This window comes from Paraburkholderia sp. JPY419 (assembly GCF_050435705.1).
In the GTDB taxonomy this organism is placed as follows: Bacteria; Pseudomonadota; Gammaproteobacteria; order Burkholderiales; family Burkholderiaceae; genus Paraburkholderia; species Paraburkholderia youngii.
In genome coordinates this window covers 688,700-919,385 of record NZ_JBNDKV010000003.1, presented here as the reverse complement: position 1 = coordinate 919,385, position 230,686 = coordinate 688,700, and the positions used below count along the sequence as shown (strand labels likewise).

The following is a 230,686-nucleotide window of genomic DNA, read 5'->3' as shown; positions in this document are numbered from 1 at the left end:
GACCCAATATGGTCACGCGGTAAGTCTGCGTCAGAGCGCGCGCAGGTACTACGCCAGCACCAGCCTGATCGAGCACGCCGCGCGAACTTATGCACATGCGTGGCGCGCCCTCGGCGAGCGCAGCGCGCGCGTCGTTGCCCTCCTTCTCGTTGAGCGCACTTCAAAGGGCCACCTGAAAGTTATTGATCTGGCTGCAATGCTCTGCTCTCACGCGTACCTGCCCTGCGATTCGATTCACGAAGTCGCGATGGCCAACCGGCTTGTCACTGAGCGGCGAGACTTCGTAACGCCCGTTCGTATGTCAGCAGAGGACGACATGTTGCCCGACTTCGTCTTACGGGACGCCGGCGTGCGGACGCACATCGAGGTCTATGGAATGAACGGTGTTCCAGCCTACGAGGCACGCAAGGAGGAAAAGCGGGCGCTTCGGCTCGCGCGTGGCATACCGGCCGTCGAATGGGATGTCGATCGGGAGCCGCTCACGCAGGTGCAGCTTCCGCCCCTTCGCGACGCGCGCGCGACTTGACTTCACCGGAGGCCCGGTAACCTGGAAATAAATGGCCGCCGCGGCAAACCGGCCCCGGCGCGTGAATATCCAACAACACACACAGGAATCCGACCATGCAGTTCACGAAGGCAATCATGAGCGCGGCAGTGGCCGCAGTAATGGCAACCGCGGCCCACGCTTCAGCAGGCAGTGGCGCGTGCCAGCCCGAAGTCGGCTTCTCGCCCGAAGGCAGCGCGCCGCACTGGTCGACCGCGCGATCGACAGCGCCCAGCGCTCGATCCGGGTTTCGGCGTATTCGTTCACCTCGCCCGATGTCGTGCGTCACCTGCTCCAGGCGAAGCGCCGTGGCGTCGAAGTCGCCGTCGTCGTCGACGAGAAGAGCAATGTCAACGAGGACCGTTCCGGTAAGGCGCACGCGGCCCTGAACCTGCTCGTGAACGCACGCATTCCGGTGCGCACCGTTGGCGTCTACCCGATCCACCATGACACGGTCTTGGTCGTTGATGGTTCAACGGTCGAGACCGGCTCTTTTAACTACAGCCAGGCTGCGGCGTCTCGCAATAGCGAAAACGCGCTCGTGCTCTGGGACTGCCCGGGCGTCGCCCGGGGCTACCTCGAGCATTGGCAAAGCCGCTGGGACCAGGGCGTCGAATTCCGTTCCTCCTATTGAAAGCGCTGGACTTCCAGGCGCTCCGACCCACTGAACAGGAGTACCCGTGCAACAGATATCCCAGGTAGTTCAGGACATCCTCAATCTGACGCGCTATGCGGCGTCGCCGTTCGTGCTCACCGGTCGCCCCGATTCTGTGCGCCAGTGGCTTTCAGTGTTGCAGGAGCGCCTGAACGCGATCCTGCAGCGGGTCGACAACGCGCTCGCGTCATTCGAGGAGACGCGAGAGGGTGAGAACGACTGGACAGACGAAGAGCGCGTTCTGAGCAGTGAATGGGTACAGCGCAATTTTCCCAACGAGGCAGACAGCGTCAGGGCGGCACGGCGCAAGGCGTGGGTCGACGGTCAACGACTGTGCACGCGGTAGCGGATGGCGGAGCAACGGCGAAACTTGACTTCCGGTCCGGACAGGCAAGATCAAAATGCGCCCGGTTCTCATCGGGCTATCCAACTACAGGAGTCCGCGATGCTGGGCAAAACCTTTTTTCTTGAACGCGCAATCTCGCGCTCGCTCGACTGGCTGGGTCGCTACCCGGCTTTGGGCTGCGGCGGCCACGATCCTGAATCACTTTCTTCGGGCCGCCAGATAGTCGTCGCCGCGGCCACGCCCCGTGGCGTGCGCTGCGTGTTCTTCAGTGCAGTCGGGTCGGTCCTCGATTTCAGCGCGACATGGGCCGAACTCGAGCGCGCGAAAACCTGGTGGTACTTCGTGCAGCGCTGGTGTTTCTGGGTCGTGCCAGACGCGAAGACGCTCGACGCGATCAACCCGGCGGGCGATCACATCGAACATCTGATCGTCCCGACCTGCGCGCCGTCCGATCTCGCCGACGCGGCGTTCCTTCCGTGGCTGGACGCGATCGAAAAGCGCGCCCGCCAGTGCGGCACGCTGGCGGTACAGTCTCACGATGTCGAAACTGTCTGAGCGGGAGTCGGGATGACCCAGAACAGCAAGATCGAATGGACCGACCACACCTTCAATCCGTGGGAAGGCTGCCAGAAGGTCGGCCCGGGTTGCGATCACTGTTATGCGGAAACGCGCAACGCGCGCTTCGCCGGCGGCACGCCGATCAACTGGGGCCCGGGCGCGCCCCGTCGCCGCACCTCCGCCGCGAACTGGCGCAAGCCGCTGCAGTGGAATGCGCAGCATGATGAGTTCTTCGCGAAGCACGGTCGCCGCCAGCGCGTGTTCTGCGCATCGCTCGCCGACGTGTTCGACAACGAGGTCGATCCGCTATGGCGCCGCGATCTGTTTGAGCTGATCGAGCGCACGCCGAACCTGAACTGGCTGTTGCTCACGAAGCGCATCGGCAATGTGTCCGACATGGTCGCTCACGCGCGATCGCGCGATTGGCTCGCGGGTCGCGACAACGTCTGGCTCGGCGCGACGGCCGTCAATCAGGCCGAGGCCGATCGCGACATCCCGAAGCTGCTTGCGGTGCCAGCGCGGGTGCGCTTCCTTTCCATGGAGCCGCTGCTGGGCCCGGTGAGCTTCGAAGGCATGTTTGCGGGCAGTGACTGGCGCGACCACACCAACGCCCTCGAGGCGCTGGACTGGTTGATTGCCGGTGGCGAAAGCGGACACGGCGCCCGGCCAATGCATCCCGATTGGGCGCGCTCGCTGCGAGATCAGTGCGCTGCCGCGGAGGTTCCGTTCTTCTTCAAGCAATGGGGCGAATGGGCGCCCGGCTCAAACCCCTCCACACAGACGATGGACGGCGTCGGCAAAGAAAGCCGCCGGTCGCGAACTGGATGGCCGCGTTCATGACGATTTTCCTAAAACTATTCTTCATACAAAAAGCGGCGCTTTTCCGGTTGTAAATCGGCTTTTCGCGCGTCCAATGTCCAACGATAATGCCTGCCAATATCTCCCAATAAATGCACGGCGAAGACCCGGACAATGTACGAACAGCTCTATCCATGCGATCACTGCGGCGGACGCGGAACGGTCGGCCTGTCTCAACGCGTCGCCGCCGAAATCGGTCAGTCTGGCTTTGACTATGGCCAGTTTGGACGCCACGCGGGACCGCCCAAGATCGGGGATACTGTGCCCCGCCCGCCCTTCGCCCCTCAAACCGAGAGGCTTGCCTGCATCTATTGCGCCGACTGCGGGATGTCGACGCCGTGGTTCCCATACGCCAACAATGAAGCCGACGCTTTGAAAGATGCAGCGGTGATATGGAACAGGCGTTTGAGCAGACCCAAAATCACCGAGGGTGACCTGTGCGATCTCGTCGAGAAAGAGCTTGGCGCCTGCGACACCCAAATGGTTATTGACATGCTGGCCCGCAATGACGAGGACTGGGAGACGCGAGGACCGCTGTTCGCCGTGCTCGCCCAAAGGCTGGTCGACGCTTCGGTTTCGACGATCGACAGCTGGCCAATCGAGCCGGTGCTTCGCGACGCCGCGCGATACCGCAAGCTGGTCCAACTCGTAAAGTGGTTGGACGTCGACGGCAATCGCTACATCCAGTTTCCGACGATACCTACCCCGCGCGAGCACTCCGACCTGATGTTCGAAGACAGGATTGCACTGGCGATCGACGGAATGCCGGACAGGGATCGCTGGTGATGGCAGGTTGGCCGCGGCGTGCGAGACGAACTAATTTGTATAAGTCGCGACGTCATCGGACCGACATCGTCAGATCCTGCAAAGGCTGCTCAACCATGTAGCTGGCGAAAGGCGGCACCCGACCCCTCAACGGTCGGTCGTCACCAAGCGCTTGCGATGGCCGCTTGCGTAGTACAACTGCCCTTCAATCGGTCTTGTTTGCCCTCGAGCCCACACAGACCGCCAGCAGTCACACCGACACGGCAATGCTTCTTGGTTACCTAGCAGGCTGTTGAATTTGGGTCCCGTGTAAACGGGGTTTGAGGGACGGGCGTTATGGATATCGTGTTCATGATCTTTGGCAGCGGATGCGATGCGCGGAATGGATGAGATGCAGGAACCCCTGTTCACGACGGTCAAGCTCGAGGACTTCGTCCCGGCAGATCACCCGTTGCGACCGATCCGGTTGCTGGTGAATGACGCGTTGAAACGGCTCAACGGGCTGTTCAGCGTCATCTACGCGGACACCGGCCGTGCCTCGATTGCGCCTGAGAAGCTGATGCGGGCGCTGCTGTTGCAGGTGTTCTACTCGGTGCGCAGCGAGCGCATGCTGATGGAGCAGATGCGCTACAACCTGCTGTTCCGCTGGTTTGTCGGGCTGGCGATTGAGGACGCGGTGTGGGACCACTCGGTGTTCTCGAAGAACCGCGACCGGCTTCTGGAGCATGAAGTCGTGGAAGCGTTCTTCACCGAAGTCATGAGCCTGGCGGACAAGCGGGGCTTGCTGTCGAGAGAGCATTTCTCGGTGGACGGCACGCTGATTCAGGCGTGGGCCAGTCACAAGAGCTTCCGCCGCAAGGACGGCCCGGACGATGGTCCGCCAGCCGGCGGTGGCCGCAACGCCGACACTGACTGGAAAGGCGAGCGACGTAGCAATGCCACGCACGAGTCGACTACTGATCCGGAGGCGCGATTGTTCAAGAAGAGCCACAAGAGCCCGGCCATCCTGTGCTACCACGGGCACATCCTGATGGAGAATCGCTCGGGGCTGGTGGTCGGCGCCGTGGTGAGTCACGCAGATGGTTTCGCCGAGCGGGCCAGCGCATTGCAATTGCTCGATTGCGTGCCAGGCGCTCATGCGAAGACAGTTGGTGCCGACAAGGCGTATGACACCCGCGACTTCGTGAACGATTGCCGCGCTCGCAACGTGACACCGCATGTCGCGCGCAACGATGAGCGTTGGGGCGGCAGCGCAATCGATGGTCGCACTTCGCGGCATACAGGCTACCGGATTAGCCAGATCATCCGCAAACGAATCGAAGAGCATTTCGGCTGGGGTAAAACGGTCGGTCGGATCCGGCAGACGGTCTATCGCGGTATCAAGCGCGTCGACCAGCACTTCAAGCTGACGATGGTTGCGAGCAATCTGACCCGCATGGCCCGAATGCCAGGGGTGGTGCCGCAAGGAGCGGCGCGATGAGCCGTCACGGCGTGAAGACTGCGCGCCAGCGGGGCTGCATGCGTGCGCATGCCCCGCGCGGATCGCGCGGCAAACCGGTAATTCAGCGGGAAATTGCACGCGCAAGTCTCCTGAACGTAGCTTCGGTCGTCATGACGGGGCGCTTTTCAACAGCCTGCTAGGACTTGTCGTCGGTATAGCTCTCTCGCGGAGGGTAAACGCCGGCGAGGCGCGCGATCAGGATCGCGACGAACAAGCTGCCGGTGATCTGCTCCACCATGCACATGCCGCGTGCCGGGCACGTGAGTGGCGTGATGTCGCCGAAGCCTGTGCTCGTGAGGACGGTTATGCTGAAGTAAAGCGCGTCGGCATAAACGAGCCGACCCGGCTGCCCGACGATCATGTACGACTGCGGATAAAAGAATCCGATGGTCGCGTAGATATACGCCCAGAGGTCACCGATCAACAGATACGCCGCCGCGGCGCCAAACAGCTTATCCGCCGTCATGATCTTCGGCTGGAAAACGTAGCGGAGAAGATACACAACAGTGATGAAGTAGAGTGAGGCGCTGAACATCCAGGATATAGCGAGGCTTGTCTCGTCGTCGTGCCATAGGCCGAGGTACTGGAACCACACGGCCGGAATGGCAAGTAACAGCACGATCACGAACGGCAGGGTCGTACGGCCGACTGCTGCCACGGTTGCTATTACGAGGAACATATTTACGACGTTCAGGAGAAGGCGGCCGCTGTCGCTCGGGGGGACAAACGATACTGCGCCGATGAGCGTGACCAGCACGACAAACAGCCAGAAGCAGCGCTGGTAGAAAATGCGAGACAGCGCTTCGCGCGTGGTACTGATGGCCATGGTGGTCTCTTCCCTAGTTCGCGTATGTCGCAGCGAGGCAGGCCAGGCCGCATGTGACGGGAGTATAAAGCGCCCGCGCCGACCGGTCATGGCTGCACTGCGCCTGATGACCGAGTGTGGCGAGCGTCGGGGCGCGGTCTCCGATGCAAAAGGCATAAGGCGACCCATAGCCGTCCTTCGGCCTGACGCGAAAGCGAGGGCAGCTTTCCCAGCCCGAACGGCCATTCGATTAACCGCCAGTCTTCGACCTCTTAATGCGCGCCGCACCTTCATCCGCGTGCGCGAGGCCGCGAAGTCGGCCTATCCCTCGGGTGGTAATCCTGAAGCAACACACATTGTGACGAAGGGCGCAAAACGCGTAGATTTAGGCGCATCTGGAAAACGTCTCGCGCTAATCTTCATACATAGGTCGCGCAGTTCGCGCCCTTTCTGGCGCGTGCCGATCGTACTCCGTTACACGGAGGACGTATGAGCCCTGCTGCTGGTTTGGCGCGTCTGCAACGCGCATCTGGAACCTGTCGGTCGTCGCGAAAGCTCTCGCTGTTTGTCGCTGCACTGACAGTACTGCTCTCTGGACAACACGCCTTCGCCGCAGGGCCGCTGCCGCAAGGCGGCCGCTTCGTAGGCGGATCAGGAAGCATTGCCCAGAACGGCACGAACCTGAACATCACGCAAACAGGCTCGCGGGGCATTATCGAATGGGACAGTTTCTCGATCGGACGGCGCGCCACGGTTTCAATTAACAACGGCACTGGCGCGACACTCAACCGCGTAACGGGTAACGACTTCTCCACCATCCTCGGCACGTTGAGCGGCACCGGCAGTGTGTACCTTGTCAACCCGCATGGGGTTTTAATCGGGCGAAACGGCGTGGTCTCGACGGGCGGCCGCTTCGTCGCTTCGACGCTCGACATCCCCAACGACACATTCTTGAATCCGCCCGCGATCGGTGGGTCGGTGTACGCGGGCAGTTCCACGGCCAATGTGATCAATCTCGGCAAGCTCATCTCGTCGGGCGGGGACGTGTTCCTCATATCGGCGAACAAGGTCAAGAACGCAGGGACGATCGATGCGCCAAACGGCAATGCCGAACTTGCCGTGGGGCATCAGGTCCGTCTGTTGGACGGCACGTATCAGCAAGTTTTCGTGGATGTGGGAAGCGGCGGCACGATAATGAACACGGGCTCGGTGCAGGCGGCGATCATCAATCTGCAGGCGGCCGACGGCAACATTTTCGCGCTCGCCGGTCATTCGGGCGCGCTGCGTGCCACCGGCACGGCGACACGCGCCGGCCACGTGTGGCTCGTCGCCAACACCGAGACCGCGACGTCGGTGATCAACACTGGCAACGTGGATGCGCGCAGGGCGCAGATCAGCGCACGCAATGCGGACGGCAGCGGCGGCGCGGTCGATATGTCCGGCAAGGAGGTCGAGGTCGGCGGCGCGGACGTTCAGGCGAAAACCTGGAACATTACAACTGGGGACTTCATCGCGGACGCCCCTATCGCTCGCACGCTAAGCGCAAGCCTGAGCCACGGTGCCTCGATCAACGTGGACGCGAACGGCGCTGACGGTCAACGTGGGGCGACCGGCAAGGGAGACATCGCGATTGAGGCTAGTGTGCGCTGGCACGGCGCCACCTCGCTGACGCTCGACGCGGCGCACTCGCTGACCATTGCGCCGAACGCGACCGTCGCCAACCACGGCGCAGGCTCGCTGATTCTCAATGCCGACTCGTCGGGATTCGACAACGGCGGCAGCGTGACCAACCTGGGCACGATCAACTGGTCGCGAAGCACGGGCATCGTCACGGCGCTCTACGACATGAACGGCAGCTACACGCCCGGTACATTGCGCAGCAATCCGTCCTGGCGTGCCGCGCCGTTTAGTGGCCTGGTGACCCAGATCACTGCCTATCAGCTCATTAACTACCTGGCAGACCTCAGTGCGGTAAACAACAACCTCGCCGGCAACTATGCGATGGGCAACCGGGCAATCGATTTCCTGAATCCGGTGAATTTCGGCGGCATCGGCACCGCTGCCACACCGTTCACCGGCCAGTTCGACGGTATGGGCCATGGCGGCATCTCGGGACTGAACATCTCCGGCAGCGCCGATACCGGACTTTTCGGCGTGATCGGCAAGACAGGCGTCGTGCGCAATCTTGATCTTTCACAAAGCTCAGCGACCTCCTCCGCAGGACCGGTCGGCTTGCTGGCGGGCACCAACTATGGGCTCATCGTGCGGATTGGCGCCTTCGGTAGCGTGCAATCCACGGGTGACACAAGCAGCGTGGCCGGTGGGATCGTCGGCGAAAATCGGGGCCGAGTGGAACAGTCATTCGCCGGCGTGAGCGTGAGCGGGGCTGGAACCGTGGGTGGCCTTGCCGGTACGAACGACGGTTGCATTGACCAGTCGATTGCGTTGGGTAGTGTGACGGGCGGTGCGCAAGCCACGCTCGGTGGACTCGTCGGTGTGAACAATGGCCGGATCAACCAATCCATGTCCGAGGAGATCGTAGGGGGTGGCGTGAACGGTGGTGCGGTGGTCGGCGGCATCGTGGGCCGCAATGCGGGCGTCATCCGCGAGTCCTATTCCCAATCGACGCTCAAGCCTGATCCGGGTGCGACGACTGGCGGTATCGCTGGCATCAATAGCGGAAGCATCGCCCCGGACGTGTTCTGGAACAGCGAGTCTTCCGGCGCGACTGCGGGGGTGGGCTCGGGAACACCGGTGGCAGATGCGAGCGGACTCACTAATGCCCAGCTACTCGACCGTGCGAGCTTCGGCCCGACCTGGGATTTCAGCGCGACCGGTACATGGGTGATGTCCTCTAACGGGCCGGCGCTGCGCTGGTTGGCCGGACGTTGATATCCGGGTATGGGTGACCAGGGTCGTGAGTAAGCTTCCGTGGCAGTTTCGCACGACTCCGCTTCGGGGACTGGCAACCGTATCTCAAGCGGGTGTCATTGATAAAGCGGGCAGCCGACCCGTTTCTGTCATACGTTCAAGCCTGTCCAAAGGCAGCTTTCTGATCGACAGCGGTCATTACAGGCTTACAGCCGGCCCGCTGATCGTTCCGACGCACTTATGTGAGGCGATAGACCTTGCTCACCGTCCCCCGGAACAAGGCCTCGCGCTCGTCAGCGCTAGCTTGTGCAGTCAGCTTCTTGAAGGCGTTCCAACCATTACTGAATGGATAGGAGCCCTTGTCCACCGGGAAATTGCTCTCGAACATGCAGCGGTCCGCACCGAACGCTTCGATACACGTATGCATCCATGGCTTCCACGCTTGCGCCAATTCATCCGATGACGGCGGTCGCTCGCCCTTTTCAAACTCGAAGCCATTGATACGCATGCCGAGTCCGCCCACCTTCACATAGACATTCGGCAACTGAGCGAGTGCGCGCATTGAGCTCGACCAGGCGTCGAACGCTTCAGCGCGGTGGCTTGCGTAACTGGCGATGCGGACTACCCCGCCGCAATGGTTGATGATGAAAGGCGTATCAGGATGGACCTTTGCCAGATCGAACAACTCCGGCAATTGCGGGAAGAACAGCCATGCGTCGTACGACAGCCCCAGCGATCGGAGCTCTGCGACCCCGTCCCGGTAGTCAGGGTCGAGCAGTAGCCCTCGCGGCGCTGCAGAAATCGGATTCACCAGCGTCTGGTCAGCATCCCAGGTAACCAGATGCCGAACACCACGGAACCGACCATCGCCGGCACGCAGTTCTGCTTCGAGAACATCGCGAACCGACGCTCCCCTGCGAAGATCTGCATAGCCGACCATACCCTTCGCAACCTCCGGCTTGCTATTTTGCAAAGGCGCCGTGACGCCAGCAACATACTCGATTTCTCCGACCGGGCGCAGCGACTCAGGACCAGACGGGCGATATCGTGTCAGCCCCTGCATGAACACCGACGCGGTGATGTTATGGCCCGTTTGCGCGTCCTGAAGATACTCATCGAGAAGATAGGTCCAGCCCGGACGATCGTAAAAGTGATGATGCGCGTCGACGATCGACAGGTCCGGCTCAAGCGCCGCCTCGGTGCCGGAAGCGAGCCAACCAGTCCGAACGGAAAGATAATTGCCGGTTGTACTCACGGAATGCGTTTCCTCTTTTGCAATTGCCTGACGCAGAGTGACAGCGGGGAAAATCCATGATGCTGCGGCAGCGCCAATCAGCTGTCGGCGCCGCGGCGGAGGGGATTTGCTCATTCCTGTTCCCCGCGGCCGAAGGCATAAAGTGACAAAGTCAGCAAGGTCGTGATGCCTAGCACGATCGAAAGCCCAATCATGCCGGCCGAAAACGTGCCGAAACTGTCTTTCAGATACCCCACGAGGTACGGTCCCGCAAAGCCGCCGAGTGCACCGATCGAGTTGATAAAGGCCAGGCCACCGGCAGCCGCCTGTCCGGAAAGGAACCGGGCAGGAAGCGTATAAAAGATCGTCCGGCCCGCAATCGTGCCGATCAACGCCAGCGTGATGCCAGTCATCGCCGGAACCAGCTGATGGAAATACGTCGAGACACCCAGCGCAATCGCACCAATCAAAAGGCCTGCGGCGAGATTTGCGATCGGGCCGCCGCGACGATCGACCCGCTTTGCCCACCAGAGCAACGCGACGGTGGCAAAGAAGTAAGGCACGGCCGACATCCAGCCGGTCTGCATTACGCTCATCCCGTGAGCCCGCAGCATCTGAGGCAGCCAGATGCCGATGCCGTAAGAGCCCATCGTAAAGCCGAAGGAAATCATCGCCAGAATGTAGGTGCGCGCGTCCTTCAACGCTGCCACGAAATTTTTCTTCTTCTGACTGGACGAGCCTTCCCGATCAAACGCGCCTTGCAGAGCTCGCCGTTCTTCGTGGGACAACCACTGCGCATCGGCGGGCTTATCCGCCAACATTTTCAGTACGAGAAAGCCGAGCACGCATGCGGGCAATCCTTGAACGATGAACATCCACCTCCAGCCCGCCAGTCCCAGGACACCGTCCATATGGAGCAGCGCCGCCGAGAGCGGACCACCGACGAGCGACGACAGCGGCGTGGAGACGGTGAACCACGCGAGCACCCGAGTGCGATAGCTGGCCGGGAACCAGACGGCGAGGAAAAAGATGACTCCGGGAAAGAAGCCAGCCTCGCCGATGCCGAGCAGCAGCCGGACTGCGTAGAAGCTTTTGGGGCCCACGGCCAGCGCCGTCGCCGCTGCGAAGAAGCCCCACGTGATCATGATGCGGGCGAGCCAGCGCCGCGCGCCGAAGCGATATAGCGCCAGGTTACTGGGGACCTCGAACACGCAGTACCCGGCGAACATGATGCCCGCCCCCCAGCCGAACTGTGTGGCGGTCAACCCAATGTCGTGATTCATCGTCAGCGCCGCGAAACCGACGCTCGTGCGATCCAGATAGTTGAAAAAGTACGCAAGCGCGAGTAGCGGAATGAAGCGCCACGCGGCTTTTCTGACTGCGGACTGCTCGAGGGTGGAACCCACCGCGCTGCCTGTCGTGATGTCCGATGAAATGGATGTCATGTCTCGTCTCCAGACGAATCACGGCGCGCAGAAGACCCTGCCGGCCTCTGCGGCTTAGTGATTCTTTATTCGCTTCGCTGCTTCGCTGCTTCAGGCGCTGGCGAGTTCATTCGCCGACGGGTTCGATGCATCGCCAGGCTGGGCGTCCTGACACTTGACTACCCCAGCCTCGGTCAACTGTCTGAGGTCTTCCGGTGTGTATCCGAGACCCGACAGAAGCGCTTGTGTGTCCTGACCCAGCGAAGGGGGCGCCGCGCGCAGGTGCAGGCGCTCACCATCCAAGGTCAAGGGCAGCAGCGCAGTCCTCGTCGCTATGGGCTGTCCCGCGCCGCTTGCATCGGGCGGCAACGTCACCTCGGCGAGTCCGCCGGTGGCGAGCAGGTGCGGATCGTCGAACAGATCCTGCGGCTTGGTGATCGGCGCATAGGGCAGTCCGCAGCGCTCGAAAATCGTGCTGATCTCGGCCGCGGTGAACGCTTCCATGTGTTTTCGAAGCAGCGGCAGCACCCATTCGCGGGCCTGCACGCGCTGATTGTTGGAAGCGATACGCTCGTCCGCCTTGAGCTCCGCCAGCCCGAAAGCGTCGCAGAACAGCGCCCATTGCGTATCGGAGACAACGGCCAGGAAGATCTGCTCGCCGTTTTTGACCGAGAACACGTCGTAGACGGCCCACGCTGAAATGCGGCTTGGCATCGGCGCCGCCGCTTTGCCGGTCACGGCGAACTGCATCATGTGTTGAGCCACCAGGAACACATTGTTCTCGAACAGCGCGCTCTGCACTTCCTGACCCCGGCCCGTGCGTTCGCGTTGAGCCAGCGCCGCCATCGCGCCTATCGCGCCGAACATTCCACCCATGATGTCGTTGACACTCGTTCCGGCGCGCAGCGGCCTGCCTTCCGGTCCCGTCATGTAAGCGAGGCCGCCCATCATCTGCACGACCTCGTCGAGCGCGGTGCGATGATCGTATGGGCCGGGCAGAAAGCCTTTATGCGACACGTAGACGAGACGCGGATTGAGCCTGGACAGCGCGGCATAACCGAGGCCGAGCTTGTCCATCGTGCCGCTCTTGAAGTTCTCGCTGAAGACGTCCGCTCCAGCGAGGAGCTTGTGAACGATTTCCACGCCACGCGGATCTTTTACGTCCACGGCGATGCTCTTCTTGTTCCGGTTGAACGTGCTGAAGAAGCCCGCACCGGAGCCGCGCAAAGCGCGCGTGCTGTCGCCGGAAATAGGCTCGACCTTGATCACCTCCCCGCCCAGGTCCGCCAGCACCATGCCGCATGTCGGCCCCATCACCATGTGCGTCATCTCGACGACGCGTACGCCGCTATACGGCAAATTCTGGTTTGCTTGCACGTCGCTCATTGCGCTACTCCAGTCAGGCAGCCTTCCGGTTGCGGCGCGCTGGGCGCGCGGCCATCTGCATACGCGAATCCCTTTGGAAGACCCGCGTCCTGTACGTGTCCATATAACGCTTCGCCAGGCAGCGCCTCCGCGAGAATGGCGCGCGCGGCAATGAGCCTGTCGATGTCCACACCGGTGTCATAGCCCATGGCTTCGAGCAGGAAGGCCAGGTCTTCTGTCACGATGTTGCCGGTCGCGCCCGGTGCATACGGGCAGCCGCCGAGACCCGCCTGGCTGGAATCGATCGTCGTCACGCCGACTTCGAGCGCTGCAACGACGTTGGCCAGCCCCTGTCCGCGCGTGTTATGGAAGTGGGCCCCGCCGGCCTTCGCGCCGAGTTCCGTTTGCAGACGGCGGAACAGCCGGCGAACCTGGGTCGGATTCGCGTAGCCGCTGGTATCGGAGAGGCCGATTTCGTCGACGCCGCATTCGGCCATTGCCACGCACATGCGCATGGTCTGATCGTCGGTCACAGTGCCCGCGATCGTGCAGCCGAAGGCGACCGAAACACCGGCCTCGATCTGCACGCCGGGAAACCGTTCGTCGCGAAGCGCGACGATATTGCGCACTTCTTCGATCATCTGCGCATTGGTCTTGCGGATATTGGCCAGCGAATGTTCGTTGGTCACCGAAACGGGCAGCGTCACCTTGTGCACGCCTGCTTCGAAAGCGCTCTGGCTGCCACGAACATTCGGCGCTAGAACCGCGACGTGCAAACCGGGAAGGGAGAGCGCATGCGCGACAACTTCGCGGATGTCAGCCATCTGAGGCAGCAGTTTCGCCGGCACGAATGAGCCCACTTCAATTTCCTTCAGGCCTGCAGCGGCGAGCGCCGAGACCCATCGCAGCTTCGCTGCCGTGGGCATGACAGTTTTGATGCTCTGCAATCCGTCACGCGGACCGACCTCGCTGATCAACACCTTGGGATTGGGCGTATTCACGACTGACTCCTTTGTTCTATTGCACAGACCTACGTTCTATTCGATAGAACTATAGGTGCGCTTTGCGGCTTGGTGAAGACGGGTAAACCCCCGAAATCGCCAAAAACAGAACTTGAGTTCTGTCACGCGAAACATTAGAGTGACGGCATAACCAGAGAGGAGAAGAGATGACTATCAGTGGGCCCGGGAATGCAGAGCGGTCGCTCGACGCATCGGACACAAGCAGTGGAGTCGCCGTTCTGGATCGGGCTTTCGCGATTCTCAACGCTTTCGGCCCGACCGACGACCGGTTGACGCTTACCGAACTATCGCGCCGCACCGGCTTGTATAAAAGCACGGTCTTGCGGTTGCTCGGTGCTTTGGAGCACGGCGGATTTATACGGAAGCTGAATGACGGTCAGTACGCTGTCGGACATCAACCGCTTCGCCTCGCAACGCTTTACCAGCGGTCTTTTCAAGTCGGCCCCGTTGTGGAACCCATCCTTCAGCAGTTGAGTCGCGATCTGGGCGAGACGGCCTCTTTTTACGTACGGCAAGGTGACAAGCGCCTGGTCCTGTATCGCGTGGAGCCATCGAGAAGCGTGAGAGTAGCGATCCGGATTGGCGAGGAATTCGAGATTGACAAAGGCGCCTCCGGCAAGGTGCTGCTCGCATTCAGTGAATCATCGGATCCGCGCTGGAATGAGGTGCGGGAACGATTCTGCGCGGTCTCATACGGTGAAAGAGATCCCGAAACAACGTCAGCATCAGTGCCGGTGTTCGATTCAACCGGTCAGCTGTTAGGCGCTCTGACCCTATCCGGGCCGAAAGGCAGATTCGACGCCCCAGCCACCATCAACGTTGCTCTTAAAGCATTGCTTCTCAGCGCGAAGCGAGCAACGGTCGACTTGGGGGGCATTGGTGCGAGATACGATGCAAGCATCGCCAGATTCGTCGAAGAAGACGCTGCCAAACCGGAAAAGGCGGATGTCGATAGCGGAAATGCCTGACCCAGGCACGCGGTCCTTGCGCAGGCGCCCTTTGCATTAGGCATCGGAACCCCGGCATGCCATCTGAATGCCGCGCAAAGCGCAAATCGCCTTGCTGCGGCAACGATCACATCCTCCCTTACAGCGACCAAAGCGCGCAGCGCCCGGCTTTCCCGGTTGGCTGAAAGCTGTCCTTATTCATTGTTGAGCCGATGCAACTCCGTGCGTGCTGAAAGATGCGCTTGCCTGGCATGCACGACACGGGTCGGTGCTGGTTATCCCTAGTCGCTCCTTCACGACCTGCACGGCTACCATAGGCATACTGTTACACAGAACTACGTTCTATCTAACAGAACTTTAGCAAAACAGCCTGGAGAGATGCAGATGGCCAGTCTTCCCGTTAATGGGACAAAGCTCTCGTCCGGTTCACCTATCGTTGGGGAGGCAGAGCGAATCAACGCACGTATCGACCGCTTGCCCGCGACGCGCTCGATATGGATGCTGGTCTTCGTGCTGGCTATCGGCGGCTGGTTTGAGTTCTACGATCTATTCTTGACCGCGTATGTCGGACCGGGCCTCGTCAAGAGCGGCCTGTATTCGACGACGACGGCGTCGTTCTTCGGCTTCTCGGGGCTTGGCGCGTTCGTCGCGGCATCGTTCGCGGGTCTTTTCATCGGCACGTTCTGTTTGTCACGCCTTGCCGACCGCTTCGGACGCAAGACGACCTTCACCGTCTCGCTGCTTTGGTATTCGGTAGCGACCTTTGTGATGGCTTGGCAAGACAGCGCGTCCGCAATCAATCTGTGGCGTCTGATCGCGGGCATCGGCGTGGGCGTTGAGTTGGTGACGATTGATACATACGTCAGCGAACTCGTGCCGATGCATCTGCGCGGCCGCGCTTTCGCGTTCGTGCATGTTGTGCAGTACGCCGCCGTGCCTGCCGTCGCACTGTTCGCATGGTGGCTCGTGCCGCGCACACCGTGGGGCATCGACGGATGGCGTTGGGTGGTAGTCATCGGCTCGCTGGGCGCGTTTGTCGTCTGGGCGATCCGCCGCCGCGTGCCGGAGAGCCCGCGCTGGCTCGCGCAGCAAGGCCGTCTCGAAGAAGCGGAAAGCGTGACGCACGCGCTCGAGGCAAAGGTGATGGAGCAATGCGGGAAAGCGCTGCCCGCGCCAGTGGAACGCGTCGAGCGCGCGGTCACCGTCGGCAAGGCGCGTTTCGGGGAGATCTGGCAGCCCCCGTATCGCCGCCGCGCCATCACAATGCTTGTCTTCAACCTTTTCCAGGCGATCGGCTTCTACGGCTTCGCGTCGTGGGTACCCACGCTGCTCGTCTCCAAAGGCGTGACCGTCACGCATAGCCTGATGTATTCGTTCGTCATCGCGGCGTCGAATCCGTTCGGGCCTTTGATCGCCATGACATTCGCCGATCGTATTGAACGAAAGACGCTGATCGTGCTTTCCGCGCTCGGCATAGCCGTCTTCGGCAGCCTGTTCGCAACACAATCGTCGCCCGCGATTCTGATGATGCTAGGGGTGCTCATCACCCTGTGCGGCACACTGCTCTCGGTCGGCTATCACGCTTACCAGACCGAGCTTTTCCCAACACGCATCCGTGCCACGGCGGTCGGGTTCGTCTATTCGATGTCGCGCCTCTCCGCAATGTTTTCTGGGTTCATGATCGCCTTCGCGTTGCGGCACTTTGGTGTTGAGGGCGTATTCGGGTTGATAGGCGGTGCGATGGTGGTGGTCACCTTGCAGTGCGGACACAGCAGGGGGATCAGCTTCTGGTTCGCGACCGCATTGATGAACTTCTCGGAGGACACTTCGTCCATCGGCAACTGCAGGTGCCCACCGGCCAGGCGCATGAATGCACCGATCGCACTATCCGCATGAAGCGTGGTACGCACCGGATGCCCTGTGAGTGCGAGCTCAGCCACGAGCCCGGCGACAACACGGTCCCGGATTTCCCCGACCGTCACATCGTCCGGGTCCATGCGCATCAGCGTGCGGATCACCTCGGCGCATTTGCGGTTCGCTTCTTCGTCGGTCTCATCGGGACGACGCGGAATCGAAATGTCCGAGAGCCACGGTTGCGGATACTCGGACGGCTCATTGACTGCGAACTGCTTGCGGAGGTCGCGCGACGCGAGCATGAAGGACATCGCGCGCAGCAACGTGGACTTGGCCGAGCCCGTCTCACCGGTGAAGACCGTGACCCCGCCGCTGACGTTGCCCAGCGCCTGAACGATGCGCAACTGGGACGTCTGCAGCCCCATCTGTTCCGGCATCAGTACCTTTAGATTGCGGAAATTACCGTCGAGCAGACGCAGACCCACATCGAACCCGCCAACGAGCGGTGAACTTTGCCAGCGGATGTTGACGATGTCGGAATGCACAACGAGCGGGATCATTGCCGACTGCGACGCAGTAGGCTGGAACGTCTCGCCGGAGTTCGTGTTGCGCGCGACGAGATCCTGATAGGCGGCCGACAGCGCCCGACGCACCAGCGCCTTGGGCAGCTTGCGGTACGTGTAGAGGTCGCCGTTCACGCGGAACCGGACTTCGACATCGTCGTTGAAGTCGCGGTACTCGTAGTGGATATCGCCGGCGCCATAGGCGTGCGCGGCTTCAGTCACGTCGCGGAACGTGCCGATCGCGCGCGAACTCTCCGGGATGATTGCCGCAGACCGGTTGCGCTCGCGGGCGTAGATCGCGGCAATCACCGCGTCCGTTGCGATCATCTCTTCATGCACCTTGATGTCGGCGCGCTCGAGATCCTTCACATAGGTCGGATACAGCGCGGACTCGTGGAACGTGCGAGTCGTGATGACGATCGCCATCCCCGCTTGCACTTCGACCGCCACAAACTCGCGGCGCGCCGCATCGGTAATGCGCAGGGTTGCATCCTGGCCGCGCTCACTGAGGATGCGCTTGAAACCCAGTGCGTCGGCGGCCACCAGCTGCGGCAGGCCTGACGGCAGGAACTCCGCCTGCTGCGGCACCACGTCAGCTTGTGCATGGAGTTCGTGCGCCTCGTGCATCCCCTCGGCGGGCTGTGTCGGCGGCATTGCCTGCGGTGCAACGTCATGCGCTTCGCCCCGAGACTCGTCGGACTCAGCCGTATTGCGTCGCATGACGGGCGACGCCATCGCTGACTCAGGAACATCGGCCTGCGTCGTTCCGGGGACGTTCTCCGCGGCCCGTTGCGCTTCAGCCGCGTGGTCAATCGTCGGCTCAACTCGCGCCGGGTGACGGGGTGCTTCCGGCTGTGCAGGATCGACGCCGGCCGCCTCGTGCGCGTCGCTGTCATTGGCTTCGACGTCAGTGACGTCGCCCATTCTCAGTCGCATGCCCAACGTCATAGGCTGGCCCGGCTTCGTGTCTACAGGCTCTGCCTTGAGTGGCTTGTCCCTACGCACGAAGCGCGGCTCGCGATCCGTGTCCTCCTTGCGGCCTGCACCCGCGATAGGCATCGACGCGGGGGATTCGTCAGTGAACCCGGCGCGCAGTGCACGCAACCGCCCAAGAATGCCGCGCGAGGACGGCTCGTCTTTTTCAATACCGTTGAAGAGGCTCATCGTTTATCGTGCGGCAGCGGAATGAGGAAAGGAGGAAGGCAGCGGACCACCGAGATCACTCAGCGTTCGCGCCGGACCGCCCGGCTGCTGCGCGTTGTCGGACGTATTGGCCGTGCCGCCGCTGATGGTTTCGGTCCAGATACGCTTGCCATCGGTGACAGTGACGACGAATCCATCAACCCGCTTCACGGTCCAGCCATTGAGCAGCTTCACGCCGACATGCGCGGGATAGGAGGCGTTGCGGTAGTCGTACAGCACCGACGTTCCGCTCGTATCGCTGAAAGCGCCAACGAATCGCACCGGTTCCGTGTGGGAAGACGGCGGTGTCGCCCTCATGACCTGCGGAGTGACTGGCACTGTCGAAGGCGCAGGCGCGTTGAGCGTGACAGCAGTACCCTGCGGCCCGCCATCGCCGGCAAGCTGCCGTGCAATTTTCGAACGGGTAATCTGATCGATCTCGTCGATTGACAGGTGCGGCGCAGCGGGCGCCGGTAACGTCTGCGCTGCCGGTTGCGAAACAGCTTGCGAGACAGGTTGCGAGACCGGTTGAGAAGCCGCGGAGGGCGAAGCAGCGCCTGGCGAACCGATGTCGAGATTGGCCGAGGGTACGCGCACGCTCGCCGTCTGCATGTGCGGCGCGGCCGGCTTCGTCTGTTGCGCCTGCGCAGCACCGGTGATTAGCGTCAATGCACTGGCAATCGCCGTCAGCCGTTTATTCGAGAACATAGTATTTGCCCTTCGCTGTGAAATGGATTCCGCCCTGGTCGCCTGCACCGCCGTTCGCCTTCCCTGTTGCACCCTGTTCGTTCAGCTTCAACTCCACAGTCATGGAGTCGAGCGTCATGTTCGATGGCAGCTTCGCGAGCAACGGCGATTGCCAGCGAAAGCCGTTGATCTCCCATGTGCCGACACGAATCATCTGCGCGGGCCGCGGGCCGGTTGCCCCCGGCGGAATCGCGAGTAACGGCCTGGCCGGTTCGATGTGCACCGTGTAGCCGTAGCTGACCAGCTCGAACGGTTTGGTGGAAAGCTTCTGTGGTGGCGTCTGCAGGGCGTCGATCAGTCCCTGCTCGGTCGGCCACGCCTTCTGGTCACTGGCGGTCACGAGCGCGACGCCGGGCACCAGCGGACCGCGTGCTCCGGCATGCAGACCATCCGCGTCAAAACGCAGCGGACGCATCGCCTCCGGCGCCGCCTGGCGGAGGTCATCGAAACTGCCGCCATACCGGCGAAGGGTCAACGAGCAATAGCCCTGCGTCGCGCACACTGCCATCTCGAAGACCCAGCCCGCCACGACGGATTCGCTACTGCCAAGGGTGGCAAGAAGCGCTGGCGCGAGCAGATTGGCGCGCGGCATCTTTGCGGCGAACGTCTGGCGCACAAGCGCGGCGTACCGGTCTTCGAGCGACGGCTCTTTCGGGGCCGGCGGCGTCGAGGGATCCAACAGGTCCCTCAGTTGCATGCCACCCAGGACAACGGCCACGAGAATCACGAGAACCGGCACGACTGTCGGCACGTTAGCCGGCAGTTTCGAAATGCGCCCCGTCTTGCGATCGTCAAGCAGCGCTGACGCGCCGAAGCTCTCGTCCACGTCTCCCACGGCCTGGCCGGAACCGAGCGTGGTCAGCGCCAGATTCAACCGCAGGCATTCCTGCTCGATCGTCAGACGCCTTTCGTGCGCCTTCGGTACCGTGAGAACCTCGTCGCTGCGTACGACACCACGCACCACGAAGACAACGTGCACGCGCTGGTCATCCTGCAGCATGACGAGTACGGCAGCCCTTCCCTTCACACGTTCGTGCTGGGCGATCCGCGCCGCTCCCGAATACAGGCGCGCGCCCTTGATCTCACCCGTATCAGGTGCGCAGAAACCACCGATGGCGTCCTTGCCGACCTTGTATTCGATGTAGTGCGTCGCGCCGAAATCATCGGCGTATCGGCGGCGCTCGGCGCGCATCTGTTTGGCCGGATACGCGCGCCAGTCCAGTCCGAAGACCAGGCGCGCGTTCTTTTCGCGCGGCAGCGGATCGGTAATGTGCATGCCCGTGCTCACATCGACGGGACGACCGTAGCCGTCAGCATGATCACCTGGAAGGTCTTCGACTTGTTCCACAGACCCGTGATACCCGCGATACCGCCATTCGTCGTGCTGTTCGCAAGGTCCGTCAACTGGCCGTACAGCACGACCGTCTGACCATCAGAAAGCGCGATCGTCTGGTCCTCCTTGCTGCCTGTCGTGTGCGCCAGCTGGATCTGTTGCAGCGTCTGGCCAGAGCCGACCGACGCCGAGGTGAACGGGCCATTGAGCTTCGAACTGTCGGCCCAGTACGAGAGGATGATCTGGTTGTGGTCGTTGACCGCTGGCAGGATGTTGACGAAGTCACCCGTGGTCACGGTTCCCGGCGTGAGACCCGGCACGCCCCCAGACGTGGCCGTGAGGCTCCCCGCAGACGGCGAGGTCGAGCGCAGATAGTCGTCGCTCTGGAACGAGGCGATGGAAACGGGCAAGCCGTTGAGCGTCATCTTCGTCTGCGTATTGTCCTGCACCGTGCGGCCATACTGGTTCAGCGCATTGAGGACGGCGTTCGTGCCGGAGAACGGCGCATTCGGTTGCAGCACTGACAGGCCGACCGTACCCCCGCCCGACGAGAGCGACGTGGGCGACGTGAAGCTGACCGCATACTTGGCAAGACCGCCCTGGATATAGTTGAACACCACGTCGGCATTCACGCCCGCCTGACTGCCGTTGTTCAGCGCGATCTGCAGCGTACGCACGCGCAACATCACCTGGCGCGTCGAGACGGCGTTTTCCTGCGCAAGCAGCTTGCCCATGCGGTCAGCCGCCTCACGCGTGTCGTAGACCATCACGAGGCGGCTTTGCGGGTTCACGGTCACACGGCCCATTGGCGAGCGCAGCTTGTCGAGTGCGTCGCTGATCGCCTTGATCTGGTCGAAATCCCCTTCGCGCCCCGTCGATGTCTGTGCCGCAAATGAGCCCGTATTGCCGCCCGATCCACCGGTGCCGTTCGCCTGGTTGCCCGTCGAGGTGTCCATGCCCTTGGACATGGTCGACTTGATCGACACCTTGCCCGGGATCGCGGCGATCTGATACATGCGCGTGACAAAGCGCGTGATGTTGATGGTCGAGCCGTCGAACGACCAGTCGAGACCGAGGTCTTCGGTCATGCGTGTCAGATACGCGCCGGCATAGCCCGTGAAAACCTGGCCGTAGACAGGTTCTTCATAGGCATTGCCGTTCGCGGCTGTCGTTGTGCCCTTGCCACCCGCCGACTCGCGCGGCACCAGAGAACTGCGCGGCACAAACACGTCGGGGCTCAGATGGACCGGATAACCCGTTGCGCCGGAGATGAGCGTCGAAATCTGCCTGATACCGATGTTCGCAGGCATCGTCACCTTCTTCTCGCGGAAGGTGGCGGGCAGCGTCGCTTCATACGCGACAGGCACGAGCCGGTCGCCGAGGAACGCCGTTGGCACGTCTTCCACCAGCGCCATCGAACCAGGCAGATTGGCCATCGCATCGCTCCCGGTGCGATGAGCCCCGTCGTAGGCCGCGTTGATGTCGCTCTGATTGACCGCGCAACCCGCGATCGTCAGCGAGCAGGCGACGGAAAGGCCAGTTTTGAAAATGGATGCGTGACGCATGGTGTTAGTCCTGGCAGTTGGCCGCGCGCGCGATGACGCGGATGACGTTGTTCGTATGACGGCAGATGCGCGTGGGCACGCGCATGTGATTGGTCGCCTGCATGACCTGCGTGAGGACAGAGGTGAAGTCGCCGGAGAAAGTCGCGTTGAATTCAAGCGGCAGATCGTCATCGACCTTCCACGCGAGCTGCCATCCCTGCGTCTGCAACCAGCGGTCGAGCGCGTTGCGCAGATTAAGGTCCTGCGGCGACACGGAGAGCGTCAGCGCGGCCGGCGTTGTCGGCGCACCAGGCAGAACCACCGATGCAACCAACGTTGCCGGCGCAGCCGTTGCAGCCGTTGCAGCGGCAGAAGCAGTGGGCGCCGCGGTAGCTATCGATGCCGATGCCGACGCTGAAGCCGATGGCGCGGCGCTCGCGGTCGTCGCCCGCGGCGATGGGGCAAGGATCTGCCAGCCATCCCCGACAGGTGGCGTAACACGCGACTGATCGAGGTCGATCGAAGCATGAGTCCAGCCTGATACACCGGCCAGCACCAGTGCGGCCAGCACTCGCGCGATCACGCGTACCCGTTCGTTTCTTTCGATCGTCACATTCATGTTTTATTGCCCCTGCCGCTGCAGGCGGCGATAGATTGCGTTGGCATAGATCAGCTGCTTCTGCGTCGAAACTGCGTTGTACGCACCCACGGCTTTCTAGCAGGCTGTTGAATTTGGGTCCCGTGTAAACGGGGTTTGAGGGACGGGCGTTATGGATATCGTGTTCATGATCTTTGGCAGCGGATGCGATGCGCGGAATGGATGAGATGCAGGAACCCCTGTTCACGACGGTCAAGCTCGAGGACTTCGTCCCGGCAGATCACCCGTTGCGACCGATCCGGTTGCTGGTGAATGACGCGTTGAAACGGCTCAACGGGCTGTTCAGCGTCATCTACGCGGACACCGGCCGTGCCTCGATTGCGCCTGAGAAGCTGATGCGGGCGCTGCTGTTGCAGGTGTTCTACTCGGTGCGCAGCGAGCGCATGCTGATGGAGCAGATGCGCTACAACCTGCTGTTCCGCTGGTTTGTCGGGCTGGCGATTGAGGACGCGGTGTGGGACCACTCGGTGTTCTCGAAGAACCGCGACCGGCTTCTGGAGCATGAAGTCGTGGAAGCGTTCTTCACCGAAGTCATGAGCCTGGCGGACAAGCGGGGCTTGCTGTCGAGAGAGCATTTCTCGGTGGACGGCACGCTGATTCAGGCGTGGGCCAGTCACAAGAGCTTCCGCCGCAAGGACGGCCCGGACGATGGTCCGCCAGCCGGCGGTGGCCGCAACGCCGACACTGACTGGAAAGGCGAGCGACGTAGCAATGCCACGCACGAGTCGACTACTGATCCGGAGGCGCGATTGTTCAAGAAGAGCCACAAGAGCCCGGCCATCCTGTGCTACCACGGGCACATCCTGATGGAGAATCGCTCGGGGCTGGTGGTCGGCGCCGTGGTGAGTCACGCAGATGGTTTCGCCGAGCGGGCCAGCGCATTGCAATTGCTCGATTGCGTGCCAGGCGCTCATGCGAAGACAGTTGGTGCCGACAAGGCGTATGACACCCGCGACTTCGTGAACGATTGCCGCGCTCGCAACGTGACACCGCATGTCGCGCGCAACGATGAGCGTTGGGGCGGCAGCGCAATCGATGGTCGCACTTCGCGGCATACAGGCTACCGGATTAGCCAGATCATCCGCAAACGAATCGAAGAGCATTTCGGCTGGGGTAAAACGGTCGGTCGGATCCGGCAGACGGTCTATCGCGGTATCAAGCGCGTCGACCAGCACTTCAAGCTGACGATGGTTGCGAGCAATCTGACCCGCATGGCCCGAATGCCAGGGGTGGTGCCGCAAGGAGCGGCGCGATGAGCCGTCACGGCGTGAAGACTGCGCGCCAGCGGGGCTGCATGCGTGCGCATGCCCCGCGCGGATCGCGCGGCAAACCGGTAATTCAGCGGGAAATTGCACGCGCAAGTCTCCTGAACGTAGCTTCGGTCGTCATGACGGGGCGCTTTTCAACAGCCTGCTAGGTCGCCCCGAACTGTTTGATGTTCGAGGCGAGAATCCACGTACCGACGTAGGCGTTCACACAGGCGTTGAAGAGGTGCTCGCGGCGAATTCCATACCGGGCAAGCCTGGGTAGCCACGATGAGTTGATCTGCATGAGGCCAATGTCTTCGGTCCCATTGCTGTTCAGGTTCACTGCATTCGGCCGCATGCCGGATTCGTGCTGTGCAATCGCGCGTACCAGTTGCGCGCTGATGTGCCGGTAGGCAGCAGCGTCATCAAGGCAGTCAGCCCGCGCAACCGCGGCGCCGCCAAGCAGCAACGCGCTGAGAATGGAAGCGTGCGCCGCATGCATCACGATTTCGCCACCGCCGTTGCGGGTGCCGTCGGTGCGGCAGGAGAGCCGGGAGCAGGACGCTCGAAGTACTTCACGTCGTGGCGACGCGTGACGTTCACGGTATTGCCGTCGGCGGTGACGATGAACTGCTCGGACGTGCCGTTGAACATGTAGTAGCGGCCCTTTTGCTCGCCGGAACCAAGGTGCTTCACATCCGCCACGTTGATCTGCACCACCGAGTCAGCGAACTTGAAATAGGTGTGCCCGTCGCGGTCAAAAACAGCTTCAAGGTGCGCCGGGCTTGCCGCGTCATAGTCATAGACAGTCCCCGCGGAACGCGCGAGCTCGACCGTCTTCGTGCCGTCCGACGCGACCATGCGCTCGGCGCGCTTGATGGTCATCACGTTGGTCCCGGCATCCCACTTCGGATGCAGCGAACGGCCTTCGGGCGTTCGGAACGTCAGCTCCCCGGTCGGCTTCGACGCGAAGCGGATCTGTGTATGCGTGTCGTCGCCGTCGCGGATCGCCTGCGCGCCAAAGTATTCGGCCAGCAGGGATGCGGGCGCAGCGGTCGGTGCCGCTTCCTCTGGTTCCGCAGCCACCGGCTGCGCAACCGCATCGGCTTGCGGTTTCTCGCCAGCGGCATAATTGAGCGCGCCTGACTTCGGCGCATCGCGGTGCAGGCGGATGTGTCGCGACGTGAAGTCGACGTCCGCATACAGTCCGGTTTGCGTCATCAGGCGATCGAGCGCCTGCATCCAGTTCTCGACCGCACGCGTGGCAAAGGCGCTTGCGTCGGTGATGTCCACATCCTTCTGTGCAGACCCGGTCCAGCCCTGCGGAGCCAACGCCTTCACGAAGCTGGCCACGGGCATGCTTGCCTTGAGCGCGCGGACCGGTTCAAGCGCACCATGTGTGCCGATGAGCACGAGGCGATTGGTGAAGCCATCGAAGCCAGCGGGCTGATCGTCGCGCAGCGCCGCGAGCGCGCCACGCGCTCCGCCGCCGATGAACGTGTTCGCCTTCGTCCAGCGCGCACTGGCCGGACGGCCAGCTACCGTGTACGTGACCGTTTCGGGCGTTCCATCGACCACGACATAGGGTCCTTCCGCGTGGCCACCGACCGCGGAAATAACCTGGCCCGCACGAGGCTGGATGTAGGTCTTCGATCCATCGTTGAAGATGAGCGCGGGACGCTCGGCGATACCGCCTGCAATCTCATAGTCGAAATCGAATGGATCAGTGTTCGCTGCATGGACCGTGATCGCGCCGAACAGCGCGACACAGGCAAGAGCAATTCGGGAAACGTTGAGCTTCATAGGCCGGCCTGGATCTGGTTGAGGTGCCGCGCGAAACGCGCGAGATACGCCTGCCCCGGAGCCGGATTGGCGCTGTGGTAATAGGCAATCGCCTTCGCGACGGAGTGCGTCTTGCTGTAGTTCTCGTTGAGAATGTCCTCAGCAACGCGGATGCTGGTGGCCGGAGACAACGCGTCCCACGGCGATGCGAAACGGCGCGCGTGGTACGCCCAGTTGATCTGCATTACGCCTACGTCGAAGTCGCTGCGGCCGCGTGCGATCAGCGACTGGACAACGCGATAAGCATCCGCACGGGTCTTGAAGAAGAAGCCCTGCCCCGCGATGTTCAGCGTCCAGGGCCAGGCCCGCCCGTTTAGACCGGACTCGTTCAAGGCGATGCCCGCGAGTATCTTCGGATCGACGCTTCTATGCATCAGCTCAAACGGAGCTGTCGCACTCGCGCACGCCCAGCCGCCGCGGCCCTCGGCGATCGCGGCCTGGGCGTCATCGTCCAGTACGGTTGGCTGCAGCCAGCCTTTCGCGACGAGCAACCGCTCGAGCGAGACGTCGCGCGAGTCGACCGACACGGTGATACCCGTATCCGGATTGCTCGCCACGGATTGCCCCACCAGCGGCGTCGCCCATTTTTCGAACACCTGCAGCCCGCACCAGAACACGGGCTTACCATCAAACGAAGCGAGCGCGCGGGCGTTGCCATCGGCCAGAACAACGCTTGTCGGGCTGATCACTTCAGCGATCGTCGCAGCCTGGGCGCCGTGAAGGTACGCGACCAGCGCAACAACCATTCCGCCGATAGCAATACGTTTTTCGAGCGGCTTACTCATCGCGATACGGCTCCAGCACAATGTCGCGATTGACCTTGAGCATGAAACGGCGCTCACCTGGGTCCGATGTAATGGTCGGCGGGATGTTCTTGTATCGTTCAAGCACTGACTGGGCCGTCGTGGCGGCAACCTGGCCCGCCTTACTGCCGACCTGGGTAACACCAAGCGGACCCGTGGTGGTGGAGGTTTCGCCACCGTCGTACTTGTGCAGAAGGATCGCGACGAGAAAGGACGTCCCGAAAATCTTGAAGAAGTGGTTGTTGACATCGCCCGAGAAGCCAGCCGAACCGTCGCCATCCGCGCCCTGCGCGCCGAAGAGCGGGACATGCTTGCCATTCGGCAGGCGCAACTCCGTCGCAGCTACGAGAATGCTTTCCTGGCCCGGCTGAATGTCAGAGCTATACGGTGCCGTGATGAAGCTGCCCTTAGGGATCATCAGGCAGTCGCCACGGATGCTGTCGTACACATCTTTTTCGACGATCAGTGAGGCTGTGCCGGGACGATCGGAATTAAGTCGCTCTGTCGAGAGCACGCCGATGTGGTGGGGAGGCGAAAGCACGCAGCCATGCGCCTGGCCCACAAAACCGGCGCGCGGAAAATCCTGGTCGCTACCGGACCGCGCCGACACATTCCTGATGAAGGTGGCATCGTGGCCCTGGCTCGAATATGGACGCGCCGACTGCGGCTGTCCTGCTCCTGCGGCCGCGAAGGCCGACGCGAGTCGTTCAGCGACCGACTCTCCCGCCGCCTGTTGCGCGGCAGCCTGCTGGGCCGCGACCTGAGCGGGCGTGAGCACTCCCGGCAACGGGTTGGGCGTCGTAGACGCACGCGCCGTATCCTTGACCTTCAGGCCCGGTTTGAAGATCGGCGACGCGAAGATCGCGTCCGTGTCGGCGTCAGCCTTAATCTGCCTGGTCTGCTGATCGTTGATAAAACCATCGGCGGTTAGCGCAGGCGCGACATTCACCATATTCGACGTAGCCGCGGGCGAGGACGGGCGTGCGGCGGCCGCCGCGCGCGCTTCGGAGGCCGCCATCTTGCGCGCCTCGCTCAACTGGTCGTCGATCGTCTTGTTAAGGTCCTGCGTGTTGTTCGACTTGTCGACGACTTCAGCAGCCTTCGCCTTTTTCTGCAGCGCCGCCTGTTCGTCAACCTTGGCGCTCTCTTTCACCTGGTAGTAGAAGCCGAGTGCTCCGATCACGACTGCGGCGACGCCGCCCACCGCAAACAGTGCGTTGCGGGGCGACTTCCCCTTGAAAAGACTTGCGCGCGGGTTGTTCTGCTGATCTGTCGGTGAGTTCATCTCGCCCCTCAGAAGCCGAACAGGCCTGCGCGGCCGCGCTTGATCGTCACTTCCTCATTCGGGGCGCGCAGCACGATCTGGTTGGCTATCTCCTGCACGACGATGTACTGGCCGCGCCGGATGAAGTTCGGGCTCACGACATCCCCGTGATCCTTGACGAGGGGCACGGCAAACGGTGCATTGGCGGGCAGGCGCAGCCATACCGACTTGCCGTCATCGAACACGGTCTCGGGACGGAAGGACGCCGAACCGGAGACTGTATAGTCGAAGTTGAGTTTGTCGGGCGAGACGCCAATTGGGCCCGAATCCGTCCGGCCCTCGGAATCGTCACCGTGGCCCTCGGGGCCAACGACCGCTTGTTCGCGCGCGCGGACCTTCGCCATGACAGAGCCGGGGTAGCTGAAGCGCACGGTCTGATAAAACAGGCCACCCATGGGCGACGACACGAGCGTCATGTCGTACTCGCGCAGGTTTGTGGTCAGGTGAAGGGTGTTGACGAGGCCGGGTTTGACCGGCTTCACGAAGAGGTGATTCTCGCCATCGGTGTCGATGACCCACTGTATCGAGTCACCCATAGCTGGATCGGTCGTCACGCGCTCGCCCTTCGCCAGCTCAATCGTTGTGTTCTTCAGCGGCGCGGTCATGATCCGGTAGATCTGATCGCGGCTATAGGGGAACACGACCATCCGAGCATCGCCCGGCATGGTGATCGGGTCCGAACCGGCGTTATAGGGATTCACCGGGCTCATCGGGTCGCTCATTGCTCTGGCGAGGTCAAACGAAGCGGCCGGGGCCACGACGCCCTTCTTCGCTGCATTCACAGCCGGGCAAACGGCAGCCGCGCATGCGAAAGCGGCCGCCCACAAAGCGAGCGTGCGGGAGGCGATCATCATTGAGTTTTTTGGATCGAGAACAACGGATAGAACATTCCGAATGGATTCGAACCGAGTGCGTCTTCGGAAGTCGGTGGGACGATCTGATAGCGGATCGTCAGGGCGTATTTCTGGACGACGGGCCTGTCGGTAGGCGACTGCGTCGTGCTGGTTGTGAATTCAACGACGCCGGTCGAGTCTTCAAGCAGTGCAACGTTTGTGACGCGTACCTCCCGAACCAGCTTCGGATTCAGGGTGATTGCCTGGAATGGAGCGTCGCTTTTGACCCAGTCGCCGAACTGATTGCGCGCATTGCCAACCATCATGGCTTTGATGCCGTTGATGTTCTTTGCCATGCGGGACGTCTGGATATCGTCTGTGAGGACCGGTTCGATCGTGAACCAGCGCTCAACGGTTTCCCGCAGCGAAGTGCGGATTGCCTGGTCGTCGGGTTTGTATGCGGCCAGTTGGGCGACTACTGCGTGGCCGTTGACGTCGGACGAAACGCCATATGCCTTGACGACCGACGGCGGGGGATTACGTGTGTAGACCGCGCCCCCAGCGATAAAGGCCAGGATGAAACAGAACGTCTTCCAGTGATTGGCTTCGGTACGCAGACGCGCACCCATGTCGAAGATGATCTTCTCAGGGTCATCGTTTGAGTAACCGCCAGGCGCGGTGGAAAGGGCGATTTGCTTCTTGCTGCGGAACAGGGGCATGACGGTCGATCCATTTGGGCCGACTCAATTGAATCAGCCCAGGGTGGAAGCCGATCATGCGAAAGAGATGCGATTTATCGCCGCTTTTCGGCGCCGCTTAAAGAGGGTCACGGACGGCCGAGCCGGCTCAGGGACCTAAGGTGAAATGACGCAGAAATTCGTGAGCTTTTGGGTAAATCGGTTTTCCTGTAAGGCGGTAGCATCTTCCCATCGCTGTTTCACGCGTTTCACAGTCGGCAGGGGGGCTAGCCAACAAGGTTGGATTGCATGTGAGCGCAGTTTTCCACTTATTTTCAATGCCTTATTCCCGAACGCATTTCAGTTATTGCATGGCGTGTAGAAGAGAGGTGTCTGAGCCGGCTCAGACACCTCTTTCACCGGTGCAACGCCTTCAGCGTCCAATTGCTGCTGTCTCAGATAGATCGGTTCCTAAGAGACGGAATCAAAAAGACCCACTGGGGGCTGTTAACCTTCTCGGCAAGCTGTTAACCTTGGCCACCTGAACAACTGGAACCAAGGATGGGCGGACACTGATCGAGCCATTGCTGCCTTCGCTCAAACCCCGGCGCAAGAAGTATCCAGGCCGGTTGCCGGTTGCGAACCGAGCTGCACTGAACGGCATTCTGTTCGTGCTCAAGACCGGTATCCGCTGGCGGGACCTGTCGACCAAATTGGGATTTGGATCGGGGTCAACCTGCTGGCGACGGTTGCGCGACTGGCAGAAGGCCGGCGTGTGGAAGCGATTGCACGAGCTACTGCTGGCGAAGTTACGCGAGGCAGGCGAACTCGATTTCTCACGAGCAGCCGTCGACTCTTCATCCGTGCGAGCTGTGGGGGCGGGCGAAAAACTGGTCCGAACCCCACGGATCGCGCGCGACCAGGTTCCAAGCACCACATTCTCGTAGACGCCAATGGCGTTCCTGTCAGCGCGATCCTCACTGGCGCGAATCGTAACGACGTCACCCAGCTGCTGCCGCTGCTTGACGCCATTCCACCGATTCGCGGCGTACGTGGCCGGCCGCTTCAGAAGCCCAAGGTCATCTACGCAGACCGTGGCTATGACTCCGAGGCGCATCGGTAGAAACTTCGCGAGCGCGGCATCAAGCCGGTGATCGCCAAGCGCCGGACAGAACACGGCAGTGGTCTGGGCAGATTCCGCTGGGTTGTCGAACGTACGCATGCGTGGCTTCACAACTTCCGTCGTCTTCGCATTCGCTTCGAACGTCGGGCCGACATTCACGAAGCACTTCTCAAATTCGGTTGCTCCCTCGTCTGCTGGAACATCTTCAGACGGACGGAGCAGCCTTTTTGAATCCATCTCTAACGAGCAGGCAAAGAACATGGAATACAACAACGACATGACGCTTCGCCGCGAAGCCGCCATCGCGTTGCACGAGCAGTTGCGCGCAACACGGGCTTCCGTAATCGCCATTGGTGAGTTCTATCTCTCAGTGCTTGAACTGGGGCTGTGGCCGAGCTTACGAGCCATTGCCACCGGACTGAACATCTCGTATCCGCAAGTGTCGAGGATGGTAGGTGCAGCACGACTTCCTAAAGCCGTGCTTGAAGTATTCAGGAATAGAAAGTTATCTTTTCGAAATATTCAGACGCTTCAAACGCTTACTCGCCAGCTTGGCGAATCAGAACTTGCTCGTCGAACGGCGCACGTCACTGCGAATTGTTCGCTTGAGGAAGTGTTTACCGTGCTTACCACTGGAAAGCCAGTCGTGCGCGAAGGCGTGCGGGTAAGGATCATTCCCGGTAAAAAATATTTACGCCTCGACGTGCCAAATTACGAGCAGATCGCCCCGCGGATAGTAGAACTGGAAGCGATCCTCAACGCGTTGCTTGCGACCTACAACTGGAAGCACCGGGCAGGAGCTCTCTCTGCACCCAAGAAGGCTGCGACGCGCAGCTGAACTCATTTGAAATCTATGCGGGCGCATTTGATTGACCGAGCGAAGCCGCATTCCTCCTATGCATCCCTGTCTGGAGAAATGAACATTGGTCGCGGGCCCTATACCTTGTCGGTAAGCGGGCGCACAGCAGGTTCCTGCTGCAGGTTCACGCCTCGTCGACAACGGCCGCTTTAGACACTCGCGCGGCCTTCGCCTTCCGCGATATCTTGCCGGCAACGAAGGAGCCGAATGCGCTGTACACCTTTGGATCTGTAAGTTGCGCGAGCAAGTCTTTCGGCTCCGCCTTAATCACTTTCGCAATGAGTATTGCGCCGGGGCTTGTCGCGAACTCTGCGGCCACATTTTCCTGTTCCTCATGAGCGAGCGTGTTGTAGTGGTCCCAGCCAAGTGCCACTTCCTTTTGCTTTTTGTCGTTCGCCGCGGCGCTCAGTTGGGCTTCCCGTGTGTCGGCGTCCTCCCGCGCTACCTGCTGAGTGGACTCAAGCGCCAGAGCCTGCTGATGGATGTCCTTGTCGATGGTGCCCAGCAGGTAGTCCTCGCGTAAGGCCTTCATGAAATAACCGCCTGCGCGCACTTTAACCTTCCCCCGGGCAGCCATATGTCGCGTGTATTCGATGGCTTGGTTGATGCGGTCATCGGTGTACGTCGATCGATTGGCAATGATCTCGTTGAACTCCGCCCTGTTGAGCGCGAACTCCGTGCGCAGCGTGTCGTAAAGCGATTTAAGCACGACGAGCGCGGTCTTTTGCTCATCGCCTTGGCGCTGTCCCTGCAACCTGAAGCGTAGTTGGCCGATGCGCTTGGACCCCGGAACGTTTTGCGTAAGCATGTCGATACGAATGCCCGTAACTTCCAGGATCTCCGTCATCGCGGTCTCGAGCACCTTGCTGCGGAAGTGCTTGAACAGGTCGTAGGTCTTGGTCTCGCAACCCATCAAGGCGCGCATGGCGGTGACCTCGAACCACGGCGTCACGCCGTCTGCCATGTATGGCTGGAGCCGGTCGTAAAGAACCTTCGAGTGAATAGACTTGAAAACGTAGCGGAGACTCAGGAAGTGCGATGCACTGGGATTTTTTATGGCTCGCTGAAGCCGCTCCGCCAATTCAAAGGTGAACTCACCGTCGTCAACAAACGCCGAGCCCATCAAAGGGACAGAACCCCAGCGCTCTTTGGTGGGGTCCGCGACGTCGATTTCGGTCAGCTCGATCGCGGCTTTCTGGGCTTCGCGAATTAGCTTGGTGAGGTGCCGCCGGTTTTCGCTCGTCGTGCACATCAACCATTTGAAGAGCCCAAAATCGACGCGATACTCCTTGCGAATCTCAGGGTCGTCCGCGACCAGGAAGTACGCAACATCGACAAGACGGCGGGCCGCGAGGCTAAGGTCGACGATCTTGACGAAAGCGTTGCTTCGCCGGAAGCCCAGATCATGGGGTGCAGCAACAATGCTTTCGCCTCTGGCCGTGTAGTCTTCAAACAAGGCCAGAGCCAGTTGATGCGCCGCGCTATCCATACCCTCTCCAGTTGGTCTGGGCCGGAGCGTGACCTGGTAAGGTCGAAATGTCAAAACATTTTCGGTGACTTTGCCTGACAGAAAGTTGTTCCCGCCGCAACATGCGCGTTCTGCAGCAGTTGGGGGGCCAGACAAGCGGGGCCGAGCGCAGACAAATACCGAGGGTCGCCGGCGGCAGGAGCACAATTTTGGTGACCTTTCAGTCCCCCCGTTTTCAAGAGACCGGAGTTAGCAATCGCGATTGTGAGTATGTGTTTGCCCGAGCGAATTTGGCTGCGGTTTGGTTTGGTAGTTAGTGTCTTTAAGAAAACTAAACCAACATACTAGTCATCCCGCACCCAATAGAATCAAGAGCTTAGCTTGGAAAGGTCACATCAGCGGCTCGATTGGTCACCGGGATTGTGCGGCAAGGTCATCGTTCGGTGTAGATAGGTCACTCAATTTGTCTCAAGAGCCGGGCGCAGATATCTAAAGGTCACCGGATTTGTGGAGAAGGTCACCAAAATTGTTCCGACGGACGCGTCAGGCTTGCCGGAGGCTGATCTCGGGCAGTTTTTGGCCCCGACAAGGTCACCAAAGTTGTTTCCGCCAGCGCACACTGCGTACGCCAAGACCCCTGTTGCGTCAAGGGTTCGCGAGTGGGCCTGTCGTGTGTGGCGTGGCAAGGTCCGCCAAGATTGGAGATCCCTCCGCGATCTTGAGGGCCCTTAACTTGGCAAAGTCACCGAAATTGTAGGATCGACGTGAGACATGGTCTGGGCGAAAAGTCACCGAAATTGTGGAGATCTGCCGCTTGAGGTCCGCGCGGTGGCGCTCGGCAGCCTCTGCAATCCGAGTGGAGTTCTGCGGCAATAGAAATTGCCGGGGCGAATGCATGTTAAGTCATTGATGCCGTTGGGAATTGCAATGGTCTGGGGCTCCCGTGAGCGGTTGCTGACGCCAATACCTCCGGCGGCAAAGTCACCAGAATTGTAGGAGCGCCTATGATGAGGCACGAAAAGTCACCGGAATTGTTGGTAGTACACCCTGTGTTTGCAGAAAAGCCGCGACCAAGGGGCGTTTGCGCGTTCTCTTAGCCGAGAAAGGTCACAAGAATTGTACGCCTTAGCATGGGTACCGCCGTTTAGATAGCCTGCAAAATGGCTGAAGCCGACAATTTCGGTGACTTTGCCTTCCCCGTGCACGGGACATCGCACAATCCTAGTGACCTTGAGTTGGGCGAACGTTCTGCAACAACAATCTTGGTGTCTTTGCCCTTCTATGGAAGAGCACATCGGGGAACCGCTGGTCCGTTGGAAGCTCACCGAACGAGGACTTGCGCTTTTGAATACGCCATTTCTGCGATTTCTGCGACTTCAAACGCCTTACATCGCCCGTTTGATTTTGGGTCAGCTCCAGGGATGGGGGTTATGGGCTGCTGGCGAGGATCATCATTCCGCCGTTGCAAGCAGATGGGCGGGACCCTCTCAAGCCTCTACAGCGCGTTCTGACGCGTCGGTTTTTTCAAAAACTTAAAGTAAAGGATGAAGTTTTTCCCTCCATCGCTTATTCTACGCAACATCAAGAATTTCGAGGGGAGCGTTGAATATGCTAGTGAAGAGTGAATTTCCCGAACTCAATAGAACCGTCACTCTTGACGGCGTGGAAGAACTTTCGAAGAAACTCGATCAGCTAACGCGCGACCTGAGGAAGGACATTCTGACGCCCAATCCGCGGAAGCATGCTCCGACATTCACGTCTACTCAGGTGGCGGAGATGTGCGGTATCGACCGCGCGAGGCTTCACTACCTAGCGACTCGGGAAGGCAGCACGCTCCCGCAAGGAGAGGTCCAGGGCAATGGCCGGATCCGCAATTTCAGCCTTGCCGAGACGCGGGCGTGGGTCCAGCAAGTCTCTCCGATTAAAAGGTCACCGCTGCTGGAGAAAGGCGAAGCAGCGGGACGAATCGTTGTCACCTCGAATTTCAAGGGTGGCAGTTGCAAGACCACCACCACCATGTGCATTGCGCAAGGGCTTAGCCTGCGCGGGCGCAAGGTATTGCTGGTCGACCTGGACCCGCAGGCGTCGCTCACTGAGCTGTGCGGCCTATATGCGGAGAAGATGTTGGGCGAGGACGATACAGTACTTCCTTTCATTTACCAACCGAACGACGTCGAACTCGGAGACGTTGTGCAGCCGACGTACTGGGACGGGATTGATGTCATTCCAGCCCACCCAACACTTTTCGCGGCTGAGTTCTGGATTCCCTCCCAAGTAAAAACAGTGAAGGGATACAAGTTCTGGTCCATTCTTCGTGACGGGTTGGCGCCGCTGCGCCGGAAGTACGACTACATCATTCTCGATACGGCGCCGTCGCTCTCATATCTGACGATCAATGGGCTAATGGCGGCGGACGGCATGGTGATGCCTCTGGTTCCGGAAAGTCTGGACTTCATCAGTTCGGTCTCGTTCTGGAGCCTCTTCAATGACATGACGCCGGCTTTCCGAGAAGGCGGCGACAGCGAAAAGAAGTTCGACTTCGTCAGTATCCTGCTTTCGCGCGTTGACAACAGTTCGACTTCCTCGGCCCCGATCGTTCGCAGCTGGGTGCAGGCAGCATATGGCCACTGGATGAGCCAGACCGAAGTGCCGGCAAGCTCGGTGATGAGCACAGGCGCGGTGGGGTTATCGACTGTTTTCGATGTATCGAAATGGGAGGGCGGCAACAAGACGCTTGCCCGTATTCGCGAGCCTCTTGAAGAGTATTGCCGCTGGATGGACGATTTTTACGCCAACAAGTGGGGGACCACAGAATGAACATGCGCGAGCGCCTTAAGGCAAACACGCAGAATTTGGTGCCGGCCGCGGAAAGGCACATTGAAGAGCCGACAGGGGACAACAACCGGCCCAAAACAGGCATTGGCTTGATGACCAAGCTGACTCAGGCTGAGCAGCGCATTGCAGAACTTGAAGCGCAAGGGGCGCAGAGCGTTGTTCCTGTAGCCAAGGTTCGACCAAATCCCTGGCAGCCTCGAACCCGATTCGTCGAAGCCAAACTTCGGGAGCTTGCGGAGAGCATCAGGGAAGTAGGATTGATGCAGCCGGTACTGGTCCGTCGCATTACGTTGCAGGACGGCGAAGAATACTTCGAGCTGATTGCTGGTGAGCGTCGTTGGCGCGCGCATCAGCTGCTTGAACTCGAAGACATCAAGGTCATTATTGTCGATGTCACCGACGCCGATATGGCCGTCATGGCGCTGACCGAGAATATTAGCCGGGAAGACCTAACCGACTACGAGATCGGGAAGGCGATGCGCCGGGCCGAGAAGGAGTTTCCGGACCGGAAGAAAATGGCGGAAGCGATGGGCCTTAGCCGCAGCTCGCTCTACCGCTACATGGCGTTCGAGAACCTTCCGACGTTCATGCTCGAAGACCTCGAGCGGAGCCCAGGACTCTTTAGCGGTAACGCCGCGAGCGACACCAACACGGTGCTCAAGAAATTCGGTCAGTCGGCGTCCGAAGTCGCGGCGGATCTTTGGAGGCAACTGGTGAGCGGTAGCCTTGAGCAGAGTAAATTTGCGAAGCTTCTAGAGGGGTCCATGCTCCGACGCGGAGCCGCGCCGCCCACCACGAATCGGGACATTCATAAGGTCTATGCAGGTAAGGCTCACGCGGGCAGCATAACGAAGGATTCAGTGAGCTTCACCGTCAAGCTGAAGAGCGCCATCTTGACCGAGGCACAGGAGGAACGCATCCGGTCGCTGATAAATGAGCTGTTCGCTGATATCCCGTAATCGTAACGAGCGGACGCGAATACCCCTCTTCGGAGGGGTTTTTTTCGTGTGTTCACCTAGCGGCTCCGCCCTATCGAATCGAGCAATCAGCGGGACGTGTCTTAGCGCCAAGCACGGCGCCGGACACCACCGACGCCGGGACGAGGGGAACGCGATCTGTTCCTACTAGGAACACGGGTTCTGGTCTCTGGGGGTAGCAGGTCTGGTATCGCGCTGCCTTTCGGATGTGCGTGTTCCCGGTAGGAACACATTGGACGGGCGAAGAGGAGCGAGCTGCCCGTCCGGTCGACCAGCGCCGCGACGCCATCAGGCGCACCGAAAATCGATGTGCGGCCGCACGCTTCCCACGTCGCTCGCAACGGTGGGTTTTACTGCGAAGTGCCCAGTTGCGTGAGAAGCGATAGTTCACGGTCGCATCTTTTGTCGTCGGAATGGCACGGCGCCGAACCTTACCCTTGACCGTGTTCCTACCAGGAACACGCTGCTCCGGAGTCCGGCAAAGAAAAGGGTACGTCTGTCAGCCTACGTTCACAGGTCGCCCTGCTCGGTCGGCGAGTCATTTCACTAGGTCTCACGGTTGCACCTACCCCGACGAGCGCGCGGAATGAGACTCCGTCAGATCTTCGCGTGTCGTCCAGGGAACACAAATCATAGATAACACAAGGAAAGCGCACGGTGGCGTCGCGCGGAAGCTCAGAAAAGCGGCGGCGGAGACGAACCCGGACCGCGGGTTGTACGGAGCCCGGGAGCGGTCACGAGCTCCGTGTCCCTACTGCGAACATGGTGCCGATCGCAAGGAGCAAGAGCACGAGCGGCTGTCTGGCCTATTCGGGTCGCAGAAGACTTCGTGATGGTGCTCAACGCTTGCGCCGCCAGCGCGCGGCCTGCGACGATGTCGCCGGCCGAATTCAAATGACTCGGAGACTCGTGCGGTGGCGCGAGCGATTGGCCGGTAAGTCCCGTCACCCAGCATAGTTGAGCGGCTGGTAGGGACAGGCAGTGGCCCGGTCGGAAGCGGACCGTGCCGTCGCCTCGGCGTGTTCCTAGTAGGAACACGGTGGTCGTAGAACCCAGCCTGCCCGGCGAGCATTTCCAACCGCGTTCCTACCAGCAACAACGCCAGCGGGAAGAAAAGCCACGTAGACAACGGGCCTCGTCGAGAGACCGTAAGTTGTAGTCGACGCCGGCAGACTTTCGTGATGCCTTTCACAACAGCATCAGAGTGTTCTTGAGACCGTCGAGGTCTGGACGTCCAAAAGCGAATTCGACCCGAACCTGTCCCCGGTGAGCAACCCGCGGTCACCCACATGGTTTACCTTTGCCTCGACCGTATTCCGCACGACGACGGACGACAAAAGCGCCAGACCGTCAAGTTGAGCACGACGCCGTGGCCACGAACGCCCAGCGCGTGCACAAGACGTCGACTTCCCTTTCGGACGCGCCGCGATCGCAGTCATTTTCGGCAACAGCGGGCGGCTGGACGCTGGCTCGGTGTAACGCTCACACACCCGGGCGGGGATGCCGTCTGGCGCGGGGAGCGACGCTAGAGCAACTGGGGCAGCGTCTTGTCGATGGCGATGTGACATTCATTCTGGCCGATAGCCAGGAGATCGCCTACCACCCAGGGTTTGCTGGATAGATTCTGCACGGCTGCCAGCGGCTCTGAGAACCAAGTAGCACCAGCACCCCAGAGCGCTGCAACTCCGGCGAAAGCGGGCCGGCAAGCGGACGTTGCCGCAATGAACGCCTCAGTTTGCCCTTGCCGATCCCATCTAGATCCGAGTTGGCACTGAACTCCTCGTGGCGATCGCCCGCGTGGGTCCCAATGCTCGACATCGCGATGTGCTCACGGCATACATACCTGAGAAGGTGTCGCTCCAACTCGTTCTGACAGGGACGCGGCGTCTCGCGATTCGGGCCAGTGATACAGATACGCACGCACCGAGATATCATCACTCGGAACCTGGAATAGCCCGTTCTACGATTTATCCGTGGGTGCCGCTCAGCTCTGCTGTCACGCGGCCGATGCGTTCGAATATCACCAAGGCACGGATGATGAGTGCGCACCGATCTCCATCAGGTTTTTGCTCATCTTTTCCCGCATCAGTGCAAGCACGCCGAGCGTTGCTTGAGTTTGCCGATACCAGCTCACGATCGCATGCAGCCTTGCTGCGGCCAGTGCGCCGCACAGGGTGATACAAGCGCGGTCCGCGATGATTTCGGGCGAATCGGCTCCCTAGGGTGACACTCCGGAGCAAGCCCCGAATCCGTAGGCGTGCAGGCGGATGCTTGACTCCGCAGTTCCGACAGCATCGCAATCTCTCCATCGTGACGTGCTTCATTACACCCGGACCGCTTGTCGCCGCGTACAGCCGGCCAAACGCGACGAGCGGTCCGCGAGCGCTGCGTCGCTGTCCTTCTGCAAGTCACTTGGCTCAGGTCCTCGACTCTCGTGCGATACAACGACACAAATCGCGCCGGTCAGTGCCTGCCAGCAACACGACCAGTGGATCAGCGGATACTAGAACTTCTAGGGGCATTCTCGCTGAGGCCGACAAAAGATCAGCAAGGCGTCTGCGCGAGCTTGGTCACACTGAGGTGCACCGCTATCTACACCCCGCATTGCCACGGCCTGATCGACGAAGCGGCACCCGTAGCCGCTATCAGACGACCGTGCTTCGAGCATCCACAGCGCAAGAAGCTCTCGGACACGGCTTTCAAAAAAGCTGGTTAGGCCGCACAACGTACGACGCTGCTCATCATTGACGGTGCTCGAGGACTATTCGGGGCGGAACGTGACGCTCAATGCCTGCGTGCAACGACGGCAGCACTGTGCAGCAGCGCGTGGGGCACACGTTCCGTCGCAACGGGTTTCTGTTTGGCAGGATAAACGCTTCTCCTGAGCCTGCCCCGGGCAGCGATAGAGTTGCGGCGTGGGTCCGTCGCGCAGGGGGCAGAAAGTTTGGAGCGCGGTTGGTTCCGTGGGAAAAAGAAATCGGTACTGGGTTAATTGTGGCAATTTACCTGGTATAACTAAATGAACGCCGTTCTCACGGGCCCAATCCTATAGCCGGGAGCCACGAAACTTCGCGGCGGCGGACGCGGTACCTTCGTGAAACATTGCGAAACTGTTTTCAATTGCCTGGAAGCCCCGTCCGTCAATGCCTCCCCGCTGTTTCCGGCATTTGTTTCACGGCGGATTTTTGCTAAGGAGGGCAAAAACTGATTGTGCGGTCGTAAAACGATGGCGTCTGGGCGCCGTTTGATTCTATCGTAGTGAATGATACGTAATTTGTAGCGGACCTAGCCTGCGATGAATAACTGTTACTTATGGGTGGTTACCAGACGGCGGGCGAACCAACGTCGTTCCAGGCGAGCCGCCTAGACTTAGACCTAGTAACGAGCGACTTCTCCAAGACCGTTATTGCTTGATGAAAAGCGCAGCGAGACCGTTGTCGCGCAACACAGATTCCGCCAAGATTATATGGTCCGGACTTCTTCGCTTCGCATGGCCTATCGCCTCGAACTCGTGGCTCTGGCGCTGCCCGCCAATTGCGCACCTGAATCGCTCCCGGCGCCTGTATCCCAATTCGTCGCCGCGTGCTGGCCCGGAATGAGCCGAGCGCAGTTGCTTGACCGCGCACGTCGGTTCGCGTTGCGCGCTTCGCTGCGGGCGCGCCCCGAACGCAGGCCCGACGGCGTACAGCTTTATGCACTCGTATTGGTGACCGACGATGCGCGCGCCGAGCTCGTAGCTCATGTGCGCCGACTCGCGCGTCGCGGCGGGGCCCGGCGCGCCCGAGCCTCTTTGCCGCCAGCGCAGGACGAGAGGCAAACTGGGCTCTTCTAAGAGCTCAATAAAGGAGTCGTTGCGTTTTTGCGGCCACATTTCCTGGGCGCCAGACGAACTCACGATCGGACCAATAACGTGAAGGCAAGCGGTCTGCCGCTTTTGCGGGGCTGAGGGATGACCGCTTCAACGGATAGATTTGCAGTTGGGTTTAATGCGGTACTGATCCTCCGTAAAGCGTTGAATCGCGGGTTGTCCGCAGCCGTACGACTATGACGCTGCCCGCCGGTGGACAACTCGCGTTGCGATGAGAGTTGATTTTTCGCAAGCAGGTTTTCGAATTCAAGCGGCGAGCAATAGCCGATGCTGTCATTCCGCCTTGGCCGTGACGTAGAACGTATTATTGAGAGTTACGTAATTCATGACATCACCAAAGCTCGGCTTGCTTCCAGCAGGCAACGATGATCGATTTGCGCTTCTGGCCGCTCTTGAGCTTGTTTCGAGCGGTGTGCTTCAGTTCGGCCAGGTTATCAGGGCAGAAGTTCGCCAATGCGTGCCGCTTGAGCCAGGCCCAAAGGTATTCGACTGGATTCAGGTCCGGGGCGTAGCCGGGCAGCAGCGCCATCTGGATTGCGCCATCCGTGCTGTCAAGGTACTCGCGCACGACGCGGCTCTTGTGCTGCGCTGCGCCGTCCCACACGATCATCAGCTTGCGCCTGAGTTGCGCGCGCAGCGCTTTGAGGAATTCGATGATTTGCGCGCTTCTGATCGCGCCGTCGTGCAGTCGGAACACGAAGTTGGTACGGGTAAGACCGGCGATGGCCGAAACGTGCTTCCAGTTGAAGTGGTACTGAATGATCGGCGTGCAGCCCTTGGGCGCCCAGGTGCGCACTCGTGTGGGGCGCTCCGAGAGGCCGGATTCGTCAATGAAGACGATCAGTCTTCCTTCGGCGGTACTCTTTTTTTGAGCGCGGGCCAGGTCTTGCGCTTCCCGGTCAGTACCGCGTCCTCGTTGCGCTCGATCGCCCGGCGCTCCGGCTTTTGCGAGCTGAACCCCAAGGCGCCCAGCAACCGCCACACATGTACCTCGCTGAAGGTAACGCCGTACAGTCGCTCGATGAGCACCCGTACGCGCTTGAGCGTCCACAGTTCGGTACCGAATCCGTGTGTCAACGGGCTCTGCAGCAGCGCTGCGCGCAGACCTTCGAGTTGGGCCGCATCCAGTTGCGCCGGCCGCCCCGTGGCCATCACGCGGAGCGCATCGATGCCACCTTCGTCGAGTCGGGCCTTCCATGTGTATGCAGTCTGCCGCGCCACTCCGACCATCTTTGCCGCTTCGGCGGGCGTCTTGCCCGCCAACATCAAGCGACCGGCACGCACCCGCTTGCGCGTAGCGTCGTCCATTTTGGCCATCAACCCCGTCTCCCTTCAACGTGATGACCGTATAACGCACCAGCAGAGAATCGGTTGTCGTGAATTTAGTAAATCTCAATAAATCTATGGTAGTCGCCCCCATTTTTGCAATCACGATTTTCGATGTCATTGCAGGCTCGCTTAAATCTGTCCGGCGTCGATCGTGGAGATCACGCCCCGCGCCACGATGAGGTCCGCGCCTGAAGGTCCTAAAACTGTCTCGGCTTCGAGAGGCCTATTTAATACCCAAGTTGTCCTTCAGGCCGATGTGCCGTTCATGTCATCAAATTTCGGTCGTCGCAAAACCGGTTGAGTGATTCGCCAGAAGTTGAACTGCGCAGTCAGTCCGAAGCGACAGTCGATCCCGCACAGTACACGGTGCCATGCGCTGCCATTGACCACGCAGTTCGCGTAGAACGTATTAAATCTGTCTCAACTGCGTAAATAAACGTGTCAACCCACGTCGGCGGGGCGAAGTTGCAACTAACCGTCAGTCCGCGTAACGGCTCCCAATCGCTTCGCCACAAACCGCCCTGCAAAGAAGAGGGCAGTTTGCCACCCGCGGATGTCGTCGAACTGCGACGATTACCCGTTCGGCACCCCGCGGGTTTCGCTGCTGCCGAGTCGTAGAAACACTAGATCTTGCGGTGTGCGGGATACCGCCCAGATCCAAACAGACCGCCCAATTGCCGTCGAAATCCTAGAACTGTATGTCCGACGCATGCAGCGGGACGCTCCTGCAGTCGTCGAATACATAGCAGGGGTCACTGCGATCAAGCATTACCTCAATGCCGTCCAGTGAAGCCTCGCGCTGCCATTCAGCGCCGCGTTTCCGTCTCTTAGAACGAGGCTACAGACGTGTCGGACGCCCACGCACTATGGGAACTCAACCGCGCATCGGGCGTGGCAATGTGCTGGGCGTCGCGGTCAAATATTGAAAATATACGTGGCACTCCTATGCAATTGCGGAATAGGAACGATCGGCGTTTTCTTGAGGCCGTTTCCTGCGTTGGCCATAAGATAAGAAAACTTATTTTAATAGACCCGATTTTGCGCATGTTGCGGCTACGTAATGCCTGCGACGAACTGCTCAAGCACAACGATCCGTCCCAGAAGCGAGTCCAGCTCCTTGTGCTCCAGACCACGCAATAGGGTTCGGACCGATTTGCCATCTCCTGAAATTTCCTCTCTTTAGTAACTTACAGGCGTTAACAAAATGATTCTTTCAGCTTTCGCCAGCAGATGATGCAGCAGGCGATTTTCATGAAGGCTTCGTGGATAAATGCGAGGCGTTCGAAGCGGATGCGAAGTCGTCGAAAGTTGTGAAGCCATGAGATGGTGCGCTCGACAACCCAGCGTGTTTTACCGAGTTCGCTGCCGTGAGGCTTGCCGCGTCCGGCGATTTCAGTGGTGATGCCGGCAGCGTGTAGCGGACGGCGGTATTTGTCGTGATCGTAGCCCCGGTTGCCCTGAACGATGCGGGGCTTCGAAAGTGGCCGGCCTCGCTTGCCAGCGATAGGCGGGATCGCGTCGACCAGCGCGTTAAGCTGCGTGACATCGTGACGGTTAGCGCCGGTGAGAATTACCGCGAGCGGGATGCCCTGCGCTTCAGTAATGAGGTGGTGCTTTGAACTTGGTCGCGCGCGGTCGGTGGGATTCGGTCCCGTTTTTGACCTGCACCTACCGCGCGGATCGAAGAGGAGTCGACAACGACGCGGGACCAGTCAATCCGGTCGGCGTCGCGAAGCTTCGCGAGCAGGACTTCATGCAGCCGGTCCCAGACGCCGGCGGCCTGCCAGGCTCGCAGACGGCGCCAGAAACTCATGCCGCTGCCGCAGCCCATCTCACGTGGCAGCAGGTCCCAGCGCAGGCCGGTCTGCAGAATGAACAGGATGCCCGTGAGCAGCGCACGATCATCGAGTGGCTTGCGCCCCGGATAACGGCTTCGCCTTGGTTTTGCCGGGGGCAGCAACGGTTCGATGAATGCCCAAAGTTCGTCGTCGAGTATGGGTTTAGCCATGTCCTTTTCGTCGTCGAAACAATGAAAAGGTTAGCAGGATTCATCGAGAGTAAACAGCCCCTTTGTTCATTTTGTTAAGGGTTCTTAGTGGACGAAGCGTGTCGCGTGCAGATCAGTTCGCCATGCCACGACACCGTGGCTGACAAGTCCTCGCACGTCCATCATGGAGCAGGTGATCCCCGACTTCTCGGTGATCAACCGGCACGAACACAACACGCCGGCGCTCCTGTCGTAGCGACAATCGTCGACCCGTCTACCGGCGGTTCTTCGATACCGTTGAAATCGACGGCGAGTTCTACAGGGATGGGACTTCATGGCGAATTCTGCGTTTGACCCTCTCGTCGATTCGCCAAGCGGTAGCTTGGGCGTGCGCATCGATCCATTGTTTCGCAATCCGCAGCCGCAGAAATTTCAAGTCAGATCGTCGACTGCATCAATGAGGTGAGCTTTCGCGGATCCTGGGTACCGGCGGTGCCGCAGATCGAATTGATCGTAAGCGGTCCATCTTTAGCGTCTGGCAGTGATCGCCAGGAGCGAGGAGCATAGGCGTCCACCTATTCGAGGTGGACACCTATGGCTGACAAAGACTCAGAGTTAAGAGTCGTACGACAGAGCCGTGATGGCCGGCGTCGCTACGACGAGCAAGGTAAGCGCACGCTGGTCGAGGCCGCGCTGCAACCCGGCGTTTCCGTCGCGCGCATGGCTCAGGAACACGGGATCAATGCCAATCTGCTACGTAAATGGATCACAAAATACCTGCTGGAGCGGGAGAAAGGCATCTCGCCTGCACCACAGGAGCCTGTGCTGAGCATCACGAGACGGCGCCTGCGGCAGCAGTGATCGATGGCGTGGCCATCGACCTTCTGGGTCCGTGCAAGGCCGCATCACCCACGAAAACGTCATCTGCATTCGTCCCCGTCGTTTCGGTGCCGCCGGCGTTGCTCCCCGAAGGAAGCGCCTTGGCGAGAGCGCCTATGCCCTCATCGCCGTCCATGGCGCTTGCGCTGCACGTGCGTCTGCCGAACGGCGTCGAGTTTGATATCGCGGACGCGACCATCGACGAACTGGCCACCGTGGTCCAGATGCTTGGGAGAATGCCGTGTTCCGGTTCGACGCGAATCTGAAGGTGTACCTGCACCGCGATGCCGTCGATTTCCGGTACGGCATGAACAGCCTGTCGATTCTCGTTGAGCAGTCGATGCGCCTGAACCCGATGGACTCCTCGCTTTACGTGTTTGGAAACCGTCGCCGCGACCGGGTCAAGATCCTCGGCTGGGATGGCAGCGGCTTCTGGCTCCTGACGAAACGCCTCGAGACCGATAGGTTCATATGGCCCGACCGGAAAGCCGAGATCGTGACGATGACGCCTGATCTGTTACATGCGCTGCTTGAGGGCGATGACATCAGCACGATCCAGCGACATCCGTAGCGCGAGTATCTGCGCGTGAGCTGAACGCGTCATCGGGGTGCCGGTCTAATCCGCATGCCGGGCCAGGTCACGATCACCGCCGACGAACTGAAAGAGCTGCTCGCTGAGCGCGATGCCGCCCGTGCGTTGCGCGAAGAACAGGAGGCGCTACGCGGCGCCCTGCGGCTCGTGACAGCGGAACGCGATCTGGCCGAGGAACGGCTGCGTGCTTACCGTCGTGAACTGTTCGGCGCGAAAAGTGAAGCACGGGATTCCAATCAACCCGGGCTGTTCAACGAAGCCGAAGCACTTGGCGCGAACAGCGCGCCCGCCCTGGAAGACACTCCGGAAACGACGGTTGCCGCGCACACGCGCAAGCGGCGTGGTCACCGCAAACCGCTCGATCCCAAGCTGCCGCGTGAGGTCGTGCGCCACGAACTGCCTGAAGCCGAACGCTTCTGTACGAACGACGGCCACGCGCTCGTCGAGATCGGCGTTGAGATCAGCGAGCAGCTCGATGTAATTCCGGAGCAGCTTCGCGTGCTCCAGCACCGGCGCGTCAAATATGCGTGTCCATGCTGCGATCTCGGCATCAAGGTCACGCCAGCGCCGCCGCGTATCATCCCGCGTGGGCTGCTGAGTGAATCAGCGCTTGCGTGGATCGCCACCGGCAAGTATCAGTTCGGGATGCCACTGTACCGTCAGGCCGGACTGCTACGTCGTTTCGGCGGTGACATCTCGTCCAACACGATCGCCGCAAGCATGGTACGCGTCGGTCTGGCGACCCAGCCGGTGATCAACCTGATGCGTGATGCGCTGCTCGACGCGGATCTGGTCTACTGCGACGAGACGACATTCCAGGTCCTGAAGGAGAAGGGGCGAAAGCCTCAAACGAAGAGCTACCTCTGGTCGCAGATGACCGATTCAGGACATCCGGTCCGCTGCTTCACGTACATGCCGGGACGCGGCGCTCACTGGCCGACAAACTGTTCACGGGCATCCGCAAGGGCGCGGTCCTGATGACCGATGGCTATGAGCCCTATAACAGCATCGCCGACCGATACCAGCTCGTGCATCTTGGATGCTGGGTTCACTGCCGACGCTACTTCGTCAAGGCAGAAGACAATGTGCCCAAGGCAGCGCGCTCGCCCGACCTGCTGGCCACACGCTTCATCAAGCTGATCGGAAGGTTGTTCGTCGCCGAGGCACGCAGCGCGAAATGGGAAGCCAACCGGCGACAGCGATTGCGACGGCGATACAGTGCACGAGTGCTCGACGCCATCCGCAGTCTCATGCTCAAGCAATCCCCCGGCGTCGTGCCCCACAGCCTGCTCGGAAAGGCGCTAACTTATCTGCGCGAGCAATGGCCCAAGCTGATCCTCTACGTTGAGAACGGCAACTGGCCCATATCGAACAACGACTGTGAGAATTCGATCCGCCCGTTTGTAATTGGGCGCCGCGGCTGGCTGTTCTCGGACACGGTTGATGGCGCGACTGCGAGCGCCAATCTTTACTCTCTGGTCGAAACCTGCAAAGCCTCTCGAATCGACCCGTACCGCTACCTCCACTGGCTGTTCAGGCACATCCCTCTGGCGACCAGTGTCGACGACTACGACGCGCTTATGCCCTGGAAAATGCCTGCTTCCCTGCACTGAGCACACGCCACGCCTCTCGGCGATTCATGGCCCTCAACTCCACTCGCAGAGGGACGTCGATAATAGATCGCTTACAATCAAGTCGCGATTGCATACGCTCTCCTCGCTAGAGCGTGTTAGGAACTTTGAAGTACTGGCACGGCGTGGACAAGCATGAGCATTGCGAAGACGACGAAATGAAGCCCAGCGAGAGTTTCGGGAAGCCGTTCATAGTCACGTGCGAGACGCCGGAAACGGTTGAGCCAGCCAAAGCTGCGCTCGACCACCCACCGGCGGGGGAGCAGAACGAAACCCTTTTTCGTTTCTTCGAGTTTGATCACCTGAAGGTCAATGCCCTCGTCGAATGCAGCCTGCGCTGGCTCCTTGCCCGTGTATCCCTGATCGGCAAATGCCACCTTGACCGTTCGTCCCGTTACCTGCTGGACCTGCCGCGCAAGCTCCGCTACCTGTGCGCGCTCCTGTTCATTGGCGGGGGTCACGTGCACCGCCAGCAACTGTCCCAACGTGTCCACTGCAATATGTACCTTGCTACCGCGCTTCCGCTTATAACCGTCATAGCCCGCACGCGGGCCGCTCTCGCAGGTCGACTGTATCGTGCGGCCATCGAGGATGACCGCGCTGGGCTGTCCCCGACGGCCCTGTGCCACGCGTATCACCGAGCGCAGGTCGCTCACCATGCTCTCAAAGCAGCCAGCCTGCAGCCAGCGTTGAGTCTGCTGATACACCAGCTCCCACGGCGGGAAATCATTGGGCAGCATCCTCCACGGCGCGCCGGCACGAGCCATCCAGCGCAATGCATCAAACATGTCGCGCAGTTCGTATTTGCGCTGGGGCGCGTCAACGTCCATCAGCGTCAGATACGGCGCCGCAAAACTCCATTCCTCATCCGACACATCTGTCGGATACCCTTTGCGGTCGGTTCTTTTCATCCCGCCAGGATACCAGGTCTCAGTCGAAGTTCCTAACACGCTCTAACTACGATGCTTGGCTCGTGCTGCCTGTCGCCAAGTACAGAAAACCATGTCATGCCCTTTCCGATGCCGACGCCAAGTGTCTTCAACACCGCATCCTTTGCCGTCCATACGTCATAAAACGCGCCGGTTCGCCTGTCGGCAAAGCGGTCACTTGTGCCTCGTCGCACGGCGCAAATACCGCTGATGCGAACTTCCTCCAGTTGATGTCTTTGCGAGCAAATTCGATATCGAGACCAACCCTCCGTCGCCGGCCAATTGCGATCAGAGCATACTGCTCCGAATGCGAAACGTTAAAGTCGAGTCGCCCACCGGACCCGCCTTGCATCGACAATCGAGACGGGGCCGTCCGCCGATGTCTCGCTCGAAACGCAATTCACTGGCCTCCAAATCTGTTCGTTCCGCGAGCAACTGACGCAGCACGACGCGCGTCACCGCACACGCAGCGCATCGTCGCGGCGTCGGAAGCGCGCGACCTTCGCACCCTCATCGTCCGAAAGCGGAGCGAATGCGGGACTATCGAGCATGACGCGAAAATCGAAGCTGACGCAAAATATTTCAATATCTGCTGCGGAGGCACTCGGTGGAGCGAGCTCGTGCACATTGAAAGCCGACGTTGCAGGGACTATCATCAATTCACTCCGTTAGTGACGGTAACAGGCAGTTCCTGTGCGATTATGCTGCGCGAGGAACAGAGGTGCTCAAGCCCGAGCCGACTGCTCCGAATGGATGTTACTGACCAGTTCATCGAATAGTGCATCGTTTTTCAGGTGGAAAAATAGACATGCTTTTCCTGAAACAGGTTGTGGATCAAGTGCGTTCGTCTGGCGCAAGTCGGCCGATGAAATTCTGTCGAGTCGTGAACGGTTTTGCGCACGGGTCCAAACGATACCGCGATGAACGCCATGAACATGACACATCAGCGATTGACGACGCCGTCCTCGCGCTCCTCTATTTGACATTGCACGACCACAGCCGGCATTGTCACCCATTGCTCGAGGGGATGTAACGATGTGGATTGACCCTGATCTTTTCGCTGCAGCACCGGAATCCAAGGTGCGCGCACTCGGGGCCACCGATGCGTCTATGCGGATGCGTTCGTGCAGATGCTGCTGGAACTCAAGCAGGTCTTTCTTCTGCCGCTGCGCGCACTACAAGGCTTCGCCCAGAGTCTGTGCAAACTTGCTTTCACGAGCCTGCCCGTGCCGAACTACACGACGTTGAGGCACACAGACGCTGACGGTCGCGCTACCGGCACAACGCCCAAAGACTCCTTGTACCTTGTGCTCGACAGTACCGGACCAAGCTCTATGGCGAAGGCGAGTGGAAGGTGCGCAAGCATGGCTGGTCCAAGCGTCGCACTTGGCGATGGACCCGAACACCGGACAGATCTGCGCTGCACTGATGAATCGTCCCCGGGTTTCCGGGAGACCGTTTTGTTTGAGTCAAGCCGCCTTGGCGACGTTCTGAAACTGCCGATAGTAAGCTTGCTCGGCTTCCGCCGGCGGGATGTCGCCGATCGGGCCGAACAGCCTACGATCGTCGAACCAGTCGACCCATTCAAGCGTTGCCAGGTCGATAGCTTGATGCCTGCGCCACGGGCCGCGCCGATGAATCAGCTCTGCTTTATACAGCCCGTTGATTGTCTCGGCCAGTGTGTTGTCGTACGAATCGCCAACCGTGCCGACTGACGATTCGACGCCGGTTTCGGCCAGACGCTCCGTGTAGTGGATCGAAACGTATTTGGGGGGGGGTGGCCCGGTCACCGCAAGCGCGTTGGCCGCGAAAATGGGCGACGCAAAACAGTACGGATGCCAGTCGCGATTTTGCGGCATCGGTTGGGCTCGTTCCGCGGCAATACAGTACGGGCGGCAAGACCAATTTTCTCAGGATCAGCCGGCGGGGCAACAAAAATGTCAGGCGCCTGCTCGTCCTGCCCGCCCGAGCTTACATGCGAGGCCTGGAGAAACGAACCGGCCGCCTAGCGGACTGAGTTCGCGCAATTCTCGCGCAACGGCATTCAAACGTGGTGGCGTGTGCACCGGCCAACAAGCTGGCCCGAACCGCCTGGGCAGTTGTTGCGCGCCAAACCACATTCGACGCCGGCTTCACCCGTCCGGCCTGAACGAGCACGGCCTCGTCTTTATTGATCACACTCACCCAACTGGTTTTGCGACGACTGAAAATTGATGACGTGAACGGCATACCTGCCTGACGAGGAACCTCCGTGCCAAACAGGCTTTCGAAGCCGACCCACTGTTAAGGATCGTCAGGCGCGAATCTCATCGTGGCGCGGGGAGCGATCCCCAAAACGACGCCGAATAGATTTGGGCAAGCCAACTCGCCATCGAAAATCAGGGTTGCAAAGATGGGGGGACCCAGATTTGGCACATCCATGCCGCTGGGTGGGGGGCGGCCATTCCATTAACGCCCATTTGCATCGTCGGCAAAAGAGAGCCTCACGTGATCCGGAAACTGTTCAAGGAAAAGCACGTTCGGTATGCCGCGTAGCCAACTATGCACTATTTGATGCACTCGTCAGTAAGTTCGCCGCTTTAGTCGGCCCTCGTCGCGGCAATCCGTGGTGTTGCACATCCAACATTGTCGGATATGCAACACAGTAAATCCCACAAACGATATTTGCCGGAAGATCCCGCAAGCGTTTTGGAGGGTAGGTCCCCATCAGTCATCCCGATCAGCAATGTGTTGGGAGATATCTCTCAGGTGTGTCGTGGCGTTGGCTCAACTATTGCATCTGCTGTCGCGGGGAAATTGAAGCTGGAGGTAACGAAGCGTGAACACCACACCAAAGCCTCACGAACCACAGACAAGATCTGCAAAAAATGATAGTCGACATTCTATTGCGGCGTCCACTCAAGGTGCCGCGCTACGCGTTATTAGTCCGTCCTGAACAATTCGTTTTGCCGAGCACCGTAGTTACGGGGATTGAAGCCGAGCAAGTCGGTGGTTGAACAAGGCGGTCAGAATGAAGGCGCAAAGAAGCCGCAGCTTCCTGAGGATCATCCGTAGATTGTGTCCTGCGCCGCACATCACCGCGTGCATCGCGTCGCCGAGCGCACCCTTGAGCCAGTTGCGATCGAGTTTTCCGTCTGTCTTCATGTGACCGATTGCTGGCTCGATTGCGCTGCGCCGTCTGATCATCGCGCGTAGTCCGCGTGTAATGCCCCGCCGCAAGCCCGGGTGGTAGATCTTCACACCATCGACGGCGACACCCTTGTAGCCACGGTCGACGATGGCGACCTCCGGCGTGGCGTCGCACAGGATTGCCGCCTGCTCCAGCGCTTCAGCCAGGGTGTGCCCGTCGTACGGATTGCCTGGCATCGAGCGCATGCCAACCACCAGTCCTTCCTTGTGGGTCGTCGCGATCGAAACTTTCACCCCGAACTCGTACGGCTTGCGCGCCTTGCCCTTGGCCAGGCACTCGACTTCCGGTGCATGCAGCGCATAAAGCTTGTTCTTGTCCTTCGGCTTCTGCGCCAGAATGCGTCTCGTGCGGGCGATCAGTTCCGTTAATTCAGCGCAGCCTAGGTCGGCCACCTGGTTGACCTGCCGCTCCACATCGCGCATCACCCGTCCAACGCGCGAGCGCAGCGTGCGCAGCGCTTTCCTCATGCGTTTGTACTGTTTCGCGTGAGCGTAGCGGCCAATCTGCAGCGCCAGATGCGGCGCCTCGCGGTTGTAGTTCTGCCTCAGTTTCAGACCGTGCCGTGCCGCGGCTTTCACCAGATGTTCGCGACACCGTTCGAGCAGGCGCGAATCGGTTGGGTGGGCGATCGCCTTCTCCATGACGGTCGTATCAACAATCACGCGCTTGACGCTCGAAGCCTTGATCACGCCAGCGCGTTTTGCTGCTTCGATCGTTTCGGCCAGCAACTCTTCAACGCCGGCTTCGCCCATTCGCTTGCGCCAACGCGTCAGGCTCGATGGGTCGATCGGAGGTTCGGTCTGCAAGTAGGTCTCGCCGGTGAACACCTGCCAGTACGGGTTCTCTACCCATTGCCAGACGACCTCTTCGTCGGACAGGTCGAACGCGTGCTGCAAATACAGCAACCCGGCGATCAGCCTCGGCGATGTCGCCGGTCGTCCCTTGCGCGATACAAAGCTTTCGCTCATTGATGCGCCCAGTCGCTCCCAGTTGATCAGGTCGGCCAAACGTATCAACGGATGCTTCAGGTTGATCTGTTCGCGCAGCGGCTGGCGGAAAAAATCTCCCTCCGTCACAGGCGTCTTCGGACCCATTCGCACCTCGTCGAAAAATGCAGGATTCTCACGTTAATGTGCCAGGATCCTGCAAATCTCACAACACCAATTCGGCCTCAAAGCTCTGCCACGCAAGGCTCTCTGAATTCATCAGGCTCGACTTATTAACGAACCGGCGCTCTGGATCATCAGTTCCATTCCGTTCCCTGAGCAGGAAGTTTTTTCCTGCGTTGCTGTGCAATCCGACGAACGATGTATCTCACAAAGAAAGATATCAAGGGCTCTGCACAGAATGAAGCTGTGCGGCGAAGTGAGCAGCATGGAGGACCGACATCAACGCGACGGTCAGGACGACCAGCAGAGTTCGTCGCACCTCCTAACCCATGATGTGACTGTTGAATACTTCTGAACTTATGCTACAGGAGCGTCGAGTGCCGAAGCATACTTCAATTCTTCGGGCGCTTTACCGTGGTTTTAACATTGCAGCATACAGTTCGAAACCTGTATCAAGTGAATTTCTTGCTACGACTTATTGCATATTTCCCTTCTTCACCTGACATCGCATGCTCGAGCTCAGGTCGTGATTGTGATTGAGGACGGTTACTTTAACGATGAACAGATCACGCACTGGGTCTCCCACGATTCCTCGCTTGTTTCCGATGATCCGAAAGCCTTCATCACGAGCGCGATACTGTTTTTTTGCCAGTGAGCGCTGCGTGGCCGTTTCTGAAGCGTGCCAGGAACTCGCTCTCAGAGGATCGGGAAGAACTGCGGGGCTGGCGCGATATAGCGCCGTTACGCGACGCGAGCGAGTAGTGACGTGCCTGCGCCAGCCGCATCTTTCGCGGTTATAGGTACGGATTCTAATGGTAACCAGTGCTCTTGGCCGTTGCATTGGTGGCCGCATGAAAATGCGGTTCAATTTAGCAGAGCAAGTGACACGCTCAAGTGAATAGATATCAAAATATTGAATACGTACAGAATGCGAAGAAGATGTGATTTTCGATATCTTAAGATAGCGAGTTAGCCTGTTATCCAACCCAAACGCAATGAACCTTTCGGCGATCATTCCACGGATACTTGCGCGGTCGCCCGCCCGAAAGAGCTGTTTTTAGTATAGGGGCGGGTAATTCAAACACTTAGGCGAGTGAATGAGGTTTAAATGAAAACACTATTGGCAGTAGACTACTTCGTCGAGCCTGATCAATTCGGAGAGCCTTGCGTGGCAGAGCTTTGAGGCCGAATTGGTGTTGTGAGATTTGCAGGATCCTGGCACATTAACGTGAGAATCCTGCATTTTTCGACGAGGTGCGAATGGGTCCGAAGACGCCTGTGACGGAGGGAGATTTTTTCCGCCAGCCGCTGCGCGAACAGATCAACCTGAAGCATCCGTTGATACGTTTGGCCGACCTGATCAACTGGGAGCGACTGGGCGCATCAATGAGCGAAAGCTTTGTATCGCGCAAGGGACGACCGGCGACATCGCCGAGGCTGATCGCCGGGTTGCTGTATTTGCAGCACGCGTTCGACCTGTCCGACGAAGAGGTCGTCTGGCAATGGGTAGAGAACCCGTACTGGCAGGTGTTCACCGGCGAGACCTACTTGCAGACCGAACCTCCGATCGACCCATCGAGCCTGACGCGTTGGCGCAAGCGAATGGGCGAAGCCGGCGTTGAAGAGTTGCTGGCCGAAACGATCGAAGCAGCAAAACGCGCTGGCGTGATCAAGGCTTCGAGCGTCAAGCGCGTGATTGTTGATACGACCGTCATGGAGAAGGCGATCGCCCACCCAACCGATTCGCGCCTGCTCGAACGGTGTCGCGAACATCTGGTGAAAGCCGCGGCACGGCACGGTCTGAAACTGAGGCAGAACTACAACCGCGAGGCGCCGCATCTGGCGCTGCAGATTGGCCGCTACGCTCACGCGAAACAGTACAAACGCATGAGGAAAGCGCTGCGCACGCTGCGCTCGCGCGTTGGACGGGTGATGCGCGATGTGGAGCGGCAGGTCAACCAGGTGGCCGACCTAGGCTGCGCTGAATTAACGGAACTGATCGCCCGCACGAGACGCATTCTGGCGCAGAAGCCGAAGGACAAGAACAAGCTTTATGCGCTGCATGCACCGGAAGTCGAGTGCCTGGCCAAGGGCAAGGCGCGCAAGCCGTACGAGTTCGGGGTGAAAGTTTCGATCGCGACGACCCACAAGGAAGGACTGGTGGTTGGCATGCGCTCGATGCCAGGCAATCCGTACGACGGGCACACCCTGGCTGAAGCGCTGGAGCAGGCGGCAATCCTGTGCGACGCCACGCCGGAGGTCGCCATCGTCGACCGTGGCTACAAGGGTGTCGCCGTCGATGGTGTGAAGATCTACCACCCGGGCTTGCGGCGGGGCATTACACGCGGACTACGCGCGATGATCAGACGGCGCAGCGCAATCGAGCCAGCAATCGGTCACATGAAGACAGACGGAAAACTCGATCGCAACTGGCTCAAGGGTGCGCTCGGCGACGCGATGCACGCGGTGATGTGCGGCGCAGGACACAATCTACGGATGATCCTCAGGAAGCTGCGGCTTCTTTGCGCCTTCATTCTGACCGCCTTGTTCAACCACCGACTTGCTCGGCTTCAATCCCCGTAACTACGGTGCTCGGCAAAACGAATTGTTCAGGACGGACTACTTCTGTGATGCGGCACGGCGTTATCCGCAACATATAGCAGCGAGGCATGGCAGCGAGTCGGTAACGTATCGGGAGCTTGATGAGCAGTCCAGCCGCATCGCAATGGCGCTGACCGAGCGCTGTGGCCGCGAGGCGCCCGTCATCGGCGTGTTGATGGAGCGAGGAATTGATTTATTGGCTGCGATGCTTGCCGTTTTTAAGATTCGCGGTACCTATATGCCGCTTGATCGCCAGTATCCAGCGGAACGTTTGGATTACATGCTGGAGAAGAGTAAATGCTGCCTGCTGCTGACCGCCCGTAACTGCTTCGAACAGGCGGCATATTTGCAGACAACCAGACCGGAACTAGTGCTTCTTGATATTGAGAAAGCGCAAGAATCGAGCGCAGCCTTTGCCGGGCCCAGAGGCAAAGGTAGTGATCTTGCCTACGTCATTTTTACTTCGGGTACCACCGGTCACCCAAAGGGCGTAATGATTGAACAGCGGAGCTTGATCAATCACTTGCACGCTAAAGTACACGATCTGGAGATCAGTAAAACTGACCAGGTGGCGCAGACCGCATCGCACTGTTTTGACATTTCTCTGTGGCAGTTTATGGCGGCGCTGCAAGTGGGGGCGTGCACGCAGATCATTAATAGAGACGTCGTATGCGATCCGTCGAGGCTGCTGCTTGAGTTGCGCAAATGCCAAGTATCAGTCATTCAATTTGTGCCGTCGCTACTACGCTCGTTTGTGGCCGAAGTCGAATTGATCGATGCACGCGCGCTGCCGGCGCTGCGCAGGATTTCCACCGTCGGGGAGGCATTGCCGCCCGACGTATGCCGACGTTGGCTGGCGATGTACCCGTCTATTCCCATCCTCAACCATTATGGGACCAACTGAATGTGCCGACGGTGTCACGCATGCACTGATCTCTAACTCTCCGGCGGAAGGTCAGGCATTTATGCCAATCGGGAAACCGATAGACAATCTGGAAATCTATGTGGTCAGGCCAGATGCTGCGGCGCTGACGCTTGTTGCGTCAGGTGACGTAGGCGAACTTTGTGTAGCCGGCGTTGGCGTTGCACGTGGTTACATTAACGACGACGCGCGTACCGAGCAGGCTTTTGTGGCTAACCCTTTCAGCGATAAGCGCGGATATGATCGATTATACAAGACTGGTGATCTCGTGAGGCTGCGTCAGGATGGCTTGCTGGAGTGTCTCGGAAGAGCAGATCGCCAGGTCAAGCTGCGTGGCTACCGTATTGAGCTTAACGAAGTGGAAGGTTTGTTGGGGTTACATGCTGCCGTCGAGGCCGCGGCCGTAGTGGTGCATTATCCCGCTGACAATCGGGTGAAACTGACGGCAAGGGAAACACTGACTAGTCCAGGGGAAGCGGAAAGACTTCCGCGCCTCGTGGCTTTCGTCAAGCTTCGAGAGGAGGTTACACGGAGCGCTTTACGCGAACACATGTCGTGTCAGTTGCCTGACTACATGCTGCCCGATCTTTTCTTCGAGCTGGCGAAATTACCATTAAACGCCAATGGCAAACTTGATTACAAGCAATTGCCTTCCCCAGAAAATTTGCGTCCTTTGTCCGATGTGAAATATCTGGAGCCTGCTGACGGTCTTCAGGTTCGGTTGTGCAGGCTCTTAGCCGAGATACTGCATCTAGACCGGCTGGGGCGAAACGACAACTTTTTGCTGATGGGCGGTGACTCGCTGCGCGCCATGCTTGCGATCAACCGTATTCAGCGCGAATTCGCCTGCGAAATTTCAGTGGTTGACCTGTACCATTGCACAATAGATGAGTTGACCGAACTCCTGGCCGAGAAAGAGGATGGGCATGAGTCCCTCCCCGCCATTGTCGTCAGTCGCCGTGATGAGGGCGGAGAGGCTCCGGCCAGCCACATTCAAAAACACTTATGGTTTTTGTGGAAGCTTGATCCAACAGCATCCAACTATACCTTGCAAACGGCGCTCGAATGCTGCGGAGAGCTTGATCGAGATCGCTTTAGTCGGGCTTGGGATGCGGTGGTGCAGTACTTCGACACACTGCGCATCCGATTCGTCGAAAAGAGCGGCAATCCATATTTGACCTTCGATTCACCGCCGAAGGGTCGTTTGCGCTTTATAGACCTTTGCGGCGACCATCCTGCCCCTAGGTTGGCTGAACTGAAGGCGAGCGAGTTTCAACCGGCCTTTGATCTCGCCGCAGGCACACTGTATCGCGCACTACTAGTACGAGAGTGCTCCGACCGGCATGTTGTCATCTTTACCACGCATGAAATCATTATGGACGCGTGGTCGCTTTCGGTAATGGTGCGCAAACTGCGTGAATTTTACCAGGCGGGAGTCAGTTCAGAGGACGGTCTCAAAGCCGAAATTTCGTTCGCAGATTTCGCGAAATGGGAGTCCGAGCAGTTTCGATCGGACTGCTGGGCGCGACAGCGCTCGTACTGGGCACAACAGCTGTCGGGTGAGTTGCCGGTGCTGACCCTGCCTTCCGATAAGCCTCGTCCGAGGCGGATGCGTTACACCGGGAAGTCACACGCCATACAAATTCCGGCTCTCGCGGCGTCCAGACTTCGCGAACTCGCTGCGGACAATCGCACCACGCTTTTCAGCGTGTTACTGACGACTTTTTACGCTTTATTGAGAGAGTACAGCGGACAGGACGATATCATCGTTGGCACTCCGAATGTAGTGCGCGAACAGTCAGGTACGGAACACCTGCTGGGGTTCTTCCTAAACATGTTGCCGCTAAGGGCGAAGATGGATCCTGATAAGTCATTCATCGAACATCTGGCCACGACGCAGCAAACTGTCACCGGTGCTGCCTTCAACGCGGCATATCCATTCAGTCGGATGTTGGAAACAGTTGACGTGGTACGTGGAAGCAATTTTTCCCCCGTATTCCAGGCTATGTTCAACATGTATTCGGAAAAGGCAGAGCTGATTTCTGAGGGGGAGCACGATGTGTCAATTGTCGCACGCGAATTGGAAAACGGTTATACCAAGTACGATCTCACTCTTTATTGTCAGGAAGAGGGGGACGGCATATATCTGCAGATGTCCTATTGCACTGAACTGTTCTCCGACGAGCTCGTTTCCAGAATGCTGCTCAACCTGCAGAAAATTATTCAGGTGATCATTGCGGCGCCGGCGGCGCCGCTTGCAGAGCTGGATCTGCGGCACCCAGCTGAAAAGGCTTTTCTTAAGCGTTACAACGGGGGACGGCTGGCTTATACAGGCGCTAGTACACTACGCGAAATGTTCGAAGCGCGTGCCAAAATGTCGCCAGTGGATACTGCTTATTTCTGGGAGCACGGTCGCATTTCGTACGCGGAGTTGGATACTGCGGCCAACCGTTTTGCTAACAGACTCGCAGCCTCCGGTGTTGGTGCCGGCGACAGGGTGCTGCTTGGCATTGACCGCGGCATTAACGCGTTGATCGTTATTCTAGCTGCGATCAAGCTACACGCAACCTACTCGGTGATCGGGGCAAATTATCCGATAAGTCGCATAGTTGAGATTGCTAAAGATGTCGCTCCCAAGGCCTTCGTTGCCACGCCGTTGCAGCGGGAAGCATTTCGTGACAGAGGGCTAGTTTTACTGCCGTCGGAGGAAGTTGCATGCGGCAATGAGGAAACAGATGCCGCCCCTTCCCCATCTTGTTCGCATGAAGTGCTGCAGATCGTCTACACATCTGGTTCTACGGGAAAACCGAAGGGCGTTGTGGTTCCCGCTACAGCATGCCTAAATCGTTTGCAATGGATGTGGGGGCAATTCCCCTTCCAGGCAGGCGATGCCTGCGTAGTGCAGAAGTCGGCGGCGCTGGTTGCCAGTCAATGGGAAATCTTCGGGCCACTCTTACAAGGCGTTCCTAGTTTGCTGCTGAGTCAGCAAGAACTGCAAGATCCATCCCTGCTGCTATTGCAGCTAGATCGTTACCGGGTAACGCATCTGCTGTGCTCGCCACCGTTGATCACCGGCATTTTGACGGCACAATTGACAGACGGACGGTCGGTTTCAGATTTGCGGCTGGTCACCTCAAGCGCTGAGGCGTTGCCACCGGAGTTGGCTCGGCGCTTTCTCGAGGCTTTCCCGCAGGCCCGTTTGTTCAACTTTTACGGCTCCTCCGAGTGTAGCTCGAACGCCGCTTGGGGAGAGGTGTGCGAAGTGGGCGCTGATGAACGGACTGTCCCGATCGGTAAGCCGGTGGCCAATGTCGGCATAGCCGTCGTAGATGACAAGTTGCGGCCGGTGGTTCAAGGTGCGGTGGGGGAGATCCTGGTGACGGGTGACTGCCTGGCGAATGGCTATCACGACAGCAGGGAGTTGACAGCCGAGCGATTTGTTGCTAATTCGGTGCCAGAGCTACAGCCTTTCGGAACTGTGGCTTATCGCACTGGCGATTTGGGGCGTCACCGCGACGACGGCCGCCTGGAGTTCCTCGGAAGGCGTGACAACCAAATCAAGATCCATGGCTTGCGCGTTGAACTGGATGAGATTTCTCACGTCTTGGGAAAATGTCCTGGGGTCGAGGAGGCCGCGGTGCATTTGCACCGCGCCGCGGATGGCGAGCCGCTGTTGACTGCCTACGTGGTGGGCACGGAGGCGAAGCTGCCGTCAACAGAGGATGGGTTCAGACAAATGCTCCGTCATTCGCTGTTGCCCCATACTATTCCCCGTTCATTTGTTCGCTTGCGGGCTTTGCCTAAGCTGCCGGGCGGTAAACTGGACCGTTCCCGCTTGCCGTTTCCACGGCAAACCGCGGTGGGCGTATTCGCGCCGCTGGTCACCACGACTGAGCATGCACTGGCCGCGGTTTGGCAGGAAGTGCTTGGTATGTCGACGATTGGTGCGGACGCGCATTTCTTCTCACTGGGTGGTACCTCTATGCTGAGCGTGCGCTGTGTGGCGCGGGCGGCCAGGATGGACATCCGCTTTTCTGTCAGCGAGTTGTACGATTATCCAGTGTTACGCGAACTGGCTGGGCTGATCGATGCCCGCTCCGGCGAGCTGGTGCACCACGATGGCGAAATCGACGGTGGAGTGGAAGTAACGCCTACGATACGCTTCATGAATCGGCGCATGGGTTTAGACGAGCATTTCAACATGTGCGCGATCTGGCAGGACGATAGCTGCCGTTTGGATCCGGCGATATTGGAGTCCGCTATCGTTAGGTTGGCGAAAGACTACCCACTGTTGCGCACCAGGATCTCTCGAGATGACGCTGATCTACGCTTCCATACCGGAGTCGGAGCGTTGCATCTGGAGCGAGTTGCATTGGGCTCGTACTCAGAGCTCGGGGATTGCACGCGAGATGTATCTGGTATCGCTGAGAAAGCGCAATATGCATTCCGGTTCGATGGTCGTACCTGGATGTCGCGTTTCCAATTGATGGAGGCGGAGGTCGGTGGGCGGCCGCACAGTTGGATTTTTATCATAATTCATCATTTCCTGGTCGACGGCTATGGGTTCCGGCTGCTGCTGGACGAAGTAGAACGCTACTATCTGGCGATAGAGCATGGCCAAACACCGGCTCCCGCATTCAGTGGCCGCGCGCAGTTGAATCGATGGGTGAAGGCGCTGCGCGAACATGTGAGCGGTTCGTTGGACAGCAACATTGCTTATTGGCGAAGCCGGCCATGGGAACTGCTGCGTGAGGATGGTGCAACAGTCCTCGAGGTTGAGCCAGTCGATAGTGGCGCTGATTCCAGCCGGCGCTTGTTCGAGATGCTCCATACTGGGCAGATGCACAGTGATGCTGCTTTCGAGGCCTTGTGCGCGCACAAGGGGATTCGCTATCTGGATCTGGATGCGGAATCGACAAAGATTCTGCTCGATCTGCATCCGGACCGGCACGGCTTTGACGCATTCGACGTCATCCTGTGCGCCTTGGCGGAGGTGGCAGGAAGGGGCAACCAGCGACGAGGGCTGTTTCTGGACAGCATGGACATGCTGCGCACGCCTATCCTGCCGGGTCAGGATCTGTCGACAGTTATGGGCTTTACCGCGGAACTTGTCCCGCTGGCCATCATTTGTGAGGGGCGACTCAGTGTGGCGGAACGTCTGAAAGCGGTGCGTCGTCAGCGCAATTCGGCACGGATCCATGGCATTGGGCTACGGGCGGCTGCGTATCTGCTGCCGGATGATCAGGCGAAGGCAGTGGTGGATTTCGACTGGCCGCGTGTTGTCGTCAACTATCGCGCTGTGTTAGATAATCTTCGTACGCGCATGCTGCTCGGCCTTGCTCAACCGACGATCTGGACGGGTGATGGGATGGGGCCCAACCGCCATCACACGTTGCGGTTATATATCGATAATGTGGACGGTAAACTTCGTATCCAGATGCATTGTGCGTTGCCTTGCTTTTCCGCAGAGGAGGCGAATATGCTGGGACGTCAGTTGCTGCATTGTCTCGCGGCTTATGCCGGATGGCTCAGGGACAATCAGGAAGATGTGGACGCAACAAGCGTGAAGGACGGGACCACAGTATGAACACGCCAGCAGTTGCGGCATCACGGATGCAGTCAATGGCCCACGATCGACTGTTGCCACTGATCCTGCGGCTGGCTCTTCCGTCCGTCATTGGCGTCACTGTCAGTGCCGCTTATCAGTTGCTCAACGCCTATTTCGTGGGGCGGCTCGGAACAGCAGCACTCGCGGCGATGGCATTGTCGTTCCCATTTGCAATGTGCATCACGGCAATAGGCCAGATCTTCGGTGCAGGGGCCGCCTCGTTGATTGCTCGAAGCCTGGGACGTGCCGACGATCACTCTGCCAACGATTATGCATCGCACGCGTTATGGTCTGCGATGGTAATTGCTGGCATAACGGCTATCGCGGGCTGGCAGTTGGCTCCAACTTTGCTGACATAGCTAGGCGCTGGACCATCGATTTTGCCACTGGCGGAGGCTTATCTTCATTGGCTGCTGTTGGGCTATGTGGCAGTGGTATTCAATATGGTCTGTGGTTTCATCGTGAGAGCGGATGGCAATACCGTGCTCAGCATGACGACCCAAGTTTCATCCTTCGCAATAAACGCGGCACTCGACCCGGTGATGATTTTCTGGTTCGGGCTGGGCATCGAAGGGGCTGGCATCGCAACATTTCTGGCCCAGTTGTGCGGCTTAACCTTGTATTGGCGACATTTCGCGGGCAGGCACGGAGCCATCGTCTTATCGTGGCCATCGGTGGGACGCTGCGGGTGCCGGCTGGCGAGCATCGCCCGCATCGGCATTCCGCCAGCGCTCAATACGCTGCTCGCGGTAGCGGCCATGTCCATGCTCAATGGGTTCGCTGCTCGCTACGGTGAGGCATCGGTGGCGGCGATAGGTTTGGCCAGCCGCTTGGCGATGCTGGCGGCACTACCGTTGTATGGACTGTGCAGCGGGGCGCAGTCGGTTGTTGGGTTTAATGTCGGCGCAGGTAACTGGACACGGGTGGCGCAAGCGGTTCGGGCTATGGTTGCCGTCGCGCTAACGTTCGCCGGAGTCTATGCCGGCTGGGTCGTGTGGCAAGCGAGAACCATCATCGGCTGGTTTGCGCACGAGTCGGCGACGATAGAGATTGGTAGCCGCGCGATCTTGCTATTCCATTGTGCGTTGCCGGTGTTAGGGGTGCAACAGGTGTGCCTGCTTTTCATGCAGGCCAAGGGCAACGCAATCTGGGCAACGCTTGTAGCGGTACTGCGGCATGGCTTGTTTCTGATGCCCCTGATGGCCTTGCTGCAGCACGCTTATGGGCAAGACGGCCTGTTGTTCTCGGTAGCGGCTGCCGATATGGCAGCGGGTCTTATCGCTATGGTTATTCTATACAGTGAAATGCGGCAGATCGACAAGGCCTCCCGGCTCTGTCAGGTTAATGGAATGGGGGCCGCAGAATGACGTAATGAAGAAGACAAAACCGCTTTATCATGATCATCGCTTCCCTGTTATCGTCATCAGCTGTGCGGTTCGCTGGTATTGATATGACTTTGCGTGTTAATCGCGACATTAATTTCCAGGTTGTTGCATCGATGCATGAATTTCCTGAGGGCGGCGCAGCAGTAAGCGCCGCTAACACAAGTCATCAACGAAGCACGAGCAGATAACGGCAGCAGCCAAGGAAAGCAAAGCACTATGAATGTCGAGACGCCGGTCGAAACGAATGCGTAGTTTGCCGAAACCGGCAAACCATGCATGCGGGCGCTCGACCACCCAGCGATGCCGCCCGAGCCGCTCCTTGCTTTCCACGCCGCGACGGGCAATACGGGCCGTTCGACCCCGCAGGCCCGGCACGTCAGTACGAGACTGTAGATCGTAGCACTGGCTTTCGCACCGTCAACCGTATCGCTGAACAGCCACGATTTTCTCGATGTCGCAAATGGCCTGATGTCCCGCTCACAGACGTGGTTGTCAATCGGGGCACGGCCATCAGTGACGTAGCGACCCAGGTATTCCCACTGGTTTCGGGTATAGGCGATGGCCTTGCCCAGCAGGCTTTGCGGCACCACCTTCGGTGCCAGTTCATCGAGCCATGCCTTGAACGCCTCGAGCACCGGCACGCTGTGCACCTGCCTCAGGCGCTATGCGTAATCAGCACGGGTCTGTCCGGCAGGCAGGTCGCCTTTGGTCAGCGCCTCGACACGGTACAGGACCTGGAAGTATTCGAGTGCTCTTGCCACGCGAGCGTTCGGCGCCTTCGGTTTTCCGTCATCCCCTTTCTTCTGCGCTGCCTTGTCCGCCTTGACGAACAGCCGGCGCGCGTGCGCCATGCAGCCGAAGTGCGTCGCTTTTTTCAGTGTTCTCCAGGCGCTGTACCCGTCGCTCATCAACATACCGCTGTAGTCGCCCGGGAACTTTGCGGATGCGTCTGGCCAGCGCCCGGGCTGGTACTCAAACAGCACGACCGATTCGGCACAATCCTCCGCGCTGCGATAGACCCATGCATAGCTTTTTGCGTATTTCGGCGAACGTGACCGCCGATTTCGGGAACGTGACCGATCCGGCGGGGTGAGGCGTTGCGCGGTGTTGATTGTAGATTTCCTTGTTAGTTCTGGTCGAGTTTGGGCTCCAGGACGTTGGGTTTTGGGGATGCTTTTCTGAGGGATTCACCGGTGAGCGTGATCCGGTGATGACGCTGCATGAGGCGGTCGAGCATTGCGTCGGCGATGGTCTCGTCGCCGATCCATCCATGCCAGTGCTCAATCGGTAACTGGCTGGTGATGATGGTCGCCTTTCCCGCCGAGCGGTCATCGATCATCTCGAGCAGATCGTTTCGAACCATCGTATCGAGAGGCGCCATTCCCCAATCGTCCAGCAGAAGTACGTCAACGCGGGCAACCTGCAGCAGCCATTTTGTGAAGCCGCCGTTGCCGTGCAGAACGCGAAGCTCTTCGCCAAGTCGTGGCACGCGCAGATACAAGGCTGAATGCCCACGCCGGCAAGCGTATTGGGCCAGGGCGCAAGCGAGCCACGATTTCCCGGCGCCGGTTGGGCCGCTGATGAGCAGGCTGTAGCCGGCTTCGACCCAGTCACCGAGCGCGAGACTCGTGAGTGAGCGCGGATCGACGCCACGGCCAGCGCGCGTGTCGAGATCTTCAATGGCGGCTTGCGGATACTTGAGGCGCGCCTGCTTGAGCAGTCGGGTACGACGGCGATCATCACGCCAGCTGGCTTCCCGGTCGACCAGCAGTGACAGGCGCTCCTCGAAGCTCAGGCTGGCCGCACCGGGCTGCGTCAGTTGTTCTTCCAGGCCGTCAGCGAAACCGTCCAGCTTCAGGGTGCGCAGTTGCGTCAGTGTCTGTTGCATCATCATGGTGGGTCTTCTTTATTGGTAGTAGCCGGGACCGCGTACATGCGCGTGGCTCGGGCTGATCCAGTCGGCAGGCGTTGCCACTGCAGCGCGGTCGCGGTTGTTGATCAGGATGTCGCGCACGTGGCGGTAACGGTGCACGCCCAGCTCCAGTGCTAGCGCACAGGCGGCTTCGAGACGTTCGCGGCCATAGCGACGTGAGAGCGAGAGCAATCCGAGGCACGCCCGATAGCCGTGTTCCGGATGACGTTGCTCCTGCAGCAGCCGGGTAACAAGCGCGCCGGTTGCCGCGCCGATCTGCTGTCCCCAATGAATCAGCCGCTGCGGCGTCCATTCCAGATGAGCGCGGTGCGCCGCCGGCATGTGCTCGACGACGGTGGTGTAGCCGCCTGCGCGGTCGTTGCGTGCGTGGCTGGCGACACGGCGACCTCGATGCAGCAGTTCGACAGCGCCCGCCGTGATGCGCGCATCGAGCTTGAGACCGACCAACGCGTGCGGCACGCTGTAGCGGTGTTTGTTGATCTCGACGTGATAGTCGATGTGAACCGTCACTGTCTTGAAGCGCGCGAGCTCATAGGGCTGTGCCGGCAGCGGCTGCAGTGCCGGCGCGTCCAGCTGGGCGAATGAGCTGGCGCGACATCCCGGCAGCTTCTGGAACGGCCTCTCATTCAGGTTCTTGAGCAGCGGGCGGATCGCCTCATTGACCGAGTGGACCGACTCAAACCGGTGATGACGCAGGCGCGCCATGATCCAGCGTTCGACGACCTGGACCGCAACCTCTACCTTCGGTTTGTCCTGCGGACGATATACGCGTGCAGGAAGGAATGACGTGCCGTAGTGACGCGCAAAGTCCAGCACGGTGTCGCCGGCGCGAGGTTCATAGCGGTCGGGATCGGCAATCATCGCGCGCGGGTTATCCGGCACGATCAGCTGCGGCACGCCACCATAGAAGGTCAGCGCACGTGCGATGCCGCTCAGCCAGTCCTCCATCGTTTCGGCTGGCGTCGCGCATGCGAACGTGTAACTCGATGCGCCCATGGCCGCCACGAAGATGTGCGCGCGGCGTCCAGTCGTCAGCGGCAACGTGGGGCCGGCGAAGTCGACAAACAGTTTCTCGCCGGCGCGGTGAATCTGACGCATCGAGCGCTTCAGGCGTTTCGTGAACGCCTTGTAGTGCTCGCAGAACTGCGTATAGCGGTAGGTCTGCCGGTCCGCAAACTCGGCCTGGTACTCCTCCCACAGCAACGTCAGCGTCATGCCCTTGCGACGCAGCTCCTGGTGGATGCGTCCGTAGTCGGGCTGGGCGTAGCCTGCTGGCCCCGTGGGCTTGCCGAGGAGCCGCCGCTCGAGGTCGCCTTCATCCATATCGCTGGCGCTTGCCCAGTCCAGCCCGGCGGCACCGGCCAGTCCTATGTACTTCGTGACCACGCCCTTGGATATGCCCAGTGACGCGGCGATCCGATCGTGCGAGAAACCGCCGTCGAATTTAAGTCGTAAAACGTCCTTGATCATGCGCATGTTCATCCGGTGCGCGGCCATGCTCTCTCCGGCAAAAGCCGGCGAGCATAGCCCGCGTAGTTGATGTCATGCGCAACGCCAATCCTGCCTTCCGGTCCGCACGGTCACGTTCCCGAAATGCCCGGTCACGTTGCCGAAATCGCCGGTCACCATCCCGAAACGGCCGGTCACGTTCGTCCGAAATACGCAGCTTTTGCTCTGCGCCGCCCGGCGGGTTCATTGAGCACCTGAAGCGTCGTCTCGTCGCCGTGAACCAGCGACCGCGACAGCAGCGTCCTGTACAGCGCGTCGTACAGGCGACTGTAATGAAGTTCACTGCAGCTTGTAAACGAAGACAGCGGATGTTAACTTTGGAGCCGTTCATGATCTGTGATGCCGGGCGTTGTCGCACACCCCTGACCTCGATGACTGGGCAAGTTGTCACTGACCGGCATATTCGAGCCATTTCGGGATCGGCGCAATCGAGCCACCGGATGATCGCCACAATCGAGCCAGTCATGATCGGCGCAATCGGGCCACTCGATGATCGGCGTATTGGAGCCACCGCAGGATCGGCGTAATCGAGCCACGTAGCGGGCTCAGTGTTCTGTCGGGCGGCAGCCCGAAACGCATTTCGAATTTCCGCAACCCGGTACCTTCGGTCTTTTTGCCCGGAGGGCCGATGAGTCGAAGGAGGTTCGAAGTGTTTGAGTATCGACAGGTCCTGGCGCGTATGCGTCAGGGCGATTCCGACCGCGACATTGCCAGCGCACGCCTGATGGGGCGTGGGAAGCTGAAGACCGTCAGACAGGTCGCGCTCGCGCGGGGCTGGCTCGATCCCGGTCGGCCCTTGCCGGACGACGCCGAACTGGCAGCGATCTTCGGACGCAATCCGAAGCTGCCGCGTAGCTGCGTCTCCACGATTGAACCGTTTCGCGATCTGGTGCGCGGCTGGTATGACGCCGACGTGCAGGGCACGACGATCTTCAACGCGCTTCAGCGCAACCACGGCTATACGGGCAGCTATTCGGCAGTGCGGCGCTTCCTGCTGCACCTGAAGGCCGAGCGCGGCGTGAGAGCGACGACGATCCTGGAGTTCGCGCCGGCGGACGCCGCACAGGTCGACTTCGGCGCCGGTCCCGTGCTCACGCATGAGTCCGGGGGCCTGCTCAAGACATGGTTCTTCGTGATGACGTTGTGCTGGTCGCGTCATCAATACGCCGAGGTCGTGCTGGATCAGACGGTCGAGACGTGGCTGGCCTGTCACCGGCGCGCCTTCGAATGGTTCGGTGGCCGCGTCGAACGTGTGATCATCGACAACGCCAGGTGCGCGATCACAAAGGCGTGCATGTACGACCCCGAGGTACAGCGCTCGTACGCCGCGCTGGCCGAGGGGTACGGCTTCCGGATCGATGCATGCCCTCCACACGATCCTGCGAAGAAGGGCGTCGTTGAGGCCGGGGTCAAATACATCAAACGATCCTTCGTGCCGCTGCGCGAATTCCGCGATCTCGCCGACGCCAACCGTCAATTGCGCGACTGGGTGATGCAGCAGGCCGGCACGCGCGAGCACGGCACGACGCGCGAGCAGTCGCTCGCACGTTTCGCCATCGAGAAGCCGCTGCTCGCCAGACTACCCGATGTGCCGCCAGTGCTGGCCGTATGGTGCGAGGTCAAGGTGCATACCGACGGGCACATCGTCTACAGGAAGGCACTTTACTCGGTGCCGTTTACGCTCGTTGGCAAGCAGCTGTGGCTGAAGGCGACCGTCACGGTCGTGCAGGTATTCCACCGCCATGAGCTCGTCGCGACCCATCCGCGGCTGCGCAAGCCCGGCGATCGCCACACGGTGCGTGACCACCAGCCGCCTGAAGCGCAAGCGTGGCTCGAGCACGATCCACAGTGGTGCCTGGCGCGGGCAAAGGATATCGGGCCGGCCTGCCACGCGCTCGTTCTAGCGATGTTCAACGACAAGGTGCTCGTCAACCTGCGCGGCGCGCAGGGCGTCGTGAGACTTCGCGAGAAGGTCGGCGATCAACGGCTGGAGGCTGCGTGCGAGCGTGCGCTCGTGTTCGCCAGCCCCAAGTACCGCACCGTCAAGACGATCCTCGACAAGGGGCTGGACAGCCAGCCCACCGCAGCACCAGCGTCAACGCCTGCCGACACCTATCTGAACGGCGGCCGCTTCGGCCGTGACCTCCATTCCCTTCTGATCCATTGAACGCCTATGCATCCCAGTCCAGAACTGAACACGATCCTCAAGCAGTTGCGCCTCTCGGGGATCCTCGACTCGCTCGAGCAACGCAACCGTCAAGCCATCGACGGGCAACTTGCCTACACGGAGTTCCTCGCCACGCTTCTGCACGACGAGGTCGCGCGGCGAGAGCAGAAGAAGCTCGGCGTGCGGCTCGCCCGCGCTGGCTTCTCCCTGGGCAAGACGCTCGAGAACTTCGACTTCGACCGCGTGCCCAAACTCAACCGCGCTCACATCCATGATCTCGCCACCGGCCGCTACATCGACGAGAAGGTCTCCGTCCTGATGGTCGGCCAAACCGGCGTCGGCAAGTCGCATCTCGCGCAGGCCTTGGGCCACTGCGCCGCACGCCAGGGCCGCGATGTCCTGTTCATCACGCAAACCGAATTTGCTCAAGAAGCTGCATGCAGCACGGGCGACTGAGCTCTATGAACGCAAGTTGCAGCAGTTCGTGCGCGTTCCGGTGCTGATCGTCGATGACTTCGCACTCAAACCCCTGCGTGCACCCCACGACGAAGACTTCCATGACCTGATCGCCGCCAGGTATGAGCGCACGGCGACGATCCTGACGTCGAATCTCGACTTCAGCGAATGGGGCGACGCGTTCCCCGACAACCGCATCCTCGGTGCTGCCACGCTCGATCGGCTACGGCATGGCGCCTACCGTGTCGTCATTGAGGGTGAGAGCTTCCGCAAGCCGAAACCGATGCCCGAAAACGGCGAAAACGCGGTTGCAAAATCAGGCAAAAAAACGCATTCTTGAGTCCCTTCGAAATCGCGTTTCGGGGCCATTCCAGGTGGCCTCATTACGCCGATCATCCCCGGCTCAATTACGCCGATCCGTGACACAAGTGAAGAGTTTGGTGCTGCCGAACGTGGCGACGCTCGCCTGACCAAACGGCTCGTGATGCTGGCGCGTAGGCTTTCGACGAGTCCGCATTGCTCTTTTCCGCAATCGTTCAATGCTTCTTGTCAACGCCGATTGAATTCTGACCCTCGGTGGGTCAGTTTTACATCGGCGCTAACAGCTTCTGAGCTGAAGGCGGCTTATCGGTTTTTCGATAACCCAGGTGGATGTCGATGGCGTGCTGGGCGCGCACATCGGCCAAACGCTTTGTCGCATGCAGCAGGTGCCGATCGTACTTGCGGTTCAGGACACCACTGAGTTCAATTTGTCTCATTTGCGGGCGACCGAAAGTCTGGGATATGGCTCCGATCCACACGTTCGTGGTTTGCTGATACACAGTCTGCTTGCGCTCACGCCTGAGGGGCTGCCACTCAGCGTGATCGGCCTGAAGACGTGGATACGTAGGCTGGAGGAGTTGGGCAAGAAACATCTGCGCGGACAACGAAGCGTACAAGAGGAAGAGAGCGCGAAATGGCTCGAAGGTATCGAGCAGCTGGGCATACTCAAGACACACTGTCCGCATACGCAAGTCATCGGCGTGAGCGATCGCGAAGGCGATGTCTACGATGTGTTCCTGGCACGGCGGCCTGCCGGTGTTGACTGGCTGGTGCGCGCGTCGTGGAATCGACGCGTTGCACACCCTGATCGATATTTGTGGGAAACCGTGCTAGCCTTGCCAGTGATTGGAGAAACGCAACTGCAGGTGCCTGCGCGCGAAAACCGACAGGCGCGCACCGCACGGCTGGTTGTGCGATGCATGACCGTACGCCTTCGTCCGCCGCAAAATCGTCGTCGCGAGAAGCTTCCCGAAATTGAGGTATTTGCAATTCATGCGTTGGAAACGAACGTAGACGAAGGAGCCGAGCCATTGGAATGGCTATTGCTGACCTCGGTGCCTACGTATCCGCGAGCACGGCCCTCGAGCGTCTGGCATGGTATGCACGTCGATGGACAATTGAATCGTGGCATCGTGTGCTTAAAAGCGGCTGTCGCATTGAAACCCGCCAATTTGGCAATGTCGAACAATTCGTACGCGCCACCGCGTTGTTCGCCGTAGTAAGCTGGAGAATCCTGTACGCGATGCTGCTTGCACGGCTTGATGGAAACCTGTCGTGCGAAGTATTGCTGCAGCCAATCGAGTGGCAGGCCCTCTACTGCCGTACGCACGGTAGTACAGAAATGCCCGATGAACCGCCCTCACTCGCGCAGATGATTTTGTGGATCGCCAGACTCGGCGGCTATCTTCCTCGAAAGCATGATCATCCTCCAGGGCCTACCGTCATCTGGCGTGGCTTTCTTGTTCTGCATGAAATTACGATGATGTACCGAATATTCAGGCAGGACGAATAGCACGACTGCATTACTTGTGGGTAATCCTGAGGGAAAACCCCGGGGCGGTTCACAAGGTTAATCCGCGTGCCTTGAGGTGCGGCAGGTCCATACATGATGTCTAACAGGCTGTTGAAAAGCGCCCCGTCATGACGACCGAAGCTACGTTCAGGAGACTTGCGCGTGCAATTTCCCGCTGAATTACCGGTTTGCCGCGCGATCCGCGCGGGGCATGCGCACGCATGCAGCCCCGCTGGCGCGCAGTCTTCACGCCGTGACGGCTCATCGCGCCGCTCCTTGCGGCACCACCCCTGGCATTCGGGCCATGCGGGTCAGATTGCTCGCAACCATCGTCAGCTTGAAGTGCTGGTCGACGCGCTTGATACCGCGATAGACCGTCTGCCGGATCCGACCGACCGTTTTACCCCAGCCGAAATGCTCTTCGATTCGTTTGCGGATGATCTGGCTAATCCGGTAGCCCGTATGCCGCGAAGTGCGACCATCGATTGCGCTGCCGCCCCAACGCTCATCGTTGCGCGCGACATGCGGTGTCACGTTGCGAGCGCGGCAATCGTTCACGAAGTCGCGGGTGTCATACGCCTTGTCGGCACCAACTGTCTTCGCATGAGCGCCTGGCACGCAATCGAGCAATTGCAATGCGCTGGCCCGCTCGGCGAAACCATCTGCGTGACTCACCACGGCGCCGACCACCAGCCCCGAGCGATTCTCCATCAGGATGTGCCCGTGGTAGCACAGGATGGCCGGGCTCTTGTGGCTCTTCTTGAACAATCGCGCCTCCGGATCAGTAGTCGACTCGTGCGTGGCATTGCTACGTCGCTCGCCTTTCCAGTCAGTGTCGGCGTTGCGGCCACCGCCGGCTGGCGGACCATCGTCCGGGCCGTCCTTGCGGCGGAAGCTCTTGTGACTGGCCCACGCCTGAATCAGCGTGCCGTCCACCGAGAAATGCTCTCTCGACAGCAAGCCCCGCTTGTCCGCCAGGCTCATGACTTCGGTGAAGAACGCTTCCACGACTTCATGCTCCAGAAGCCGGTCGCGGTTCTTCGAGAACACCGAGTGGTCCCACACCGCGTCCTCAATCGCCAGCCCGACAAACCAGCGGAACAGCAGGTTGTAGCGCATCTGCTCCATCAGCATGCGCTCGCTGCGCACCGAGTAGAACACCTGCAACAGCAGCGCCCGCATCAGCTTCTCAGGCGCAATCGAGGCACGGCCGGTGTCCGCGTAGATGACGCTGAACAGCCCGTTGAGCCGTTTCAACGCGTCATTCACCAGCAACCGGATCGGTCGCAACGGGTGATCTGCCGGGACGAAGTCCTCGAGCTTGACCGTCGTGAACAGGGGTTCCTGCATCTCATCCATTCCGCGCATCGCATCCGCTGCCAAAGATCATGAACACGATATCCATAACGCCCGTCCCTCAAACCCCGTTTACACGGGACCCAAATTCAACAGCCTGCTAGAGTTCCGCAACGAAACTGGTGACGTAAAATACTCGTATTTACCCGTCAAAATGCCCTGTGTGAATTGGAGTCCGTATTTCCCAAAAATCCAGTCTTCAACCACATAGTTGCCCGTCAGCTCCATAGGAGACGTCATGTTCCACCCTGGCATTTCAATCCGATTGACATGTCTCGGACGAACACCCATCGACTTGACTGCGGTAACATCGGCTCCAAGGGGTATGCTGTCGAACAAGATTAAAGGAAGATTGTCGCTGTTCGAAAGATCGACCTTCGTCAACGTGAACCGCTCGACCGAGTTTGCTTTTCTCGAGAGAAACTTCTCAACGGCATGCACATGCGTCGGAATACCCGGATGGCAATCCCACTTGGCGTAGAAATCGGAACGAAGAATCTGCCAGTCCGCATATTGCGAGTCGAGATCGCCTCGGTCAAACGAATTGGCATGTCGGCACTCGTGCGGAACTGGGTAGCGAGGAATTCCAATAATCGATGTGAAGTTGTGAAATCCGCCCGGCTTAGTCCGTAGCCTCATTTCCCGAAGCAAGGGAATCCACACCTCTTTCGTCACGAAATGTAACGACGAGTGCGCCATAACTAGATCATAATTTTCATCCGGTACGAAATCCTCGATCCGTTCCTCGATCACATCGATGTTCAATGAATAACGGTCAGCAATCGAACGAAGTTTCTTTACGGCGTTCGAGGAAAGTTCCAAGGCGGTCACCTTGTGTCCCCTGAGGGCAAGAAAGAGCGCATTTCTGCCTTCGCCACAGCCGATGTCTATAACAGTCGAGTTTCGTGGTAGAAACTGTTCAATTTCAAATACCTCTACACTCGGTCCGCCCATCGTCCAAACTTTCGCGTCCGAATAACCTTTCTCCCAAAATTGCTCACTGTTGTTCATCGTGGAACATACCTTTCTTCCAGGGTTTTCACATGGCTCGAGAAAAGATGGTGCGCGACCAAATTACTGTATTTGTAACCCTTCCTGGTCAATCGAATCTTGTCATTGGAGGGTGGCTCGATGCACCCCTCAGCCTCAAGTGCATCAATTACGTCCAAAAAATCAGAATACAGACTCCGGCCAAACTGTGATGAATAGTATGCCCGAGAAAGCTGGTTCAGCGTAAGGCTGAGGATGAAATATCTCAAGCGCTCTTCGTAAGCATCAAGAACAATCCCGTATCTGACCATGCTGTGTTCGGTGATTTCGAGGCTCAAATAATCTTCAATGGCCTTGCCGACCTCATTGAGGTCGACCGCGTAGTCGAAGCTGTAGTGGTATTTTCCGTTGTAGCTTCTTGCGCCTGCTCCAATTCCGATCATCGGAACGCCGAGAAAGTCGGAAGTCTCTTGGGCGTACGCGCTGCTATTTTCTGGCAGACGGGTGAACCTAGTGAAGGACTCCTGTCGGTATCCATTCATTTGCATGAACTCGACATTGCTATCGTAGATCGCATACGTGGTCTGGTCGTCGATGTATCGCTCCGGATGCAATCGCTGCTGCTTATAAATCGCTGTGAGAGGTCGGCTAATTGCAGGATACAGTGAGATAGTAAGTGGACCTGATGAAACGATGTGGCGGAGCGAATTTTGCCAGCTTTCGTAGGTCTGACCTGAAAGGCCGTAGATCAGATCCAGATTGAAATTTTCGAAACGCTTTCGGATATTTTCTACCGCGGAGATTGTTGTCGAAACCGGGTATGGGCGACCGCTGGCCTTCAGTTCAGCGGAATCCATAGTTTGGATACCCATACTGATTCGGTTCACGCCTTGGCTTTTCAAGAAATCGAGGAGTTCTTCGGACATCGAGTCGGGAGAACCTTCGACACATAGCTCAGCAGAGGACGCAATATTCGGGAATCCATGTTGAATCGATGAAAAAATCTGTCCGAATTGTTTTTCGTTTAGAATAGTCGCAGTTCCGCCACCAAAATACACAGATACAACTGTCTTCCTTCCCGTGTATTTCGCATAAAATTTGATTTGTTCACATATTTTATCAACATAATTTTGTATTATGTCCTCTGTGCCCTGAGTAGTTAGAAATAATGTACAATAAGTACACCTGTATCTGCAAAATGGTATATGGATATATATTGAAGCTGGCCCGCGATCACCGGTGTGCCATATTTCCGCAATGCCGATATTATGTAGACTTTTATACGACCTTTTCGAAGGGTAACTATATACATACGACTTTAAGTGATTGTTCCTTATAGAATGTCGAATTGAATCCGCGATTTGCTGCATGCTTTTCTCCTAGTCCATTGAACCAATGAAATTGCACTGATCTAATAGTGCATGGGCAAAATGAATCTGAGTGAAACCGAGCGCGAAGAGCTGATGTCGATGCAGCGCAGCCGCACGATGGCGGTTGGCCAGGTAAGGCGTGCGCGGTTTCTTGCTGCTCTCCGAAGGAGCCTCGCGGGCGGCGATCATGGCCGAATTGCTGCGATTCGCGATTCATCACAACGTGGCAAACGCGTTTCACCAGTGAGCGCCTGGCTGGCCTTTACGGCAGACATCCAGGCCGGGCGCCGCGACCTGACCTCGCGGGCCTTGAAGCGAGAGATCGACAGATGCATCTTGCGCCACGGCGTGCGCGCGGCCTTCTGACCGTACTTTTCCTCGTACCACTGGCTCGCCCGCCCAAAGCTCTCCCAGTAGTCCTCCATATAGCCGGTGATCTGCCGCATCCCCCAGCCGAACAGCCGGTAGAAGGTAAAGATCAGCTCTATGTACGCCGTGGTGTAGGTCGGCTCACGCCCCGACACGCCCGGCGTACGGATCTTTGCGTTGATAAACTGCGCCTTCAGATCGCCGCCCGGCTCATACAGGCTGATCATGCCGCGCTTTCTCAGGCTCTGGTTATACGCCCGCGCGTTTGTCACCCGGTACCCCGGTTTCTTGCGCTTGCGCGGTTCACCCGTCTTTAGTCTGGCTTTATATGGCATTATTCAAGCTGGCTTCATGATGTTGCGCTTCTACACAACCCGCACCATCTTTGCAATACCCCCATCCGGACAAAGCCCATGTACACCGTATGCCATCGGCCGAACTCTTTCGGCAAATCGCGCCAGGAGCATCCGGTCCGACCGATCCAGAGGACAGCTTCGACAAACCAACGGTTGTCGGTCGCCGTGCGCCCTGGATCGCCTTCCTTGCCCGGCAAGACGGATTCGATTCGTGCCCATACTTCATCGCTCAATAACGTTCGAATCATCTTGGCCTGCTCGCGCAAAAGACAAAATGTAAACACATTTCATCGAATGTAAACAGCCCTAGAGCTTCAGCGGAATACCGAACACGCCGTGAAGAAACTTCGGCCAACCTGTCTCTTTGACGAACGCGACTGGCTTGAACACATTCGTCCTGTCATAACCGCTTGCATCGACCAGCAACTTGTAGTCCGTACCGCTCTTGGGAAAGAGGATCGATAGACCATTGTCACCGCAAGCCGTCGCGCTAGCCGAGCAGCCTGCGTAAAAATTGACGAGAACAGCCGCCCGGAGAGCGGTCCGCGCGCCGCTTGCGGAGGACGCCGTCATTGGATCGGTCAATTTGCCCGCGACAAGGTCGTCCAGCCACGCGGAGAGATCGACTGCGCCGACGGTCACGTCGCCGTAGTAGCGCAGAGGTGCGCGCGATTCGCGCGCAGCCGCAGCACTGTCGAACGACGGCTCTGACAATGAGGACACAGCGCCGCGACCGAACGGCGATGCCATTGGCACGAATGCGACCGGCGCGTTGGCCTCGATCGACGCGGCACTTCGATCTAGCCTCTCGACAATCTGGACGACCTTACCAAGATCGATTGCGGAAAGTGTCACGTGGCCCGACGGGTTAGCGGTATAGTAATTTGCGTAGTGTGCGGCAATCGATTTGGACAAATCGCTCCCGCTCATTGCCGGATTTTCGACGAGTTCGCCGAGGAACCCGTAGTCCCATCCCGCGCCCGGCTCCATTCCCTCGCTTCCAACCAAATAACTCGCTCGCGAGCGCAACTCGTATGCATTTTCTAGATTCGCCATTAGACAAGCATCAAAGCCAGCGACGTCGATCGTTTCTTCTCCAAATACCTGCTGGATCGCATTTGACACGTCGACGTTATAAAGTGCGTGTTGAGTTTCTTCATCGAACGACACGGATCGCATCGGAGGCGACGACTTTCGGTTCGCGCGCCACCCCGCTCCGTGATCCCAAACAACCACCATATAGTGCTTCGCAGGATGGTACTTCTTTCCCCATGCGAGGAATTCACGAAATGCATCAAAGTCGCCCATGTCCGCATTCCGCACTAGCTGTGCTGGGTCCTGTACTGCGTTCGCCGCATCCGGAGTCATGCCTTTCTCGACAAAAAAGCGCTTCACGCCGCCCCAGCTACCGGGTTCATCGGGATCGCCGATTCGTCCGAACTCGACGGCAATGGCCACCTCGTCTGTACTTCCCGCGTTCGCGATCTGCCTCCAGTTTTGCAGAGCAAACGGTTCGAGATCGTTCTTCCCGTTCATGAAAATCAACACGCTCCACTTTGGCAACGGCGCGGGGGCAGCCACGGCTGCAGCGGCTGAGGTCACCGTCATCGACAGTAGCAACACAAACGAGGCGATTGATACTAAAAATTTTTTCATTAGAAGGCGCGGGCAACCCCGGCTTCATGCCGGGGAGGGATAGCTCTCCGTGCACAGCACGGCCTTCGCCCGCCTCTTCTTTCGATAAAGCTATCATTTTGTAGCCCTAACCATTGCTACGTTGAACGAGCTGGCCGTAGCGTAGTGCAATGCCTTGCACTACGCTGCCTGCTGCCGCACACCCACTAATTTCTCTCTGGCTCTTTTGAAATTTGAGTGGGTGGCACCCCTTGCGCGGTAGCGGAAGACTCGACTCTTCGGCGTGGATTTCCCCACCCCTAACCCCGCCCCAAGGCGTGGAAGTCCTTGCCGCCCGGACGAGCTCGGGAGCTAGGCGCCGCAAGGCTTTGCCTGGCCCCGAGCCGTCAAGCGTGCGACTGGATTTGACCGCATCAAGGGCGCGCTCCGCCGGGCTTACGCCCGCCCTTGACCCGGCCAAATCCACCCACTCGAAATTCAAAAGAGGCTTCTCTCTTGACTATCACTTTTTGTGCCAAGTGTGCGTGAGGTGGTAAATCCCACGTCAGTTCGGTATTCCAGCGAGTCTTCCGATGCGGCCGCTTCAATGTTCTCAATGTCGCATTTGCGACAAATGCGACAGATCACCGCATGGCTGGACGCCTACACTGTCGCGAAGTCGCGCGACTATGGGCAGGCTGTCTCGGATTTACAGTGGCAGGGGGACGATGGCCTTGTCGCAAGGTACAGGGCGCCAGCTCGGGTTCTGTCGCAGTAAGAGCGAAAGGTCGGCCAAGACCGATATGGCATGGATTCCTTATACAGTCAGCGAATAGAACTGCTGTGCGGGAGTTTGCACCAACGCCGCAATCGTTCAATTGCCCCTTGACGATTAGGTGCATGATTTCGATGCCACCCAGGAGAATGCGGGCGCAACGAAATTTCTTGGACCCGAGCATCGGGCGGGTCCGGCGCTTGATCGCGCGGTGGTCCTGCTCGACGATGTTATTCAGATACTTCGGCTGACGAATCCTGATCGGCGTCTCGCGCCCGGCGTTGATAGCCTCAAGCGCAGCGAAATTCGCCCCACTCCTGGGCTTTGTCCGGATGGGTACGAGTTCCCGTGCCATGGACGCGACTATGCATTTTTGACGCAAACCGGTTTGCCGAAGGCGTTCCACCGGTTCAGCAGGTTGGCGATGATTACGCCTTCGCCTTCCTGCGACGCAAGCTCCTGCGTCAGCAGGCGCTCGCCGATGCAGCGCTTGATGCGCGAGATCTGTGCCTCGACCAGCGAGCGCACACCGTAGCCGTATTTCTTGTGAAATGCATAGATGCCTTTGTCCTCGATGTATCTGACGATCTGGTCATGCCGGCGGGTTCGCTCCTCGCCGCGTACGACAGCGTGAGCTGGCGGTGGGATGACGGGCGTCACGCCCGCGCCTGAAAGCGCTTCGGTACGCTCGATGCTGTAGTACGCGCCATCGGCAATCACCCGATCCATCGGCGCATCAGCGGGCAGCACGGCGTCCATTCCTTCGCGGTCCGATACTTCTGTAGTGGTGGTACGGATCGCGTGTACGTTCATGTCAGCGTCGATCGACAGATGCATCTTGCGCCACGGCGTGCGCGCGGCCTTCTGCCGTACTTTTCCTCGTACCACTGGCTCGCCCGCCCAAAGCTCAATCCCGTGCTGTCGACGATGAGACTGACCGTCTCGCCGCGCCCGAGACGCCGGGCCAGCTGTTCGCAACGCTGCGTGACGCTCACCTCCAGTGAAGCGAACCGTTCGGCCAGCTGACTGGCGCTGGGCACCAGGATGTCCAGCCCGCGAGTCTCCCAGTAGTCCTCCATATAGCCGGTGATCTGCCGCATCCCCCAGCCGAACAGCCGGTAGAAGGTAAAGATCAGCTCGATGTACGCCGTGGTGTAGGTCGGCTCACGCCCCGACACGCCCGGCGTACGGATCTTTGCGTTGATAAGCTGCGCCTTCAGATCGCCGCCCGGCACATACAGGCTGATCATGCTGCGCTTTCTCAGGCTCTGGTTATCCACCCGCGCGTTCGTCACCCGGTATCCCGGCTTCTTGCGCTTGCGCGGTTCACCCGTCTTTAGTCTGGCTTTATATGGCATTATTCAATGCTGGCTTCATGATGTTGCGCTTTTACACAACCCGCAGCATCTTTGCAATACCCCCATCCGGACAAAGCCGATCGAATCTGGCTGCCTTGCAGGCGATCAACGCCCGGCGGGAGGTGCCGATCAGGGTCCGCCAGAAAAAGTATCTGAATAACATCATCGAACAGGATCATCGGGCGATCAAGCGCCGGACCCGACCGATGCTTGGGTTCGAGAAATTTCGTTGTGCCCGCATCCTGTTGGGCGGCATCGAAGTTATGCACATGATCGTCAAGGGGCAATTGAACGATGGCGGCGTTGGTCAAACTCCCGCACAGCAATTCTATTTGCTGGCTGGATAAGGAATCCATATCATATCGGACTTGGCCGACCTCTCGCTCTTACTGCGACAGAACCAGTTGAGCTGTTCCGTGGGCAATTCGATCTGCGCCGAACAGTTCTACGGCAGACCGGACGTTCTTAACGCGTCTCTGCGGAGGAGGCATTACAATATGGGAACGCGCTAGAACGCACAGAAACGAGTAGGACTCTCGATAAGTAGATACAGGAACTACGATTGGATCAACGGCAGATTGACCTACCCGGGATGCTTGGCGATGCCCGCGACGCCAAGGAAGCGCACGAATACGGAAAGGGCGCGGACGTGCATAGCCGGGGGGAACTCCATATGCACATGAACGGCGCGATTCCAACGTCGACGATTCGAGAGATCTTGGCAGACGAAGCGACCGTGTTGCCAGCCGGATTCGAGTTTGAGCGAGACCTAGTTCGAGCGACACCCTGCCAGTCGCTGGCCGAATACCTAACGCCGTGGCAAGCTCTACAGCTCTTTCCAAGGAAGCGCGAGAATCTCGATCGCCTCACCTTTGCAGTTGTCGCGGGCCTGGCGGAAAACAACGTGCGCTTCGTCGAGCTCCGAAGCAGCGTTCTGTACCTTGCACAGCTTCAGAAGTGTTCGCCAGCACAGGCGCTCGAGCGCCTTATCGAATCGACCAGGGTGGCTGCACTGCGCCACGGTATCCGGCGCGGCCTGATTCTCACGGTGACGCGTGGCGACTACAGCGCGGTCAACCTATCCACCCTCCTGCAGGCCTACCAGGACCTTGGTGAGCCGAAGGACGTGATTGGGCTCGATCTTGCTGGCGATGAAGAAACGGCATATCCGAAAGAGTTGCCCTCACTCTTTCGGGAGGCCAAAGACAGGTTCGATCTCGGGATCACGATCCACGCCGGTGAAACAGGCCGCGTTGAGAACGTCCGGTCTGCCGTAGAACTGTTCGGCGCAGATCGAATTGGCCACGGAACAGCGGCTGGCAAAGATCCAGATGTGCTGGAGCTTCTTTCCGCGAGGGATATCTGCGTCGAGGTGTGTCCGATCAGCAATCGGCTTACTGGCGCAGTTCCTGCGAACGAGGCTCACCCGCTTCAACAGTTCTGGCGATATGGCGTGCCGTTTGTCATTTGCTCGGATAACCCCGCAATCCACCAGCGCGGCCTTGCGGATGACCAAGCCGCCGCGATGGCCGAAGGCCTGTCGATCGGTGACATGCGACAGCAGTACGAAGTAGCCAAACGCTATTCATTCATGAAGGATCTAATTTGAAAATCCGATTTATGTCGGGCAACGAGCACAAGATCACCGAAGTGCAGCGGATCCTTGCCCCCGCACGCGTGGACATCGTGCCGGTGTCGAGGAAAATCGAGGAGCTCCAGACAGAAGACTTCGAGAGTTTGGTGCGGGACAAGCTGACCAAGGCGTTCCAGTCCATCGGTCGCCCGTTGTTCGTCGAACATACAGGCTTGTACTTGAGCGGCCTCAATGGACTTCCCGCAGGTTTGACGCAGATATTCTGGGACAGGCTACAAGCGGATCGCTTCGCCAACCTCGTTACAGGGCTTGGCGACGCCAAGGTGACTGCCAAAACGATCCTTGGGTACTGCGACGGGCGCGAGATCCATATAATCGAAGGTGCGATCAACGGAACCGTACCTCGCAAACCTGCCGGTCCCACTCACTTCCAATGGGACTGTGTCTTCGTCCCGGATGGCAGCACACAGACGTTTGCGGAGATGGGGGCCGCCAAGGACGACATCTCCATGCGCCGCAAAGCACTGGATCTGTTTGCCGCCCACCTCAAATCTGCGAAGGGCACGAAACGAAAGACGAACTGCTTGATGCCCACCACACCGGCAAGCTGATGCTGTTTGCGGGGGCCGGGTGCCTGCCAACCTTGGTCTGCCGAATTGGGACGCGTTGATCGCGCACATCGCGAAAGAGCTTGGCTATGACCCGAAGATTTTCTCTACCTATGGCACTCACTTGGCCCTTGCGGAGTTCTACAAGAAGAAGGGCGGGCTCAGGGCCCTCTGCAGCTGGATGGTCCGTAAATGGCATAAGTCAACACGGACATTGAACCGCCCCGGGTTTCCCCTCAGGATTACCGACAAATTGTTCGTAATTCTGCGATGGGATGGCTTGTTGGACGGATCACCCATTGCGCGAGCGTGCCCCGACTCACTGGAATCTGCCAGCGGGCAAGTGCCGCCTGCATCCGGTACAGCGGCATGCCGTCGACGTATTTCGCGGTCGCCACCGTCGCGATCACCGAGGCGTCCGCATGGCTACCCGGAATCGGCTGCACTGGCATCGGGGCGAGCACGACCGGTGTATGTTCGGCGTGACGCTCGCAGTGTCGGCATGCGTACTTTGCGCGCGCGTTCTGGCGAACCGTCCACTTGACCTGGACGTGCAGCTGTTCACTGATATCCTCGCCGATGCGATGCATCGGATTGCCACAGCACGCGCAGCCTCGCTGGTCTTCCGGCAGATCGTAATCGACGCGTTCGCGCTTCAGGTACGCCGGCAACGGCTTGCGTCCGACCTTGCTCCGCTCAGGCTGGCTTCGTGTCGCCGGCCACGCGTTCTTCGAGATCGTGTATGTAGCCCTGGACGGCATGGGGTACGCGCTTGAGGTCGGGTGCATTCGTCATGCGCTACAGGATAGCGGAGCGCGGCGCGCTACAGGTTTACGTCAATCCGTAAAAGGCGCCTGTCGCGTTGCTGACCTGCAACGTGCCGGGCTAACCGGCGTGCTCGTAATGACGGACAGGATGATGGCGAAGCGCGTCGATATCGATGCCGTCCAACAGCCAGTGCAGCTTCTGCGTTGTCAGCTCGATCACTTCCTCATCGCGTCGCGGCCACACGAAACGGTCTTCCTCGAGCCGGCGCAGCAACAGCCAGAAGCCAGTGCGCTCGTACAGCAGGAGCTTGATCCTGTCACATTTACGATTGCGGACCGCGTAGAGGGCGCCGGCAAGCGGGTCCAGCCGCATCGATTCCTCGACCAGAACAGCAAGGGTGTTGATGCCACACCGGAAATCAACCGGTTCGCGATACAGGTAGACGCGCAGGTCGTTGGCGAAGCGCAGCATCACCGGCTTCTCAACGCGTCAATCATCGTCGTGATCAATGCCAGATCCTGCCCGCTGCACTCAAATTCGAGACTCACCCCGTTGGGAAGTCGCGCCACCAGGCGCGACGGTGACGGTGGGCGCGGCGAACTTCGCACGACTTCGCGCGGCCTGAGCACCGGCGTCACGGCAGGCGACGAACGCAGATTTGCGCTTGCCGTCACAGCATCCGGTTCGGCTACCTCCACTACGGGTACGAATTCCGCCGAGCCCGTGCGGCTCGACTTCCGCGAGTCTATATGCATGAGCCGCCTGCGCTCCAGCATGATCCACTTGCGCAGCTGGTTGGCGTTCACGCCAGCCTTGAGCGCCAGGCCAGCCACCGATGCACCGGGTTTCTCGCACGCCTCGATCAGCCGTCGTTTCCCGTCGGGATCGAAGCAGCGCCTACCGCCTTCGTCGATGTGCGTGACTTTGAGAGGGAGAAAATCGAGTTCGTCTGAAGTCATGTTGCGTCCGCAAGTTGAGTGATTGCGGACGCAAGCTTGATCGTAAGCGATCTATTATCGACGTCCCTCTGCGAGTGGAGTTGAGGGCCATGAATCGCCGAGAGGCGTGGCGTGTGCTCAGTGCAGGGAAGCAGGCATTTTCCAGGGCATAAGCGCGTCGTAGTCGTCGACACTGGTCGCCAGAGGGATGTGCCTGAACAGCCAGTGGAGGTAGCGGTACGGGTCGATTCGAGAGGCTTTGCAGGTTTCGACCAGAGAGTAAAGATTGGCGCTCGCAGTCGCGCCATCAACCGTGTCCGAGAACAGCCAGCCGCGGCGCCCAATTACAAACGGGCGGATCGAATTCTCACAGTCGTTGTTCGATATGGGCCAGTTGCCGTTCTCAACGTAGAGGATCAGCTTGGGCCATTGCTCGCGCAGATAAGTTAGCGCCTTTCCGAGCAGGCTGTGGGGCACGACGCCGGGGGATTGCTTGAGCATGAGACTGCGGATGGCGTCGAGCACTCGTGCACTGTATCGCCGTCGCAATCGCTGTCGCCGGTTGGCTTCCCATTTCGCGCTGCGTGCCTCGGCGACGAACAACCTTCCGATCAGCTTGATGAAGCGTGTGGCCAGCAGGTCGGGCGAGCGCGCTGCCTTGGGCACATTGTCTTCTGCCTTGACGAAGTAGCGTCGGCAGTGAACCCAGCATCCAAGATGCACGAGCTGGTATCGGTCGGCGATGCTGTTATAGGGCTCATAGCCATCGGTCATCAGGACCGCGCCCTTGCGGATGCCCGTGAACAGTTTGTCGGCCAGTGAGCGCCGCGTCCCGGCATGTACGTGAAGCAGCGGACCGGATGTCCTGAATCGGTCATCTGCGACCAGAGGTAGCTCTTCGTTTGAGGCTTTCGCCCCTTCTCCTTCAGGACCTGGAATGTCGTCTCGTCGCAGTAGACCAGATCCGCGTCGAGCAGCGCATCACGCATCAGGTTGATCACCGGCTGGGTCGCCAGACCGACGCGTACCATGCTTGCGGCGATCGTGTTGGACGAGATGTCACCGCCGAAACGACGTAGCAGTCCGGCCTGACGGTACAGTGGCATCCCGAACTGATACTTGCCGGTGGCGATCCACGCAAGCGCTGATTCACTCAGCAGCCCACGCGGGATGATACGCGGCGGCGCTGGCGTGACCTTGATGCCGAGATCGCAGCATGGACACGCATATTTGACGCGCCGGTGCTGGAGCACGCGAAGCTGCTCCGGAATTACATCGAGCTGCTCGCTGATCTCAACGCCGATCTCGACGAGCGCGTGGCCGTCGTTCGTACAGAAGCGTTCGGCTTCAGGCAGTTCGTGGCGCACGACCTCACGCGGCAGCTTGGGATCGAGCGGTTTGCGGTGACCACGCCGCTTGCGCGTGTGCGCGGCAACCGTCGTTTCCGGAGTGTCTTCCAGGGCGGGCGCGCTGTTCGCGCCAAGTGCTTCGGCTTCGTTGAACAGCCCGGGTTGATTGGAATCCCGTGCTTCACTTTTCGCGCCGAACAGTTCACGACGGTAAGCACGCAGCCGTTCCTCGGCCAGATCGCGTTCCGCTGTCACGAGCCGCAGGGCGCCGCGTAGCGCCTCCTGTTCTTCGCGCAACGCACGGGCGGCATCGCGCTCAGCGAGCAGCTCTTTCAGTTCGTCGGCGGTGATCGTGACCTGGCCCGGCATGCGGATTAGACCGGCACCCCGATGACGCGTTCAGCTCACGCGCAGATACTCGCGCTACGGATGTCGCTGGATCGTGCTGATGTCATCGCCCTCAAGCAGCGCATGTAACAGATCAGGCGTCATCGTCACGATCTCGGCTTTCCGGTCGGGCCATATGAACCTATCGGTCTCGAGGCGTTTCGTCAGGAGCCAGAAGCCGCTGCCATCCCAGCCGAGGATCTTGACCCGGTCGCGGCGACGGTTTCCAAACACGTAAAGCGAGGAGTCCATCGGGTTCAGGCGCATCGACTGCTCAACGAGAATCGACAGGCTGTTCATGCCGTACCGGAAATCGACGGCATCGCGGTGCAGGTACACCTTCAGATTCGCGTCGAACCGGAACACGGCATTCTCCCAAGCATCTGGACCACGGTGGCCAGTTCGTCGATGGTCGCGTCCGCGATATCAAACTCGACGCCGTTCGGCAGACGCACGTGCAGCGCAAGCGCCATGGACGGCGATGAGGGCATAGGCGCTCTCGCCAAGGCGCTTCCTTCGGGGAGCAACGCCGGCGGCACCGAAACGACGGGGACGAATGCAGATGACGTTTTCGTGGGTGATGCGGCCTTGCACGGACCCAGAAGGTCGATGGCCACGCCATCGATCACTGCTGCCGCAGGCGCCGTCTCGTGATGCTCAGCACAGGCTCCTGTGGTGCAGGCGAGATGCCTTTCTCCCGCTCCAGCAGGTATTTTGTGATCCATTTACGTAGCAGATTGGCGATCTCGCTCTTCAGGTCGGCGACTTGCACTGTGTTTGCGCTTGTGGCGATCATAGGGGATGGCAACGCGTTCGCCGATATAGGAGCCTTGACAGCTAAATCCATGCCGAACGATTCTCCGCTGGGCGCGCGCTGGCTAGAGGCAAGTGATCATCGCATACCTCGCCGAAGACTTAACACGCCGCTTTGGCCGCGAGATCGGCCGGGCCAATCTGGCTAGCATGCGCGACTTCCATCTCGCCTCGCCCGAGGGAGAGATTTTCCAGACAGTGTCTGGAAAATCGGCGGCTCACCGCGATCACGCGGTACCTCAATGCCGTCTAGTGCAGTCTCGTGCTGTCATTCAGTGATTTCACGGGCCATCTCAAATACCAAAGATCCGGCTTGACGGAACGGTGGCTATCGCGCGTATCTCGCTGCGCCTCAGACAATACCTGGTTCCTCTGCTTGCAGCAGGCTCTTTTTCCCGCATGCAGGTTAGCGGCCGTTCGCGAATATACGGTGGCTGACGACACTTTGTCACGTTTCCGTCTCTTATCGCGCAGCACGAGGACGCAGGCGCAGACGTGTCGAACGCCCACCCGACTATGGGAATTCATTCGGCACATCGGGGAGTAGCAATGTTCTGGGGCCCCACGGGCAAATCCAGTTGGCTTAAACGGCCCCAGAAGGGCGACAAGCGTTTGAAGCGGATCTTCTATCAGTCGGCATTTGCATCCATGCGCTGTCCCAAGAGCGCTGCCTTCAAACGTAAAAAAGCGAAGCGCCATCATCAGATCATCATTGCTCTTGCCAGGAGGCGTGTGAAAGTACTGTCGGCAATACTCCACAACAGGAATCCAATGCCCGAACGGCTGCCGCTTGCTTGACAAAATCATTAGGCCGTCTCTGCCTTTGGTCTGGCTAGAGTGAATCAATCCCGTGCCGGCACACCAAGGTTCGTTGAGCCCCCATATCGCGTGCGCCCACCACTAAAATCCAGAAATGCTCGCAAACAATATAATCTTTAGTATCAATTTATTGCTGCCTTTCCCTTGGTACATGCACCTAACCATGTGGCACCATCCGACTCAGCTGGCGGCGAAGCGTTGCGGGTCTTCGGAGATCCAATCCGTGGCCTCGGTTGCCTGTTTTCCCTCCGCCGTGCCGATGGCCGAACTGCCGTGGCATACCGACGCCTTCGCATGCGTCGCTCCGATAGGAGAAGGCACTAGCGAAATTCGGCGAGTGCAGCTGCGGACGGGGTAGGGAAGATGACTTCTAAGTCGCAGTGCTTCGTCATGAATGAGATGCAGTCCTTCGGGGAATGGAAGAGTTACTCCTCGAACTAAGAGATGGCTTTACCTTCTTCGCCCGGCAGAAGCGACTCCAGATCGATGATGATGACCTTTATCTCGACTTGCTGTTCTGTAACCGGACGCTTAGAGCGTGTTAGGAACTTCGACTGAGACCTGGTATCCTGGCGGGATGAAAAGAACCGACCGCAAAGGGTATCCGACAGATGTGTCGGATGAGGAATGGAGTTTTGCCGCGCCGTATCTGACGCTGATGGACGTTGACGCGCCCCAGCGCAAATACGAACTGCGCGACATGTTTGATGCATTGCGCTGGATGGCTCGTGCCGGCGCGCCGTCGAGGATGCTGCCCAATGATTTCCCGCCGTGGGAGCTGGTGTATCAGCAGACTCAACGCTGGCTGCAGGCTGGCTGCTTTGAGAGCATGGTGAGCGACCTGCGCTCGGTGATACGCGTGGCACAGGGCCGTCGGGGACAGCCCAGCGCGGTCATCCTCGATGGCCGCACGATACAGTCGACCTGCGAGAGCGGCCCGCGTGCGGGCTATGACGGTTATAAGCGGCAGCGCGGTAGCAAGGTACATATTGCAGTGGACACGTTGGGACAGTTGCTGGCGGTGCACGTGACCCCCGCCAATGAACAGGAGCGCGCACAGGTAGCGGAGCTTGCGCGGCAGGTCCAGCAGGTAACGGGACGAACGGTCAAGGTGGCATTTGCCGATCAGGGATACACGGGCAAGGAGCCAGCGCAGGCTGCATTCGACGAGGGCATTGACCTTCAGGTGATCAAACTCGAAGAAACGAAAAAGGGTTTCGTTCTGCTCCCCCGCCGGTGGGTGGTCGAGCGCAGCTTTGGCTGGCTCAACCGTTTCCGGCGTCTCGCACGTGACTATGAACGGCTTCCCGAAACTCTCGCTGGGCTTCATTTCGTCGTCTTCGCAATGCTCATGCTTGTCCACGCCGTGCCAGTACTTCAAAGTTCCTAACACGCTCTAAACGCTTCGTGGCGGTTGCTTAAAGATTGATGCTTTCAAGGCAGAATAGAAAAGCCACATGGAGCTCTATCTTCGCTGGTTACTCAAACATGAGAAAGCTCGCAATGAGCAACGACCTATTCGTGCTCCCTTTTACGTCCAAACGCCAGCTCACACTAAGGTTGATAAATTGTAATTTTAGTGCGTTACGTGGGTATTTAGTCCGTCCTGAACAATTCGTTTTGCCGAGCACCGTAGTTACGGGGATTGAAGCCGAGCAAGTCGGTGGTTGAACAAGGCGGTCAGAATGAAGGCGCAAAGAAGCCGCAGCTTCCTGAGGATCATCCGTAGATTGTGTCCTGCGCCGCACATCACCGCGTGCATCGCGTCGCCGAGCGCACCCTTGAGCCAGTTGCGATCGAGTTTTCCGTCTGTCTTCATGTGACCGATTGCTGGCTCGATTGCGCTGCGCCGTCTGATCATCGCGCGTAGTCCGCGTGTAATGCCCCGCCGCAAGCCCGGGTGGTAGATCTTCACACCATCGACGGCGACACCCTTGTAGCCACGGTCGACGATGGCGACCTCCGGCGTGGCGTCGCACAGGATTGCCGCCTGCTCCAGCGCTTCAGCCAGGGTGTGCCCGTCGTACGGATTGCCTGGCATCGAGCGCATGCCAACCACCAGTCCTTCCTTGTGGGTCGTCGCGATCGAAACTTTCACCCCGAACTCGTACGGCTTGCGCGCCTTGCCCTTGGCCAGGCACTCGACTTCCGGTGCATGCAGCGCATAAAGCTTGTTCTTGTCCTTCGGCTTCTGCGCCAGAATGCGTCTCGTGCGGGCGATCAGTTCCGTTAATTCAGCGCAGCCTAGGTCGGCCACCTGGTTGACCTGCCGCTCCACATCGCGCATCACCCGTCCAACGCGCGAGCGCAGCGTGCGCAGCGCTTTCCTCATGCGTTTGTACTGTTTCGCGTGAGCGTAGCGGCCAATCTGCAGCGCCAGATGCGGCGCCTCGCGGTTGTAGTTCTGCCTCAGTTTCAGACCGTGCCGTGCCGCGGCTTTCACCAGATGTTCGCGACACCGTTCGAGCAGGCGCGAATCGGTTGGGTGGGCGATCGCCTTCTCCATGACGGTCGTATCAACAATCACGCGCTTGACGCTCGAAGCCTTGATCACGCCAGCGCGTTTTGCTGCTTCGATCGTTTCGGCCAGCAACTCTTCAACGCCGGCTTCGCCCATTCGCTTGCGCCAACGCGTCAGGCTCGATGGGTCGATCGGAGGTTCGGTCTGCAAGTAGGTCTCGCCGGTGAACACCTGCCAGTACGGGTTCTCTACCCATTGCCAGACGACCTCTTCGTCGGACAGGTCGAACGCGTGCTGCAAATACAGCAACCCGGCGATCAGCCTCGGCGATGTCGCCGGTCGTCCCTTGCGCGATACAAAGCTTTCGCTCATTGATGCGCCCAGTCGCTCCCAGTTGATCAGGTCGGCCAAACGTATCAACGGATGCTTCAGGTTGATCTGTTCGCGCAGCGGCTGGCGGAAAAAATCTCCCTCCGTCACAGGCGTCTTCGGACCCATTCGCACCTCGTCGAAAAATGCAGGATTCTCACGTTAATGTGCCAGGATCCTGCAAATCTCACAACACCAATTCGGCCTCAAAGCTCTGCCACGCAAGGCTCTCCGAATTGATCAGGCTCGACTATTTATCGAAGCAACACTCAAGTGCGACGGTCAGATTTCAAACAATGGTCGCTGCATCTGCCTTGCACATGAACGCTGCACAGTCGCTATTCATCGTCTCTATGAGGCTCTCGGCTATGCCGATATCGTCCATCAGAAACTGCTTGTCCGGAAGACGATGTACACGCAGACACTGAGGTTCGGAGGTTCTTCTACTGATCGAAACCGACGCGTGTCTTTACCGCACATAAGTATAAGGACTATGTAAAGTGTGGTAGGCACGAGCGAATTCAGCGGCTTCACCGATCTTTGGCTTGTTCTTCGAGATGATTTGGTGTTTTTCTGGTTCCTGACCTCGTCAAACCGAGTTCGAGCATGACCTTCCCACTGCGCTCGATCTCTAATGTCGACGTTCTTATACATCGTTTGCGATCTTAGCCGCAGACCAGCGACGTCGATCAAACGGAAACATAAAGTAGTCGCGCACGGTGAGGGGCTCGGGTTGATTGCGAAGGCCCACTTCGGGCCATTCGTCCCGTTTCGGCCAGTATGCCGTGCTGAAGATCGTGTCCCAGATGGTCGTAAAGAACCCGTAGTTCCGGTGCCGGTGATGCGGCTGAGTTGAGTGATGAATTCGGTGGAACTGACCGTCTCCGATGATATATCGCAGAGGCCCAAGGTTGATGCGCGTGCTGGAGTGTGAGAGGTGCGCCTGAAAGGTAATGAGGGTCATGGCAGCAGCCGGCACCACGCCAGACTCGAAGTGGATCAGCGCGAGCGGTAATGCTACAAACAAGGCGTAGATAACCGGCTCGGAAATGTGATGATTGCAATTCCACGCTGTCAGTTCGCGAATCGAGTGATGTGTAGCGTGCAAGCGCCAGAGGAATGGCACGGCGTGCTGTGCACGATGCATCCAGTAGTAAAAGAAGTCACCGGCAATTGCGACCAAAACGCCTGAAAGGATGGCGAAAGCCGTCTTGATAACTGCGTTGTCAGAGTGAAGCACTGTTGAAATATTGACCGTCAGGAGCGGCTTGACGCCTAACCATTGCAAGCCCACAGCGTACAAGTGCCAGATTAGCGCGCCGCATCCAATCCGAATCGCCCAGTTCCGTGCGCCGCGAAGGTACGATGCGAAGCTGTATCGATGAGCCGGAAAGAATAGCTCGAGCGCGCTGCACACGGTCGCGAAGATCGAAACCAACTTAAACGAATTCAAAAGAAAGTCGGTCATTTGATTGACATCGAGAACATGCATTGATTTGCTCCGTCGAACAGGCCAAATACGCTGCCCTTTTGTCGGCACGCAAGATATAAACCCTGTGTCGTCTTCGTTAGGCGGTTACAGGGCGAAAGGCTATCGATTGCCAGCACGGTACGATAAATCAGGTCAATCATTCGGGAAGATAGTGCATCTCTATCCGACAACCCAGATAGGTGTCTCTCCCAAGCTAAATTAACCGTGACGACTCGCAGCGTTCGGTTGGTACAGTCTACTCGTTGACAACACGGGCTGGATGGTAAGGATTTTCTGAAAATATTGTCGTCATAGGTGCAATAAGATTCATTCGCGCGATTTTGCCAGCGGCCAACTTGTCACGCCGCGCGTCTGCGAAACTTCGTTCTTGCCGATCTGAGTTATGCAACCGCATCCGTGGTCTGCTGAGCTTTGAAAGCATCCCGAGAAAACTGCTTTCGGGAGACAAAACAAATTGAGGAATGACGATGACTGCGGTCATCCAAGTATTCGAACAGTCCGCCTTCGCGTCCTGATGGGTCCCCTCGGGCGGCGTGAATGTTCGGTCGTCGAGCCGATGAAGAAGCTTTCCGTTGGGCGGGGCATTGACGTTAGGCGAGATTGTCCGGCCAGGAGAGGCGGGTACAGTCCGCTGCTGATAAAGCGCTCAGGCAACAATGAATTGGAAAGCATTCCTCGCAATAGAGTCTGAATGTAGCGTGGGCTCGACCACGAGCGCGGTCGACGGCTGCTGCAGCGAGGGCGGGACTGGAGACCTCATTGCTCGATCGACGCCGTAAGGGGATGGATTATTCAAAGCTCCCGGCGAAGGCAACGCGACTAGAGACCTGATGATCCAAAAGCATTCTCAGTCTCCCGATACCTATCGCCGCAAACGGATCAACAGATCCGCGGCAACTGCTCGCCCGAAAGCCAGTCGACGATGCGCCGTCCGCCGATTTTCGTTTCGATCTGCACGAAGCCGTGCGCGTCCTCGACCACCTCACCGATGCACACCGCCGCCGCGCCCAAAGGATGTGCGCGCATCGCGGCGAGCAGTTGCGGCGCGTCGGCGCTTGCGCAGATTGCAACCAGCTTGCCTTCGTTGGCGACATAAAGCGGATCGAGGCCGAGCAGTTCACACGCCGCATCGACTTGCGGTAGCACGGGAATTGCGCGCTCCTGAATGCGCATCCCGACGCCCGACTGGCCGGCGATCTCGTTCAGGGTTGTGGCCAGTCCGCCGCGAGTCGGGTCGCGCAGAACGCGCACACCGGGCGCGACGGCAACCATGTCCGCCACGAGCGTATGCAGCGCGGCGCTGTCCGAGCGGATCTCCGTGTCGAAGCCCAGGCCCTCGCGTAGTGACATGATCGCCACGCCGTGCTCGCCGATAGTGCCCGAGAGCAGCACAACGTCGCCGGGCCGCGCCTGCGCGCCATCAATGTGAATGCCCGAGGGCACGACGCCGATCCCGGTCGTGGTGATGAACACGGCATCGCCCTTGCCGCGCTCGACGACCTTGGTGTCGCCCGTCACGATCGGAGCGCCGCAAGCGCGCGACGCAGCAGCCATTGACTCGACGATGCGGAGCAGATCCGCCAGCGGGAAGCCCTCCTCCAGGATGAAGCTCGCGCTGAGATACGAAGGCCGTGCGCCCGCCATCGCGATGTCGTTGACGGTGCCGTGCACGGCGAGGCTGCCGATGTCGCCGCCGGGAAAGAACAGCGGCGAGACGACGTGCGCGTCGGTGGTCATCACCACGCGCTCGCCGGGCCCGGGCGCAAGCTGCGGAATGGCGGCCTGGTCGTTGCCCTGGCGCAGCCATTCGTTATCGAAGGTTGCGACGAACAGCTCGCGGAGGTCAATTGCGCCGATGCGCGGCCACCCGCGCCGTGGCCCATGTGGATGCGGCCGTCGCGAAAGTCTAGGGGCCGCACGTAGGCGGGCTTCACCGGGGATGTGTGGACTGGGCTCATGCTTTGACGACTCGAATGTCCTTAAAGCGACCATAAGAAAAATGCGCGGCGCAAGAGCCTTCGCTGGACACCATGCACGAGCCGATGGGATTCTCGGGCGTGCAGACCGTGCCGAACATTGTGCAGTCGCGCGGGTGTTTTAGACCTCGCAGGATCGCCCCGCACTCGCATTTGCGGTGATCGGCGACGGGCCGGTACAAGAGTTCATAGCGGAGTTCGGCGTCGTAGCGCGCGTACTTCGGGCGAATGCGCAGCCCGCTCAATGGGACCTCGCCCAAGCCGCGCCACTCGAACGACTCCCGCGTTTCGAACACCTCCTGCATGAGCGCCTGCGCGGCCGCGTTGCCCGCGCGCGTGACGGCGCGTGCGAACTCGTTCTCGACCTCCGCGCGGCCATCGTTGACCTGACGCACCAGCATGAGGATCGCCTGCAGCACGTCGAGCGGTTCGAACCCGGCAATCACGACCGGCTTGCGATACCTCTGCGCGAAGGTCTCGTAAGACGCGGAGCCGATCACAACACTCACGTGCGCGGGGCCGACGAAGCCGTCGAGCAGCACCGCGTTCGCGTCGACGGACGGCTCGGCGAGTAGATGTGTCATCGCCGCGGGCGTGAGTACATGGCAGCACAGCACGCTAAAGTTTTCCGCGCCGCAGTCTGCCGCTTCGCTCACGACGAGCGCGGTAGGCGGCGTAGTGGTCTCGAAGCCGATTGCGAAAAAGACGACTTCGCGTTCCGGATGCTCGCGCGCGATGCGCAGCGCGTCGTGCGGCGAATACACAAGGCGGATGTCCGCCCCGCGCGCCTTGGCCCGCTGGAGCGATAGACCGCACGAGGCAGGCACGCGCATCGTGTCCCCATACGTGCAGAGGATCACGTCGTGTTCGAGCGCGAGGCGAATCGCGAGATCTATGCGCCCGATCGGCAACACACAAACCGGGCAGCCGGGACCGTGGATCATCAACACGTTACCGGGTAGAAGATCGGCGACGCCGAAGCGGGAAATCGCGTGCGTGTGACCGCCGCAGAACTCCATGAAGTGATAGCGGCGTTCGGTCAGCGTCTCCGCCTGGATGCGTCCAGCAATGCGCGCGGCGAGTTCGCCGTCGCGGAATTCGTCGACGTACTTCATTGCGTCGTTCCGGATTGGACGATGGGTGCGTCGCCAAGCGACCGAGCGACCTCGCTGAACAGCGCGAGCGTGCGCTCGGCCTCTTCGGGGTCGATCATGCCAAGCGCGAAGCCGACATGCACGATCACGAAGTCCCCTAGGCGCACCTCGGGCACGAGCGCGAGTGAGACCGTCTTGCGAACGCCCCCGAGATCGACGACGCCCGTTTCGGCGTCGGACCAGTCGATGAGCCGTGCCGGCATGGCTAGACACATAGACTGACTCCTCGTGCGGTCGTAGGCATGGACAACATCTGCGGACCATATGCGGCAACCCAAGCCTGGCCAAGCGCTAGCCCGGCGTCGCCGCAGGGCACCGTGTCGGGCATGAGGGTGTGCACGCCGTGCGCCGCGAGCGACTCTCGTAGATGCGCGGTGAGCAGCCTGTTAGCAAAGCAGCCGCCGCCAAACAGAACGGCGCGCCCCTGCGCGGCAAGCGCGGCCCATTGGGCGAGCGCCTCGGCCAGCGCAACATGAAAGACGGCCGCGCCGTACGCGGCTTCGCCGGCGTCCGCGAGCATGAGCAACTTGACGAGGAGCGGACGAAGGTCGAGCTCGCCGTTGTCCGCGATTCGCCACAGGGCCGCCACATCGGGGGCCTTGTGCGCGACGAGGTAGCCGCTCGCGAGCCTTTCTAGCGCGATGGCCGCCTCGGATTCGGCGCGCTGGCGCAGACACACGCCGAGCAGTCCCGCCGCCGCGTCGAACCAGCGACCCGCACCGGTGCTAGGCGGGCAATTGAGGCCGCGCGCGAGCATGACGCCGACCGTGCGCGCCGCGGTCGCGCCGACGGCGGCCGAGAGCCGCGGCTCGATTTCGTCGCTGCGCCCGAGCGCGTGCAGGGCGGCGGCGGCCATTCGCCAAGGCTCGCGCGCCGCGACGTCGCCGCCGGGCAGCGCGAGCGGCGTGAGACTGCCGAGGCGCTGCCAGCAGGCGGGAGCCACCTCCAGCAGCTCACCGCCCCATGCGGCGCCGTCCGTGCCGAAGCCCACGCCGTCGAGCGCGAGGCCGATCACGGGCTCGCGCAGCCCATGCTCTGCCGCAACCGCGCCAATATGCGCGTGATGATGCTGGACGCCGACGGTCGGCACGCCAAGCCGCTCACCCAATTCGAGCGCGACGCGCGTGCTGTAGAAGTCGGGATGCAGATCGTGCGCGATCATGCGCACGGGCTGCCCCGCGCGCTCGGCGCTCTCAACAAGCGCCGCCACCGATGTGTCGAGCGCCACACAGTGCTCCGGATCGTCGAGATCGCCGTGTAGCATCGACCAGTGAACGTCGCCGCCGATGCACAGGCACGCAGCGTTCTTCAGCCATGCGCCGGTGGCGAGCACCGTCTGTTCGCCGAGGGTATGGGGTAGGTTCTGCACACGCGCCGTCATGCCTCGCCTCCGGCGCGATGCTTTCGCGCATGCTGCGCCGCAAGGTTGCTCTCCAGCACGCCAATGCGCTCGGCAATCGAGTCGCGCGCACTCGTGATCCAGTCGAGCCACGCATCGAGGCCTTCGCCGGTCGTGGCCGAGAGCCAGATCACTTCGAGGAACGGATTCACGCGGCGCGCATACGCGATGCACTGCTCGACGTCGAACTGTACATAAGGCAGCAAGTCGATCTTGTTGACGATCATGAGGCGCGCGGCGGCGAACATGTCGGGATACTTGAGCGGCTTATCTTCGCCCTCCGTTACCGAGATGATCACGACCTTCGCCTCCTCGCCGAGGTCCCACAGCGCGGGGCAGACGAGATTGCCTACGTTCTCGATGAAGAGCACGCTGCACGGGACGTCGTGCGTGAGCGGTACGTATTCACGCTCGTGCTTTTGGTCATGGTAAAGGCGATGATCGTGCAACGGAAGCCGTCCGAAGGCCGCGGCGATCATCGCGGCGTCGAGATGGCAGCCCTTTCCCGTGTTCACCTGGATCGCTGGCGCACCGGCCGCGCGGATGCGCTCGGCGTCGTTTGCCGTCTGCTGGTCGCCCTCAATCACACCGATGGGCAAGCTGGGTATGCGCTCGCGCAGCGCGGCGATCGACGCACACAGCAGGGTCGTTTTCCCCGAGCCCGGGCTCGACACTAGATTGAGCGCACGCACGCCATGCTGCGCGAAGTGCCGCCGGTTAACGGCGGCATGGCGATTGTTTTCGCCTAGCACGTCGTGCTCGAGCTTGATGGTGCGGCCCTGGTCTAGGCCGGGCACCGTGAGGCCCGCGGGCCCGAGGCCGTAGTGCAGATCTTTGCCCGGTGGCGTCCGGTGGGAGTGGGAATGAGTGTCGGACTGGCCCTGCGCATGCGCGCACTCGTGCCCCTGAGCGGTGTTTTGCCGATCGCCTGTGGTGGTGCACCCGCATCCTATGCACATGTTGCTTCTCCTTGCGCTAATCCGATGATTGTCAGGCATCGTCGACGATCAGATCGACGATGCGCAACTCTGTGCCGCCGTTCGGCTGGAGCCAGTAGCCGCCGCAGTGCGCGCAGGGGGCGCCCCGCGTGGCCAGCGCCACGGTCGCGTTGCAGTTCATGCACCATGCGCTTCCCGAAGGTTCGTCGATCTCGACGCGTGCGCTGCAAAGGCAGGTGCCGGGCGCGATCGCTTCGAGGGCGAAGCGCAGCGTCTCGACATCGACGCCAGCGAGGCGTCCGACTTCAAGCCTCAGCACCTTCACGCGGACAAAGCTCTCACGCTCGGCTGCCGCTTCGACCAACGCAAGCACGCCGCCGGCCAGACTTACTTCATGCATACCTTGGCTTCCATTCAGCTCAGTATTCGGGGCCTTGTCTCGATCCTTGTGCTCACGCCCCGTCCGTGTCGACCACATAGGCGACACACGGATCGAACGCGCCCATCCACGCGCCTACGCGCGCGGCGAACGTTCCATCGCCGCACGCCGGATCCAGTCGCGACAAGGCTTGCGCGAGCGTGCCTTGGCCGTGGAAGTTCCACTCAGTCGGCGCGACCACGCGATAGTCCTCGATGCGCGCCGCATCGCCTCGCGCGAGGCGCACCCAATGGAGCAGCACGCCACGCGACATCTCGCACCAGCCGAGCGCCTCGCCGGGCGCGCACGTTCGCGCGCCAAAGCGAAGCGCACTTGGCCCGTCGTCGCCCGCTGCCAGCCGCGCCACCTCCGCGACGCGCGCGCCAATCCGCAGCCAAGGCGTGTCGTATTCCAGCGCGCGCGGATCGTCGCTACGTGTCCACACGCCGGTCTCCGCGGGCAGGCCGCGTTGTACGGGCGCGTGCGCGAACACCGGACTCTCGGCAATCGCCGCGGCCAGTTCGCTTAACCGCGTTTCGTCGATGATGAGCGGCCGCGGCGTAGCGCGCATCGTATCGGCGTGCGCGCGGCAGGCTGCCAGCAACCGGGCCGGGAACGTCGCGGCTCGTGCGCACCACGCCGCTAAGCAGCCACGCGGATCGTCCGTCCAGTGCGCGAGCCACTTTTGCGCAGGCATGCCCAGAACGTGCCGCTCCAGCCAGTCGGAGGAGTCAACCGACTCGACGTCGGGCAGCGTATGCGGCGCGGCGGCGGCCAGCCGCACCGGCCAGTCGGTCCACATGCAGCGAAGATGCACGGCGAGCGTCTCACGCATGAGCATTGCGGCATGAGCGGCGTTGGTCACATCGTCGCGTTTGTGCTCCGCTGAAGCGCCCGCTGCGCCGACGGCAAGTTCTGCGCAGAGCCTATGCGCGAGTCCGCACAACGAGAACAGCGCCGACAGCCGCGCCGCAGCGGTTGCTACCGGTTGCCCGCGCAGCAGCGCGGCGGCCAGTGGTGGGCGCCCGCCCGTAATGCTGTCGTGCCGGCCGGGGCGCACCCGGTACTGTGCGGCCAATGCTGCCAGCATCGCCGCAGTCATGGAGCGCTCCCGAACGCGGCCGGCCGCAGCAGGTGCGCATGACGCGACACGCGCGCGACACCGCCCGATGTGGCGCTCTTCTGTCTGGGGAATTCGAGCATCGGCAAAAAGAGCGAGCAGCACGCATAGGCTCTGACGTCTTGCGCGTGCGCGCCGAGCCATTTGCAATCGACGTCGCCAACGCGCAAGTGCGCTTTGCCGGCCGGCCGCGGACATTCCACCGAGTTCTGCACCGCGCCGGGTAACGAGAGGGGCCTCATGGACCATGGCGTGATCGGCATCCCGAACCAACCGCATCGGGCCCCGGTCTCGCCGCGCACCGGCTCAAAGCCGGTCCCCTCGATACGCAAGGCGAGTTTCACGACCGGCATGTCAGGCATCGCAGTGGTTGCGGCCGTTTCGAAGTGCGCTACAAGCGTAGCCCCCCTTGGATCGCCGTGTATGACCTTTCGCTGGATTGCACGCACGGTCAATCCGCGTCCCACAAAAACCACGACCTGATCCGGCGCGCGGCCATAAACGCGGCAGCGCCCGTGCGCCTGAAGCGCCGCGAACGTCGCGTGCGGAGGAATCTGCAAGACCGGATCGCCTTGTTCGGGATGGTGGATCCACCAGCAGAACTTGCATTCGACGCACGTGTGCGTCGCGATTGGGCTACTGGCACCGAGATGGCAGCCCTCGAATTGCTTCGTTCGCTCGTCCATCGTCACGCCTCACCCATCCAGTCGATCAACTGGCTCAAGCGCTCGCGCGAATCCGCGAGGTCTTCCGGCGCGGCGCGCACGACCTCTGGCAGATCGGTGATCTCGATCGTGTTCAGGATCAGCATGTCCTGCGAGTTGAAATATGCAACACGCCAGCAGTTCGCGATCGCCGTGCCGCCCACCCGGCAATTTCCGTAGCCGCGCGACAAGATCTGCACCGCACCTTCGCCCAGCACGGCGTCGATCAGTTGCTGATCCTCCGGCGACAATGGCAGGAGCGTTAGGTTGATGATGTGGGGCGCATGCCCGGCGCGCCAGCGCGCGGCGGAATCGCGTACTTCGCTCAGGATCGACGGCGCGTTCATCACGTCGAGCGGCAGCATGTCCGGCAACGGCATCATCGGCTGCGCCGGGTCTTTGGGCTGGGCAAGCATCGCGGGGGCCGTGCCGATCTCGAGCCGGTCGACCGGGCGCGCGCCATTCCGCTCGACTACGCGCCACAGGCCGGCAAACACAGTCTCCTGGATCAGCCCGCCGCTCCGCTGCGCGCCGTCGACGCGCGCGCTGACCTCGCCCTCGCTCAGCACGTTGTTGAGAACGCGCAGCGTTGCTCGATCGTACGGCGTCAGATCGATGGCTTCGGACGGCGTACCAGGTTCGTATGCCGCCAGTACGCCTACTACGTTGCGAAGCACGCCGCGCGCGCCGTCGAGTGCCCGCGCATCGCAGCGCTCAGGCAGCGTCGGCGCCACATAGATGCGCATGCCTTGCGGCATCGGCAGATAGTCGAGCACCGCATCGCTCTCGGCTTGGTTGCCCGGGCGGAAAGGCGCGACGGGAATGGGAAATGGACTCATGGACACGATCAACTACCCCAAAGATTGATCGACAATTCGTGACAGCCGGGCGAAGCGCCGACGGTGCGGCCGGGAATGCCGACCCATGGCGTCCGCGTAGTCGGCTGCCCGAGCGCATGTGCGACGTTTGCCACATAGTCATTCCAGTCCGTCATACTGGAGAGCCTCGTGACATAAGCGCCGGCGTGCAGCCACAGCAACGTGGACCACGGCCACCGCCACACGCGGCGCGCGAGCTCGGGCAGCACCACGGCCACGTCGAGGAAGTCGGGAAAGCGCGTCCCGTCGGCCGTGAGCAGCGCTACGCATTCGCCGCCGTCCGCAATCCAATCGTCTACCTTTCGTTCGTCCACGGACACGGCGTGTCTGCCATCAGTTAGCCGCTCCACCACGGACGTCGCGTCAAGCGCGGTACCGTTCGTATTTGTCATGGCGATTCCTCGGAGGACCCGTGACGGCCATGCGCCGGTTGCGCGCCGGAGGTCAACCGGGTCAAATCGTCCACGCCGAGCGCGGACGGCAATTCAAAATTCGGGCTCGCTCGGGCCATGGCGGCATCTCCCTCCAGCGCCAGTTCCACGAGCGAGAGCGTCGCGTCGATTTCTGCCGCGCGTGTCCCGTCGAGCTTTTCGCGCGCCGTGTCGAGAAAAACCAGCAGCCATTCACCGGCGCTGCATGGACCAACTAGCGAAGTGTCGATCCGGCGGTGGCCGCCGCGTCCGTGGCACAGCGCCCGCAAGCCCTGCACCTCGACCACCCGCATCGGCACGCCTATACACACGACGGCGGCTCCTCGCGGCGCATGCGCAGCAGCACGCGCTCGTCGCCGGTGCGGCACGCATCGGCCTCGCTGGGCCGCTCGCCTTCGTAGCGCGAAAGCGCGAGATGCGGCAGCGTGACCGCATCGTCGGCATGTAACGGGGTGTGGCGCGGCGTGGGCTCTCCGCCCCATGCGGCAAGGCGCTCGAGGCCAAGTTCGAGCGCGCGCTCGAGCGATGCTTTAATGGCGGGTCGCAGGCTGCCACCGAAATCGGCCACTTCGTCCGGCTGGCAGCCGATCAGCAGCACGCGGCGTGGATACCGGCCTGTCAGGCGCGCGAGCATCAGTACCTCCTGGAAGCCGGTCTGGTGCAGGCTCATCTTGCGCACGCCGAGGAACGCCGGTACGTCGTCATCCTCAACGATCTTCAGCGTGCCCGGCGCGAGACCGTAATCGACCGCGTCGAAAATGAGCAGACTGTCGGCCGTCTGGACGTACTGGACCAGACACAGCCCTTGCGTGCCGCCGTCTATGAGGCTCACGTGCGGGGCGAACTCGAAGTGCTGCTCAAGCGCCTCGATACAGCGCACGCCAAAACCCTCGTCGGCCCACAGCAAGTTGCCGATGCCGAGTACGACGATGGCAGGCACGCCGGTTTGTGGGCAAGTCAGCATTGCAACCTCACTTCCTGAAGGTACGGTAGCCCGATATCATCGTGCCGACCATGTTCTGGCGGGCCATGATGTCTTCGCGGATCGCCATATAGACATGCACGATAACGAACATCATGATCGCCCACATGCCGAGGCGATGCCACGTGTGCACAGTCTGCGACTGGCCGATCAGCGTGGATACCTGGCCAAACGCAATCTGCTGCCAAGAGCCGGCCTGCGCGCCTTCGCCATACAGTGCGAAACCGGTCACGATCATGAAGAGTGAGATCAGCAAGAACACGAAAAACATCGCAAATCGCGATAACGGATTGTGCCCGCTGAACTGGCGCGGTGTGGGCCCGAGGAACGAGTAGTAACGCAGCATGGCGAGCATGTCCATCCAGTACTCGCGCGAGAATACCGGCACCCAGAACATTTCGCGCGCATGGCGATTGCCGACAATCGCCCAATACGCGCGGCCCGCAAGCCCGATTGCGAACAGGTAGGCCGCGGTGAAATGCACAAAGCGGATATAGCCCATCAGAAAATTCGCGCTCGCCTCGCCGGGCTGTGTGAGAAGCGGGGCGCCGATAAGATAGCCGGTCAACGCCAGCACGACGATCGACACTGCGTTGATCCAGTGCCAGACGCGTACCGGCGCTTCGTACACGTAAATTGCCTCGGTGGACGAAACAAAGTCAGCCGCCTTTTCGCATCGAGAATACGATTGCATCGTCATCATCCTTTCCTGCCGCGCGGCGCCGGCGAGCGCAGGCGCTGTGGCGGCCTGGTGGGGTTATCGCACAGTCACGGCGGTCATTTCCGCACCGTCCGCGTTCATCACGTGCGTCGAGCAAGCCATGCAAGGGTCGAACGAGTGCAGCGACCGCAGAATCTCGACGGGCTGCTCGACGTTCGCCACGGGCATGTCCATGAGGCTCGCTTCGAACGCGCCGATCTGCCCTTTCGCGTCGCGCGGGCTGCCGTTCCAAGTGCTCGGAACGACGCACTGGTAGTTCTCAATGCGACCGTCCCTGATCCTGATCCAGTGGCCGAGCGCGCCGCGCGGCGCGGCGACCGCGCCCACGCCCTTCGCCTCGGCTGGCCACATCGAAGGGTCCCACTTGTCGAGGTTCGCGGTCGAGGTGTCGCCGTTGCGGATGTTTTGTAAGAGGCTTTGCCAGTCGTCCGCCATCATCTCGGAGCAATACTCCGCTTCAAGCCCGCGGGCGAGCGTGCGGCCGATGGTGGTCGGCAGCAGTTGCTTCACGCCAAGCGAGCTTTCCGGCAAGCCGAGCAGCTTTGGCATGCCCTGGTTCACGGCAAGGAGGGAGGCCTCAATCTGTTCCTTCATACGGCCGCAATGCGGATTGCTCTGCTCCGCGTGTGCGTAGCCGAGGATGTAGCGCGCGAGCGGTCCGACTTCCATCGCGTGCCCCCGCCAGCGCGGCGACTTGATCCACGAGTACTTTGCGCTCTCGTCGATCGACTCGATTGCGGTGCGCGTGCCCTTCGTGTTAGGTCCGAGCTCGTAGTGCGGTTCGGTAATGCCGTCCCAAGGATGCAGCCCGCGGTAGTTGTCAGGGTATTGATACCAGGAGTGGGCGACAAATTCCTGCACTTGCTCGGGGTCGCGCGGATCAACCGGCAGGAGCGTGTTCCAGTCGCCGTTGATGATGGCTCCGCCCGGCATCTGGTTGGTGGATGGGTTGTAGTTGACGAGCGGATACGCGCCGTAGTCCATCACGTTGGTTGCGGCCAGGCCGCCGCCATGCAACCAGCCGCGTGCTTTGTAGATCGTGCCGATTGCAAGCAGATCGGGCACATAGACGTTGCGGCAGAAGGTGATCGCATCGTCGATGAGCGACTTGACGAAGTTTAGGCGCTCGATGTTGATGGGTGCGCCGGCCGCTAGGTCGCTGCCGATATTGATCGCGCAAGGCACGCCCCCTACGAGGTAGTTCGGGTGCGGATTCTTGCCGCCGAAGATCGCGTGGATCTTGACCCACTCCTTTTGCATGTCGAGCGCTTCGAGATAGTGTGTCACGGCCATCAGATTCGCTTCCGGCGGCAGCACGTACGCGGAGTTGCCCCAGTAGCCGTTCATGAACGGACCGAGCTGGCCGCTTTCGATGAACTTGCGTAGACGGGTCTGCACATTGCGGAAATAGCCCTGTGACGACATCGGATGCGCGGGCGAGATGCGCTGTTGCAACTCGGACGTTAACTTGGGGTCGGCCTTGAGTGCCGACAACACGTCGACCCAGTCGAGCGCGTGCAGGTGATAGAAGTGCACCACGTGGTCGTGCACTTGCAATGTCTTCGACATGATCTCGCGGATCAGGTGCGCGTTGGGCGGAATGCGGATGTCGAGCGCGTCCTCGACCGCGCGCACGGATGCGAGCGCGTGACATCCCGTGCATACGCCGCAGATACGCTCGACGAGCGCCCATGCGTCGCGCGGGTCGCGCCCCTTGAGAATGACTTCAAGGCCACGCCACATGGTGCCGCTGGAAACGGCGTTGCGGATCACGTTGTTCGAATCAACATTGACCTCGACGCGCATATGGCCTTCGATGCGTGTGACTGGATCGACGACGATCCGGCGTCCGTTCCTACCGAGCTGAAATCCTGGGTTCGAAATGGCTGTCATGGTTGCTTTTCTTTTGCGGCTTCCTGTGCTTGTCGGCTGCACCCCGACGCGAGTTGTAGCTATTGGCCGTCGCGGTCGTCCATAGAGTCCTGCTTCGACCTGGCGTGCTGAATTGCCGAAGCGGCTGCATGCGCAGCAGTGGCGGCGCCCACCACGACGGCCGCGGTAGCGCCGATCTTGTCGGCGTTCGTTTCGACTCCGAACTGATCGATCCGGGTGAGCCGATCGTAGAAGGAGCCCTTGTCCCAGAATCCTTCCTCAGAGCAGCCGATGCAGCCGTGGCCCGCCTGAATGGGGAAGCTCGTGCCGCCGTTCCAACGCACGGTCGAGCAGGCGTTGTAGGTCGTCGGGCCCTTGCAGCCGACCTTGTAGAGGCAGTAGCCGCGCCGTGCCGCCTCGTCGTCCCACGACTCGACGAACTGGCCCGCGTCGAAATGCGGACGGCGGTAGCACTTGTCGTGAATGCGCTGGCTGTAAAACATTTTCGGACGGCCTTGGCGATCCAACTCCGGTATCCGGTCGAACGTGAGCATGTAGGTGACGACGCCCGTCATCACCTCGGCGATCGGGGGGCAGCCTGGCACCTTGATGATCGCCTTGTCGGTGATCACCTTGTGGATTGGCACCGCCTGCGTCGGGTTCGGCGTGGCCGTCTGCACGCAGCCCCACGACGCGCACGACCCCCACGAGATCACAGCCTTCGCGTCCTTCGACACACGGCGCAACTGATCGACGAATGGCTTGCCGCCGATAATGCAGCTCATACCGTCTTGATTCAGCGGCGGATTGCCTTCGACGGCGAGGATGTAGTTGCCACGGTACTTCTCCATCACGTTTTCGAGGATCGCCTCGGCCTGGTGTCCCGCGGCAGCCATCAAGAGGTCGTCGTAGTCGAGCGAGATCATTGAAAGCATCACGTCCTTCGCCAGCGGGTGCGCCGAGCGGATGAACGACTCTGAGCAGCAGGTGCATTCGAGTCCATGTAGCCAGAGCACCGGCGTGCGCAGTTTGGTCTCCATTGCGTGGACAATCTTCGGCATGAACGCAGGCCCGAGGCCGAGCGACGTTGTCGTCAGCGAGCAGAATTTGAGGAAGCTACGGCGCGAGATCCCTTGGCGTCGCATGACTTCATAAAACGTTTCGATCACTATGTGGTCCCTTGATGGCGTTCGGCCCCGCGAAGCTGGCATACGACCGCGTCTTCGGGCGTCTCACTGTCGGTGAAGCGTTTTGAAAATAACAAGATTCGTGCCGACCTTGCGTCGCGGGTCCCTAACGAAAAAAATGTTCCGCGGCGCTTCCCATAATTGAGACGGAAGCGGGAAGGACTATGTGCTGCGCCGACAAAACCTTCTCATAGTGGCGACGGGCCGTTCGTCTGACAGAGGTCAGCCAGTACGGCATCTTCAGAGAACGAAGCAAAATATCTGGGAGGAGGTTCACGAATCAACCTATGCGCCACCTTTTCGCACGGCGTGAAACTGGAAAAATTGCCGAGAAAGCTCGATAAATTCTTCGAGTGCCTGTCTTGTTTGTCCAATTCTCGACGACATATGTCGGCGTTGTCACGTTAAGGCTAGGCTGAAAAAGTCGCCGAATTTGCGACCGTGTCGGCATTGTGGAGGTGTTCAGGTCGTGACGCCGACCATACTCCAGATACACCTCGGCTTTTGGGGCGCCTTTCGTCCATTACGGACGCACTTGTGCCATCAATCGCGTGCCCGACAGGTAGAGATTGGCGCGCGCCAAAGCTATGAAGCCAGGTTCGTACTCTGCGCTAACCGTGGTAGGCACCTTCGTGAAACCCCACATCGATTGGCCACTGCGAAGACATGCTCCACGCGTGCGCGGATCCTCGACTTGTGGCAGTTCTCGCCGCGCTGCACCGTATTGACTTCACACGCGCGGTGGGTGTGCTGCTTTGCTGTGGATTAGCCTTCTGGCTGGCGTAAGCGCTGTTAGCGTAGACCTTCCGCTCCTGGCCGTGTAGCAATTGCGGCAGTGGAAGCTTTTCATGCACGTTGGCCGGTACTACGCTGTGCACCAGGCCACTCTCGCTATCCTCGTCGATGTCTAACTTCGCGCCGAAGTACCATTGCTAGTCTTGCGCGTCTGCTGCATTTGGGGGAGCGCGAATTCTGTTCATTCTTCGTCGAATTTTGGCGCACCGATGATGGTGGCATCCACGACCGTGACGCTCTGGAGTTTCATGCCGCTCGCCACTTGGCCGACTTCGGCAATCAATTTCTCACCCAGCTTGAGGGTTTCAAGAAGACGACGAAATTTCAGCAGACCGGTGGCAGTCTGGTACTGCCTTCCAATCCAGACTCTCGCAAAGCGACGCAGCCTAGCACTAACGTAAAGAGCGTCTTCACAAGCGAAATCGGCCAGGTTGAAGCAGTGCCGGATAGAATGAAGGCGCAGCATGCGCTCCCGGTCAATCGGCGGGCGGCCATTGCCGCACCTCGGATAATACGGCTCGACCACCGCGCAAAACTCAGCCCACACGACGAAACTGCATTCATCGCGAGAAACTCATCGCGTCGCGTCCGTTTGTGGTGTGTCTCGAAAGCAGCACCTTCAGCGGCCGTCGACAGCGTCGGCGGCTTCATCCTGTTCTGTCCTCCGGATCCACCCCGATCTATAACGCTCGCAGTAGCTCTGCGGTCGACTTGATCAGCGTTGCGTGAAGTATCATTCGTGCGCTGGGAGATGCAACACTGCGGTTGCCGCGACAACGGAGAATTAAGGCGGCGGTTATGTCGCAACGACCGCTTAACTTCGCCCGACGCTTATCAACTCGATGCTCGTTGTGCGCTTGTGTGCAGACTGGGGCCGTGCTGGACTAAACGATCAATGGGCCTTTACGGCGGAAGTCACTCATCGTCTTGGAACCTCGACAACTGCCGGCTTACCATCTCAATGCAGTGTCGCGGTAGGGCGCTGCGTTGCGGTAAGATTCACCCCCGCATCTTGATAGCGCCGCCACGGTGCCCAAACGCTGTCGTCACCCAGTGGATGCGGCCATGCTGTGCATGCGGTGGTACATGTCCTACTCGCTAAACCTGCGCAATTTTGGTTGCCCTTTCGCTCCGCCGCGGCTCTCAGATTTGTCGTCTCGATCGCCAAGAAAGCAACGCCGCGGGTTGGCATTGATCTTGCGTTCCCAAGGGGCCCGGTGGAGTGTGCATCGGGCCGAGAAGACGCATCGCCCATTCCAAAAGGAGGCATCACGATGGCGTTACTGGAACGAGCCGCATGGTATGACATTGCACGTGCCACCAACTGGACCCCAAGATATGTGACGGAGTCGGAGCTCTTTCCCGACCTCATGTCTGGGGCGCAAGGCATTCCCATGGCGAGTTGGGAAACCTACGACGAGCCCTACAAGACGTCGTATCCCGAGTATGTGCGCATCCAGCGTGAGAAGGATGCTGGCGCATATTCAGTCAAGGAGGCACTTGAGCGTAGCCGCATGTTCGAGGACGCCGATCCGGGGTGGCTCTCCATTCTGAAGGCGCACTACGGTGCAATTGCGCTCGGCGAATATGCGGCGATGAGCGCCGAGGCCCGAATGGTACGTTTCGGCCGTGCGCCCGGCATGCGCAATATGGCCACCTTCGGCATGCTCGACGAGAATCGTCATGGTCAGTTGCAGCTTTACTTCCCTCACGACTACGTTCCCAAGGATCGCCAGTTCGATTGGGCCCACAAGGCGTATCACACCAACGCGTGGGGTGCGATTGCCGCGCGCAGCGCGTTCGATGACCTGTTCATGTCGCGCAGTGCGATCGAAATCGCGGTCATGCTAACCTTCGCGTTCGAGACGGGTTTTACCAACATGCAGTTTCTCGGCCTCGCGGCCAATGCCGCCGAAGCGGGCGACTTCACTTTTGCAAGCCTGATTTCCAGCATTCAGACAGATGAGTCGCGCCATGCGCAAATCGGGGGTCCCGCGTTGCAGATCCTGATCGCCAACGGCCGTAAAGAGCAAGCTCAAAAGCTCGTTGATGTCGCCATAGCGCGGGCGTGGCGTCTGTTCTGCCTGCTCACGGGCTCCTCGATGGATTACGCCACGCCACTCGTGCATCGCAAGCAGTCGTTCAAGGAATTCATGCGGGAATGGATCGTAGGTCAGTTCGAACGCACTCTGATCGACCTCGGACTCGACCTGCCATGGTACTGGGAACAGATCATTAGCGAGTTCGACTGCCAGCACCATGCGTACCAATTGGCTATCTGGTTCTGGCGGCCTACCGTGTGGTGGAACCCTGCTGCCGGCATTACACCTGAGTGCCGCGACTGGCTCGAAGAAAAATATCCCGGCTGGAACGACACGTTCGGCAAAGTGTGGGATGTCATAATCGATAACCTGCTCGCCGGCAAGCCTGAGCTCACCGTTCCCGAGACGCTGCCGATCGTCTGCAACATGAGCCAGCTGCCCATCTGCGCGATCCCTGGCAATGGCTGGAATGTAAAGGACTATCCGCTCGACTACAACGGCCGCACGTATCACTTCAACTCGGAAATTGATCGCTGGGTGTTCCAGCAGGATCCCGTTCGCTACCGCAATCACCTCGCGCTCGTTGATCGCTTACTGGCTGGGCAGATCCAGCCACCCGACCTGAGGGGTGCGTTGAAGTACATGGAACTCGCACCGGGCGAAATTGGCGATGACGCGCACCATTACGCGTGGGTCAAGGCGTACTGCGACAAGCTTTACGAAGAAAAGGCTGCATGAGCGGCGATTCAATGGAGGGCGATATGGCTCTTGTCCCTGTGATTTCCAATTTTCAGTATGACTTTGTATTGCAACTCGTAACCGTGGATACCGACAATTCCATGGACGAGATCGCCGCCGCAGCATCTCATCATTCGGTGGGCCGGCGAGTAGCGCCTCAACCCGACAAGGTGATCCGCGTGCGCCGCCAAGGTAGCAAGCAGTTCTATCCGCGCAACGTGAAAATCGCCGAGACCGACATCAAGCCGATGGAAACGCTGGAATTCATCTTTTGCGATGATTGAGGGCGATATGAAATTTCGGAAAGTTTGCACTCTCGATGACCTGTGGGAAGCGGAGATGACCGAGGTGGAAGTGGATGGCCACGTGATCGTGTTGGTACGTCCCGAAGGCAGCGAGCCGCGCGGCTTTCAGGGCAGTTGTCCGCACCACGACATTCGGCTCGTAGAAGGAAAATTCGATGGCCGCGTGCTGACGTGCCGGGCTCATCAGTGGACCTTCGACGCAAATACGGGCAAAGGAATCAATCCGGGTGACTGCCGTCTCGCCGAATATGCCGTGAAGCTCCAAGGCGACGATATTCTGATTGCCGTAGAAGGCGTTCATGCGCTCTTTGCCCATTCCTGAGTCCGCAGGGGAACACAGCATGATCGTTGACAAGACCGCTGAAGCTTACCGTAACAACCGTGTGGGTCCCGTGCTTCGCGCGAGCAGCATCACGGCCGGCGTCATCGAAGCCGCGCACGAGGACAACCCGGGCAAGGTGATCCGCGTGGACGACAAGCTCGCATATGTGCGCATCGACACGGACTGCGAACTGATCCTATGCCGCGCGACGTTGGAGGAAGCGCTGGGTCGGCCGTTCAGGATGTCCGAACTCGAAGTCAATCTCAGCTCGTTCGCGGGCCGCATCGAGACGACCGACGAGTATGTGCGTTTCTACTACGAAAAGACGCTTTAAGGAAGGTCTGCCGAAGTCCTGGCATTGACGCCCGTTCAGCTATCTTGGAAGCATCGCGAATTAATTGGGTAGAAGTGTATTGTCGCAGTTCCCTGGATCTTTCAATCAAGTGGAGGTCCGAATCTTCTCGAGGCGATGCGGCGTGTTGTGCCTTGGTCGGAGCTGATTTGTGCTGATCGAGCCGCATTTATCCGCCAGGCAAAAACGGACGACCACTTTTCCCGATCGCGACGATGCCGCAAATTCGGTTTATGCAGCACAGGTTCGCTCTGTCGCACCCTGCAATGGAAGAGGCGCTGTATCGCGAGTTCCTGGGTCTCGACGGCGGCATGGTGCACTGGACCAGAGCGATCGTCTGGACGCTATACACGATCAGATCGACCGGCTCAAGGCAGAGACCCGTGCCAAGGTTAAGCATCCCTTTCCCATCATCAAGCGACAGTTCGGCTATGCGAGGGCCCGATATATGGGTTTGGTGAAAAAATGCTGTCCAGACGACGCGGTCTGCTCTGAACGATTTATGGATGTTGCGCAGAGCTTTGCGAAACGCTGAAGATCTGGCCGGTGCGGCCATGTGTTTCACCGGCACGGCACCTGATGGGTGACTCTGCCGGGAAATCTCCACTCAAGAATGTCGTCGCCGTTCAGACTGCGATGAGTGTGGAGTCACCGCTATGAAAACGACCTCTGCAGACCTTTTCTTAACTGGAGACAATCATGACGCAACCAGAAGTCCTCAAGCCACTGAAAACATGGAGCCATCTGGCGGCCCAGCGGCGCAAGCCAAGCGAGTACGAGATCGTCACGACCAATCTGCACTACACGACCGACAATCCCGATGCGCCGTTCGAGCTCGATCCGAACTTCGAAATGGCGCAATGGTTCAAGCGAAACCGCAATGCATCCCCGCTGACTCGGCCCGACTGGAATGCGTTCCGCGATCCTGACGAGCTCGTCTACCGCACCTACAACATGCTCCAAGACGGGCAGGAAACGTATGTCTTCGGGCTGCTAGACCAGTTCTCCGCACGCGGTCACGACAGCATGCTCGCACGCACTTGGGCGGGTACGCTCGCGCGCCACTACACGCCCGCCCGCTTCCTGTTCCATGCACTGCAAATGGGCTCGGCGTATCTGACCCAGATGGCGCCCGCTTCCACGATCTCAAACTGCGCCGCTTACCAGACAGCGGACACGCTGCGCTGGCTCACTCACACGGCGTATCGCACCAAAGAGCTGTCGCAGACGTTCGGCGACCTCGGCTTCGGCACAGACGAGCGGCACTACTGGGAGGACGATCCGGCATGGCAGGGCTGGCGCAATCTCGTCGAGCACGCACTCACAGCATGGGACTGGGCGGAGAGCTTCGCCGCGCTGAACCTCGTCGCGCGCCCGGCGGCGGAAGAAACCGTTTTGCGAAGCCTCGGAGTGGCTGCGCGGCACAACGGCGATACGCTGCTCGGCCTCATCACCGATGCGCAGTTGATCGACGCCCAGCGCCATCGGCGTTGGGCCGCCGAACTCGTTCGCATGGCGCTCGAGGAGCAAAAGAACCGCGCGGTGCTGACGGCTTGGGTGAGCAAGTGGGAGCCGCTCGCCGACAAAGCTATCGCGGCGTGGTGCATTGCTCTCCCCGACGCACCGGACGCCAGCGCGCGCGCGAAAGACGCCACGCGCCAGTTCAGGCGCGCCGTCGGTATATGAGTGTCGGCACGAGCCGGCGGAGCATCGAAAGCGACGTGCTTGAGTTGTCCCCATCGACGATTGCTTCGTCGTCTGTACCGACGAATGTGGGCGCCGAGAAGTCTCTACCGCAGATTCAGTCCTTGATGGCGATCAAGACACATTCAAGCAGATGAAAATCAATCGAGAAGAGCCTGATATTCTGTAGGCAACTGAGCCGATCTCGCCGGAGCAACGGGTTGCCGGACCGGGAGCATTCTGACGCGCACCACATCCGGCGCGCGTTTTTGACCCACTATGCGATCTCTGTCGCAAGATCGTGGAGGCGCCGCCTTCGTGTCCGGATCGCGCACACTGGAGTTTCATCATGCTGAACCGAGAACAGATTGCCGCAATCCAAAACGTAACGCTAGGTTACCTCTTTGATCTCGGCGACAAGACAGTGGAGAGCGTCGGGAAACTGGCTGCATTGAACAATCAATGGACCTGCACGACGCTTGTCGATATGTTCGAACTGGTGCAAAAGTCGCTATCGTCGAAGGAGTCGAAGGAGCACCGGAACTGGCTCGCGCTTCAAGACAACTTCGCTGAGCGGATGACCGAGAGGGTGCTGACGTATAGCCGTCAGGCGGTCGACATCGTGTTGGTAACACAGACCGAGTTCGCACGAATTGTGCAGGTGCAAGGTAGCGCCTGCCGCCGTCAGGTGCAGACGATGGTGGAGGACGTCGCCAAGAATGTTCCAGTCACGATCGCTTTGAATTCCGCGATTTCGGCTGCCGATTCTCTATGCGAAAGCCTACGGAGTGCTGGTCGGCAAGAAGTTGAAGTCGCAAAAAGTAACCTTGAGGTCGGCGCGGAGGCGTTGAAGAGCACCAAACCTGTAGCTACAAATAAAACTAGCAATTAACGGGATTGCGTCCGCAAGAACGCTTGGTTATATTGACGAGGAGTCGAGATTCGTGCGTAGTACCTTGTCCTCCTTGTCCTAATTCTCGCGTGCCATCTTCGTGTGGATCCAGTGCGGAGTTATGTCGGCGCCATTTGCCAGAACATCTACTGCGTCAAGTTCGGCAAACGCCCGCAACGCGCAATCACTACACACGAATTTGGACTCTCGGCTGCGCACACGCAACGGAGTGGGCGCCGCGCCTCCTCTTCATGAGTTAACTCGTGGCGACGTGGTCGGTGCGTTTCACATGCGACGCGTCGACGGCTAGTTTGCACCGTAAAGAGGGCGGCTGAAGGGCGAAGACTGAATTGCTGAATGATTGTGAGCACTCCGGATGCGTTATATGCACGGCCACTCGACAGAGCGCCCTGACGTGAATGGTCCGCGCCGGACGAGTCAGGTCGTTTTGGTGTCGGGGGCCAGACTCCACAGCCCTTGCTGCCAAAGATCCTTGGTGGTTGCTACATAGTCGCGTGACATGATCAGATATGACGCTGCTAGTTCGGTGCAGTCACGCGCAGCCACAGCAACATCGCAAATGGCTTGCACTGCTGCAATGTCGCGCCTAATACGCTGTAACCCCAGATCGCAATTTCGTTTCAGGGTTTCGTGGTAGCTCGCCTGCATTTGCAGGGCGAGCGTGAGAGTTGCAGCGCACAGATTGAGCGATGTAATGGGTTGTACTGTCATGGCGGATTCTTAAATGTGAAGACGCGGCCGACGCCTATGGGTCTTGAGCGAACGTTTGCCACGACGGTGCATTTAATATAGCCGTATCCGTCAAAAGCGCGCTTAACATGTGTCAATCAGGGGCGAGATATCGTGGGCGCCTCGAGACAATGCCGCACTGTGAAGCAGCTAGGGGACGGCTGTTCAAGCTCAAGGTGCTTAAATCTGGCCTAATGGGGTTGTTTCCTGCTGGAGTCTGCTGGGACGGTGCGAGCCGTCGGCCAATGCGGCGGCGCCTGACTGGGCAGAACGCGGCCGCCCCCGAGAGCGTTACGCAAGATCCCGCGCGCCGCTGTTCAAGAGGTGGCAATGCAACGCTAGTTCCAAACGTCGAGCATGATGTCCAACCCTCGTAAGGCACAAGCTCAACCAGCCAGACGCTGGTTTTCGTACTGCTTCGCGAATCGCTAGCGCCTTGGACGTCCTTAAAGCGGGCGCGAGTGTAGCGACCGGTGATCTGAACTTATTGGCGGAGTGTCGCACGAACATCATCCATAGTCTTCTGCGCCGGCTGACGCGTTCAGAATCGCTTGCCGTTGCTCGGCTGAACATGATCGCGGAAGCGAGCTTGTCGCTGGCCTTTGCGCTTGTCATTTCACCGCATGCTGCCCGCCGCGTGAGTAAGGCATGCAGTGGCCCGACAGCGCGCGAACCGTTCGCACGCGCACTTTTGGGCGGCCTGCTCGACGCCTTGCCGATGCACGTCGACACCTACCTCGACGCGGTACGGTGTAAGCGCACTTCAGCTCAAAGTTCCGCCATGACTCATGCCATTCCACACGGGCGCGTTCGCGATGCCCGGACATGGCGGAATGCCCCGACGAGGTTCCGGCTAGCTCTACGCAACTGATGACGCCCTCTATTTTTCCTGATCAACTGGGAGGACCTTCACCTCGCATTGCCAGACCAAGATGGAGATGCTATCTGATGTTGATGAGTTTATGCATCTGCAACGATACGCGCCAGCCGTAGCGTTGCGCGGCCCGAATGCAGATATCCGTGGCGCGAGACGACAGGCTCAGCGGCTGCAACCAGATCGGCATGTCTCGCGCTTGGTGGAGCGGGTCAAGTTTCTCGAGCACCATGCCAACGTCGCGCTGCTTGCCGATCGCGCATTTGAGCTCGTTGGCTCGCCACAGTGCTTCATCTAGCACCGTGCGGCCACCGGGCATGGCGTACTTGGGGCTGACGGTGACGAAAGTGCTTGGCGTCACGAGCGGTATGTAAGTGCCGGAGGTTTCGACCTGGACCCGGTGATGCCACGCTTCGAGCTTCGTGATCAGCGGGCGCAGATCGTAGATGCACGGTTCGCCGCCCGTGATGACCACGTGCTCAGCATCTGACGCCCGCACTATCTCGGCTAGCGTCTGTACGCCGTACCACGCATAGCTGTCGCACGGTGACGCTTCTTTCAGACGCATCGCGCCCACGCGGATCGCGCGCTCCGGGACCATTTTCCACGTATGCTTGGTGTCGCACCACGGACAACCGACTGGACACCCCTGCAGGCGGATGAACACCGACGGTGTGCCGGTGAAGCTGGCTTCGCCCTGCAACGATTCAAAAATCTCGTTGACGGGATAGATGTCAACGGGCGGCACAGTTAGCGCCGGTACGTCACAGTGCATTTGCGCGTCTCCTCGATTCGCACTTCGACCAACCGGACGCTGGTTCCCTGCAAGATATCAGGGCCGAGCTCCGTTACCAGCCACTGCGCCAAGTTGTCAGCGGTCGGATTGAAGGGCACGCCGACCACCGACGGATCGAGGTCGCGCAAGCCGACATAGAACGGATCTTCGATCCACAGCAACATGCGGTGATCCCAGTGATCCTCGACCCAATTGCAAAGCAGTGTCTTGATCGCCCCGAAGTCGATGACGCGCCCGAGATCGTCGAGTGAGGAAGCTTCGCAATCAAAATGAACGCGGTAGTTGTGCCCATGCAGGTTCTTGCACTTGCCTTCATGGCCCACTAGGCGGTGACCGCATGAGATGTCGTGGTAACGCTCGGCGTGTAGCATTGTCGTAACCCTTGTCCTCGTGCAATGGGCAGAAAGTCTTCCGATGCGGCGTCGCGATCGCGAGGAGCCACGCATCGCAATGATGGTCTGACATTAGCCGGTCGTAGACGTACGTCGTGTAGGTGCGGAAGCGCAGATCAGCTGCTTCCTAGGCAGGCAGCGTGTTGTGCATTTTCGGCTTAGGTACACCAGTCAGTAGCGCGAAGGGATAGGGCACCAAGCCTTCGTTCGTCGCGGGCAGATGTAACAAGTCATCAGCGGTGCTCGAACGTCAGGTCTACCAGCCGGTGGCCAATGGTGCCGTCCATGGCGGCATGTTCGGTATATGGTCGAAGCCGACAAGAGAACCTCATTGTGTTTGCGCGCGCTGGGAAGCGCTACGCGGTGCCAGTCGTGCACAAACGCGAAAACGCACCAAGCTAAGGTCTTATATAGTACTTCATGGTCCACATGGAATTTTCTGGTTGCAATTGGCCTACGCTTTTTTCTATTGTGGCAGGCGCAATCACATACGCCTTGATGAACGTCAACCTGCGCGTCCGACGCTGTATTACTTCCGGCAAATGGGACTCCGGGCGCCGGCATTCGTGCCGGTTCCATTCGACACGAAGAACGTGCGTCAGGCTGAGATGCGCATCCAGCATCCAGCATCCACGCCGACACGACCCTCACTACGCCTGGGCTGGCCTCAACGTGCACCACGCGACCGCCGCTTCGCTCTTCGACGTCTCGTACCTTGACGCGACGCCCATACAGGGGATGTCAACGGTAATGGACTTCAACTTCTTGCCCGATATGGGCAGAATGATCGCGAACTTGCTATCGGCGTAACTGGTTGTTCGCCGGCTCGCTGCGAGCAGGCCAACGCGCTGCCGCCATCATGGGCCTGTTGCGCTCACCACAACTCAATGGGCACGAGCCGCACGCCCATCTGAAAGATGTCCTCACGTGACTGCCGACCCACAAGGCCAGCGATATCGCGGCATTACTACCGCATCGCTGGCGACCGACCGCGACCAGCCACTAGTTAATCCGTCAAGGCGGCTTGGCTAGCCGCTTACGAATGCTCGCATCCGACCTGGTGATTCCCTGGTCGCATCGGATCGACGGACGATCAGGGCCTTATGCACGTAACCATTGCTGGCGAAGTGGCGGTCCAGACTGGGTGAATTTTAGCTCGATCAACAATAGGCGAAGATGCCGCTCTATTGGCCCCTGACGTGCCCGATGGCGTAGTAATTGTAGCGCCGATGCTTATCGACCGTCCGGGGCCTGTCGAGGTTGCCTGCGCGACCGAGTCGAGGCCATAGCGTGGGATTGCTGCCAAAGCTGGCGTCACTCGCATGAGTGACGCCGATTCCTCTGATGGTCAGCATTGCCGGCCGCGCTCCAACCGGTGTTGGGGCTGACGTTCATGATCGACGACAGTCTCGCTATGATGTAGCTGAACTAGGCCGCAATCGCGCCCGCTTTGCTGCCTGCGCCCGAAAGGCTAAGCGTGCTGATCCGCGGGCCGGACTCGATAACGAAGTTCGCTACTACCGACGCCGCGCGCGGACCGCAGTCAGGCCGATGAATCCGCTGTGGTTCCATCAACGTTCGCGCCACCGGGGTTGCCAGAAGTTGGGGTGAAGTGGCTCGTGACAGGCGGCAGCGGCAGGAATGGCTTAAGCGTGTTCCTGATGACTTCTAGGCAGACCGCGCAGAACGGTTTCCCGAGCGTACGCATTTGGCAGTTGTATTGTGGACGATACAATCCGCAATGGAAATACCCTGCGCCTGTGAATGCACCAACCGTAGCGGCCGGGGCAGGCGATGCTTGGGTATCGCATTGCGTACAATTAGCGTTGACGGTGGTCGGTAGCGCAGTGGCCGCAGCGATCAGTGCGCCCGATTTGATCGTCGCGCGGTCGGTGTTGGCGGTTATGTTGGGTTGTGCCGGCTCGGTTCCCGTATAGGTGTCGTGGCCAGTTTCACCGCTTGAACAACCGGCGTACGTCGAATATTCGTCGGCGAGGCCGAATGCCGTGTGCCCCATTTCGTGGATACCAATTTGCTCTGCGCCGTCTGCTTTCGAAAACACCGCGACCGGCCCGCCGGAACCGCCGTAGATGGTGCTGTTGATGATCACTACCGTCATGTTCGTCTGTGGCACCTGCGTGCGCGCGACGTTCAACGCTGTAGCGGCGTCGACGCTGAGCAGCCGCCGTATTTGCCCACCTTCGCAAAACGTCGCGTCGAAATAGGTGCGCGCCGTCGCGCCGGTACCGTTGCACACGCCCACGGGGTCGTAAGCGCCGCTGTCGGTCGAGGAAACCTCGACGCGGTGTACGTTGACGGCCGACCACATCTCGTTGAACGGCGCGGTACCGGCGACAGCGTTTGCGAAGTTCCGTGCGTCGGTCGCATAGGTCGCCAGTTCGGCCCTCTGGTAGCCGTCGCCAAGGATCACAAGATTCCAACGCGATACATCAGGACCGTGGTCGATGATCTTGCTGACGCCGATGACGGCGCCATCTGTGGTAGTCATTTCAGGATGTCATCCAAACTGAATCGGGCGATTTCGCGCGCCGCACCCGTGCCAACCCGCGGGCCACCGCTGCGCGCTCGTTCGGCGCGGATCGTGCCGAATGGTGCGACCGGCGGGTGCTCTGTCGCCAACAGAACCAGTGTCGCCGCTTCCCAATAGGCCGGTACGAGAATTTCAAAAACGCCGCGCCGAAGAGCTGTAACGTGCGTTGGGGTCGCGCCGGGCGCATGCGCTTCGCGATACCGCGGCATTGGATCACGCTGGATCCGTCGGTATAACGGCCGGCCGTGGGGGTCGCGCAATTCGAACCAGAACCCCGCCTTGCCTTCGGAGCTGCACAGCTCATGCGAGGGTGGCAGGGTCATTTCGACCAGATGCTTTGAGGCGAGCGATAGCGCGTCGCCGTCGTAGGCAAAGATCAGGCGCAGGGTGCGGCGGTACGGTGGACTAGGCATCGGCGAACATCGCAATCCGGCAGTGGTGCCACTATTTTCGAGAATGCGTCGAGCTGATCGACCAGCTCGGACGTTGCGGTTGTGCCCGGCGACCTCAATCTACTGCTGCTCGCTTGCGCCGGCGGGTCGACTGTACACCAAGGCCGACGTCCTCAACCGTCCATCGCTGCAATATTCCCAACACGTAGCTTGGCCGCATGTACTGCTCACCGATGACTGCCGCTGGCAGCGGTAGCATCATTTGGTTCTCGCATCTTGTTGCATAACGGGGATGTCGACAGCGAAGCCTCGTCGGGCTCATTGCGGCCAGCAAAACTAAGCCGCCGCTATGGCCACAACTACCCTCAGTAACGCGTGTCCGCATCCTTTACATCGATTATTCCAACGGAAAATAGCTGACTGGTCGCCGGTGCAGGAACAGCAATCGCAAGGTCGTTGTTCAGCTCAATTGCATTAGAGTGTGTGACCTTTCGAGCATGCCGCCAAAAGGGCCAACATGAGAACGATCAAGCTCGTCTGCGCATCCCTCTGCTGTCAGGGAGATGATAACGCCATTCGGACGCGCGATATCACTCGATATTGTTTAAGTATGCGTAAGGAAAGTTGATGGAGCCTTTGCGAGTATCGGCGTTTTTATTGCTGCGAGTATTGATTTCTGATCAATGTCAATCTGATTCAAATTCCTAAATGACAGCCGCACCATAGTGCACCATTCTGCTAGCCGGACGATGAAGAATCGATACATTTGTTGAACATAGACATGATGACGAAAACATTAAAAAAGATTCGCGTCTAGGGGCTCTTTTGATTGCGGTCGCGCTGAATGGTTGCGGTGGCTCGGACGGCGGTTCAGTCACCGCCCCGACCTACGCGTCAGTTGGTTCCAGCGTGGATGATGAACTAACGCCATACTACGTCCAGTCAATAACTTGGCATACCTGCGGATCTGACAATTTTCAAATTGTCAACAAAGACCTGCTGGGTCCGCTATCGACTAGGGCTAGTTGTACTACGGTAAAGGTGCCGTTGGATTACGACTATGCTTCCAAAGGTAGCGTCGGCATTGGCGTACTGCGAGTGACTGCCGGTAAGCCTGCAAACCGGCTTGGTGGCATATGGATGAATCCTGGTGGGCCCGGTGCGAGAGGGCTGGCTATGCCTTTGCGTGTGTCGACGCTATGGCTGCTTGGGAATTCGGCAAATCCTGTAGGTCAAAAGCTCTTGCAATTGTCGGATGCCTACGATCTGATCGGATTCGATCCACGCGGCGTCGGTTCAAGCGCCCAGTTGGTATGCAGTTCTAGCGCCCCGGCGAGAGCAATTTCTTTCACCGATAGGTCCCCCGCTGGAGTCAGGGCACAGATGACCGAAAGCCGCGACCTCGCATCCGCTTGTGGTGGCACGCCCCTCACGCCCTACATTAACACCGAATACACAGCTCGTGACATGGAGGTGATACGTGCGGCGCTTGGATACGACAAATTGAACTACTATGGTACGGCTCTTGGGGCTCGCTATGCCAGCCTGTTTCCCGGTCGCACAGGTCGTCTGGTTCTCGATAGCGTCGTAGATATCACCCTTCCGTTTGCCGAGGTCGGCCCTCCGCAGGCTCCTGCATTTCAGCACACATTCGATGGCATCATTGCTCCTTATATCGCCGCACAAAACGAGCTTTTCGGCCTCGGTTCGAACGCGGACGATGTCAAAGAAATTACTAGGAACGGTCCCCCTTGGCTCACAAGTTGGCTTGGCCAAACCATAGTTGATTCACTGTATGCTCAATGGCAAATTGATTCTGTGGTAGAAAAGTTGGCAGTGGCCAAAAGAATAAAGACGGTTTTGGCAGAAAACCCGCAGATTTCCGCTAATGACCTTCATCGCGAGGTAGTCTCGCTGCCTTTCTTTCCGAGTTGGAACAGAGCCGTGGAAAATACCACGCAAAAGATTGCCAGAGAGGCGGTCGCAAGATATGCTGAAGTAGTTTCCGGTAGTCCTTGGAGGACCCGGGGGCGGCCCAAGTGTCCGTGACCTGCAATGATGGAGCCTTGATCCACTCAAGCGAGGAGTACTGGGCAGATCTTGAAAATTCGCTCGCCATGTCTGCGCCGCTTGTGGGGGGCTTATATTCCGGTCAGCCCTGTCTTTACTGGCCGTTCAGCACGCGCAGGCTACCGTCGTTCGACAGTGCCGCGAAGCTACCTATTCTCATGCTGCAGGATGAGAACGATGGTCCAACCCCTCTGCCTGGAGCGCGCGCCACTGCAGCCACATTGAAAAATTCAAGACTTGTAGTTCAGGAGACGACGTACGACCATGGTGCATTCTTTTCTGGCAGCGAATGCATTGGCGGCTATTTCGCAGACTATCTGCTTGAGGGCGCCTTGCCGGAGAAGGGCGCCACGTGTGCAGGAAATGGACTGAACACCTCGAAGAAAACTATCAATATCAACAAAAAGCTCGCCGCTAACGCTGTAACAGAAGAGTACCGGACTAACATGTACACCGATCGCCTCGAAGCAGAAAAGGTTCTGCAGGACCTCCGAGAAATGATGAGATAGTTCGTCAATGCATTCTTGGATGTAGAGGATTTCATCGCCATGGAGAATTAAAGACAGCTATTGGAAGCGGTTGCATGCGGCCAACTGTTATGCGGTGCGTGATGCTTTTCGCCAAATCCCTCGCACCAGCACGGACAGTCCAAGTATCAACGGGCAGTCGAAGCTGAATTGGAGACTACGCTGCCTCAGCCGAACCCTAACATAAAAGTGCGCCGCGCAATTGATGGCGCCCCCGGAGAATGATCGATGTGACGCGATTTTAAATGCGATCGGTGGCGCAGGCGCGCTGCCGCGAGAGTCGAGTTGGGCCGCGTAATGAGGTCCGCACCGTCTCGATCCGCTCAATAAGATCCCCGTGGCATGCTGCACGCGTCGATAGTCCGACTCTCCGGGGAGATTATTTCACCCTGAGCAAGTTGTCGGCACCGGAAAGGCTGGTGATCCATGTCATTCTCATTGCGGAGCGTCCTTATACGGCTCATGGGCACCGCAGGCATCGGCCATTGTGCCCTGTCCCTAACAGGAGCGTCCCTTCTGCGTTCGGAGTTCGACGTGCTCGGCCAGAAGCTGTATCTTTCGTCTGTGCTAGATCTGTACAACGGCGAGATTATGGCCTATCAGATGAACACGCGCCCTCTGTTTGAACTGGCTCGCGGCGCACTAAGTTCGCGATTAAACAGGTTCGGCGCAATCGCCCGGCTTCGGCGCGCCATGAGCGGTATTTCTTCACGCGCACCGGCGACTTCAGCTTCAGCTACACCATCAGACGTCGCACCGTCTTGCGTGTCACCCTCTGGCCTGCCAGCCGGATCGCTTCCGCGATGCGCCGGTAGCCATAGCGGTCCTTGTCCCGTTCGCCACCGTCAAGCACTTTCGACTGATAGTAGACCGTACTGCGCGCCAGCTCCGCCGCCTTGAGCAGCGCGGGTAGCCGGTGATGCTGTCGCAGTTGCAGCACTATTTGCGTTTTATCTCTTGCGCCGCCCGCTTCTTCGCCTGAAGAAGGGTCGAGATTTTTTAGGTACACCACGCCCCGCGCGCAGATGCTCATTTTCCTTGAGCAACTGATCACGGGTGCGCTCATGCGGCGCATTTTCTTCGGCTGCCCTTTCGTGATCTGGGCGGAGCATGCAAGGACCCACTCATGGACCGGGGGCGACAGTTCTTTCTTCCTAATGTAGTCTGGACAGACATCCTGGACGGCTCCCTGCCCAACGCGATGAAAGGGATCACTCGGCAGTGACCGTGAACTTCTTGGACGCAAAGCTCAGGTTGCCGCGCGAAGAGGTGATTTCGAACCCGTACTGCAGGTCACCGATTTCAAGATCATCATCAAAATAGTTGAGCGAGCGCAGATATTTCATAAACGCCAGCACATCGATCGCAGCGTTGTCAGTCGTCGTCGTGCGGACGAACGTGTAGACGATGTTGCTGCGGTTGGTGCCCACGTACACGTTCCAACTTCCGTTGGACAGCGATACATTTCGGTGAAGTGGAATTGCGCATCCGGCTTGCGTCCAGTTGTAGGAGATGGGCTTGACATTGCCGCAACCTTCCGCAGTTCCGGTGTAGTTCAGCCATATCATGATTTCATGCGCCGTACCACCGACCCAGATATCAAACGTTGACTCCCAAGCGCCGCCAGAAGGCGTAGTAGCCGAGACGATGGCGGAAAGCGAGTTCAGTGAGCCGATGGTCTTCTTGACTTGGTATCCGATGTGCGGATAGGACTTGATGCCACTGGTGTTGGGTTGATCTGAAGTAACACCCCAGTCGAGCTCGCTGTCACCCCCGAGCTTGCTGTTAGCCCATATTGTCTGGGGACCCGCGGTGACATTACTGCAGGGTGACCACACGTCGTTGCTGATCGTGTACCTACCGTACATCCGAGAAGCGAAGAGGTTTTCCGCAGAGCAGGATGAGGTTTCGGGGGAAGTAGCAGACCACGTCTGGGCCTGCGCACCGGCAGTCCAAAGCATCAGCGCGGCGCTGGCAGTGGCGGCACGGGTCGCGCGGATCAAGATTCGAGGCATGGTCTTTTGATCTCCTGTCAGGTGTGAGGGTTGGTCGGCATCGGTGAAGGTCAGCGGCTTGGGCAACCTTCCGATCGAGAGAGAAACCGTGCGTGGGGCGACGTACTCTTAGACTGGGGCGGGTTCATCTCGTCGGTGGGTGCTCATGTCAGGAATTTCCATAGCACTGCCGAGAGAGCGCATGTACACCGAACGTCCTTGAACAAGGGCATAAAATATTGCGCCGTTAGGCCGCACGAGACGGCCAAGTGATACCGATCTCAGCGTTACCGCTATAGTTCGATGACCCGCGATTCGCCTTCACCGTCGATGGTTTCAGGCGACGTTGCATTGGCAAACGTGTTGTCTACCAGTGCCGCTCAATTCAAGCGAATGCCCCGCGCAATCCTCGTCAACTCTCCTGCGTTATGCGGTCAGATTTGGCTTTGGACCAGCGATTTTGTTCAAACGGAAACATAAAGTAGTCGCGCACGGTGAGGGGCTCGGGTTGGTTGCGAAGGCCCACTTCGGGCCATTCGTCCCGTTTCGGCCAGTATGCCGTGCTGAAGATCGTGTCCCAGATGGTCGTAAAGAACCCGTAGTTCCGGTGCCGGTGATGCGGCTGAGTTGAGTGATGAATTCGGTGGAACTGACCGTCTCCGATGATATATCGCAGAGGCCCAAGGTTGATGCGCGTGCTGGAGTGTGAGAGGTGCGCCTGAAAGGTAATGAGGGTCATGGCAGCAGCCGGCACCACGCCAGACTCGAAGTGGATCAGCGCGAGCGGTAATGCTACAAACAAGGCGTAGATAACCGGCTCGGACATGTGATGATTGCAATTCCACGCTGTCAGTTCGCGAATCGAGTGATGTGTAGCGTGCAAGCGCCAGAGGAATGGCACGGCGTGCTGTGCACGATGCATCCAGTAGTAAAAGAAGTCACCGGCAATTGCGACCAAAACGCCTGAAAGGATGGCGAAAGCCGTCTTGATAACTGCGTTGTCAGAGTGAAGCACTGTTGAAATATTGACCGTCAGGAGCGGCTTGACGCCTAACCATTGCAAGCCCACAGCGTACAAGTGCCAGATTAGCGCGCCGCATCCAATCCGAATCGCCCAGTTCCGTGCGCCGCGAAGGTACGATGCAACGCTGTATCGATAAGCCGGAAAGGCGATCTCAAGAGCTGCACATAACGTCGCAAAAATCGCAAGCAGTTTGAACGATTGGACGGCGAACTGGACCATCTGGTGGATATCGACAGCATTCATTGTTTGCTCCGGTGAGCCGATCGAATACGGAGATCTCGGGTCGAAAAGCTGCTTGTCAAAATGGCCAGCTTCTTCATGGGTGTCATGCAGTTACGTGACATAAGGAGGACACCAATGTAGTAACTCGGGGTGCCAATCGATATCCGTGGCGATGGGCATTGCAGGCCACAAGGTCGTGCAAAGTGTCTATTGAGGGTGCCCTAACGGACTGCCCGGTGCGCGATGCCGCCGACCGTCTGCGCTTCGGGTGACTGTGCCGTGGCGGCATCATCACTATCCGCCATTTTCTGAAATCGCGAAAATCAATTGTTTGGATAAGACGCATTCGCTTCACAAATGACTTTCTCAATACGGACTCAAGGGATGGTCGAAGGCATATGCACTGCACTCAAACTGCAGCGCCGTCGCGACGTGACAGTAACCGAAGGCCGGTGCCGTCGGCACGGCGCCCTAAGGTAAGTGAAGCCACGACATGATGACGTGCGCCGTGTGGAGCGGCCAGCGCAACTATTGTCGTGGCCGTTAGGACTGCAAGCTCGATAAGACGACTTATGCGGGGCGGCGCGTTTCATGCATGGGTAAAATGGGGCGCGCATGGCCATGCGGGACCGCAACTGAGATGTTTGTAGCGCCTGCGGATCGCTGCCAGAAAGGCTATCGAAGGTAGATTGAAAGTTCTAAAGTAATCATGGGGACGCCCACGATGCGCGGACATACAAAGACCAAATCGGCGTTGACCTGCGGTTCACACACCCAGTACTACTTTTTTTGGGGACTCGTCCTGAAACATGAGCCCAATTCGAGAGTTCCTCGGCCGGTTCCGGCAGGCCATCATAAGGGGGGCCCTATGTAGTTCGTCAAGCGTTAGGGGCTGACTTGGGTTTGTAAAAGGTGCCATCGCGCAGCATGGCGAACAGGACATCACAGCGTCGTCGTGCCAGCGCGATGAGTGCCTGGTTATGTCACTTGCCCTGCTGGACCTTGCGTGCGTAATACGCTCGCGAAACGGAGTCTCGCAAGGCCGCGAAGGCGGATAGGAACAAGGCGCGCTTGAGTGCCTTGTTGCTGCGCCTGGGCGGATGCGGGCCACGGATAGATGAGCCTGAGCGCCGGGTAACTGGTGCGAGGCCAGCGTAGGCCGCCAGGTGACCTGCCGAAGCGAAGGCTTTGCGCGACCTCGGTGAGGAGTCTAGCGGCGGTCCTGACGCCGACTCCCGGCATGCTGGTCAGGACCGGCCAAAGAGGGTGAGCAAGCACCAGCCGCTCTACTTCGGCGGCGATTTCGTCGCGCTGCTTGCGTAAGGCGGCGAGCTGCTGAGCCAGGCGCGGCATGACGATGGTGGCGGCTTGCGTGCCGGGCACCGTCACGGCCTGTTCGCCCAGCGCTCGAACGATTTCGGCCGCCAATCCCTTGCCCATGCGTGGCGCGAGCTTGGTCAGGCGGTTGGCAAGCGTCTTCTCGCTGGTTGCTGCAAGCGCGGCTGGAGACGGGTAGCGCTGGAGTAGATCGCGCACGGCGGGATGCTCGAGGGGCGGTCCGAGAACGCGCTCAAGCGCGGGATGGATCTGGGTGAGCAGGCCGCGAATACCGTTACGGGTCTGGGTAATTTGAGCGGCGAGATCGTCGTCGAAGCCGCACAGCATGGTCAGTTCGCCGAGCGGTTCATCAGCTAACCGAAGCGAGCGCAGCGTATGCGGCATCGAACGGTGGCCTCGGCGATGAGGGCGCGCAGTTTGGCCTCGTCGTTGGGGAGCGCCTTGTTGTACAGGCGCTTGCCATTCCGAGCTAGTGCCACGGCGGGATGCTGGCCTTTACCGACGTCGACACCGATGAAGACATCGACGACGTCATGTTGTTGGAATGTAAGCGGCTCGTGCCGGCCGTTATAGACGGTGGCTGAGGTCGACATCAAAGTGATGTCCATCATTTCCGATCTGATGGGCACCACTTTGACACAGTCTGCAGAGAAGAAGCCAGGTACACGAACGGGGCGCCCGAATTACCTTCGTGAGCGACTGGCAGCGGCAGCTTGCGAGCCTGGCGTATCAGTCTCAAAGCTGGCCCGGGAGAATGGCATCAACGCGAACATGCTGTTCACCTGGCGGCGGCGATATCTGGACGATCAGCAAGCTCGATCTGCCGGGCTCATTCCGGTCGTATTGCTCAGCGACACGCCAACAGAGGTCATTGCATCAGCTCCGGTAGAAGCGCAAGCGCTGGGCGCGAAGCCTGTCTCACCGGTCGGCACGATCGAGATCCGGATCGGTCGTGCGGTGGTTAAAGTGGACGGCCTGGTTGATGCCGATATGTTGCGGATCGTGCTGGGCAGTCTGCGCTCATGATCTCCCTACCGGCAGGCACGCGCATCTGGATCGCTGCTGGCGTCACCGATATGCGATGCGGGTTCCAGGGGTTGGCAGCGAAGGTGCAAACAGCGCTTGAGGAGAATCCTCTGGGCGGCAACGTCTACATCTTCCGGGGCCGTCGCGGCGATCTGATAAAAATTCTCTGGGCCACGGAGGACGGAATCTGGCTTCTCGCGAAGCGGCTTGAACGAGGCCGTTTTATATGGCCCCAGGCCGACGGTGGCAAGGTGCATCTGAGCTCTGCACAGCTGTCGATGCTGCTTGAGGGCATCGACTGGCGACAGCCCCGTCGCACCGCCGCATTATCGATGTTGTAAACCGCGCGGCAGACTCGTAAACTACGGCGCATGTCGAGCGGCGCCGATCTTCCTGACGATGTCGAACTCCTGAAGGCCTTGCTGGTCGAGGCTCGTAGTCTGCTTGCCGAACGCGATGTCGAGATTGAGCAGCTCAAGGCCCAGATCGACAAGCTCAGGCGCATGCAGTTCGGTCGCAAGTCCGAGCAGCTGCAGCGGCAAATCGAGACGCTCGAGACTCAACTCGAGGATCTGGCCGCCGGGCGCGGCGTTGCGGATGTGCAGCGTGCGCAGGCTCGCGGTGCAAATGCGTCCGCCTCGATTGCGAGGACGGACGAAGCATCTTCGAGGCAAGCGCTTCCCGCGCATCTGCCGCGCGAGGATCATGTACTCGGGCCCGAATCGAGTTGCCCGGACTGCGGTCAACCAATGCAGGTGCTCGGCGAGGACGTGTCCGAACAACTCGCCCGGGTCGCAGCTGCGTTCAAGGTCATTCGCACGATCCGGCGCAAACTGGTTTGCCCCTCCTGCAGTACTATCACCCAGCCACCGATGCCCGGCCTGCCGATCGAGCGCAGCATCGCCCATCCGAGCTTGCTGGCAGACATCCTCGTCTCGAAGTATGCAGACCACCAGCCGTTGTACCGGCAATCGGCGATCGCGGCGCGCGACGGCGTGACGCTTGACCGGGCCAGCATGGGCCGATGGGTCGGCCAGTGCGAGGCACTGTGCGCACCGCTAACAGAGGCGCTGCGCCGCTATACCGTGTCCGCCACCAAGCTGCACGCGGATGACACGCCGATCCCGGTGCTCTCACCGGGCAACAGGAAGACCCGCACCGGCCGGCTATGGGTCTACGTGCGCGACGATCATCGCTCCGGCTCGGCGCAACCTGCTTCAGTCTGGTTCGCGTACTCGCCGAACCGGCAAGGCATCCATCCTCAAACCCATCTCGCCAGCTTCAAAGGGATTCTGCAAGCGGACGCTTACGCGGGCTTCGACGAATTGTTCCGCGATGGCTTGATACGCGAGGCGGCATGCCATGCCCACGCGAGGAGAAAGTTCTACGACATCCATGTGCGCACGCCATCTGACACAACACAAAAGGCACTCGAATATATTGGCGGGCTCTATGACATTGAGGCCTCCATTCGCGGCAAGCCCGCCGCCGAACGGCTGCGAATACGGCAGGAGAATGCCAGACCTCTGCTTCAGATCTACGAAGCGTGGCTCAGGGCAAAGCTCGAAACGCTGTCGTCGAAGTCCGATACGGCCAAGGCGATCAACTATACGCTGAACCAGTGGAGCGCACTGACGTTGTATTGCGAAGACGGTACGCTCGAGATCGACAACAACATCGCGGAGAACGCGCTGCGTTGTGTAAGCCTGGGTCGGAAAAATTTTTTATTCGCCGGCTCAGACAGCGGCGGCGAACGCGCAGCCGCGATGTACGCATTGATTGGCACTTGCACACTGAATGACATCGATCCGCGTGCCTACCTCGACTATGTGCTAACCCATATCGCCGGTCACAAAATCAATCGCATCGACGAGCTCCTGCCTTGGCGTGTGGCCGACAAGCTGCACACGCCAGCCAGTTCGCCAAAGCCCTCTACCTGACCGGCAGCTCCAGTTCACCATCATGCTTTACGCGCACCGCGAATGGACGAACGGCCCAGCTGAGCCGCTTACGACCGACCTGCCTACGCATGTCTAGCTCTATTCGACGCAGACAGGGTCAGACGCGCGAACGGCTACGCAAAGCGCATCATATTGCGCCAACTGCGGACCTAACCGCATCAATGCTTAATTCATTGGATGACTCATATCGGTCAGGAACCCGCCTCGCACACCTCGTAGCCCACGGTGATTGTGGGCTACGGGAGATTTCAATACTGGTCCCTTCAACGGTCCGCTTCCATGTGCTAGTGGCATTTCACCTTGCCAGCAGCCGCCAATCTTTGCCAATGCAGAAAGCAGCGCCAAAGGTGTTGCACCAGTCCGCGAGGAATCCGCCGAATGGTAGCCGTCAAAGAGATGGTCCGGATCGTTGCGTTCAACGAATATTAAGGGTTGCTACCCGACCACTATCGGGGATCGGGTCATTGTTCACCGCGCGTCCTATTTCGGAACTAATGACCGACCAACGAACGGGTGGGCGACTGGCAAGGGCAGCGGGGACACAGAAAAAAAGTGACCCATCGGAGTCGTCTATACTCTGACGGGTCGTCTAAAGTCCCCACAGTAGGTCGAGCGAGACGGTTCGACCCCCTGCAACCCAAGTGTACGAGACTGGCGCACGGCAACCCTTGATCAAGGTCATACCTTTCTCACATCAGATAAGTAGCCGACACGGTCATGAATTGCTGGCAGCATAGGCTACGCGATGGAACAAATTCAGTGAGGACGCCCCGCCCAAATAGCCGCCCGGCGCTGGCGCCGTTGAAAGATTTCGTCTCTGACTGTTATCCGGGCAGTTTGAAGGATACGGAAAAGGATTTTTACTTAGAGTTGCCTACTGTCATGAGCCACTTTTGTCATAGCGTCAAAGTGCCAGCCAATCTTTGGCAAGCCTGACATTCGACGAAGAAGGTCATTGGCACGGTTGTGCGGGATGTGTGCCACCGCCCTCCTCAACCGCAAATTGATATTTCGTCGCAATCGTTCGATTCATGAATACAACTTCAGCGTAACCCGCGACCCATAGTGTTGACCAATATTCACCCCTTGCCGTGATAGATATGAACGACGGCCTCATTAGAATGGGCTGGAGAATCATTGCAGCGTGAGAGGCACCAAAGGGGCGCCGGTTCGACGGCCTTCCGGTTCTGTCACTTGGCCACGAAGACATCGACAAGCGGGGAGCTTGCTCCTGGTGCGCGAATGCCATTGTCATGCGCTGTGTCGGACAAAGGATACCTTCGAGGCTTAAATGCATGGCCACGTGATCAAGAAAGGTTGACATGCATTAAGGTGAAAGACGAAAGTCGTGAATAGTATGAAAGAACAACATCCGGCTAGCGCACGCATGCGCCCGACCCGTTCGCCTCTTTTTCCGACGCGACGGCTTCGATGCGCACCAACTGGCGAGTGACCCGCAAACGTCGGTCGACCCCAAATCCCAGCCATGAGTGGATACGTACACGTTGCTTGCCTCGATTCCACATGTCGATTCTTCTTCAATATCGTGAGCATGACAAATTACGACCTACCGAAAGACATAGCAAACCGTCTGGTTGATCCGCAGTCTTATACAAACCTCGACGGGCTCCATGAGATATACGCGTGGGCGCGTGCAAACAACCCAGTCGGACGAGCAATGGCGGACGCGCATGACCCATTCTGGGTGGTAACAAAACACGCCGACGTCTCAATGATTTCCCGGAACAATGCCCTGTTTCGCAACGGCGATTATTCCGTCGCCTGCCGTCCGCAAGCATCTATCGCGCATGTTATAGCGGCCACCGGTAGTCCAAACATCGTCCGTTCGCTCGTCCACGTCGACGGCGACGAACACAAGAGGTTGCGCGCACTGACACAGTCGTGGTTTATGCCGAACAGCGTCCTTAAACTTGAGGCTCGCATCCGATCATTGGCACATTTGATGATCGGAGAACTTGTGCAACAGAGCGGCTCCGTCATTGACTTTGCGAACGATTTCGCGTTGCACTATCCGCTGAACGTGATCATGGATATTCTCGGAGTTCCGCAGGAAGAATCTCCCCGTATGTTGAGACTCACACAGGAGATGTTTGGAAGCGAGGATGCCGAATACAAGCGCGAGATCACTCGCCAGGGCGACGCCGGAAGTGCGATCGGCAAGGCGCTGCTGTCCGTTGTAGCAGACTTCAAGGGTTACTTCGATCGCCTGACCGAAGATCGCCGAAAAAACCCGCGTAACGACATCGCCACCTTGCTCGCCAACGCGGTTGTCGATGGACAGCCTATTGATGAGGCAACCCGCCTCGGCTACTACGTGATTATCGCCGCCGCTGGGCATGACACGGTCTCGTCTTCCATATCGGTTGCGATGTGGGCATTGTGTCAATTCCCCCATTTGCTGCCGCGGCTTAAGGCTGACCCGTCGCTCATTCCGCAATTCATCGACGAGAGCCTCCGCTACGCATCGCCAGTGCGTCATTTCATGCGTACGGCGGCAGCCGACACGAATTTGCGAGGCAGGACGATCCGCAAGGGCGATTGGCTGATGCTCTGCTACGGCTCGGCCAATCGCGATGAGGAAGTTTTCCCCGACCCTTTCGTATTCGATATCGACCGAAGGTCGAATCGGCACATTGCGTTTGGAGCCGGTGCTCACGTATGTCTTGGCCAGCATCTCGCAAACATGGAGATGCGCATCCTGTTCGAGGAACTGATCCCGAAGTTGCAGTTCGTCGAACCGGTGGGAGATGTCGAATTCACGACGTCTAATTTCGTAAGTGGGCCAAAGCACCTCCCGATACGTTGCGTGTTGCAATGATGGCATCTATGTAGAATTTGAACGCCACAAAACGACTTTGAGCGGGACCTTGCTTTCGTCTGCAAACTCACACATGTAACAGCGACTGCCAACCATTTTGCCGGTTGCAGCCCCCAGTTACTATCTTCCCGCCTCGATAATTGAGGCTTTGGCCAGCCAGGCCCGGTATGATTCTCGCCCTCGCCCCCAGTCGTAGTCATGATCCGGTGGGGTGTTGTCACCGGGCCTGGTGGGCTGGTGATCGCTAATAGGGGCTCGGCTGGGATATTCCAAGGCCGTCCGTAACGTGGATGCCGAGACTTGCCACCGTTGTCGCAGGCCCACTCGTTCAATCTGCACAAAGTTCGATGCAAGAATTCCACCGTAAGCGGCTCAGCTGGGCCGTTCGTCCATTCGCGGTGCGCGTAAAGCATGATGGTGAACTGGAGCTGCCGGTCAGGTAGAGGGCTTTGGCGAACTGGCTGGCGTGTGCAGCTTGTCGGCCACACGCCAAGGCAGGAGCTCGTCGATGCGATTGATTTTGTGACCGGCGATATGGGTTAGCACATAGTCGAGGTAGGCACGCGGATCGATGTCATTCAGTGTGCAAGTGCCAATCAATGCGTACATCGCGGCTGCGCGTTCGCCGCCGCTGTCTGAGCCGGCGAATAAAAAATTTTTCCGACCCAGGCTTACACAACGCAGCGCGTTCTCCGCGATGTTGTTGTCGATCTCGAGCGTACCGTCTTCGCAATACAACGTCAGTGCGCTCCACTGGTTCAGCGTATAGTTGATCGCCTTGGCCGTATCGGACTTCGACGACAGCGTTTCGAGCTTTGCCCTGAGCCACGCTTCGTAGATCTGAAGCAGAGGTCTGGCATTCTCCTGCCGTATTCGCAGCCGTTCGGCGGCGGGCTTGCCGCGAATGGAGGCCTCAATGTCATAGAGCCCGCCAATATATTCGAGTGCCTTTTGTGTTGTGTCAGATGGCGTGCGCACATGGATGTCGTAGAACTTTCTCCTCGCGTGGGCATGGCATGCCGCCTCGCGTATCAAGCCATCGCGGAACAATTCGTCGAAGCCCGCGTAAGCGTCCGCTTGCAGAATCCCTTTGAAGCTGGCGAGATGGGTTTGAGGATGGATGCCTTGCCGGTTCGGCGAGTACGCGAACCAGACTGAAGCAGGTTGCGCCGAGCCGGAGCGATGATCGTCGCGCACGTAGACCCATAGCCGGCCGGTGCGGGTCTTCCTGTTGCCCGGTGAGAGCACCGGGATCGGCGTGTCATCCGCGTGCAGCTTGGTGGCGGACACGGTATAGCGGCGCAGCGCCTCTGTTAGCGGTGCGCACAGTGCCTCGCACTGGCCGACCCATCGGCCCATGCTGGCCCGGTCAAGCGTCACGCCGTCGCGCGCCGCGATCGCCGATTGCCGGTACAACGGCTGGTGGTCTGCATACTTCGAGACGAGGATGTCTGCCAGCAAGCTCGGATGGGCGATGCTGCGCTCGATCGGCAGGCCGGGCATCGGTGGCTGGGTGATAGTACTGCAGGAGGGGCAAACCAGTTTGCGCCGGATCGTGCGAATGACCTTGAACGCAGCTGCGACCCGGGCGAGTTGTTCGGACACGTCCTCGCCGAGCACCTGCATTGGTTGACCGCAGTCCGGGCAACTCGATTCGGGCCCGAGTACATGATCCTCGCGCGGCAGATGCGCGGGAAGCGCTTGCCTCGAAGATGCTTCGTCCGTCCTCGCAATCGAGGCGGACGCATTTGCACCGCGAGCCTGCGCACGCTGCACATCCGCAACGCCGCGCCCGGCGGCCAGATCCTCGAGTTGAGTCTCGAGCGTCTCGATTTGCCGCTGCAGCTGCTCGGACTTGCGACCGAACTGCATGCGCCTGAGCTTGTCGATCTGGGCCTTGAGCTGCTCAATCTCGACATCGCGTTCGGCAAGCAGACTACGAGCCTCGACCAGCAAGGCCTTCAGGAGTTCGACATCGTCAGGAAGATCGGCGCCGCTCGACATGCGCCGTAGTTTACGAGTCTGCCGCGCGGTTTACAACATCGATAATGCGGCGGTGCGACGGGGCTGTCGCCAGTCGATGCCCTCAAGCAGCATCGACAGCTGTGCAGAGCTCAGATGCACCTTGCCACCGTCGGCCTGGGGCCATATAAAACGGCCTCGTTCAAGCCGCTTCGCGAGAAGCCAGATTCCGTCCTCCGTGGCCCAGAGAATTTTTATCAGATCGCCGCGACGGCCCCGGAAGATGTAGACGTTGCCGCCCAGAGGATTCTCCTCAAGCGCTGTTTGCACCTTCGCTGCCAACCCCTGGAACCCGCATCGCATATCGGTGACGCCAGCAGCGATCCAGATGCGCGTGCCTGCCGGTAGGGAGATCATGAGCGCAGACTGCCCAGCACGATCCGCAACATATCGGCATCAACCAGGCCGTCCACTTTAACCACCGCACGACCGATCCGGATCTCGATCGTGCCGACCGGTGAGACAGGCTTCGCGCCCAGCGCTTGCGCTTCTACCGGAGCTGATGCAATGACCTCTGTTGGCGTGTCGCTGAGCAATACGACCGGAATGAGCCCGGCAGATCGAGCTTGCTGATCGTCCAGATATCGCCGCCGCCAGGTGAACAGCATGTTCGCGTTGATGCCATTCTCCCGGGCCAGCTTTGAGACTGATACGCCAGGCTCGCAAGCTGCCGCTGCCAGTCGCTCACGAAGCTCCCGGGGGTAATTCGGGCGCCCCGTTCGTGTACCTGGCTTCTTCTCTGCAGACTGTGTCAAAGTGGTGCCCATCAGATCGGAAATGATGGACATCACTTTGATGTCGACCTCAGCCACCGTCTATAACGGCCGGCACGAGCCGCTTACGGTCGGTCATTGAGGGCCAGCGGCATCAGTCGGACGATCGAAACAAACGAGCCGTTGGTTCCTCCCGAGCTACGACGCTACAGGATCAACGAACGCGGCCCATCCCACCGCATCTGCGTTGCCGAAAGCGCAACCACGAGGACGTGGAGCGACAAATTATCTCTGTCTGGGATTGAGCGGACCTTCGCTGCACTATGATCCGCAATCTGTCTTGGCAAACATGAAACGCGTGGGGTCTCGCGTTAATTCGCAACGTCGGTTATAGGGGGCCCGCGACCCTGACGTCCATTGCGCGCGCGCTGGCGACATATTGCTCGAGCGCCGAAGGTTGCCGCGGCATGAGGATAGGCAATTGGATTGCAGGATGCCGATGCGAGACGGGCTATTCGACAACGCGCGAATTAGTGACAAAGCTCGGTGTATCAAGTTAGGCAAAGGGGCCCTGTCCTCCTGCGTTAGCAGTTTGGCCGGCGCAACGATAAGCTCAACGGCGAAGGGGTAAGTTCGCCAGACGGAGCTATCGACGCCGTCCGGTGCAGTTGCGGATGGGCGCATATTTGGAAAGACACCAACGAGAAGCTGGCGTACGCACCGGGAGTTATCGCGGTGCAGCGGCATGGGAAATAAAAATGATCTGTCGCAGATGCGAGACGTTCAACTGGTACGGCAAGCTGGCGGGTGATGATCGTTGATCATGGAGCCTCGATCGGTCAACCCCCCAAACTTATGGAGGGCTCAACCACCATTCGAGATGTATATCGATCACAGTGGTCAGATTCCTGAGCAGGTGCTGCCGTTCGATTGCTTCATTTCTTTAACGCAGATGTTGTCAGGAATTCTTGCCGGTGGTGAACAGTTCTTGTTCAGGCTGTCCCCGTTGGTTATCAATACACTGAATATGCCAGTGGCCGTTTGATGGAGCCCAACGTCCTTCTGTATACCGCAGCGCAGATCCGGAGTCGCCTTCGAAAAGTCTATAACGACAGTCGAGATTCAATCCTTCGAGAACATACACGAGTGTGTTTTCGCTGGGCCCGCACACTAACGTGTTGCCGCAATCCACATGCAACGAGCCCCATTCGGGTAAGTCTAGTCCGGAATGAGCCTCGCGCGACCATTGCCGCTTTTCTGTGTCGAGCCAGAGGACTGCAAATGCCATCGGACGGCTAGTATTAAACATGTCGAGCTGGACGGTAAGACGCATGAAAATTCTCCGAACACATATTCTCCACGCCTAGTTGGCGTAGGAAGCGGCGAACCTCGCCGCGGATCACTCGCTGATTTCTCACTCCCACCGTATGCACATCGTTCGTCGGTGTGCTGCTATCAAAACGATCGCGACAGGGGCCGTCAATCTGACTGAGTATTGTACGCGTAAGAGCGCTGTGCCTGTACTAACCGTGTTTCGCGATTCATGGTGATCAGAGGTGGGGAACGGACTACCAGTGGCTGCCTCGAGCCAGGCATGCCCTAGAGCTGCTGAACATCTTGACAAATTGTCGCGGACGGTGCGCGCGAGCAACTGCGAGATGTAGCGTTGGTGCAGCCACGCTGCCACGTCACAATACGGGTTTAGTTTGCCGCAGCAACAGAGGGTGTGTCGTTGACCACGATCAACCGAAGGCCCCGCGCTGCGTTTGAAGTGTTGTCGGTTGGACATATGCCTGATGACAGGCGGCGGGGGGGGGCAAATCTGTCGCAAACCGTCGCCGTGCCACACAGGACTAGCGCCAAGTTGCGTGTACTTCAATACGACCATAGCGGTTCGAGGAAGGTTGCCCGCAAGGAATATTCGATACGGATATACAACGACGGCGTTCGGATCTCGTCGCGGATGCTGTCATAGACATTTCACAAATTATCTCCGTGCAACGTGCCTTGTGTGAAGACGGCACAAACCAGTTCGCGCCGTCGTCATATCAGGTTCCTCAGTGGAACGACGGCAGTATTAAAGGTTATTAGGTATGCATAAGAAGAACTCATATTGGTGCGGTGGTTCCCTGTGGCATGATCAGTATCAGTTGCGGAGGAATGCGGATCACTCGAAGCGGGCCTGCGCAAGAGCTCCAGTCCGTCAATTGACATGAAGTCCAATGCGATGGGCTCGGCCGCATCGGTAACCAATTACTTTGATCTCTGATATCTGTGCGCGACGGGTGTCAGGTGGGGCATGGGCAGCGCTTTCGCGTCATCAAATAACTGTTTCGACTATGGAGTGTGGACCTATGACCGCACGGCACCCATTTTTATTGACACCGGGGCCATTGGCGTTGGCCGCCGAAGTAAAGGCTGAAATGCAGTTTGACATGGGTTCCCGTGACGTGAGTTTCAAGAAAATAACGGAGCGGGTAAGAGGCCTGATTGTAGATTTGCTGGACGCTCGGGGGGGGGTACTCGGCAGTACCCATACAGGGCGGCGGGTCTTACGGCGTAGAGGCGGCATTGGCTTCGTTCGTTGGGACATCAGACCGGCCGCTCGTATGCATTAATGGAAGCTACGGCGAGCGGATACTCAAAATGCTGCAGATCCGAGGCATTAATGCCGTCAGCATCGTTGCCCCGAGTGATCACTCCTTCCCCCTGGCGAAAGTCGCTGCCTGCCTGGAAGAGGATCCGGGGATCACGCATCTTTGTTTTGTGCACTGTGAAACGACCACGGGAGTCGTGAATCCGCTCCGGCCAATGGTAGAGTTGGCAACGCGTCATGGGGTAAGAACCATTATCGACGCAATGAGTTCTTTCGGCGCTGTGGAAATCAGTGCCAGGGAGGTGCCGTTTGACGTCCTTGTGACCTCGAGTAACAAGTGCATCGAGGGTCCGCCGGGTGTGTCTTTTTTTGTTGCCTCGCTGCAAACGCTCCATAGCAAGTCCTCAGAGACCAACTCGTTCGTGTTGGACGTTCGGGACCAATGGCGTAACTTCGAACAGACTGGCGAGTGGCGTTCCACGCCACCGACGCATGTTGTTCAGGCGTGCGCAAAGGCGCTCGAAGAACTGGCTGTTGAAGGGGTGGTTCGCCGTGGGGAGCGATACGCCTCTGTGCGTGACGCAATCATCCGCGCAACTGCGCCATACGCCTCTCCATTGCTGGAACCGCGGCATCGATCGCCGGTATGCCTTGCACTGACGGCGCGCGATGTCGTTCAAACGCAAGAAGATCTCGACGCGCTGTACGCCCATCTCGTGGAGTACAACCTCTACATCTATACCAAGCTGCATCTTCCGACGCGCAGTTTCAGGATCGGGTGCATGGGATGTATTGATCCGTTGTGGATCCGCCTGCTGGGAACTGCGTTTGAAGACTTCTTTTCAGCTTCATTCGATGAATCCGGAAACCACCCGGGCCGCGGTATAACCGAGTTATGGAAAAAGGCCATTTGACATGTTAAGAAACAATGCGAACGCCAAAATGAACCGCGAGACATCACTTCTACACGCCGGTTATCGTCATGACCCTGTCACCAAAGCGGTGACTGTACCGATTTATCAATCTACCGCCTATGAACTTGACGGCGATCTTGAAAAAATTGCCGACATCTACAACGTCCGAGAAGATGGGTTCACGTATAGCAGGATCATCAACCCGACAACGCGCATCCTCGAGAAGCGATTCGCTGCAGTAGAGGGTGCGAGCGACGCCCTGGCGGTAGCCTCAGGGCAGTCCGCAACCTTTCTCGCTATCGCTAACCTGTGCAGCGGAACGCCAGGCGATAACGTTGTCGCATCGAAGTATCTATATGGCAATACGTGGAATCTGCTCTTCAATACATTCAAACGATTGGGTATCGAGGCACGATCTGCGGATCCAAGAGACGTAAATTCGTTCGAGCGGATGTTGGACGACAGGACGATTGCTATGTTTGGAGAGACGTTTTCCAATCCGTGCCTTGTCCCTTTGCCTGTTCCGGCACTGGTGGAAATCGGTGAGCGGCGCGGGATTCCTGTTATTGTAGATAACACGACAACCCCTTTGATTTGCCGTCCGAAAGCTCTGGGCGCGGATATCTCCACGTATTCCGCGACAAAGTATCTGTGCGGCCACGGAACGACACTTGGTGGACTGATTGTCGATAACGGAAGCTTCGCGTTTGACGACGCAGGCCGGTTTCCGTTGTTCAACGACGGAGATGAAGCGCATGGCGACATCATCTGGAAAGAAGCTGTTCTGAAACTTGACGATCTTGGCGCCAGTCCCTATTTGCTTAAATCCCGGATGACTTGGCTTCGTGACACCGGCGCCGCGATCAGTCCCCTCGCCAGCTTTCAGCTGATACAAGGACTCGAAACCCTTCATCTTCGCATGCAGCGGCATTGCGAAAATGCCGTCGCGGTTGCGGAGTTCCTTAACGCCCATCCGAAGGTCGCACGTGTCTCATATCCATCGCTGTCTTCAGGATACGAACGTGAGCTTGTCGACGGGTTAGTTGACGCACGCGTCGGCTACGGCGCAATGATTATGTTTGAACTGGGCGATGAAGCGGCAGGGCGAAGATTCATAACCAACATCGAGCTAATGTACCACGTGTCGAATGTCGGTGACGCGCGAACGTTGGTCACGCATCCCGTTTCGACAACGCACACAACGGTTCCCAAAGAAAAGCGCGAGGCCGCTGGCATTTTCGACGGATCGATTCGGCTTTGCGTTGGGATTGAGAACATTGATGATATCGTCGCCGATCTTCAACGCGGACTTGACGCTGTCTGACGTCGATCTTTCTGGGAGGGAGCTTGATCATGGAAATTTACGACGCTTGGCAATTGCGCGGCAAACGTTTCACCACTTCGCGATTCTCGCGCGACATTACGCGAGAGCTGGCCGAATTGAGGCCCGATAATTTGACGGGCGCACTCTACATTGTGAAGGACTATCTTGTCATTCTTGCGTGTGCTTATGCGACGATACGGATCTCGTGGTGGTTCTACCCGCTTGCAGTACTCGTAATCGGCGCGCAACAACGCGGACTGACCACTATCGCGCATGATGCCGCGCACCGGACGCTTGCCAGGAGCACCGGATGGAACTACGTGCTCGGCATCGTCTTCGCCGCATATCCTGTTTTTCAGCGGCACTGGGCTTATCGCTACTCGCATGTTTCATCTGCACCATCCATATCTCGGCGACCCTGAAAGGGATCCTGACCTGAAGTTCTTTATATCATCGGGCGTGTATGATGTGCGCCCGCCACGTGAATACGCCTTTGCCATCGTCTGGAAAGCGATGTTTGGCGGAGCGACGGTACGCTATCTCAAGTATCTATGGAGTGAGCGGTTTCTTATTTCTCGTGAGGGGAAAAAAGACATCGACAGGCGGGGTGCTGCCATCGACACCTATGGATTTGCGGTATTCTGGCTGATTGTCATTTTCGGCTTTGCCCTGACGCAATCGCTGGATTTGCTCGTGCTGTTCTGGCTTGTTCCATATCTAACCACGTTCCAAGCCTTGGGCTGGTTCATTGAACTCGCTGAGCATTCGCCAATGTGTGAGACCGAAACCGAAGATGTGTACTTGACGCGTAACCGCAAGGGCAATTTGATCGAGCGACTGCTGGTCGGCGCGAACCTTGATGAATATCATCTGGAACACCATCTTTCGCCAGGCGTGCCTTTCTGGCACCTGAAGCGGGCACAGAAGATCAGGTTGCGCGATCCGCGATATGCTGAGGTTGCAGATTCATGGGGAGGACTCTTCGCTAGTGGACCAAAAGGGCAGCCAAGTGTCATCAACCAGCTGCTCGAGCGGAACCGGCGGCTGTACGAGGCGCAGCGCGGACGGTCAAGCGCGTGATTGTTGATACGACCGTCATGGAGAAGGCGATCGCCCACCCAACCGATTCGCGCCTGCTCGAACGGTGTCGCGAACATCTGGTGAAAGCCGCGGCACGGCACGGTCTGAAACTGAGGCAGAACTACAACCGCGAGGCGCCGCATCTGGCGCTGCAGATTGGCCGCTACGCTCACGCGAAACAGTACAAACGCATGAGGAAAGCGCTGCGCACGCTGCGCTCGCGCGTTGGACGGGTGATGCGCGATGTGGAGCGGCAGGTCAACCAGGTGGCCGACCTAGGCTGCGCTGAATTAACGGAACTGATCGCCCGCACGAGACGCATTCTGGCGCAGAAGCCGAAGGACAAGAACAAGCTTTATGCGCTGCATGCACCGGAAGTCGAGTGCCTGGCCAAGGGCAAGGCGCGCAAGCCGTACGAGTTCGGGGTGAAAGTTTCGATCGCGACGACCCACAAGGAAGGACTGGTGGTTGGCATGCGCTCGATGCCAGGCAATCCGTACGACGGGCACACCCTGGCTGAAGCGCTGGAGCAGGCGGCAATCCTGTGCGACGCCACGCCGGAGGTCGCCATCGTCGACCGTGGCTACAAGGGTGTCGCCGTCGATGGTGTGAAGATCTACCACCCGGGCTTGCGGCGGGGCATTACACGCGGACTACGCGCGATGATCAGACGGCGCAGCGCAATCGAGCCAGCAATCGGTCACATGAAGACAGACGGAAAACTCGATCGCAACTGGCTCAAGGGTGCGCTCGGCGACGCGATGCACGCGGTGATGTGCGGCGCTCCGCTGTTTTTTGACAGAAATTCGCCCTATGGCATGGCCAATGTTATGCGCCACTACCTTGCGGGTCTTCTGAAGTATTCGAGAGACATCACGCTGTTTTTAGCGCCATACGTTAACTCATATAAACGATTTCAAAAAGGGACGTTCGCCCCGACCAAGGCGGTCTGGAGCCCAGACAATCGTACGGCTGGTTTCAGGGTTTGCGGCGAAGGCTCGTATGCGGCTAGGGTCGAATGTCGGATCGGAGGCGCGGATCTCAATCCATACCTGGCCTTCGCGGGGCTGATCGCGGCCGGCCTCGCGGGGATTACCGAGAACCTCGAACTGCCCGGTCCATTTCATGGTGACGCGTACCGCGATCGCGGTCTTCCGGAAATTCCCAAGACGCTAAGAGAATCGATCGATGTTGCATCAAATTCAGCCTGGCTGCGGGATGTCTTGGGAGATGATGTTGTTGAGCATTACGTGCATGCGGCCGGGTGGGAACAACTGGAATATGATCGCCGAATAACAGACTGGGAACTTGGGAGAGGATTCGAGAGAACCTAGGGGCAGGCGTACCCTTAGCTTGCTGCGGAGAACTGAGCATGCCCGATGCTACAGAAAGTGAAATGGGCCGCAAGTAACCCGAAAACTGCTACTGCAGATAGTCAAAATTCGCGCTACGATGACAAAAAGCGTCCGGGACGTACCGATGCTGGCAGTTGAACTGCCAGCATGGCGTCATTGGCAAGAACGGTAGTTCCTTCCAAGTCGGCGTCATCAGGCGGCTATCGCGCCGGTCCTGTCATACACACACAAAGGCTGTCCAAACGCAGTTGTTGGACCGACATTGATGACGATGCTTCCGGGCCGGCCCCGCTGATCCATCGGACGCACTCATTCGAAGCGATAGGCTTTGGTGACCGTGCCCCGAAACAATGCTTCGCGCTCTGCGGGACTCGCTTGCGCAGTCAACTTCTTGAAGGCGTTCCAACCGTTGCTGAAGGGATAAGAGCCCTTGTCCACGGGGAAATTGCTTTCGAACATGCAGCGGGCCGCACCGAATGCATCGATACACGTATAGATCCATGGCTTCCACGCCTGTGCCAATTGGTCCGACGAGGGTGGGCGCTCGCCCTTTTCGAACTCGAAGCCATTGATGCGCATACCAAGGCCACCCACCTTTACATAGACATTCGGCAGTTCGGCGAGCGTGCGCATTGAACGGGACCACGCATCGAATACTTCCTCGCGCTGCTTTGCATAGCTGGCGATCCGGAGAACGCCGCCGCAATGGTTGATGATGAAAGACGTATGAGGATTGGACTTGGCCAGCTCGTACAACTCCGGCAGCTGCGGAAAGAATAACCACGCGTCGTATGAGAGTCCAAGCGAAGCTAGTTGTGCGACTCCCGCCCCGTAGTCCGGATCGAGCAGCAGCCCTCGCGGGGGCGCCGACAATGGATTGACAAGGGACCGGTCGGCATCCCAAGTAACGAGGTGCCTAACGCCACGAAATCTACCATCGCCAGCATGCAGTTCTGCTTCGAGAGCATCGCGCACCGCTGATCCGCGGCGAAGATCAGCGTAGCCGACCATGGCTTTCGCAACCTGCGGCTTGCCGCTCTGCAAAGGAGTCGTGACGCTTGCAACATATTCGATTTCTCCCACAGGGCGCAGTGCCTCGGGACCAGACGGGCGATACCGTGTCAGCGCCTGCATGAACACCGAGGCAGTAATGTTATGTCCCGAGCGCGCGTCCTCGAGATACTCGTCCAGAAGGCAGGTCCATCCAGGGCGCTTGTAGAAGTGATGATGCGCATCGATGATCGGCATGTCGGGCTCGAGCGCGGCTTCGGTGCCGCGAGCGAGCCAGTCGGCCCGAACGGGAAGGTAATTACTCGTTGTGCTCATGACGTGCTTTTCCTCTCTTGCAAACGCATGGCGCCCGGTGACAGGGGAGAGAATCATGGAAGCTGCGGCAGTGCCGAGCAATTGCCGACGCCGCGGCGAATGAGATTTGTTCACGTCTGTTCTCCGGAATCGAACGCATGAAGTGACAGTGTCAGCAATGTCGTGATGCCCAGCGCGATTGACAGACCAATCATGCCGGCTGAGAACGTACCGAAACCGTCTTTCAGATAGCCGATGAGATACGGTCCGGCAAAGCCGCCAAGCGCGCCGAACGAGTTGATGAAGGCGAGCCCACCGGCGGCCGCTTGGCCGGAAAGGAAGCTGGCTGGGAGCGTATAGAAGATCGTTCGCCCAGCAATCGTGGTGATAAGCGCGAGCGTGAGGCCGGCCATCGTCGGAAGTAGTTGATGAAAGTACGTCGAGACGCCGAGCGCGATTGCGCCGATCAGCAGACCCGCGGCCAGATTCTTTATCGGCCCGCCGCGACTATCGACTCGCTTGGCCCACCAGAGCAACGCAACAGTAGCAAAGAAGTAAGGCACCGCCGACATCCAGCCCGTCTTTGCCACGCTCATGCCGTGAGCCCTCAGCATCTGAGGGAGCCAGATGCCGATGCCGTAAGAGCCCATCGTGAAGCCGAAGGAAATCATCGCCAGAATGTAGGTTCGCACGTCCTTCAATGCCGCGACGAAATTTTTCTTCTTCCGACTTGACGTGTCTTCTCGATCGAACGCCCCTGCAGAGCTTGCCGTTCGTCGTGGGACAACCACTTCGCATCGGCGGGCTTGTCCGCCAGCATTTTGAGTGCTAGAAAACCGAGCACGCACGCGGGCAGTCCTTGAACGACGAACATCCACCTCCAGCCAGCTAGTCCCAAGACACCGTCCATGTGCAGCAGGCCAGCCGAGAGCGACCCCCCGACGAGCGACGAGAGCGGCGTGGAGACGGTGAACCAAGCCAGAACTCGGGTGCGATAGGCAGGCGGAAACCAGACCGCGAGAAAAAAGATCACACCGGGAAAAAATCGGCCTCGCCGATGCCAAGCATCAGCCGGATCGCGTAGAAGCTTTTCGGGCCGACAGCCAGTGCCGTTGCCGCTGCGAAGAGGCCCCACGTGATCATGATGCGGGCGAGCCAGCGCCGCGCGCCGAAGCGGTACAGCGCGAGGGTACTCGGAATCTCGAACAAGCAATACCCCGCAAACATGATGCCAGCGTCCCAGCCGAATTGCGTAGCGGTCAAATCCGGATCGCGGGTCATTGTCAACGCCGCGAAACCGACGCTGGTGCGATCGAGATAGTTGAAGAAGTACGCAAGCGCCAGTAGCGGAATGAAGCGCCGCGCGGCTTTTCTGGCCGCGGAGTGCTCGAGGGTGGAATCCGCCACGCGGCCTGTGGCGATATTCGATGAACTCAATGCCATGCCTCGTCTCCGGACAAATCGCGGCGCGCAGAGGCCCGGCCTCTGCGGAACAGTGACTGCTTGTTTGCTTCGCTAGTTCAGGCGCTGGCGAGTTCGTTCGCCGAAGGATTCGACGCATCGTGAGGCTGGGCGTCCCGACACTTGACAACCCCAGCCTCGATCAATCGTCCGAGATCCTCAGCCGTGTATCCGAGATCTGTCGAGTATCCTGACCGAGCGAAGGCGGCGGCGCGCGTAGGTGCAGGCGCTCACCACCGAGCGTCAAGGGCAGCAGCGCAGTCCGTGTCGCGATGGCTTGCCCCGCATCGCTGGCGTCAGGCGGCAAAGTCACTTCGGCGAGTCCGCCGGTAGCGAGCAGGTGCGGATCATCGAAAAGATCCTGCGGCTTCATGATCGGCGCATAAGGCAGCCCGCAGCGCTCGAAGATCGCGCTAATCTCCGCGGCGGTGAACGCTTCCAAATGTTTTCGAAGCTGCGGCAGCAACCATTCGCGGGTCTGCACGCGCAGATTGTTGGAGGCTAGCCGCTCATCCGACTTGAGCTCCGCCAGCCCGAAAGCGTCGCAGAACGGCGCCCATTGAGTATCGGAGGCGACCGCAAGAAAGATCTGCTCGCCGTTTTTCACCGAGAACACGTCATAGACGCCCCAGGCTGAAATGCGGCGCGGCATCGGCGCCGCGGCAGTACCAGTCACCGTGTACTGCATCATGTGCTGTGCTACGAGGAACACATTGTTCTCGAACAGCGCGCTTTGCACTTCCTGACCACGGCCGGTGCGTTCGCGTTGTGCGAGGGCCGCCATCGCACCGATCGCGCCGAACATGCCTCCCATGATGTCGTTGACACTCGTGCCCGCGCGAAGTGGCCTGCCTTCCGGCCCCGTCATGTAAGCGAGGCCGCCCATCATCTGCACGACCTCATCCAGCGCGGTGCGATGGTCGTATGGGCAGGGCAGAAACCCTTTATGCGACACGTAGATGAGACGCGGATTGATCCTGGACAGTGCGGCATAACCGAGGCGAAGTTTGTCCATCGTGCCGCTCTTGAAGTTCTCGCTGAAAATGTCCGCCCCTGCAAGCAGCTTGTAGATGATTTCCACGCCGCGGGGATCTTTTACGTCGACAGCGATGCTCTTCTTGTTGCGGTTGAACGTGCTGAAGAAGCCCGCCCCGGACCCGCGCAAAGCGCGCGTGCTGTCGCCGGAAATGGGTTCGACCTTTATCACCTCCGCGCCGAGGTCCGCCAGCACCATGCCGCATGTGGGCCCCATCACCATGTGCGTCATTTCGACGACGCGTACGCCGCTATACGGCAAATCTTGGTTGGCTCGCACTTTGCTCATTGCGCTAGTCTGATCCGGTAGTCTTCCGGTTGCGGCGCACTGGATGCGTGGCCGTCTGCGTATGCGAATCCTTTGGGGAGCCCCGCGTCCTGCAAGTGTCCGTATAACGTTTCGCGAGGCAACGCGTCGGCGAGAATGGCACGCGCGGCGATCAGCCTGTCGATGTCCACGCCCGTGTCATAGCCCATGGCTTCCAGCAGGAAGACCAAGTCCTCAGTCACGAGGTTGCCGGTTGCGCCCGGCGCATAGGGGCAACCGCCGAGACCCGCCTGGCTGGAGTCGATCGTCGTCACGCCGACTTCAAGCGCTGCGACGACGTTGGCAAGTCCCTGTCCGCGCGTGTTATGGAAGTGTGCACCGCCAGCCTTTGAGCCAAGTTCCGTTTGGAGCCGGCGAAACAGCCGGCGAACCTGGGTCGGATTCGCGTAGCCGCTCGTATCGGACAGGCCGATTTCATCAACACCACACTCGGCCATTGCCAAACGCATGCGCATCGTCTGGTCATCGGTCACAGTGCCGGCGATCGTGCAGCCGAAGGCAACCGAAATGCCGGCCTCTATCTCTACGCTTGGAAACCGTTCGTTGCGAAGCGCGACGATATTGCGCACTTCCTCGATCATCTGCTCATTGGTTTTCTGCATATTGGCCAGCGAGTGTTCTATGGTCACTGAAACGGGAAGCGTGACCTTGTGCACGCCAGCTTCGAAACCGCGCTGACTACCACGCAGGTTCGGCGCGAGAACCGCGACGCGCAAATCCGGAATAGACAGCCCATGCGCGACGACTATGCGAATGTCAGCCATCTGCGGCAGCAGCTTCGTCGGCACGAATGAACCCACTGCGTATTTCGGACGAACGTGACCGGCCGTTTCGGGATGGTGACCGGCGATTTCGGCAACGTGACCGGGCATTTCGGGAACGTGACCGTGCGGACCGGAAGGCAGGATTGGCGTTGCGCATGACATCAACTACGCGGGCTATGCTCGCCGGCTTTTGCCGGAGAGAGCATGGCCGCGCACCGGATGAACATGCGCATGATCAAGGACGTTTTACGACTTAAATTCGACGGCGGTTTCTCGCACGATCGGATCGCCGCGTCACTGGGCATATCCAAGGGCGTGGTCACGAAGTACATAGGACTGGCCGGTGCCGCCGGGCTGGACTGGGCAAGCGCCAGCGATATGGATGAAGGCGACCTCGAGCGGCGGCTCCTCGGCAAGCCCACGGGGCCAGCAGGCTACGCCCAGCCCGACTACGGACGCATCCACCAGGAGCTGCGTCGCAAGGGCATGACGCTGACGTTGCTGTGGGAGGAGTACCAGGCCGAGTTTGCGGACCGGCAGACCTACCGCTATACGCAGTTCTGCGAGCACTACAAGGCGTTCACGAAACGCCTGAAGCGCTCGATGCGTCAGATTCACCGCGCCGGCGAGAAACTGTTTGTCGACTTCGCCGGCCCCACGTTGCCGCTGACGACTGGACGCCGCGCGCACATCTTCGTGGCGGCCATGGGCGCATCGAGTTACACGTTCGCATGCGCGACGCCAGCCGAAACGATGGAGGACTGGCTGAGCGGCATCGCACGTGCGCTGACCTTCTATGGTGGCGTGCCGCAGCTGATCGTGCCGGATAAGCCGCCATTGAAGATCTCGACACGCGCGCTGGCCGTGGCGTCGATCCGCGCTCACTCACGAGTCTCGCGCTCGGTGACTGGGTCGAAGCCGGCTACAGCCTGCTCATCAGCGGCCCAACCGGCGCCGGGAAATCGTGGCTCGCTTGCGCCCTGGCCCAATACGCTTGCCGGCGTGGGCATTCAGCCTTGTATCTGCGCGTGCCACGACTTGGCGAAGAGCTTCGCGTTCTGCACGGCAACGGCGGCTTCACAAAATGGCTGCTGCAGGTTGCCCGCGTTGACGTACTTCTGCTGGACGATTGGGGAATGGCGCCTCTCGATACGATGGTTCGAAACGATCTGCTCGAGATGATCGATGACCGCTCGGCGGGAAAGGCGACCATCATCACCAGCCAGTTACCGATTGAGCACTGGCATGGATGGATCGGCGACGAGACCATCGCCGACGCAATGCTCGACCGCCTCATGCAGCGTCATCACCGGATCACGCTCACCGGTGAATCCCTCAGAAAAGCATCCCCAAAACCCAACGTCCTGGAGCCCAAACTCGACCAGAACTAACAAGGAAATCTACAATCAACACCGCGCAACGCCTCACCCCGCCGGATCGGTCACGTTCCCGAAATCGGCGGTCACGTTCGCCGAAATACGCAAACCCACTTCAATTTCCCTAAGACCCGCAGCGGCGAGCGCGGAGATCCATCGTAGCTTCGCTGCAGTGGGGATCACCGCTTTAACGCTCTGCAATCCGTCGCGCGGCCCGACCTCGCTGATCAACACTTGGGATTCGGGTATTCACGAGTAACTCCATGGTTCTATCCAATAGACCATAGATCTACGTGAGAGAACTCTACATGGTCGGGGTAAGCTCGTTAATGAGGGTAAACCCTTATACCAAAGTGAAACTTGAGTTCTGTCAAGCGAAACCGTAAAGTGACGGCAATTGACGCGGAGGGGGAAGAAATGACTGGCATTGGGCCCGACGACGGGCAGCGTTCAGTCGACGCATCGAAGACAAGCAGCGGAGTCGCGGTTCTTGACCGAGCTTTTGCTATTCTCAGCGCATTCGGCCCGACCGACGACCAGTTGACGCTAACCGAGCTTTCGCGCCGTGCCGGGTTGTATAAAAGTACGGTCTTGCGGTTGCTCGGCGCTTTAGAGCACGGCGGATTTATCCGGAAGTTGAATGACGGTCAGTACTCTATCGGACCTCAACCGCTACGGCTCGCAATGCTTTACCAGCGGTCGTTTCAAGTCGGTCCAGTGGTGGAACCGATCCTTCAGCAGCTCAGTCGAGACTTGGGCGAGACGGCATCTTTCTATGTGCGGCAAGGTGACCAGCGCTTGGTTCTGTACCGCGTGGAGCCTTCGAGAAGCGTGAGAGTAGCGATACGTATTGGGGAGGAATTCCCGATTGACAACGGCGCCTCCGGCAAAGTACTGCTCGCTTTCTCTGAATCGTCAGATCCGCGCTGGAATCAGGTGCGGGAACAATTGTGCGCGGTCTCATACGGTGAACGCGATCCTGAAACGACATCAGCATCGGTGCCGGTGTTCGATTCAACCGGTCAGCTAGTAGGCGCTCTGACTCTATCGGGGCCGAAGGGCAGATTCGACACCCCATCTACGATCAAGCTTGCTCTTAAGGAGTTGCTTCTCAGCGCGCAGCGAGCGACGGTTGCCTTGGGGGGCAGGGGCGCGAAATACGATGCAAGCATCGCCAGATTCGTCCTGGAAGATGCCCCAAATCTTGAAGGAGTGGATATCGATAGAAGCAGCTAAATGCGTCTCTTCATCGGCGCCTTTTGGTTGGTCCCCCTCGCCAACCGCTCTAGGAGCAAGACGACCTTACGGTCTCGCTGCTTCTATATTCGATAGAGTTTTTTGATGAATTGCCCACGACCATCCGTGTGTAATTTATCTGCGGCGCTGATCGCGGGCATCGACGCGAACATCTGCTGGTTGTGACTGGTACTTATATCGACGAACTCGCCGAAGAGCGGTGCGTGCCGGTCGCACTGTTCGCATGGTGGTTAGTGCCTGCGCGCAACGTTAGCCACCGACCGGGTGGCGCGTGGTGTCGATCATCGGCTGCTTGGGTACGCTGGTCATGTGGGGGTCCGCCGCCAACTGCCGGGAAAACCGGCGCCGGCTTGCGCAGCACGCCATCTACAAGCAGCGGACAGTGTGACGTTCGCGCTCACCTCGGCTCGTGGGCTAGCATGAGACACAGCGCGTGCATGGTATTCGCAAAGCAGCTCATCGTTGCGTGCCTTCCAATGACGCTAGGGGTGCTATTCCATTGCGGGGCAGCTGCCGCAACACAAGTCAGGGTGTCTGAAATTGACTGGAGCCCGCTCGACTCGCTCGGGACAGTCAGGTCCAACGGCGTAGCTTGTCTCACTTGCGCATGCGAAATCGCCGCGTCGGACATTATCTGGAGCGCAAAGGCGCCCACGAAGCCGCACCGTTGGGCCCGGATGAAGCATGCATCTGACACTGCTCGGCATCGCATCTTTGTGGACTAACTCACCAGGGAAGCGGACCCGTTGCGTTCGAAAAGGTGCCGGTCGGCCCGTTTATGTCAAGGAGGGCAAGGCGGACCGGCTCTCGGGCCGCATCCTCGACTCACCCAGCTCCGGGTGCGTGGTTGCTCAAGTCAGTGCTGTGAACCCTGGACAGACTGCATTGACCTTAATACCGGTTCCCTCCAGCTCGATGGCGTATCGCATTGAGTGCTGTTTTCGAGGTCTGATAGACACCGACATACTGCCTAGAGTAATCCGACGGGCCGTCCTTGAGCGTGAGGGAACCACCTGCGCTCGAAACGTTGACTATGCGAGCTACCGGCGCTTTTCGAAGGAGCGGCAGCATCGCCTGCGTAACGGCGACAACCCCAAACACGTTCGTCTCGAAGACCAAGCGGATATCGTCAACGGTTGCGCGGCTCACCTTATCCCCGTCTCTCATTTCATTGGCAGGTCCCCAAGTATTCTCGATCTGCCTGGTAGCCGCAATAATCGAGGACTGATCGGTTACGTCGAGTCGGATCGCTTGGCTGTCACCTCTAAGACTTCTTGCTGCTGCCACACCAAGGCCGAGTTCGTCACCGGGGCCGGACGCGGAAGTCGGGCGCGTCCGGCATCCTCGTCCAGGACTTTGGTCCCACAGCGCGAATGACAATAGTGTATAGGTTACATCTGCCCTAGTTCAGCGGCAGGCTTGGTGCACGTCATTTTTTCAGATAGAACTGATCCGGGAGGCACGCCCGACGTGCGCAAAGGCGCCACAGTGAAGTCCGTGCGCGTGTAGACGCCACACAATCCGATCGGAGCAGTTCAAAAGCGAGCGGTTTTTGCATTGACAGCTGAACTGCAATCCTTGGCAGAAAAGCAGTCGCTCTATGGAGGTTACAGGTCGGCGTGCCAAACGCATCTTTCCTCGGCATCGTCCTGCTGAGCCTGACACGCAGCGCAATCTTGTTGATAATGCGTGGACCCCGCCTAGCGCGATGAACGTGACATGCGTACACCGAATCGCCGGTTATCATGACGCAGTGCCGGATGATCGTGGCGCGGCAACAGTCGGAAGAAGTTTGATCGCGGCAGTGCTACGACCTGGGCACAATAGTCTGGCGAATCGCGCATTGTCCCGCGATCAGAACATCCGACTCAAGATCTGCCTGCTTCCGCGAACAAATATCTCGAAACCTGCTCCCTGGTATCTTCTACTTCAATGACGTCGGTAATCAGTCCACTGGCCTTCAACAGTTCAGGATTTTCGATTTCGTCGGTCAGCTTCTGTATTATGTCTCTTGTCGTCTCATCAAATTCTGGCATGACTTTTGTCATCGTATCGGGACTGAAAACACCAATGTGAGCCTGCGGATAAGCCAAGACTGCTACTGGGTTAAAGCCCGGGCCGCACATAGCATACACGCCTCCCGTGTACGCTTTTCTTGCAATGAGCAGCAACTTAGGTACTTTGCTTCGAACGTGTGCCCTGAACAAATCTGCCGCTGCAGAAAAAATCCCACTATTTTCTGCCTCCCGGCCTATCATAAATCCAGGGATGTCAGCAATAAAAATGATCGGTATCCTGACTTTCTCAGCCACACCAACCATTTTGACTATTTTGGTAGCGGATTGCCTGTGAATGGCGCCGCCCTTATAGCGGGGATTATTGGCAATGATAGCGACCGCGCTTCCTTTAATGGTCGCGTAGCCTGTCAACACTTCCTTTGCGTATTCGGGGCTAATTTCGGTGAAGCTGTCCTTGTCGACGAAAGAATGCAGCAACTGATGCATATCATAGGGCGTACGATGATCCGATGGAATCAAGCTCTTGAAATCAGCTGCTTCGGGTTCTTCATATCCCAGACCACGGTTCGCTCCGCGGTTGGCGCTGACGTGAAGCAACTGCCTTACACATCCGAATAGGTCTGTTTCATCTTCGAATACCAATTGAACTGAACCTGAGTGCTTGCTGTGAACGTCTGTTCCACCTAGCGAATAGAGATCTGAATCCTGAGCCAGCATGGCCTTCACCATATCGGGGCGACCCATGCACAAGGCGCCCTTTTTGGTCATCAACACCAAGTCAGCCAGCATCAATGGTAGGGCCAAGGGGCCTGAGGTCGGGCCGAGTATGGCGGAAATTAGCAAATTCTTCTCGGCCAACTCCGCGAGGGATGCACTGACTCTGCCCATTCCAGTTGGTGACAAAAGCAGTTTCGACATGTCCGACGAAAGAACTTTTGTGGTATCGAAACTATCTGTCCCTCCGGGACGGTCCTGAACGTAAATCAATGGGGCGCAACTGTCCCGGGCCATCGTTACGGTCTTTGTAATCTGCGTGGCGGTGCGCCACTGTCCGCTTCCTCTGAATTCACAGTCTCGTCCCCGATTCATGACCAGAAACGTTCTTACGGAATTTATAGACCCTTCGCCGCAGATGAAATGACTTCTCTCGACAGGGTGATGGTCGACAAAACTACCGGCGTCAAAGAGAGTGTTTATTCTTTGCAATGAAATCTGCATTGGCTACCGCCTCCGAAACGGTGTGCGAATCGTTTGCTGCTGCCTGCGGATGAAACCTTTCGCAGTGAAGATCGCAGTCGTGTTACGACGAATTCAGAACGTCTTCTACAGACGTTGCCATAGTCAAGAGGCGGCGGTCCTGACCTCGTGGTGCGTCAAGGCTCAAACCAACGGGCAATGCACCATCCGGAGCAACAGGAAGGGTAACCGAGGGCATCGCGGCATTGCTGGCCAAGTCGGTATTACGTATCACCTCCGAGAAAAGTTCGGGCCGCCCGGCATCGCTACAGTGGGGAACGCTGCGCGGAACCGTCGGGTATGCGAGAAAATCGACACCTTGGGTGGTGAACAGGTTTTTCATTTGTTGACGCAAAAGGCCCACATTCTGGATCGCAAAAGAATAATCCGCCGCAGAGATCAGCTGTGCACTGAGGTTGCTGTGGACGATGTTGCGGACAGCTTCATCACGGATGTTATCGAATATCGCATTTATCCTGTTCGCCCAACCGAAGGAAAGCAATGTGCGTGGAAAGTCCATGAAGAATTCGTAAACGGGAATGGTGAAAGTTCCAATCCTATTTAAGTCAGCAACAGCCGAGTCGTCCAGATCAACGCACTCGAACCCCGCGCGGATGAGACGCGTGATCGCATGCCAACAATGCTTTCGGACATCTTCATTGAGGTTACTCCACATGGACGCCGGAAGTCCTATGCGGCAAGGAGTACTCATCTGTTTTGCCGGAGGGCGGGTACCGGTGGACAGCAGCTCATATATCATCAACGCGTCCTTCGCCGTTCGCGTCAAAAGCCCAGGTGAATCTTTAGTGCGAGAAACTGGAATGATTCCAGCCGAAGACCAGTGACCGCTTGTGGGCCTGAAGCCGATAATTCCACAGAAGGCGGCCGGTATCCGCACCGAGCCGCCAGTGTCAGTTCCGATCGCGATCGGAACAATCCCGGCAGCCACCGCGGCCGCGCAACCGCCACTGCTTCCGCCCGCCAGATATCCCGGAGCCGTCGGGTTGCCCACCGTTCCCCACCTCGGATTGACCGATGTGATACCAAAACTAAGTTCATGCATATTGTTCTTACCGGCGACGACAGCGCCCAAGGATTTCAGTTTTCGGACGATAATGGCATCGCGTGTCGCTATGCATCCTTCCATCCTTGGCGTACCGGCAGTTACTGGAAACCCGCTAGCACAAATATTGTCTTTCAATGAGAAGGGGATGCCGTAGAGTGGTGCACATTTCAGCACATCATTCGGCCTTGCGAAATGTGCGTCGAGGTCGCGACTACCAATGAAACAATTGAGCTTCTGCTGGCTAGCATTGGCGCTAATTGCGTGCTTCCGCATGTCATCCGCAGAGATTTCACCATCGCGTATACCATCACAAAGCGATTCCAGAGTGTCTTCCGAATACATAAAGAGTCCAAAAATAGGGTGTCAGTGCATGCGATATCAGTAGTGATAGGCACTGCGTATTTCGTCGAGAGGATTGCCCCGTAGAAGGTCTCCGCCTGTACTGCGTATAACGGCACAGGCGCTATTGATAGCTGTCTGGACCGCCCCCTCGATCCAACCACCGGTGAATGAACAACCACATCCAGCCAGATAGAGGCCGGTATCCGTTGCGAGGTCGTTTGCCGTCTGAAATTGAAAAAAAAGCCGCTGTGAGTACACATCTTCACCGGGATAGTTGAGTTTAAACGCACCGGAAGAATGGGGATCAGTCAACCAGTCATGGTGAAGGATGGCATGCTCGTAGTCGTCATCCACGGGAGTCAGGTGGCGCGCAAGCTCAGGGTTGAATGTAGCAAGGGCGTCGACAAAACGCTCGCAGCGCTGCTTTTTGTCGGGGACACTTAGTAGCTTGTGCGCGTCGTCCTCCCACGTGTAGCTAAGCAAAACTACACCTGGACCGTCTGGCCTATCGGGCTCGTAGTCAAGGCAATATACCCCGCGCGCAAAACTGTCAGATTGAATTGTGACTGGCAAATCGTTACCGATCCAAAATTTACCATGTGTAAGCATGAATAGTTTTGATGACCCAGTGAGATGCGTTTCTCTAACGGCCCGTGAGACGTCTCGGCTGAGAAACGTCTCGTCGTCAGTCAGGCCGTGAACCATCTGCATTGTCCTTGTGTTGCTGGTAACGATAACTCGGTCAAAGGTCATGATTTCGTCCGCGTCAGTCATCAGCCTTATCTTTCCGTCTTCTTTGTAGATACGGCCCACGCCATTGAAGCGAACCCGGTCAGCAACGGTGCATTCTCCGATCTTCTCTGCTGCGAGGCGCTCAGCCAGTGTAGCAATTCCGCAAGAGACCAAGCGTTGATCGTCCATGTAGCCATTGATGACGAGCCGCAGTATTTCGGTGAATGCCGCCTGATAAACAGGAAGGAAGCCTCCAGAGCCTATGCCCAAAGAACCGAATAGTTCAAAGTCGTCAGGCCGTTCCCAGCGGATGCCTCCGGGCGGGCGAGATCCAGTGAAGATGGCCACGATGGCTGCATAGAAAGAACTGTCACGAAACACGTCGAGCCACGTTTGCCATTCTGCTCGGGCTTCCTCAAACCGGCCTGACCTCAACATTGCGGTGATTTTTGCGGGAGCAACTAGAGACGTACCGTTGATCACGCATCCTTCCTGCAAAAAGGCTCTCCAGCCTTCGTAAACGACACTGAATAATGCGGGCGGCGGGTCTCCCGCGCGCCAGATATGGCGAGTACCGCGATAGTGCAATTCGGTATCGACCATTCCTGGATCCGGGAAAGAGGCTGTCGTCGAAATGCCGTACCTGTCAAGGTAATGAAAAAGGCCGGTCGCACTCGGAGGAAATCTCATTGCACCCATTTCAGCAATGAGATGCGGGTACCGTGGATCAAAAGGTTGTGACCATACTCTGCCTCCGATGCGATCGCGGGCTTCAAACACGGTGACATCGGTGACACCTGCTCGCATCAATTCTGCCGCGGCCAGAAGCCCGCTAATGCCAGCCCCCACGATTGCAACCCGCGGCGTCTGTGCACTGGGGGAAAACGAGCCAATTGCTCCTTCTGATTTGCAAATCTCGAGGAAAGGAGCATAGTCATACAATAGGTCAATAGTCGGTGATGCAATGTGTGAAGATGCGGCGCAGTTTTTCATGAATTATCTCCCTTTGGAGTACCTCTACCCGTCGAAAAGACGATCGCTGAGAGTAACGCTACGATTTAGGGAAGGCTGCACAACTCGTTTTCAGAGAGTTGGCCGTTTTGCCACTTGCGTCGTATCAGCCATGAGAGTCTGCTGGCAGGTTGGTCGTCTGGCTTTTGAAGCGTGACGACCGCTGTTTGCCGAGATTGGCGGCCTGAATCTGCGAGCGTTTCAAGCGTTCCACAAAGCCTTGCATGCCATCCACAGGTTGCCCAGAGCAAATAGTGTCGTGATCTGGGCGGTGTTCTTGATCAACCCTCGGTACCGGGCCTTTGTATAGCCAAACTGCTGTTTGAGGACGCGGAACGGATGTTCAACCTTGGCGCGGATGCCGGCCTTCAGGCGTTCAATCTGATCGAATATCGCGTCCAGCCGATCGGTTAGGTCCAGTTGTCTGCGCCTGCCTGGTCGCATCGCGACATGCCAGCGAACCGCGCTTACCTGGCAGCGCTTTTCGATACCCTGATATCCGGCGTCAGCGTACACATCCTTTTCCTGGCCGTGCAACAGCGCTTCGGCCGCATTGATGTCATGAACTGAACGTTGGCGGCTGTGTGCCGATGACCGTGTGGACCAGGCCCGACTCTGCGTCCACGCCGACGTGCGCTTTCATCCCGAAGCACCATTGATTTCCCTTCTTCGTCTGGTGCATTTCCGGCTCCCGTGTACCAGAGCCGTTCTTCGTCGAAGTGGGTGCGGAAACCAAGGTAGCGTCGACCGCCGACCCCACCTTCAGCATCAAGCCTTTCTCGCTCAGGATCTCATTGACCCGCGTGAGCATCTGCGCAGCCAGGCCGTGCGTTTCGAGAAGGTGACGGAACCGGAGAATCGTGCTCTCGTCCGGCAAACGCGTCATACCTCGTCCAGCCCAGCAAATTCACGATACAGCGGCACGTCATAAAGCGCCTCTTCCATCGCCGGGTCTGACAGACCAAACCACTGCTGCATGAAGTGGATCTGCAGCATCGTCGCAATAGGAAACGGCGGCCTTCCAGTCTTACCCCTTGGATAGTGCGGTTCGATCAACGCAATCAACCTCGACCATGGGACAACGCGCCTCATCTCATCGAGAAATTCCCGCTTGCGCGTGCGTTTCGTTGAAAGATCCAGACCAAGACCAAGCTGTGTCATCGAGGTACCCCTTAAACCTGCATTCTCCCAGGATAGTCCACCGAGACGTCAACGCCAGGACTTTTGCAGACCTTCCTTAGATAAGAGAGGTAAAGATTGCATATTTCGTTGCCAACAACTGCGTTGTCTGTCAGCGCAAAGCGATATTTATCTTTAATATCCATGAATGCCACGATAGCAAATCGTCTACCTCAGGATCAAACAAATAAAATTGATGCTTGTGAAAAGATATCGTGAGGTCCCAGCCAGTCGTCTATTTTTTGTCGCCGCCGAGTTGCCTAAACATCGCTTGCGAAGACATCAAGGCAATGTCGCAACGAGGCGAGCGTCAGGGTGTCGACTGGAAAAGATTACCTCGTGCACGATATCGACTAACTTGACGACGAGGCGCCATGGGCATAAAACTTTCGGACCGGACTCAATTGCGGGTTGGTGGCGTGGAGTTGCCCTATAACCCCGAGGAAACGTACATCGTCTTCACGAACGAGTGAGCCATACCATTGCTGTGGGGCCAGTGTACGTGCGTGGTCAGCGGATGCAGGTGGCAGTTCGCGCCCGAAGATACTCGTGCGATGGTCGATGTAGGTAGAGCGTTGTACGTCATCCATTCGATGAGTTGCGCTGCTAGACGGCAATCAGCATCACGTCGTGCGCCACGCTGCCGGTATGACTTCGAGGTGTGGCAATCCAGCTAATCGCCTCCGGTTGCGACAGGCAGCTCGAAGGTTACACATAGGGAGGGAGCCATCGTCGCACCGTAAGCGGCTCAGCTGGGCCGTTCGTCCATTCGCGGTGCGCGTAAAGCATGATGGTGAACTGGAGCTGCCGGTCAGGTAGAGGGCTTTGGCGAACTGGCTGGCGTGTGCAGCTTGTCGGCCACACGCCAAGGCAGGAGCTCGTCGATGCGATTGATTTTGTGACCGGCGATATGGGTTAGCACATAGTCGAGGTAGGCACGCGGATCGATGTCATTCAGTGTGCAAGTGCCAATCAATGCGTACATCGCGGCTGCGCGTTCGCCGCCGCTGTCTGAGCCGGCGAATAAAAAATTTTTCCGACCCAGGCTTACACAACGCAGCGCGTTCTCCGCGATGTTGTTGTCGATCTCGAGCGTACCGTCTTCGCAATACAACGTCAGTGCGCTCCACTGGTTCAGCGTATAGTTGATCGCCTTGGCCGTATCGGACTTCGACGACAGCGTTTCGAGCTTTGCCCTGAGCCACGCTTCGTAGATCTGAAGCAGAGGTCTGGCATTCTCCTGCCGTATTCGCAGCCGTTCGGCGGCGGGCTTGCCGCGAATGGAGGCCTCAATGTCATAGAGCCCGCCAATATATTCGAGTGCCTTTTGTGTTGTGTCAGATGGCGTGCGCACATGGATGTCGTAGAACTTTCTCCTCGCGTGGGCATGGCATGCCGCCTCGCGTATCAAGCCATCGCGGAACAATTCGTCGAAGCCCGCGTAAGCGTCCGCTTGCAGAATCCCTTTGAAGCTGGCGAGATGGGTTTGAGGATGGATGCCTTGCCGGTTCGGCGAGTACGCGAACCAGACTGAAGCAGGTTGCGCCGAGCCGGAGCGATGATCGTCGCGCACGTAGACCCATAGCCGGCCGGTGCGGGTCTTCCTGTTGCCCGGTGAGAGCACCGGGATCGGCGTGTCATCCGCGTGCAGCTTGGTGGCGGACACGGTATAGCGGCGCAGCGCCTCTGTTAGCGGTGCGCACAGTGCCTCGCACTGGCCGACCCATCGGCCCATGCTGGCCCGGTCAAGCGTCACGCCGTCGCGCGCCGCGATCGCCGATTGCCGGTACAACGGCTGGTGGTCTGCATACTTCGAGACGAGGATGTCTGCCAGCAAGCTCGGATGGGCGATGCTGCGCTCGATCGGCAGGCCGGGCATCGGTGGCTGGGTGATAGTACTGCAGGAGGGGCAAACCAGTTTGCGCCGGATCGTGCGAATGACCTTGAACGCAGCTGCGACCCGGGCGAGTTGTTCGGACACGTCCTCGCCGAGCACCTGCATTGGTTGACCGCAGTCCGGGCAACTCGATTCGGGCCCGAGTACATGATCCTCGCGCGGCAGATGCGCGGGAAGCGCTTGCCTCGAAGATGCTTCGTCCGTCCTCGCAATCGAGGCGGACGCATTTGCACCGCGAGCCTGCGCACGCTGCACATCCGCAACGCCGCGCCCGGCGGCCAGATCCTCGAGTTGAGTCTCGAGCGTCTCGATTTGCCGCTGCAGCTGCTCGGACTTGCGACCGAACTGCATGCGCCTGAGCTTGTCGATCTGGGCCTTGAGCTGCTCAATCTCGACATCGCGTTCGGCAAGCAGACTACGAGCCTCGACCAGCAAGGCCTTCAGGAGTTCGACATCGTCAGGAAGATCGGCGCCGCTCGACATGCGCCGTAGTTTACGAGTCTGCCGCGCGGTTTACAACATCGATAATGCGGCGGTGCGACGGGGCTGTCGCCAGTCGATGCCCTCAAGCAGCATCGACAGCTGTGCAGAGCTCAGATGCACCTTGCCACCGTCGGCCTGGGGCCATATAAAACGGCCTCGTTCAAGCCGCTTCGCGAGAAGCCAGATTCCGTCCTCCGTGGCCCAGAGAATTTTTATCAGATCGCCGCGACGGCCCCGGAAGATGTAGACGTTGCCGCCCAGAGGATTCTCCTCAAGCGCTGTTTGCACCTTCGCTGCCAACCCCTGGAACCCGCATCGCATATCGGTGACGCCAGCAGCGATCCAGATGCGCGTGCCTGCCGGTAGGGAGATCATGAGCGCAGACTGCCCAGCACGATCCGCAACATATCGGCATCAACCAGGCCGTCCACTTTAACCACCGCACGACCGATCCGGATCTCGATCGTGCCGACCGGTGAGACAGGCTTCGCGCCCAGCGCTTGCGCTTCTACCGGAGCTGATGCAATGACCTCTGTTGGCGTGTCGCTGAGCAATACGACCGGAATGAGCCCGGCAGATCGAGCTTGCTGATCGTCCAGATATCGCCGCCGCCAGGTGAACAGCATGTTCGCGTTGATGCCATTCTCCCGGGCCAGCTTTGAGACTGATACGCCAGGCTCGCAAGCTGCCGCTGCCAGTCGCTCACGAAGCTCCCGGGGGTAATTCGGGCGCCCCGTTCGTGTACCTGGCTTCTTCTCTGCAGACTGTGTCAAAGTGGTGCCCATCAGATCGGAAATGATGGACATCACTTTGATGTCGACCTCAGCCACCGTCTATAACGGCCGGCACGAGCCGCTTACGGAGAATGCCAGACCTCTGCTTCAGATCTACGAAGCGTGGCTCAGGGCAAAGCTCGAAACGCTGTCGTCGAAGTCCGATACGGCCAAGGCGATCAATTACACGCTGAACCAGTGGAGCGCACTGACGTTGTATTGCGAAGACGGCACGCTGGAGATCGACAACAACATCGCGGAAAATGCGCTGCGTTGTGTAAGCCTGGGGCGGAAGAATTTTTTATTCGCCGGCTCCGACAGTGGCCATTGAGCTTGCTAATGATTTTGAAGGGGTGCTCGAAACTGTAGCGGCCGAATTCGCTCAGTTGAGGGCGCACGGTAGCTTTGCCCGGGATATTATCGCGCGTTGTCCCGTCTTGCGAGGTGTGGAGGCGCTGCGCTCGCATCGCCCCTGGCCGATTGGCATCACTCTCACGACAGAGAGCTCTTCGGTGGTTGGCGATCTGATGACGAGTCACGGAGCTGGCCGGGCCCTATGCGGCGATTTGCTGACCTTTGAAGTTTGCGCTCTAGATGGGCGCTTCCGCTGGCATTTTGATGCCAGTCGATTAGCGCCGAGGCAGATCGGCCGCATGACACAGCATTTGCAGACTTTGTTAGATGGTGTGATGGCCGATGCGGGGAAGCCGGTCGGCCGCATCAACATTCTCCCGGACGACGAACGCACGTATCTACTGGAGGAGTTGAATCGGACCGCGAGGCCTTATCTGTCGGAGCGGTTCATCCATGGGCTGTTCGAGGCGCAGGTGCAAAAGGCGCCGGAGGCGTTGGCTGCGATCCATGAGAACGAGAGACTGAGCTATGGCGAACTCAACTCGCGGGCCAACCGGCTAGCGCATTATCTGATCTCCCTCGGGGTCAAGCCGGACCAGCTGGTGGCGATCTGCTTGGAACGCGGCCTGGCAATGGTGGTTGGTGTTTTGGCGATCCTGAAGGCGGGGGCGGCCTATTTGCCGCTCGATCCGGCTTATCCGTCGGCGCGGCTGCGGAAGATTGTCGACGATGCCGCGCCGCAACTGCTGCTTTGCGATGCCGCCGGTCGAACCGCATTGGGCGCCGAGACTGTGGCCGATGTCAGCGTTGTCGATCTGGATAGTGCCACCTCGGTCTGGGGCGAGCGGCCGCCTTCGGACCCGGAGCCGCGCACGCTCGGCCTCACGTCCCGCCATCTCGCCTATGTAATCTACACCTCGGGCTCAACCGGAAACCCAAAGGGCGTCATGGTCCAGCATCGGGGGTTGGTCAATCTGGTGTTGGGACAGGTCGGTCTTTTTGGCGCTTCTTCCAACAGCCGAGTGGCCCAGTTTGCGTCCGTTGGGTTTGATGCAAGCGCTTGGGAGCTTCTTATGGCGTTTGGCTCTGGAGCCGCATTACACTTGCCTGCGGACGAGATACGTCAAGCGAGTAACAAGCTATCGGCTTATCTCCGAAGCGAAGAAATCACGCATGCGACGTTACCCCCAGCATTGCTGCAGACAAGCAAGAATCTGGAATGTTTGGCTTCGCAAGTTCTCATTCTTGCTGGAGAGCTGCCGAAAGCTGAACTCATCCAAAGTCTGGCCCCGGCATCAATTGTCAACGCTTATGGCCCGACCGAAACAACAGTCTGCGCGACAGTCTGGAATTGCCCGCCCTGCGATCAAACAGTTCGGGGTCGAAGTCCTCGCCCGCCCAGGTTCTGTAGTCGTGTGCTTCGTCACTGTCCGGCTCCTGGCTTAGCACACGCAGCATCTCGTCATATCCGTGCGTGCCACCAACATCTTCCGGAGGACACGCCCGTTGCCCCGCGAGGATCCATGCTTCGCTGTAGGGCTCCTGGTCAATGCGCGCAGCCTCTTCTACGCGGATATCGTGATGCCAGCCGTCACCGAAGTCATATCGATACTGGAATTGCGCTCCCTGGAAGACGAGTCTGTGCAGGCGCGCCTTGCGGTCGTCCATCATTTCCGGGTCTTCTTCGAACAGGTCGAGCATGTTCTCGTTGTCGCCCATCGCGTATGTTCGCCCTTCAACCTCGAATTCATGCAGATGGGCATCGGTCCATCCGAAGGCCGCCTGGAGAATGTGATGCAGCTTGCGTAGCGTGATATTTCCGTCGACCCGGATTCGCCGCCAGACGGGCGGCTCAATGTCTCGGATCTGCGCGTAAAGCGTGTAGAGGGTGTAGGACTTGGGCATTGAACTGGTCAGCGAACTGGATGACAGGTAAACAGACGCTCATTATCGCTCGTGTAGCGGAGCGTACCGCAGGGCCATCGGGGCACGGGCCGATCGATGATGGCGCGCGTCTGAAGCGCAGCGCATGTTGGATCAGACGGCGTCGTCTGTCGCTGTCCGACGCCTCGCGAAGTTGAATGGCAGAAGATCGGCGATGTCGGCGTCGGGCGGACGCTGTGGCAGTTCGGTGAGCACATGCACGAGGTAGGCGTAAGGCTCGACGTCGCAGGCACGACAGGTGAGCATCAGGCTATAGATCATTGCGCTTGCCTTTGCGCCGGCGACCGTGTCTGCGCGCCCCGTGCAGAATGGCCTGATGTCGCGCTCAATGACGTTATTGTCCACTGCGGCGCGCCCGTCGTCCACGTAGCGGCTCAGATACATCCACTGGTTGCGCGTGTAGGCAACCGCCTTTCCCAGCAGGCTCTCTGGCAGGACCTGCGGAGCCATTTCGTCGAGCCACGTCCTGAAGGATGCAAGCAGCGCGACGCTGTGCTGCTGACGCAGCCGGTACGTGTAGTCGACGCGTGTCTCGCCTTCGGGCAGATCTGCTTTGGCCAGCGTCTCGACCTGATATAACGCCTTGAGGTATTCCAGCGCCTGCGCGGCGCGACCACCGGGTTTCTTCATGCCCTTCAGTGCGTCTACGAATGCCCGCCGTGCATGCGCCAGGCAACCGAAGTGCGTCGGACCCTCGAGCGTGCGCCAGGCGGCGTATCCGTCCGTCATCAGCAACCCCTCGTAGCCTGCGAGGAATGCCTGAGGGTATTGCTGCCCGCGCCCTGGCTGATAGTCGAACAGTACGACTGGCTCCGGGCTGTCTTCGGCACTGCGGTAGACCCACATGTATGAGGTGCTCTGCGCTGTCTTGCCGGGCTCCTTGAGCACCTGCACCGTGGTCTCGTCACCGTGGATCAACTGCTGCGACAGCAGCGTTGTGCGCAGGGCGTCATATAAACGGCTGTAGTGCAGTTGCGCCGGCCGGATGATCCAGTTCGCCAGCGTACCGCGACCGACCTCAATGTCCGCTCGCGCGAGTGCGTGAGCCATCCGGTACAGCGGCGTGCCATCGACATACTTGCCTGCGGTGACGGTGGCGATCATCGCGGCGCTCGCATTGCTGCCCGGCAGTGGCTGAGCCGGCATCGACGCGGTGATCACCGGGGTACGTTCGGCATGGCGCTCGCAGTGGCGACACGCGTACCTGAAACGCACGTGCTGCAACACCGACGCCTTGACCTCGATATGCAACTGTTCGCTGACCTCTTCGCCCATGCGGTGAAGCGCGTTTGCGCAGCACGGGCAGACCTTCTGCTCTTCAGGCAGGTCATATTCAATGCGCTGACGTGACAGGTGCGCCGGTAATGGCTTGCGCCCTGGTCTGCCCGGTGCCGGGTCGGGTACATCCGGCAGGCCGGTATCAGGCAGTGCAAACGGGGCCTCGGCATTCTCAGCATCATTGGGTTCAGCGACGCCGGTCTGCTCGGCCTCGTCGAACAAACGATCGCGCAGCTTCTCGCTGCTGGGCGCGAAGCGCCTGCTCTGCGCGAGACGGAACTGCTCCTCGAGCTGGGTAATCCGTTCGCCCAGCTGCTGGTTGCGTGCCTCGAGTTCACGGATATAGGCCTGGGCGGCCGGCGGCAATCGGGCGAAGTCGTCCTCGTTCATGCTCCCAGGATAGAGCAACGCGACGCCCGGTGGGTTTACGCGAATTTGTAACGGTGCGGCCAGCCGTCATGACGGGTCACGCCTGGCGTTCAGCTCGCGTGACGGTATCGCCGGGCCGGATGGCGACGGACTGCGTCAACGTCGATGCCTTCCAGCAGCCATTGCAACTGCTCGGTCGTCGGTTCAATCACGGCCTGCTGCCGGCGTGGCCACACGAAGTGGTCCTGCTCAAGACGTCGCAACATTAACCAGAATCCGGCCCGCTCGTAGAACAGCAGCTTGATCCGGTTGCGTCTGCGGTTGTGGAAGGCAAACACGGCGCGCTCAAACGGATCCAGCAGCATCGACTGCTCGACCAGCGTCACGAGGCTGTTAATACCTGCGCGGAAGTCGATCGGTTCGCGATGCAGGAAGACCCTAAGGTCAGCCTCGAAACGGAACATCAGCGCGCTCCCAATGCGACGACCATCGCATTTACGATTGCCACGTGGTCTGTCGAACATTCGAGCTCAAGCTTAACGCCGTTGGGCAGGTGAGCCGACAACCGTGCCAGTCGTGTTGAGCGCGGCGAAACGCAGGATGACGCTGCTCTGGTGCTGTGGTGCGACGCGGGCACAGATGCCATGACCGTTGCAGGTTCGTCGATCGCGACCACTGGAACAAACGCTGACGATGCGACAGGCGTGTCACGGACGATTGAGGGCCGGCCCTGATCATGCGCCTGAACCCACTTATGCAACTGGTTGGCGTTCACCCCAGCCTTAAGGGCGAGGCCCGATAGCGAGGCGCCTGGCCGCAGACAGGCTTCCACTAGTCGTCGCTTGTCCGCTCGGTCGAAGCTTCGCTTGCCGCCGACACCAACACGGGTCACGCGCAAGGGTAAAAAGCTCAGGTCATCGTCTGTCATGGATTGCGTCCGCAAAATTGGGTTGCGGACGCAATCGTGTGCCTTCTCAGCATCGGAAGCTAGGTGTGGGAATTCGCGCGCTTACGTTCATGCGGCTATCGGAGTTGCCGCTGACGGTGAACGGCAAGCTCGACCGCAAGGCACTGCCCGCGCCGGCTGACGATGCGTATGCGCGGACGACCTATGAGGCGCCGCAGGGCGCAGTCGAAACGGCGCTGGCAGAGATCTGGGCCGAGCTTCTAGGGCTGGAGCGGGTCGGACGCCACGACAACTTCTTCGAGCTCGGCGGCCACTCGCTCTTAGCGGTGCAACTGCTCAGTCGCGCAGTCGATCTCGGGCTCAAGTTCAGCGCCGCCGACCTCTTCCAAGCTCCCCTTCTGAAGGAAGTTGCATCGAAAGTTCGTTTCGCACCACAGCACAGCTTGTGAGAGCGATTTGTGTTCGAGAAATCGGATCGCGGCCAACGGTGTTCTTTGTTCCTACTGGTTTGGGCGATTGCTCTTATGTCCCCAGTTTGGTGCAGGAAATGGCCGTCGACTGTTCTGTCTACGCTTTGCCATGGCCGCAATTCAGTGCATTTCAATTTCCAAGTCTTCAGGAGGTGGCCTCGCAAGCGAGCTTGGCGATTCGCGAGATCCAGCCGCGAGGTCCATATCGGTTGTCTGGATATTCGTCAGGAGGAATCTTGGCTTATGCAATTGCGCAGCAGCTACTAAACCTCAACGAAGCTGTTTCCTTCATCAGCCTAATTGACGTTGTGTTATTTGCAGATCCATCAAGGACATCATCCACCCAAATGATAAAAGAAGTAGTGTTGGAGTCTCTCGAATTGAATGACGAGAAGTTCGAAATCCTCAACCAGCTTCGCTGGACAAAGTTCAATTTACCGACTGCTTGAAAAGGCTCAGAAAATTGGGGCGATCCCGCTGGATCGTGATCTCCACAATGATATTCTGACGTATGAAAGGGCCACGCAGTTCCAACGGGCGCTGGGCTGGTATCAAGTTCCGTCCCTTCCAGTTGAGATACACCAATTCTATGCGGCCCAGCCTTTTAGCAGTCGGACTCGTTCTCGAAAAACTCCACTAGGTCCAGAAGCAATTTCGCCTTTGCGGGGTTGGGACCGAATTTTAAGTGCAGAGGCCATTCATGCCGTGCCAATTCCAGGCGACCACGTGACTATGATGGATGTCCGGGAGAACCGCGAAGTTCTGGGTCGGGCGATCTCAACGGCCTTAGTCGGAACTCTTAAATAGTCGTCCGTGAATGATCTTGCCCAGCCAGATTGAGGCCGGCCGGAAAAATGTCCCGCTAGAACGCATGATCTCCAATCTCACTCCGATCAAGGGCGCCGGCCGCCGCGAGCAGCTTTAAGCGGTCCGACTCCCATTCGGCAACACCGCGAACTCGCTCTAACTGCGCGTCCGCAAGTGCAGACTGCACCGACAGCAACTCAAGGATATCGGCAGCGCCCTTGTCGTAGCGCCGCTGCGAAGACGCGACCGCAGAGCGGGCCGCTCGAAGCAACTCTTCCGCGGCTTGCAATTTTCCTGCCGCGCCGACGGCCTCCGCACGAGCCCTAATCACGTCCGTCAAAACTTGCTGATCCGTATCGTGGAGTTGGGACTCGCTTTGTTCGGCCTGCGCCTGCGCTCTTCTCACCTTGTATGTATTTGAGAACCCATCAAACAGCGGAATCGTCAGAGTGATACCCACAGCTGTTGTGTTGCTGCGAATCGCCTGCAGCCCTTGGTTCGGGTAGCCGTTTTGATAAAAGTTGCCCACGAGGTCGATAGTCGGTAGGCCTTCGGCCCGTGCGACCTTCACCTCCGCCTGTGCAGCTTTCCACCGCTCGCGAGCCGCGATAATCGCTGGATGGCGCGTGGCAGTATCCTCGAGCCAGTAATTTAGGTCTTCCACAACATGCGGTGTCCCCGCGTTTTCCAATCCTGCGAGCCTTGGTTCGGTTGAAGGAGCTATCCCGAGATAATAGAGCAAAGCATCCACTCGATGCCCGATCGTCCGCGGTAGCCTGCTGTTGGGCGAGTTCAGCCTTGGCAAGGGCCGTGACGGCTTGCAATCTATCGCTTTGCGCAGCCACGCCCATCCGCTGCCGGCGTTCAACGGCCTCATAGGTTCGTTGAGCCATCGCGGTAGATTCGGCGCGCGCCGCTAGCGTCGCCCGAGCCGTCTGTGCATCGGAGTAAGCCTCCACGATGTTCGACATCACCTTTTGAATCGTCGCGTCGTGGCTAGCCAGAGCGGCCTGCAATGAACGGTTTGCAGCTTCGCGGCTCGCAGCGCGCGCGCCAAAGTCGAACAATCGCCAACTTACGCCCGCACTCAGGGTGTGCCCATTTGCGGTTGAGTTAGAAGTAGGCAAGTCAGGGTACTGTGTCCGGGTACGTAGCGGCGATACAGCTGCCGACAGCGTTGGAAGATAGGACGCGCGTGCTTCGCCGACCGCCGCAGCTTGCGTTTTGATTGCAGCAAACGAACTGTGGGTTGTTGCATAAACCGATGTCGATTGCGCGGGCTAACGTCAGCGGCTGCGCGAGATCGATGGCGGTGGGACATGTAACCGCCGGCGTTTCGCCTTGTAAATCGGTACCATGATTGAGCAAGGGCGGCCGGGTCAACAACGGGTCTTCCAGAAGGTCCGGTACGCCGGAGCTATGGGCGCGTGCGCCGACGAATAAACCAAGCAGAACCACTATTCCCCTCAGCCGGCTGCTCGTTCTCTTACCGCTCATGAAAGCTCTCCCGGGATTCCTGAATAAGCGGAGACAACAGGTATTCAATGACGCGTCGCGTTCCGGTTTTGATTTCGACACTTACGCCCATACCAGGCGTCAGGGCAACGGATCGGCCATCAATTTCCATCGTCGATCGGTCCAGCGTCACCCTCACGGAATAAATCAGCCCTCGCTTCTCATCCTTGATAGCGTCGTGCGAAACATGGGTCAGACGCGCAGCAACAGTGCCGCATTTTATGTATTCGAAGGCATCGATCTTGACAACCGCGCTTTGCCCCTCCCTGATGAAACCGACATCCTTATTTTCAATAAAGGCTTCGACCTCTACCTCACTCTTGGTGGGAACTATCTTCATCAAGGGCTGAGCCGCCTGGAGCACTCCGCCGACAGTATGTACAGCCAGTTGCTGCACAGTACGTTCACAGCGCAACCAGTTTCAGGAGGTCGCCTTGCGCTTCGGCGCGTGCAGCATCATTGAGCACCCGCTGCTCGTCGTCCAGCGCATCGAGCGCCGTCTTGCGTGTTTCCGCAATCAAAACCGCTCGCTGGTTTCGAGCGTCAATAGGCTGCGTTTGGAGGTCGATACGCTCCTGCTTCTTCTTGAGATACGCATCGCGTGACACATCGTTTTCTTTCGACAACTGCGCGTAGTTCCGCTCGCGCTCCAGCGCCAACGGAAGCGCCGCTTCGGCCTGGCTGATCTCGCCCTCCAGTCGACGCCGTTTTGCGACATGGTATTGCCCTTGCAAGTTCTGTTCAGTTTCAACCCAGCGCTCACGCGCAACGCCCGAATTCCGCGCTAGGACAGGCGGCCGATCGCTGTCAATCGCCGCGATCAAAGCGCGTGCACCGGCAGCTTGCGATGCTGCTATCGCTGCATCGCCGGAGGCCTTTTCTCGGTCGCTGTCCACAGTGCCCGAATCGAGTCCAACGAGGACGTCGTCAGCGTGAACCGTCTGACCTTCCGTCACATGCAATGCTCGCATGCGAGCGACCTCAATAGCGGGGTCACACTGATCAGCCGATCCGGCAGCATTTCGCGCTGCCCAGACGTCAGATGAACGCCGCATATCATCGTGCCGTGCTCCAGGAACGTTTCGCCACATGGCATGGCTGGACTGTCCCTACTGCATCCGGGAAAGCCGTCTGATAGGGATAACTATGCTTCCCTCGACAAAGGCAATCTACTCCCGTCAACTTGACAAAACCCCCCGGCGTCAGAATAGATGTCATGTTGTTTGATTCTTAGACATGGTCCGGGGGCGGTAGAATCGGGATGAATGAAAGCCTACCCAGAAGAAAGAAAAGAAGCCCTCGTGCGTCGCATGATGCCGCCGGAGAATGCGCCGGTGTCGGCGCTAGCACGAGAAACGGGGATTACCGAACAGACGTTGTACACGTGGCGCCGACAGGCGAAAGGACAAGGGCTGGCAGTGCCGGGCGACGGGAAGAACCCCGAAGGATGGTCTTCGGAAGACAAGTTTGCCGTAGTGCTGGAAGCCGCCCCGCTCAACGCAGCGGAGCTGGCCGAGTATTGTCGTCGCAAAGGTCTATACCCCGAGCAGATCGCTGCGTGGCGGGCTGCCTGCCAGGCCGCCAACGCGAATGCTGCCGAGCAGGCGCGCGAGCAGCGTCACCAGTCCAAAGAGGACAAGCAGCGCATCAAGCAGCTCGAGAAGGAATTGCAGCGCAAGGAGAAGGCTCTGGCGGAAGCGGCGGCGCTGCTGATTCTCAGAAAAAAAGCCCAGGCGGTCTGGGGGGACAAAGAGGACGATTGATCAACGTCCCGGATCGCCTGATGTGTATATCGTTGATTCGCGAGGCGGTGCAGTCGGGCAGCCGGTTGGAGAAGGCTTGCAAGGAGCTGGGCCTGAGCCTGCGCACGTTCCAGCGCTGGGTCCGTGATGGCGAGGCGGAGCGCGCTGATGGTCGGACCACGACCGAGCGGCCGGCGCCGCGCAACAGGCTGAGCGAGGCCGAACGGCAACAGATTCTGGAGGTGGCCAATAGCGCTGAGTTCGCCAGCTTGCCGCCCAGCCAGCTCGTGCCGAGCCTGGCCGAGCGCGGCGTGTACCTCGCGTCGGAATCGAGCTTTTACCGTGTGCTGCGAAGTGCCTCGCAGCAGCACCGCCGAGGTCGGGCACGGCAGCCTTCGTCACGTATGCCCACCAGCCATTGTGCGACAGCACCGAATCAGCTGTGGTCGTGGGACATCACCTGGTTACCGGCGGCGATCAAGGGCAAGTTCTACTACTGGTACATGGTGCTCGATGTGTTTAGCCGCAAGATCGTCGGTCACGAAGTCCAGGAAGCGGAATCTGCAGAACTTGCGTCGTTGCTGATGCGGCGCACGAGTTTGGCCGAGGGCTTGGCGGGACGTCCGCTGGTGCTGCACTCGGACAATGGCAGTGCGATGAAGGGTGCGACGATGCTAGCCACGCTGGAAAACCTGGGCGTGGTGGCTTCGTTCAGCCGACCGCGTGTGAGCAACGACAACCCGTACGCCGAGGCGCTGTTCCGCACATGCAAGTACAGGCCCGACTATCCGCGTAAAGCGTTCGCGAGCCTTGACGAGGCGCGCGCCTGGACGCAGCAGTTCGTGCGTTGGTACAACCACGAGCATAAACACAGCGGCCTGAAATTCGTCACGCCGGCGCAGCGTCATAGCGGCGTCGCCACTGCGGTGCTGGCACAACGGGAAGTCTTGTACGCTCAGGCCAAGGCGCGCAATCCGCAGCGTTGGTCCCGCTCGACTCGCAATTGGGAATTGAAGGATGAAGTCTGGCTCAATCCGGAGCGGATGCCGCCGGTCGAATTAAAGCAGTGCGCGTGAAGTGACATGACAACTACGTTGACGAACACCGAAACCCTTCGCCCTCAAATGACATCTACCGCGTGCGTCGCTCTACCGAAAACATCTCGGCGAGCGCTTTGCCGCCTGGCATCGTTTTACGGACCTTAACCAAAATCCGTCCTGCTCCTGAGGAAAGCTCTGTTTATCGAAGTACTGCTAACTAAATACCTTAATGTGACAACGCCTCAGTCCGTCTATCGCCGGGAGGCCGAGTGACTACTGCTGTGGGCGATCGTCGAGCGCGGTAAAGCGCTATCTTCGCTCACGAGCGAGGATGCGACCGGTTATCGTGAGTTTCTGCGCCATCCCACTTCCCGCGCTTTGGGAGGGGGCGCCTGCACGACCGCGATCATCGCCCGAATGGCGGACGTTGACAGGCGAGCTGTCGCCGAATTCCATCGCCTATGCACTATCAGTTCCGGGTGCAATGTTTCGCTGGCTGATCGAGCAGCGCTACGTGCATGCGAAAATTCGCTTCCCATCGCAACTTTCGGACGCGTTAGTGCCAGTTTTCTCGCAATGACGAACGGGCCTCCTAGGCCCGTTCGTCATGGATCGCATCCACTGTTGGCGTGCGGTCAGACGCCTGAGCGCGTTGCAGGAGGTAGCACCTTAGCGGCGTCTCGCACCTCCACCGCGATCGACCGCAGTGGCGCCTCGGCAATGAAACGGTCTAGCAGTTCGCGCACGTCGTGGTCGATGAAGTCGGCGCGAGTTGTGTCGACGATGAGGGTCGCCCGATCCGGGATATGCGCTAGCATCTCCTTGAGCGCCACCTTGCCGAGAAACGACACATCCTTGCGAAACGAGAGCAGGAAATGGTCGTCGTGTCGCGCGAGGGCAATAGGCCGATGCAGATTCGCCCACAACGCGAGCGCGGCGCTGCACAGCACGCCGAGGACAATCCCGGTGAGCAGATCGATGGCGAGCACCCCGGCGATCGTTACAATGAAGGGAGTGAACGATGCCGCTCCCTGTTTCGCGAGCGTAATGAACAGCGACGGTCTGGCGAGCTTGAGGCCGGTTTGAATGAGAATGGCGGCCAGACTCGCGAGCGGAATCAGGTTGATCGCATCCGTGAGCGCGAACATGCTGACGAGGAGCAGCACGCCGTGCACGATTGCGGAGAGCCGGCTTCGCGCGCCGGCGTGGACGTTGGCCGAACTGCGGACGATGACGGATGTGATGGGCAATCCCCCAATGACACCTGCCACCATATTGCCGACGCCTTGCGCTTTGAGTTCGCGGTTCGGTGGTGCGGCGCGACGCTGCGGGTCGATCTGCTCGACGGCTTCGAGGCTCAGGAGCGTTTCTAGACTGGCGACAACGGCAAGCGTCAAGGCGACGATCCATATTTCCGGATCCACAAGGCGCGCGAAGCTCAGCCCGAACTCAGGGAAATGCAAGGCGTCGCCGAGCGCCGCGAACGATTTGATGACCGGCAACGCTACGCGGTGCTCAGGCGGCAACGCGAGCGTGGCGCCTAGCGCGCCGCAAACCAGCGTCGCGCTTACGCCCGCAACTACGACGACAAGCGGCGCGGGCACGAACCGCACTAGCGCGAAGCGTCTCAATGTATGCGTGTCCCAGGCCGCAAGGATGGCGAGCGAGATGGCGGCGACAGTACAGACGATGGGCGAGATGGATGCAAGCGCGCCTGCCAACGATTCGGTGTTGCCACCCGACGTCAGACCGACTGCGAGTGGGATCTGTTTGATGATCAGCAGCAGGCCGATGGCGGCGAGCATTCCCTTGATGACGGGTGTGGGCACATACGAGGCGAGCCGCCCGGCCCGAAGCGTGCCGAAGCCGAACTGGATGACACCCGAGAGCAGCAACGCAATAAGGAATGCAGAGAAACTACCGAGACGTCCGATGCCGTCGACGACGATCACGACGAGGCCCGCGGCGGGGCCGCTCACACTGAGGGACGATCCGCTGAGCAAGGCAACGACGATGCCACCAACGATGCCAGACACCAGCCCGGCTAGTGGCTCTGCGCCGGAGGCTTCTGCAATGCCGAGACACAACGGAAGCGCGACGAGAAAGACTACAGCGCCAGCAGTGAGGTCACGTAGAAGCGCAGACGGGAAAGCTCTCGAAGTCATGACAGAAGCGAAAAATAGTGAAGGGTGGATACCGCGACGCCAAACTTGTGCGACTGCGATTTTTTCGTGAACGAGGTAAGCGGAGCGATCTGGAGCGATGGGTCAGACGGGGGCGATTGCCTTGGTTGTTTCAGGCTCGTAGCCCGACACGAGTTCGCGCAACCGGCCGTCGTTCAGTGAAAAGATCCAGCCGTGCACAAGGGGGGAGGGTGCACGCTCACGCACGAGCGGATACTCGCGCAGCAGGCGTACCTGTTCGAGTACATTAAGTTCGACGAGCCGGTTGATGCGCGCCTCTTCCGATGGCAGGCGAGCGAGCGCCGCGTGATGCCTGTGTGCGAGTGCGCAAAGCGGCCTGATGCGGCGGTTGAAGTGCGGCAGGGCGTCGGCTGGCGGAAGTAGCGAGGCGCGCACGCCCCCGCATCCGTAGTGCCCGCAGACAATGATGTGCGCGACCCGCAACTCACACACAGCATATTCGAGCACGCTCATGGTGTTGTCGTCATCGAGATGAAAAAGGTTAGCGATGTTGCGATGAACGAGCAGATCCCCCGGCGCGCAGTGGGTGATGGTTTCGGCGGGTACGCGGCTATCTGAGCAGCCAATCCAGAGCACTTGCGGTTTCTGCCCCATGGCTAGAGCGCGAAACAAGTTTGGTTCGCGCTGTCCCATTTCTTGGGCCCACGCGACATTGGCGACGAGCATGCGTTTTGGAAGATTCACGAGTCGAGACTCCAATCAGGTCGTTGGCTTCGATCAATGCTTGCGAATAGCCTTCTATCAAGAAAATGGCCGGTCGCTCAAAAAAAGAAACCGGAACGATGCCAATATGTAGCGCGGACTTCGCCGTCTCCCGTCAATCAACCTACGCAGTGCGCCCGTCCCCGCCGGCATACCCTAGGAGAGTGCTCGGACATAGGGAAAATCAGCAGGCGACCGCTCTGGAGCTGGAGACGGGCTACTGCGCAGGAAACGTTTTCCGCGCCTTGCCGTGATGCGATGGACTGGTCTTGATATCCCCTAGAACCATCTATCACGACGACGCGCCGGCCATTCGGCCAGTCGGTCGCGCGGGGTCGTCCAGTGGCAGTATGCATGAGCGTCCGAAAGTATTTCGAGCGTCCTCTCCGATCGCCCATGCTAGGCGTTTCATTTCCAGCGTTTCCTTGCTACCCGGGTGTTACAACTGAAGAGGTCCTTGATGGTGGCTGAGAACACCGATGCCGACAGGATTGGCTCAGCAGCTTTTGCTAGCGGCCAAAGTGTTTTCGCGAGGTTTCTTGCCAGCCAAAAATTTGATCGACGGACGCCGTACCGACTGCCATTTGTCCTCGCCCCGGCAGAAGATTCCTCCATGATGGCGATCTCATACAGTGTTGTGCGCCAACAGTTGGTGTTGAGCTTGGTGAGAATTGCGATGCATTGGTGCGGTCATTAAGGTTTCCTTGCTAGAAAAGTCTACTGGCTATTGTAGGCGAGTCATTGTGTCGCAATTGTGTCCTTAGGATACCAACTGCGTTTTAGTTATATTGATCAGATGTAGCAAAACAGACCTCAATACGACAGATACAAGCATAAATTAATTTGATGACCTGCTTCTCAGTAGTCTCGCTTAGTCGGCACTGCCACGTTGCCGGGATGGTCGAGTAAAGTCGTCGGATGAAGAATGCAAACTCGCTTTATCACGGTCACCGCTTTCCGGCGGTGGTCATCAGCCACGCAGTCCGGTGGTACTTCCGGTTTCAGCTCAGCCTGCGCGACATCGAGGCACGCTCATTCCGATCCCGATCGACCCTTCCGGAAGAAGCGCTTTGCTGCGGCCTTATCGCGCTGCTTTTGCACCAGCACGTCGGGTTCAGCGCCGCGCTCGTCGCAACAGATACCGCTTGCCGCGCAGCGTCACGAACATCTCGTCCAGATGCCGCTCTGGCCGGCTTGAGCCGCGCTGCTTTGGCGCACTGGGAGAATCAAGCGCCAAACTTGTCGCACAATCAGCGGATCGTCTCATACGTGACCGCGACACCACGTTCGAGCCACGCCTCGTCGACGTCCAGAAGGCTCAGGCTGACCCGAAAACCTCACTGAGCCGCCCAGCTGATGACGACGGCAGTGAAGCTGTGCCCGTGATGAAGCGATTTCGTTTTCTTCACCACGTCATTCTGTCACTGGCCTACCGTCAACCTGACAACGTCGTTGCAAGTTGAGAGGCGCCACTAAGTGCAACGTTCCTCTGTGAGCATTAAAAAATGCTCATATAACCCATCAAAAAAGTTGATGGCGTGTAGCCGAACTACTAGTTAGTCCGTCCTGAACAATTCGTTTTGCCGAGCACCGTAGTTACGGGGATTGAAGCCGAGCAAGTCGGTGGTTGAACAAGGCGGTCAGAATGAAGGCGCAAAGAAGCCGCAGCTTCCTGAGGATCATCCGTAGATTGTGTCCTGCGCCGCACATCACCGCGTGCATCGCGTCGCCGAGCGCACCCTTGAGCCAGTTGCGATCGAGTTTTCCGTCTGTCTTCATGTGACCGATTGCTGGCTCGATTGCGCTGCGCCGTCTGATCATCGCGCGTAGTCCGCGTGTAATGCCCCGCCGCAAGCCCGGGTGGTAGATCTTCACACCATCGACGGCGACACCCTTGTAGCCACGGTCGACGATGGCGACCTCCGGCGTGGCGTCGCACAGGATTGCCGCCTGCTCCAGCGCTTCAGCCAGGGTGTGCCCGTCGTACGGATTGCCTGGCATCGAGCGCATGCCAACCACCAGTCCTTCCTTGTGGGTCGTCGCGATCGAAACTTTCACCCCGAACTCGTACGGCTTGCGCGCCTTGCCCTTGGCCAGGCACTCGACTTCCGGTGCATGCAGCGCATAAAGCTTGTTCTTGTCCTTCGGCTTCTGCGCCAGAATGCGTCTCGTGCGGGCGATCAGTTCCGTTAATTCAGCGCAGCCTAGGTCGGCCACCTGGTTGACCTGCCGCTCCACATCGCGCATCACCCGTCCAACGCGCGAGCGCAGCGTGCGCAGCGCTTTCCTCATGCGTTTGTACTGTTTCGCGTGAGCGTAGCGGCCAATCTGCAGCGCCAGATGCGGCGCCTCGCGGTTGTAGTTCTGCCTCAGTTTCAGACCGTGCCGTGCCGCGGCTTTCACCAGATGTTCGCGACACCGTTCGAGCAGGCGCGAATCGGTTGGGTGGGCGATCGCCTTCTCCATGACGGTCGTATCAACAATCACGCGCTTGACGCTCGAAGCCTTGATCACGCCAGCGCGTTTTGCTGCTTCGATCGTTTCGGCCAGCAACTCTTCAACGCCGGCTTCGCCCATTCGCTTGCGCCAACGCGTCAGGCTCGATGGGTCGATCGGAGGTTCGGTCTGCAAGTAGGTCTCGCCGGTGAACACCTGCCAGTACGGGTTCTCTACCCATTGCCAGACGACCTCTTCGTCGGACAGGTCGAACGCGTGCTGCAAATACAGCAACCCGGCGATCAGCCTCGGCGATGTCGCCGGTCGTCCCTTGCGCGATACAAAGCTTTCGCTCATTGATGCGCCCAGTCGCTCCCAGTTGATCAGGTCGGCCAAACGTATCAACGGATGCTTCAGGTTGATCTGTTCGCGCAGCGGCTGGCGGAAAAAATCTCCCTCCGTCACAGGCGTCTTCGGACCCATTCGCACCTCGTCGAAAAATGCAGGATTCTCACGTTAATGTGCCAGGATCCTGCAAATCTCACAACACCAATTCGGCCTCAAAGCTCTGCCACGCAAGGCTCTCCGAATTGATCAGGCTCGACTAGTTATCAAATTCGGCGTAGGGTTCGCAGATACCGTCAAAGCTGCTCGCCGCAAACCTAGCCGCACATGGCATCGTGACGAAGTCTTCGTTACGTTGCTCGGCGAGCCTTATCTGCTCCCTGGTGGGCAGTCGACCAGCACGGCACCGAACCCGACATGCTGCTGCAGAAACGTCGCGATAAGGCCCGCGCTTCTTCAACCGCGTGCTGGCAGCCTGTCCCGACACGCCACGAAGGATGGTCATCGATCAGTTGCGCAGCTATCCGGGCGCGAAGGCCGAAATTCCCGAACTGGCAAACATCAAACGCGTCTTCGTCAAAGCCAGTGCTCGGCTGAACAACCGCGCCGAAGATAGCCATTAACCTGCGCGTGAGCGCGAACGCCGGATGCGTGGTTTCCGCGATCCTGATCGCACACAAGCGTTCTTATCGAGCTTCGCTCCGATTCGTCAGCACTTCGCGCTCAAGCGGCATTTACTGCGTGCGTCAGTGTATTGCGAACAGCTCGCCGCATGCTTTCCCGAGTGGCATCGTTTCATTGGGCTCGCCCAAGATCCGTCCAATTTCTGAGCAAATGTACCTCCTCTGCGCTCTTGCGTCTCGAATACCTTGACGTGACAACGCCTGCGAAGCTGCCAAGATCAAAATTCGCGGCAGCCCCGGGTTGTGCAGCCGTATCCCTTGTCCGCTGAGGCTTAAGCCCGTCTTTTATGAAGTCGGTTGGCGACACGAAGCTACGCGGGCTGAGGTGAAAATAGGAGTTCTGTCGCGATAAGGAAAGTAGATCGAGCATGCTCCCATATATATATAGGATTGCATATAGTCAGCGAGTGGAGCTTGGCAGTTGCCGTTCGGTAATCGCCGCCGACCTTCATTTGCCCCTTGCGAATCATATACATCATCTCAGAGAGAATGATGCACGCTCATCGAAAATTCTTGAAGTCCGATCACCCGTTTGAATGATGCGTTTGATCGCTTGATAGTCCTGTGCCGTGACGTTGTTCGGGTATTTGTTCTTCCAGATCCTGATCGGGGTTTCGCGTAAGCGGGAGACCCTTACGAAGCTGCCCCCTGCGCTTCGTTCCCTGGGGGGTTTGTCTAGCAGGCTGTTGAATTTGGGTCCCGTGTAAACGGGGTTTGAGGGACGGGCGTTATGGATATCGTGTTCATGATCTTTGGCAGCGGATGCGATGCGCGGAATGGATGAGATGCAGGAACCCCTGTTCACGACGGTCAAGCTCGAGGACTTCGTCCCGGCAGATCACCCGTTGCGACCGATCCGGTTGCTGGTGAATGACGCGTTGAAACGGCTCAACGGGCTGTTCAGCGTCATCTACGCGGACACCGGCCGTGCCTCGATTGCGCCTGAGAAGCTGATGCGGGCGCTGCTGTTGCAGGTGTTCTACTCGGTGCGCAGCGAGCGCATGCTGATGGAGCAGATGCGCTACAACCTGCTGTTCCGCTGGTTTGTCGGGCTGGCGATTGAGGACGCGGTGTGGGACCACTCGGTGTTCTCGAAGAACCGCGACCGGCTTCTGGAGCATGAAGTCGTGGAAGCGTTCTTCACCGAAGTCATGAGCCTGGCGGACAAGCGGGGCTTGCTGTCGAGAGAGCATTTCTCGGTGGACGGCACGCTGATTCAGGCGTGGGCCAGTCACAAGAGCTTCCGCCGCAAGGACGGCCCGGACGATGGTCCGCCAGCCGGCGGTGGCCGCAACGCCGACACTGACTGGAAAGGCGAGCGACGTAGCAATGCCACGCACGAGTCGACTACTGATCCGGAGGCGCGATTGTTCAAGAAGAGCCACAAGAGCCCGGCCATCCTGTGCTACCACGGGCACATCCTGATGGAGAATCGCTCGGGGCTGGTGGTCGGCGCCGTGGTGAGTCACGCAGATGGTTTCGCCGAGCGGGCCAGCGCATTGCAATTGCTCGATTGCGTGCCAGGCGCTCATGCGAAGACAGTTGGTGCCGACAAGGCGTATGACACCCGCGACTTCGTGAACGATTGCCGCGCTCGCAACGTGACACCGCATGTCGCGCGCAACGATGAGCGTTGGGGCGGCAGCGCAATCGATGGTCGCACTTCGCGGCATACAGGCTACCGGATTAGCCAGATCATCCGCAAACGAATCGAAGAGCATTTCGGCTGGGGTAAAACGGTCGGTCGGATCCGGCAGACGGTCTATCGCGGTATCAAGCGCGTCGACCAGCACTTCAAGCTGACGATGGTTGCGAGCAATCTGACCCGCATGGCCCGAATGCCAGGGGTGGTGCCGCAAGGAGCGGCGCGATGAGCCGTCACGGCGTGAAGACTGCGCGCCAGCGGGGCTGCATGCGTGCGCATGCCCCGCGCGGATCGCGCGGCAAACCGGCAATTCAGCGGGAAATTGCACGCGCAAGTCTCCTGAACGTAGCTTCGGTCGTCATGACGGGGCGCTTTTCAACAGCCTGCTAGAGAGGTGCTGCCCAAAACGTAGCTCGGTTCGCATAAGGTAACTGGAAAAACCTGATCGTCGGCGATCCATCGAATGACTTGTCCATCTACCCATTTCATTTGGGCATAACCAGAGTACCACCAAGAATCCCCGATAAGTGCTTACTGACACCTTGCATGCAAAATTGCAAGACTTGCAGAAAGCTCATGCCCCAATCTTGTATGATCTGCGCATATGACAGATCATACTCTGTCGAACTGGCACAATTAAATACCAAACGTACTTGTTCTGCCAATTCAACATAAGTTCGACGATCGAGGCCCCAATATGGTTCGGTTGGAGAAGCATTCAATATCGTTATCTTTTCCAGAAAAGCAGGCTTAATTCGATATCTAATTAAGGCTTCATCAAAACGCTGCTCGGCTGTTCTTTCAGGACTCCCTCTCACCATTGCCAAAACATGCTCAACCTGCGGATCAGCAGATAGTCTGGCGGTCAAATGTGCTCCGACAAAACCATTGCTGCCGATTACCAAAGCCAACCGGTTACTCGTGGAGTCACTCAGGGGTTTAGGCTGATAATCGGGATGCAGTTGTGGTCGCAATAAACCCGGGTTTCCTGAACTCAAGGCAACAATATCGGCCATTTTCCCCGGAAAATGCGATATCGGTTGTATCCGCCCAGCCGCCGGTTCGGCACTTGCAGCGCAGGTGTTGGCGCCGTTCTTGCTGCATTAGGAACCCAGATGGCCTGACCTCGAAAGTCATATCAGGATTTAGCTTGACCGCCAACGAACCAGCGTCTCGCCTGCCGACCAGAGTCGCTTTTCCGCGTGATATCCAGGCATTGTTGCGGATGCAAGGGATGATGAACGCGTCACATTTCATGACCGTTCCGCTTCTCGCACTGCACATGTCCGTCACGCTGCATTTCAATTTCGCAGCACTTGCGACGGTGATGGCCGGGAACCTGCTGTCCGCCCAGATGCTGCCGCTGATTGCTGGGCTCGCAGGGCTGTTTGATACGCGGTTCGCGTTCGCCAGCAGCGCTGTCCTGTTCGGGCTTCTCGGAGCCGCGGTGTTTCAGCTGAAACCTCGACTATTGCGAGGTGTCAGGTCGCAGCCCGGTTATCTCCAGCCTGCGCGTAGCGGCGGCGCATCGCGGTCTGTGGCGTCTGATTGCGGTGTCTCTGCCTTGGTTTTTTCTGTTCCCGCAACTGTACGTAGCATTTCCGCTGTACGCCGGCCGCATGCCTGGCCCCTATGCAGCGTCAGCCGTGTATGTCGTGAACGGTGTGATCGGATTGGCCTTCATGCTGTCGCCCAAACACTGGCTTGTCCGGATGAATCCCGCGTCTGCGACAATCGGCGCGTACCTCGCTGCCGCTTTTGCCTATGCGAGCGTGGCTGCCATGGATGGTGTCGCCTGGTTCCTGGTCTTCGTCGCGGGATACACCGTTACCGAAACAATTCTGGTGCCGGCGTTCGAAACCATGATCGCGTCTCTGGCGGTTGACGGAAGCCAAAGCACGTTCTTTGGTGCGCTGAGCGCTGTGGGGGCATTAGGAAGCACGGCGGGATATTATGCGGGCAGTTGGCTCGCAACGAACGGCACACCAATCCAGACATGGATCACGTTCGGCAGTGTGGGGACCCTCGCATTTGCGGCTGCCGTGATACTTCTTCCACGTGCAAAGATGATCGGCTGATTGGTAGAAGGCAGGATGCCTGCCGAGTTCAGGCATCCTCTAACCTGCCTGCTAGGCAAGACCGTCAGATTCGTCAGGATAGGATCATTCCGACAATTGATTGACGCGAACGCTCAAGCTCACAGCTTTCAAGCTGACATCATTGCCGGAATTCTTCATGAATGGTCAGCGCGGCGGCTACGTGCGGGACGGCACTTTTGAACAAAGTGCCGAGCGCCAGCCCGACGGCATTACGCTTGACCGCATCTTTGCGGACAAGGCGTTGGGCAAAGAGACGAAGCGGCCGCAACTCGCCCTGTTGCTCTCGTTCGTGCGTGTTGAGGACACTTTAGGCATGCACAGCATGGACCGACTCGCGGAGAACCTAGACATAGAGTTCAAGGATTTTCGCTGCGCGGGCATTGTAGTGGGGCATCGAGCTCATGCACATGATCCGCAAAGGCCTGATGAAAGAGGGCGATATGACACAGACGCCCGCCCAGCAGTCGTACTCGCTGGCTGCATAAGCCGTCCTGCGCAAGCAGGACGTTTCTCGCCCCCTTATCGCGGCAGAGCCGGGGACTATTCTTGCCGCGAGAGGCCCATGTGTGACGGTTAAAGCTGGGTCACGCGGTCGGTTGTAACAACGCTCCGATCTTCGCTCGCAGGAACTCAATTTTCGTTGCACTGGCGCGGGCTATGGTTTGGGGGTCGACGCCAGCGCCGTGGCCGCCGTCGTGCTGTTCCAGGTACCACACCTCACGATGTCCGAGTGCCTGCATTTTCGCTACCATCTTGCGTGCATGGCCTGGATGCACGCGATCGTCAGTGGACGACGACGTGAATAGCACGGGCGGATAGGAGACGCCCGGCTTTACGTTGTGATAGGGCGAGTAAGCCATGAGGATCCGACAATCGTCGGCGTCGTCGGGATTTCCGTACTCGTCGACCCACAAAGCGCCCTGCAACAACAGGTGAAAACGGGACATGTCGAGCAATGGCACGTCCGAGACAACGGCACCGAATAAATCCGGGCGTTGGATCATGCACGCTGCAGTTAATAACCCGCCGTTGCTCCCGCCTTGGATCGCGAGCTGCGCCGGGACGGTAACGCCGGAGCCGACCAGTGCCTCAGCCACGGCAATGAAATCGTCAAATGCGACCTGACGTTTTTCTCGTTGTGCGGCTTGATGCCATCTAGGTCCGAACTCACCTCCGCCCCGGATGCTCGCGATTGCGTACACGCCGCCCGGTTCGAGCCAGGAGAATCCCAAGGTGCCCAAATAGGTGGGCGTGTCGAGCGGGACTTCGAATCCGCCGTATCCATAGAGCAGGCAAGGTCGAGGATTGCCCTGAAGATCTGCCTCACGACCGATCACCCAATACGGAATCTGCGCGCCATCGGGCGCCACGGCATGCCGGCGCAGCGCGACCAATCCGGTTGAATTGAAGCGTGCGGGAAGCTTTCCGAGCAGGTGCCACGGTGTGTTACTCGAGAGATCGACATAATATAGCGTCGGTGGTGTCAGGAAGTGATTGACGTAAATCAGTACGGTGTCATCGCGTGCCCTATCGACGGCGGTCACCGATGCTTCGCACCCGGCCGGCAACGGATACACTCGAGATTGCCAAATGTCGTGGACCGAACCAGGTGGACGCCAGAGCGTCACGCGGGTAATACTTTCGCTCTTGACTGAGACGATTAGCCAGCGCTTCGTATAATGCACCCCTGACAGTGCGGTCTCTTCGGTTGGCGCGAAAAGTACTATGAAATGGCGATCGCCGTCGATAAATGCGTCATGTCGAATGGCCAGCAATGAACCACCTCGATAAATCGTTTCGTTGGCGTGCCAATCGGTGCGTGGCGTAACGAATAGCCACTCGTTCCACTCAAACAAGCGAGCCGAATTGCGCGGCACATCGTATAACCGCCATTCACCGGCCTCTTCGTCAAGCCAGAAGTTTTCCGCTTCGTATAATGCCGTTCTGCGGCATGCGATATGGCGCGCTTGGATTGGATTGTAATTCGCTGACGCACCCAAGTCGTCACGCTCGCATTCGAACACCACCGGCGCATGTGCAATTGACGTTCCTCGCTTCCACCTGCGGACCTGTCGCGGGTAACCGGAAACAGTGACAGCGGGGTCAGCACTTACTGAGCTATCATCCCAACTCACGTAAACTGTATCTTGATCGATCCATGCAACGCTGTGGTGACCGGAATCTGGTAGTTCGAATCCGTTCTCAACAAAGGCACGTCTTTCCACGTCGAATTCCCGCACAATATGGGTATCGGAGCCGCCGGGAGAAAGAAAAACCAGTGCGCGATCGGCGGTGGGACAAAGAAGGCGAAAGTCGGCCATAGCCCAGCGCGTGCCGTCCCCGTTTCGGTTGTTCAAGCCAAGCGCATTGACCTCCAGTACCACTTCCCATTCAGGATTGCCCTCAATCCAGGTATTCCAAGCCGTGCGCCGTACAAAACCGAGCGGACGGGCGTCATCGCGCCAGATGTTGTAAGCCCAGTTCCCCCAGCGTGAACATACGACGATGCAATCTTGCGCCATCATGGATTCGACGAGCCGCTCAGTTAGCACGTCCGCACCTGACGTGCACCCATACATTCCCATTGTGCGGTCCGTCTGCGCATCGGCCCATGAATTAACATCGAGACTATCGAGTTCTTCGAGATCGATATATGGATCGGCCGCGCCGAGCTTAGGCGGCCAAATAATTTCAGATGGAAAAGGTATCATATTGCATTCCAATGTTACCGACTATTAAGGTACTTTCATGCTGGCTGGCTTTAGCCTTAGTCGCCCGATTCTCGTCAACAGAAGTGCAATTTCGACATGCTCAAGATCCACGCGTTCCGTGATGATTTGCGCGTCGTGCGATGGACAATACTACTGAAACTTGGGCGGTCATGACCGTGTCTGCAGGCGAGCGCCAGTGCACGCTCGCCAGAAAATTAGCTCGCGGCTCTGGCCCCGGAGTAGTTCACGCAAATCGTCGGGCCATGCTTCGACGTCGCACCCGTGATGGTGCGGCAGCGCAGGCGTGAGTCTCTCCATTTCGAATGCAGCCCGAGTGCGCGACGGAGCCGCTCGGGCACAGAGTTTTTATATCGAAGGGAAGTGATCCATGATAGTTCTACGACAGACAGGCGGTCTTGCGCTGCAGGTTCGTTACTCCGACAGGCAGTTCGAATTTCAACTGCTGAACGCGCTGACTGTCCGCGAAGATCTTGCCGCCGCGGCCGGAGAATCGGTCGTTTGCGACGGCGAGTTCGGCGGGCAGGCGCAACATCCGTGCAAGTGCACGGCTGCGTTCGATCCGCCTCGTACGAAAAGCCTGAACATCTTCTGGCGAGCCGATCCGCACGTACTCGCGCATTCTGAACATTCGTATGCGCGGTGGGGTCCAGAGAAGGTTCGTGAGGAAGCGGTACGACAGCAGGTCTAATCGTGAGCCCATTTTTCGGTAGCGGGCCGCGTTGCGCGATGACCGAGAGCGGATCGCACGCAGCGGACGCGAGCACCTCGCGCGTTGGCTTTTGCTGGGCCAGCCAAGCGTCGCTTCGCTCGTCGCTTGGATCGGCTAGTACGTCGTTCAGCGCCCGCAACAGGCACCGATGGTCCAGTTCGTCGCCTCAGAACGCGTGATTGGTGCCGGCGAGGCGCGGGAAGTTGTTCATGTATTCGTTGTTCTCGAAGTCCTTGCGTGCCACCGCTGGCCGGAAGCGCAGAACTTCCGGATTTGGTCCGCAGTCATGCACGATATCAGCCAGATCAGGCGTTCGACGATGCATTTATAGATATGATTGTGCTCATAAAGGCCGTTTTCGCCGGTGTCGCGAGCAGGCCTGCTTCTATGAACCTCTCACGCAACGACCGGTGCGCATCGGACACCGCGGCGTCCCCACGTACATAGTCAGGGATGGAAGATAGGACAGGTATGCTCACCTCATATCTATCAATAGTGACGGATGCAGGGAAAGCAGCAGGCTGGCCGTGTTCTGGCCGATCCGGTTGTTGCGAATCATTAGGCGGTGCGGAGTAAATGTCGCGTAGTGCGACGGCGGATGCACGCTTCGCTGCGCATACTGGATGCGACACTCGGGATCAAGCGTCGGCTGACTACTACTTGCGGCCCGGCTATTGAGACCCGCGCTGGCATTGACGAAAATGTGTTTGACTCCCGCACACTTTGCGCGGCTGCCCCGGCACGTCGGTATGCGATGATCGTGGCGACGCACTGTTACAGCGGTTTGACGAACCCATACCTCTCGATCCCTGCGCAGAGCCGGACGGCGCCGCCCGGCGCGTAGACTCCGGTCGAGTGGTGGCAATCCATGTCGGCGGGTGCGGACGTTGACGAGGCCTTAATGCCAAAGGGACATTGCCTAGCAGGCTGTTGAATTTGGGTCCCGTGTAAACGGGGTTTGAGGGACGGGCGTTATGGATATCGTGTTCATGATCTTTGGCAGCGGATGCGATGCGCGGAATGGATGAGATGCAGGAACCCCTGTTCACGACGGTCAAGCTCGAGGACTTCGTCCCGGCAGATCACCCGTTGCGACCGATCCGGTTGCTGGTGAATGACGCGTTGAAACGGCTCAACGGGCTGTTCAGCGTCATCTACGCGGACACCGGCCGTGCCTCGATTGCGCCTGAGAAGCTGATGCGGGCGCTGCTGTTGCAGGTGTTCTACTCGGTGCGCAGCGAGCGCATGCTGATGGAGCAGATGCGCTACAACCTGCTGTTCCGCTGGTTTGTCGGGCTGGCGATTGAGGACGCGGTGTGGGACCACTCGGTGTTCTCGAAGAACCGCGACCGGCTTCTGGAGCATGAAGTCGTGGAAGCGTTCTTCACCGAAGTCATGAGCCTGGCGGACAAGCGGGGCTTGCTGTCGAGAGAGCATTTCTCGGTGGACGGCACGCTGATTCAGGCGTGGGCCAGTCACAAGAGCTTCCGCCGCAAGGACGGCCCGGACGATGGTCCGCCAGCCGGCGGTGGCCGCAACGCCGACACTGACTGGAAAGGCGAGCGACGTAGCAATGCCACGCACGAGTCGACTACTGATCCGGAGGCGCGATTGTTCAAGAAGAGCCACAAGAGCCCGGCCATCCTGTGCTACCACGGGCACATCCTGATGGAGAATCGCTCGGGGCTGGTGGTCGGCGCCGTGGTGAGTCACGCAGATGGTTTCGCCGAGCGGGCCAGCGCATTGCAATTGCTCGATTGCGTGCCAGGCGCTCATGCGAAGACAGTTGGTGCCGACAAGGCGTATGACACCCGCGACTTCGTGAACGATTGCCGCGCTCGCAACGTGACACCGCATGTCGCGCGCAACGATGAGCGTTGGGGCGGCAGCGCAATCGATGGTCGCACTTCGCGGCATACGGGCTACCGGATTAGCCAGATCATCCGCAAACGAATCGAAGAGCATTTCGGCTGGGGTAAAACGGTCGGTCGGATCCGGCAGACGGTCTATCGCGGTATCAAGCGCGTCGACCAGCACTTCAAGCTGACGATGGTTGCGAGCAATCTGACCCGCATGGCCCGAATGCCAGGGGTGGTGCCGCAAGGAGCGGCGCGATGAGCCGTCACGGCGTGAAGACTGCGCGCCAGCGGGGCTGCATGCGTGCGCATGCCCCGCGCGGATCGCGCGGCAAACCGGCAATTCAGCGGGAAATTGCACGCGCAAGTCTCCTGAACGTAGCTTCGGTCGTCATGACGGGGCGCTTTTCAACAGCCTGCTAGGCGAAAAATGATGACCCAGACAGAAAAGGGGCCGCCCCTCATTGCCCCCCAAGAATCTCGGTGGATTTGAGATAGGGTTCTGGCACCGTGTCCGCATGTATCCCGACGGTAACCTGGCGCGATCGGAAGAGCGCCGCCGTGCTCCATACCCCATTTCGACCCCACCAGCGCTCAAGTGGCCAAGCATGCAGACCGCCTCAAAACCACGTAGCGGATGATGACGGCTAAGAAGCATCACCAAGAGGCCACGACTAGGCTCCGGGGCGCACTGTGCGACGCTCGACATGAACAGATTCGGCGATGGGCATCCGGGTACCGGCCTTGACTGAAGCGAATCACCATTTGCGGGTGCGATCGCCGTTTTGGCCGTCGCGCTGCAGTCCATAGACATCACCCTCAAGCTGCCTCGCTTCCGCCAGTAGTTCGGCGATGAGATCGACATCCTCGGCGGTCAGAGCGAGACTTGAGATGGCAGCGTTCGAGGCCAGATGAGAGAGGTCACGAGCGCCGATGATGACGGCCGCAACACCCGGTCGTTCGAGCATCGCGGCGCTGGCGACCGTGGCGATGTCGGTCCCGTGCCGATCCGCGATCTGGCGCAACGTCGTCAGAAGGGCTTGGAAAAGGTCCCAGCCGCCGACGTCGTCGATGATCCGCTTGTATTTGACCAACGATCGGTTCTCCAATTGCTCCGTCGGTTCCGGTGCGCCGAACCATCTGTCGCCGAGGAAGCCGCCAGCCATAGTGCCATAGCACAGGAGGGGGATACCGTACTCGATCGGCGCCGCAGCCATCCGCCGCGCGGGACGGCGGTCGAGGAGGGAGTACTGCACCTGCATGGACGTCAGCGGAACGCCTGCATTCAGGATCTCCAGCATATGGTAAGTGTCGAAATTGGCACCGCCGATCGTATCAATCTTGCCCGTGCGGCGCAGATCGTCGAGCCACAGCGCCGGCTCCAGCCAACGAGGATCTTGGTATTCCCACGAGTGGAGTCGTATGAGGTCGAGCCGTTCCTGGTTGAGGCGTCGCAGCGAGAGGTCGATCACCCTTTCGACATAAGACTTGATGCGCGGCAGCATGTCAGAGTGCGGCACAAATTTGGTGTGAACTTTGATCCGGACTAGGGCTTCTTCCCCGCGCAGATCTCGATAGCGCTTTCTGAAATGGCCGATCAGTTCTTCGACCCCTGTATAGATGTCAGCACAGTCGAAAGTGGTTATTCCCGCATCCGCGAAGGCCACCAGGTCGGCTACCGGATATTTGCTGCGAGTCGTGCAGTGGCCGCTCGCCAATTGCCAGCCTCCATGTATCACACGTGAGATCTCGTAGTTTGGGGCAGGCTGGAGTCTCTACATCTTGGTCGCCTTGTCATCATGGGCCGCCCCGCTGTGGTTGCGAGGCGGCTGAACTAAACCGGCACGGCCCGCTTCGATCCGAGAACTGAATATCTAGAACAGACGTCGACCGGTCTGCGGGCGTTGGACTTAGTATCGGCGGAGCATAACGATGCGGGAAGCGCTTCATACGCATGACTCGCAAGGCTTCTTGCCGTTCCCGTACTCACTCTATAGCTGTGTGTCCGATCTTGGCGTTCGTCTAACCCGCTCCAGCAGCAGCCGGCCAGCGTCCGCATAGTGCCGCTGCTGGACCATGGCATGTTGCGACGCCGCCTGCAGATCGCGCAGCCGCCGCTGAAGAGGTGAAGATTCATAAACTGCAGCACCGCCGGCCAGCGTAAAGCAGGCATGTGCTGCCCGGGCGCAGATCGTCGCAATCCAGGTTCCCGTCTGTATGCCCTGGGTGTACAGGGATTGGCCGTTCAGCGTGTCGGCCACGGCGTGCCGCCAGTGACTGTTCGCCTGAATCTGCATGGCCGCCCGCGCTGCACGCACATCTGCCTCAATTCGACCCAGCTCGCCTTGGAACATCTCCGAGTCGCGCATAGGAACCGGCGCTCGAAGTTGTTGCCGGCCACCGAGGGCGAGTTCGGCAACATCCCATAGCGCGCCCTCGGCGATGCCGACGCAGACAGCTCCAAAAAGCACCGACTGAAGGTGCCGCCAAGCTTGATATAGCGGTCCCGGTTCGCATGATGCTCCATCTGGAAAGTCGAAAAAATTGCCCTCCGGCGCGACCACGTTCTGAAGGGCTGTGTGGTGACTGCCGGAACCTCTGAGGCCGGAGGCGTGCCAAGTGTCTTCAATTTGCCAAGCGGAGGCCGGCAATGCGACATACCGGACCAACGGTGGTCCGGCATCCCCTGCCGGACCATAGAGTGGTTTTCCGCCTGCCGACATGACACAGAGACCCATGATCCAGTCGGCGTTGTGGCAACAACTGGCGAACGGCCAACGGCCGCTGACTTGCCACCCACCTGGTACTCTTTCGGCGGTGCCTCCAGGCGTGGAGACACCAGCTATGATGACATCCGCCTTGTCTTCATAGATCAGATCGTAAGTCTGTCTCGGCAATCGAGGGGCCATGATGGCCGATGCACTGGCGATCATCGCGGTCCAGCCCACTGAGCCATCGAGCCGAGCCAACGCGCTGATCACTTCCATTCCCCAAGGCAAATCTAGCTCTAATCCTCCACGACTGCGTGGCGCGAACATGCGGAACACTCCGAGCAATCGCAACTTCTCGATAAGGTCCGAGGGCATACGGCGTTCGGTTTCGATCTCGGCTGCACGGGACAGAATGGCCGGAGCAAGGTCACGAATCGCGTCAAGTATCCGCCCGGCCTCATTAGCCGAGATCCGCGGGACCTCGTCGCCAGAGGGGGAGGGGCTTGCGGTTTGATGTCCTTTGTGGGACGGACTATCTGTCCCGAGTAAAGGATCACTTGGCATCATTAGTTTCGGCATAGGTCTGATTCTTTGATTGAGTTCGCATGCCGTCTGCCGGCAACCGATAGAATGCGACGGTGGTCAGTTTGCGTGCCTTACGTCGTTATAAGGCAACATTATGCGGTTCGCGTGCCGCCTCTTGCTATTGGCAGCTCGTGGGACGGCTGAGGTCGATATGCCGGTGGTTCTGTGCCAGGCAGCGCGTATTTGTGTCTGCCGAAAGCGTCGAGCGTGGCCGTTGGCGCGAGCGCTGAGTCTAACCATGGATTTCTCCTCTTGTTTGCGTGGCGTGAGACGCGCAAGTGTCGTACCAATCCAAAAAGGCTTGCCCAACAACGAGATCACTCTTCAACGCGTTGTTTCATTCCCGACATTGTCGAACATCTGACAAGGTCCCACGCGCGCGCGGTCGTTACCATATGACGGCCTTCCAATCCGCTGACGTGAGATAGGACCAACGTGAACAACTTTGATGTCCATGTCGCGGTCCATAGTGGAGACGAGGCCCGCGCCCTTTGCGGTGTCAAGGGTCGTCGCCGTCGAATTGAATGTAGTTGTTGACGTTCATGCTTTTCACTCTTTAGTGGTAGCGATGTTCGTCCCAAAGGCACGGCGGAAAGCGGCGCGCACCGTAGGCTGGAGCGTGAACGGCAAAGGTGACTGCGAATTCCGACGTGAAGGCGAGCGCCATTCCCATCAAACGCCGAGCAGCCCGACAACGAAAAGGCCCACCGCGGCGGCGCCAAGTCGTCCCGTGAGGATGACGTCGAGGTCGACGTCTAAAAGAAAGAGACCCAAGGCCGCGATCGCTACTACACCTTCTCGATCAGTAAACTGGCCACTGTCACGTTGCTGAATTGGTCGAGCAAGATCGCCTGATGAAGGATGGAAAATCGCTTTATCACGGTTACCGTCTTCCACTGCGGTCATCAGCTGCGCGGTGTGCTGGTACTACCTGTTTCAGGTGAGGCTGCACGACATCGAGGAACTGCTGTTCGAAGGCGAGGTTATCGTCAGCCACGAAACGGTCTGTACGCCGGTGCGATAAATTCGGTGCGTGTTTCGTGCACCGTGCAAGCGGCGCGTCGTGAGCCCCAGCCTCTCGAACTCGCGTGCCCAGTGATGCGCACCGGATCAGCTGTCCATCCCGATATGACAAGGAGGTAAAGATGCGACACCTTCAAGCAACCGAGTGCGGCGAATTTCCCGGCGTACCAATTCGGGCTTGCCGGTCGCCCGGCGCCGGCAGCGCACAGACATTCGTGACCAGATCAAAATCCTAGGTTTACGATTGCCATGGACTGCCTCTTCGAGGGAGTTATTGATCCGGCAATAAAATGTTGAAACTTTGGGATGTGCAAGTTGTCGAACGGGTATGGAAAAAGTCGACTCCCGAACCTTGCCGCTGGCGGCATTGAACGAACGTCGTCGTCGCGCGGTAAAGATGCGCATCGAAGGCGTAGCGTTGAAAGAGGTGGCACTGCGTTGCGAGATGTCGCCTACGACGGTGATTGCGGCCTGCAAGGCGTACGAGGCGGGCGGCTGGTGTGCCGTGGATGTCGGTCCTCGTGGCCGCCCGTCGGGTACAGGGCGCAGCCTGAGCGCGGACCAGGAGCAGGTCGTGCAGAGGCTTATCCAGGATCGCACGCCAGATCAGCTCAAAATGCCTTACGCGCTGTGGACCCGCCAGGGCGTGGCCGAAGTGATCGAACAACGCTTCGGCATCCGTGTGCCGGTCCGTACGATGGGGCTGTATCTGTCGCGCTGGGGCTTCACCCCGCAAAAGCCATTGAAGAAGGCCTATGAGCAATCGCCAGCCGCGATCAGGAAGTGGCTCGATGAAGACTATCCTGCCATTGCGCAGCGTGCTCAGGCTGAAGGGGCAGAAGTCCACTGGGGCGATGAAACCGGACTGCGCTCTGACGATGTGCGGGGCCGGGGTTACGCGCCCGCGGGCAAGACGCCGGTGCTCAAGGTCAACGCAAAGCGAGCCGGCCTGTCGGTGATTTCCACCGTGACGAACAAAGGACAGATGCGCTGGAAGATCTTCGACGGTGCGCTGAACACCGGCATCCTGATTGACTTCATGCGACGACTGATTACCGGGGCGAAGAAAAAGATCTTCCTGATCCTGGACAATCTGCGTGTTCATCACGGCAAGGCCGTCAAGGCTTGGCTGGACAGGCATCGCGAGCGCATCGAGGTGTTCTATCTGCCCAGTTACAGTCCGGAGCTCAACCCCAACGAGATGGCCAACGCCGACCTCAAGCAAAGCGTGACACGCCGCACACCAACGCGTACCAGGCTGCAACTGGTCAAGGCCACCATGCACCATTATCAGGTCGTTCAGAAGCAACCCGAACGCATCCGGCGGTACTTCCAGCATGACCCCGTTCGGTGCGCGGCTTGATTTCAACATTTTATTGCCGGATCAATAATAGAGTGCGAGAACCACATCGTGGCGCCTTGATGCCATCTCCCGCAACAGGCACTTGATTCCGGACGATGCCCCTTTCATTCGGACTTGGCCTCTGTGGGCATGCCGCGAAATGCCTTGAGTGCGCGCACGCGAGAAGCCAGCAGCGTTTCGATACCAATGTCGACGACGACTCCCCGCAGCTGACGCGGCTGTAACCCGACGTCGCAACGAACGCGGCAAGCATATCTGATTGAAGTCGGGCCTGAACCCCGGACCGCCGACGCCCGTCGCCTAAGGCCCTTAAACCCGTCAACCGTCGCGGAAGATGAAGCTGTACGCGCTCAACGCCGGCACGCCGCCCAGGTGCGCATACAGCACGCGCGAGCCGGCCGGAAATTCGCCGTTACGGACCTTGTCGATCATGCCGTGCATCGACTTTCCCTCGTACACCGGATCGGTCAGCATGCCTTCGAGCCGCGCGCACAAGCGGATCGCCTCGAGCGTGCCGTCGTTTGGCAGACCGTATTCCGGGCCGCCGTAGCGCTCGTCGAGCACGATGTCCTTCGCGGTGATGTCGCGGCCCAGTTCGACGCTCTCGGCGGTCCGCTTCGCGATGCGGGTGATCTGCTCGCGTGTCTGCGCCGGTTTCGCCGAGGCGTCGATGCCGATCACCCGATCGGCGCGGCCGTCGGCGGCAAAACCGACCACCATGCCCGCCTGGGTGCTGCCCGTCACCGAGCACACGACGATGTAGTCGAACCTGAAGCCCAGTTCGGCTTCCTGCTGGCGCACCTCTTCGGCGAAGCCGACGAAGCCGAGCCCGCCCAGCGGATGATCCGAGCAGCCCGCCGGAATCGCGTACGGCTTGCCGCCGGCCGCGCGCACGCTGTCGAGTGCGTCTTCCCAGCTCTTGCGAAAACCGATGTCGAAGCCGTCCGGCACGAGCCGCACGTCGGCGCCCATCATGCGCGACATCAGGATGTTGCCGACACGGTCGTACACCGCATCCGGGTAGTTGACCCAGCTCTCCTGCACGAGCACGCACTTCAGGCCAAGATGCGCGGCAACCGCCGCGACCTGGCGCGTCTGGTTCGACTGGATGCCGCCGATCGACACGAGCGTGTCGCAGCCCTGCGCGAGCGCGTCGGGGATCAGATATTCGAGCTTGCGGGTCTTGTTGCCGCCGAACGCGAGGCCGCTGTTACAGTCCTCGCGCTTGGCATAAAGCATGACCTTGCCGCCGAGATGCACGCTCAGACGGTTGAGCGGCTGGATCGGCGTTGGCCCGAAGATGAGCGAGTAGCGGGGGAATCGTTGCAGGTTCATCGAGGCTCCGTGGTGGGTGATTTCCGAGAGTTCATGGTAAGAGGCCAGTTCAAAGATGTGACTCCTCTCCTTTGAATATGTTCCAGTAGATGAGCGAGCAAGCAAAAACTGACGAATGCTTGCTTCATAATATAGCCGCGACGGTCGATGCCGATACGACGACGTCGGACGTTGCAGAGCCACGCGTGAGTCCGTGCTGCCAACCAGCGGAATTTGCTGAGACCGTTACCATCGTCGGTTCTTCGGTGTGCAATCACTGGCTTTATGTCACGATCATGCAAGTGTTGGCGATTTGTCGCTGTGGTAGTCGCGATCGCCGCAAATGACCGCGGGCCTGCGAAATGTTCTGCCGCGCGCGATGCGTCGGATTTGGCCCGGATTTTCGCCTGCCGTCGTCCGCAGTCCCTGCATTTTCGCCATCATGTGTGTTGTACGTTTCGAGTCCAAGGAGGCGGGCACCAGAAATAGGCTACAGCCTTTTGACAGGTTTTTCTCGCTATCGCTCTCGGCGTCGACGGGCATCTTACGTGTTAAGGCGACGATGGGGCGCGGATGACATGCGCATCGGGAGTTACACCGGTTCCCATTTCGAACGATTGATCGTTTCGCTATATGCGAATTGTCGCCTTATCCACGGGCGCAGACCGAGAAGTCCGTGCTTTTGAATAGCCAGGGGTATTCGTTTCAAGGTGTATTAAGTCGGCAAGCCGTGCAATGCTGTTTGTGTTCGCTGGGCGATATGGCATAGTGCGGCTTACTCATCCTATCCAAAGGAAAACAAGCATGGCTACGCTGGAAGCCGTCCAGGCAAAAATCGCAAAGCTCCAAGCCCGGGCAGCAACGTTAGAGAAGAGAGATTCGGCAACAGCGATCGAGAAAATCCTCAGTATGCTGGAACAGCACTCTCTATCTATTGCTGATATTGAGGCGTCTTTGGGCAGACGACGCGGCCGCAGACCCGGCGCGACCGCACCGGCGAAGAGGGAGGCATCGGCAACGAAGTACGCCGATCCAAAGACGGGGGCGAACTGGTCCGGTCGTGGCCGAGCACCGGCTTGGATCGCTAAGGTGAAAGACCGCACCAGGTTTCTGGTGACGAACACTACGACGAACTCAACAGCGACTACTCAGAAAACGCTTAAGTCTGAGAAGAAAGTCAAGGAGCCGCAGCCTCACATCTATCAGGACCCTAGGACAGGAGCGACTTGGAGCGGGCGTGGTCGTACGCCGTCGTGGATCGCAGGTGCCAGAGACCGCACGAAGTTCCTGATCTCCGCGGCCGAGACACCCGCAAATTCTCGAAAGGTGGCAAAAGCAGTCCATTCCAGCAAGACAGCTGCTCCGAAGAAAGCCGCAAGCAGGAAGGCAGCAACAAAAAAGCCGGCGGAGCAATAAGGCGTCGGCGAGGAATACCTCAGCACCGATGCGGAAAGAGTACCTCGGAGACTGGTAGTGGCGCTTTGTCGACTATCCTCTGGAGGCGTGCATCGAATGGCTCGGCGAAGTCGACGGCCGCTGCTGCAGACGCTGCGCCGCAAACGGCAGCAATCGTCAGTGCGCCTGCTCAGATATATGTAGGAGACCGACGGGGCTGCGGGATATACCTCCGCAGCCCAGCGTTGTTCTTGCACTCGGCTGCAGTTCCTCCAATCGGGCGTCGTGCCAGTCTCTGCCAGTCTCCGGCCCTATCCTTTGCAATTGCTCCGGGATGACCGATTTGCCACACTCGCAATGGGGAATGCTGTCGTAGAACTGATCACCCGGTGGGTAGGGGGGAAATGTGCCGGGCCTCGCTGACCAAAGGTCTAGTGATGCCGGGGAGTGAAGGACGTAATGGCAGTTGCTTAGCGTGTTATGCATTTTTGCTAAGGGATGAAGATTGGATGAGCATAGGCACGGAGAATATAACGAAACGCAAGTCAGCGAGGGTCTCGGCCGATCGCCCGTAGTGTCTGGCCAGCCTGTGGAAGCCGTTGAGCCAGCCGAAGATGCGGTCGACTACCCCGCGCGTGGCAACAAGACAAAGCCTGCTTCGCCTCCGGAAGCTTGATGACCTGTAGCTCGATCCTTCGAGTGCAGTCTGTGCAGGTCCTTCGCCGGTGTATCCTTGGTCGGGGCGCCATCTTGTCGGTCTGGTCCTGTGGCCTGCTGAAGGGCGATCGCGTGGACGAGGCGGCGCTTGAGCGCTTTTTTCCGCCGCAGTCGTTGAGTCCGCCGGATGCCCAACCGGCCGCACCATGAGCTCGGTAGGAGAGGCGTCGCCCAGGAGCCCGAAGACTCCACCTGTAGCTGTTTCTGCGAACAGTAGGTGCGATGGGCAAAGGACTGTCTGTCGCGAAGCGCCAGACACCCCTCCGCGGCGAGAAGCTGTTGATCGATTGCTCGGGCAAGAGGCTCGCCATCGTCGATGCTCACCGGCGAGATCTGCGGACGGAGCTATTCGTCGCGACGCTCGGCGCATCAATCGACACTAGTCACCTAGCCACCCGGCTCAGAGCGTCACGGGGCGTATGCGACGTCCGGCGTCGCGCTGGACCTTACAAACGAGCCGGTGCAACAGTTGCCTCGGTACTTGTCGACCGCTACGGGCAAGGTCGGGCGCGGAAAGCGGCTCTTTCAGGATGTCCGATTATCGTTGGATCACACAATGCCTGTGCCAGGTGCCACACGCTGCCAACCGGTGGAGTAGATGGAAAAAGGGCTTATTGAGAGTTACGTAATTCATGACATCACCAAAGCTCGGCTTGCTTCCAGCAGGCAACGATGATCGATTTGCGCTTCTGGCCGCTCTTGAGCTTGTTTCGAGCGGTGTGCTTCAGTTCGGCCAGGTTATCAGGGCAGAAGTTCGCCAATGCGTGCCGCTTGAGCCAGGCCCAAAGGTATTCGACTGGATTCAGGTCCGGGGCGTAGCCGGGCAGCAGCGCCATCTGGATTGCGCCATCCGTGCTGTCAAGGTACTCGCGCACGACGCGGCTCTTGTGCTGCGCTGCGCCGTCCCACACGATCATCAGCTTGCGCCTGAGTTGCGCGCGCAGCGCTTTGAGGAATTCGATGATTTGCGCGCTTCTGATCGCGCCGTCGTGCAGTCGGAACACGAAGTTGGTACGGGTAAGACCGGCGATGGCCGAAACGTGCTTCCAGTTGAAGTGGTACTGAATGATCGGCGTGCAGCCCTTGGGCGCCCAGGTGCGCACTCGTGTGGGGCGCTCCGAGAGGCCGGATTCGTCAATGAAGACGATCAGTCTTCCTTCGGCGGTACTCTTTTTTTGAGCGCGGGCCAGGTCTTGCGCTTCCCGGTCAGTACCGCGTCCTCGTTGCGCTCGATCGCCCGGCGCTCCGGCTTTTGCGAGCTGAACCCCAAGGCGCCCAGCAACCGCCACACATGTACCTCGCTGAAGGTAACGCCGTACAGTCGCTCGATGAGCACCCGTACGCGCTTGAGCGTCCACAGTTCGGTACCGAATCCGTGTGTCAACGGGCTCTGCAGCAGCGCTGCGCGCAGACCTTCGAGTTGGGCCGCATCCAGTTGCGCCGGCCGCCCCGTGGCCATCACGCGGAGCGCATCGATGCCACCTTCGTCGAGTCGGGCCTTCCATGTGTATGCAGTCTGCCGCGCCACTCCGACCATCTTTGCCGCTTCGGCGGGCGTCTTGCCCGCCAACATCAAGCGACCGGCACGCACCCGCTTGCGCGTAGCGTCGTCCATTTTGGCCATCAACCCCGTCTCCCTTCAACGTGATGACCGTATAACGCACCAGCAGAGAATCGGTTGTCGTGAATTTAGTAAATCTCAATAGTTGGGCGTTGGCGCTCAGCGGGGGGCGATTGGTGCCCCGACGGTGTTCAACGCGGTGCTCGACGACAAGCTGTTTTGAGCTCGTCGAGCGGCCACACTAGCTCGGTTCGACTTCCGACAGAAGCGACTGCGTGTGCCCCGGGTTGCGAAGACCTTGCATCTGACGTTGGTGGCTGTGCGTGGGCTGGTGACTGATTTAGCCCCGGTTCTCTATCTCTGACGATCATGTGCACCAATCCAATGCCATTGAGCGAAATATGGGCACAACGCACTATCCTTGAAGTGCGGCGTCAGTCGCGTTGCGCTTGCGTACATCGGCGGAGTTCGGTCCGCTAATCGATCGCCACTCGGTTCCGACCTTGACTTTTCGCGTGGTAAAGCCGCTCGTCTGCTGACCGAAGTAGTGCGTCAATCGTGCGACCATCCCTGCCGAACTGCGAGATGCCGATACTGACAGTTATCGATACCTTGCGCCCAAGTTCACCGGCGAAGGTCGTGCTGGCAATTGTCGCGCGAATGCGCTCGCCGACTGCGAGTGCTGCATCCAGCGACGTGCGAGTCAGCAGCACCATGAACTCTTCGCCGCCCACGCGTGCTACGCCGTCGTAGGGCCGAATCGCGTCGAGGCATACTCGCACGAATCCCTGGAGCACTGTGTCGCCGACCTGATGCCCGTAAGCGTCGTTGACCCATTTAAAATTGTCGAGATCGAGCGCGAGAAGTGAGAATGGAGTGCCGTCTCTCTGTGCGCGAACGACCTCCGTTTCCACACACGCAATGAAATGACGCCGATTCGCAGCTCCTGTCAACGGATCGGTCGCCGCGAGGTGCGCCAGCTTCTGGTTCTCGCGGTGAACTTCCTTCAGAGCGTTGTTGGCGCGATCCATTTCTTGGGCGAGTCGCGCGTTCAACTCCTCGCGACTATGGATCGTCGCAAATGAACGTGTCGTCAAAAAGGCCTGCGCCACGCCATAGCTGAGAAGGAAGAAGCCGCTGGCGAAAATGACGTGAGCAAGCCACCACATGTGATTCCATGGGCTGCCCAGAAGAAAAGCCACCGACGACAGCGCGAACGACATGACGGAGATGCCACAGACCAGCATCAGCGGGGACCGAGGCCGACGCAGCATCAGGATAACGACGCTGAGCGTCGAAAACCCGAGCGCCGCAGTCTCCATGACCCGCAGTAGGATAACGCCAGCAACTGTAGAATGGGCAAGAAGCGCAACCAGAACGTCCACTACGAGGAATATTGCGGTCCAGCTTAGCAAGTACTTGGCTCCGGCGCGGCGGTCAGCGGGATCAGACGGCCTTTGATACGACAGAAGCCCAATCAACAACAGAATCGACATCGTTAGACGCGACGCCGGACCATACAACAGCAATAGCCAAATGTTTTGATGAGCGGATCTGGTGAATGCGCCATGGAGCGCACAGATCAATACAGATCCGAGGAAGCCCAGCGTCATCCATCGCAGCAACGGCTCGCCGGAGGACCGATAGCATTGCCACGCCAAGTAGGTGACAAAAAGACCCACAAACGTCGCCCCTATGATTGCAATTTCATGAAATGGGTAGTTTTCGAACTTCAGACCTGGGTCTTGAAAGAAATACAGGTAGCCAATCAGATAGGCAGGAACAAGAGCGAAGGCGACGAGAACCAACTGCGCGTAGCTCCTCGTGATAAGCCGCACGAAGGAACGTTGCTTATCAGTCTGCATCGCAGTCGTCGCGCTCATATATTTACTCCGGTGTGGCCCTTTCAGCCCGTCGTTGTCTCCATCAATACAATTGTCTTGCCATATAGGGATTTTGACAGACGAGCTGAATCGATGCGCCATAAAAGTTTGCAACCGTCTTTGTATGTTTCCCAATTTTCTATCAAAACGACGGGTTTAGATTCCTACGTTGAATGAGCCCGGCACGCCGGATGGGATTGTATAGTCGTCCTTATTGGGATGGCGTCAAAAAACGCTCCGAAAATGGAAGAACAATAAAGTGTACGACTCGTTTTTTCGTTTTTTGTTGGTGTGTCCGTTGGCGAGAAAACCGGCCCGCTCACGATAATGTCTGGGCTACGAATGCGCAATCGTAAAATGTACGGCCATAGGGGCTCAGCCCCCTGGAATTACCTCGGCCAGCGTGCCGCGGGATTGCCACTTCTCGGAAGCGGTGCCTCTGCGCCGGTTCGGGTACAAGGCTAGCTCGTCAGCGACGAACCCTCTAAGTTATGACAATTTGTCATCGCTTAGCTTATCGGAAAACCTTCAGTTCTTCGCGAACCTTGACCCGGCGGCGGTGTTGTATTGTCACTGTCTTGCAATTGGCGCATCGTGTCCCCCCGCTACGCCATGCGTTTCATATGGAAAATTGTCGTTGAAGTGAATATCCCGCGCAGACTGCGCCAGACAAAACCGAAAGTTGTGTGATACGTACGCCAGACTGTCGCTTTTCATCGCATGTGCATACCACCGTTGACGGAGAAATCGGTGCCCGTGACAAAGCCGGCTTCATCGGAACAGAGAAATGCCACCACGGCCGCGACTTCGTCCGGTTGACCGAGTCTGCCGACCGGAATCTGAGGGAGAATTCGTGTTTCCATTACGTCCTTGGGGATCGCCGCAGTCATGGTCGTGGCGAGATAACCGGGCGACACCGTGTTGACGGTAACGCCGTATCGCGCCGTCTCCAGTGCGAGCGACATAGTGAAACCGTGAATGCCCGCTTTTGCTGCGGCGTAGTTGGTTTGCCCGAATGCACCGCGCGCGCCGTTCACTGAGCCGATATTCACGATCCGCCCGAATCCCTGCTTGACCATTCCACCGAGAAATGGCTTCGTCATGTTGAACATGGAATCGAGATTGGTGCGTAAGACCTTATCCCAATCTTCCTTGGTCATTCTTGCAAAGCTTGAATCGCGCGTAATGCCCGCGTTATTCACGAGAATGTCCACCATACCGAATTCGGTGAGCACGCGCTCCGCGCAACGCGCACACGAATCGAAGCTGGAGACGTCGACCTCGAACGCAACGAAACGCCGACCTACATCCCGTTCATGGACGAGCCACGTGGCAACGTGATCGTTGCGCTCGGAATGCGAGAGGGCGACCACCATGCCTGTATCGTGGAGACGTCGGCTAATGGCGGCTCCGAGACCGCCCATGCCGCCAGTCACGAAAGCAACGCGTTTGGCTGACATGATGTTCCCCTTGTGAGCGAGGCCGTCGGCGGCCGGTGATTGAGTCGATTTACTGAATTGTCCGGAGAGTTTCGGCTCCTGACACTCCCCTCGAGGGACCATGCCGACCGATGGTTTTATCCTGCGGTACGGCAAGGCCGCGACATTGGCATGCTCTGATTGAAACGAACCAGCGCCGGCCATTGTGTAGGCTCGGGGGCCGATTGCGGGAGTCGCGAGGTAGCTGCGCACCATGGACTGGCATGACTCCTCGAATTCGTTGCTATCGTGAGAGACCGAGGCCGCACTACAAATCTCCTAAATCGAAGCGATGTCGCGCCGTACACTCTGCAGTCCACAAGGCTCGTTGCAGGACTTTGCGGAAGAACACATGCGTTCGCAGCGCAAACGTAAGTTTCGCGCCCTACGGATTGAATGATGTCACGGATTTTCCTCGCATGATGGATCTCATGACGCAATAAAGCGATCCGCAATTATCCGGTTGGAAGCAGCTGCAAACGCACACGCGACGATTGCGTGTTCAATATAGGCGTATCAGTCAACAGCGGGCTTAACATGGATCAATCATCGAAGAGATACCGTTGCCGCACTTGGCAGTGCAGTGTTCCGACCTTCCTCGCACGCTATTCGTCGGGTTCTCTCGGATTTTCATCTGCCCAGCACGGCTGGTAAATAGGGGGGGGCTGCAGCTAGGTTGTGTTATGCCCCTTTGTCAAAGGCTGCAATGTGGATGAGCACAAGCCCGGAGAATACGACGAAACGCAAACCAGCAAGGGCCTCGCGCCATTGCTCGTAGTGTCTGCCGCCTCCTGCGGAAGCGGTTGAGCCAGCCAAAGCTGCGTTTGACCAGCGGCGCGAAAAAAATGCACGGAACGCCTTTTGGCCTCCGGGAGCTTGACGACCTAGAGGTCAATGCCTTCTTAGAGTGTAGCGTGCGCAGGTTCTTCGTCGGTGCACCTCCGGTCGTCGAAAGCCAGTCCGACCGGCGGTCTGCAGAAGCCGATGCGCCAGCGTCCCGACCCGCGCGCGCTCCTGCTGGTTGGCCACTCTCACGTACACGGCAAGCGACTGCCCAAGGTATCAACCGCCGTGTGGGTCAATTTGGCAGTTCGACTGAGGTGCGCGCGTCGAGAATGACCGCGCTGTGTTGACGGCGGTGTTCCTGCGCAACCCGGATGATCGAACGCAGGTCATTGACATAGCCCCCAAAGCAGCTTCCCTGGATTCAGCGCTGCGCTGCCTCTGCTGGTAGACCGCCTCACTCAGCTATTGGGTAACAAACGCGACGCTCACCCGCTCTCACAATCCAGCGCGATGCGTTGAGCACCTCGCGCAGCACGTAGCAGCACCGTGGTGGGCCCTTGCTCATCAAGGTCAGCGTACGGAGCGGCGAAGTACCACTGTTCATCTGATACATCCGTTGGGTAAAGTCTGGGTTTCTTCATCTCGCCATGGGTGCCAAGCCTGGCCGAAAGGTCATAAGAATATTGAGTTTGAGAATGTTCCCAATTACCGATGAGGACTGCCATGATAATGAACATGGCGGTCTACTCAAGTATAGCTGCGCCGAACGCTGTGAGCGCATCGCTCACGAGCTTTCAGGGAAACCTCAACAATGAGTTACTCTCGGGACCAAACAAGGGCGGTGTTCGCAACCGACGCACGTTGCCATGATTTATCGATCGAGCGAGGTTCTTGAAACAGTGCCTTCAAGGTAGGTTGGGTGTGTTTTTTGGCCGAAGGCAGTCTAACGCGCCATGTCTGTAAGAAGCTTCTTATCGGTTGACGATTTCTAGCAGGCTGTTGAAAAGCGCCCCGTCATGACGACCGAAGCTACGTTCAGGAGACTTGCGCGTGCAATTTCCCGCTGAATTACCGGTTTGCCGCGCGATCCGCGCGGGGCATGCGCACGCATGCAGCCCCGCTGGCGCGCAGTCTTCACGCCGTGACGGCTCATCGCGCCGCTCCTTGCGGCACCACCCCTGGCATTCGGGCCATGCGGGTCAGATTGCTCGCAACCATCGTCAGCTTGAAGTGCTGGTCGACGCGCTTGATACCGCGATAGACCGTCTGCCGGATCCGACCGACCGTTTTACCCCAGCCGAAATGCTCTTCGATTCGTTTGCGGATGATCTGGCTAATCCGGTAGCCCGTATGCCGCGAAGTGCGACCATCGATTGCGCTGCCGCCCCAACGCTCATCGTTGCGCGCGACATGCGGTGTCACGTTGCGAGCGCGGCAATCGTTCACGAAGTCGCGGGTGTCATACGCCTTGTCGGCACCAACTGTCTTCGCATGAGCGCCTGGCACGCAATCGAGCAATTGCAATGCGCTGGCCCGCTCGGCGAAACCATCTGCGTGACTCACCACGGCGCCGACCACCAGCCCCGAGCGATTCTCCATCAGGATGTGCCCGTGGTAGCACAGGATGGCCGGGCTCTTGTGGCTCTTCTTGAACAATCGCGCCTCCGGATCAGTAGTCGACTCGTGCGTGGCATTGCTACGTCGCTCGCCTTTCCAGTCAGTGTCGGCGTTGCGGCCACCGCCGGCTGGCGGACCATCGTCCGGGCCGTCCTTGCGGCGGAAGCTCTTGTGACTGGCCCACGCCTGAATCAGCGTGCCGTCCACCGAGAAATGCTCTCTCGACAGCAAGCCCCGCTTGTCCGCCAGGCTCATGACTTCGGTGAAGAACGCTTCCACGACTTCATGCTCCAGAAGCCGGTCGCGGTTCTTCGAGAACACCGAGTGGTCCCACACCGCGTCCTCAATCGCCAGCCCGACAAACCAGCGGAACAGCAGGTTGTAGCGCATCTGCTCCATCAGCATGCGCTCGCTGCGCACCGAGTAGAACACCTGCAACAGCAGCGCCCGCATCAGCTTCTCAGGCGCAATCGAGGCACGGCCGGTGTCCGCGTAGATGACGCTGAACAGCCCGTTGAGCCGTTTCAACGCGTCATTCACCAGCAACCGGATCGGTCGCAACGGGTGATCTGCCGGGACGAAGTCCTCGAGCTTGACCGTCGTGAACAGGGGTTCCTGCATCTCATCCATTCCGCGCATCGCATCCGCTGCCAAAGATCATGAACACGATATCCATAACGCCCGTCCCTCAAACCCCGTTTACACGGGACCCAAATTCAACAGCCTGCTAGGTATTTGTGCGCTCCCGCTCATCGCTAGCGGTGAAGTCTGGCTATCGCCGGTGTCATCCGCATGGGTACTCGACTAAATCCGCGACTGATCATTTGCGGTAGACGTGCGATTGATTACCGTACGACCTGACGGTCACCCTCGCGGCGTGGGTGTAGATCACTGTCCGATGAACAAAGCTTGTCCAGGTAGTTACTCGCGCGCACTATGATCTCCATGCGGGTGACGCAGATCTGGCGGTCGTACTCGTTGATCACAGCAGTGAGGTCACCGATTAACTTTCGGGGAACGCTCCAAGTTTCGCTGTTATCGGCCTCGACGACGATAGCTTCGAGGTCACGCTTAACCTTATTAAGGACATCGATATCAAGCTTCCCATGTCCTGCCCGGGTGATAAAGCTCGTGATAATCGTGACCTGCAAGGCTACGTTGATCAGAGGACGGTCCCGCTCGCCATTGCGTAGACGCTCAAGTGCGATGCGTGCGCGCAGCACCAGATCAGACGCCTCTTTTCGTGGCATAGGAAGTAATAGCGCTTTGGAATGCGCTGCTGCCGATGGTCCAAGCAGTGACTGGTGATTTTTGTTGTTGGGCATGTTCGGAAAATCCATAGATTCGGTTCGATACGGATGTTGGGGATGAATCGCCGGTGATCAAGAGGTAGTGTCGGACTTAACCCCCGCGTCATTGTATTGCCTCCTGAAGGGGCGCGTCCTGCAGCGTTGTCTTGCAGCATCTTTCGTGCATGAGAGGGACGGGCCTTCTTGATATCAGTGCACTCCATCGAAAGGGTCGAGGCGCAGCAAATGGCGGAATGAATCAGGAGCGGTGCGGTGCTTCTCTCTAACCGGAAATAGAGTCGCTCGATAATTGCGCACATCCTCTTTCCCTTCCTTGACAATGTCTCCGGATTCGCGATAGGCGTGGGCATTCTCTCGTGCGATCAGCTAGGAGTTCGTATTTTCGCAGATCGGCGCAACGGGCCGGGCCTGCCGATGTGGTATCGGCCTGTCGGCGAATGCGGTTAGACGGGTGCTGGTCAGCAACATCGCAAAATCCCTCGTTTCGGGTGCCAGCTGAGATTGACATCTCGCGCACGGTGCCGACGGCGCCTGACAAATGCGCGTTTCCGCCTAAACGCGTGATGCTGCCTCATCGACTACAGACGATTTGCGACAGATGGTGATTTGGCAAAAAACCTCCGATTTGAGTGACAACGACAACGATTTTTTGGTCCCCCCAATCGCGCCTATATTTGTTTATGTCGGAGAGTGTTCGATGGATCAAACTTGGCTAAAAGGCAATAATTTTCGTCCCATCTCGGGGACGATTTATTTGCGAAATGTCAAACTGACGAAGGCTCCTCATCTTGACTCCCACGTCAATTTGACCTTCGAGAACTATAATTTTCAACGCTGTGACGTGCACGGAACCATTCGGAGCTCTAAGGATGCCGATCAGCTTTGGAAATCGCCCGATCCAGAGGCAGTAGGTCGGGCGATCTGGGTCTATTCCGACATGACTTGGCGCAGTGCATCCAGCCTTAAATACTGGCTCGCAAATGGCGGAATGACTTATTCGAGCCTGAAATCGGCATGCCGAGAACTGGCTGGGATCATAGGGGAGTGGGAATACGAGGTTGGTCAGGCAGATTGCGAGGTGTTGGAAGTCTCGAAGGCGACTACCCACAAGATCGATATGATTGGCGTCGGCAATTTCGATGAGCCTCAAACCTGAAGGGCCGTCCGTGTCTGCGACGACCCGTCAGGTGTCGCCAGATGTGGCTAACAATGCGACCGATGTGGCAAAACGTAGTGGCAGGTTGTCTCAAGAGTGTGCTTGCTGCAAATCGAATGGAAGAAGCTCTGATCGGTTCGAGCGCTGCGTTCAGCCGCAGTTCGATTTGTCACAATGTGTGATTGGCTGGAAATAGGTCATCTACGGAAGGTCTGCAAAAGTCCTGGCGTTGACGTCTCGGTGGACTATCCTGGGAGAATGCAGGTTTAAGGGGTACCTCGATGACACAGCTTGGTCTTGGTCTGGATCTTTCAACGAAACGCACGCGCAAGCGGGAATTTCTCGATGAGATGAGGCGCGTTGTCCCATGGTCGAGGTTGATTGCGTTGATCGAACCGCACTATCCAAGGGGTAAGACTGGAAGGCCGCCGTTTCCTATTGCGACGATGCTGCAGATCCACTTCATGCAGCAGTGGTTTGGTCTGTCAGACCCGGCGATGGAAGAGGCGCTTTATGACGTGCCGCTGTATCGTGAATTTGCTGGGCTGGACGAGGTATGACGCGTTTGCCGGACGAGAGCACGATTCTCCGGTTCCGTCACCTTCTCGAAACGCACGGCCTGGCTGCGCAGATGCTCACGCGGGTCAATGAGATCCTGAGCGAGAAAGGCTTGATGCTGAAGGTGGGGTCGGCGGTCGACGCTACCTTGGTTTCCGCACCCACTTCGACGAAGAACGGCTCTGGTACACGGGAGCCGGAAATGCACCAGACGAAGAAGGGAAATCAATGGTGCTTCGGGATGAAAGCGCACGTCGGCGTGGACGCAGAGTCGGGCCTGGTCCACACGGTCATCGGCACACAGCCGCCAACGTTCAGTTCATGACATCAATGCGGCCGAAGCGCTGTTGCACGGCCAGGAAAAGGATGTGTACGCTGACGCCGGATATCAGGGTATCGAAAAGCGCTGCCAGGTAAGCGCGGTTCGCTGGCATGTGGCGATGCGACCAGGCAGGCGCAGACAACTGGACCTAACCGATCGGCTGGACGCGATATTCGATCAGATTGAACGCCTGAAGGCCGGCATCCGCGCCAAGGTTGAACATCCGTTCCGCGTCCTCAAACAGCAGTTTGGCTATACAAAGACCCGGTACCGAGGGTTGATGAAGAACACCGCCCAGATCACGACACTATTTGCTCTGGGCAACCTGTGGATGGCACGCAAGGCTTTGTGGAACGCTTGAAACGCTCGCAGATTCAGGCCGCGAATCTCGGCAAACAGTGGTCGTCACGCTTCAAAAGCCAGACGACCAACCTGCCAGCAGACTCTCATGGCTGATACGACGCAAGTGGCAAACGGCCAACTCTCTGAAAACGAGTTGTGCAGACCTTCCTTAGCACGTGGACCATGCCAATAAAGCACGAACCCAACGTCGCGCCGGATAGAATGGTTAGCGCCTTTTCGTCCTTCGTGTCGGACTGGGCTGCAATCTTTTGCATTGAGGTGATCGAGTCAGTCTTAATCATCGCATCAGGGAAAGAGGAATTGAACGCACCGATGCCTTTGTCCACATCTAGAATGAACGGTGCCAGCAGTACGGCATTCTTATGCGAACATGTCACGCTGATGACGAGCGTACCGGCGATGTCGTGGTTCTGGAGTTGACTGTTAACCCTAGCTCGTGGCAGCGCTGGAGGTCTGTGTCGCGAACTCATCTCCTAAAATACCGACCTGACCGCTGACGAATGAGCCAATTATGGACGCATGTGTCCCTGATCGGAAATCGCTTGCATCGTTGGAAAAGAACTGAACGTTCATCTTGAGACTGTCAGCTGACAGTGGTATCTGCTTGATCTGCGAGCGATCGAAGTCGACCGGACGCTCCGCCGAGTCGCTGATACCGGACATTTTTTCTTGAACGGCTGGACTGACTTGATCGCGGCAACTTTGGCTTTTGCAAACTCCTGCGCTGCGGCGGCGAGATCCTTGCCTACCGCTACGGACTCGGCATCGACATGAGAGGTGTCGATACCCATCCCGGCCAGTTCCTGAGACGTCATGTCAAGAGAGCGCTTGGCGGAAATTAGGGAATTGAGAGTGTCTTCTGCGGCATCGGCAGGCGCACAAGCAGCCCGCAACCTGCTCGAGCAAATGCAGGCGCTCTATACTGACGAGATTTCCGAGCGCAAGCGCGGGATCGTAGGGAATTGCCGAAGGCATGATGGGATACTCCTGTGCGTAACTACGGGTATTAACGGTCTGTTCGTTAGTGCGACGGTAAAGAAAATCCACGGCTCATCGCAGTGGGCCTACGGGTGCCACATCGGCGAAATACATCGCCCGCCTGAGAGAAACTAGGACGGTGCCGTCTCGTGTTCGTCGAGAAGATAAGCCTTGATTTGACGACGGGATATGCCAAATATTGAGTGCAACGCGTCTGGAGACCAACCGCGAGCGAGCGCCGTTCGGATAGCTGTTAGCGCCGATGTAAAACTGACCCACCCGCCGAATTAAACCTGACCCACCTGGGAGAGGATGGCGGCTTTTTGCCGCCGATGCTGACTCAGGAGCAAGCAGTGGAAATCAAGGTATTGGCAAGACGGGGAGCGGCGGTACGGGAGATAGCGCGGCAAACGGGCTTGTCGCGCAACACTGTGCGTCGCTATCTGCGCGACGAGCAGGCGGGCCGTTACAAGCATCGCGAGCCCCGTCCGACGAAGCTCGACCCGTTCAAGGACTATCTGCTCGAACGTGTTGCCGCCGCGCGTCCGCACTGGATTCCTGCGACGGTGCTGCATCGGGAACTGCAGGAAGCCGGTTATGAAGGCGGCATCAGCCAGCTCAAGGCATTCCTGGCACCGTACAAGCGTGCAGAGCCCGAACCGGTGGTGCGTTTCGAGACGCCGCCGGGCAAGCAGATGCAGGCCGACTTCACAGTCATCCGCCGTGGCCGCGCGCCGTTATTGGCGCTGGTCGCGACGCTCGGATACAGCCGAGCGAGCTTCGTGCGCTTCACCGCCGGCGAGGACGCCGCGACGTTGTGCGAGTGCCTGCGCGAAGCGTTTGTCTACTTCGGCGGCACGCCCGAGCAGGTGCTGTTCGATAACGCGAAGTCTGTAGTTATCGAACGCGATGCGTTCGGCGAAGGCGAGCATCGGTGGAACACGCAGTTGCTTGCTGTGGCCGAAACCTATGGCTTCACGCCGAAGGTCTGCCAACCCTATCGTGCCAAGACCAAGGGTAAGGTCGAACGCTTCAACCGCTATCTGAAGGAGAGCTTCGTGGTGCCGCTCGCGGCCACGCTCAAGCAGTCAGGACTAAAGCTGGATGTCGAAGCCGCCAATGCGCGCATCGGCCGGTGGCTCGCCGAAGTCGCCAACGTGCGCATACACGCCACCACGCGCGAGCGTCCGGCCGCAAGGCTGGCACTTGAGCAGGCAGCGCTGCTGCCGTTGCCGACGCCAACATCGGCACCAGCGCCTGCTTCCTCCAAGCTGCGCCGGGTGCTGCCGCGAGAGAGCCTTCAGCATCCGCTTGCGGTGTATGACGCGCTGCTGGAGGTCGCCGCATGAATCTCCAGCACGAACGGATTGCTAGCCTTTGCAAACAGCTGAAGCTCGAGCGCATCTCCAGTGACTGGGGAGCTCTCGCGCAGCACACGGCAACGACCGATGCCAGCCATGCCGACTTCCTGGAGCAACTGCTAAAGGCGGAGCTCAGTGCGCGCGAGGAGCGTAAGCGCCAGACGCTCACGAAGCTCGCCTCGCTTCCGGGCATCAAGACACTGGAGCAATACGACTTCGGCTTCGCCAGCGGTGCGCCACGGGCCCAGATACAGGAGCTGGGGAGCCTGGCGTTCATCGAGCGGGCCGAGAACGTCGTGTTGCTCGGCCCCAGCGGGGTCGGCAAAACGCATATCGCGAGCGCACTGGCCTATCGGGCGACGCAGGCGGGCATCAAGACGCGCTTTATCACGGCTGCCGACCTGATGATGCAACTGGCGACGGCGCGCCAGCAGAACCGCTTGCGGGAGTTCATCAACCGGGCGGTCATCGGTCCGAGGCTGCTCGTCATCGACGAAATTGGCTATCTGCCGTTCGGGCGTGAGGAGGCGAACCTGTTCTTCAATGTCGTCGCCAAACGTTACGAACGCGGCTCCATCGTGTTGACGAGCAACCTGCCGTTCACGCAATGGGCCACTGCGTTTGCTGACGACCAGACGCTCACGGCAGCCATGCTCGACCGGCTCCTGCATCACGCCCATATCGTGCAAATCAGTGGTGAGAGCTATCGACTGAAGGACAAACGAAAAGCAGGCCAAACGGGAACGCGGGCAACAGCGAAAGCAGCTGCGTAACACAGGTCCCGGGTGGGTCAGATTTACTTCGGCGAATCGCCGAAAGGCGGGTCAGAATTCAATCGGCGTTGACAGATAGCGGCACGCCTAAGTGCCTGGAGCAGTCCCCAAACGCTGGGGATATCGATCTGGCCGTTCACGTCGGCAATATCGCGCCACCGGATGTATATTGGTTCGGGCACGTACAGGCCGGTTCGGTGAAAGAACTTTTCGTGGCGCGTTGGTAGGTAAAGTCGACACCCACCATGAGCTTTCACCAGATCATGCATCATGCCAAAGCTGGTTGGACGCACCACGTCAGCCAACGAGTTGGGCAGGACAACTTAACACGCGGTCGCGATTGCGCTCGCAAAATCGGATACACGGTTCGCGAGATTTCTCTGCGAACAGGCCCGCGCCTCCGATGGAGTGAATGAAACCTTCCTCCGCTCGTATCGCGGCGGGGTCTGCGTCATTGATCGGGTGATGATTGATTGACCACACTGGATTTCTCCTCTTGTCCAACGAGTGCAGGTTACCCAACGGAACTTCACCGAAATAGGGGATTTGCCTTCCCTAGTCGCACAAAGTCCCACTTCTTAATGCTGTTAGAATGTGTGGAGAGGACATTCAGTGCGTGATTGACGTCTATTTGGGGAGCCGTCCGACGCGGATTGCGCGGGTCGATAGATCGGTTCCCTCTCTCCACACGCAATTTCGCGGGAAGCTCGTCCGCCGCAGATGTGACGCGGCATAAATGCCAAACGGGGTCTGTGTTCCTCAGTCGACGGTTTTTGTTCAATGAGTGTCGCACATGGCGCAACGTGTTAAGCCTTGTTCGGTTAATCGACTAGAGTGACGTCTGTTTTTCTTTTCGCCCGGATTTGTTGGGGATTGAGTCCTTAGGAAATGGGAGCGGCGCCTACGTGCCTGAGGACGCAAGGACTCTTTAAATAGGGATTGTCTCGTGCCCATCAGTAAAATCTAATCATTACGTGGAAAGCATTGAAATTTTGACCGAGCGCAGAGCGCCGCAATCAGCGCGCGGGGCAGGAAAAAATCGCCATGTGCGGGAAACGTTGGAACTGGGAGCTTCGGTGTCGGCCGTGGTTCATCGGCACGGCGTCAACGCCAATCAGTTGTTCGGCTGCCGCAAGCAATGCCAGGAAGGAAGTCTGGCGGCGGAGAGTGCGGGTGAAGCTTTGTGCCCCGCATCTGAGCTGGTCGCCGTCGAGCAGCGCCTCGGCACAACACAGGCTACGCAGCCGTCGAATGGCTGTCGGTCAATGGCTTGGCCAATCGACCACCGCACGCGCAGCCTCGCTCGCCAACTGGGTCTTGAGCCGTTGTCCACCCTTCTGCGGTCGCCGCAGAGCAAATGGCATGACCGAATCGTTCGTGAAGGTTATGAAGCACGACTACGTCGCTTCGTTGGACAAGCGCTGACGCGCAACCGGCGCTCTCGCGTCTGGCTATCGCGTTTGAACGCTACAAAGAGGCGCCGCACAAAGCCGTGAAATAGCCCTCGCGTCGCGAGTTCAGGCATGCTGCGGCGTCATCAACCTAACGGTGCCCACGTGTGCTGAATTACAGGAGCCACTCCAAGAATAACCCCCGGAGAAATCAGGCTCCGGGAGCGAGCAAGGCGAACGGTGAATGATAATCGACACGGTCTTGTGATGACCGCAAAACGCTGCCTGCGGACCAACCGAGTGAGATGTTGTGACAGTCCGGTGGCTAGTTACTGCAACTACAGCGCGGCTGGCATCGTGGCCAGTGCCGCGCACAAGGCGTGGCGCCGCGCGCGGGCGCGAACAACCGTAGTCGTGGTGGTTTTGCCCTTAACGGCATCCAATTCGCTGACCCTACTGCGTCGCCAGTCAGCGAAACTACAAAGGCATTGAGGAAGTTTTGACTGAAGCAACGCGATGCAAACTACTGATGCTTTGAGACTGATCAAACCGGCACGATAGCGCGTTCGCTATATTCAATTGCATTCGTGACGAGGCGTTCGCGCGTCCAGCGGTCGGTTCAATGTTCCGGATTCGCCTTCGTATGGCGGGTGCGCCGAATCGACGGAAGAAATAGCTGTATCGGACCGAGCGGCAATCCGAGAAGTGATGTGACCGCTATGCAGTGCGCTGTGGACGAGTGATCGCGTTGTTGAAAACATAGCTGACAGAATGGTAAAGGCGAACCAACCTGGCTAAACCAGATGTGCATTTTCACACTCCGAATATCGGAAATCTGCCGGAGCACGCGTGAAAAGTGCGACATATTGCAGAAATTTACGCAAGCGTATCACCAGCGTGCGATGGGCTTTAGAGCCCATCGCACAGGTGTCGATCTCATGGCGGAGCGCTGGGTCGGTGCCAACACACGGCAAGATTCAATAGAAAGTGCTGCGCTGATGCAAGCCGCCTGTTATGCACCAATAGAATTTCGACGGAGTTCTCGCTTTGTCAAAAAATGCCGACACCGCTGCCGATAATCCGATGATCGGCGTCGCAATGAAAGCCCATCACGAAACAGCGATGCATATGAACCGGTCCGCATTCGCCTGCTTACAGGCAGCGCCGGATTCCGTTTGTGGAGGAATTCCTACGGACGCCGCACACCCGGTCGCTAGTTCAGAGCGCGATGCAGTAATAGAGAAACAACGGTTCGCTGCGTGCCGGAACGAGCAACTGGCGACTCAATTGGAATTGCGTAGGGAAATCCTCAAGCTGCGCGAAGCACTCACTGAAAGTGACGATCTGATCGCCCTTCATAAGATTTATAGAGACAGCGCGGAGAAGCGCGCTGCGGCCGAACGTGAAAGCACACGTGCAATGCGAATACAACTGAGCAAAATGGATGTACTGAATAGAGCGTTGCAAGCGGAAGCAAGTGCGATGGAGCGGGTTTTGCATAATCCTTCATCCTACTTATCAGGTCGGGAGGCCCATCCGCTCGCGGCATTGCAGGGCAAGCGCGTTCTGTATGTCGGGGGGCGGCCCGGATCTTTTTCTGCGATCCAGTGGCTCGTGGAAGCCTCAGGTGGAACGATGGCGCTCGGCAGCGACACGGTGGACTGCACCGGTTTGCTGGCCGCCGCGTTGCCGGATGTGGACATGCTCATGTTCCCTGCCGACTGTATAGACGAAGATACCGTGAAGATGTTCGAGTGGATCGTAAGCGGCTCGTGCCGGCCGTTATAGACGGTGGCTGAGGTCGACATCAAAGTGATGTCCATCATTTCCGATCTGATGGGCACCACTTTGACACAGTCTGCAGAGAAGAAGCCAGGTACACGAACGGGGCGCCCGAATTACCCCCGGGAGCTTCGTGAGCGACTGGCAGCGGCAGCTTGCGAGCCTGGCGTATCAGTCTCAAAGCTGGCCCGGGAGAATGGCATCAACGCGAACATGCTGTTCACCTGGCGGCGGCGATATCTGGACGATCAGCAAGCTCGATCTGCCGGGCTCATTCCGGTCGTATTGCTCAGCGACACGCCAACAGAGGTCATTGCATCAGCTCCGGTAGAAGCGCAAGCGCTGGGCGCGAAGCCTGTCTCACCGGTCGGCACGATCGAGATCCGGATCGGTCGTGCGGTGGTTAAAGTGGACGGCCTGGTTGATGCCGATATGTTGCGGATCGTGCTGGGCAGTCTGCGCTCATGATCTCCCTACCGGCAGGCACGCGCATCTGGATCGCTGCTGGCGTCACCGATATGCGATGCGGGTTCCAGGGGTTGGCAGCGAAGGTGCAAACAGCGCTTGAGGAGAATCCTCTGGGCGGCAACGTCTACATCTTCCGGGGCCGTCGCGGCGATCTGATAAAAATTCTCTGGGCCACGGAGGACGGAATCTGGCTTCTCGCGAAGCGGCTTGAACGAGGCCGTTTTATATGGCCCCAGGCCGACGGTGGCAAGGTGCATCTGAGCTCTGCACAGCTGTCGATGCTGCTTGAGGGCATCGACTGGCGACAGCCCCGTCGCACCGCCGCATTATCGATGTTGTAAACCGCGCGGCAGACTCGTAAACTACGGCGCATGTCGAGCGGCGCCGATCTTCCTGACGATGTCGAACTCCTGAAGGCCTTGCTGGTCGAGGCTCGTAGTCTGCTTGCCGAACGCGATGTCGAGATTGAGCAGCTCAAGGCCCAGATCGACAAGCTCAGGCGCATGCAGTTCGGTCGCAAGTCCGAGCAGCTGCAGCGGCAAATCGAGACGCTCGAGACTCAACTCGAGGATCTGGCCGCCGGGCGCGGCGTTGCGGATGTGCAGCGTGCGCAGGCTCGCGGTGCAAATGCGTCCGCCTCGATTGCGAGGACGGACGAAGCATCTTCGAGGCAAGCGCTTCCCGCGCATCTGCCGCGCGAGGATCATGTACTCGGGCCCGAATCGAGTTGCCCGGACTGCGGTCAACCAATGCAGGTGCTCGGCGAGGACGTGTCCGAACAACTCGCCCGGGTCGCAGCTGCGTTCAAGGTCATTCGCACGATCCGGCGCAAACTGGTTTGCCCCTCCTGCAGTACTATCACCCAGCCACCGATGCCCGGCCTGCCGATCGAGCGCAGCATCGCCCATCCGAGCTTGCTGGCAGACATCCTCGTCTCGAAGTATGCAGACCACCAGCCGTTGTACCGGCAATCGGCGATCGCGGCGCGCGACGGCGTGACGCTTGACCGGGCCAGCATGGGCCGATGGGTCGGCCAGTGCGAGGCACTGTGCGCACCGCTAACAGAGGCGCTGCGCCGCTATACCGTGTCCGCCACCAAGCTGCACGCGGATGACACGCCGATCCCGGTGCTCTCACCGGGCAACAGGAAGACCCGCACCGGCCGGCTATGGGTCTACGTGCGCGACGATCATCGCTCCGGCTCGGCGCAACCTGCTTCAGTCTGGTTCGCGTACTCGCCGAACCGGCAAGGCATCCATCCTCAAACCCATCTCGCCAGCTTCAAAGGGATTCTGCAAGCGGACGCTTACGCGGGCTTCGACGAATTGTTCCGCGATGGCTTGATACGCGAGGCGGCATGCCATGCCCACGCGAGGAGAAAGTTCTACGACATCCATGTGCGCACGCCATCTGACACAACACAAAAGGCACTCGAATATATTGGCGGGCTCTATGACATTGAGGCCTCCATTCGCGGCAAGCCCGCCGCCGAACGGCTGCGAATACGGCAGGAGAATGCCAGACCTCTGCTTCAGATCTACGAAGCGTGGCTCAGGGCAAAGCTCGAAACGCTGTCGTCGAAGTCCGATACGGCCAAGGCGATCAACTATACGCTGAACCAGTGGAGCGCACTGACGTTGTATTGCGAAGACGGTACGCTCGAGATCGACAACAACATCGCGGAGAACGCGCTGCGTTGTGTAAGCCTGGGTCGGAAAAATTTTTTATTCGCCGGCTCAGACAGCGGCGGCGAACGCGCAGCCGCGATGTACGCATTGATTGGCCTTGCACACTGAATGACATCGATCCGCGTGCCTACCTCGACTATGTGCTAACCCATATCGCCGGTCACAAAATCAATCGCATCGACGAGCTCCTGCCTTGGCGTGTGGCCGACAAGCTGCACACGCCAGCCAGTTCGCCAAAGCCCTCTACCTGACCGGCAGCTCCAGTTCACCATCATGCTTTACGCGCACCGCGAATGGACGAACGGCCCAGCTGAGCCGCTTACAGTGGATCTGTGAGCGCAATCGTATCGCGTGCTATCAACTTCGCACGGCAAGCTTGGCAAGTTTTGTGGAACTCATCGACCGGCTCAGCGCATTTGGGAAAACGGGTGCCGCTGTGCGCTCCGCGCGCTTTTGCCAGAGGCACGGCTAGGAAGCCCCATGCCAGGCTGCCTAGTTCAACATGCAGCCAAAGGAACGGCGCTGAGGACTGTACGTAGTCCGTCCTGAACAATTCGTTTTGCCGAGCACCGTAGTTACGGGGATTGAAGCCGAGCAAGTCGGTGGTTGAACAAGGCGGTCAGAATGAAGGCGCAAAGAAGCCGCAGCTTCCTGAGGATCATCCGTAGATTGTGTCCTGCGCCGCACATCACCGCGTGCATCGCGTCGCCGAGCGCACCCTTGAGCCAGTTGCGATCGAGTTTTCCGTCTGTCTTCATGTGACCGATTGCTGGCTCGATTGCGCTGCGCCGTCTGATCATCGCGCGTAGTCCGCGTGTAATGCCCCGCCGCAAGCCCGGGTGGTAGATCTTCACACCATCGACGGCGACACCCTTGTAGCCACGGTCGACGATGGCGACCTCCGGCGTGGCGTCGCACAGGATCGCCGCCTGCTCCAGCGCTTCAGCCAGGGTGTGCCCGTCGTACGGATTGCCTGGCATCGAGCGCATGCCAACCACCAGTCCTTCCTTGTGGGTCGTCGCGATCGAAACTTTCACCCCGAACTCGTACGGCTTGCGCGCCTTGCCCTTGGCCAGGCACTCGACTTCCGGTGCATGCAGCGCATAAAGCTTGTTCTTGTCCTTCGGCTTCTGCGCCAGAATGCGTCTCGTGCGGGCGATCAGTTCCGTTAATTCAGCGCAGCCTAGGTCGGCCACCTGGTTGACCTGCCGCTCCACATCGCGCATCACCCGTCCAACGCGCGAGCGCAGCGTGCGCAGCGCTTTCCTCATGCGTTTGTACTGTTTCGCGTGAGCGTAGCGGCCAATCTGCAGCGCCAGATGCGGCGCCTCGCGGTTGTAGTTCTGCCTCAGTTTCAGACCGTGCCGTGCCGCGGCTTTCACCAGATGTTCGCGACACCGTTCGAGCAGGCGCGAATCGGTTGGGTGGGCGATCGCCTTCTCCATGACGGTCGTATCAACAATCACGCGCTTGACGCTCGAAGCCTTGATCACGCCAGCGCGTTTTGCTGCTTCGATCGTTTCGGCCAGCAACTCTTCAACGCCGGCTTCGCCCATTCGCTTGCGCCAACGCGTCAGGCTCGATGGGTCGATCGGAGGTTCGGTCTGCAAGTAGGTCTCGCCGGTGAACACCTGCCAGTACGGGTTCTCTACCCATTGCCAGACGACCTCTTCGTCGGACAGGTCGAACGCGTGCTGCAAATACAGCAACCCGGCGATCAGCCTCGGCGATGTCGCCGGTCGTCCCTTGCGCGATACAAAGCTTTCGCTCATTGATGCGCCCAGTCGCTCCCAGTTGATCAGGTCGGCCAAACGTATCAACGGATGCTTCAGGTTGATCTGTTCGCGCAGCGGCTGGCGGAAAAAATCTCCCTCCGTCACAGGCGTCTTCGGACCCATTCGCACCTCGTCGAAAAATGCAGGATTCTCACGTTAATGTGCCAGGATCCTGCAAATCTCACAACACCAATTCGGCCTCAAAGCTCTGCCACGCAAGGCTCTCCGAATTGATCAGGCTCGACTACGTAAACTCCTGCTATGGGCCAGCCCTGTCTGGCAGGATCTTTTGCTACCCACACACTAAACGAAAACCGAAGGTCACTGCGCGATCACAAAAGGAGAATTGCTATCACGTGACATCGGTGGGGGCTGCATTATCCTCCGTCGCAACGCCACTTTGGACCGTATGGTGAATGTGATGTTCGTAGCGACCCAAAGTACGATAGGGGTTTTGTTTTTGGCGGCTCACGTTTTTGGGGGCTCAGGAAAGACCAATCTCTCTATTCTCGAGAAGAGAGGATGGAAGTTGAGAAGTTACACCACTTGGGCACGTCGATTTCCGGTGTGATGTGAATGCTCTTACTTCAGTTCGATACCGGACAACTTTTGTTCAAAGAGGATACACATGATCTCCGCGATCACCAATTGAGAGGTCAACTTTTGCAGACAGTGCTTATCGTATTGGCAATTGCTGTCTTAGCGTGGGCGTCCGACCATCACCGTTTTGTTAAGGGCTGGAAAGTGGACGAGCATAAGCACGGGAGAATACGGAGAAGTGCCAAGCAGCCAAGGTTGCAGGCAACCGCTGGTAGTCGCTTGCCAGACGACGGAAACGGTTGAGCCAGCCGAAGCTGCGCTCGACACCACCCAGCAGCGCGGCAACAGCACAAAGCCCTTCTTGCCCTCCGGCAGCTTGATGACTTAAGCTCAATGCACTTCGTCCAGTGCCGCTTGCGCGGACTCTTCGCCAGTGTATCCGTGGTCGGCAAACGCCACCTTGAGCGTCTGGCCCGTCGCCTGTTGAACCTGCCGCGCCAACTCTCTGACCTGCGCGCGCTTCTGTTCCTTGCCCAGCGTCACACGTACCGCGAGCAATTGCCTCAACCTGTCCACCGCCATATGCACGCGCTTGGTTGACCTCGACGGTCCTGAGCAACCCGGATGATGGAACGCAGGTCGCGCACCATGGCCCCAGAACAGCTTGCCCGAATCCAACGCTGGGTCTGCTGATTGACCAACTTCCACGGTGGAAAGCCGTCGTAATGCTTCAGCCTCGACTGCGGCAGCGGCGGGCGTTTGATGTATCGGCCAAGGTAGTTCACGTTGCGGATATGGCTGTCCGACGGTGGCGCAAAATGGACGATCCATGGCTTGCCGTAGTGACCATCCAGCCAGCGGCTCCACGCCACTTTTGCCGGGCACCGCATTTTCAGCTCCTGCGGCAGAACCAGCGCGTCGTGCGACTGCCGCAACAGATCGACGATTGCGTAGCGCCACATCGGCATGACCTGTGCCTTCACGAAATACATCGACTTCCACTGCTCGCCGTCGGGCGTTAAGTCCCCGCAGGTCACGCTCAGATGGACATGCACGTTCCATTGCAGGTCGCGCCCGAACGTGTGCAGCGCCGTGAAGATCCCCGGCAGGATGCCTTTGCGGGCCGCCGTTTTTTCGATGATGCCCGCAGCCAGCCGGCTGGGCGCCTTCAGCAACGCGCGGTTCAGCCTGAATACCTCCCACAGGGCCGAGGGCATCGTCAGCGTGATGTGCTGCCAGCGCGTTTGCGGCAGCCTTGCCGTTTGCGTGGCGATCCATTGGTCCGTCGCCTTCTTGCCGCACGTGGGGCAGAACCGGCTCTTGCAGCTGAAGCACACCTTCTTGCGATGCGGGCAGGCTCCGTTCGAGCAGCAGTGGCTCGCGTAGCCCATTACTTTCCAGTCCGCAAGCCAGCAGGCGCACCACGTTGTCCACCACCGCCGAGCGGATCTCATGCTCATGCTTTTTTTTGAAATACCGCCACCAGGCCTCGCCGGTCTGCAGCAGCTGTTTGATCGGACTGACGGTTCTGATGATCAGTACCTCCCGTGCGCGACACCTCCGACTCTACCATCCCCCGCTCGCGGCCAACGGCGGGCTTGCCTGCGGCGTTGGCCGCGAGCGGGGGATGGTTCTAGTCGCCGCGCAGCGGCTTACCTTGTTCTGTAACGGACTGCTGGGTTTTTCAGGGGCGACTCAACCACATAGCAAAGCTACTCCCACTACCCGCACGGAATGCTGACGACACAGGCCGACGTCATGAACGCCGACCCGCTCGCCTTCATCCGGCAGTGGGTCGCGACCGGGCACCTCACTTGTCGTCGGTCGGCGCCAGTTCCCAACCGGCGTTTTCACCGTTGCGGGATAGCGGATTGTCCTCGCCGACATCGGTGGGTAGGTCGGCCGGGGCGAAGCTGTAGCTGTAAAGCTCGTACAGCACCTGTTGCATTGGCGTGTAGTAGACGATGGAACGGGCCTCAGCCTCGCCGGAGGAGATGATCCCGATCAGATGCCGGTCGTAGGTGACGACCGGTCCGCCGGAGTCGCCCTTGTCAACGCTGTCGAACTCGGACGAGGCCGCGGCATCGATGTGTTCATACTTCGGTTTCAAATCTCCCGGCGCGAGAGACATGCCTCGCCACACGCAGCGGACGCCGGTGCGCCAACCGCTTGTACAGAACTGTTCATCCGGCGCGTCCGACCACCCGGTAACAGCAAGGCGCGCTTCCTGCCCGGCGCGCGGCATGAAGACCTGGTTATTCGCAAGGGGCGTATAAGTCTGGACCGGACTGCAGAAGGCTGCGCTGTGAGAGGTGGAGGCGCATTGCAAGGACCTCGGATTCGGCTTGGGCGATACCCGCACAAGCTCGATGTCCGAGGCAGCCGACTGCCACACGACGGTGCCGATGGCAATGGTACCCACCTGGATGGTGGTGTACATCGGCGCGCAGTGCTTGGCAAGCACGAGCCATCGTGTGGCACGTTGGTAAGGCGTCAGTCTGTGGAGGATGCTCTTGGGCACCAACACCGCCCCTACGGTGCATGATCCATCTGGAACGCTGACCTTCGAGCCAGAGATGACCGGCAGGACTGCGCGGTCGGGATTGCGAGGCTGCACGACGCCCGGGGTTTGCGCCGTGGCGACCGAGGATGCGAGGGTGATGGCGATGGCCATTGCGAGGGATGCCACACGCTTTTGCAGTGGTAGGGTTTTCATCAGGGATCGAGTCCTCTCAGGGATGTCGGGATCGGGAAAGTCGTGGTTCGCGAGGCCCATTTCAGGCGTCCGGCTCGCCTTCGTTGGCACCATGTCGGTCTGGGCGGCGTCCGTGGCCATCTCGCGGGCCTGGGTTCAGCAGATCAGTTCGTTCGGGTTCGTCTGCATGTCTCGCTCCTCAGGGACATGGGTTTTTGCCACTTTTATCGGCGTTGTTGCATTTCGTCGCCGCGCAGCGGCTTACCTTGACGACGAAGGTAGGCACAGCGCTCCAGCACCCCCGTTCGGGGGGAAACGTACCTTTGGTGCAAAAAATGGCTGTTGGGTCCGAAAAGATTCAAAAAATCAAAGGTCCTGAGGTCCGGCGCTGTTATGCGTCTACGCGCTGCGCGACGAACTGAAACGGCTGTGCTTCTGCCGCAAACCCGCCTCGGTACAAAAGGCCTAGGAGCAGTGGTTCAAGCAAGCCCGGCAAAGCGGGATTGCCGCTCTGACATTGTTCGCCCAGCGTCTGCAAGGCTATTGGCATGGCATGGCATGGCGGCCCGTTGCCGGCGTCCGCTCAATACCAGCGTCGTCGAGGACATCAACAACACCATCAAGGTCATTAAACGTCGCGCTTACGGGTACCGCGACGAGAAATATTTCTTCCTCAAGATCCGCGGTCCGTTCCCCGGTAATCCTCGAGGAACCAGAAACTTGCCAGTAAGTCCCTGCAATTCCCACACCTCGATTTCCACCGGAAGCCTAAATGTTCAACATTCCGCGGATTGTTATGAGCCAACTCGATTGAAGCACTGCGTAAATGCGCGACTCGTGCAGAACACGTCCGCGGAGGATTGCTGACTCCAGCCTCAGTAATCTCGCTAAGATAAACATCGACTTGGTGAGTCAGTTTAGCCAGCGCACCTTAGCTTCCGACATCGGCCAATGTCACCTTTCACCTCGCGCCGCTGATGAATGTGGGATTTCCTTTTGTCATTGCCTAGTTTCTCGTAGGCATTATGCGAGGCTCAAAGACCGGTCGCTTTGCTCCGCCGCGTGACTCCCATGCCCATCTTCCCCGCCGGGCCCGCAGTAGTAGGTAGAAGTATCGAAAGGGTCCGCAGGACTTGGAATTGAGTACATTTGGATCGGGACCTCAGTAGCCTGCGCCGCCACCCCCACTAGAGCAACGGACAGCAAGCCACCACATAGCACTCGCTTCATATTTTTCATAGACACTCCATATTGGAAAACGTTAATACACCGAAATTAATTTGCCCTCGCCGCAGGTTACGTATCTTACGAAATTCTCTACGCCTTCACTAGAAGGATGGGGTATCAAATATATTGATGTCGATGTTGCTTATCATGGAGGTCCGTGCTGAGAGATCGTCGCGCGAGCTTCTCGTTCGAGACATGAGGAAAACCAAAGGTATCCGTACGTCCCGTATCCACGTCTTTGCAGTCTTGGCGGTCCTTTTCCATGATCTTCGAGCTTCCTTTGCCTGCACTAATTGCTGGCTTAGGCTCCTGCCGCTCCCAGTATCCGGCTGTCTGCATTGCTCGGGCACCTCTTCGCGATGCTTCCGGGGCGGCGGAACACGGCCCCAACTTCAGGGCTCTCGCATACCATCCATAACGCTTGTGAAGTCGGGGAACTGGAGATTCCCATCAAAGATTTTCCTATAGGCATAAATTATCTTTATTTGATATCGCCCCTGCTATTGAGGTATAACTTGCGACAGCGGTTTATTAGGGATAAGAAAATGCGGCCTATTCAAAAAATAGGCCTTTGTTATCACTTAGGCAGTGGTCACTTTCCGCAGAAAAGCGTAGCATTGAATGTCTTGCTGCGCGTTTTTTGTGATGTATATCGACACGGCAGTTTGCAACATAGAGGAATGCAGGCAATGACGAAGAGCCGGCCAGTTGCTGTTCAGCATTAACCGTGAAAAGGGAGTTTCCACACGATCTCGACCCTCAACTGCCGATCGAGTAGCCTGCGTTGCAAAGGCGGGGATATCCGAGTGGAATAGTCGTTCTCAACTGTTGCCGCGGCACATCACAGCGGCTCATCGGCCATTCCGTTGGAGCGCAGGGAATCCTCGCTAGGCAGTGCCTTATTGTCATATCCAACGGCAGGCACTACGCTCACCGAAACTTAGAATCCCGCGATTCCTTTGTTGTCCCGTCGACAGTTTGCATCGCCGTTAGTGACCAAATGATAACTACATTCCATCGAACGAAAAAGGGGGAATCCGGCGCGGTCGCGCCACTGTGTCTGTCCTGGCATTCTCCTGCCTGTGGCAGGAGTCAGATCTCTTTTCGTTCCTGTATCGGACAAACCGGGGTGCGAAACCCCACGGAGCCGCACATGAACGTCACAGTCACCTCCTTGCGCCAGCCTTTGCGGCTGACAACATCATCCGGATCTCGCCGTCAATCGATCTGCCGATCTGACTAGCTTCGATCCATCGGCACTTTACCGGCAATCTCGCGTGGCACCCGTGTGCCTTGAGCGCATTGGTGCGTTCGGCATTTTCCGCCCCAATACCCTTTCTTTTTGATCATGAACCAACTTCACTACTGCTCGTTGGCCGGCGCATTGCTAGCGCCTCTCAGTTCTACCTGCTCAGCCCAAAGCGTCACGTTATACGGTGCGCTCGATGCGGGCCTCGCCTACGTCAGCAACGTGGATGGACATGCGCAATATCGCGCGACGTCGGGATTGATAGATGGCAGTTTCTGGGGGTTGCAAGGTACCGAAGATCTGGGCGGCGGAGCCCGAGCACTCTTTCGCATGGAGCGTGGCTACTCGGTCACCTCGGGCGAAGGATTCAACGAGCATCCGATGTACGTGGGACTTCAATCCGAGACCCTCGGTACGCTGACCCTTGGCCACCAATACGACCTGATTCACGACTATTTCGCGCCCTTCACGCTGACAGGGGGAGCCGGCGGTACCGCGTTCGCGCATCCGTTTGACAACGACAATGCCAACAACTCCTACCTCGCCGCGAACTCCGTCAAATATGCAAGCGCCTCTCTGAACGGGTTCAGCTTCGGCGGCATGTATGCATTCTCCAACACTGCGGGCCGGTTCGCGCAGAACCGCGCATACGGCATTGCTGCGAACTACGGCAATGGCCCATTCAATGCCGGTGTCGTATGGATGCGCAACAACGGACGCGGCCTCAACGAGGTCGGTGCCTACTCGCCGTCGGCATTGCCCGGCAGCGGTCAGACAGTGATCGACGCCAGTGTGCAAAAGCAGGATGTGATCGCCGCCGGCGCGAGTTATGCGCTCGGCGATGTGACGCTGGCAGGGGCGTGGTCGCGTTCCATCTACACGGGCGTTGCCGACGCGGACAACGGCGGCGCTTTGCCGTCGATCGGATTCAGTAACTACGAGATCAGCGCGGTCTGGCAAGCTTCGCCCGCCCTCTCGCTAGCGGGTATGTACGTCTTCTCCGACGCTTCTTCGGCGCATTGGCACCAGGGCGCGCTGCAGGCCGTCTATCAACTGTCGAAGCGTACGGACGTGTATGCGGAAACGATCTATCAGCACGCGTCATCGGGCGCGCCTGCCGTGATCAACACCAACGATCCGTCGAGCAGTCAAAACCAGTTGCTCGCCGGCACGGGCATCCGGCACCGCTTCTAGGGCTGGATGATGTCGGCTTACGACGCCGCGAAGCGCGCAGCAAACGACGCTACTCCGCAACCAGCTGTTCCTTGTGAGCTGAACCGGCCGCTTGTCGGATAGAACGGACGCTGCATAGGCGGTCAACGACTTGGCGCGCCGCGCTGAATTCGCCCGTCAAGGCATCGACTTCCGTCTTGAACGGCCGGCCGCTGCCGATATCGAAGCGAGGCGCGAACGCCGCTGCGGTGTTCCCACTTTGCTGGCCGCTGTCGTCAAATGAATTGAAAAGATTGCGACTGACACGCAGTTGTCTCTAAATCTTTGGGCGTTGTCGCCGGTTTTGCATAGCCGGGGTGACCGGTTACTGCTCGATGAACATGCGCCACTCCGGGAACTGCTCGAAAAAGCTCTCGCCCACATAGACATGATAGACAACGGGCGAATTGGTGCTCGACAAGGTATGGGGCGTATTGAAGGTGGAAAGCCCTGGGTCAATGCCGCTGGTGCTCGCCCATACAGTCAAATCGTCCAGCAGGTTGCCCGCTTCGTCGCGCGATACTCGCAATTTGATTGGCTTCATCGCCAGTTCCGCAGATGGTCAAGATCGTCGGATGGATATCATAATCGAAGCACCGGGTAAGTCACACGCGGGGCAACCGGGAGATGCCCGTGGTGCTCGATCGCGCGCTTTCCGGCGATCGCCTACCTCAGGCAGGTCCGCCGGGTCCTCATTCGATCGCGGCCCGTGTGTCAGCCGAATAATTCGCGGGATTGGTGCGGTGCAGCAAGTGGTGTTACATTGCTAGCCTTTCCTCCTCGTGCGCCACGTTTTGCGCTTCCCTATCGCCCGCTCGTTCTGCGGGCCGTGTTCATTGCCCGTTGCGATCCTTCATCTCGTGCCTGCCCCGCAGCCGTCGAATGTGTACAACTCGCCCGCCACGGTGCCGGCAACCGCTGGTTTCGCGATCGCCGGGCAAACCCCTTCAGGAGAATGTATGGCAAAGGTTGATCCGTGCAATTCAGGTCCAGATACAGCTGCATCAGCGCCGAAAGCGTCGGCCCGGCGCGCATCGAAGAGCAAGGCAACCGCAGGCCTGCTGCCGGTGGATATAGTGTCGCCGGACGAAGAGCGGCAGCGTCAGATGCGCGCACTCATTCAGCTCGGCAAGGAGCGCGGCTACCTGACCCATGCCGAAATCAACGATCACCTGCCGGACAACTTCGCGCAGACCGCTGCCATTGAAACCATTGTCAGCACCTTCAATGACATGGGCGTCGCGGTCTACGAACAGGCGCCTTCAGCGGAGGTGCTGCTTATGAACGACGCGACGCCGGCAACCATGTTGGATGACCAGGCCGACGAGGAGGCGGAAGTCGCGCTTTCCAGCGTCGATTCGGAATTCGGGCGTACGACCGATCCCTTCCGCATGTATATGCGTGAAATGGGCGCGACCGGATTGTTGACTCGCGCGGGCGAGATCGAGATTGCGAAGCGAATCGAAGGCGGCCTCCAGGAAATGATCCGGACGATTGCTGCGTGCCCGGTTACCGTCTCCGCGATCCTTCTGAGCGCGAAGCAGATTGAAGCCGGTGAACTGCGCATTGACGAACTGGTTGACGGTATCAATGCGGAAACCGAATCGGTCGAACAGTCGTCGACGGACTTCGCTGAAGCGCCGGACACCGAGCAGGCCACCGCTGACGACGACGATGAGCACAGCGAGATTGAAGACCGACACACGGCGAGGTCGAACGAAGCGCGCCTGAAACAACTCACGAGCGACAGCCTCGTTATTTTTGCCCGGGTGCGCGAGCTGTTCGAGCAGATTTCTGGTTCCCAGGCTGCGCAGGGTAAGGGGCGGGTGGCTCGCGCGGACCTGCGTGAAGCGATCCAGCGCGAGTTGGCGCCCATTCGATTCACGGCGCGAACCATCGATCGGCTATGTAACGATGTGCAACAGCAGGTCGCACAGGTGCGCGCAGTCGAGCGCCATATTCTGCAAATTGCTGTTGACCGATGCGGCATGCCGCGCGAGAAGTTCGTCGAGTCGTTTCTGGGACGCGAAACTGATCTCGCGTGGTCTGAAAGCACGGCGGCGGCGTCGCGCGAGTACGGCGCCGCCCTCGAACGTAGTCTGCCGGCGATTCAGGCTGAACAGCGGAAGCTTCTCGATATCGAAACGAAGGTCGGACTGCCGTTGCAGCAGTTGAAGAAGATCAACCGGCAGATGATGGCGGCCGAGTCGAAGATGCTGCAGGCAAAGCGCGAGATGATCGAGGCCAACCTGCGCCTCGTGATCTCCATTGCGAAAAAATATGTGAACCGGGGCATGCACTTCCTGGATCTCATCCAGGAAGGAAATATCGGTCTGATGAAAGCCGTCGACAAATTCGAATATCGACGCGGCTGGAAGTTTTCAACCTACGCAACGTGGTGGGTGCGGCAGGCAGTCACGCGTTCGCTTGCGGATCAGGCTCGCACGATCCGGATTCCCGTTCACATGATGGAGTCGATCAACAAGCTGAACCGGATTTCCCGCGAGATCCTGCAACAAACCGGACGCGAGGCTCATCCTGCGGTGTTGGCGCAGCGCATGGAATTACCGGAAGAGAAGGTTCGCGCCATGTTGAAGATTGGGAGGCAGCCCTTATCGCTTGAGACGCCAGTGGGTGACGATGCTGATGCGACACTTGGCGATATGATCGAAGATCCGACGGCGACGTCGCCCGCCGATGCGGCCGTGCAGGCGAATCTGCGCGCCGCGATCAATACGGCGCTCGACGCATTGTCGCCGCGTGAAGCAAAGGTGTTGCGGATGCGTTTCGGGATCGATACCGCATCTGACTGTACGCTTGAGGAACTGGGCAAACAGTTTGACTTGACGCGCGAACGGATCCGGCAGATCGAAAGCAAGGCGATGCGAAAACTGACGCATCCGAACCGCACCGCCAAGCTACGACCATTTCTCGACCATTAAGGCGCTGACGCGTGCATTGGAGGCTTGTGCCGTTTCGAAGGGGGGCTTGAGCAGTCGCTTGTCGACCGGATAGTTGCGGTCCGATACCTCTGGGTCAGGGCGGGCCCGATGCGCGTCGGGCTCCGCGGGACAGTGGGTCATCGTCCGCTATCGCCGACTCACAACAGGACTGCCTGCTGCAAAAGTTCCAGAGCCTTCAATTCGTCCAGCCGTCCTGTGCGCGCCTTTCCTGCCAACGTCTTGATCAATGCTTCCGCGATTGGCGCGATGCCGTGGAGATTTTCCAGGCTGGTGACGGAAGCGGGGAGTGGGACGAGGTTTTGCCGGGAGATTGCGGCAGGCTCAAGTGCCTCAGGGGTTGCCGATATCACTGTAGGCAACTCGCCGTCATTTCCTTCAGAAGAGCGACCGGCGGCCTCGGCATGCGCATCGCTTATATGATCATGCGGGCCGACGACGATTGCCGTGTTCTCATCTGCGATGTCCGCGGAAGCTGGCGAGACGTTTTCCGGCTCGACCGGGACGCCCGTCCGCGCGCGCCGCGTGTGCGCCTTCGGAGATGCGGGTTTGCCTGGGGCACCTTTCTTCGTCGCAGGCTCGACCGACTCCTGTTGGGCAACGGATCCCCGACCGCGCGAAGCAGGGGTCAGCAAACGTAACACCGACTCGGGAATTTCCACTTCCGAGCGCGGGGTGTCCAGCCAGCCAGTCGGCAAACCAAGGCGCTCCGTGAAACGGTTCGCCTCGGCATCGTCCATGCGCTTCTTGCCATATAGCCGATGGGCGGTATTGGACTTAGTCATCGACATGACGACACCAAGGCGCGCTTTGGAGCCGTTGCGACCCGTGAGGACGAGGAGGTTCTGCCGTCGAATGTTTTCAAGCGTGGCGCTGTCGTCTAACGCCAGCGGTTGCTGCCGGGTCGCTTCAGAAGAGGCTGTGGGTTTCGATGATGAACCTTTTCTTGCCGCATGGGCGCCTGTCGGTCTGGTCAACTGGCCTCGACTCTTTTTGACGGTCACCGGCGATCCGCCCGTTGCTTTCTTTGGCATTTCCGTTTCCTCGGACAGGTTGTCTGCAAGAATGGATTGTTGGCCGCCGTTCGGGGCGGAAGCCGGTATGCGCGTTTGAGACGCAACCTCGGGCTCGCTGTCTGTTTTGATAAAGTCGAGCGGTGACTTCAGACGGGCGATGGTTTCGGGCGCGAGGGCAGGATGGGGCTGGTCAAAGAAACCATGCGGCAGTCCAAGCGTCGTTTCCATATGAAAAGCGGTCTCGGGCGTGAATCTTTCACCCTTCATCAATTCAGCAACTCGCGTCATGTTCGAGTCGAGTCCGAGCGCGATATTCTCTGCACCCACCGCATCGACGAGAAACTGGAACGACCGTGTTTTGAAGATCGACGCAGTCTGAGTGGAGTCTCGAGGAGGCGCCTTCACGTATGGTTGTCCCGGCCGGTTGGACGGAGACTTTTTCGCGTGGCGAGGTTGGCGTTGTCCGCTGTCCCGAGGTCCCGCAAATCGTCCGCGGGGTTGACCCATAAAATGTGGCTCCGTGCGATCGTTGATGTTCTGGCTCGTGAATTATAGACGAGAGGCAATGTTCGCATCGGATGCGCCAGCCTGCCCATATAGGGACGGTATACGAGCCGGAAGCGAGCTTCGGGACCGCAACGATGAGCATGCGTGGGTTCAACGAATCTACCTTGGCCTTGGCCGCCCATCGATCTGCAACGCGACAAACGATCGCAATCTGGCACCCATCTATGCCGCCAAGGCGCGATGTTCAGATATCGGCGCGCGCTGTGTCTGTATCAGACGCTGGAGAATTCGTGCATCGGACTGTCTGCGTTGCAGCAGGACATGCCGACGCAGCATTGCTGCCCAGCATAGTTCGACCGCATCCCGACGCGCCGCAATGACATTGTGTACAGCATCTGGGTGTCGTCGGTGGCCGCCTCGTCGACTGATAGAGGCAAGGGCGCCGGCATCACTTGGCGGCGTCTATGATTTCTGCCTCGACGTATGGCGTGAGAGCAAAGGCAAGTGCTCGGGCGTCGGGCAGATCTGGCGGCTACTTACCCGCAACCGCCGTCCGAACTCGTGTCACCACGATGGCTAGTTTCGCATGAGGGGCGGTCATCCGTCCGCCGAGCTGTCCCCAAGCGCCTAGCGATCAACAGGCTAACCTGAAATCGAAAGCGAACTCGGGATACAGACGCTGAAACTCGTCCCGTGCCCGCTTGATTCAACACCTATTGTTCCGGGATGGGCCGTGGCAATGCAGCGACAGTGTAGAGGCCAAGGCCCATGCCTGCCGCAGTCCCCTCCGGGTTGTGAAGGATCGCTGGTGTCATCGGATCAAACAGCGTAGGCAACGCTCTTTCCGGTATAAGGTTAACCCGGATGAAAACGGTTGGTGCTGGTCGCGCTCTGCCACGCGGCGGAGGGCGACCAGCGATCGCCTAGGCGCACGCGACGCCTCCGAACGCTGGAAACCCGGATCCCGATTTGTCGCTGCTGGTCAGGCGCCGATCCAGCGCCGCAGCCACGACCTGCACATTCGGCTCGGCGATCATCTCGAAGTGGTCGCAAGACACATCGACGACATCCAGCCCGCCGCGAGCGATGTGCCGCCACAGCGTCAACTGATTGTTACGGTAAGGCAGCGCGGAGGTCGCGTGTACATAGACGATCGGTCCAGCGTGATAGGGCCTTGGCCGATACGTCGTCATCGCTACCCGCAACGTCTCGCGCACCGTTCGTAGGGCCGGCGGCATCATCGCGTTGTGGCTGTTTGGGCGGTGTGCCATGCGTCCACTGCGCATGCGCAAATGATCTACGACATTCGCGAGTCTGTCCTTCACGTAGTGCGTAAGTTGCGCCTTGGGCACGGCGCGCAGCATGCGCCAGTGCCAGCCCAGGAAGTCACGGTTGTGCCGCAGCCAGGCCCGCCAAGGGAGGCAACGCTCGTGCGCATAGGTATCGATCAGGCACAGCAATTCCATTTGCTCGCCGGCGCGGCTTAGCTGTTGCGCAATCTCGACCGCAATCAGTCCGCCGAACGAGTAGCCCACCACCGCGTAGGGTCCCGTCGGCTGCACGCTGCGCATCTGTCCGATGTAGCTGGCCGCGATGTCGTGAACGCGCCGTTGTGCCGGCTGCTCGCCGTCGAGGCCTCGTGCCTGCAGACCGAACATCGGGCGCGGAGTCTGCATCGCCCCGATGAGCGCCGAGCATTCCATGACGGTGCCGCTCACCCCGTGTACCAGGAAGAGCGGTGTACCCGTGCCTGCTCGTATCGGTACGACCGTCGGCGAAGATTGTGGCACTCCGGGCTCGTCGATTGCCGCGGCGAGGCGCGCAATGGTCGGTGCGATGAATAGTGTCGCGAGCGGCAGCGTGCGCCCGGTCGACTCATTCACACTGGCAAGTAACCTCGCCGCCAGCAACGAATTGCCACCTAGTTGGAAGAAGTTGTCGTCGCGACCGATCGGAGCTATGTCGAACAGTCTCTCCCACTGCGACTGCAAGTGCCGTTCGAGATCCTCCCGGGACTGGCCCACCGGCGCCAGTTCGCGCGTTGCCGAGTTCAGCGCCGGGTGACGCCGAATCGCGTCCAGACACTCGGGATTGCGCAGCGCTGCCGTGTTGCGCACCGGCAGGCCGCTGATCGCGTTGCGTGCGGCCGCTTCCGACGGCTTGCCATTGTGCGTAACCGGCAACGCATCGACGGCGATGATGCGGTCGGGCACGTGCGCCGGAGATGTGCGACGTGCAAGGTCGCGGCGCACACGGGCGGCCAGCGCTGCGTTCAGCTCGAAGCCTTCGCGCAGCACGAGCATCAACACCGTACGCTGATCCGTTGGGGCTGCGTTCGAAGAGCCAGCCGTCATATTGCGCAACGACTGCTGAACGACCATCGCGTCGCGGATTTCCTCGATGTCATCCAGTACGCGATAGATCTCGACCGGCCCGACGTTGACTCCGCGCACGTTCAGGACGCCATCGGTGCGGCCATGCAGTCTCGCAGTGCCTTGCGGCGAAAACTCGATCAGGTCGCCGTGAGTCCAGACGCCCGGATTGCTCGCGAAATAGGCGGCGTGAAAGACGGTGCCGTCCGTGTCGCCGAAGAAGCCGAGTGGACGTGATGGAAACGGGTTTGCGCACACCAGTTCGCCGATCCCGTCGACGGACTCGCCCTGCGAGCGGGCCTGAACGTCAAGCGCAAGACTCTTGCATTGGGCTTCGCCCGCGTAGACCGGCAGGTTGGGATTGCCCAGCACAAAGCAGCCGATGATGTCCGTGCCGCCCGAAATCGACTGCAAAGGCAGCGGTTTCACATGATCACGCACCCAGGTGAACTGTGGGTCGAGCAGCACTGCGGCCGTCGACATCATCGCGCGCAGGGCACTTAGATTGAATTGCCGCCCCGGCATCAGCCCCGCGTCTTCGCTCATCTTCAGATAAGCGGGACTCGTGCCGAACACCGTGGCGCGCTCGTCGGCAACAAGGCGCCATAGCGTGTCGACCGTCGAGATCGGGCCATCATAGGTGACGATTTCGACGCCGGACGCAAGCGCCGACAACTGCCAGTTCCACATCATCCATGCGCAGGTGGTATGGAAGTACATCCGGTCGCCGGGCCGTAGATCGCTATGCAGCCGATGCTCCTTCAGGTGTTCCAGCAAAGTGCCGCCCGCACCGTGCACGATGCACTTGGGCTTGCCGGTGGTGCCCGACGAAAACATGACAAATAGCGGGTGGTTAAACGGGAAGCGCCGCCATTCGAACGATGCGGCGTCGCTGTGCTCGACCAGTTCATCGAGCGAATAGATTCGTTGCTTGACCGCATCTGGTAGGGCGCCATCGTCGAGACGGACAATACATTCCAGCGACGGCAAAGCAGCCGCCAGCTCGCCGATCTTGGTCGCGACCGGTACGCCCGTGTCGAAAGTCTGCGCCGCTGCGTGCGCGAACAGCAGGCGCGGCGAGAGCGGTGTGAAACGATCAAGGAGCGTCTCGACACCCATCTCGGGTGCAGCCGTCGACAGCGTTGCACCGAGCGCAGTGACCGCCAGCGCAGTGACGACCGCTTCAGCGTCGTTGCGCATCACACACACTACGCGATCCCCCTGGCGCAGTCCCAATACCGTGAGTGCATGCGCGAGACGCGATACGCGATCGCGCAGCTCACCGCGAGTCAGATGTACTCGCCGGCCATCGGCGTGACAGGCTGTCAGCGCAGGTGCCTCGGCCCTTGCTACCGACAAGCTTAAGAGGTTCTCGGCGTAGTTCAGTTCGAGTTCCGGGAAGAACTGTGCGTGCTCGCATTCGTCGCCGACGCACACGGGTTCGATACTGCCGGACCACTCAAGCCCTTCAGACCATTCCACGAAGACTTGCCAGAACGTTCGATATGCCCGTACCGAGAAACCGTGCAGCGTTTCGTAGCTGTCGAAGATCTGGCCCGTGTGCGCCTGCAAGGCCGCGGTGAACGCGGTCATTTGAGAAGTGGCGACGCGCTCGGGGGTATTGGTAAAAATGGGAACCCGTTCCGGGATTACACCGGGGTAAGGCGACGCACAGGGCAATTGCAGGCGATCCATATTTCCTCCACGCAAATGCAGAAAGAGACGGATTTAAGATGCCCGTTTATCGTCAAATTGATGCTATTGAGCCGTCTTCTTTTTATGTGTGCAAAAATGTACTTTGAGAAGCGGTTTATAGGGCACCTGAACCTTGATAAAAGCACTGTAACCTGGCACGCCCGGAGAACGATGCTAAAAGGTAAATTTTCCAACGCTTTTCGCGTACGTGTTGCTTCAGATCAATCTTCCCGTACGCTCTCAAACGGGTAACCCCCGGCGTCAGAATAGATGTCATGTTGTTTGATTCGTAGACATGCTCCGGGGGCGGTAGAATCGGGATGAATGAAAGCCTACCCAGAAGAAAGAAAAGAAGCCCTCGTGCGTCGCATGATGCCGCCGGAGAATGCGCCGGTGTCGGCGCTAGCACGAGAAACGGGGATTACCGAACAGACGTTGTACACGTGGCGCCGACAGGCGAAAGGACAAGGGCTGGCAGTGCCGGGCGACGGGAAGAACCCCGAAGGATGGTCTTCGGAAGACAAGTTTGCCGTAGTGCTGGAAGCCGCCCCGCTCAACGCAGCGGAGCTGGCCGAGTATTGTCGTCGCAAAGGTCTATACCCCGAGC

At 59.0% G+C, this 230,686-nt stretch carries 160 protein-coding genes and 56 pseudogenes (2 of these 216 cut by a window edge); 95 read left to right on the top strand and 121 right to left on the bottom strand.

Annotated features, from left to right (window positions below; genetic code table 11):
- From QFZ91_RS27980 to QFZ91_RS27950, 7 genes and pseudogenes are all read left to right on the top strand, one after another.
- Nucleotides 1–526, top strand: the final stretch of a protein-coding gene (locus tag QFZ91_RS27980; protein ID WP_429537820.1) for a DUF1173 family protein. The gene continues 725 nt to the left of window position 1, outside the view; the window shows 526 of its 1,251 coding nt (coding positions 726–1,251); the start codon falls outside the window, past its left edge; the stop codon is at nt 524–526.
- 140 nt (nt 527–666) lie between these two features.
- Nucleotides 667–1,178, top strand: a pseudogene (locus QFZ91_RS27975) (phospholipase D family protein).
- A gap of 46 nt (nt 1,179–1,224) precedes the next feature.
- The gene (locus tag QFZ91_RS27970; protein WP_429569083.1) at nt 1,225–1,545 is read left to right on the top strand and encodes a hypothetical protein; all 321 of its coding nucleotides are present in this window, start codon (nt 1,225–1,227) and stop codon (nt 1,543–1,545) included.
- 99 nt (nt 1,546–1,644) lie between these two features.
- Complete coding sequence (locus QFZ91_RS27965; RefSeq protein ID WP_429569082.1) at nt 1,645–2,100, top strand: hypothetical protein; 456 nt, start codon at nt 1,645–1,647, stop codon at nt 2,098–2,100.
- Nucleotides 2,101–2,112: 12 nt separating this feature from the next.
- Nucleotides 2,113–2,943: a phage Gp37/Gp68 family protein gene (locus tag QFZ91_RS27960; protein WP_429569081.1), complete on the top strand. Its 831-nt coding sequence runs from the start codon at nt 2,113–2,115 to the stop codon at nt 2,941–2,943.
- A gap of 132 nt (nt 2,944–3,075) precedes the next feature.
- Nucleotides 3,076–3,747 (top strand): Lar family restriction alleviation protein, encoded by a 672-nt coding sequence (locus QFZ91_RS27955; RefSeq protein ID WP_429569080.1) that lies wholly within the window; start codon nt 3,076–3,078, stop codon nt 3,745–3,747.
- A gap of 352 nt (nt 3,748–4,099) precedes the next feature.
- Nucleotides 4,100–5,206 carry an IS5 family transposase gene (locus QFZ91_RS27950; protein WP_429522659.1) on the top strand — a complete coding sequence of 369 codons (1,107 nt, stop codon included), beginning with the start codon at nt 4,100–4,102 and terminating at the stop codon, nt 5,204–5,206.
- A gap of 157 nt (nt 5,207–5,363) precedes the next feature.
- On the opposite strand, the gene QFZ91_RS27945 is transcribed toward QFZ91_RS27950, so the two are convergent.
- Nucleotides 5,364–6,053 (bottom strand): potassium channel family protein, encoded by a 690-nt coding sequence (locus QFZ91_RS27945; protein ID WP_429569079.1) that lies wholly within the window; start codon nt 6,051–6,053, stop codon nt 5,364–5,366.
- Nucleotides 6,054–6,521: 468 nt separating this feature from the next.
- On the opposite strand from QFZ91_RS27945, the gene QFZ91_RS27940 reads away from it, so the two are divergent.
- The gene (locus tag QFZ91_RS27940; RefSeq protein ID WP_429569078.1) at nt 6,522–8,924 is read left to right on the top strand and encodes a filamentous hemagglutinin N-terminal domain-containing protein; all 2,403 of its coding nucleotides are present in this window, start codon (nt 6,522–6,524) and stop codon (nt 8,922–8,924) included.
- 217 nt (nt 8,925–9,141) lie between these two features.
- Here the strand turns inward: QFZ91_RS27940 and QFZ91_RS27935 are convergent, their stop codons facing one another.
- From QFZ91_RS27935 to QFZ91_RS27920, 4 genes are all read right to left on the bottom strand, one after another.
- Nucleotides 9,142–10,272, bottom strand: a complete 1,131-nt coding sequence (locus QFZ91_RS27935) for an amidohydrolase family protein (RefSeq protein WP_429569077.1) — start codon at nt 10,270–10,272, stop codon at nt 9,142–9,144.
- A complete protein-coding gene (locus QFZ91_RS27930; protein WP_429569076.1) occupies nt 10,269–11,582 on the bottom strand; it encodes an MFS transporter in 1,314 nt (437 codons plus the stop codon). The genes QFZ91_RS27935 and QFZ91_RS27930 overlap by 4 nt, the downstream gene beginning before the upstream one ends.
- A 90-nt stretch (nt 11,583–11,672) precedes the next feature.
- Entirely contained in the window at nt 11,673–12,947 is a 1,275-nt protein-coding gene (locus QFZ91_RS27925) for a CaiB/BaiF CoA transferase family protein (protein ID WP_429569075.1), read from the bottom strand.
- The gene (locus QFZ91_RS27920) at nt 12,944–13,927 is read right to left on the bottom strand and encodes a hydroxymethylglutaryl-CoA lyase (RefSeq protein WP_429569074.1); all 984 of its coding nucleotides are present in this window, start codon (nt 13,925–13,927) and stop codon (nt 12,944–12,946) included. Before QFZ91_RS27920 ends, QFZ91_RS27925 begins: the two co-directional genes overlap by 4 nt.
- A gap of 167 nt (nt 13,928–14,094) precedes the next feature.
- On the opposite strand from QFZ91_RS27920, the gene QFZ91_RS27915 reads away from it, so the two are divergent.
- Together QFZ91_RS27915 and QFZ91_RS27910 are read left to right on the top strand one after the other, a co-directional pair.
- Nucleotides 14,095–14,916 (top strand): IclR family transcriptional regulator, encoded by an 822-nt coding sequence (locus QFZ91_RS27915; RefSeq protein ID WP_176112163.1) that lies wholly within the window; start codon nt 14,095–14,097, stop codon nt 14,914–14,916.
- Nucleotides 14,917–15,279: 363 nt separating this feature from the next.
- Nucleotides 15,280–16,791, top strand: a complete 1,512-nt coding sequence (locus QFZ91_RS27910) for an MFS transporter (protein ID WP_429569073.1) — start codon at nt 15,280–15,282, stop codon at nt 16,789–16,791.
- On the opposite strand, the pseudogene QFZ91_RS27905 reads toward QFZ91_RS27910, so the two are convergent.
- The 6 genes and pseudogenes from QFZ91_RS27905 to QFZ91_RS27880 form a co-directional block, all read right to left on the bottom strand.
- A pseudogene (locus tag QFZ91_RS27905) lies at nt 16,731–17,639 on the bottom strand (ATPase, T2SS/T4P/T4SS family); the annotation flags it as partial. The gene QFZ91_RS27910 and the pseudogene QFZ91_RS27905 overlap by 61 nt on opposite strands.
- A gap of 840 nt (nt 17,640–18,479) precedes the next feature.
- Nucleotides 18,480–19,202 (bottom strand): hypothetical protein, encoded by a 723-nt coding sequence (locus QFZ91_RS27900; protein WP_429569072.1) that lies wholly within the window; start codon nt 19,200–19,202, stop codon nt 18,480–18,482.
- A complete protein-coding gene (locus QFZ91_RS27895; protein ID WP_429569071.1) occupies nt 19,189–20,517 on the bottom strand; it encodes a hypothetical protein in 1,329 nt (442 codons plus the stop codon). The genes QFZ91_RS27900 and QFZ91_RS27895 overlap by 14 nt, the downstream gene beginning before the upstream one ends.
- 8 nt (nt 20,518–20,525) lie before the next feature.
- Nucleotides 20,526–22,139 carry a type II secretory pathway protein gene (locus QFZ91_RS27890; protein ID WP_429569070.1) on the bottom strand — a complete coding sequence of 538 codons (1,614 nt, stop codon included), beginning with the start codon at nt 22,137–22,139 and terminating at the stop codon, nt 20,526–20,528.
- A 4-nt stretch (nt 22,140–22,143) separates the two neighbouring features.
- Complete coding sequence (locus QFZ91_RS27885) at nt 22,144–22,737, bottom strand: toxin co-regulated pilus biosynthesis Q family protein (protein ID WP_429569069.1); 594 nt, start codon at nt 22,735–22,737, stop codon at nt 22,144–22,146.
- 3 nt (nt 22,738–22,740) lie between these two features.
- A pseudogene (locus tag QFZ91_RS27880) lies at nt 22,741–22,833 on the bottom strand (lytic transglycosylase); the annotation flags it as partial.
- Nucleotides 22,834–22,925: 92 nt separating this feature from the next.
- Between QFZ91_RS27880 and QFZ91_RS27875 the strand changes: the two are divergent.
- Entirely contained in the window at nt 22,926–24,032 is a 1,107-nt protein-coding gene (locus QFZ91_RS27875) for an IS5 family transposase (protein WP_429522659.1), read from the top strand.
- A 166-nt stretch (nt 24,033–24,198) separates the two neighbouring features.
- Here the strand turns inward: QFZ91_RS27875 and QFZ91_RS27870 are convergent.
- The 6 genes and pseudogenes from QFZ91_RS27870 to QFZ91_RS27845 all read right to left on the bottom strand — a co-directional run.
- Nucleotides 24,199–24,525 (bottom strand): annotated as a pseudogene (locus tag QFZ91_RS27870) (lytic transglycosylase domain-containing protein); the annotation flags it as partial.
- Nucleotides 24,525–25,826 (bottom strand): TrbG/VirB9 family P-type conjugative transfer protein, encoded by a 1,302-nt coding sequence (locus QFZ91_RS27865; protein ID WP_429569068.1) that lies wholly within the window; start codon nt 25,824–25,826, stop codon nt 24,525–24,527. The pseudogene QFZ91_RS27870 and the gene QFZ91_RS27865, both read right to left, overlap by 1 nt.
- Complete coding sequence (locus QFZ91_RS27860) at nt 25,823–26,611, bottom strand: transglycosylase SLT domain-containing protein (RefSeq protein WP_429537994.1); 789 nt, start codon at nt 26,609–26,611, stop codon at nt 25,823–25,825. The genes QFZ91_RS27865 and QFZ91_RS27860 overlap by 4 nt, the downstream gene beginning before the upstream one ends.
- Nucleotides 26,612–26,642: 31 nt before the next feature.
- The gene (locus QFZ91_RS27855) at nt 26,643–27,953 is read right to left on the bottom strand and encodes a TrbI/VirB10 family protein (RefSeq protein WP_429569067.1); all 1,311 of its coding nucleotides are present in this window, start codon (nt 27,951–27,953) and stop codon (nt 26,643–26,645) included.
- Between the two features lie 8 nt (nt 27,954–27,961).
- Entirely contained in the window at nt 27,962–28,846 is an 885-nt protein-coding gene (locus tag QFZ91_RS27850) for a TrbG/VirB9 family P-type conjugative transfer protein (protein ID WP_429569066.1), read from the bottom strand.
- Nucleotides 28,843–29,544 carry a type IV secretion system protein gene (locus tag QFZ91_RS27845; RefSeq protein ID WP_152854524.1) on the bottom strand — a complete coding sequence of 234 codons (702 nt, stop codon included), beginning with the start codon at nt 29,542–29,544 and terminating at the stop codon, nt 28,843–28,845. The genes QFZ91_RS27850 and QFZ91_RS27845 overlap by 4 nt, the downstream gene beginning before the upstream one ends.
- Before the next feature lie 530 nt (nt 29,545–30,074).
- Between QFZ91_RS27845 and QFZ91_RS27840 the strand changes: the two are divergent.
- Nucleotides 30,075–30,856 (top strand): annotated as a pseudogene (locus QFZ91_RS27840) (IS5 family transposase).
- Between the two features lie 28 nt (nt 30,857–30,884).
- Entirely contained in the window at nt 30,885–31,463 is a 579-nt protein-coding gene (locus QFZ91_RS27835) for a hypothetical protein (protein ID WP_176369395.1), read from the top strand.
- A gap of 145 nt (nt 31,464–31,608) precedes the next feature.
- Here the strand turns inward: QFZ91_RS27835 and QFZ91_RS27830 are convergent, their stop codons facing one another.
- Nucleotides 31,609–32,973 carry a replication initiation protein gene (locus tag QFZ91_RS27830; RefSeq protein WP_368718766.1) on the bottom strand — a complete coding sequence of 455 codons (1,365 nt, stop codon included), beginning with the start codon at nt 32,971–32,973 and terminating at the stop codon, nt 31,609–31,611.
- Nucleotides 32,974–34,560: 1,587 nt separating this feature from the next.
- Between QFZ91_RS27830 and QFZ91_RS27825 the strand changes: the two genes are divergently transcribed.
- Nucleotides 34,561–35,769 carry a ParA family protein gene (locus tag QFZ91_RS27825; protein ID WP_176369392.1) on the top strand — a complete coding sequence of 403 codons (1,209 nt, stop codon included), beginning with the start codon at nt 34,561–34,563 and terminating at the stop codon, nt 35,767–35,769.
- Nucleotides 35,766–36,746 carry a ParB/RepB/Spo0J family partition protein gene (locus QFZ91_RS27820; RefSeq protein WP_176369391.1) on the top strand — a complete coding sequence of 327 codons (981 nt, stop codon included), beginning with the start codon at nt 35,766–35,768 and terminating at the stop codon, nt 36,744–36,746. Before QFZ91_RS27825 ends, QFZ91_RS27820 begins: the two co-directional genes overlap by 4 nt.
- A 3,421-nt stretch (nt 36,747–40,167) precedes the next feature.
- Here QFZ91_RS27820 and QFZ91_RS27815 read toward each other — a convergent pair.
- The 3 genes from QFZ91_RS27815 to QFZ91_RS27805 all read right to left on the bottom strand — a co-directional run bounded on the left by QFZ91_RS27815 (nt 40,168) and on the right by QFZ91_RS27805 (nt 43,969).
- Nucleotides 40,168–40,635: a hypothetical protein gene (locus tag QFZ91_RS27815; protein ID WP_429569065.1), complete on the bottom strand. Its 468-nt coding sequence runs from the start codon at nt 40,633–40,635 to the stop codon at nt 40,168–40,170.
- A 328-nt stretch (nt 40,636–40,963) separates the two neighbouring features.
- Nucleotides 40,964–41,949 (bottom strand): IS630 family transposase gene (locus QFZ91_RS27810; protein ID WP_429568700.1). Its coding sequence is split into 2 segments (ribosomal slippage): nt 40,964–41,490 and nt 41,490–41,949, totalling 987 coding nucleotides; the frame shifts between segments, so codons are not numbered across the junction.
- 1,208 nt (nt 41,950–43,157) lie between these two features.
- Nucleotides 43,158–43,969 (bottom strand): IS5 family transposase gene (locus tag QFZ91_RS27805; protein WP_429569064.1). Its coding sequence is split into 2 segments (ribosomal slippage): nt 43,158–43,621 and nt 43,621–43,969, totalling 813 coding nucleotides; the frame shifts between segments, so codons are not numbered across the junction.
- A 573-nt stretch (nt 43,970–44,542) separates the two neighbouring features.
- On the opposite strand from QFZ91_RS27805, the gene QFZ91_RS27800 reads away from it, so the two are divergent.
- The 4 genes and pseudogenes from QFZ91_RS27800 (at nt 44,543) to tnpC (QFZ91_RS27785) (ending at nt 47,032) form a co-directional block, all read left to right on the top strand.
- The gene (locus QFZ91_RS27800) at nt 44,543–44,809 is read left to right on the top strand and encodes a transposase (RefSeq protein WP_429569063.1); all 267 of its coding nucleotides are present in this window, start codon (nt 44,543–44,545) and stop codon (nt 44,807–44,809) included.
- 134 nt (nt 44,810–44,943) lie between these two features.
- The gene (locus QFZ91_RS27795) at nt 44,944–45,093 is read left to right on the top strand and encodes a hypothetical protein (protein ID WP_429569049.1); all 150 of its coding nucleotides are present in this window, start codon (nt 44,944–44,946) and stop codon (nt 45,091–45,093) included.
- Nucleotides 45,069–45,398 carry an IS66 family insertion sequence element accessory protein TnpB gene (gene tnpB, locus QFZ91_RS27790; protein WP_429569062.1) on the top strand — a complete coding sequence of 110 codons (330 nt, stop codon included), beginning with the start codon at nt 45,069–45,071 and terminating at the stop codon, nt 45,396–45,398. The genes QFZ91_RS27795 and tnpB (QFZ91_RS27790) overlap by 25 nt, the downstream gene beginning before the upstream one ends.
- Before the next feature lie 54 nt (nt 45,399–45,452).
- Nucleotides 45,453–47,032 (top strand): annotated as a pseudogene (gene tnpC / locus QFZ91_RS27785) (IS66 family transposase).
- A gap of 116 nt (nt 47,033–47,148) precedes the next feature.
- Here the strand turns inward: tnpC (QFZ91_RS27785) and QFZ91_RS27780 are convergent.
- On the bottom strand, nt 47,149–47,961 hold the full coding sequence (locus QFZ91_RS27780; RefSeq protein ID WP_368718999.1) for an IS5 family transposase: 813 nt from the start codon (nt 47,959–47,961) through the stop codon (nt 47,149–47,151).
- Between the two features lie 32 nt (nt 47,962–47,993).
- Entirely contained in the window at nt 47,994–48,173 is a 180-nt protein-coding gene (locus QFZ91_RS27775; RefSeq protein WP_429569061.1) for a 4'-phosphopantetheinyl transferase family protein, read from the bottom strand.
- An 820-nt stretch (nt 48,174–48,993) separates the two neighbouring features.
- Here QFZ91_RS27775 and QFZ91_RS27770 point away from each other — a divergent pair.
- A pseudogene (locus tag QFZ91_RS27770) lies at nt 48,994–49,425 on the top strand (transposase); the annotation flags it as partial.
- A 23-nt stretch (nt 49,426–49,448) separates the two neighbouring features.
- Here QFZ91_RS27770 and QFZ91_RS27765 read toward each other — a convergent pair.
- Nucleotides 49,449–49,748 (bottom strand): annotated as a pseudogene (locus QFZ91_RS27765) (integrase core domain-containing protein); the annotation flags it as partial.
- A gap of 4 nt (nt 49,749–49,752) precedes the next feature.
- Here QFZ91_RS27765 and QFZ91_RS27760 point away from each other — a divergent pair.
- A pseudogene (locus QFZ91_RS27760) lies at nt 49,753–50,128 on the top strand (transposase); the annotation flags it as partial.
- An 812-nt stretch (nt 50,129–50,940) separates the two neighbouring features.
- Here QFZ91_RS27760 and QFZ91_RS27755 read toward each other — a convergent pair.
- The gene (locus tag QFZ91_RS27755; protein WP_429522490.1) at nt 50,941–52,263 is read right to left on the bottom strand and encodes an IS5 family transposase; all 1,323 of its coding nucleotides are present in this window, start codon (nt 52,261–52,263) and stop codon (nt 50,941–50,943) included.
- Between the two features lie 1,275 nt (nt 52,264–53,538).
- On the opposite strand from QFZ91_RS27755, the gene QFZ91_RS27750 reads away from it, so the two are divergent.
- From QFZ91_RS27750 to QFZ91_RS27725, 6 genes and pseudogenes are all read left to right on the top strand, one after another.
- On the top strand, nt 53,539–54,861 hold the full coding sequence (locus tag QFZ91_RS27750) for an IS5 family transposase (protein ID WP_429522490.1): 1,323 nt from the start codon (nt 53,539–53,541) through the stop codon (nt 54,859–54,861).
- Nucleotides 54,839–55,783 (top strand): AMP-binding protein, encoded by a 945-nt coding sequence (locus tag QFZ91_RS27745; RefSeq protein ID WP_429569060.1) that lies wholly within the window; start codon nt 54,839–54,841, stop codon nt 55,781–55,783. The genes QFZ91_RS27750 and QFZ91_RS27745 overlap by 23 nt, the downstream gene beginning before the upstream one ends.
- Before the next feature lie 61 nt (nt 55,784–55,844).
- Nucleotides 55,845–61,388: an amino acid adenylation domain-containing protein gene (locus QFZ91_RS27740; RefSeq protein WP_429569059.1), complete on the top strand. Its 5,544-nt coding sequence runs from the start codon at nt 55,845–55,847 to the stop codon at nt 61,386–61,388.
- Nucleotides 61,325–61,939, top strand: a pseudogene (locus QFZ91_RS27735) (MATE family efflux transporter); the annotation flags it as partial. The gene QFZ91_RS27740 and the pseudogene QFZ91_RS27735, both read left to right, overlap by 64 nt.
- 12 nt (nt 61,940–61,951) lie before the next feature.
- Nucleotides 61,952–62,776, top strand: coding sequence for an MATE family efflux transporter (locus QFZ91_RS27730; protein ID WP_429569161.1), 825 nt, complete (start codon nt 61,952–61,954; stop codon nt 62,774–62,776).
- Nucleotides 62,777–62,780: 4 nt separating this feature from the next.
- Nucleotides 62,781–62,855 (top strand): annotated as a pseudogene (locus QFZ91_RS27725) (IS6 family transposase); the annotation flags it as partial.
- Nucleotides 62,856–62,947: 92 nt separating this feature from the next.
- Here QFZ91_RS27725 and QFZ91_RS27720 read toward each other — a convergent pair.
- The 5 genes and pseudogenes from QFZ91_RS27720 to QFZ91_RS27700 all read right to left on the bottom strand — a co-directional run.
- Nucleotides 62,948–63,157 (bottom strand): annotated as a pseudogene (locus QFZ91_RS27720) (transposase); the annotation flags it as partial.
- Nucleotides 63,148–63,900 (bottom strand): annotated as a pseudogene (gene tnpC / locus QFZ91_RS27715) (IS66 family transposase); the annotation flags it as partial. The pseudogenes QFZ91_RS27720 and tnpC (QFZ91_RS27715), both read right to left, overlap by 10 nt.
- Before the next feature lie 20 nt (nt 63,901–63,920).
- Complete coding sequence (gene istB, locus QFZ91_RS27710; RefSeq protein ID WP_429522646.1) at nt 63,921–64,688, bottom strand: IS21-like element helper ATPase IstB; 768 nt, start codon at nt 64,686–64,688, stop codon at nt 63,921–63,923.
- 12 nt (nt 64,689–64,700) lie between these two features.
- Nucleotides 64,701–66,224: an IS21 family transposase gene (gene istA / locus QFZ91_RS27705; protein WP_429568757.1), complete on the bottom strand. Its 1,524-nt coding sequence runs from the start codon at nt 66,222–66,224 to the stop codon at nt 64,701–64,703.
- Nucleotides 66,225–66,392: 168 nt separating this feature from the next.
- A pseudogene (locus QFZ91_RS27700) lies at nt 66,393–66,520 on the bottom strand (IS66 family transposase); the annotation flags it as partial.
- A gap of 365 nt (nt 66,521–66,885) precedes the next feature.
- On the opposite strand from QFZ91_RS27700, the gene istA (QFZ91_RS27695) reads away from it, so the two are divergent.
- The 5 genes and pseudogenes from istA (QFZ91_RS27695) to QFZ91_RS27675 all read left to right on the top strand — a co-directional run bounded on the left by istA (QFZ91_RS27695) (nt 66,886) and on the right by QFZ91_RS27675 (nt 70,693).
- Nucleotides 66,886–68,403, top strand: a complete 1,518-nt coding sequence (istA, locus tag QFZ91_RS27695; protein WP_429537743.1) for an IS21 family transposase — start codon at nt 66,886–66,888, stop codon at nt 68,401–68,403.
- A 6-nt stretch (nt 68,404–68,409) separates the two neighbouring features.
- Nucleotides 68,410–69,199, top strand: a pseudogene (gene istB / locus QFZ91_RS27690) (IS21-like element helper ATPase IstB).
- Nucleotides 69,200–69,226: 27 nt separating this feature from the next.
- On the top strand, nt 69,227–69,601 hold the full coding sequence (locus QFZ91_RS27685) for an IS4/Tn5 family transposase DNA-binding protein (RefSeq protein WP_429569160.1): 375 nt from the start codon (nt 69,227–69,229) through the stop codon (nt 69,599–69,601).
- Nucleotides 69,507–70,400 (top strand): IS4 family transposase, encoded by an 894-nt coding sequence (locus QFZ91_RS27680; RefSeq protein ID WP_429569058.1) that lies wholly within the window; start codon nt 69,507–69,509, stop codon nt 70,398–70,400. The genes QFZ91_RS27685 and QFZ91_RS27680 overlap by 95 nt, the downstream gene beginning before the upstream one ends.
- Nucleotides 70,401–70,423: 23 nt before the next feature.
- Nucleotides 70,424–70,693 carry an IS4 family transposase gene (locus QFZ91_RS27675; RefSeq protein ID WP_429537747.1) on the top strand — a complete coding sequence of 90 codons (270 nt, stop codon included), beginning with the start codon at nt 70,424–70,426 and terminating at the stop codon, nt 70,691–70,693.
- Nucleotides 70,694–70,954: 261 nt separating this feature from the next.
- Here QFZ91_RS27675 and QFZ91_RS27670 read toward each other — a convergent pair whose 3' ends face one another.
- The 3 genes from QFZ91_RS27670 to QFZ91_RS27660 are packed head-to-tail and all read right to left on the bottom strand — an operon-like array spanning nt 70,955 to nt 74,409.
- The gene (locus QFZ91_RS27670) at nt 70,955–72,061 is read right to left on the bottom strand and encodes an IS5 family transposase (RefSeq protein WP_429522659.1); all 1,107 of its coding nucleotides are present in this window, start codon (nt 72,059–72,061) and stop codon (nt 70,955–70,957) included.
- Between the two features lie 60 nt (nt 72,062–72,121).
- A complete protein-coding gene (locus QFZ91_RS27665) occupies nt 72,122–73,060 on the bottom strand; it encodes a class I SAM-dependent methyltransferase (protein WP_429569057.1) in 939 nt (312 codons plus the stop codon).
- Nucleotides 73,057–74,409 carry an STM4012 family radical SAM protein gene (locus QFZ91_RS27660; RefSeq protein WP_429569056.1) on the bottom strand — a complete coding sequence of 451 codons (1,353 nt, stop codon included), beginning with the start codon at nt 74,407–74,409 and terminating at the stop codon, nt 73,057–73,059. Before QFZ91_RS27660 ends, QFZ91_RS27665 begins: the two co-directional genes overlap by 4 nt.
- Nucleotides 74,410–74,460: 51 nt before the next feature.
- Between QFZ91_RS27660 and QFZ91_RS27655 the strand changes: the two are divergent.
- Nucleotides 74,461–74,768 (top strand): annotated as a pseudogene (locus tag QFZ91_RS27655) (helix-turn-helix domain-containing protein); the annotation flags it as partial.
- Between the two features lie 392 nt (nt 74,769–75,160).
- Here QFZ91_RS27655 and QFZ91_RS27650 read toward each other — a convergent pair.
- The 5 genes and pseudogenes from QFZ91_RS27650 to QFZ91_RS27630 form a co-directional block, all read right to left on the bottom strand.
- Nucleotides 75,161–75,382, bottom strand: a pseudogene (locus QFZ91_RS27650) (transposase); the annotation flags it as partial.
- 58 nt (nt 75,383–75,440) lie between these two features.
- Entirely contained in the window at nt 75,441–76,790 is a 1,350-nt protein-coding gene (locus tag QFZ91_RS27645) for a clostripain-related cysteine peptidase (protein WP_429569055.1), read from the bottom strand.
- Between the two features lie 775 nt (nt 76,791–77,565).
- Nucleotides 77,566–77,851 (bottom strand): annotated as a pseudogene (locus QFZ91_RS27640) (DDE-type integrase/transposase/recombinase); the annotation flags it as partial.
- A 35-nt stretch (nt 77,852–77,886) separates the two neighbouring features.
- The gene (locus QFZ91_RS27635; RefSeq protein WP_429569054.1) at nt 77,887–78,336 is read right to left on the bottom strand and encodes a transposase; all 450 of its coding nucleotides are present in this window, start codon (nt 78,334–78,336) and stop codon (nt 77,887–77,889) included.
- Entirely contained in the window at nt 78,333–78,881 is a 549-nt protein-coding gene (locus tag QFZ91_RS27630; protein WP_429569053.1) for a transposase, read from the bottom strand. Before QFZ91_RS27630 ends, QFZ91_RS27635 begins: the two co-directional genes overlap by 4 nt.
- A gap of 71 nt (nt 78,882–78,952) precedes the next feature.
- On the opposite strand from QFZ91_RS27630, the pseudogene QFZ91_RS27625 reads away from it, so the two are divergent.
- The 3 genes and pseudogenes from QFZ91_RS27625 to QFZ91_RS27615 form a co-directional block, all read left to right on the top strand.
- A pseudogene (locus QFZ91_RS27625) lies at nt 78,953–79,228 on the top strand (DDE-type integrase/transposase/recombinase); the annotation flags it as partial.
- A gap of 215 nt (nt 79,229–79,443) precedes the next feature.
- Nucleotides 79,444–80,490, top strand: a complete 1,047-nt coding sequence (locus QFZ91_RS27620) for an adenosine deaminase family protein (RefSeq protein WP_429537780.1) — start codon at nt 79,444–79,446, stop codon at nt 80,488–80,490.
- Entirely contained in the window at nt 80,487–81,086 is a 600-nt protein-coding gene (locus QFZ91_RS27615) for a non-canonical purine NTP pyrophosphatase (protein ID WP_429569052.1), read from the top strand. The genes QFZ91_RS27620 and QFZ91_RS27615 overlap by 4 nt, the downstream gene beginning before the upstream one ends.
- 278 nt (nt 81,087–81,364) lie before the next feature.
- Here QFZ91_RS27615 and QFZ91_RS27610 read toward each other — a convergent pair.
- From QFZ91_RS27610 to QFZ91_RS27575, 8 genes and pseudogenes are all read right to left on the bottom strand, one after another.
- Nucleotides 81,365–81,878 (bottom strand): annotated as a pseudogene (locus QFZ91_RS27610) (IS66 family transposase zinc-finger binding domain-containing protein); the annotation flags it as partial.
- Between the two features lie 90 nt (nt 81,879–81,968).
- The gene (gene tnpB / locus QFZ91_RS27605) at nt 81,969–82,322 is read right to left on the bottom strand and encodes an IS66 family insertion sequence element accessory protein TnpB (RefSeq protein ID WP_429569051.1); all 354 of its coding nucleotides are present in this window, start codon (nt 82,320–82,322) and stop codon (nt 81,969–81,971) included.
- Nucleotides 82,322–82,810: an IS66-like element accessory protein TnpA gene (gene tnpA, locus QFZ91_RS27600; RefSeq protein ID WP_429537781.1), complete on the bottom strand. Its 489-nt coding sequence runs from the start codon at nt 82,808–82,810 to the stop codon at nt 82,322–82,324. Before tnpA (QFZ91_RS27600) ends, tnpB (QFZ91_RS27605) begins: the two co-directional genes overlap by 1 nt.
- 117 nt (nt 82,811–82,927) lie before the next feature.
- On the bottom strand, nt 82,928–83,038 hold the full coding sequence (locus QFZ91_RS27595; RefSeq protein ID WP_309235216.1) for a transposase domain-containing protein: 111 nt from the start codon (nt 83,036–83,038) through the stop codon (nt 82,928–82,930).
- Between the two features lie 24 nt (nt 83,039–83,062).
- Nucleotides 83,063–84,507: pseudogene (tnpC, locus tag QFZ91_RS27590) on the bottom strand (IS66 family transposase); the annotation flags it as partial.
- A gap of 54 nt (nt 84,508–84,561) precedes the next feature.
- Nucleotides 84,562–84,864, bottom strand: a complete 303-nt coding sequence (tnpB, locus tag QFZ91_RS27585) for an IS66 family insertion sequence element accessory protein TnpB (RefSeq protein WP_429569050.1) — start codon at nt 84,862–84,864, stop codon at nt 84,562–84,564.
- A 2-nt stretch (nt 84,865–84,866) separates the two neighbouring features.
- Nucleotides 84,867–85,016, bottom strand: a complete 150-nt coding sequence (locus QFZ91_RS27580) for a hypothetical protein (RefSeq protein ID WP_429569049.1) — start codon at nt 85,014–85,016, stop codon at nt 84,867–84,869.
- A 134-nt stretch (nt 85,017–85,150) separates the two neighbouring features.
- Nucleotides 85,151–85,372 carry a hypothetical protein gene (locus tag QFZ91_RS27575; RefSeq protein ID WP_429569048.1) on the bottom strand — a complete coding sequence of 74 codons (222 nt, stop codon included), beginning with the start codon at nt 85,370–85,372 and terminating at the stop codon, nt 85,151–85,153.
- 515 nt (nt 85,373–85,887) lie between these two features.
- Between QFZ91_RS27575 and QFZ91_RS27570 the strand changes: the two genes are divergently transcribed.
- From QFZ91_RS27570 to QFZ91_RS27560, 3 genes and pseudogenes are all read left to right on the top strand, one after another.
- The gene (locus QFZ91_RS27570; RefSeq protein WP_176369628.1) at nt 85,888–86,136 is read left to right on the top strand and encodes a hypothetical protein; all 249 of its coding nucleotides are present in this window, start codon (nt 85,888–85,890) and stop codon (nt 86,134–86,136) included.
- Between the two features lie 419 nt (nt 86,137–86,555).
- Nucleotides 86,556–86,693, top strand: a pseudogene (locus tag QFZ91_RS27565) (PDDEXK nuclease domain-containing protein); the annotation flags it as partial.
- A 41-nt stretch (nt 86,694–86,734) separates the two neighbouring features.
- Nucleotides 86,735–87,547 (top strand): IS5 family transposase, encoded by an 813-nt coding sequence (locus tag QFZ91_RS27560; protein WP_429569047.1) that lies wholly within the window; start codon nt 86,735–86,737, stop codon nt 87,545–87,547.
- 246 nt (nt 87,548–87,793) lie between these two features.
- Here QFZ91_RS27560 and QFZ91_RS27555 read toward each other — a convergent pair whose 3' ends face one another.
- The 18 genes and pseudogenes from QFZ91_RS27555 to QFZ91_RS27470 form a co-directional block, all read right to left on the bottom strand.
- Complete coding sequence (locus QFZ91_RS27555; protein WP_429522490.1) at nt 87,794–89,116, bottom strand: IS5 family transposase; 1,323 nt, start codon at nt 89,114–89,116, stop codon at nt 87,794–87,796.
- A 517-nt stretch (nt 89,117–89,633) separates the two neighbouring features.
- Nucleotides 89,634–90,479, bottom strand: a complete 846-nt coding sequence (locus QFZ91_RS27550) for a sterol desaturase family protein (RefSeq protein ID WP_176369629.1) — start codon at nt 90,477–90,479, stop codon at nt 89,634–89,636.
- Nucleotides 90,480–91,358: 879 nt separating this feature from the next.
- Nucleotides 91,359–92,437, bottom strand: a pseudogene (hypE, locus tag QFZ91_RS27545) (hydrogenase expression/formation protein HypE).
- Nucleotides 92,434–93,570: a hydrogenase formation protein HypD gene (gene hypD, locus QFZ91_RS27540; RefSeq protein ID WP_368718863.1), complete on the bottom strand. Its 1,137-nt coding sequence runs from the start codon at nt 93,568–93,570 to the stop codon at nt 92,434–92,436. The pseudogene hypE and the gene hypD overlap by 4 nt, the downstream one beginning before the upstream one ends.
- Nucleotides 93,567–93,824, bottom strand: a complete 258-nt coding sequence (locus QFZ91_RS27535) for a HypC/HybG/HupF family hydrogenase formation chaperone (RefSeq protein ID WP_176369633.1) — start codon at nt 93,822–93,824, stop codon at nt 93,567–93,569. The genes hypD and QFZ91_RS27535 overlap by 4 nt, the downstream gene beginning before the upstream one ends.
- Nucleotides 93,815–94,990, bottom strand: coding sequence for a carbamoyltransferase HypF (locus QFZ91_RS27530; protein WP_429569046.1), 1,176 nt, complete (start codon nt 94,988–94,990; stop codon nt 93,815–93,817). The genes QFZ91_RS27535 and QFZ91_RS27530 overlap by 10 nt, the downstream gene beginning before the upstream one ends.
- Nucleotides 94,987–95,967: a hydrogenase nickel incorporation protein HypB gene (hypB, locus tag QFZ91_RS27525; RefSeq protein ID WP_429569045.1), complete on the bottom strand. Its 981-nt coding sequence runs from the start codon at nt 95,965–95,967 to the stop codon at nt 94,987–94,989. The genes QFZ91_RS27530 and hypB overlap by 4 nt, the downstream gene beginning before the upstream one ends.
- 31 nt (nt 95,968–95,998) lie before the next feature.
- Nucleotides 95,999–96,346 carry a hydrogenase maturation nickel metallochaperone HypA gene (locus QFZ91_RS27520; protein ID WP_018435798.1) on the bottom strand — a complete coding sequence of 116 codons (348 nt, stop codon included), beginning with the start codon at nt 96,344–96,346 and terminating at the stop codon, nt 95,999–96,001.
- 52 nt (nt 96,347–96,398) lie between these two features.
- Nucleotides 96,399–97,466: a nickel-dependent hydrogenase large subunit gene (locus QFZ91_RS27515; RefSeq protein ID WP_429569044.1), complete on the bottom strand. Its 1,068-nt coding sequence runs from the start codon at nt 97,464–97,466 to the stop codon at nt 96,399–96,401.
- On the bottom strand, nt 97,463–98,170 hold the full coding sequence (hybE, locus tag QFZ91_RS27510) for a [NiFe]-hydrogenase assembly chaperone HybE (RefSeq protein ID WP_429569159.1): 708 nt from the start codon (nt 98,168–98,170) through the stop codon (nt 97,463–97,465). The genes QFZ91_RS27515 and hybE overlap by 4 nt, the downstream gene beginning before the upstream one ends.
- Nucleotides 98,171–98,172: 2 nt before the next feature.
- A complete protein-coding gene (locus QFZ91_RS27505; RefSeq protein ID WP_429569043.1) occupies nt 98,173–99,027 on the bottom strand; it encodes a hydrogenase expression/formation protein in 855 nt (284 codons plus the stop codon).
- A gap of 8 nt (nt 99,028–99,035) precedes the next feature.
- On the bottom strand, nt 99,036–99,458 hold the full coding sequence (locus QFZ91_RS27500; RefSeq protein WP_176369639.1) for a hydrogenase: 423 nt from the start codon (nt 99,456–99,458) through the stop codon (nt 99,036–99,038).
- Complete coding sequence (locus tag QFZ91_RS27495) at nt 99,455–99,808, bottom strand: HypC/HybG/HupF family hydrogenase formation chaperone (RefSeq protein ID WP_429524061.1); 354 nt, start codon at nt 99,806–99,808, stop codon at nt 99,455–99,457. Before QFZ91_RS27495 ends, QFZ91_RS27500 begins: the two co-directional genes overlap by 4 nt.
- Entirely contained in the window at nt 99,799–100,461 is a 663-nt protein-coding gene (locus QFZ91_RS27490; RefSeq protein WP_176369641.1) for a HyaD/HybD family hydrogenase maturation endopeptidase, read from the bottom strand. Before QFZ91_RS27490 ends, QFZ91_RS27495 begins: the two co-directional genes overlap by 10 nt.
- A 7-nt stretch (nt 100,462–100,468) precedes the next feature.
- A complete protein-coding gene (cybH, locus tag QFZ91_RS27485; RefSeq protein ID WP_217910943.1) occupies nt 100,469–101,179 on the bottom strand; it encodes a Ni/Fe-hydrogenase, b-type cytochrome subunit in 711 nt (236 codons plus the stop codon).
- 57 nt (nt 101,180–101,236) lie between these two features.
- Complete coding sequence (locus QFZ91_RS27480; RefSeq protein ID WP_429569042.1) at nt 101,237–103,093, bottom strand: nickel-dependent hydrogenase large subunit; 1,857 nt, start codon at nt 103,091–103,093, stop codon at nt 101,237–101,239.
- A gap of 59 nt (nt 103,094–103,152) precedes the next feature.
- Nucleotides 103,153–104,238 carry a hydrogenase small subunit gene (locus tag QFZ91_RS27475; protein WP_429569158.1) on the bottom strand — a complete coding sequence of 362 codons (1,086 nt, stop codon included), beginning with the start codon at nt 104,236–104,238 and terminating at the stop codon, nt 103,153–103,155.
- Between the two features lie 544 nt (nt 104,239–104,782).
- Nucleotides 104,783–105,705: pseudogene (locus QFZ91_RS27470) on the bottom strand (IS5 family transposase).
- Nucleotides 105,706–106,328: 623 nt separating this feature from the next.
- On the opposite strand from QFZ91_RS27470, the gene QFZ91_RS27465 reads away from it, so the two are divergent.
- From QFZ91_RS27465 to phaP, 8 genes and pseudogenes are all read left to right on the top strand, one after another.
- On the top strand, nt 106,329–107,834 hold the full coding sequence (locus QFZ91_RS27465) for a toluene monooxygenase (protein WP_429569041.1): 1,506 nt from the start codon (nt 106,329–106,331) through the stop codon (nt 107,832–107,834).
- Nucleotides 107,835–107,857: 23 nt separating this feature from the next.
- Nucleotides 107,858–108,118, top strand: coding sequence for a toluene-4-monooxygenase system B family protein (locus tag QFZ91_RS27460; RefSeq protein ID WP_176369653.1), 261 nt, complete (start codon nt 107,858–107,860; stop codon nt 108,116–108,118).
- Nucleotides 108,119–108,125: 7 nt separating this feature from the next.
- Nucleotides 108,126–108,461, top strand: coding sequence for a Rieske 2Fe-2S domain-containing protein (locus QFZ91_RS27455; protein WP_176369645.1), 336 nt, complete (start codon nt 108,126–108,128; stop codon nt 108,459–108,461).
- Between the two features lie 19 nt (nt 108,462–108,480).
- On the top strand, nt 108,481–108,795 hold the full coding sequence (locus tag QFZ91_RS27450) for an MmoB/DmpM family protein (RefSeq protein ID WP_176369646.1): 315 nt from the start codon (nt 108,481–108,483) through the stop codon (nt 108,793–108,795).
- 78 nt (nt 108,796–108,873) lie between these two features.
- Nucleotides 108,874–109,130 (top strand): annotated as a pseudogene (locus QFZ91_RS27445) (hypothetical protein); the annotation flags it as partial.
- A gap of 2 nt (nt 109,131–109,132) precedes the next feature.
- A pseudogene (locus tag QFZ91_RS27440) lies at nt 109,133–109,400 on the top strand (hypothetical protein); the annotation flags it as partial.
- Nucleotides 109,401–109,512: 112 nt separating this feature from the next.
- Nucleotides 109,513–110,499: an aromatic/alkene monooxygenase hydroxylase subunit beta gene (locus QFZ91_RS27435; RefSeq protein WP_429569040.1), complete on the top strand. Its 987-nt coding sequence runs from the start codon at nt 109,513–109,515 to the stop codon at nt 110,497–110,499.
- Between the two features lie 346 nt (nt 110,500–110,845).
- Complete coding sequence (gene phaP / locus QFZ91_RS27430; protein ID WP_176369648.1) at nt 110,846–111,388, top strand: TIGR01841 family phasin; 543 nt, start codon at nt 110,846–110,848, stop codon at nt 111,386–111,388.
- Between the two features lie 438 nt (nt 111,389–111,826).
- On the opposite strand, the gene QFZ91_RS27425 is transcribed toward phaP, so the two are convergent.
- The 3 genes from QFZ91_RS27425 to QFZ91_RS27415 form a co-directional block, all read right to left on the bottom strand.
- Nucleotides 111,827–112,120 (bottom strand): hypothetical protein, encoded by a 294-nt coding sequence (locus QFZ91_RS27425; protein ID WP_176369649.1) that lies wholly within the window; start codon nt 112,118–112,120, stop codon nt 111,827–111,829.
- Between the two features lie 959 nt (nt 112,121–113,079).
- The gene (gene queE, locus QFZ91_RS27420; RefSeq protein WP_429569039.1) at nt 113,080–113,787 is read right to left on the bottom strand and encodes a 7-carboxy-7-deazaguanine synthase QueE; all 708 of its coding nucleotides are present in this window, start codon (nt 113,785–113,787) and stop codon (nt 113,080–113,082) included.
- Entirely contained in the window at nt 113,763–114,179 is a 417-nt protein-coding gene (locus QFZ91_RS27415; RefSeq protein ID WP_429569038.1) for a 6-pyruvoyl trahydropterin synthase family protein, read from the bottom strand. The genes queE and QFZ91_RS27415 overlap by 25 nt, the downstream gene beginning before the upstream one ends.
- Before the next feature lie 823 nt (nt 114,180–115,002).
- On the opposite strand from QFZ91_RS27415, the pseudogene QFZ91_RS27410 reads away from it, so the two are divergent.
- A pseudogene (locus QFZ91_RS27410) lies at nt 115,003–115,206 on the top strand (transposase domain-containing protein); the annotation flags it as partial.
- 537 nt (nt 115,207–115,743) lie between these two features.
- On the opposite strand, the gene QFZ91_RS27405 reads toward QFZ91_RS27410, so the two are convergent.
- Both QFZ91_RS27405 and QFZ91_RS27400 read right to left on the bottom strand, forming a co-directional pair.
- Nucleotides 115,744–116,709, bottom strand: coding sequence for a M64 family metallopeptidase (locus QFZ91_RS27405; protein ID WP_429569037.1), 966 nt, complete (start codon nt 116,707–116,709; stop codon nt 115,744–115,746).
- Nucleotides 116,706–117,164, bottom strand: a complete 459-nt coding sequence (locus QFZ91_RS27400; protein WP_429569036.1) for a hypothetical protein — start codon at nt 117,162–117,164, stop codon at nt 116,706–116,708. Before QFZ91_RS27400 ends, QFZ91_RS27405 begins: the two co-directional genes overlap by 4 nt.
- A 1,026-nt stretch (nt 117,165–118,190) precedes the next feature.
- Here QFZ91_RS27400 and QFZ91_RS27395 point away from each other — a divergent pair.
- The 3 genes and pseudogenes from QFZ91_RS27395 to QFZ91_RS27385 form a co-directional block, all read left to right on the top strand.
- The gene (locus QFZ91_RS27395) at nt 118,191–119,192 is read left to right on the top strand and encodes an alpha/beta fold hydrolase (RefSeq protein ID WP_429569035.1); all 1,002 of its coding nucleotides are present in this window, start codon (nt 118,191–118,193) and stop codon (nt 119,190–119,192) included.
- A 17-nt stretch (nt 119,193–119,209) separates the two neighbouring features.
- On the top strand, nt 119,210–119,722 hold the full coding sequence (locus QFZ91_RS27390) for an alpha/beta hydrolase (protein WP_429569034.1): 513 nt from the start codon (nt 119,210–119,212) through the stop codon (nt 119,720–119,722).
- 540 nt (nt 119,723–120,262) lie between these two features.
- Nucleotides 120,263–120,397: pseudogene (locus tag QFZ91_RS27385) on the top strand (IS3 family transposase); the annotation flags it as partial.
- Nucleotides 120,398–120,476: 79 nt separating this feature from the next.
- Here QFZ91_RS27385 and QFZ91_RS27380 read toward each other — a convergent pair.
- The 4 genes and pseudogenes from QFZ91_RS27380 to QFZ91_RS27365 form a co-directional block, all read right to left on the bottom strand.
- Nucleotides 120,477–120,806, bottom strand: a complete 330-nt coding sequence (locus QFZ91_RS27380; RefSeq protein WP_176369698.1) for an IS3 family transposase — start codon at nt 120,804–120,806, stop codon at nt 120,477–120,479.
- A 145-nt stretch (nt 120,807–120,951) separates the two neighbouring features.
- Nucleotides 120,952–121,755, bottom strand: a complete 804-nt coding sequence (locus tag QFZ91_RS27375) for a GH12 family glycosyl hydrolase domain-containing protein (protein WP_429537987.1) — start codon at nt 121,753–121,755, stop codon at nt 120,952–120,954.
- A gap of 391 nt (nt 121,756–122,146) precedes the next feature.
- Nucleotides 122,147–123,001: a sterol desaturase family protein gene (locus QFZ91_RS27370; RefSeq protein ID WP_429569033.1), complete on the bottom strand. Its 855-nt coding sequence runs from the start codon at nt 122,999–123,001 to the stop codon at nt 122,147–122,149.
- Nucleotides 123,002–123,858: 857 nt separating this feature from the next.
- Nucleotides 123,859–124,911 (bottom strand): annotated as a pseudogene (locus QFZ91_RS27365) (IS110 family transposase).
- Nucleotides 124,912–124,918: 7 nt separating this feature from the next.
- Between QFZ91_RS27365 and tnpA (QFZ91_RS27360) the strand changes: the two are divergent.
- The 4 genes from tnpA (QFZ91_RS27360) (at nt 124,919) to QFZ91_RS27345 (ending at nt 130,144) form a co-directional block, all read left to right on the top strand.
- Nucleotides 124,919–125,344, top strand: a complete 426-nt coding sequence (gene tnpA, locus QFZ91_RS27360; protein ID WP_429569032.1) for an IS66-like element accessory protein TnpA — start codon at nt 124,919–124,921, stop codon at nt 125,342–125,344.
- On the top strand, nt 125,341–125,685 hold the full coding sequence (gene tnpB, locus QFZ91_RS27355; RefSeq protein ID WP_429568717.1) for an IS66 family insertion sequence element accessory protein TnpB: 345 nt from the start codon (nt 125,341–125,343) through the stop codon (nt 125,683–125,685). The genes tnpA (QFZ91_RS27360) and tnpB (QFZ91_RS27355) overlap by 4 nt, the downstream gene beginning before the upstream one ends.
- Nucleotides 125,686–125,715: 30 nt before the next feature.
- Nucleotides 125,716–127,284, top strand: coding sequence for an IS66 family transposase (gene tnpC, locus QFZ91_RS27350; RefSeq protein WP_429568745.1), 1,569 nt, complete (start codon nt 125,716–125,718; stop codon nt 127,282–127,284).
- A 1,567-nt stretch (nt 127,285–128,851) separates the two neighbouring features.
- On the top strand, nt 128,852–130,144 hold the full coding sequence (locus QFZ91_RS27345) for a cytochrome P450 (protein ID WP_429569031.1): 1,293 nt from the start codon (nt 128,852–128,854) through the stop codon (nt 130,142–130,144).
- Between the two features lie 435 nt (nt 130,145–130,579).
- Here the strand turns inward: QFZ91_RS27345 and tnpC (QFZ91_RS27340) are convergent, their stop codons facing one another.
- The 4 genes from tnpC (QFZ91_RS27340) to QFZ91_RS27325 all read right to left on the bottom strand — a co-directional run bounded on the left by tnpC (QFZ91_RS27340) (nt 130,580) and on the right by QFZ91_RS27325 (nt 134,212).
- Complete coding sequence (tnpC, locus tag QFZ91_RS27340) at nt 130,580–132,148, bottom strand: IS66 family transposase (protein WP_429568745.1); 1,569 nt, start codon at nt 132,146–132,148, stop codon at nt 130,580–130,582.
- Nucleotides 132,149–132,178: 30 nt separating this feature from the next.
- Nucleotides 132,179–132,523 (bottom strand): IS66 family insertion sequence element accessory protein TnpB, encoded by a 345-nt coding sequence (tnpB, locus tag QFZ91_RS27335; RefSeq protein WP_429568717.1) that lies wholly within the window; start codon nt 132,521–132,523, stop codon nt 132,179–132,181.
- Complete coding sequence (gene tnpA, locus QFZ91_RS27330) at nt 132,520–132,978, bottom strand: IS66-like element accessory protein TnpA (protein ID WP_429568718.1); 459 nt, start codon at nt 132,976–132,978, stop codon at nt 132,520–132,522. The genes tnpB (QFZ91_RS27335) and tnpA (QFZ91_RS27330) overlap by 4 nt, the downstream gene beginning before the upstream one ends.
- 859 nt (nt 132,979–133,837) lie before the next feature.
- Nucleotides 133,838–134,212, bottom strand: a complete 375-nt coding sequence (locus QFZ91_RS27325) for a DUF3564 family protein (RefSeq protein ID WP_429569030.1) — start codon at nt 134,210–134,212, stop codon at nt 133,838–133,840.
- 1,313 nt (nt 134,213–135,525) lie between these two features.
- On the opposite strand from QFZ91_RS27325, the gene QFZ91_RS27320 reads away from it, so the two are divergent.
- The 5 genes and pseudogenes from QFZ91_RS27320 to QFZ91_RS27300 all read left to right on the top strand — a co-directional run.
- On the top strand, nt 135,526–136,389 hold the full coding sequence (locus QFZ91_RS27320) for an aminotransferase class V-fold PLP-dependent enzyme (protein ID WP_429569029.1): 864 nt from the start codon (nt 135,526–135,528) through the stop codon (nt 136,387–136,389).
- A gap of 1 nt (nt 136,390) precedes the next feature.
- Nucleotides 136,391–137,713 carry an O-acetylhomoserine aminocarboxypropyltransferase/cysteine synthase family protein gene (locus QFZ91_RS27315; RefSeq protein WP_429569028.1) on the top strand — a complete coding sequence of 441 codons (1,323 nt, stop codon included), beginning with the start codon at nt 136,391–136,393 and terminating at the stop codon, nt 137,711–137,713.
- A gap of 29 nt (nt 137,714–137,742) precedes the next feature.
- Nucleotides 137,743–138,135 (top strand): fatty acid desaturase, encoded by a 393-nt coding sequence (locus QFZ91_RS27310; protein ID WP_429569027.1) that lies wholly within the window; start codon nt 137,743–137,745, stop codon nt 138,133–138,135.
- Nucleotides 138,098–138,793, top strand: coding sequence for a fatty acid desaturase (locus QFZ91_RS27305; protein ID WP_429569026.1), 696 nt, complete (start codon nt 138,098–138,100; stop codon nt 138,791–138,793). The genes QFZ91_RS27310 and QFZ91_RS27305 overlap by 38 nt, the downstream gene beginning before the upstream one ends.
- Nucleotides 138,784–140,127, top strand: a pseudogene (locus tag QFZ91_RS27300) (IS5 family transposase); the annotation flags it as partial. The gene QFZ91_RS27305 and the pseudogene QFZ91_RS27300, both read left to right, overlap by 10 nt.
- A 330-nt stretch (nt 140,128–140,457) precedes the next feature.
- Here QFZ91_RS27300 and QFZ91_RS27295 read toward each other — a convergent pair.
- The 4 genes and pseudogenes from QFZ91_RS27295 to QFZ91_RS27280 all read right to left on the bottom strand — a co-directional run.
- Nucleotides 140,458–141,531 (bottom strand): amidohydrolase family protein, encoded by a 1,074-nt coding sequence (locus QFZ91_RS27295; protein ID WP_429569157.1) that lies wholly within the window; start codon nt 141,529–141,531, stop codon nt 140,458–140,460.
- Between the two features lie 53 nt (nt 141,532–141,584).
- Nucleotides 141,585–142,896, bottom strand: a pseudogene (locus tag QFZ91_RS27290) (MFS transporter).
- A gap of 77 nt (nt 142,897–142,973) precedes the next feature.
- A pseudogene (locus QFZ91_RS27285) lies at nt 142,974–144,238 on the bottom strand (CaiB/BaiF CoA transferase family protein).
- Nucleotides 144,235–145,077 (bottom strand): annotated as a pseudogene (locus QFZ91_RS27280) (hydroxymethylglutaryl-CoA lyase); the annotation flags it as partial. The pseudogenes QFZ91_RS27285 and QFZ91_RS27280, both read right to left, overlap by 4 nt.
- Nucleotides 145,078–145,245: 168 nt before the next feature.
- Here QFZ91_RS27280 and QFZ91_RS27275 point away from each other — a divergent pair.
- Both QFZ91_RS27275 and QFZ91_RS27270 read left to right on the top strand, forming a co-directional pair.
- Nucleotides 145,246–145,890 (top strand): annotated as a pseudogene (locus QFZ91_RS27275) (IS21 family transposase); the annotation flags it as partial.
- Nucleotides 145,872–146,432 (top strand): annotated as a pseudogene (locus QFZ91_RS27270) (ATP-binding protein); the annotation flags it as partial. The pseudogenes QFZ91_RS27275 and QFZ91_RS27270, both read left to right, overlap by 19 nt.
- Nucleotides 146,433–146,477: 45 nt before the next feature.
- Here the strand turns inward: QFZ91_RS27270 and QFZ91_RS27265 are convergent.
- Nucleotides 146,478–146,666: pseudogene (locus tag QFZ91_RS27265) on the bottom strand (hydroxymethylglutaryl-CoA lyase); the annotation flags it as partial.
- A 168-nt stretch (nt 146,667–146,834) separates the two neighbouring features.
- Between QFZ91_RS27265 and QFZ91_RS27260 the strand changes: the two are divergent.
- Nucleotides 146,835–147,653, top strand: a complete 819-nt coding sequence (locus QFZ91_RS27260) for an IclR family transcriptional regulator (protein WP_176369955.1) — start codon at nt 146,835–146,837, stop codon at nt 147,651–147,653.
- Between the two features lie 912 nt (nt 147,654–148,565).
- Here the strand turns inward: QFZ91_RS27260 and QFZ91_RS27255 are convergent.
- The 8 genes and pseudogenes from QFZ91_RS27255 to tnpA (QFZ91_RS27220) all read right to left on the bottom strand — a co-directional run bounded on the left by QFZ91_RS27255 (nt 148,566) and on the right by tnpA (QFZ91_RS27220) (nt 158,444).
- A complete protein-coding gene (locus QFZ91_RS27255; RefSeq protein WP_429569025.1) occupies nt 148,566–148,961 on the bottom strand; it encodes an SDR family NAD(P)-dependent oxidoreductase in 396 nt (131 codons plus the stop codon).
- 581 nt (nt 148,962–149,542) lie between these two features.
- Complete coding sequence (locus QFZ91_RS27250) at nt 149,543–150,910, bottom strand: carboxyl transferase domain-containing protein (RefSeq protein ID WP_176369956.1); 1,368 nt, start codon at nt 150,908–150,910, stop codon at nt 149,543–149,545.
- 82 nt (nt 150,911–150,992) lie between these two features.
- Nucleotides 150,993–152,336: an amidase family protein gene (locus tag QFZ91_RS27245; protein ID WP_429569024.1), complete on the bottom strand. Its 1,344-nt coding sequence runs from the start codon at nt 152,334–152,336 to the stop codon at nt 150,993–150,995.
- A 36-nt stretch (nt 152,337–152,372) separates the two neighbouring features.
- A complete protein-coding gene (locus tag QFZ91_RS27240; RefSeq protein ID WP_429569023.1) occupies nt 152,373–154,061 on the bottom strand; it encodes an FAD-dependent oxidoreductase in 1,689 nt (562 codons plus the stop codon).
- Between the two features lie 219 nt (nt 154,062–154,280).
- A pseudogene (locus tag QFZ91_RS27235) lies at nt 154,281–155,240 on the bottom strand (IS5 family transposase).
- An 829-nt stretch (nt 155,241–156,069) separates the two neighbouring features.
- Nucleotides 156,070–157,638, bottom strand: a complete 1,569-nt coding sequence (gene tnpC / locus QFZ91_RS27230; RefSeq protein ID WP_429568745.1) for an IS66 family transposase — start codon at nt 157,636–157,638, stop codon at nt 156,070–156,072.
- A gap of 30 nt (nt 157,639–157,668) precedes the next feature.
- Nucleotides 157,669–158,013: an IS66 family insertion sequence element accessory protein TnpB gene (tnpB, locus tag QFZ91_RS27225; protein WP_429568717.1), complete on the bottom strand. Its 345-nt coding sequence runs from the start codon at nt 158,011–158,013 to the stop codon at nt 157,669–157,671.
- Complete coding sequence (tnpA, locus tag QFZ91_RS27220) at nt 158,010–158,444, bottom strand: IS66-like element accessory protein TnpA (protein ID WP_429569022.1); 435 nt, start codon at nt 158,442–158,444, stop codon at nt 158,010–158,012. Before tnpA (QFZ91_RS27220) ends, tnpB (QFZ91_RS27225) begins: the two co-directional genes overlap by 4 nt.
- A gap of 64 nt (nt 158,445–158,508) precedes the next feature.
- Between tnpA (QFZ91_RS27220) and QFZ91_RS27215 the strand changes: the two are divergent.
- Nucleotides 158,509–158,736: pseudogene (locus tag QFZ91_RS27215) on the top strand (IS66 family transposase); the annotation flags it as partial.
- Between the two features lie 202 nt (nt 158,737–158,938).
- A pseudogene (locus tag QFZ91_RS27210) lies at nt 158,939–160,075 on the top strand (AMP-binding protein); the annotation flags it as partial.
- Here QFZ91_RS27210 and QFZ91_RS27205 read toward each other — a convergent pair.
- The 4 genes from QFZ91_RS27205 to tnpA (QFZ91_RS27190) all read right to left on the bottom strand — a co-directional run bounded on the left by QFZ91_RS27205 (nt 160,068) and on the right by tnpA (QFZ91_RS27190) (nt 163,284).
- Entirely contained in the window at nt 160,068–160,670 is a 603-nt protein-coding gene (locus tag QFZ91_RS27205) for a plasmid pRiA4b ORF-3 family protein (RefSeq protein ID WP_429569021.1), read from the bottom strand. The pseudogene QFZ91_RS27210 and the gene QFZ91_RS27205 overlap by 8 nt on opposite strands.
- Nucleotides 160,671–160,802: 132 nt before the next feature.
- On the bottom strand, nt 160,803–162,377 hold the full coding sequence (gene tnpC, locus QFZ91_RS27200; protein WP_429569020.1) for an IS66 family transposase: 1,575 nt from the start codon (nt 162,375–162,377) through the stop codon (nt 160,803–160,805).
- 89 nt (nt 162,378–162,466) lie between these two features.
- A complete protein-coding gene (tnpB, locus tag QFZ91_RS27195) occupies nt 162,467–162,820 on the bottom strand; it encodes an IS66 family insertion sequence element accessory protein TnpB (protein ID WP_429569019.1) in 354 nt (117 codons plus the stop codon).
- Entirely contained in the window at nt 162,820–163,284 is a 465-nt protein-coding gene (gene tnpA / locus QFZ91_RS27190; RefSeq protein ID WP_429569018.1) for an IS66-like element accessory protein TnpA, read from the bottom strand. The genes tnpB (QFZ91_RS27195) and tnpA (QFZ91_RS27190) overlap by 1 nt, the downstream gene beginning before the upstream one ends.
- Nucleotides 163,285–163,370: 86 nt before the next feature.
- Between tnpA (QFZ91_RS27190) and QFZ91_RS27185 the strand changes: the two are divergent.
- Together QFZ91_RS27185 and QFZ91_RS27180 are read left to right on the top strand one after the other, a co-directional pair.
- Nucleotides 163,371–163,712 (top strand): annotated as a pseudogene (locus QFZ91_RS27185) (phosphopantetheine-binding protein); the annotation flags it as partial.
- A 38-nt stretch (nt 163,713–163,750) separates the two neighbouring features.
- Entirely contained in the window at nt 163,751–164,182 is a 432-nt protein-coding gene (locus QFZ91_RS27180; protein ID WP_429569017.1) for a thioesterase domain-containing protein, read from the top strand.
- Nucleotides 164,183–164,595: 413 nt separating this feature from the next.
- On the opposite strand, the gene QFZ91_RS27175 is transcribed toward QFZ91_RS27180, so the two are convergent.
- The 4 genes and pseudogenes from QFZ91_RS27175 to QFZ91_RS27160 form a co-directional block, all read right to left on the bottom strand.
- Nucleotides 164,596–165,282 (bottom strand): TolC family protein, encoded by a 687-nt coding sequence (locus tag QFZ91_RS27175; RefSeq protein ID WP_429569016.1) that lies wholly within the window; start codon nt 165,280–165,282, stop codon nt 164,596–164,598.
- 82 nt (nt 165,283–165,364) lie between these two features.
- Nucleotides 165,365–165,769 (bottom strand): annotated as a pseudogene (locus QFZ91_RS27170) (TolC family protein); the annotation flags it as partial.
- A gap of 257 nt (nt 165,770–166,026) precedes the next feature.
- Nucleotides 166,027–166,452: an HlyD family efflux transporter periplasmic adaptor subunit gene (locus QFZ91_RS27165; protein WP_429569015.1), complete on the bottom strand. Its 426-nt coding sequence runs from the start codon at nt 166,450–166,452 to the stop codon at nt 166,027–166,029.
- 7 nt (nt 166,453–166,459) lie between these two features.
- The gene (locus QFZ91_RS27160) at nt 166,460–167,026 is read right to left on the bottom strand and encodes a hypothetical protein (RefSeq protein ID WP_429569014.1); all 567 of its coding nucleotides are present in this window, start codon (nt 167,024–167,026) and stop codon (nt 166,460–166,462) included.
- Nucleotides 167,027–167,061: 35 nt separating this feature from the next.
- On the opposite strand from QFZ91_RS27160, the pseudogene QFZ91_RS27155 reads away from it, so the two are divergent.
- The 3 genes and pseudogenes from QFZ91_RS27155 to QFZ91_RS27145 form a co-directional block, all read left to right on the top strand.
- A pseudogene (locus tag QFZ91_RS27155) lies at nt 167,062–167,190 on the top strand (IS6 family transposase); the annotation flags it as partial.
- A 130-nt stretch (nt 167,191–167,320) separates the two neighbouring features.
- Nucleotides 167,321–168,873, top strand: a protein-coding gene (locus QFZ91_RS27150) for an IS3 family transposase (RefSeq protein WP_429568996.1) whose coding sequence is annotated in 2 segments (ribosomal slippage) — nt 167,321–167,783 and nt 167,783–168,873 — 1,554 coding nt in all. Because the reading frame shifts where the segments join, the coding sequence is not laid out codon by codon here.
- A 195-nt stretch (nt 168,874–169,068) separates the two neighbouring features.
- Nucleotides 169,069–169,360 (top strand): annotated as a pseudogene (locus tag QFZ91_RS27145) (integrase); the annotation flags it as partial.
- A 112-nt stretch (nt 169,361–169,472) separates the two neighbouring features.
- On the opposite strand, the gene QFZ91_RS27140 reads toward QFZ91_RS27145, so the two are convergent.
- Together QFZ91_RS27140 and QFZ91_RS27135 are read right to left on the bottom strand one after the other, a co-directional pair.
- Complete coding sequence (locus QFZ91_RS27140) at nt 169,473–171,002, bottom strand: SulP family inorganic anion transporter (RefSeq protein ID WP_429569013.1); 1,530 nt, start codon at nt 171,000–171,002, stop codon at nt 169,473–169,475.
- 102 nt (nt 171,003–171,104) lie between these two features.
- Nucleotides 171,105–171,725 (bottom strand): carbonic anhydrase, encoded by a 621-nt coding sequence (locus tag QFZ91_RS27135; protein ID WP_429569012.1) that lies wholly within the window; start codon nt 171,723–171,725, stop codon nt 171,105–171,107.
- A 936-nt stretch (nt 171,726–172,661) separates the two neighbouring features.
- Between QFZ91_RS27135 and QFZ91_RS27130 the strand changes: the two are divergent.
- Nucleotides 172,662–172,769: pseudogene (locus QFZ91_RS27130) on the top strand (IS6 family transposase); the annotation flags it as partial.
- 27 nt (nt 172,770–172,796) lie between these two features.
- On the opposite strand, the pseudogene QFZ91_RS27125 reads toward QFZ91_RS27130, so the two are convergent.
- Both QFZ91_RS27125 and QFZ91_RS27120 read right to left on the bottom strand, forming a co-directional pair.
- A pseudogene (locus QFZ91_RS27125) lies at nt 172,797–173,152 on the bottom strand (DDE-type integrase/transposase/recombinase); the annotation flags it as partial.
- Nucleotides 173,153–173,339: 187 nt separating this feature from the next.
- Nucleotides 173,340–174,662, bottom strand: coding sequence for an IS5 family transposase (locus tag QFZ91_RS27120; protein ID WP_429522490.1), 1,323 nt, complete (start codon nt 174,660–174,662; stop codon nt 173,340–173,342).
- A 130-nt stretch (nt 174,663–174,792) separates the two neighbouring features.
- Here QFZ91_RS27120 and QFZ91_RS27115 point away from each other — a divergent pair.
- Nucleotides 174,793–175,354, top strand: a pseudogene (locus tag QFZ91_RS27115) (DDE-type integrase/transposase/recombinase); the annotation flags it as partial.
- 620 nt (nt 175,355–175,974) lie between these two features.
- Nucleotides 175,975–177,081, top strand: a complete 1,107-nt coding sequence (locus tag QFZ91_RS27110) for an IS5 family transposase (RefSeq protein ID WP_429522659.1) — start codon at nt 175,975–175,977, stop codon at nt 177,079–177,081.
- Between the two features lie 256 nt (nt 177,082–177,337).
- Here the strand turns inward: QFZ91_RS27110 and QFZ91_RS27105 are convergent, their stop codons facing one another.
- Nucleotides 177,338–177,868, bottom strand: a complete 531-nt coding sequence (locus QFZ91_RS27105) for an SDR family oxidoreductase (RefSeq protein ID WP_429569011.1) — start codon at nt 177,866–177,868, stop codon at nt 177,338–177,340.
- Nucleotides 177,869–178,330: 462 nt separating this feature from the next.
- Here QFZ91_RS27105 and QFZ91_RS27100 point away from each other — a divergent pair, with 462 nt between their 5' ends.
- The 3 genes and pseudogenes from QFZ91_RS27100 to QFZ91_RS27090 all read left to right on the top strand — a co-directional run.
- Nucleotides 178,331–178,930: a hypothetical protein gene (locus tag QFZ91_RS27100; protein ID WP_429569010.1), complete on the top strand. Its 600-nt coding sequence runs from the start codon at nt 178,331–178,333 to the stop codon at nt 178,928–178,930.
- A 157-nt stretch (nt 178,931–179,087) separates the two neighbouring features.
- A pseudogene (locus tag QFZ91_RS27095) lies at nt 179,088–179,285 on the top strand (recombinase family protein); the annotation flags it as partial.
- Between the two features lie 21 nt (nt 179,286–179,306).
- A pseudogene (locus tag QFZ91_RS27090) lies at nt 179,307–179,436 on the top strand (IS6 family transposase); the annotation flags it as partial.
- A gap of 99 nt (nt 179,437–179,535) precedes the next feature.
- On the opposite strand, the gene QFZ91_RS27085 reads toward QFZ91_RS27090, so the two are convergent.
- The 3 genes from QFZ91_RS27085 to QFZ91_RS27075 form a co-directional block, all read right to left on the bottom strand.
- Nucleotides 179,536–181,662, bottom strand: coding sequence for a prolyl oligopeptidase family serine peptidase (locus QFZ91_RS27085; protein ID WP_429569009.1), 2,127 nt, complete (start codon nt 181,660–181,662; stop codon nt 179,536–179,538).
- A gap of 397 nt (nt 181,663–182,059) precedes the next feature.
- Nucleotides 182,060–182,311, bottom strand: coding sequence for a hypothetical protein (locus QFZ91_RS27080; protein WP_429569008.1), 252 nt, complete (start codon nt 182,309–182,311; stop codon nt 182,060–182,062).
- Nucleotides 182,312–182,558: 247 nt separating this feature from the next.
- The gene (locus tag QFZ91_RS27075; protein ID WP_429569007.1) at nt 182,559–182,717 is read right to left on the bottom strand and encodes a hypothetical protein; all 159 of its coding nucleotides are present in this window, start codon (nt 182,715–182,717) and stop codon (nt 182,559–182,561) included.
- Nucleotides 182,718–183,403: 686 nt separating this feature from the next.
- Between QFZ91_RS27075 and QFZ91_RS27070 the strand changes: the two genes are divergently transcribed.
- The gene (locus QFZ91_RS27070) at nt 183,404–184,510 is read left to right on the top strand and encodes an IS5 family transposase (protein WP_429522659.1); all 1,107 of its coding nucleotides are present in this window, start codon (nt 183,404–183,406) and stop codon (nt 184,508–184,510) included.
- Between the two features lie 496 nt (nt 184,511–185,006).
- Here the strand turns inward: QFZ91_RS27070 and QFZ91_RS27065 are convergent, their stop codons facing one another.
- Entirely contained in the window at nt 185,007–185,987 is a 981-nt protein-coding gene (locus tag QFZ91_RS27065; protein ID WP_429569006.1) for an aldo/keto reductase, read from the bottom strand.
- A 252-nt stretch (nt 185,988–186,239) separates the two neighbouring features.
- Entirely contained in the window at nt 186,240–187,523 is a 1,284-nt protein-coding gene (locus QFZ91_RS27060; protein ID WP_429569156.1) for an acyl-CoA dehydrogenase family protein, read from the bottom strand.
- Between the two features lie 875 nt (nt 187,524–188,398).
- On the opposite strand from QFZ91_RS27060, the pseudogene QFZ91_RS27055 reads away from it, so the two are divergent.
- Both QFZ91_RS27055 and QFZ91_RS27050 read left to right on the top strand, forming a co-directional pair.
- Nucleotides 188,399–188,605: pseudogene (locus QFZ91_RS27055) on the top strand (IS6 family transposase); the annotation flags it as partial.
- A gap of 290 nt (nt 188,606–188,895) precedes the next feature.
- On the top strand, nt 188,896–189,930 hold the full coding sequence (locus tag QFZ91_RS27050; RefSeq protein ID WP_429569005.1) for an IS630 family transposase: 1,035 nt from the start codon (nt 188,896–188,898) through the stop codon (nt 189,928–189,930).
- 318 nt (nt 189,931–190,248) lie between these two features.
- Here QFZ91_RS27050 and QFZ91_RS27045 read toward each other — a convergent pair whose 3' ends face one another.
- Nucleotides 190,249–191,265: a 1-aminocyclopropane-1-carboxylate deaminase gene (locus tag QFZ91_RS27045; protein ID WP_429524269.1), complete on the bottom strand. Its 1,017-nt coding sequence runs from the start codon at nt 191,263–191,265 to the stop codon at nt 190,249–190,251.
- A 783-nt stretch (nt 191,266–192,048) separates the two neighbouring features.
- Here QFZ91_RS27045 and QFZ91_RS27040 point away from each other — a divergent pair.
- Nucleotides 192,049–192,660 carry an H-NS family nucleoid-associated regulatory protein gene (locus tag QFZ91_RS27040; protein ID WP_429569004.1) on the top strand — a complete coding sequence of 204 codons (612 nt, stop codon included), beginning with the start codon at nt 192,049–192,051 and terminating at the stop codon, nt 192,658–192,660.
- 1,334 nt (nt 192,661–193,994) lie between these two features.
- Here QFZ91_RS27040 and QFZ91_RS27035 read toward each other — a convergent pair.
- From QFZ91_RS27035 to QFZ91_RS27010, 6 genes and pseudogenes are all read right to left on the bottom strand, one after another.
- A protein-coding gene (locus QFZ91_RS27035) for an IS630 family transposase (RefSeq protein WP_429568700.1) occupies nt 193,995–194,980 on the bottom strand; the annotation gives its coding sequence in 2 pieces (ribosomal slippage) (nt 193,995–194,521 and nt 194,521–194,980; 987 coding nt in all).
- 413 nt (nt 194,981–195,393) lie between these two features.
- A complete protein-coding gene (locus QFZ91_RS27030; protein WP_429569003.1) occupies nt 195,394–196,800 on the bottom strand; it encodes a GGDEF domain-containing protein in 1,407 nt (468 codons plus the stop codon).
- A 713-nt stretch (nt 196,801–197,513) separates the two neighbouring features.
- The gene (locus tag QFZ91_RS27025; RefSeq protein ID WP_176369789.1) at nt 197,514–198,260 is read right to left on the bottom strand and encodes a beta-ketoacyl-ACP reductase; all 747 of its coding nucleotides are present in this window, start codon (nt 198,258–198,260) and stop codon (nt 197,514–197,516) included.
- Nucleotides 198,261–198,959: 699 nt separating this feature from the next.
- A pseudogene (locus QFZ91_RS27020) lies at nt 198,960–199,705 on the bottom strand (transposase).
- Nucleotides 199,706–200,213: 508 nt separating this feature from the next.
- Nucleotides 200,214–201,320, bottom strand: coding sequence for an IS5 family transposase (locus QFZ91_RS27015; RefSeq protein ID WP_429522659.1), 1,107 nt, complete (start codon nt 201,318–201,320; stop codon nt 200,214–200,216).
- Between the two features lie 206 nt (nt 201,321–201,526).
- Nucleotides 201,527–202,006 carry a hypothetical protein gene (locus QFZ91_RS27010; protein ID WP_255215313.1) on the bottom strand — a complete coding sequence of 160 codons (480 nt, stop codon included), beginning with the start codon at nt 202,004–202,006 and terminating at the stop codon, nt 201,527–201,529.
- A 682-nt stretch (nt 202,007–202,688) separates the two neighbouring features.
- Between QFZ91_RS27010 and QFZ91_RS27005 the strand changes: the two genes are divergently transcribed.
- From QFZ91_RS27005 to tnpC (QFZ91_RS26960), 10 genes and pseudogenes are all read left to right on the top strand, one after another.
- Nucleotides 202,689–203,147, top strand: coding sequence for a hypothetical protein (locus QFZ91_RS27005; RefSeq protein ID WP_429569002.1), 459 nt, complete (start codon nt 202,689–202,691; stop codon nt 203,145–203,147).
- A 281-nt stretch (nt 203,148–203,428) separates the two neighbouring features.
- Nucleotides 203,429–204,388: pseudogene (locus tag QFZ91_RS27000) on the top strand (IS5 family transposase).
- A 1,312-nt stretch (nt 204,389–205,700) separates the two neighbouring features.
- Complete coding sequence (istA, locus tag QFZ91_RS26995) at nt 205,701–206,717, top strand: IS21 family transposase (protein WP_176126722.1); 1,017 nt, start codon at nt 205,701–205,703, stop codon at nt 206,715–206,717.
- Entirely contained in the window at nt 206,714–207,502 is a 789-nt protein-coding gene (gene istB / locus QFZ91_RS26990; protein ID WP_176126721.1) for an IS21-like element helper ATPase IstB, read from the top strand. The genes istA (QFZ91_RS26995) and istB (QFZ91_RS26990) overlap by 4 nt, the downstream gene beginning before the upstream one ends.
- A 974-nt stretch (nt 207,503–208,476) precedes the next feature.
- A pseudogene (locus tag QFZ91_RS26985) lies at nt 208,477–208,662 on the top strand (transposase); the annotation flags it as partial.
- A gap of 39 nt (nt 208,663–208,701) precedes the next feature.
- A pseudogene (locus QFZ91_RS26980) lies at nt 208,702–209,003 on the top strand (IS3 family transposase); the annotation flags it as partial.
- A 937-nt stretch (nt 209,004–209,940) separates the two neighbouring features.
- On the top strand, nt 209,941–210,681 hold the full coding sequence (locus QFZ91_RS26975) for a hypothetical protein (protein ID WP_429569001.1): 741 nt from the start codon (nt 209,941–209,943) through the stop codon (nt 210,679–210,681).
- A gap of 3 nt (nt 210,682–210,684) precedes the next feature.
- Entirely contained in the window at nt 210,685–211,143 is a 459-nt protein-coding gene (tnpA, locus tag QFZ91_RS26970) for an IS66-like element accessory protein TnpA (RefSeq protein WP_429568718.1), read from the top strand.
- On the top strand, nt 211,140–211,484 hold the full coding sequence (gene tnpB / locus QFZ91_RS26965) for an IS66 family insertion sequence element accessory protein TnpB (RefSeq protein WP_429568717.1): 345 nt from the start codon (nt 211,140–211,142) through the stop codon (nt 211,482–211,484). Before tnpA (QFZ91_RS26970) ends, tnpB (QFZ91_RS26965) begins: the two co-directional genes overlap by 4 nt.
- 30 nt (nt 211,485–211,514) lie before the next feature.
- A pseudogene (gene tnpC / locus QFZ91_RS26960) lies at nt 211,515–213,082 on the top strand (IS66 family transposase).
- Nucleotides 213,083–213,406: 324 nt separating this feature from the next.
- On the opposite strand, the gene QFZ91_RS26955 reads toward tnpC (QFZ91_RS26960), so the two are convergent.
- The 3 genes and pseudogenes from QFZ91_RS26955 to QFZ91_RS26945 all read right to left on the bottom strand — a co-directional run bounded on the left by QFZ91_RS26955 (nt 213,407) and on the right by QFZ91_RS26945 (nt 217,982).
- On the bottom strand, nt 213,407–214,729 hold the full coding sequence (locus tag QFZ91_RS26955; protein WP_429522490.1) for an IS5 family transposase: 1,323 nt from the start codon (nt 214,727–214,729) through the stop codon (nt 213,407–213,409).
- A gap of 607 nt (nt 214,730–215,336) precedes the next feature.
- Nucleotides 215,337–216,537 (bottom strand): annotated as a pseudogene (locus tag QFZ91_RS26950) (IS91 family transposase).
- Between the two features lie 419 nt (nt 216,538–216,956).
- Nucleotides 216,957–217,982 carry a trypsin-like serine protease gene (locus tag QFZ91_RS26945; RefSeq protein ID WP_429569000.1) on the bottom strand — a complete coding sequence of 342 codons (1,026 nt, stop codon included), beginning with the start codon at nt 217,980–217,982 and terminating at the stop codon, nt 216,957–216,959.
- A 247-nt stretch (nt 217,983–218,229) separates the two neighbouring features.
- Between QFZ91_RS26945 and QFZ91_RS26940 the strand changes: the two are divergent.
- Nucleotides 218,230–218,549 (top strand): annotated as a pseudogene (locus tag QFZ91_RS26940) (transposase); the annotation flags it as partial.
- Between the two features lie 1,867 nt (nt 218,550–220,416).
- Nucleotides 220,417–221,511: a porin gene (locus QFZ91_RS26935; protein WP_429568999.1), complete on the top strand. Its 1,095-nt coding sequence runs from the start codon at nt 220,417–220,419 to the stop codon at nt 221,509–221,511.
- 343 nt (nt 221,512–221,854) lie between these two features.
- Here QFZ91_RS26935 and QFZ91_RS26930 read toward each other — a convergent pair whose 3' ends face one another.
- Nucleotides 221,855–222,073, bottom strand: a complete 219-nt coding sequence (locus tag QFZ91_RS26930; protein ID WP_176369737.1) for a hypothetical protein — start codon at nt 222,071–222,073, stop codon at nt 221,855–221,857.
- A 415-nt stretch (nt 222,074–222,488) separates the two neighbouring features.
- On the opposite strand from QFZ91_RS26930, the gene rpoD reads away from it, so the two are divergent.
- A complete protein-coding gene (gene rpoD / locus QFZ91_RS26925) occupies nt 222,489–224,471 on the top strand; it encodes an RNA polymerase sigma factor RpoD (protein WP_429568998.1) in 1,983 nt (660 codons plus the stop codon).
- A gap of 158 nt (nt 224,472–224,629) precedes the next feature.
- Here the strand turns inward: rpoD and QFZ91_RS26920 are convergent, their stop codons facing one another.
- Nucleotides 224,630–225,910 (bottom strand): hypothetical protein, encoded by a 1,281-nt coding sequence (locus tag QFZ91_RS26920; RefSeq protein WP_309235193.1) that lies wholly within the window; start codon nt 225,908–225,910, stop codon nt 224,630–224,632.
- Between the two features lie 1,025 nt (nt 225,911–226,935).
- Nucleotides 226,936–229,977, bottom strand: coding sequence for an acetoacetate--CoA ligase (locus QFZ91_RS26915; protein WP_429568997.1), 3,042 nt, complete (start codon nt 229,975–229,977; stop codon nt 226,936–226,938).
- Here QFZ91_RS26915 and QFZ91_RS26910 point away from each other — a divergent pair.
- Together QFZ91_RS26910 and QFZ91_RS26905 are read left to right on the top strand one after the other, a co-directional pair.
- Nucleotides 229,909–230,331 carry a hypothetical protein gene (locus QFZ91_RS26910; protein WP_429569167.1) on the top strand — a complete coding sequence of 141 codons (423 nt, stop codon included), beginning with the start codon at nt 229,909–229,911 and terminating at the stop codon, nt 230,329–230,331. The genes QFZ91_RS26915 and QFZ91_RS26910 overlap by 69 nt on opposite strands.
- Before the next feature lie 72 nt (nt 230,332–230,403).
- The gene (locus QFZ91_RS26905; protein ID WP_429568996.1) for an IS3 family transposase occupies nt 230,404–230,686 on the top strand (it continues 1,270 nt past the right edge of the window). Within the gene, nt 230,404–230,686 belong to an annotated coding region that runs on past the window's edge; the region does not span the whole gene.

Coding starts and splice junctions, on each gene's coding strand:
- QFZ91_RS27500 (WP_176369639.1), bottom strand. CDS start 99,458: ATGACAAATACGAACGGTACCGCGCTTGACGCGACGTCCGTGGTGGAG.
- QFZ91_RS27040 (WP_429569004.1), top strand. CDS start 192,049: ATGGCTACGCTGGAAGCCGTCCAGGCAAAAATCGCAAAGCTCCAAGCC.
- rpoD (WP_429568998.1), top strand. CDS start 222,489: ATGGCAAAGGTTGATCCGTGCAATTCAGGTCCAGATACAGCTGCATCA.
- QFZ91_RS27045 (WP_429524269.1), bottom strand. CDS start 191,265: ATGAACCTGCAACGATTCCCCCGCTACTCGCTCATCTTCGGGCCAACG.
- QFZ91_RS27635 (WP_429569054.1), bottom strand. CDS start 78,336: ATGAACGTACACGCGATCCGTACCACCACTACAGAAGTATCGGACCGC.
- istB (WP_176126721.1), top strand. CDS start 206,714: ATGAATCTCCAGCACGAACGGATTGCTAGCCTTTGCAAACAGCTGAAG.
- QFZ91_RS27010 (WP_255215313.1), bottom strand. CDS start 202,006: ATGCCCAACAACAAAAATCACCAGTCACTGCTTGGACCATCGGCAGCA.
- QFZ91_RS27460 (WP_176369653.1), top strand. CDS start 107,858: ATGGCTCTTGTCCCTGTGATTTCCAATTTTCAGTATGACTTTGTATTG.
- phaP (WP_176369648.1), top strand. CDS start 110,846: ATGCTGAACCGAGAACAGATTGCCGCAATCCAAAACGTAACGCTAGGT.
- QFZ91_RS27670 (WP_429522659.1), bottom strand. CDS start 72,061: ATGCGCGGAATGGATGAGATGCAGGAACCCCTGTTCACGACGGTCAAG.
- QFZ91_RS26945 (WP_429569000.1), bottom strand. CDS start 217,982: ATGGCCACGGACGCCGCCCAGACCGACATGGTGCCAACGAAGGCGAGC.
- QFZ91_RS27450 (WP_176369646.1), top strand. CDS start 108,481: ATGATCGTTGACAAGACCGCTGAAGCTTACCGTAACAACCGTGTGGGT.
- QFZ91_RS27835 (WP_176369395.1), top strand. CDS start 30,885: ATGGAATACAACAACGACATGACGCTTCGCCGCGAAGCCGCCATCGCG.
- QFZ91_RS27570 (WP_176369628.1), top strand. CDS start 85,888: ATGTTCTGGGGCCCCACGGGCAAATCCAGTTGGCTTAAACGGCCCCAG.
- QFZ91_RS27070 (WP_429522659.1), top strand. CDS start 183,404: ATGCGCGGAATGGATGAGATGCAGGAACCCCTGTTCACGACGGTCAAG.
- istA (WP_429568757.1), bottom strand. CDS start 66,224: ATGGCCGCGCACCGGATGAACATGCGCATGATCAAGGACGTTTTACGA.
- tnpB (WP_429568717.1), top strand. CDS start 125,341: ATGATCTCCCTACCGGCAGGCACGCGCATCTGGATCGCTGCTGGCGTC.
- tnpB (WP_429568717.1), bottom strand. CDS start 158,013: ATGATCTCCCTACCGGCAGGCACGCGCATCTGGATCGCTGCTGGCGTC.
- QFZ91_RS27740 (WP_429569059.1), top strand. CDS start 55,845: ATGCCAATCGGGAAACCGATAGACAATCTGGAAATCTATGTGGTCAGG.
- QFZ91_RS27815 (WP_429569065.1), bottom strand. CDS start 40,635: ATGTGGCCGCAAAAACGCAACGACTCCTTTATTGAGCTCTTAGAAGAG.
- tnpB (WP_429569051.1), bottom strand. CDS start 82,322: ATGCTGCGCTTCGCCAACGACCTGCGCGTCTACCTGTATCGCGAACCG.
- hybE (WP_429569159.1), bottom strand. CDS start 98,170: ATGGACGAGCGAACGAAGCAATTCGAGGGCTGCCATCTCGGTGCCAGT.
- QFZ91_RS27400 (WP_429569036.1), bottom strand. CDS start 117,164: ATGCCTAGTCCACCGTACCGCCGCACCCTGCGCCTGATCTTTGCCTAC.
- istB (WP_429522646.1), bottom strand. CDS start 64,688: ATGATGATGCAACAGACACTGACGCAACTGCGCACCCTGAAGCTGGAC.
- tnpC (WP_429569020.1), bottom strand. CDS start 162,377: ATGAACGAGGACGACTTCGCCCGATTGCCGCCGGCCGCCCAGGCCTAT.
- QFZ91_RS27015 (WP_429522659.1), bottom strand. CDS start 201,320: ATGCGCGGAATGGATGAGATGCAGGAACCCCTGTTCACGACGGTCAAG.
- QFZ91_RS27435 (WP_429569040.1), top strand. CDS start 109,513: ATGACGCAACCAGAAGTCCTCAAGCCACTGAAAACATGGAGCCATCTG.
- QFZ91_RS27900 (WP_429569072.1), bottom strand. CDS start 19,202: ATGTTCTCGAATAAACGGCTGACGGCGATTGCCAGTGCATTGACGCTA.
- QFZ91_RS27315 (WP_429569028.1), top strand. CDS start 136,391: ATGTTAAGAAACAATGCGAACGCCAAAATGAACCGCGAGACATCACTT.
- QFZ91_RS27405 (WP_429569037.1), bottom strand. CDS start 116,709: ATGACTACCACAGATGGCGCCGTCATCGGCGTCAGCAAGATCATCGAC.
- QFZ91_RS27890 (WP_429569070.1), bottom strand. CDS start 22,139: ATGCGTCACGCATCCATTTTCAAAACTGGCCTTTCCGTCGCCTGCTCG.
- QFZ91_RS27825 (WP_176369392.1), top strand. CDS start 34,561: ATGCTAGTGAAGAGTGAATTTCCCGAACTCAATAGAACCGTCACTCTT.
- QFZ91_RS27895 (WP_429569071.1), bottom strand. CDS start 20,517: ATGCACATTACCGATCCGCTGCCGCGCGAAAAGAACGCGCGCCTGGTC.
- QFZ91_RS26935 (WP_429568999.1), top strand. CDS start 220,417: ATGAACCAACTTCACTACTGCTCGTTGGCCGGCGCATTGCTAGCGCCT.
- QFZ91_RS27645 (WP_429569055.1), bottom strand. CDS start 76,790: ATGAAAAAATTTTTAGTATCAATCGCCTCGTTTGTGTTGCTACTGTCG.
- QFZ91_RS27050 (WP_429569005.1), top strand. CDS start 188,896: ATGGAAAAAGTCGACTCCCGAACCTTGCCGCTGGCGGCATTGAACGAA.
- QFZ91_RS27105 (WP_429569011.1), bottom strand. CDS start 177,868: ATGGCCGATATTGTTGCCTTGAGTTCAGGAAACCCGGGTTTATTGCGA.
- QFZ91_RS27515 (WP_429569044.1), bottom strand. CDS start 97,466: ATGACTGCGGCGATGCTGGCAGCATTGGCCGCACAGTACCGGGTGCGC.
- QFZ91_RS27860 (WP_429537994.1), bottom strand. CDS start 26,611: ATGGTTGTTGCGCTGGTCGCGTACCTTCACGGCGCCCAGGCTGCGACG.
- QFZ91_RS27025 (WP_176369789.1), bottom strand. CDS start 198,260: ATGTCAGCCAAACGCGTTGCTTTCGTGACTGGCGGCATGGGCGGTCTC.
- QFZ91_RS27415 (WP_429569038.1), bottom strand. CDS start 114,179: ATGCTACACGCCGAGCGTTACCACGACATCTCATGCGGTCACCGCCTA.
- QFZ91_RS27310 (WP_429569027.1), top strand. CDS start 137,743: ATGGAAATTTACGACGCTTGGCAATTGCGCGGCAAACGTTTCACCACT.
- QFZ91_RS27305 (WP_429569026.1), top strand. CDS start 138,098: ATGTTTCATCTGCACCATCCATATCTCGGCGACCCTGAAAGGGATCCT.
- tnpB (WP_429568717.1), top strand. CDS start 211,140: ATGATCTCCCTACCGGCAGGCACGCGCATCTGGATCGCTGCTGGCGTC.
- hypD (WP_368718863.1), bottom strand. CDS start 93,570: ATGAAGTACGTCGACGAATTCCGCGACGGCGAACTCGCCGCGCGCATT.
- QFZ91_RS27820 (WP_176369391.1), top strand. CDS start 35,766: ATGAACATGCGCGAGCGCCTTAAGGCAAACACGCAGAATTTGGTGCCG.
- QFZ91_RS26915 (WP_429568997.1), bottom strand. CDS start 229,977: ATGACCGCGTTCACCGCGGCCTTGCAGGCGCACACGGGCCAGATCTTC.
- QFZ91_RS27370 (WP_429569033.1), bottom strand. CDS start 123,001: ATGAATGCTGTCGATATCCACCAGATGGTCCAGTTCGCCGTCCAATCG.
- QFZ91_RS27750 (WP_429522490.1), top strand. CDS start 53,539: ATGGGTCCGAAGACGCCTGTGACGGAGGGAGATTTTTTCCGCCAGCCG.
- QFZ91_RS27520 (WP_018435798.1), bottom strand. CDS start 96,346: ATGCATGAAGTAAGTCTGGCCGGCGGCGTGCTTGCGTTGGTCGAAGCG.
- QFZ91_RS27085 (WP_429569009.1), bottom strand. CDS start 181,662: ATGATACCTTTTCCATCTGAAATTATTTGGCCGCCTAAGCTCGGCGCG.
- QFZ91_RS27555 (WP_429522490.1), bottom strand. CDS start 89,116: ATGGGTCCGAAGACGCCTGTGACGGAGGGAGATTTTTTCCGCCAGCCG.
- tnpC (WP_429568745.1), top strand. CDS start 125,716: ATGTCGAGCGGCGCCGATCTTCCTGACGATGTCGAACTCCTGAAGGCC.
- QFZ91_RS27375 (WP_429537987.1), bottom strand. CDS start 121,755: ATGCCTCGAATCTTGATCCGCGCGACCCGTGCCGCCACTGCCAGCGCC.
- QFZ91_RS27075 (WP_429569007.1), bottom strand. CDS start 182,717: ATGCATCGTCGAACGCCTGATCTGGCTGATATCGTGCATGACTGCGGA.
- QFZ91_RS27855 (WP_429569067.1), bottom strand. CDS start 27,953: ATGAACTCACCGACAGATCAGCAGAACAACCCGCGCGCAAGTCTTTTC.
- tnpA (WP_429569022.1), bottom strand. CDS start 158,444: ATGTCCATCATTTCCGATCTGATGGGCACCACTTTGACACAGTCTGCA.
- QFZ91_RS27160 (WP_429569014.1), bottom strand. CDS start 167,026: ATGCGAGCATTGCATGTGACGGAAGGTCAGACGGTTCACGCTGACGAC.
- QFZ91_RS26930 (WP_176369737.1), bottom strand. CDS start 222,073: ATGAAGCCAATCAAATTGCGAGTATCGCGCGACGAAGCGGGCAACCTG.
- tnpB (WP_429569019.1), bottom strand. CDS start 162,820: ATGTTCCGTTTCGAGGCTGACCTTAGGGTCTTCCTGCATCGCGAACCG.
- QFZ91_RS27730 (WP_429569161.1), top strand. CDS start 61,952: ATGATTTTCTGGTTCGGGCTGGGCATCGAAGGGGCTGGCATCGCAACA.
- QFZ91_RS27940 (WP_429569078.1), top strand. CDS start 6,522: ATGAGCCCTGCTGCTGGTTTGGCGCGTCTGCAACGCGCATCTGGAACC.
- QFZ91_RS27205 (WP_429569021.1), bottom strand. CDS start 160,670: ATGCCCAAGTCCTACACCCTCTACACGCTTTACGCGCAGATCCGAGAC.
- QFZ91_RS27960 (WP_429569081.1), top strand. CDS start 2,113: ATGACCCAGAACAGCAAGATCGAATGGACCGACCACACCTTCAATCCG.
- QFZ91_RS27755 (WP_429522490.1), bottom strand. CDS start 52,263: ATGGGTCCGAAGACGCCTGTGACGGAGGGAGATTTTTTCCGCCAGCCG.
- QFZ91_RS27325 (WP_429569030.1), bottom strand. CDS start 134,212: ATGCGTCTTACCGTCCAGCTCGACATGTTTAATACTAGCCGTCCGATG.
- QFZ91_RS27780 (WP_368718999.1), bottom strand. CDS start 47,961: ATGAAAAGAACCGACCGCAAAGGGTATCCGACAGATGTGTCGGATGAG.
- QFZ91_RS27800 (WP_429569063.1), top strand. CDS start 44,543: ATGGCTGACAAAGACTCAGAGTTAAGAGTCGTACGACAGAGCCGTGAT.
- QFZ91_RS27245 (WP_429569024.1), bottom strand. CDS start 152,336: ATGTATTCGGAAGACACTCTGGAATCGCTTTGTGATGGTATACGCGAT.
- QFZ91_RS27885 (WP_429569069.1), bottom strand. CDS start 22,737: ATGAATGTGACGATCGAAAGAAACGAACGGGTACGCGTGATCGCGCGA.
- QFZ91_RS27845 (WP_152854524.1), bottom strand. CDS start 29,544: ATGCCCCTGTTCCGCAGCAAGAAGCAAATCGCCCTTTCCACCGCGCCT.
- QFZ91_RS27465 (WP_429569041.1), top strand. CDS start 106,329: ATGGCGTTACTGGAACGAGCCGCATGGTATGACATTGCACGTGCCACC.
- QFZ91_RS27660 (WP_429569056.1), bottom strand. CDS start 74,409: ATGCAGCAAATCGCGGATTCAATTCGACATTCTATAAGGAACAATCAC.
- tnpA (WP_429569018.1), bottom strand. CDS start 163,284: ATGACAGACGATGACCTGAGCTTTTTACCCTTGCGCGTGACCCGTGTT.
- QFZ91_RS27930 (WP_429569076.1), bottom strand. CDS start 11,582: ATGACATCCATTTCATCGGACATCACGACAGGCAGCGCGGTGGGTTCC.
- QFZ91_RS27110 (WP_429522659.1), top strand. CDS start 175,975: ATGCGCGGAATGGATGAGATGCAGGAACCCCTGTTCACGACGGTCAAG.
- tnpA (WP_429569032.1), top strand. CDS start 124,919: ATGTCCATCATTTCCGATCTGATGGGCACCACTTTGACACAGTCTGCA.
- QFZ91_RS27535 (WP_176369633.1), bottom strand. CDS start 93,824: ATGTGTCTAGCCATGCCGGCACGGCTCATCGACTGGTCCGACGCCGAA.
- QFZ91_RS27005 (WP_429569002.1), top strand. CDS start 202,689: ATGGATCAAACTTGGCTAAAAGGCAATAATTTTCGTCCCATCTCGGGG.
- QFZ91_RS27455 (WP_176369645.1), top strand. CDS start 108,126: ATGAAATTTCGGAAAGTTTGCACTCTCGATGACCTGTGGGAAGCGGAG.
- QFZ91_RS27830 (WP_368718766.1), bottom strand. CDS start 32,973: ATGGATAGCGCGGCGCATCAACTGGCTCTGGCCTTGTTTGAAGACTAC.
- hypB (WP_429569045.1), bottom strand. CDS start 95,967: ATGTGCATAGGATGCGGGTGCACCACCACAGGCGATCGGCAAAACACC.
- QFZ91_RS27915 (WP_176112163.1), top strand. CDS start 14,095: ATGACTATCAGTGGGCCCGGGAATGCAGAGCGGTCGCTCGACGCATCG.
- tnpA (WP_429537781.1), bottom strand. CDS start 82,810: ATGACTTCAGACGAACTCGATTTTCTCCCTCTCAAAGTCACGCACATC.
- QFZ91_RS27965 (WP_429569082.1), top strand. CDS start 1,645: ATGCTGGGCAAAACCTTTTTTCTTGAACGCGCAATCTCGCGCTCGCTC.
- QFZ91_RS27490 (WP_176369641.1), bottom strand. CDS start 100,461: ATGCTGACTTGCCCACAAACCGGCGTGCCTGCCATCGTCGTACTCGGC.
- QFZ91_RS27425 (WP_176369649.1), bottom strand. CDS start 112,120: ATGACAGTACAACCCATTACATCGCTCAATCTGTGCGCTGCAACTCTC.
- istA (WP_176126722.1), top strand. CDS start 205,701: ATGCTGACTCAGGAGCAAGCAGTGGAAATCAAGGTATTGGCAAGACGG.
- QFZ91_RS27675 (WP_429537747.1), top strand. CDS start 70,424: ATGCTGCTTGCACGGCTTGATGGAAACCTGTCGTGCGAAGTATTGCTG.
- QFZ91_RS27910 (WP_429569073.1), top strand. CDS start 15,280: ATGGCCAGTCTTCCCGTTAATGGGACAAAGCTCTCGTCCGGTTCACCT.
- QFZ91_RS27950 (WP_429522659.1), top strand. CDS start 4,100: ATGCGCGGAATGGATGAGATGCAGGAACCCCTGTTCACGACGGTCAAG.
- tnpC (WP_429568745.1), bottom strand. CDS start 157,638: ATGTCGAGCGGCGCCGATCTTCCTGACGATGTCGAACTCCTGAAGGCC.
- QFZ91_RS27505 (WP_429569043.1), bottom strand. CDS start 99,027: ATGAGTCCATTTCCCATTCCCGTCGCGCCTTTCCGCCCGGGCAACCAA.
- QFZ91_RS27560 (WP_429569047.1), top strand. CDS start 86,735: ATGAAAAGAACCGACCGCAAAGGGTATCCGACAGATGTGTCGGATGAG.
- QFZ91_RS27380 (WP_176369698.1), bottom strand. CDS start 120,806: ATGAGCGCACCCGTGATCAGTTGCTCAAGGAAAATGAGCATCTGCGCG.
- QFZ91_RS27935 (WP_429569077.1), bottom strand. CDS start 10,272: ATGAGCAAATCCCCTCCGCCGCGGCGCCGACAGCTGATTGGCGCTGCC.
- QFZ91_RS27550 (WP_176369629.1), bottom strand. CDS start 90,479: ATGCATGTTCTCGATGTCAATCAAATGACCGACTTTCTTTTGAATTCG.
- QFZ91_RS27060 (WP_429569156.1), bottom strand. CDS start 187,523: ATGCCAAGTGATCCTTTACTCGGGACAGATAGTCCGTCCCACAAAGGA.
- QFZ91_RS27140 (WP_429569013.1), bottom strand. CDS start 171,002: ATGACTTCGAGAGCTTTCCCGTCTGCGCTTCTACGTGACCTCACTGCT.
- QFZ91_RS27030 (WP_429569003.1), bottom strand. CDS start 196,800: ATGAGCGCGACGACTGCGATGCAGACTGATAAGCAACGTTCCTTCGTG.
- queE (WP_429569039.1), bottom strand. CDS start 113,787: ATGCACTGTGACGTACCGGCGCTAACTGTGCCGCCCGTTGACATCTAT.
- QFZ91_RS27865 (WP_429569068.1), bottom strand. CDS start 25,826: ATGAAGCTCAACGTTTCCCGAATTGCTCTTGCCTGTGTCGCGCTGTTC.
- QFZ91_RS26955 (WP_429522490.1), bottom strand. CDS start 214,729: ATGGGTCCGAAGACGCCTGTGACGGAGGGAGATTTTTTCCGCCAGCCG.
- QFZ91_RS27080 (WP_429569008.1), bottom strand. CDS start 182,311: ATGTTCAGAATGCGCGAGTACGTGCGGATCGGCTCGCCAGAAGATGTT.
- QFZ91_RS27850 (WP_429569066.1), bottom strand. CDS start 28,846: ATGATGATCGCCTCCCGCACGCTCGCTTTGTGGGCGGCCGCTTTCGCA.
- QFZ91_RS27665 (WP_429569057.1), bottom strand. CDS start 73,060: ATGAACAACAGTGAGCAATTTTGGGAGAAAGGTTATTCGGACGCGAAA.
- QFZ91_RS27575 (WP_429569048.1), bottom strand. CDS start 85,372: ATGGATTTAGCTGTCAAGGCTCCTATATCGGCGAACGCGTTGCCATCC.
- tnpB (WP_429568717.1), bottom strand. CDS start 132,523: ATGATCTCCCTACCGGCAGGCACGCGCATCTGGATCGCTGCTGGCGTC.
- QFZ91_RS27530 (WP_429569046.1), bottom strand. CDS start 94,990: ATGACGGCGCGTGTGCAGAACCTACCCCATACCCTCGGCGAACAGACG.
- cybH (WP_217910943.1), bottom strand. CDS start 101,179: ATGACGATGCAATCGTATTCTCGATGCGAAAAGGCGGCTGACTTTGTT.
- QFZ91_RS27580 (WP_429569049.1), bottom strand. CDS start 85,016: ATGCCCTCATCGCCGTCCATGGCGCTTGCGCTGCACGTGCGTCTGCCG.
- QFZ91_RS27955 (WP_429569080.1), top strand. CDS start 3,076: ATGTACGAACAGCTCTATCCATGCGATCACTGCGGCGGACGCGGAACG.
- QFZ91_RS27795 (WP_429569049.1), top strand. CDS start 44,944: ATGCCCTCATCGCCGTCCATGGCGCTTGCGCTGCACGTGCGTCTGCCG.
- QFZ91_RS27240 (WP_429569023.1), bottom strand. CDS start 154,061: ATGAAAAACTGCGCCGCATCTTCACACATTGCATCACCGACTATTGAC.
- QFZ91_RS27250 (WP_176369956.1), bottom strand. CDS start 150,910: ATGCAGATTTCATTGCAAAGAATAAACACTCTCTTTGACGCCGGTAGT.
- tnpC (WP_429568745.1), bottom strand. CDS start 132,148: ATGTCGAGCGGCGCCGATCTTCCTGACGATGTCGAACTCCTGAAGGCC.
- QFZ91_RS27480 (WP_429569042.1), bottom strand. CDS start 103,093: ATGACAGCCATTTCGAACCCAGGATTTCAGCTCGGTAGGAACGGACGC.
- QFZ91_RS27295 (WP_429569157.1), bottom strand. CDS start 141,531: ATGATTCTCTCCCCTGTCACCGGGCGCCATGCGTTTGCAAGAGAGGAA.
- QFZ91_RS27120 (WP_429522490.1), bottom strand. CDS start 174,662: ATGGGTCCGAAGACGCCTGTGACGGAGGGAGATTTTTTCCGCCAGCCG.
- QFZ91_RS27945 (WP_429569079.1), bottom strand. CDS start 6,053: ATGGCCATCAGTACCACGCGCGAAGCGCTGTCTCGCATTTTCTACCAG.
- QFZ91_RS27925 (WP_429569075.1), bottom strand. CDS start 12,947: ATGAGCGACGTGCAAGCAAACCAGAATTTGCCGTATAGCGGCGTACGC.
- QFZ91_RS27260 (WP_176369955.1), top strand. CDS start 146,835: ATGACTGGCATTGGGCCCGACGACGGGCAGCGTTCAGTCGACGCATCG.
- QFZ91_RS27875 (WP_429522659.1), top strand. CDS start 22,926: ATGCGCGGAATGGATGAGATGCAGGAACCCCTGTTCACGACGGTCAAG.
- QFZ91_RS27320 (WP_429569029.1), top strand. CDS start 135,526: ATGCTGCAGATCCGAGGCATTAATGCCGTCAGCATCGTTGCCCCGAGT.
- QFZ91_RS27630 (WP_429569053.1), bottom strand. CDS start 78,881: ATGCCATATAAAGCCAGACTAAAGACGGGTGAACCGCGCAAGCGCAAG.